This is a genomic window from Sporolactobacillus pectinivorans (assembly GCF_002802965.1).
Lineage (GTDB): Bacteria > Bacillota > Bacilli > Bacillales > Sporolactobacillaceae > Sporolactobacillus > Sporolactobacillus pectinivorans.
In genome coordinates, this window is the sequence record NZ_NXGA01000001.1 from 1,964,436 (window position 1) to 2,195,121 (window position 230,686).

230 protein-coding genes, 1 other RNA gene and 7 pseudogenes (2 of these 238 only partly in view) are annotated in these 230,686 nt (G+C 43.8%); 169 read left to right on the plus strand and 69 right to left on the minus strand.

Translation table 11 applies throughout. The features are described from left to right. The 10 genes from COP04_RS09380 to COP04_RS09425 all read left to right on the plus strand — a co-directional run. Window positions 1-320: the end of a helix-turn-helix domain-containing protein gene (locus COP04_RS09380; RefSeq protein ID WP_100487738.1), read on the plus strand. The gene continues 598 nt to the left of window position 1, outside the view; 320 of the gene's 918 nt are visible here — the last part of the coding sequence; its start codon lies off the left edge, out of view; the stop codon is at window positions 318-320. Window positions 321-453: 133 nt separating this feature from the next. After that, a complete protein-coding gene (pgsA, locus tag COP04_RS09385) occupies window positions 454-1,032 on the plus strand; it encodes a CDP-diacylglycerol--glycerol-3-phosphate 3-phosphatidyltransferase (RefSeq protein WP_100487739.1) in 579 nt (192 codons plus the stop codon). Window positions 1,033-1,119: 87 nt separating this feature from the next. Further along, entirely contained in the window at window positions 1,120-2,367 is a 1,248-nt protein-coding gene (locus COP04_RS09390; protein WP_100487740.1) for a competence/damage-inducible protein A, read from the plus strand. Between the two features lie 106 nt (window positions 2,368-2,473). Beyond that, entirely contained in the window at window positions 2,474-3,544 is a 1,071-nt protein-coding gene (gene recA / locus COP04_RS09395; protein ID WP_100487741.1) for a recombinase RecA, read from the plus strand. 490 nt (window positions 3,545-4,034) lie between these two features. After that, window positions 4,035-5,594: a ribonuclease Y gene (gene rny / locus COP04_RS09400; protein WP_193437408.1), complete on the plus strand. Its 1,560-nt coding sequence runs from the start codon at window positions 4,035-4,037 to the stop codon at window positions 5,592-5,594. Window positions 5,595-5,703: 109 nt separating this feature from the next. Then, window positions 5,704-6,498, plus strand: coding sequence for a TIGR00282 family metallophosphoesterase (locus tag COP04_RS09405; RefSeq protein ID WP_100487743.1), 795 nt, complete (start codon window positions 5,704-5,706; stop codon window positions 6,496-6,498). Between the two features lie 114 nt (window positions 6,499-6,612). Further along, entirely contained in the window at window positions 6,613-6,873 is a 261-nt protein-coding gene (locus COP04_RS09410; protein ID WP_100487744.1) for a stage V sporulation protein S, read from the plus strand. A gap of 176 nt (window positions 6,874-7,049) precedes the next feature. Continuing rightward, window positions 7,050-7,892, plus strand: coding sequence for an SPFH domain-containing protein (locus COP04_RS09415; RefSeq protein WP_100487745.1), 843 nt, complete (start codon window positions 7,050-7,052; stop codon window positions 7,890-7,892). Window positions 7,893-7,908: 16 nt separating this feature from the next. Next, on the plus strand, window positions 7,909-8,085 hold the full coding sequence (locus tag COP04_RS09420; protein WP_100487746.1) for a type II toxin-antitoxin system antitoxin: 177 nt from the start codon (window positions 7,909-7,911) through the stop codon (window positions 8,083-8,085). A gap of 94 nt (window positions 8,086-8,179) precedes the next feature. Next, window positions 8,180-8,647 (plus strand): CBS domain-containing protein, encoded by a 468-nt coding sequence (locus tag COP04_RS09425; RefSeq protein ID WP_100487747.1) that lies wholly within the window; start codon window positions 8,180-8,182, stop codon window positions 8,645-8,647. A gap of 319 nt (window positions 8,648-8,966) precedes the next feature. Here COP04_RS09425 and COP04_RS09430 read toward each other — a convergent pair whose 3' ends face one another. The 4 genes from COP04_RS09430 to COP04_RS09445 form a co-directional block, all read right to left on the minus strand. Then, window positions 8,967-10,250 carry an MFS transporter gene (locus COP04_RS09430; RefSeq protein ID WP_100487748.1) on the minus strand — a complete coding sequence of 428 codons (1,284 nt, stop codon included), beginning with the start codon at window positions 10,248-10,250 and terminating at the stop codon, window positions 8,967-8,969. A gap of 166 nt (window positions 10,251-10,416) precedes the next feature. Further along, window positions 10,417-10,866, minus strand: coding sequence for a DUF2231 domain-containing protein (locus COP04_RS09435; protein ID WP_239984818.1), 450 nt, complete (start codon window positions 10,864-10,866; stop codon window positions 10,417-10,419). 61 nt (window positions 10,867-10,927) lie between these two features. Next, entirely contained in the window at window positions 10,928-12,196 is a 1,269-nt protein-coding gene (locus tag COP04_RS09440) for a sensor histidine kinase (protein WP_100487750.1), read from the minus strand. Then, window positions 12,189-12,869, minus strand: coding sequence for a response regulator transcription factor (locus COP04_RS09445; RefSeq protein WP_100487751.1), 681 nt, complete (start codon window positions 12,867-12,869; stop codon window positions 12,189-12,191). The genes COP04_RS09440 and COP04_RS09445 overlap by 8 nt, the downstream gene beginning before the upstream one ends. Before the next feature lie 263 nt (window positions 12,870-13,132). On the opposite strand from COP04_RS09445, the gene miaB reads away from it, so the two are divergent. From miaB to cotE, 3 genes are all read left to right on the plus strand, one after another. After that, window positions 13,133-14,620, plus strand: a complete 1,488-nt coding sequence (gene miaB / locus COP04_RS09450; protein WP_100487752.1) for a tRNA (N6-isopentenyl adenosine(37)-C2)-methylthiotransferase MiaB — start codon at window positions 13,133-13,135, stop codon at window positions 14,618-14,620. Then, on the plus strand, window positions 14,617-14,997 hold the full coding sequence (locus tag COP04_RS09455; RefSeq protein WP_100487753.1) for a YlbF/YmcA family competence regulator: 381 nt from the start codon (window positions 14,617-14,619) through the stop codon (window positions 14,995-14,997). The genes miaB and COP04_RS09455 overlap by 4 nt, the downstream gene beginning before the upstream one ends. Window positions 14,998-15,319: 322 nt before the next feature. Further along, window positions 15,320-15,877, plus strand: coding sequence for an outer spore coat protein CotE (gene cotE / locus COP04_RS09460; RefSeq protein ID WP_100487754.1), 558 nt, complete (start codon window positions 15,320-15,322; stop codon window positions 15,875-15,877). Window positions 15,878-16,280: 403 nt separating this feature from the next. On the opposite strand, the gene COP04_RS09465 is transcribed toward cotE, so the two are convergent. The 3 genes from COP04_RS09465 to COP04_RS09475 are packed head-to-tail and all read right to left on the minus strand — an operon-like array spanning window position 16,281 to window position 19,607. Continuing rightward, entirely contained in the window at window positions 16,281-17,471 is a 1,191-nt protein-coding gene (locus tag COP04_RS09465) for a DUF4129 domain-containing protein (protein WP_100487755.1), read from the minus strand. Then, window positions 17,464-18,666, minus strand: a complete 1,203-nt coding sequence (locus tag COP04_RS09470) for a DUF58 domain-containing protein (protein ID WP_100487756.1) — start codon at window positions 18,664-18,666, stop codon at window positions 17,464-17,466. The genes COP04_RS09465 and COP04_RS09470 overlap by 8 nt, the downstream gene beginning before the upstream one ends. Beyond that, on the minus strand, window positions 18,663-19,607 hold the full coding sequence (locus tag COP04_RS09475; protein ID WP_100487757.1) for an AAA family ATPase: 945 nt from the start codon (window positions 19,605-19,607) through the stop codon (window positions 18,663-18,665). Before COP04_RS09475 ends, COP04_RS09470 begins: the two co-directional genes overlap by 4 nt. 174 nt (window positions 19,608-19,781) lie before the next feature. On the opposite strand from COP04_RS09475, the gene mutS reads away from it, so the two are divergent. Next, window positions 19,782-22,424: a DNA mismatch repair protein MutS gene (mutS, locus tag COP04_RS09480; protein WP_100487758.1), complete on the plus strand. Its 2,643-nt coding sequence runs from the start codon at window positions 19,782-19,784 to the stop codon at window positions 22,422-22,424. Window positions 22,425-22,460: 36 nt separating this feature from the next. Further along, a complete protein-coding gene (gene mutL, locus COP04_RS09485) occupies window positions 22,461-24,338 on the plus strand; it encodes a DNA mismatch repair endonuclease MutL (RefSeq protein WP_100487759.1) in 1,878 nt (625 codons plus the stop codon). 54 nt (window positions 24,339-24,392) lie between these two features. Here the strand turns inward: mutL and COP04_RS20255 are convergent, their stop codons facing one another. Together COP04_RS20255 and COP04_RS09490 are read right to left on the minus strand one after the other, a co-directional pair. Beyond that, window positions 24,393-24,542 (minus strand): site-specific integrase, encoded by a 150-nt coding sequence (locus COP04_RS20255; RefSeq protein ID WP_239984819.1) that lies wholly within the window; start codon window positions 24,540-24,542, stop codon window positions 24,393-24,395. After that, window positions 24,532-25,059: a tyrosine-type recombinase/integrase gene (locus COP04_RS09490; RefSeq protein ID WP_239984820.1), complete on the minus strand. Its 528-nt coding sequence runs from the start codon at window positions 25,057-25,059 to the stop codon at window positions 24,532-24,534. Before COP04_RS09490 ends, COP04_RS20255 begins: the two co-directional genes overlap by 11 nt. A gap of 306 nt (window positions 25,060-25,365) precedes the next feature. On the opposite strand from COP04_RS09490, the gene COP04_RS09495 reads away from it, so the two are divergent. Continuing rightward, on the plus strand, window positions 25,366-25,692 hold the full coding sequence (locus COP04_RS09495; protein ID WP_100487760.1) for a bacteriocin immunity family protein: 327 nt from the start codon (window positions 25,366-25,368) through the stop codon (window positions 25,690-25,692). 131 nt (window positions 25,693-25,823) lie between these two features. On the opposite strand, the gene COP04_RS09500 is transcribed toward COP04_RS09495, so the two are convergent. Continuing rightward, entirely contained in the window at window positions 25,824-26,279 is a 456-nt protein-coding gene (locus tag COP04_RS09500; protein WP_100487761.1) for a hypothetical protein, read from the minus strand. A gap of 652 nt (window positions 26,280-26,931) precedes the next feature. Between COP04_RS09500 and COP04_RS09505 the strand changes: the two are divergent. The 15 genes and pseudogenes from COP04_RS09505 to COP04_RS09575 all read left to right on the plus strand — a co-directional run. Further along, window positions 26,932-27,515: pseudogene (locus COP04_RS09505) on the plus strand (SPFH domain-containing protein); the annotation flags it as partial. Between the two features lie 13 nt (window positions 27,516-27,528). Then, window positions 27,529-27,681 (plus strand): type II toxin-antitoxin system antitoxin, encoded by a 153-nt coding sequence (locus COP04_RS20060; protein WP_193437409.1) that lies wholly within the window; start codon window positions 27,529-27,531, stop codon window positions 27,679-27,681. Between the two features lie 117 nt (window positions 27,682-27,798). After that, window positions 27,799-28,734, plus strand: coding sequence for an ABC transporter ATP-binding protein (locus COP04_RS09510; protein ID WP_162297087.1), 936 nt, complete (start codon window positions 27,799-27,801; stop codon window positions 28,732-28,734). Continuing rightward, window positions 28,734-30,116, plus strand: a complete 1,383-nt coding sequence (locus COP04_RS09515) for an ABC transporter permease (protein WP_157800242.1) — start codon at window positions 28,734-28,736, stop codon at window positions 30,114-30,116. Before COP04_RS09510 ends, COP04_RS09515 begins: the two co-directional genes overlap by 1 nt. 589 nt (window positions 30,117-30,705) lie before the next feature. Beyond that, on the plus strand, window positions 30,706-32,214 hold the full coding sequence (gene istA, locus COP04_RS09520) for an IS21 family transposase (RefSeq protein WP_100486864.1): 1,509 nt from the start codon (window positions 30,706-30,708) through the stop codon (window positions 32,212-32,214). A gap of 4 nt (window positions 32,215-32,218) precedes the next feature. Further along, window positions 32,219-32,974, plus strand: coding sequence for an IS21-like element helper ATPase IstB (gene istB / locus COP04_RS09525; RefSeq protein WP_100486865.1), 756 nt, complete (start codon window positions 32,219-32,221; stop codon window positions 32,972-32,974). A gap of 303 nt (window positions 32,975-33,277) precedes the next feature. Next, window positions 33,278-34,003 carry an MBL fold metallo-hydrolase gene (locus tag COP04_RS09530; RefSeq protein WP_100487764.1) on the plus strand — a complete coding sequence of 242 codons (726 nt, stop codon included), beginning with the start codon at window positions 33,278-33,280 and terminating at the stop codon, window positions 34,001-34,003. Next, the gene (locus COP04_RS09535; protein ID WP_100487765.1) at window positions 34,000-34,578 is read left to right on the plus strand and encodes a TetR/AcrR family transcriptional regulator; all 579 of its coding nucleotides are present in this window, start codon (window positions 34,000-34,002) and stop codon (window positions 34,576-34,578) included. The genes COP04_RS09530 and COP04_RS09535 overlap by 4 nt, the downstream gene beginning before the upstream one ends. Window positions 34,579-35,067: 489 nt before the next feature. Then, the gene (locus tag COP04_RS09545) at window positions 35,068-35,745 is read left to right on the plus strand and encodes a response regulator transcription factor (RefSeq protein WP_100487767.1); all 678 of its coding nucleotides are present in this window, start codon (window positions 35,068-35,070) and stop codon (window positions 35,743-35,745) included. After that, entirely contained in the window at window positions 35,745-37,064 is a 1,320-nt protein-coding gene (locus tag COP04_RS09550; RefSeq protein WP_100487768.1) for a sensor histidine kinase, read from the plus strand. The genes COP04_RS09545 and COP04_RS09550 overlap by 1 nt, the downstream gene beginning before the upstream one ends. Before the next feature lie 111 nt (window positions 37,065-37,175). Then, window positions 37,176-37,883, plus strand: coding sequence for an ABC transporter ATP-binding protein (locus COP04_RS09555; RefSeq protein WP_100487769.1), 708 nt, complete (start codon window positions 37,176-37,178; stop codon window positions 37,881-37,883). 5 nt (window positions 37,884-37,888) lie between these two features. Beyond that, window positions 37,889-41,149: an FtsX-like permease family protein gene (locus tag COP04_RS09560; protein ID WP_204988035.1), complete on the plus strand. Its 3,261-nt coding sequence runs from the start codon at window positions 37,889-37,891 to the stop codon at window positions 41,147-41,149. 316 nt (window positions 41,150-41,465) lie between these two features. Beyond that, window positions 41,466-41,789, plus strand: a complete 324-nt coding sequence (locus COP04_RS09565) for an ArsR/SmtB family transcription factor (RefSeq protein WP_100487771.1) — start codon at window positions 41,466-41,468, stop codon at window positions 41,787-41,789. 56 nt (window positions 41,790-41,845) lie between these two features. Beyond that, on the plus strand, window positions 41,846-42,058 hold the full coding sequence (locus COP04_RS09570) for a hypothetical protein (RefSeq protein ID WP_100487772.1): 213 nt from the start codon (window positions 41,846-41,848) through the stop codon (window positions 42,056-42,058). A gap of 203 nt (window positions 42,059-42,261) precedes the next feature. Then, on the plus strand, window positions 42,262-42,492 hold the full coding sequence (locus COP04_RS09575; protein ID WP_100487773.1) for a hypothetical protein: 231 nt from the start codon (window positions 42,262-42,264) through the stop codon (window positions 42,490-42,492). 244 nt (window positions 42,493-42,736) lie between these two features. On the opposite strand, the gene COP04_RS09580 is transcribed toward COP04_RS09575, so the two are convergent. Beyond that, window positions 42,737-43,195 carry a DUF3231 family protein gene (locus COP04_RS09580; protein WP_100487774.1) on the minus strand — a complete coding sequence of 153 codons (459 nt, stop codon included), beginning with the start codon at window positions 43,193-43,195 and terminating at the stop codon, window positions 42,737-42,739. A 514-nt stretch (window positions 43,196-43,709) separates the two neighbouring features. Between COP04_RS09580 and COP04_RS09585 the strand changes: the two genes are divergently transcribed. The 7 genes and pseudogenes from COP04_RS09585 (at window position 43,710) to COP04_RS19565 (ending at window position 48,637) form a co-directional block, all read left to right on the plus strand. Continuing rightward, window positions 43,710-44,117, plus strand: coding sequence for a MarR family winged helix-turn-helix transcriptional regulator (locus COP04_RS09585; protein WP_157800243.1), 408 nt, complete (start codon window positions 43,710-43,712; stop codon window positions 44,115-44,117). After that, on the plus strand, window positions 44,118-44,792 hold the full coding sequence (locus tag COP04_RS09590) for a nitroreductase family protein (RefSeq protein WP_420852788.1): 675 nt from the start codon (window positions 44,118-44,120) through the stop codon (window positions 44,790-44,792). It begins immediately after the preceding gene. Window positions 44,793-45,313: 521 nt separating this feature from the next. Then, window positions 45,314-45,640 (plus strand): hypothetical protein, encoded by a 327-nt coding sequence (locus COP04_RS09595; protein ID WP_157800244.1) that lies wholly within the window; start codon window positions 45,314-45,316, stop codon window positions 45,638-45,640. Window positions 45,641-45,712: 72 nt separating this feature from the next. Further along, window positions 45,713-45,925 (plus strand): annotated as a pseudogene (locus tag COP04_RS20755) (hypothetical protein); the annotation flags it as partial. Further along, window positions 45,922-46,215: a LysM peptidoglycan-binding domain-containing protein gene (locus COP04_RS09600; protein ID WP_157800245.1), complete on the plus strand. Its 294-nt coding sequence runs from the start codon at window positions 45,922-45,924 to the stop codon at window positions 46,213-46,215. The pseudogene COP04_RS20755 and the gene COP04_RS09600, both read left to right, overlap by 4 nt. Window positions 46,216-46,743: 528 nt before the next feature. Further along, entirely contained in the window at window positions 46,744-48,138 is a 1,395-nt protein-coding gene (locus tag COP04_RS09605) for a purine-cytosine permease family protein (RefSeq protein WP_239984821.1), read from the plus strand. A gap of 346 nt (window positions 48,139-48,484) precedes the next feature. Further along, window positions 48,485-48,637 carry a hypothetical protein gene (locus tag COP04_RS19565; protein WP_157800246.1) on the plus strand — a complete coding sequence of 51 codons (153 nt, stop codon included), beginning with the start codon at window positions 48,485-48,487 and terminating at the stop codon, window positions 48,635-48,637. A gap of 30 nt (window positions 48,638-48,667) precedes the next feature. On the opposite strand, the gene scfB is transcribed toward COP04_RS19565, so the two are convergent. The 3 genes from scfB to COP04_RS09620 form a co-directional block, all read right to left on the minus strand. Further along, window positions 48,668-50,071: a thioether cross-link-forming SCIFF peptide maturase gene (gene scfB, locus COP04_RS09610; RefSeq protein WP_100487780.1), complete on the minus strand. Its 1,404-nt coding sequence runs from the start codon at window positions 50,069-50,071 to the stop codon at window positions 48,668-48,670. A gap of 76 nt (window positions 50,072-50,147) precedes the next feature. Then, the gene (scfA, locus tag COP04_RS09615; protein ID WP_100487781.1) at window positions 50,148-50,297 is read right to left on the minus strand and encodes a six-cysteine ranthipeptide SCIFF; all 150 of its coding nucleotides are present in this window, start codon (window positions 50,295-50,297) and stop codon (window positions 50,148-50,150) included. A gap of 350 nt (window positions 50,298-50,647) precedes the next feature. Further along, window positions 50,648-51,622, minus strand: coding sequence for an FTR1 family iron permease (locus COP04_RS09620; protein WP_100487782.1), 975 nt, complete (start codon window positions 51,620-51,622; stop codon window positions 50,648-50,650). Between the two features lie 289 nt (window positions 51,623-51,911). Between COP04_RS09620 and COP04_RS09625 the strand changes: the two genes are divergently transcribed. Together COP04_RS09625 and COP04_RS09630 are read left to right on the plus strand one after the other, a co-directional pair. Next, entirely contained in the window at window positions 51,912-52,829 is a 918-nt protein-coding gene (locus COP04_RS09625; protein WP_100487783.1) for a G1 family glutamic endopeptidase, read from the plus strand. Between the two features lie 225 nt (window positions 52,830-53,054). Then, complete coding sequence (locus tag COP04_RS09630) at window positions 53,055-54,029, plus strand: aldo/keto reductase (protein WP_100487784.1); 975 nt, start codon at window positions 53,055-53,057, stop codon at window positions 54,027-54,029. A 70-nt stretch (window positions 54,030-54,099) separates the two neighbouring features. Here the strand turns inward: COP04_RS09630 and COP04_RS09635 are convergent, their stop codons facing one another. After that, the gene (locus tag COP04_RS09635; protein ID WP_100487785.1) at window positions 54,100-55,296 is read right to left on the minus strand and encodes an MFS transporter; all 1,197 of its coding nucleotides are present in this window, start codon (window positions 55,294-55,296) and stop codon (window positions 54,100-54,102) included. Between the two features lie 83 nt (window positions 55,297-55,379). On the opposite strand from COP04_RS09635, the gene COP04_RS09640 reads away from it, so the two are divergent. The 3 genes from COP04_RS09640 (at window position 55,380) to COP04_RS09650 (ending at window position 57,799) form a co-directional block, all read left to right on the plus strand. Beyond that, a complete protein-coding gene (locus tag COP04_RS09640; protein WP_157800247.1) occupies window positions 55,380-55,760 on the plus strand; it encodes a MerR family transcriptional regulator in 381 nt (126 codons plus the stop codon). A gap of 425 nt (window positions 55,761-56,185) precedes the next feature. After that, window positions 56,186-57,370: an alpha/beta hydrolase family protein gene (locus COP04_RS09645; RefSeq protein ID WP_100487787.1), complete on the plus strand. Its 1,185-nt coding sequence runs from the start codon at window positions 56,186-56,188 to the stop codon at window positions 57,368-57,370. Between the two features lie 3 nt (window positions 57,371-57,373). Beyond that, complete coding sequence (locus tag COP04_RS09650) at window positions 57,374-57,799, plus strand: MarR family winged helix-turn-helix transcriptional regulator (protein ID WP_100487788.1); 426 nt, start codon at window positions 57,374-57,376, stop codon at window positions 57,797-57,799. Between the two features lie 249 nt (window positions 57,800-58,048). On the opposite strand, the gene COP04_RS09655 is transcribed toward COP04_RS09650, so the two are convergent. Next, complete coding sequence (locus COP04_RS09655; RefSeq protein WP_100487789.1) at window positions 58,049-58,969, minus strand: DMT family transporter; 921 nt, start codon at window positions 58,967-58,969, stop codon at window positions 58,049-58,051. 149 nt (window positions 58,970-59,118) lie between these two features. Between COP04_RS09655 and COP04_RS09660 the strand changes: the two genes are divergently transcribed. Beyond that, entirely contained in the window at window positions 59,119-60,042 is a 924-nt protein-coding gene (locus COP04_RS09660; RefSeq protein WP_162297088.1) for a LysR family transcriptional regulator, read from the plus strand. 69 nt (window positions 60,043-60,111) lie between these two features. On the opposite strand, the gene COP04_RS09665 is transcribed toward COP04_RS09660, so the two are convergent. From COP04_RS09665 to COP04_RS09670, 3 genes are read right to left on the minus strand one after another with little or no spacing between them, the layout of a single operon-like run. Continuing rightward, a complete protein-coding gene (locus COP04_RS09665) occupies window positions 60,112-60,636 on the minus strand; it encodes a nitroreductase family protein (RefSeq protein WP_204988036.1) in 525 nt (174 codons plus the stop codon). Then, window positions 60,561-60,857, minus strand: coding sequence for a nitroreductase family protein (locus COP04_RS20125; RefSeq protein WP_204988037.1), 297 nt, complete (start codon window positions 60,855-60,857; stop codon window positions 60,561-60,563). Before COP04_RS20125 ends, COP04_RS09665 begins: the two co-directional genes overlap by 76 nt. A 36-nt stretch (window positions 60,858-60,893) precedes the next feature. Then, window positions 60,894-62,153: an MFS transporter gene (locus tag COP04_RS09670; RefSeq protein ID WP_100487791.1), complete on the minus strand. Its 1,260-nt coding sequence runs from the start codon at window positions 62,151-62,153 to the stop codon at window positions 60,894-60,896. A gap of 116 nt (window positions 62,154-62,269) precedes the next feature. Here COP04_RS09670 and COP04_RS09675 point away from each other — a divergent pair, with 116 nt between their 5' ends. Continuing rightward, window positions 62,270-63,088 (plus strand): LysR family transcriptional regulator, encoded by an 819-nt coding sequence (locus COP04_RS09675; RefSeq protein WP_100487792.1) that lies wholly within the window; start codon window positions 62,270-62,272, stop codon window positions 63,086-63,088. A gap of 157 nt (window positions 63,089-63,245) precedes the next feature. Here COP04_RS09675 and COP04_RS09680 read toward each other — a convergent pair whose 3' ends face one another. Further along, window positions 63,246-64,682, minus strand: coding sequence for an MFS transporter (locus tag COP04_RS09680; protein ID WP_100487793.1), 1,437 nt, complete (start codon window positions 64,680-64,682; stop codon window positions 63,246-63,248). A gap of 248 nt (window positions 64,683-64,930) precedes the next feature. Here COP04_RS09680 and COP04_RS09685 point away from each other — a divergent pair, with 248 nt between their 5' ends. From COP04_RS09685 to COP04_RS09715, 7 genes are all read left to right on the plus strand, one after another. After that, window positions 64,931-65,788, plus strand: a complete 858-nt coding sequence (locus COP04_RS09685; protein ID WP_100487794.1) for a LysR family transcriptional regulator — start codon at window positions 64,931-64,933, stop codon at window positions 65,786-65,788. 42 nt (window positions 65,789-65,830) lie between these two features. After that, complete coding sequence (locus COP04_RS09690) at window positions 65,831-66,139, plus strand: MDR/zinc-dependent alcohol dehydrogenase-like family protein (protein WP_100487795.1); 309 nt, start codon at window positions 65,831-65,833, stop codon at window positions 66,137-66,139. A gap of 18 nt (window positions 66,140-66,157) precedes the next feature. Then, window positions 66,158-66,985, plus strand: coding sequence for an SDR family NAD(P)-dependent oxidoreductase (locus COP04_RS09695; RefSeq protein ID WP_100487796.1), 828 nt, complete (start codon window positions 66,158-66,160; stop codon window positions 66,983-66,985). A 307-nt stretch (window positions 66,986-67,292) separates the two neighbouring features. Beyond that, entirely contained in the window at window positions 67,293-68,792 is a 1,500-nt protein-coding gene (pdxR, locus tag COP04_RS09700; protein WP_100487797.1) for a MocR-like pyridoxine biosynthesis transcription factor PdxR, read from the plus strand. Window positions 68,793-68,840: 48 nt separating this feature from the next. Beyond that, window positions 68,841-70,049 carry an aminotransferase-like domain-containing protein gene (locus tag COP04_RS09705; protein ID WP_239984972.1) on the plus strand — a complete coding sequence of 403 codons (1,209 nt, stop codon included), beginning with the start codon at window positions 68,841-68,843 and terminating at the stop codon, window positions 70,047-70,049. Window positions 70,050-70,215: 166 nt separating this feature from the next. Next, entirely contained in the window at window positions 70,216-70,797 is a 582-nt protein-coding gene (locus tag COP04_RS09710; RefSeq protein ID WP_100487799.1) for a LysE family transporter, read from the plus strand. A 153-nt stretch (window positions 70,798-70,950) separates the two neighbouring features. Next, on the plus strand, window positions 70,951-71,865 hold the full coding sequence (locus tag COP04_RS09715; protein ID WP_162297089.1) for a bifunctional helix-turn-helix transcriptional regulator/GNAT family N-acetyltransferase: 915 nt from the start codon (window positions 70,951-70,953) through the stop codon (window positions 71,863-71,865). Window positions 71,866-72,376: 511 nt separating this feature from the next. Here COP04_RS09715 and COP04_RS09720 read toward each other — a convergent pair. Next, window positions 72,377-73,168: an IclR family transcriptional regulator gene (locus COP04_RS09720; protein WP_100487801.1), complete on the minus strand. Its 792-nt coding sequence runs from the start codon at window positions 73,166-73,168 to the stop codon at window positions 72,377-72,379. A gap of 113 nt (window positions 73,169-73,281) precedes the next feature. Between COP04_RS09720 and COP04_RS09725 the strand changes: the two genes are divergently transcribed. Then, window positions 73,282-73,566 (plus strand): YciI family protein, encoded by a 285-nt coding sequence (locus COP04_RS09725; protein ID WP_100487802.1) that lies wholly within the window; start codon window positions 73,282-73,284, stop codon window positions 73,564-73,566. Window positions 73,567-73,975: 409 nt separating this feature from the next. Here COP04_RS09725 and COP04_RS09730 read toward each other — a convergent pair whose 3' ends face one another. Continuing rightward, window positions 73,976-74,953 carry a sugar-binding transcriptional regulator gene (locus tag COP04_RS09730; RefSeq protein ID WP_100487803.1) on the minus strand — a complete coding sequence of 326 codons (978 nt, stop codon included), beginning with the start codon at window positions 74,951-74,953 and terminating at the stop codon, window positions 73,976-73,978. 17 nt (window positions 74,954-74,970) lie between these two features. After that, the gene (gene citG / locus COP04_RS09735) at window positions 74,971-75,834 is read right to left on the minus strand and encodes a triphosphoribosyl-dephospho-CoA synthase CitG (RefSeq protein WP_100487804.1); all 864 of its coding nucleotides are present in this window, start codon (window positions 75,832-75,834) and stop codon (window positions 74,971-74,973) included. Between the two features lie 283 nt (window positions 75,835-76,117). On the opposite strand from citG, the gene citC reads away from it, so the two are divergent. From citC to COP04_RS09775, 8 genes are all read left to right on the plus strand, one after another. After that, entirely contained in the window at window positions 76,118-77,137 is a 1,020-nt protein-coding gene (gene citC / locus COP04_RS09740; RefSeq protein WP_100487805.1) for a [citrate (pro-3S)-lyase] ligase, read from the plus strand. Then, the gene (gene citD / locus COP04_RS09745; protein WP_100487806.1) at window positions 77,137-77,430 is read left to right on the plus strand and encodes a citrate lyase acyl carrier protein; all 294 of its coding nucleotides are present in this window, start codon (window positions 77,137-77,139) and stop codon (window positions 77,428-77,430) included. The genes citC and citD overlap by 1 nt, the downstream gene beginning before the upstream one ends. 1 nt (window position 77,431) lies before the next feature. Further along, window positions 77,432-78,310, plus strand: a complete 879-nt coding sequence (citE, locus tag COP04_RS09750; RefSeq protein ID WP_100487807.1) for a citrate (pro-3S)-lyase subunit beta — start codon at window positions 77,432-77,434, stop codon at window positions 78,308-78,310. 18 nt (window positions 78,311-78,328) lie between these two features. Beyond that, window positions 78,329-79,879, plus strand: coding sequence for a citrate lyase subunit alpha (gene citF / locus COP04_RS09755; protein ID WP_100487808.1), 1,551 nt, complete (start codon window positions 78,329-78,331; stop codon window positions 79,877-79,879). Window positions 79,880-79,884: 5 nt separating this feature from the next. Next, window positions 79,885-80,418, plus strand: a complete 534-nt coding sequence (gene citX / locus COP04_RS09760) for a citrate lyase holo-[acyl-carrier protein] synthase (protein WP_100487809.1) — start codon at window positions 79,885-79,887, stop codon at window positions 80,416-80,418. A 19-nt stretch (window positions 80,419-80,437) separates the two neighbouring features. After that, window positions 80,438-81,610 carry an NAD(P)-dependent malic enzyme gene (locus COP04_RS09765; protein ID WP_100487810.1) on the plus strand — a complete coding sequence of 391 codons (1,173 nt, stop codon included), beginning with the start codon at window positions 80,438-80,440 and terminating at the stop codon, window positions 81,608-81,610. A gap of 277 nt (window positions 81,611-81,887) precedes the next feature. Next, window positions 81,888-82,841 carry an AEC family transporter gene (locus COP04_RS09770; RefSeq protein WP_100487811.1) on the plus strand — a complete coding sequence of 318 codons (954 nt, stop codon included), beginning with the start codon at window positions 81,888-81,890 and terminating at the stop codon, window positions 82,839-82,841. A 534-nt stretch (window positions 82,842-83,375) separates the two neighbouring features. Then, complete coding sequence (locus tag COP04_RS09775) at window positions 83,376-84,008, plus strand: MBL fold metallo-hydrolase (protein ID WP_100487812.1); 633 nt, start codon at window positions 83,376-83,378, stop codon at window positions 84,006-84,008. Between the two features lie 320 nt (window positions 84,009-84,328). Here COP04_RS09775 and fabF read toward each other — a convergent pair whose 3' ends face one another. Beyond that, a complete protein-coding gene (fabF, locus tag COP04_RS09780) occupies window positions 84,329-85,567 on the minus strand; it encodes a beta-ketoacyl-ACP synthase II (RefSeq protein WP_100487813.1) in 1,239 nt (412 codons plus the stop codon). A gap of 131 nt (window positions 85,568-85,698) precedes the next feature. On the opposite strand from fabF, the gene COP04_RS09785 reads away from it, so the two are divergent. The 3 genes from COP04_RS09785 (at window position 85,699) to COP04_RS09795 (ending at window position 87,493) form a co-directional block, all read left to right on the plus strand. Continuing rightward, entirely contained in the window at window positions 85,699-86,532 is an 834-nt protein-coding gene (locus COP04_RS09785; protein ID WP_100487814.1) for a helix-turn-helix transcriptional regulator, read from the plus strand. A 14-nt stretch (window positions 86,533-86,546) separates the two neighbouring features. Further along, the gene (locus tag COP04_RS09790; protein WP_100487815.1) at window positions 86,547-87,044 is read left to right on the plus strand and encodes an SDR family NAD(P)-dependent oxidoreductase; all 498 of its coding nucleotides are present in this window, start codon (window positions 86,547-86,549) and stop codon (window positions 87,042-87,044) included. A gap of 77 nt (window positions 87,045-87,121) precedes the next feature. Continuing rightward, the gene (locus COP04_RS09795) at window positions 87,122-87,493 is read left to right on the plus strand and encodes a MerR family transcriptional regulator (RefSeq protein ID WP_100487816.1); all 372 of its coding nucleotides are present in this window, start codon (window positions 87,122-87,124) and stop codon (window positions 87,491-87,493) included. 53 nt (window positions 87,494-87,546) lie between these two features. Here the strand turns inward: COP04_RS09795 and COP04_RS09800 are convergent, their stop codons facing one another. Then, on the minus strand, window positions 87,547-88,305 hold the full coding sequence (locus COP04_RS09800) for an SDR family oxidoreductase (RefSeq protein ID WP_100487817.1): 759 nt from the start codon (window positions 88,303-88,305) through the stop codon (window positions 87,547-87,549). 372 nt (window positions 88,306-88,677) lie between these two features. Here COP04_RS09800 and COP04_RS20760 point away from each other — a divergent pair, with 372 nt between their 5' ends. Both COP04_RS20760 and COP04_RS09810 read left to right on the plus strand, forming a co-directional pair. Further along, on the plus strand, window positions 88,678-88,980 hold the full coding sequence (locus COP04_RS20760) for a GNAT family N-acetyltransferase (protein ID WP_100487818.1): 303 nt from the start codon (window positions 88,678-88,680) through the stop codon (window positions 88,978-88,980). Between the two features lie 38 nt (window positions 88,981-89,018). Further along, window positions 89,019-89,903 (plus strand): aminoglycoside 6-adenylyltransferase, encoded by an 885-nt coding sequence (locus COP04_RS09810; protein WP_239984822.1) that lies wholly within the window; start codon window positions 89,019-89,021, stop codon window positions 89,901-89,903. A 192-nt stretch (window positions 89,904-90,095) separates the two neighbouring features. Here COP04_RS09810 and COP04_RS09815 read toward each other — a convergent pair whose 3' ends face one another. Then, on the minus strand, window positions 90,096-90,869 hold the full coding sequence (locus tag COP04_RS09815) for a sulfite exporter TauE/SafE family protein (protein WP_100487820.1): 774 nt from the start codon (window positions 90,867-90,869) through the stop codon (window positions 90,096-90,098). Between the two features lie 114 nt (window positions 90,870-90,983). On the opposite strand from COP04_RS09815, the gene COP04_RS09820 reads away from it, so the two are divergent. Next, window positions 90,984-91,556, plus strand: coding sequence for a TetR/AcrR family transcriptional regulator (locus COP04_RS09820; RefSeq protein WP_100487821.1), 573 nt, complete (start codon window positions 90,984-90,986; stop codon window positions 91,554-91,556). A 546-nt stretch (window positions 91,557-92,102) separates the two neighbouring features. Here COP04_RS09820 and COP04_RS09825 read toward each other — a convergent pair. Beyond that, window positions 92,103-92,735: an NADPH-dependent F420 reductase gene (locus COP04_RS09825; RefSeq protein ID WP_100487822.1), complete on the minus strand. Its 633-nt coding sequence runs from the start codon at window positions 92,733-92,735 to the stop codon at window positions 92,103-92,105. 17 nt (window positions 92,736-92,752) lie between these two features. Continuing rightward, complete coding sequence (locus tag COP04_RS09830) at window positions 92,753-93,592, minus strand: aldo/keto reductase (RefSeq protein WP_100487823.1); 840 nt, start codon at window positions 93,590-93,592, stop codon at window positions 92,753-92,755. Window positions 93,593-94,049: 457 nt separating this feature from the next. Between COP04_RS09830 and COP04_RS09835 the strand changes: the two genes are divergently transcribed. The 8 genes from COP04_RS09835 (at window position 94,050) to glnA (ending at window position 101,508) form a co-directional block, all read left to right on the plus strand. Then, the gene (locus COP04_RS09835) at window positions 94,050-94,322 is read left to right on the plus strand and encodes an IDEAL domain-containing protein (RefSeq protein ID WP_100487824.1); all 273 of its coding nucleotides are present in this window, start codon (window positions 94,050-94,052) and stop codon (window positions 94,320-94,322) included. Between the two features lie 187 nt (window positions 94,323-94,509). Next, window positions 94,510-95,451, plus strand: a complete 942-nt coding sequence (miaA, locus tag COP04_RS09840) for a tRNA (adenosine(37)-N6)-dimethylallyltransferase MiaA (protein WP_100487825.1) — start codon at window positions 94,510-94,512, stop codon at window positions 95,449-95,451. Between the two features lie 182 nt (window positions 95,452-95,633). Continuing rightward, window positions 95,634-95,867, plus strand: coding sequence for an RNA chaperone Hfq (hfq, locus tag COP04_RS09845; protein WP_100487826.1), 234 nt, complete (start codon window positions 95,634-95,636; stop codon window positions 95,865-95,867). 238 nt (window positions 95,868-96,105) lie between these two features. Continuing rightward, complete coding sequence (locus COP04_RS09850; protein WP_100489616.1) at window positions 96,106-97,071, plus strand: AAA family ATPase; 966 nt, start codon at window positions 96,106-96,108, stop codon at window positions 97,069-97,071. A 13-nt stretch (window positions 97,072-97,084) separates the two neighbouring features. Then, window positions 97,085-98,344 (plus strand): GTPase HflX, encoded by a 1,260-nt coding sequence (hflX, locus tag COP04_RS09855; RefSeq protein WP_100487827.1) that lies wholly within the window; start codon window positions 97,085-97,087, stop codon window positions 98,342-98,344. Beyond that, complete coding sequence (locus COP04_RS09860; protein WP_100489617.1) at window positions 98,344-99,615, plus strand: methionine gamma-lyase family protein; 1,272 nt, start codon at window positions 98,344-98,346, stop codon at window positions 99,613-99,615. Before hflX ends, COP04_RS09860 begins: the two co-directional genes overlap by 1 nt. Window positions 99,616-99,731: 116 nt before the next feature. Next, on the plus strand, window positions 99,732-100,118 hold the full coding sequence (locus tag COP04_RS09865) for a MerR family transcriptional regulator (RefSeq protein ID WP_100487828.1): 387 nt from the start codon (window positions 99,732-99,734) through the stop codon (window positions 100,116-100,118). A 55-nt stretch (window positions 100,119-100,173) separates the two neighbouring features. Beyond that, window positions 100,174-101,508, plus strand: a complete 1,335-nt coding sequence (gene glnA, locus COP04_RS09870; RefSeq protein ID WP_100487829.1) for a type I glutamate--ammonia ligase — start codon at window positions 100,174-100,176, stop codon at window positions 101,506-101,508. 61 nt (window positions 101,509-101,569) lie between these two features. Here glnA and COP04_RS20260 read toward each other — a convergent pair whose 3' ends face one another. From COP04_RS20260 to COP04_RS09895, 5 genes are all read right to left on the minus strand, one after another. Next, window positions 101,570-101,986 carry a tyrosine-type recombinase/integrase gene (locus tag COP04_RS20260; protein WP_100487830.1) on the minus strand — a complete coding sequence of 139 codons (417 nt, stop codon included), beginning with the start codon at window positions 101,984-101,986 and terminating at the stop codon, window positions 101,570-101,572. After that, on the minus strand, window positions 101,987-102,547 hold the full coding sequence (locus tag COP04_RS09880) for an acetylglutamate kinase (protein WP_239984824.1): 561 nt from the start codon (window positions 102,545-102,547) through the stop codon (window positions 101,987-101,989). A 177-nt stretch (window positions 102,548-102,724) separates the two neighbouring features. Then, window positions 102,725-103,108, minus strand: a complete 384-nt coding sequence (locus tag COP04_RS09885) for a YmaF family protein (protein ID WP_100487831.1) — start codon at window positions 103,106-103,108, stop codon at window positions 102,725-102,727. Between the two features lie 163 nt (window positions 103,109-103,271). Further along, window positions 103,272-103,382: a YjcZ family sporulation protein gene (locus COP04_RS09890; protein ID WP_100487832.1), complete on the minus strand. Its 111-nt coding sequence runs from the start codon at window positions 103,380-103,382 to the stop codon at window positions 103,272-103,274. 269 nt (window positions 103,383-103,651) lie between these two features. Then, window positions 103,652-103,825 (minus strand): YjcZ family sporulation protein, encoded by a 174-nt coding sequence (locus COP04_RS09895; protein WP_239984825.1) that lies wholly within the window; start codon window positions 103,823-103,825, stop codon window positions 103,652-103,654. A gap of 478 nt (window positions 103,826-104,303) precedes the next feature. Here COP04_RS09895 and COP04_RS09900 point away from each other — a divergent pair, with 478 nt between their 5' ends. After that, complete coding sequence (locus tag COP04_RS09900; RefSeq protein ID WP_100487834.1) at window positions 104,304-104,648, plus strand: hypothetical protein; 345 nt, start codon at window positions 104,304-104,306, stop codon at window positions 104,646-104,648. Between the two features lie 8 nt (window positions 104,649-104,656). Here the strand turns inward: COP04_RS09900 and COP04_RS09905 are convergent, their stop codons facing one another. After that, window positions 104,657-105,112: a hypothetical protein gene (locus COP04_RS09905; RefSeq protein WP_100487835.1), complete on the minus strand. Its 456-nt coding sequence runs from the start codon at window positions 105,110-105,112 to the stop codon at window positions 104,657-104,659. A gap of 739 nt (window positions 105,113-105,851) precedes the next feature. After that, entirely contained in the window at window positions 105,852-105,995 is a 144-nt protein-coding gene (locus COP04_RS09910) for a YjcZ family sporulation protein (RefSeq protein ID WP_100487836.1), read from the minus strand. A 740-nt stretch (window positions 105,996-106,735) separates the two neighbouring features. On the opposite strand from COP04_RS09910, the gene COP04_RS09920 reads away from it, so the two are divergent. Both COP04_RS09920 and COP04_RS09925 read left to right on the plus strand, forming a co-directional pair. Further along, the gene (locus tag COP04_RS09920; protein ID WP_100487838.1) at window positions 106,736-107,140 is read left to right on the plus strand and encodes a hypothetical protein; all 405 of its coding nucleotides are present in this window, start codon (window positions 106,736-106,738) and stop codon (window positions 107,138-107,140) included. A gap of 338 nt (window positions 107,141-107,478) precedes the next feature. Then, window positions 107,479-107,985, plus strand: a complete 507-nt coding sequence (locus tag COP04_RS09925; RefSeq protein WP_100487839.1) for a DUF3189 family protein — start codon at window positions 107,479-107,481, stop codon at window positions 107,983-107,985. 317 nt (window positions 107,986-108,302) lie between these two features. Here the strand turns inward: COP04_RS09925 and COP04_RS09930 are convergent, their stop codons facing one another. Then, window positions 108,303-108,410, minus strand: a complete 108-nt coding sequence (locus COP04_RS09930) for a YjcZ family sporulation protein (RefSeq protein WP_100487840.1) — start codon at window positions 108,408-108,410, stop codon at window positions 108,303-108,305. A 296-nt stretch (window positions 108,411-108,706) separates the two neighbouring features. On the opposite strand from COP04_RS09930, the gene COP04_RS09935 reads away from it, so the two are divergent. After that, on the plus strand, window positions 108,707-109,138 hold the full coding sequence (locus COP04_RS09935; RefSeq protein WP_100487841.1) for a hypothetical protein: 432 nt from the start codon (window positions 108,707-108,709) through the stop codon (window positions 109,136-109,138). 300 nt (window positions 109,139-109,438) lie between these two features. Here the strand turns inward: COP04_RS09935 and COP04_RS20265 are convergent. Further along, a pseudogene (locus COP04_RS20265) lies at window positions 109,439-109,627 on the minus strand (hypothetical protein); the annotation flags it as partial. Between the two features lie 461 nt (window positions 109,628-110,088). On the opposite strand from COP04_RS20265, the gene COP04_RS09940 reads away from it, so the two are divergent. The 4 genes from COP04_RS09940 to COP04_RS09955 all read left to right on the plus strand — a co-directional run bounded on the left by COP04_RS09940 (window position 110,089) and on the right by COP04_RS09955 (window position 112,196). Next, window positions 110,089-110,412, plus strand: a complete 324-nt coding sequence (locus COP04_RS09940; RefSeq protein WP_100489619.1) for a YnfA family protein — start codon at window positions 110,089-110,091, stop codon at window positions 110,410-110,412. A gap of 124 nt (window positions 110,413-110,536) precedes the next feature. Further along, window positions 110,537-110,773 (plus strand): hypothetical protein, encoded by a 237-nt coding sequence (locus tag COP04_RS09945; protein ID WP_100487842.1) that lies wholly within the window; start codon window positions 110,537-110,539, stop codon window positions 110,771-110,773. Window positions 110,774-111,075: 302 nt separating this feature from the next. Beyond that, window positions 111,076-111,522, plus strand: coding sequence for a response regulator aspartate phosphatase (locus COP04_RS09950; RefSeq protein ID WP_100487843.1), 447 nt, complete (start codon window positions 111,076-111,078; stop codon window positions 111,520-111,522). Between the two features lie 113 nt (window positions 111,523-111,635). Further along, window positions 111,636-112,196 carry a tetratricopeptide repeat protein gene (locus COP04_RS09955; RefSeq protein WP_157800252.1) on the plus strand — a complete coding sequence of 187 codons (561 nt, stop codon included), beginning with the start codon at window positions 111,636-111,638 and terminating at the stop codon, window positions 112,194-112,196. A 661-nt stretch (window positions 112,197-112,857) separates the two neighbouring features. On the opposite strand, the gene COP04_RS09960 is transcribed toward COP04_RS09955, so the two are convergent. Further along, on the minus strand, window positions 112,858-114,201 hold the full coding sequence (locus COP04_RS09960) for a glycosyltransferase family 2 protein (protein WP_100487845.1): 1,344 nt from the start codon (window positions 114,199-114,201) through the stop codon (window positions 112,858-112,860). A 154-nt stretch (window positions 114,202-114,355) separates the two neighbouring features. Between COP04_RS09960 and COP04_RS09965 the strand changes: the two genes are divergently transcribed. The 3 genes from COP04_RS09965 (at window position 114,356) to COP04_RS09975 (ending at window position 115,888) form a co-directional block, all read left to right on the plus strand. Then, a complete protein-coding gene (locus tag COP04_RS09965; RefSeq protein ID WP_100487846.1) occupies window positions 114,356-115,126 on the plus strand; it encodes a metallophosphoesterase family protein in 771 nt (256 codons plus the stop codon). Between the two features lie 324 nt (window positions 115,127-115,450). Next, window positions 115,451-115,573, plus strand: a complete 123-nt coding sequence (locus COP04_RS20480) for a hypothetical protein (protein WP_275656861.1) — start codon at window positions 115,451-115,453, stop codon at window positions 115,571-115,573. 96 nt (window positions 115,574-115,669) lie between these two features. Beyond that, window positions 115,670-115,888: a hypothetical protein gene (locus tag COP04_RS09975; protein WP_100487848.1), complete on the plus strand. Its 219-nt coding sequence runs from the start codon at window positions 115,670-115,672 to the stop codon at window positions 115,886-115,888. A 104-nt stretch (window positions 115,889-115,992) separates the two neighbouring features. Here COP04_RS09975 and COP04_RS20270 read toward each other — a convergent pair. From COP04_RS20270 to COP04_RS09995, 4 genes and pseudogenes are all read right to left on the minus strand, one after another. Next, a pseudogene (locus COP04_RS20270) lies at window positions 115,993-116,344 on the minus strand (YmaF family protein). Window positions 116,345-116,512: 168 nt separating this feature from the next. After that, window positions 116,513-116,584, minus strand: coding sequence for a YjcZ family sporulation protein (locus tag COP04_RS20765; protein ID WP_420852789.1), 72 nt, complete (start codon window positions 116,582-116,584; stop codon window positions 116,513-116,515). Window positions 116,585-116,867: 283 nt separating this feature from the next. Continuing rightward, the gene (locus tag COP04_RS09990) at window positions 116,868-117,101 is read right to left on the minus strand and encodes a hypothetical protein (RefSeq protein WP_100487850.1); all 234 of its coding nucleotides are present in this window, start codon (window positions 117,099-117,101) and stop codon (window positions 116,868-116,870) included. Window positions 117,102-117,406: 305 nt separating this feature from the next. Then, window positions 117,407-117,523 carry a YjcZ family sporulation protein gene (locus tag COP04_RS09995; RefSeq protein ID WP_100487851.1) on the minus strand — a complete coding sequence of 39 codons (117 nt, stop codon included), beginning with the start codon at window positions 117,521-117,523 and terminating at the stop codon, window positions 117,407-117,409. Between the two features lie 231 nt (window positions 117,524-117,754). Here COP04_RS09995 and COP04_RS20485 point away from each other — a divergent pair, with 231 nt between their 5' ends. Beyond that, window positions 117,755-117,889 (plus strand): hypothetical protein, encoded by a 135-nt coding sequence (locus COP04_RS20485; protein WP_275656862.1) that lies wholly within the window; start codon window positions 117,755-117,757, stop codon window positions 117,887-117,889. 285 nt (window positions 117,890-118,174) lie between these two features. Here COP04_RS20485 and COP04_RS10000 read toward each other — a convergent pair whose 3' ends face one another. Beyond that, window positions 118,175-118,282, minus strand: a complete 108-nt coding sequence (locus tag COP04_RS10000; protein WP_100487852.1) for a YjcZ family sporulation protein — start codon at window positions 118,280-118,282, stop codon at window positions 118,175-118,177. 635 nt (window positions 118,283-118,917) lie between these two features. Here COP04_RS10000 and COP04_RS10005 point away from each other — a divergent pair. From COP04_RS10005 to COP04_RS20770, 4 genes are all read left to right on the plus strand, one after another. Then, the gene (locus tag COP04_RS10005) at window positions 118,918-119,187 is read left to right on the plus strand and encodes a hypothetical protein (RefSeq protein ID WP_100487853.1); all 270 of its coding nucleotides are present in this window, start codon (window positions 118,918-118,920) and stop codon (window positions 119,185-119,187) included. Between the two features lie 111 nt (window positions 119,188-119,298). Beyond that, window positions 119,299-119,484: a hypothetical protein gene (locus COP04_RS10010; RefSeq protein ID WP_100487854.1), complete on the plus strand. Its 186-nt coding sequence runs from the start codon at window positions 119,299-119,301 to the stop codon at window positions 119,482-119,484. A 234-nt stretch (window positions 119,485-119,718) separates the two neighbouring features. Next, window positions 119,719-119,880 carry a hypothetical protein gene (locus COP04_RS19570; protein ID WP_157800253.1) on the plus strand — a complete coding sequence of 54 codons (162 nt, stop codon included), beginning with the start codon at window positions 119,719-119,721 and terminating at the stop codon, window positions 119,878-119,880. A 900-nt stretch (window positions 119,881-120,780) separates the two neighbouring features. Further along, window positions 120,781-120,921 (plus strand): FbpB family small basic protein, encoded by a 141-nt coding sequence (locus COP04_RS20770; protein WP_157800254.1) that lies wholly within the window; start codon window positions 120,781-120,783, stop codon window positions 120,919-120,921. Between the two features lie 89 nt (window positions 120,922-121,010). Here the strand turns inward: COP04_RS20770 and COP04_RS10020 are convergent, their stop codons facing one another. Continuing rightward, the gene (locus tag COP04_RS10020; RefSeq protein WP_239984826.1) at window positions 121,011-121,793 is read right to left on the minus strand and encodes a polysaccharide deacetylase family protein; all 783 of its coding nucleotides are present in this window, start codon (window positions 121,791-121,793) and stop codon (window positions 121,011-121,013) included. 426 nt (window positions 121,794-122,219) lie between these two features. On the opposite strand from COP04_RS10020, the gene COP04_RS10025 reads away from it, so the two are divergent. Further along, on the plus strand, window positions 122,220-122,402 hold the full coding sequence (locus tag COP04_RS10025) for a hypothetical protein (RefSeq protein WP_100487856.1): 183 nt from the start codon (window positions 122,220-122,222) through the stop codon (window positions 122,400-122,402). A gap of 218 nt (window positions 122,403-122,620) precedes the next feature. Here the strand turns inward: COP04_RS10025 and COP04_RS10030 are convergent, their stop codons facing one another. Continuing rightward, window positions 122,621-122,857, minus strand: a complete 237-nt coding sequence (locus tag COP04_RS10030) for a hypothetical protein (protein WP_100487858.1) — start codon at window positions 122,855-122,857, stop codon at window positions 122,621-122,623. A gap of 66 nt (window positions 122,858-122,923) precedes the next feature. Next, window positions 122,924-123,262, minus strand: a complete 339-nt coding sequence (locus tag COP04_RS10035) for a hypothetical protein (RefSeq protein ID WP_100487859.1) — start codon at window positions 123,260-123,262, stop codon at window positions 122,924-122,926. A gap of 653 nt (window positions 123,263-123,915) precedes the next feature. On the opposite strand from COP04_RS10035, the gene COP04_RS10040 reads away from it, so the two are divergent. Continuing rightward, entirely contained in the window at window positions 123,916-124,515 is a 600-nt protein-coding gene (locus COP04_RS10040; protein ID WP_100487861.1) for an ECF transporter S component, read from the plus strand. Window positions 124,516-124,714: 199 nt separating this feature from the next. Here the strand turns inward: COP04_RS10040 and COP04_RS10045 are convergent, their stop codons facing one another. Continuing rightward, window positions 124,715-125,149 carry a DUF4395 domain-containing protein gene (locus tag COP04_RS10045; protein ID WP_100487862.1) on the minus strand — a complete coding sequence of 145 codons (435 nt, stop codon included), beginning with the start codon at window positions 125,147-125,149 and terminating at the stop codon, window positions 124,715-124,717. Window positions 125,150-125,537: 388 nt separating this feature from the next. On the opposite strand from COP04_RS10045, the gene COP04_RS10050 reads away from it, so the two are divergent. From COP04_RS10050 to gnd, 3 genes are all read left to right on the plus strand, one after another. Then, on the plus strand, window positions 125,538-126,323 hold the full coding sequence (locus COP04_RS10050; protein WP_100487863.1) for a DeoR/GlpR family DNA-binding transcription regulator: 786 nt from the start codon (window positions 125,538-125,540) through the stop codon (window positions 126,321-126,323). Window positions 126,324-126,488: 165 nt separating this feature from the next. Next, window positions 126,489-128,387, plus strand: a complete 1,899-nt coding sequence (locus COP04_RS10055) for a PTS fructose transporter subunit IIABC (RefSeq protein ID WP_100487864.1) — start codon at window positions 126,489-126,491, stop codon at window positions 128,385-128,387. Window positions 128,388-128,863: 476 nt separating this feature from the next. Further along, window positions 128,864-129,763 carry a phosphogluconate dehydrogenase (NAD(+)-dependent, decarboxylating) gene (gnd, locus tag COP04_RS10060; RefSeq protein ID WP_100487865.1) on the plus strand — a complete coding sequence of 300 codons (900 nt, stop codon included), beginning with the start codon at window positions 128,864-128,866 and terminating at the stop codon, window positions 129,761-129,763. Between the two features lie 388 nt (window positions 129,764-130,151). On the opposite strand, the gene COP04_RS10065 is transcribed toward gnd, so the two are convergent. Both COP04_RS10065 and COP04_RS10070 read right to left on the minus strand, forming a co-directional pair. Beyond that, window positions 130,152-131,879 (minus strand): pyruvate oxidase, encoded by a 1,728-nt coding sequence (locus COP04_RS10065; RefSeq protein WP_100487867.1) that lies wholly within the window; start codon window positions 131,877-131,879, stop codon window positions 130,152-130,154. A 177-nt stretch (window positions 131,880-132,056) separates the two neighbouring features. Continuing rightward, window positions 132,057-133,784 carry a pyruvate oxidase gene (locus COP04_RS10070; RefSeq protein ID WP_100487868.1) on the minus strand — a complete coding sequence of 576 codons (1,728 nt, stop codon included), beginning with the start codon at window positions 133,782-133,784 and terminating at the stop codon, window positions 132,057-132,059. A 290-nt stretch (window positions 133,785-134,074) separates the two neighbouring features. Here COP04_RS10070 and COP04_RS10075 point away from each other — a divergent pair, with 290 nt between their 5' ends. Continuing rightward, window positions 134,075-134,665, plus strand: a complete 591-nt coding sequence (locus COP04_RS10075; protein WP_100487870.1) for a hypothetical protein — start codon at window positions 134,075-134,077, stop codon at window positions 134,663-134,665. A 126-nt stretch (window positions 134,666-134,791) separates the two neighbouring features. After that, on the plus strand, window positions 134,792-136,069 hold the full coding sequence (locus COP04_RS10080; RefSeq protein ID WP_100487871.1) for an MFS transporter: 1,278 nt from the start codon (window positions 134,792-134,794) through the stop codon (window positions 136,067-136,069). Between the two features lie 17 nt (window positions 136,070-136,086). Here COP04_RS10080 and COP04_RS10085 read toward each other — a convergent pair whose 3' ends face one another. From COP04_RS10085 to lexA, 3 genes are all read right to left on the minus strand, one after another. After that, window positions 136,087-137,766, minus strand: coding sequence for an ABC1 kinase family protein (locus COP04_RS10085; protein WP_239984827.1), 1,680 nt, complete (start codon window positions 137,764-137,766; stop codon window positions 136,087-136,089). 5 nt (window positions 137,767-137,771) lie between these two features. Then, a complete protein-coding gene (locus COP04_RS10090) occupies window positions 137,772-138,125 on the minus strand; it encodes a phasin family protein (RefSeq protein WP_100487873.1) in 354 nt (117 codons plus the stop codon). A gap of 165 nt (window positions 138,126-138,290) precedes the next feature. Next, window positions 138,291-138,902 carry a transcriptional repressor LexA gene (gene lexA, locus COP04_RS10095; protein WP_100487875.1) on the minus strand — a complete coding sequence of 204 codons (612 nt, stop codon included), beginning with the start codon at window positions 138,900-138,902 and terminating at the stop codon, window positions 138,291-138,293. Window positions 138,903-139,072: 170 nt separating this feature from the next. On the opposite strand from lexA, the gene yneA reads away from it, so the two are divergent. The 9 genes from yneA to acnA all read left to right on the plus strand — a co-directional run bounded on the left by yneA (window position 139,073) and on the right by acnA (window position 148,205). Next, window positions 139,073-139,369, plus strand: a complete 297-nt coding sequence (gene yneA / locus COP04_RS10100; RefSeq protein ID WP_100487877.1) for a cell division suppressor protein YneA — start codon at window positions 139,073-139,075, stop codon at window positions 139,367-139,369. 445 nt (window positions 139,370-139,814) lie between these two features. Next, complete coding sequence (locus COP04_RS10105; protein ID WP_100487879.1) at window positions 139,815-140,033, plus strand: YneF family protein; 219 nt, start codon at window positions 139,815-139,817, stop codon at window positions 140,031-140,033. A 193-nt stretch (window positions 140,034-140,226) separates the two neighbouring features. Continuing rightward, on the plus strand, window positions 140,227-141,156 hold the full coding sequence (locus COP04_RS10110) for a Gfo/Idh/MocA family protein (protein WP_338062844.1): 930 nt from the start codon (window positions 140,227-140,229) through the stop codon (window positions 141,154-141,156). A gap of 46 nt (window positions 141,157-141,202) precedes the next feature. Then, window positions 141,203-141,691: a CcdC family protein gene (locus COP04_RS10115; RefSeq protein WP_193437410.1), complete on the plus strand. Its 489-nt coding sequence runs from the start codon at window positions 141,203-141,205 to the stop codon at window positions 141,689-141,691. Window positions 141,692-141,720: 29 nt separating this feature from the next. Continuing rightward, a complete protein-coding gene (locus COP04_RS10120) occupies window positions 141,721-142,572 on the plus strand; it encodes a DUF72 domain-containing protein (RefSeq protein WP_100487881.1) in 852 nt (283 codons plus the stop codon). An 87-nt stretch (window positions 142,573-142,659) separates the two neighbouring features. Further along, window positions 142,660-143,832 carry an N-acetylglucosamine-6-phosphate deacetylase gene (nagA, locus tag COP04_RS10125; RefSeq protein WP_100487883.1) on the plus strand — a complete coding sequence of 391 codons (1,173 nt, stop codon included), beginning with the start codon at window positions 142,660-142,662 and terminating at the stop codon, window positions 143,830-143,832. Continuing rightward, window positions 143,832-144,581, plus strand: coding sequence for a glucosamine-6-phosphate deaminase (gene nagB, locus COP04_RS10130; protein WP_100487884.1), 750 nt, complete (start codon window positions 143,832-143,834; stop codon window positions 144,579-144,581). The genes nagA and nagB overlap by 1 nt, the downstream gene beginning before the upstream one ends. Continuing rightward, the gene (locus COP04_RS10135) at window positions 144,582-145,310 is read left to right on the plus strand and encodes a GntR family transcriptional regulator (RefSeq protein ID WP_100487886.1); all 729 of its coding nucleotides are present in this window, start codon (window positions 144,582-144,584) and stop codon (window positions 145,308-145,310) included. Window positions 145,311-145,463: 153 nt separating this feature from the next. After that, window positions 145,464-148,205 carry an aconitate hydratase AcnA gene (gene acnA / locus COP04_RS10140; RefSeq protein ID WP_100487887.1) on the plus strand — a complete coding sequence of 914 codons (2,742 nt, stop codon included), beginning with the start codon at window positions 145,464-145,466 and terminating at the stop codon, window positions 148,203-148,205. 303 nt (window positions 148,206-148,508) lie between these two features. On the opposite strand, the gene COP04_RS10145 is transcribed toward acnA, so the two are convergent. Further along, window positions 148,509-149,879 carry a dipeptidase gene (locus COP04_RS10145; protein WP_239984828.1) on the minus strand — a complete coding sequence of 457 codons (1,371 nt, stop codon included), beginning with the start codon at window positions 149,877-149,879 and terminating at the stop codon, window positions 148,509-148,511. A gap of 224 nt (window positions 149,880-150,103) precedes the next feature. On the opposite strand from COP04_RS10145, the gene COP04_RS10150 reads away from it, so the two are divergent. From COP04_RS10150 to dat, 4 genes are all read left to right on the plus strand, one after another. Beyond that, a complete protein-coding gene (locus COP04_RS10150) occupies window positions 150,104-150,229 on the plus strand; it encodes an FbpB family small basic protein (RefSeq protein ID WP_100487890.1) in 126 nt (41 codons plus the stop codon). Between the two features lie 208 nt (window positions 150,230-150,437). Then, on the plus strand, window positions 150,438-150,962 hold the full coding sequence (locus tag COP04_RS10155; protein WP_100487891.1) for a GrpB family protein: 525 nt from the start codon (window positions 150,438-150,440) through the stop codon (window positions 150,960-150,962). Between the two features lie 45 nt (window positions 150,963-151,007). Continuing rightward, window positions 151,008-151,745: an SGNH/GDSL hydrolase family protein gene (locus COP04_RS10160; RefSeq protein ID WP_100487893.1), complete on the plus strand. Its 738-nt coding sequence runs from the start codon at window positions 151,008-151,010 to the stop codon at window positions 151,743-151,745. A 114-nt stretch (window positions 151,746-151,859) separates the two neighbouring features. Further along, window positions 151,860-152,714 (plus strand): D-amino-acid transaminase, encoded by an 855-nt coding sequence (gene dat, locus COP04_RS10165; RefSeq protein ID WP_100487894.1) that lies wholly within the window; start codon window positions 151,860-151,862, stop codon window positions 152,712-152,714. A 147-nt stretch (window positions 152,715-152,861) separates the two neighbouring features. On the opposite strand, the gene zwf is transcribed toward dat, so the two are convergent. Next, entirely contained in the window at window positions 152,862-154,328 is a 1,467-nt protein-coding gene (gene zwf, locus COP04_RS10170; protein WP_100489623.1) for a glucose-6-phosphate dehydrogenase, read from the minus strand. Window positions 154,329-154,697: 369 nt separating this feature from the next. Between zwf and cshA the strand changes: the two genes are divergently transcribed. Both cshA and COP04_RS10180 read left to right on the plus strand, forming a co-directional pair. Then, window positions 154,698-156,152, plus strand: coding sequence for a degradosome RNA helicase CshA (gene cshA, locus COP04_RS10175; RefSeq protein WP_100487895.1), 1,455 nt, complete (start codon window positions 154,698-154,700; stop codon window positions 156,150-156,152). 309 nt (window positions 156,153-156,461) lie between these two features. Continuing rightward, window positions 156,462-156,689: an IDEAL domain-containing protein gene (locus COP04_RS10180; protein ID WP_100487896.1), complete on the plus strand. Its 228-nt coding sequence runs from the start codon at window positions 156,462-156,464 to the stop codon at window positions 156,687-156,689. 201 nt (window positions 156,690-156,890) lie between these two features. Here COP04_RS10180 and COP04_RS10185 read toward each other — a convergent pair whose 3' ends face one another. Together COP04_RS10185 and COP04_RS10190 are read right to left on the minus strand one after the other, a co-directional pair. After that, a complete protein-coding gene (locus COP04_RS10185) occupies window positions 156,891-157,814 on the minus strand; it encodes a DMT family transporter (RefSeq protein WP_100487898.1) in 924 nt (307 codons plus the stop codon). After that, complete coding sequence (locus tag COP04_RS10190) at window positions 157,811-158,233, minus strand: reverse transcriptase-like protein (protein WP_100487900.1); 423 nt, start codon at window positions 158,231-158,233, stop codon at window positions 157,811-157,813. Before COP04_RS10190 ends, COP04_RS10185 begins: the two co-directional genes overlap by 4 nt. Before the next feature lie 167 nt (window positions 158,234-158,400). Between COP04_RS10190 and COP04_RS10195 the strand changes: the two genes are divergently transcribed. From COP04_RS10195 to COP04_RS10205, 3 genes are all read left to right on the plus strand, one after another. Next, window positions 158,401-160,092, plus strand: a complete 1,692-nt coding sequence (locus COP04_RS10195) for a formate--tetrahydrofolate ligase (RefSeq protein WP_100487902.1) — start codon at window positions 158,401-158,403, stop codon at window positions 160,090-160,092. 71 nt (window positions 160,093-160,163) lie between these two features. Further along, window positions 160,164-160,394: a DUF2164 domain-containing protein gene (locus COP04_RS10200; RefSeq protein ID WP_100487903.1), complete on the plus strand. Its 231-nt coding sequence runs from the start codon at window positions 160,164-160,166 to the stop codon at window positions 160,392-160,394. Between the two features lie 290 nt (window positions 160,395-160,684). Next, window positions 160,685-161,551 carry a VIT1/CCC1 transporter family protein gene (locus tag COP04_RS10205; protein ID WP_239984829.1) on the plus strand — a complete coding sequence of 289 codons (867 nt, stop codon included), beginning with the start codon at window positions 160,685-160,687 and terminating at the stop codon, window positions 161,549-161,551. A gap of 46 nt (window positions 161,552-161,597) precedes the next feature. Here COP04_RS10205 and COP04_RS10210 read toward each other — a convergent pair whose 3' ends face one another. Next, a complete protein-coding gene (locus COP04_RS10210) occupies window positions 161,598-162,872 on the minus strand; it encodes a BaiN/RdsA family NAD(P)/FAD-dependent oxidoreductase (RefSeq protein WP_100487905.1) in 1,275 nt (424 codons plus the stop codon). A 213-nt stretch (window positions 162,873-163,085) separates the two neighbouring features. On the opposite strand from COP04_RS10210, the gene trhO reads away from it, so the two are divergent. Beyond that, a complete protein-coding gene (trhO, locus tag COP04_RS10215; protein ID WP_100487907.1) occupies window positions 163,086-164,024 on the plus strand; it encodes an oxygen-dependent tRNA uridine(34) hydroxylase TrhO in 939 nt (312 codons plus the stop codon). Between the two features lie 24 nt (window positions 164,025-164,048). On the opposite strand, the gene COP04_RS10220 is transcribed toward trhO, so the two are convergent. Beyond that, the gene (locus COP04_RS10220) at window positions 164,049-164,396 is read right to left on the minus strand and encodes a YhjD family protein (RefSeq protein ID WP_100487909.1); all 348 of its coding nucleotides are present in this window, start codon (window positions 164,394-164,396) and stop codon (window positions 164,049-164,051) included. Between the two features lie 261 nt (window positions 164,397-164,657). Between COP04_RS10220 and COP04_RS10225 the strand changes: the two genes are divergently transcribed. Further along, complete coding sequence (locus tag COP04_RS10225) at window positions 164,658-164,858, plus strand: hypothetical protein (protein WP_100487911.1); 201 nt, start codon at window positions 164,658-164,660, stop codon at window positions 164,856-164,858. 30 nt (window positions 164,859-164,888) lie between these two features. On the opposite strand, the gene COP04_RS10230 is transcribed toward COP04_RS10225, so the two are convergent. Both COP04_RS10230 and COP04_RS10235 read right to left on the minus strand, forming a co-directional pair. Continuing rightward, on the minus strand, window positions 164,889-165,689 hold the full coding sequence (locus tag COP04_RS10230) for a protein-glutamine gamma-glutamyltransferase (protein WP_100487913.1): 801 nt from the start codon (window positions 165,687-165,689) through the stop codon (window positions 164,889-164,891). Further along, the gene (locus tag COP04_RS10235; protein WP_100487914.1) at window positions 165,686-166,669 is read right to left on the minus strand and encodes a hypothetical protein; all 984 of its coding nucleotides are present in this window, start codon (window positions 166,667-166,669) and stop codon (window positions 165,686-165,688) included. The genes COP04_RS10230 and COP04_RS10235 overlap by 4 nt, the downstream gene beginning before the upstream one ends. Before the next feature lie 143 nt (window positions 166,670-166,812). On the opposite strand from COP04_RS10235, the gene COP04_RS10240 reads away from it, so the two are divergent. The 6 genes and pseudogenes from COP04_RS10240 to COP04_RS20775 all read left to right on the plus strand — a co-directional run. Further along, window positions 166,813-167,607: a thymidylate synthase gene (locus tag COP04_RS10240; RefSeq protein ID WP_100487916.1), complete on the plus strand. Its 795-nt coding sequence runs from the start codon at window positions 166,813-166,815 to the stop codon at window positions 167,605-167,607. Next, the gene (locus COP04_RS10245; protein WP_100487917.1) at window positions 167,604-168,089 is read left to right on the plus strand and encodes a dihydrofolate reductase; all 486 of its coding nucleotides are present in this window, start codon (window positions 167,604-167,606) and stop codon (window positions 168,087-168,089) included. The genes COP04_RS10240 and COP04_RS10245 overlap by 4 nt, the downstream gene beginning before the upstream one ends. Window positions 168,090-168,173: 84 nt before the next feature. Then, a complete protein-coding gene (locus COP04_RS10250) occupies window positions 168,174-168,395 on the plus strand; it encodes a hypothetical protein (protein ID WP_100487918.1) in 222 nt (73 codons plus the stop codon). 324 nt (window positions 168,396-168,719) lie between these two features. Further along, window positions 168,720-169,001, plus strand: a complete 282-nt coding sequence (locus COP04_RS10255; protein ID WP_157800256.1) for a helix-turn-helix domain-containing protein — start codon at window positions 168,720-168,722, stop codon at window positions 168,999-169,001. A 628-nt stretch (window positions 169,002-169,629) separates the two neighbouring features. Continuing rightward, window positions 169,630-171,081, plus strand: coding sequence for an NADP-dependent glyceraldehyde-3-phosphate dehydrogenase (locus COP04_RS10265; RefSeq protein ID WP_100487923.1), 1,452 nt, complete (start codon window positions 169,630-169,632; stop codon window positions 171,079-171,081). A gap of 106 nt (window positions 171,082-171,187) precedes the next feature. Beyond that, window positions 171,188-171,340: pseudogene (locus COP04_RS20775) on the plus strand (IS91 family transposase); the annotation flags it as partial. 201 nt (window positions 171,341-171,541) lie between these two features. On the opposite strand, the gene COP04_RS10270 reads toward COP04_RS20775, so the two are convergent. Next, window positions 171,542-171,895, minus strand: a complete 354-nt coding sequence (locus tag COP04_RS10270) for an LSm family protein (RefSeq protein WP_100487924.1) — start codon at window positions 171,893-171,895, stop codon at window positions 171,542-171,544. A gap of 151 nt (window positions 171,896-172,046) precedes the next feature. Between COP04_RS10270 and COP04_RS10275 the strand changes: the two genes are divergently transcribed. The 5 genes from COP04_RS10275 to COP04_RS10295 all read left to right on the plus strand — a co-directional run bounded on the left by COP04_RS10275 (window position 172,047) and on the right by COP04_RS10295 (window position 175,814). Continuing rightward, entirely contained in the window at window positions 172,047-172,541 is a 495-nt protein-coding gene (locus tag COP04_RS10275; protein ID WP_239984830.1) for a GNAT family N-acetyltransferase, read from the plus strand. Window positions 172,542-172,857: 316 nt separating this feature from the next. Further along, the gene (locus tag COP04_RS10280) at window positions 172,858-174,423 is read left to right on the plus strand and encodes an ABC-F family ATP-binding cassette domain-containing protein (RefSeq protein WP_100487926.1); all 1,566 of its coding nucleotides are present in this window, start codon (window positions 172,858-172,860) and stop codon (window positions 174,421-174,423) included. An 84-nt stretch (window positions 174,424-174,507) separates the two neighbouring features. Then, on the plus strand, window positions 174,508-174,837 hold the full coding sequence (locus COP04_RS10285; RefSeq protein ID WP_100487928.1) for an ArsR/SmtB family transcription factor: 330 nt from the start codon (window positions 174,508-174,510) through the stop codon (window positions 174,835-174,837). A 90-nt stretch (window positions 174,838-174,927) separates the two neighbouring features. Next, window positions 174,928-175,176 (plus strand): hypothetical protein, encoded by a 249-nt coding sequence (locus COP04_RS10290; protein ID WP_100487930.1) that lies wholly within the window; start codon window positions 174,928-174,930, stop codon window positions 175,174-175,176. A 176-nt stretch (window positions 175,177-175,352) separates the two neighbouring features. Then, window positions 175,353-175,814 carry a Fur family transcriptional regulator gene (locus tag COP04_RS10295; RefSeq protein ID WP_100487932.1) on the plus strand — a complete coding sequence of 154 codons (462 nt, stop codon included), beginning with the start codon at window positions 175,353-175,355 and terminating at the stop codon, window positions 175,812-175,814. Here COP04_RS10295 and COP04_RS10300 read toward each other — a convergent pair. Next, window positions 175,801-176,250 carry a hypothetical protein gene (locus tag COP04_RS10300; protein ID WP_100487933.1) on the minus strand — a complete coding sequence of 150 codons (450 nt, stop codon included), beginning with the start codon at window positions 176,248-176,250 and terminating at the stop codon, window positions 175,801-175,803. The genes COP04_RS10295 and COP04_RS10300 overlap by 14 nt on opposite strands. Then, a complete protein-coding gene (locus tag COP04_RS10305; protein WP_100487934.1) occupies window positions 176,247-177,020 on the minus strand; it encodes a hypothetical protein in 774 nt (257 codons plus the stop codon). Before COP04_RS10305 ends, COP04_RS10300 begins: the two co-directional genes overlap by 4 nt. A gap of 219 nt (window positions 177,021-177,239) precedes the next feature. Between COP04_RS10305 and COP04_RS10310 the strand changes: the two genes are divergently transcribed. The 17 genes from COP04_RS10310 (at window position 177,240) to COP04_RS10395 (ending at window position 195,773) form a co-directional block, all read left to right on the plus strand. Then, a complete protein-coding gene (locus COP04_RS10310; RefSeq protein ID WP_239984832.1) occupies window positions 177,240-177,929 on the plus strand; it encodes a DUF4004 family protein in 690 nt (229 codons plus the stop codon). Next, window positions 177,922-178,656, plus strand: a complete 735-nt coding sequence (locus tag COP04_RS10315) for a hypothetical protein (RefSeq protein WP_100487936.1) — start codon at window positions 177,922-177,924, stop codon at window positions 178,654-178,656. The genes COP04_RS10310 and COP04_RS10315 overlap by 8 nt, the downstream gene beginning before the upstream one ends. A gap of 10 nt (window positions 178,657-178,666) precedes the next feature. Further along, window positions 178,667-179,392, plus strand: a complete 726-nt coding sequence (locus COP04_RS10320; RefSeq protein ID WP_100487937.1) for a polymer-forming cytoskeletal protein — start codon at window positions 178,667-178,669, stop codon at window positions 179,390-179,392. A gap of 12 nt (window positions 179,393-179,404) precedes the next feature. Next, window positions 179,405-180,934, plus strand: coding sequence for an MDR family MFS transporter (locus tag COP04_RS10325; RefSeq protein WP_100487938.1), 1,530 nt, complete (start codon window positions 179,405-179,407; stop codon window positions 180,932-180,934). A 151-nt stretch (window positions 180,935-181,085) separates the two neighbouring features. Continuing rightward, complete coding sequence (locus COP04_RS10330; protein WP_100487939.1) at window positions 181,086-182,006, plus strand: S66 peptidase family protein; 921 nt, start codon at window positions 181,086-181,088, stop codon at window positions 182,004-182,006. A gap of 227 nt (window positions 182,007-182,233) precedes the next feature. After that, the gene (locus COP04_RS10335) at window positions 182,234-182,560 is read left to right on the plus strand and encodes a DUF3870 domain-containing protein (protein ID WP_100487941.1); all 327 of its coding nucleotides are present in this window, start codon (window positions 182,234-182,236) and stop codon (window positions 182,558-182,560) included. 190 nt (window positions 182,561-182,750) lie between these two features. Next, complete coding sequence (locus COP04_RS10340) at window positions 182,751-183,686, plus strand: ABC transporter permease (RefSeq protein WP_100487942.1); 936 nt, start codon at window positions 182,751-182,753, stop codon at window positions 183,684-183,686. After that, the gene (locus COP04_RS10345; RefSeq protein WP_100487944.1) at window positions 183,686-184,642 is read left to right on the plus strand and encodes an ABC transporter permease; all 957 of its coding nucleotides are present in this window, start codon (window positions 183,686-183,688) and stop codon (window positions 184,640-184,642) included. Before COP04_RS10340 ends, COP04_RS10345 begins: the two co-directional genes overlap by 1 nt. Before the next feature lie 5 nt (window positions 184,643-184,647). Next, window positions 184,648-185,679, plus strand: a complete 1,032-nt coding sequence (locus COP04_RS10350) for an ABC transporter ATP-binding protein (protein WP_338062845.1) — start codon at window positions 184,648-184,650, stop codon at window positions 185,677-185,679. Beyond that, the gene (locus tag COP04_RS10355) at window positions 185,676-187,289 is read left to right on the plus strand and encodes a peptide ABC transporter substrate-binding protein (RefSeq protein WP_239984833.1); all 1,614 of its coding nucleotides are present in this window, start codon (window positions 185,676-185,678) and stop codon (window positions 187,287-187,289) included. The genes COP04_RS10350 and COP04_RS10355 overlap by 4 nt, the downstream gene beginning before the upstream one ends. Window positions 187,290-187,569: 280 nt before the next feature. After that, window positions 187,570-188,655 carry a dipeptide epimerase gene (locus COP04_RS10360; RefSeq protein WP_100487947.1) on the plus strand — a complete coding sequence of 362 codons (1,086 nt, stop codon included), beginning with the start codon at window positions 187,570-187,572 and terminating at the stop codon, window positions 188,653-188,655. A gap of 22 nt (window positions 188,656-188,677) precedes the next feature. Further along, entirely contained in the window at window positions 188,678-189,574 is an 897-nt protein-coding gene (locus tag COP04_RS10365; protein WP_100487949.1) for a C40 family peptidase, read from the plus strand. Window positions 189,575-189,579: 5 nt separating this feature from the next. After that, the gene (locus COP04_RS10370) at window positions 189,580-190,578 is read left to right on the plus strand and encodes an ABC transporter ATP-binding protein (protein WP_100487951.1); all 999 of its coding nucleotides are present in this window, start codon (window positions 189,580-189,582) and stop codon (window positions 190,576-190,578) included. Between the two features lie 11 nt (window positions 190,579-190,589). Further along, window positions 190,590-191,384: a serine hydrolase gene (locus tag COP04_RS10375; protein WP_100487952.1), complete on the plus strand. Its 795-nt coding sequence runs from the start codon at window positions 190,590-190,592 to the stop codon at window positions 191,382-191,384. A 214-nt stretch (window positions 191,385-191,598) separates the two neighbouring features. Then, window positions 191,599-193,521 carry an NAD(+) synthase gene (locus COP04_RS10385; RefSeq protein WP_100487955.1) on the plus strand — a complete coding sequence of 641 codons (1,923 nt, stop codon included), beginning with the start codon at window positions 191,599-191,601 and terminating at the stop codon, window positions 193,519-193,521. A 49-nt stretch (window positions 193,522-193,570) separates the two neighbouring features. Then, entirely contained in the window at window positions 193,571-195,286 is a 1,716-nt protein-coding gene (locus tag COP04_RS10390; protein ID WP_100489627.1) for an ABC transporter ATP-binding protein, read from the plus strand. Between the two features lie 55 nt (window positions 195,287-195,341). Beyond that, a complete protein-coding gene (locus tag COP04_RS10395; protein ID WP_100487957.1) occupies window positions 195,342-195,773 on the plus strand; it encodes a GNAT family N-acetyltransferase in 432 nt (143 codons plus the stop codon). A 220-nt stretch (window positions 195,774-195,993) separates the two neighbouring features. Here COP04_RS10395 and ald read toward each other — a convergent pair whose 3' ends face one another. Then, a complete protein-coding gene (gene ald / locus COP04_RS10400) occupies window positions 195,994-197,133 on the minus strand; it encodes an alanine dehydrogenase (protein ID WP_100487958.1) in 1,140 nt (379 codons plus the stop codon). Between the two features lie 212 nt (window positions 197,134-197,345). On the opposite strand from ald, the gene COP04_RS10405 reads away from it, so the two are divergent. The 4 genes from COP04_RS10405 to COP04_RS10415 all read left to right on the plus strand — a co-directional run bounded on the left by COP04_RS10405 (window position 197,346) and on the right by COP04_RS10415 (window position 202,755). Beyond that, on the plus strand, window positions 197,346-199,001 hold the full coding sequence (locus tag COP04_RS10405; protein ID WP_100487959.1) for a PucR family transcriptional regulator: 1,656 nt from the start codon (window positions 197,346-197,348) through the stop codon (window positions 198,999-199,001). Between the two features lie 194 nt (window positions 199,002-199,195). Next, window positions 199,196-199,810 carry an ABC transporter permease gene (locus tag COP04_RS20595; protein WP_476749553.1) on the plus strand — a complete coding sequence of 205 codons (615 nt, stop codon included), beginning with the start codon at window positions 199,196-199,198 and terminating at the stop codon, window positions 199,808-199,810. Then, complete coding sequence (locus tag COP04_RS20600; RefSeq protein ID WP_338062847.1) at window positions 199,731-200,912, plus strand: ABC transporter ATP-binding protein; 1,182 nt, start codon at window positions 199,731-199,733, stop codon at window positions 200,910-200,912. Before COP04_RS20595 ends, COP04_RS20600 begins: the two co-directional genes overlap by 80 nt. After that, complete coding sequence (locus tag COP04_RS10415) at window positions 200,905-202,755, plus strand: ABC transporter ATP-binding protein (RefSeq protein ID WP_100487960.1); 1,851 nt, start codon at window positions 200,905-200,907, stop codon at window positions 202,753-202,755. The genes COP04_RS20600 and COP04_RS10415 overlap by 8 nt, the downstream gene beginning before the upstream one ends. 19 nt (window positions 202,756-202,774) lie before the next feature. Here COP04_RS10415 and COP04_RS10420 read toward each other — a convergent pair whose 3' ends face one another. After that, window positions 202,775-203,488 (minus strand): DUF421 domain-containing protein, encoded by a 714-nt coding sequence (locus COP04_RS10420; protein WP_100487962.1) that lies wholly within the window; start codon window positions 203,486-203,488, stop codon window positions 202,775-202,777. 220 nt (window positions 203,489-203,708) lie between these two features. Between COP04_RS10420 and tnpA the strand changes: the two are divergent. Beyond that, window positions 203,709-204,140, plus strand: a pseudogene (gene tnpA, locus COP04_RS10425) (IS200/IS605 family transposase). Between the two features lie 120 nt (window positions 204,141-204,260). Here the strand turns inward: tnpA and hpaB are convergent. Further along, window positions 204,261-205,700 (minus strand): 4-hydroxyphenylacetate 3-monooxygenase, oxygenase component, encoded by a 1,440-nt coding sequence (gene hpaB / locus COP04_RS10430; protein WP_100487963.1) that lies wholly within the window; start codon window positions 205,698-205,700, stop codon window positions 204,261-204,263. Window positions 205,701-206,157: 457 nt separating this feature from the next. Between hpaB and COP04_RS10435 the strand changes: the two genes are divergently transcribed. After that, window positions 206,158-208,149, plus strand: a complete 1,992-nt coding sequence (locus COP04_RS10435) for an acyltransferase family protein (protein WP_100487965.1) — start codon at window positions 206,158-206,160, stop codon at window positions 208,147-208,149. 42 nt (window positions 208,150-208,191) lie between these two features. On the opposite strand, the gene COP04_RS10440 is transcribed toward COP04_RS10435, so the two are convergent. Continuing rightward, entirely contained in the window at window positions 208,192-208,872 is a 681-nt protein-coding gene (locus COP04_RS10440) for a DUF1361 domain-containing protein (protein WP_239984834.1), read from the minus strand. A gap of 604 nt (window positions 208,873-209,476) precedes the next feature. Between COP04_RS10440 and COP04_RS10445 the strand changes: the two genes are divergently transcribed. Genes COP04_RS10445 through menC form a run of 4 tightly spaced genes read left to right on the plus strand, consistent with a single transcriptional unit; the run spans window position 209,477 to window position 214,681 of the window. Next, the gene (locus COP04_RS10445) at window positions 209,477-210,892 is read left to right on the plus strand and encodes an isochorismate synthase (protein WP_239984975.1); all 1,416 of its coding nucleotides are present in this window, start codon (window positions 209,477-209,479) and stop codon (window positions 210,890-210,892) included. After that, complete coding sequence (gene menD / locus COP04_RS10450) at window positions 210,879-212,624, plus strand: 2-succinyl-5-enolpyruvyl-6-hydroxy-3-cyclohexene-1-carboxylic-acid synthase (protein WP_100487969.1); 1,746 nt, start codon at window positions 210,879-210,881, stop codon at window positions 212,622-212,624. The genes COP04_RS10445 and menD overlap by 14 nt, the downstream gene beginning before the upstream one ends. After that, complete coding sequence (menH, locus tag COP04_RS10455) at window positions 212,621-213,445, plus strand: 2-succinyl-6-hydroxy-2,4-cyclohexadiene-1-carboxylate synthase (protein ID WP_100487971.1); 825 nt, start codon at window positions 212,621-212,623, stop codon at window positions 213,443-213,445. The genes menD and menH overlap by 4 nt, the downstream gene beginning before the upstream one ends. Before the next feature lie 51 nt (window positions 213,446-213,496). Then, window positions 213,497-214,681 (plus strand): o-succinylbenzoate synthase, encoded by a 1,185-nt coding sequence (gene menC, locus COP04_RS10460; protein WP_338062848.1) that lies wholly within the window; start codon window positions 213,497-213,499, stop codon window positions 214,679-214,681. A gap of 196 nt (window positions 214,682-214,877) precedes the next feature. On the opposite strand, the gene COP04_RS10465 is transcribed toward menC, so the two are convergent. Then, window positions 214,878-215,462, minus strand: a complete 585-nt coding sequence (locus tag COP04_RS10465; protein ID WP_100487972.1) for a nucleotidyltransferase family protein — start codon at window positions 215,460-215,462, stop codon at window positions 214,878-214,880. Window positions 215,463-215,835: 373 nt separating this feature from the next. Between COP04_RS10465 and acsA the strand changes: the two genes are divergently transcribed. From acsA to COP04_RS10485, 4 genes are all read left to right on the plus strand, one after another. Continuing rightward, the gene (acsA, locus tag COP04_RS10470; protein WP_100487973.1) at window positions 215,836-217,557 is read left to right on the plus strand and encodes an acetate--CoA ligase; all 1,722 of its coding nucleotides are present in this window, start codon (window positions 215,836-215,838) and stop codon (window positions 217,555-217,557) included. A gap of 336 nt (window positions 217,558-217,893) precedes the next feature. After that, a complete protein-coding gene (locus COP04_RS20490) occupies window positions 217,894-218,058 on the plus strand; it encodes a DUF255 domain-containing protein (protein ID WP_100487975.1) in 165 nt (54 codons plus the stop codon). Between the two features lie 34 nt (window positions 218,059-218,092). Beyond that, complete coding sequence (locus COP04_RS10480; RefSeq protein ID WP_100487976.1) at window positions 218,093-219,973, plus strand: thioredoxin domain-containing protein; 1,881 nt, start codon at window positions 218,093-218,095, stop codon at window positions 219,971-219,973. Window positions 219,974-220,038: 65 nt separating this feature from the next. Further along, a complete protein-coding gene (locus tag COP04_RS10485) occupies window positions 220,039-220,680 on the plus strand; it encodes an HAD family hydrolase (protein ID WP_100487978.1) in 642 nt (213 codons plus the stop codon). A gap of 41 nt (window positions 220,681-220,721) precedes the next feature. Here COP04_RS10485 and COP04_RS10490 read toward each other — a convergent pair whose 3' ends face one another. Continuing rightward, a complete protein-coding gene (locus COP04_RS10490; RefSeq protein ID WP_239984835.1) occupies window positions 220,722-220,868 on the minus strand; it encodes a hypothetical protein in 147 nt (48 codons plus the stop codon). 89 nt (window positions 220,869-220,957) lie between these two features. Here COP04_RS10490 and COP04_RS10495 point away from each other — a divergent pair. From COP04_RS10495 to parE, 9 genes and pseudogenes are all read left to right on the plus strand, one after another. Next, window positions 220,958-222,299: pseudogene (locus tag COP04_RS10495) on the plus strand (DEAD/DEAH box helicase); the annotation flags it as partial. A 45-nt stretch (window positions 222,300-222,344) separates the two neighbouring features. Next, window positions 222,345-223,394 (plus strand): Zn-binding domain-containing protein, encoded by a 1,050-nt coding sequence (locus COP04_RS20780; RefSeq protein ID WP_476749554.1) that lies wholly within the window; start codon window positions 222,345-222,347, stop codon window positions 223,392-223,394. After that, entirely contained in the window at window positions 223,385-224,665 is a 1,281-nt protein-coding gene (locus COP04_RS10505) for a ribonuclease H-like domain-containing protein (protein WP_100487981.1), read from the plus strand. Before COP04_RS20780 ends, COP04_RS10505 begins: the two co-directional genes overlap by 10 nt. A gap of 210 nt (window positions 224,666-224,875) precedes the next feature. Continuing rightward, complete coding sequence (locus COP04_RS10510; protein WP_239984837.1) at window positions 224,876-225,448, plus strand: SLOG family protein; 573 nt, start codon at window positions 224,876-224,878, stop codon at window positions 225,446-225,448. 67 nt (window positions 225,449-225,515) lie between these two features. Beyond that, window positions 225,516-225,833, plus strand: coding sequence for a cell division regulator GpsB (gene gpsB, locus COP04_RS10515; RefSeq protein WP_100487982.1), 318 nt, complete (start codon window positions 225,516-225,518; stop codon window positions 225,831-225,833). 68 nt (window positions 225,834-225,901) lie between these two features. Beyond that, an RNA gene (gene rnpB / locus COP04_RS10520) (RNase P RNA component class B) lies at window positions 225,902-226,292 on the plus strand. A 228-nt stretch (window positions 226,293-226,520) separates the two neighbouring features. Further along, a complete protein-coding gene (locus tag COP04_RS10525; RefSeq protein ID WP_100487983.1) occupies window positions 226,521-227,675 on the plus strand; it encodes a THUMP domain-containing class I SAM-dependent RNA methyltransferase in 1,155 nt (384 codons plus the stop codon). A gap of 176 nt (window positions 227,676-227,851) precedes the next feature. Beyond that, window positions 227,852-229,363, plus strand: a complete 1,512-nt coding sequence (locus tag COP04_RS10530) for a carboxypeptidase M32 (protein WP_100487984.1) — start codon at window positions 227,852-227,854, stop codon at window positions 229,361-229,363. A 117-nt stretch (window positions 229,364-229,480) separates the two neighbouring features. Next, window positions 229,481-230,686 carry the 5' portion of a DNA topoisomerase IV subunit B gene (gene parE, locus COP04_RS10535; RefSeq protein ID WP_100487985.1) on the plus strand. Its footprint extends 765 nt past the window's final position, so 1,206 of the gene's 1,971 nt are visible here — the first part of the coding sequence; it begins with the start codon at window positions 229,481-229,483; its stop codon lies beyond the right edge, outside the window.

Sequence of the window (230,686 nt, forward strand, 5' to 3'; positions counted from 1 at the left end):
CAATAAAATTGGATAATACTCAGGGGCAGATTTCGACTTATACGTTGACCGGGACGACTAAATTTATGGTAGTTGTTTCTTCTAAGACGGGGCTGCCAGCTTGGTTTATGGCAAAAGATGCAAAGACAAATGTGCAGATTCAGCAGGGGATTGTTTCAAATAGCGGAAAGAAGTCCTTTCAATTTGATGCGTCAAGCGTCCAGTCGCTCTCTCTGAGGTTTGGCAGTGTTCCCAATACTTCTTTAAAGATTAATGGACAGTCATTTAATTTTCCAAATAATGGCACGACGCAAGACATAATCATCAATTTCAGTAAATGATAAACCGTTTATCAGCGGGGCCAGCCAGATATGGCGGCTCCGTTTTTTTAGGCCGATCCTTCCAAATTGTGTATTTTATGTGTCTTGCTTGAAAATAAATGAATGTTTTTCTCATATTGAGGAGGATTCTGACGTGAATATCGCTAATAAGTTAACTGTAACCCGAATAATTATGATCCCCGTATTTTTGATTTTTCTTCTGTCCCCGATGGACTTAGGTGCTTTAAGTTTCGGTCACTTTTTACTTCCGTTTTCCCATTTGCTTGCTGCCCTTGTATTTATTATTGCTTCCATTACGGACTGGCTGGACGGGCAGATCGCCCGAAAACGGCATTTAGTCACTAACTTCGGCAAATTTCTGGATCCGCTTGCCGACAAGCTGCTTGTCATGAGCGCGTTTGTATCTTTTACCGGCATGGGCAGGATGGCTTCCTGGATGGTGATCGTTATCCTCGCACGAGAATTTGCTGTGACCGGTCTCCGTCTTGTGGCAGCGGGGGAGGGGGACGTGATCGCCGCCAGCAAAATTGCAAAATGGAAAACTTTTTCTCAAATGCTTGCCATCATTTTCTTCCTGTTTAATAATATTCCTTTCGGGATCAACGGTTTCCCGTTTGATCAGATCTTGCTTTGGATTGCCGTTATTCTGACGATCCTTTCCGGAGCTGACTATTTTTATAAAAATCGTGACGTTTTGCTCCGCTCAAAGTGATTCATTCTGGTTGCGCTTAGAGTCCGGGTGTTTGATAATAAAATGGATGAATAGCAACAAAGAACAGAAAGATGGGAGTCTGGCATAATGAATGCAGAAATTATTGCGGTCGGATCGGAACTGCTCCTGGGTCAGATCGCTAATACAAATGCCCAGTTCATATCAGAACAGCTTGCGCTGCTTGGAATTGATGTTTATTTTCACACCGTATGCGGTGACAATGAATCCAGGCTTTGCGATTCAATCAAGCAGGCAGAATCACGCGCGGAACTGATCATTTTTACCGGTGGGCTCGGTCCGACAAAAGATGATCTGACCAAAGAAACAGTGGCCAAACTGCTTGGAAGAAAATTGGTAACGAATCAGCAAGCGATGGACAGCTTGCTGGACTATTTCAAGGCAACAGGGCGGGAAATGACGGAAAACAATCTGAAGCAGGCACTGGTCATGGAAGGCAGCCATGTGCTGCCGAACAGACAGGGGATGGCCCCAGGAATGATCGTTGAATCAGGCGGGCATATTTATTTGCTGATGCCGGGTGTTCCTTCAGAAATGAAACCGATGTTTCTAGACTTTGCAAGGGATTATTTTGCCCGTAGCTACTCGCAACACATTCAGTCACGTGTACTTCGTTTTTTTGGTATCGGTGAATCCCAGCTGGAAACGAAAATCATTGATCTGATCGATGCCCAGTCCAATCCGACAATTGCGCCGCTTGCCAAAGAGGGTGAAGTCACCCTCAGACTGACGGCTAAACATACAAGCAAAGATGAGGCAGAAAAAATGCTGGATCGGATTGAGCAGAAGATCGATCAGCGAGTCGGCACCTATCTATACGGCTATAATGAGGAATCACTTCCTGAAGTTGTATTCAGATTTTTAACATCTGAACGGAAAACGATTGCCTTCGCCGAGAGTCTAACGGGTGGAATGGCTTCGGAATGGATGACCGGTTTTCCAGGTGCTTCCTCTGTCCTTAATGGAGGCGTTGTGTGCTACACGAATGCAGTTAAGGAACGCGCACTTCAAATTCCTTCAGAAGTGCTTGACAGTGACGGTGCTGTCAGTGAGCGATGCGCAAAATTGATGGCTTCTTCAGTACGCTTGCTCTGCGGGTCGGATATTGGGATTAGCTTTACAGGTGTTGCAGGGCCGGATAAAAGTGAGGGCAAAGAGGTAGGTACCGTTTATATTGGATTTGCCGACGCGGATGGTTCCAAAAGTTATCTGTATCATTTCAGGGGATCACGGAGGAAAATCAGAATTCAGTCGGTCAAAACCGGCTATGATCTGATTCGAAGATATCTGCGACACTTGCCGGTGGTTGGAAAATAATGCTGGAGCCCTGCCAGATACGAATAAATATTCTGGGGAACAGTTGTGCTTATTTCCGAAAAAAGGTATGATAAATATACGAAGCATGAGGAGATGAACTGGGACGATGGCTGAAAGAAACGAAAGGAAAGCAGCACTTGAGAGTGCTTTGCGCCAGATTGAAAAACAGTTTGGAAAAGGTTCGATTATGAGACTGGGTGAACAACCGGATCAGCGCGTGTCTACTGTATCCAGCGGTTCACTGGCTTTGGATATTGCAATGGGGGTTGGCGGTTATCCCCGCGGCAGAATTATTGAGATTTATGGACCTGAATCTTCAGGTAAAACAACTGTAGCGCTCCACGCGATTGCAGAAGTACAGAAGAACGGAGGACAGGCAGCGTTTATTGATGCGGAACATGCGCTGGATCCTGTTTATGCAGAAAATCTGGGTGTGAACATTGATGAACTGCTTCTTTCACAGCCGGATACCGGCGAACAGGCACTCGAGATCGCTGAAGCGTTAGTCAGAAGCGGTGCTATTGATATCATTGTAATCGACTCGGTCGCCGCATTAGTCCCTAAAGCTGAAATTGAAGGCGAGATGGGCGATGCTCATGTTGGGCTTCAGGCACGGCTGATGTCACAAGCTCTGAGAAAGCTCTCAGGTGCAATCAGTAAGTCAAAAACGACAGCGATATTCATTAATCAGATCCGTGAAAAAGTGGGCGTGATGTTTGGCAATCCTGAAACAACCCCCGGTGGGCGTGCACTGAAATTTTATGCGTCCGTCCGTCTTGAGGTCCGCCGCGCTGAGACTCTGAAGATAGGAAATGATATTGTCGGAAACCGTGCAAGGATTAAAGTAGTAAAAAATAAAGTTGCTCCTCCGTTCAAGCAGGCAGAGGTCGACATTATGTATGGACATGGCATTTCCCAGGAAGGAGAAATACTTGATATCGGATCTGATCTGGATATAGTTGAAAAAAGCGGATCCTGGTATTCATTTAATAAAGAACGTCTCGGTCAGGGACGTGAGAATGCCAAGTTGTTTTTGAAAGAAAATGAACCGATTAAAGAAGCAATCAAGGCTAAGATACGGGATCATTACCATCTCGATGAAGATGATCAGGATGAGCATGCAGATGAATCGTCTCCTGATGAAAATCAGCAGCCTGCAGGGCAAGAACTGGATTGAAAATTACCTTGTAATATTTTATTGACTAGAGGGAAGATTGTGCCTGTCTCAGTTTATGGCGCAGTCTTCTTTTATTTATTTACTATATTTGTATCGGAGGAGGTTCCCACCTCTGAACTATGTACATAAAGAGGTAGATCAATAAACGATGGCTTGTGCACAACAATGACACTAATCTTGCTCGGGCCAGCACAAGGTTGACAACCCAAATACGCAATTATAAAATAAACTTGTAACGATTTGGTTACTGACTTTACGAATATGTAAATATTTTTGCCAGTAAGTGCTTGAAAAGCTGACATAGGGCTTATATTGGAGCTTAACGTCCATTGGAACAAGCGGTTTCCGAACGTTTAGCCAGCGTATGTGGCAATACAGCGCATGGACCTGCTCCGGATATTCTTTATCGATCCTTTATTGAGCGCTATTCAAAAAAGTTAAAGCAATTGGTTTACTTTTTCGCGATACGGAAAAGCAAGGAGGTGAAATGATGAGTATTATTATTATCATCTCCATTGTGCTGATCTCTGTAGTTTGTCTGTTTGTTGGTTATTATTTCCGAAAAAAAATTGCTGAGGCAAAAATTGCTTCCGCTGAGACAGCGGCACATCAGATTGTGGAAGATGCACACCGCGATGCTGAAGCACTGAAGAAAGAATCACTTCTTGAAGCCAAAGAAGAAATTCACACGATCAGGTCTCAGACAGAAAACGAAGCCCGGGAACGTAGAAATGAACTTCAAAGGCAGGAAAACCGCCTGGTTCAGAAAGAGGACCTGCTGGATCGCAAAAGCGAATCTCTTGACAATAAAGAAAGTTCATTGGAAAAAAGGGAGGAAGCACTTAGCAAGAAACATCGACAAATTGAAGAGACGCAAGGCAAAGTGGAGGAAATTCTGCAAAAGCAGCAGGAGGAGCTGGAACGGATTTCTGGTCTGACCAATGAGGAGGCCAAGGAATTGATCCTCAGAGATGTCAGGCGGGAAACAACACGAGAGGCTGCTCAGATTGCAAAGGAAATCGAGACGAGAGCGAAAGAAGATGCTGAAAAGAAAGCTAAAAGCATTCTTTCACTCGCTATTCAAAGATGCGCGGCAGACCATGTTGCGGAAACAACAGTATCAGTTGTCAACCTCCCTAATGATGAGATGAAAGGGCGTATTATCGGTCGCGAGGGGCGTAATATCCGTACACTTGAAACACTGACCGGTATTGACCTGATTATTGACGACACACCCGAAGCAGTCATTCTTTCAGGGTTTGATCCGATACGTCGTGAAGTAGCAAGGATTGCTTTGGAGAAGCTGGTTCAGGATGGTCGCATTCATCCGGCTCGAATCGAAGAAATGGTTGAAAAGGCCCGTCATGAAGTAGACGAAAAGATTCGTGATTATGGGGAACAGACGACTTTTGAAGTTGGAATCCACAGCCTGCATCCGGATTTGATTAAGATTCTCGGCCGATTGCACTTCCGTACGAGTTACGGCCAGAATGTACTGAAACATTCGGTAGAAGTTGCATTTCTGACGGGTATGATGGCAGCCGAGCTGGGTGAGGATGAGATGCTTGCCAGACGCGCCGGCTTGCTTCATGACATCGGGAAAGCCATTGATCACGAAGTTGAGGGCAGCCATGTTGAGATTGGCGTTGAACTTGCGACTAAGTATAAGGAACATCCTGTCGTAGTCAATAGTATCGCTTCGCACCATGGTGATACAGAGGCCACATCGGTAATTTCCGTGCTTGTCGCTGCCGCCGATGCATTGTCTGCGGCACGTCCGGGTGCACGTCGTGAAACCCTGGAAACCTATATTCACCGTCTGGAAAAACTCGAGGAAATTTCAGAGTCATTTGAAGGCGTTGAAAAGTCCTACGCGATACAGGCAGGACGCGAGATTCGTATCATTGTTCAACCGGATATTATTGATGACGCAAAGTCCTTCCAGCTTGCGCATGATATTACCAAGAAGATTGAAGATGAACTGGACTATCCTGGAAATATTAAGGTCACAGTTATTCGCGAAACACGAGCTGTTGAGTATGCAAAGTAAAAGAAAGCGGCGATCAGCCGCTTTCTTTTACTATCTGCCGATGTTTACTGAGACAGGTTTACTGTAGTAAACAAAAGTTGACGTTTTTTTAAGGAAAAGAGAGGTTTATATGAAATTATTATTTGTCGGAGATATATACGGGAGAACAGGGCGGGAGATGCTTGAGGAATATTTGCCCAAAATGAAGAACCGTTATCATCCGAACCTGACGATTGTAAATGCTGAAAATTCAGCCCACGGAAAGGGTATAACGAAGAAAATTTATACTCAATTACTGGAAATGGGAGCAGACATCCTGACAATGGGCAACCATACGTGGGACAATCGTGAAATTTTTGAATTTATCGATGATGCGAAGAAAATTGTTCGACCGGCAAACTTTCCGGAGGGCACACCGGGTACCGGAATGCGCATCATCCAGGTTAATCAGTTGTCAGTTGCTGTTATCAATCTGCAGGGGCGTGTTTTTCTACCCCCAATTGATGATCCGTTTCGCACTGCAGACCGGCTTATTACTGAAGCACGGAAGAAAACGAATTTCATTTTCGTCGATATTCACGCTGAAACAACGAGTGAAAAATTGGCGCTGGGCTGGTATCTCGACGGTAGAGTTTCTGCAGTTATCGGGACGCATACCCATGTCCAGACAGCTGATGAGCGCATATTCCCTCAGGGTACAGCTTTTCTTTCCGATGTTGGCATGACCGGTCCTTACAATGGAATTATTGGTGTTGAAAGAGCAGCGGTAACCAAAAGGTTCCTGACCGCAATGCCGGTACGGTTCGAAAGTGATCAGGGGCCAGGGCAGCTCGGCGCGGTGCTCATATCGATTGATAATCAGTCGGGCCGTGCTGTAAAGATCGAAAGAATATTGATCAACGATGACCATCCCTTTTTTGATTGATGGCCTTCGGACCGAAAGGGCTAGTGAATGGGTGGATAAATGTCAGGCATAGTCATCCTGCTGAGGAATATAGTTTATTATGGGCAATCCTCATAAGGAGATGACAATAGGAAAATGGACGTGTTGAAAGTTTCAGCAAAATCTATACCTAACTCTGTTGCCGGTGCCCTTGCACATGCAATGAGGGAGCAAAAAACGGCAGAAATTCAGGCGATCGGGGCCGGTGCCCTGAATCAGGCGGTCAAAGCGGTGGCGATTGCCAGAGGTTTTGTCGCCCCCAGCGGACTAGATCTGATTTGTATTCCGGCTTTTACTGATATTTTAATTGACGGCGAGGAGCGAACGGCGATCAAATTAATCATTGAACCGCGCTGATTTGCGGAAAACATGTGTAGCCCATTAATCTGGAAATGCGGATGCTCTTATCGTTCAATCGATCAACAAACAAGAAACCGGGCCTTTTCACCCGGTTTCTTTTATTGTAAAAAATTGTATTGTATGATATCATAACAATATAAAATAGAAATCGAAATGATAAGGGGACGAACACGTTGACGGAAAAAAGTGTCTGGAAGATTAACGGATTTATTGGTATGTTGGCTATTTTGCTGCTGGTTGCTCTTGGTGCGGGTGCAGCGGCTTTACAGATTATTTGGGCGGCGCTGGTCTTCTGGTTTTTCGCAATTGTTTTGATTACAGGGCTAACGATCATTCCACCGAACAAAACAAAAGTCGTTACTTTTTTCGGACGTTACAGCGGAAGTGCCCGTGACAATGGAATTTACTTAACGATTCCGCTGACCACGCGAAGAACCGTATCGCTTCGAGTACGTAATTTTAACAGCCAAAAACTGAAAGTCAATGATGTTGAAGGCAATCCTATAGAAATCGCTGCGGTTGTCGTTTTCAAAGTTGTAGATTCCGCTAAAGCTTTATTTGATGTCGATAATTATCGCCAGTTCGTCGAAATTCAGAGCGAGACCGCCGTTCGCCATATCGCGTCCCAATATCCTTACGATAACTTTGAAGAAGAAGGCTTTTCACTCAGAAGCAACGGAGCGGAAATCTCAAAGTTGTTAAAGGAAGAACTGCAGGAAAGACTTGTCCTCGCCGGAGTCGAGGTGATTGAAACCAGACTGACTCATCTGGCTTATTCAACGGAGGTAGCTCAGGCTATGCTGCAACGTCAGCAGGCTTCGGCAATCATTTCCGCCCGCCAAAAAATTGTGGAGGGTGCCGTTGGGATGGCTCAGATGGCGATTCAGCGACTCGAGGATGAACACGTTCTTGAACTCGATGAGGAACGCAAGGTTAATATGGTTAACAATCTGATGGTTGCCATTGTTTCAGACAAAGCAACGCAGCCGGTGATCAATACTGGAAGCCTGTATTAATAAATGGGGCTTTTCGATGGCTAAGAAAAAAAGCTTTTTATTACGAATCGATCCCGAGCTATATGTTACTCTGCAGCAATGGGCGGATGATGAGTTTCGCAGTGTGAATGCCCAAATTGAATTTCTTTTGCGCGGAGCTGTCAGGCGTTCGGGAAGAAAAGCAGACGGAGAAGACAAGGACTCTGACGAATGATTGCAATGATAAAAGCATTGCAATCAATAGATAAAACGTTTCCACTATTATTTAGTGTATACTATTCATGAATTGACAAATAGGGGGGCGGATGATGACACGCGTGGGAGATTTAATGACCAGAGAAGTGATTACGGTTCATAAAAATGATACAATTCAAACACTGATCAAAGTGATGATCAGGAGCAGAATAGGCGGCGTTCCGGTTGTTAATGAGAGAAGTATACTGACAGGATTTATCAGCGATGGGGATATTCTTCGTGCTATTGCTCCAAAACGGCAGAATATTTACGATTTTTACAGCATAATTTCGGCTGTCAGAGTAGAAATTAGGCCTGAATTGTTAAAGGATCTTCTTGAAAAAAATGTGAAAGATCTGATGAAAAAAAAGAATATTCACTCCGTTTATGCGGACAATGAACTAGACGCTGTTCTGCGGGCACTGTCGCATGCGCATATCAAAAAAGTCCCTGTCACAGATGATGAAAAGCATGTTGTCGGTATCATCAGCCGCAGTGATATCATCCGCCATGTCGGTGAACAGGCAGTCAATTATAAATAAATTGCTGGAAGCTTAATAATTATTGCAATCGATACAAAAAGAGCAGAAGGGAAGGACAATTCTCTTCTGCTCTTTTCCTATAGAGAGGAACGTGCCCTACTGATAGGATTCGGCGCAGTATCGGAATGCAGAATACATAGATTGAAATAAGAAATTTCTGTTATGGGCTAAAATGTCCATCAGGCACATATTCCTACCATATGGCATGTGGATCTAATATATTTACAGCAGCATGATCTGCTGCACGAATAATCAGTCAGAGTTCTGAATACAGCATCAACTTAAAAATGATTGAAAGGCTAATATATTGATCACGCATTCAGGTTTCATTAGAAAATGTTTGTTCTGAGATGTTTGTTCTGGCTGAAAATCCGTAGTCTCTTGGTTTTACCTTGCTCGCAGCGGGCATATTGCGGAGCACGGGCGTCAGAGCCACGTAAACTGAGTAGAAGAGAAATCCAAAACTTGAGAAGGTAAATATCGCACTGGGCCCAAACAGAGCGCTGAATGTCCCGCCTGCGAGTGCACCGAGCGGCATCATGCAGGTTGCAATGCTTGCCACGACTGACATAACACGTGCCAGAAGATCTTTAGGTACGAGATTCTGCATCACCGTGGCATTAATTACATTATTACAACCAAGCGGAATCAAGCTTGCAGAAAACAGCAATATTCTCATCAGGCTGTTTGGAGTCAGAGCTGCGCTGATCCATAGGCAAAAACCGATCAGATAGCCGAATGTCAGCATTTTTCCGACAGCGATTTTTTCAAAGAATCCTGCACACAGCGCACCAACGAGGCTGCCGACAGCCATTCCGGCCAGCATCAGTCCATAGATCCATGAACCTCCGAGAAAATTAGCATAGGAGGGAAGCGATGCTGTCAGTGCGCCGAGAGAGAAATTCGTGACTTGTCCGGAGATGATCATTCTTCCGATCACTGAGTGAAAAACAATATGAAATCCCTCTTTGAGATCAGAAAAGTAGATCCGAATCTGCTGATGGACCGAAGTCCTGTGAACAGATTGCGAGGCACTCGGAAGTGAAAGCATTGAAAAAAGAATCACAGCGATAAGAAATGTGATGATATCAGCCGTGTAGATGGAAATCGCCCCAACAAGTGCAACAAGGACGCCGCCAACCGCATTGAAGACGGACTCGGTTCCCTGATAAGCGAGGGCCATAGCCGAATTCGCCCGAACTCTCTGTTCTTTCTTTAGAATATGGGGGATGAGCGCATTCTCTGCGGGGAAGGAAAACTGGCTTAGAAAAGAAACGATGGGCATAACGACGAGGATGAGGGTCACAGAGAGCCTGCCGCTTAAAGAAGCAATAGGAATCAGGGAGAGGATAGCAGCCTGAAGGAACTGAGTGGTGATCAAAAGCTTTTGTATCGAATACCTGTCAAGAATGGGGCCGACGGTAAATTGAAAGGCACGTGGAAAGAGCGTCAGGAAACCGGCAAGACCGGAATAAAAAGCCGATCCCCCCAACCTGTAGACGAGCCACATTGCAGCTACATAGTACATGCTGTCACCGATATTGGCAATCAGCCGCGCAGAGAAAAGCAAACTAAAATTCTTATTGTGCAGTAAGCCGTTCAATTTTCAGGACTTCCTTTTTGTCGATGAGAAAGCTAAAGCTAGAATATGAACCCGCCTTCAATCATCTTCATTTCGGAAAATTATAACACATTTATACAGTAATATGGATAATAGATTCATGAAAATAAATGATTTATCTAAATATTGTCCTGAAAAAATAGAAGCTTTACTCAATCTGTAATGTATTCAATGAATCTGCGTGTTTCTGGACGTAGACCATTTCACCGCCATAGTGCCCGGTCAATGTGAGTGTAACCGAACCGGCCAGACAGAGAATCAAAACTGCGGGGGCAATAACTCTCTTTTTAAAAAGAGAGTTAAAAATTTTGAGTGCAACCGCCGCACCAAATAGCAATAAAGTTATTGTTGCATAGGCCTTATGAATGTGCACGAGTGAGCGGTAGCTGTTGCCCCAGTGTGAATACGCAAATTGTTCGGCGCCGTCACCTGATAAATAGGCAATAATACCTGAAAGGAAACCCAGGGATAATAGCAGCAGGGCTGCTCTGTCAAAAAAGTCCTTCTTCCAGATAGCGATTATTTGGAATGCTGTTCCGACAATTAACAGTGCAATTGGAAAATGGACAAGCAATGGGTGAAGCGGTGTTCCAAACACATGAATCATCTCCTTTTGCTTACTGATTCAGCTTACAAAAGGAAACTGAAAAAGAACTGAATTACTCTGCGCTTGCCAGGACGGGCAAACTTACTGTGAAGGTTGTACCGAGTTCCATAGCACTATCAGTGGTGATCGTCCCTTTGTAGGCACTGACGATCTCACTGGCGATTGACAGGCCCAAACCGCTGCCGCCGCTTTGTCTGGCTCTGCCTTTTTCTACCCGGTAAAACCTTTCAAAAACATGTTCTCGCTCTTCTTTTGCGATACCAATACCGGAGTCTTTTACTGAAAAGTTTAACCGCTTTTTATCGCTATTAATCCATATGCTTAATTCAATCCGATCGTATTTTTTTGTATACTTCAAAGCATTGTCAAGAAAAATAGTGAACAGCTGTTTGATTTCCAACGGATTGGCCAGAAGATAAACTTCTTTCTCGGGAATATTACCGGTAAATACTTTACCCTCGTCAATAGACCTTTGTTTGTAAAAGGTGATCATTGGGCGGATCATGCGAATCAGCGGAAAAGTCTTTTTTTCCGCCGTCAATCCGTGGTTGTCGGCACGGGCTAAAGAGAGCAGCTGGCTGATCAGCTTGTCCATGTCTTTAACTTCCGCTTTCAAGTCAACGAGTGTTTCCTTTGAAGACTCAGATAATCGTCCTTTCTCTTCTGCTTCAAAAAATTCCAGCGATGCTGAGAAGACGCTGAGCGGTGTCCGCATTTCATGGCTGGCATCAGCGACAAATGCGCGCTGCTTCTCAAAATTTCGCTTGACAGGAAGCACAGCTCGTCTGGCAAGGAAATGGGCAATGATCACGGAAAGTGTTGCGGCGCATATACCCATTACAAACAAAATTCTGAACCACCATTCAATCTGCTCATGCGTTTTAATGATTTCTTTGGCGATGACGATATATCCAGTCTGTACTCCCTCATGCATAACAGGTTCAATTGCATAAATAATCAATGTATTATGCCCAGAAGATTCTTTAGTCTGTACGATTCCGGTGTATTCCCTGCTTTTCAGCTTTGAAAGAAGAGTGTTCCTTAAGCTCGTTGGCAGTGATCCTCTGTACACAATATCCTTGCCATCTTCTGAAAGAAATGCGGATAAGTAGAGCGAATGCCTGAAAGGGCCGCCCTCAAGGTGATGTGTATCAGCAAATTCAATGGCCTGATCATGGGCAAGATCGTCAACTTGCCAACTTACAGATTGATAAATCATATTCTTAAAAACAAAAAATAAAATAAAAAAAATTGCTGCAAGGGTCAGAAAAAACCAGAGACTGTAAGTCATTGTCAATTTTCTCTCCAGCTGCTTAAACATTGTCGCCCATCCACATGTAACCGAACCCGCGGATCGTTTTTATATAGCTGTTTCGCTTGGTTTGGCCCAGCTTTTTTCTAAGAAGCTTGACGAAAGCTTCCATCGTATTATAAGTGACTTCGCTTTCTTCTTCCCATACTCTGGAAATAATCTGATCCTTCGAAAGAATTCTCCCGGTGTTTTTGACAAAATAAACAAGCAGCTGAAATTCTCTCGGTGTCAGGATAATTGTCTCACTACCCCGTATGATCGTGTGATTCGCCAAATCAATAGTCAGGTCGTGGGAAGTGATAATATCGTGATCGATCGGGAAAAAGTTTCGCCTTGAAAGAGAGCGGATACGTGCGAAGAGCTCTTCGAAAGCGAACGGCTTGGCCAGGTAGTCGTCAGCACCGGCATCCAGTCCGCTCACCCGGTCTTCCAGCCCGCTTCTTGCTGTCAGCATCAATATGGCGCCGCTGTAACCTTCGCTTCGAAGAGTCCTGCTGACCTGAATGCCGTCGCGTTCAGGCAGCATCCAGTCCAGAACAATCACGTCATAGTCGCCGGTCAGTGCCTGATCGCAGGCACTGATTCCATCTTCAACCCAGTCGGCGGTAAACTGTTCCTTTTTAAGCATTTTGACGATTAATTTTCCTAAACGTTGATCATCTTCCGCAAGCAATATTTTCATGACTTAACCCTCATTTTCAACATCTTTATTCTATTATTATATATAAAGTTCGGGTGGTTAAAAAGGGTATGACTTTTTCTCCATTTTCAGCTGAGTTGAGATCTCTTTCAATAAAAAGGTGAGTTTGCTATAATTTACTGATGATACTAATTTCTAAATAGGTTGTTCGAAAAGCCGTCGAATGATAAACAGCGAATTTTTTTATTAACTCGTTTTTCCTGTGTCGTCTTTTCGTACGGACTTTAATTAAAGGGGGATCTGCTGTGGTTGAGTCAAAGTTCAGCAAAGTGGATTTTTCGAAATACTTTCAACCGCCTTCTCTGAAAGACGCACGGAGACGTCGCAGAGAGCCGGTTCATATTATAAATGATTTCAGTATTCCGGAAGAAATGAAGACCATTGGCAAGGGTAGAAAATACTTGATTGAGACATATGGATGCCAGATGAATGAAGCTGATACCGAGGTGATGGCGGGCATTCTCGAAAAAATGGCTTATCTTGAGACCGAAGATGCCAGCCAGGCTGATGTGATTCTGATCAACACTTGTGCGATCCGTGAAAATGCGGAGAACCGGGTATTCGGACACATTGGGCGTATGAAGCAGCTGAAACTGGAGAAGCCGGGACTGATTATTGGACTGTGCGGCTGTATGGCACAGGAAGAAACCGTCGTCAACAAGGTATTGCAAACGTACCCACAGGTTGATCTGATTTTTGGTACGCATAATATTCACAGATTGCCGCAGCTGCTGCAGGAGGCCTTGTTCAGCAAGGAAATGGTCATTGAGGTCTGGTCCAAGGAAGGTGATGTCGTTGAAAACCTTCCGATCGCAAGGCACGGACACTTTCAGGCGTGGGTCAATATTATGTTCGGCTGCGATAAGTTCTGTACGTACTGCATTGTGCCTTATACCCGTGGCAAAGAACGGAGCCGCCGTCCCGAAGAAATTATCAATGAAGTACGGGATCTGGCGCGGCGCGGATACAAAGAGATTACACTGCTCGGACAGAATGTCAACGCATATGGGAAAGATTTAAAGGATCTCGATCATTATGGTCTTGGCAAGCTGATGGATGAAATCCGGAAAATTGGAATTCCTCGCGTCCGCTTTACAACAAGCCATCCAAAAGATTTCGATGATCATTTGATCGAGGTTCTCGGCAAGGGAGGGAACCTCTGCGAACATATTCATCTGCCTGTCCAGTCTGGAAATTCGGATATTCTGAAGATCATGGGGCGCGGCTATACGCGCGAACGTTATCTGGATCTTTTTCACAAGATCAGAAATGGAGTTCCGAACGCCTCTTTTACAACAGATATTATTGTTGGTTTTCCGAACGAAACGGAAGAACAGTTTGAAGATACCCTGTCTCTTGTAAAGGAGTGCCGCTTCGACGGAGCCTACACTTTTATCTATTCACCGCGTGCGGGAACGCCTGCAGCGCGGATGAAAGACAATGTGCCGATGGATGTCAAAAAGGAACGGTTGCAGCGCCTGAACCGGCTGGTAGACAAGCTGGCCGCTGAAAGTAATGCCCAGTATCAGGATCAGGTTGTGGAAGTACTGGTCGAAGGTGAGAGCCGCAAGAATGCTGACGTGCTCTCAGGACATACCAGAACCAATAAAGTCGTCAATTTTACCGGTCCAAAATCATTGATCGGGCAACTTGTCAATGTGAAAATTACCGACGCAAAGATGTGGTCACTGGACGGGGAATGGCAGAAAGAACCCGAGGTAGCCGGGCGATGAACGATTATTTTTCAAATGAGGAAATTCTGGCAAAAGCGAAAGAAGTTGCCAAACACTTGTCTTCTACGGAACAGGTCAGGTTTTATAAACAAGCCGAGGAAAAAATCAGTGCGAATCAGAAAGTGCAAGCCTTGGTTGATGAAATAAAAAAATATCAGAAAGAGTCTGTCAATCTGCAGCACTTTCAGAAGCATGAAGCATACAGGCAGAATGAGGCAAAGATTGACGAGCTTCAAAAGGAGCTGGACAGCATTCCTGTTGTCATGGAATTTAAACAGTCACAGGGTGAAGTCAATGATTTTCTGCAGCTGATTGTAAACCTTGTTTCCAGCCGCATTACAGATTCGGGGGAAAATAGTTCGGAGAATATAAAATAGTATTTTAACCGGTAATAGCTATGGATGTCTGCAAAGCCCTGATAAAGAAGAAATTGCCCAACCTTTGGGCGCAGACTAACGGATAGTTGTGAGAGCGATAGATGGTTTTCTCGTGCTTAACTTGTCGCAGGCGCATTTCCAAAGATGGTACATGCATGTTCTTAGTTCAGTCCTCTGTCACCTGGTTCCTTATACCGCTTTTTCTAAATTTGCATATGCTTTCTGTATCAAAAACTCCTTGATGTACAGGGAGTTTTTTTTTCACATGTGTCATTCGCCTTGCATAACATGACAATGAAGAAGGCAAAGGAGGTTTGGACTTTTGGCAGATTATAGAGAAATTATCACAAAGGCCATTTGCGGAAAAGGGAAGAAATCCAGCCAGTCCGCGCATACCGTGACTCCGGCGCACAAACCCTCTAACATCCTGGGGTGCTGGGTCATCAATCATAAATATAAAACGGAATATCAGAAGGATGTAGTCATTGTCGAAGGGACTTACGATATCAATACGTGGTATTCCTACAATAACAATACACGGACGGAAGTCGCCTGTGAAACGGTCAGCTATCGTGACAAGGTACAGCTGAGTCTTCGCGACAAAAACCTGATTTCCGATAAAGTGGAATGCACATGCCGGCCGCTGCAGGAACCGAATTGCCTGGAAGCGAAGATATCGTCAAGCGGCAACAGAGTAGTGGCTCACGTTGAACGGGAATTCCTCGTTGAAGTGATTGGTGAAACCAAAGTCAAGGTGCAAGTGGATGACGATGGCTTGGTTGAAGCAACCCTCGATGACGATGATGATGATGATGAACTTGAGAAAGAATTAAGCGGACTGGATTCCGAATTGCTCACAGATGAAGACGAAGATGAATAAGACTGAGAGGGAGAGCTGACTCCCCCTTTTTTGTGCACGATAAGAAAGTGTAAAATTGGAGATATCACAGGATTTACAACTGTGGTATCTCTTTTTAAGATGAGTGTAGAATTTTGAAGAAGTCGACATCCCTGATTTGGCTTATTTTTCCTGCTTGAGGTCATATGGTCATCGCTCAATTGGACAAAATTGGAAATGAAGTTTTTTATTTGTATTTGTTTAAATTCAACTGAATAGGGCCATAAGTTAAGCCAATTTTAAAGGCTCTATCAAATCAATGAAAGTTCAGCCCAAAGTTATGATAAAAAATCATTTGTGACCAACTACATATAAAAACCGGAATTCAAACTTTTTCCACAAAAAAAGAACGGTTTTTTTCGTTCTTTTTCGCTGTGTCAGATGATTATGTCGGGTGGCTGCTGTTCTCGATCGCTTTCCTGAGCCGCGCTACAGAGTCAAAGAACGCTTTTTTTTCGTCCGGAAGCAGATTCTGATGGCCGTATCTGACTTTTTGATAGTTTCGAACAAGATCCTGATCTGGAAGATGATCGAGACGCTGCAGCCACTCCGTCAGTGATTCCGAGAAATGGCGGCCTGACCCAGCTTTTTCTGCAATTTTCTGGAGATAAAAAATCGCTTTTCTGACTGGGTCTCTTGGCGCTAAGAGATGGCCGAAGAACTGCCTCTTTTCTTTCTTTTCCCCAAATGTGTCTGACTGTACAGCCGATGAGACTGACGCATTGATTTTTATGTCCGCAATACGGAGTTTTCTTTTTCGCAGCCACAGGTAGAAAGTGATAACCAGAATTGTGACCAATGCAAGTGCGATCCACAATCCGTAATGATGCTGCGGATAAATAGGGTGACTCGTTCGATTGCTACTTTCCTGGTTGGCGTTCGAATTCTGCAGTGCTTTCATGGGTTTGATGAGCCTATTCGAATTAGCAAAGTGATTCAGGAAAATCCAGCAAGCATTAAAAATGCTATACAATGCGTTTTTTAAAAGAACATTGAATAGTAAATCATAGATCCATATGAATAAAGGTTTAAGCATGGAGACTATCAATGCCAGGACCGCTGCAGCGAAAATAAACATTGCTGTCAGACCAGGCATATATCGGTTTTCACTGCGATTTTCTACGACCAGGAGAACGTTTAAAACAATCAGTTCTGCCAACAAAACCAGAAAAATAAAGTTGCGATGGCCGATTGGGAAAAAAAGATAATAATAGATGGCTGCAGAAGCAGAAATCAGGAAAAGCAACCATAAGTGGGCCGCATCGCGCCTTTCCAGGCCAATAGATGAAAAATATAGAAAGAGAATTGCGATCAGGCAGGATGGCAGAAAAAGGATATGAAAAAACAGAAAAGCGGCTAAACCAATTGCGACCGAAAGTATCAGAATATTTGACAGTGCAGCCTTTTTCCATTTAAAAAGGCTGACCATAAACGTCGATTGAATGACGGCAAGCACTGCGAGCGGTAAAAAGACCGCCCACTTTGCCGGGCTTAAAGGAAACAGTACTAAATAAGAAAATAGCAAGCAAAAACATGAGTATAAAACTAATGGAAGAAACGGTTGCATTTTAGTCAACGGCTGCACCTCCTGTTTCCATGATCGGAATGAATGCAGCTGAATGTTCTGAAAGCATCAGCTGATAGATCGAATGGCCGTCCGTCAGCAGAGAGTGGAGTTGCTCCCGTACAGTACCCGAAGGATCAAGATCAATGATAAAGATCATCCGTGCGCCGGTCAGACGGGTGCGAATAGCCCGTATCACGCGGTCGACCGGCGTTTTTATTTGCCATTTCTGCATGAATGAAAAGAACTCCAATGCTTTTTTCAGTTGACCGACACCCTGATTTTCCTCAAGGACGGTCATTAACGAAGGCCCCATTGGTTTATTGTTGCAATAGATATCATACGGGTAATGGTGTTTGCACGCATATTCCGCCATAAACGCTGCAGCTGAGAGCTGCCTTTCAAAATCCTCCGTTGTCTGAGTCACGTGGTAATTGGGCGTGGACAAAAATAAAAATGTCCAGGACACCTGAGCTACTTTTTCAAACGTCTTTGTTTGAAGTTTTCCAAGCCGGGCACTTGCCTTCCAATGAATGTGCCTGAATGGATCTGAATGTGCATAATCCCGAATCCCGGCGGGCAGTGTGTAGTCTTTAAAAAGTGACTGTGAAGCAGGATCGAACCCAAGATTTGCGGGCACGATCCGGTTCAGGCTGTGAACAGGTTCTGGTTTGGGATAGACAATGATGCGGGTTCTGATCATTTCATTTGGTCTGAGCGTGCACCGGAACACATGAAAGGGATCCTCGCAGACGATCTCCAGTGTGCGGATTCTGGCTATACCGCGCTGAAGCGCGGTTACCGGGCAGCTGACCTCTGCTTTTTGTTTTGCCCGCATGGCTATTGCAAAACGAAACGTATGTATAGGAATCCCGGTGGGTGCTGCGGCCAGGCTTACGTTCTTGTCTGTGGTCAGCTGCCCGCGGGCAGAAATGAATGGGAGGCCCGAAGTATTGACGAATGTCAGGACAAACTGACTGCTTTCGCCAGTGGAAAGATGTAGAGGCGAGCCTGAGTTGTCCAGGTAAAAATGAGCAATAGTATACTTCAAATACTTTTTTGACAAATAAGCGAGACACAATAAAAAAAGGCCTGTAAGGAGAAGAAGCAAAGTATTCATGAAAAATCCAAGTAAGAAGAAGATCAAACCAAGTGAATAGAGGAATGTCTGAATCTGAGTTTTCTGATCTTCGACGGACCAGTTCATGGATGGCGGACACCCGATTCCACAGGAACTTCAATCTGTTCCATCAGCTGATTCATGATTTGCTGTTTTGTCGTATGCAGATCTCCCTCCATCGACAAGACAAGCCGGTGTGACAGGATGACCGGCGCCATCTCTTTTACATCTTCAGGTACAGCGAAATCTCTCCCGCTTAAAAATGCTTTGCCCTGGACGCCGTGCATTAACGCGAGCGTGCCCCGCGGACTGGCGCCGCTGGCGATCCACTCATGATTTCGGGTCGCACGGACGATTTTCAATAAATAGTCTTCGATCTGTCCGTCAATCTGTACATGTTTTACCTTTTCCTGCAAAGACAAGATTGCATCAGGCGTAAAAACGGGCTTAAGACCTTCGAGCGGATCGTTTTCACGGTATAGGTGCATCATTTCTTTTTCTTCATTTAATGAAGGATATCCGGCCGAAATCTGCATGAAAAAGCGGTCCATCTGGGCTTCGGGGAGGGTGAATGTGCCCTGGGATTCAATCGGGTTCTGAGTGGCAACGACCATGAAAGGCGCATGGATAGGCAGCGTCTCGCCCTCAATCGTTACCTGACGCTCTTCCATCACTTCAAGCAGGCTGGATTGGGCACGCGGTGTCGCACGGTTGATTTCATCCGCCAGCAGAATATTTGTCATCACCGGACCCAGTCTTGTCTCAAACTCCTGACTTTTCGGATTAAAATATTGGATGCCTGTGATGTCTGAAGGAAGAATATCAGGCGTGAACTGAATGCGTTTGAAGGTCCCCTTTATTGATTTGGCCAGGGCTTTTGCCAGCATCGTTTTTCCCGTGCCGGGCACATCCTCCATCAACAGATGGCCGCGACAGATCAGCGCAATCATCATATATTCAACAAGCCTGTCCTTCCCGACAAGGACTTGTCGCACATTCTCTTTCAACTGTTCAAGTTCGTTGATCATGTAAACCCGACCTCCTAGCGTTCTTAGTTTCATTTATTATAACATTGAAGTTCTCCTTATGGCCGTATGCCTCTGTAAAAGTCGTTGGTATTGATGCACGGCAAAGTATCCCGCCCGGCCGTACACGTGTGCTATAATAAAATGATGAACACAAGAGGCCGGGGTGGAACACGGATGAGCTATACACCAATGATTCATCAATATTTGGACATTAAAGCGCAGTATCCGGACGCTTTTTTATTTTTTCGTCTGGGTGATTTTTATGAACTTTTTTTTGATGACGCAGTGAAGGCTTCAAAAGAGCTGGAAATCGCACTGACGTCGCGCAATGGGGGCAAGGATGAATACATACCGATGTGCGGTGTGCCCTATCATGCCGTCAAACAATATATCAAAGTCCTGATCGACAAAGGGTACCGGATTGCGATCTGCGAGCAGATGGAAGATCCGAAGCTTGCCAAGGGTATGGTGAAGCGGGAAGTCATCCAGATGATTACGCCGGGCACTATTATGGAAGATGGATCGCTTGAACCGAAAAAGAACAACTATTTGGCAGCGCTCAGCGTATTTGGCGACGGCTCGTTTGGCTATGCAATGAGCGATCTGACAACCGGTGAAACAAAAGTGACGATGATTTCCACCTGGGATGGTGTGGTTGCGGAGCTGGATGCCAATGATGTCCGAGAGATTGTGCTTGATCCTGCCCTTGATCAGGATAAGAGGAAATGGCTGACGGACAGGCTGAATGTGACTCTGTCGGAAGATGCCAACGATGCCGTACCTGAACAGCTGAAAGCTATCGCTTCAGGCATTGATCAGGAAAAATTGCTGCGACCGCTTGGCCGGTTGCTGAACTATCTGGTTACGACGCAGAAACGGTCACTGGATCATCTTCAGCAGGCTGATGTTTATCACATCAATGAATATATGATGATCGACCCACACTCCCGGCGTAATCTTGAATTGACTCAGACGAATCGTGACAAAAAGACATATGGCTCGCTACTGTGGCTGCTTGACGACGTTAAGACGGCAATGGGCGGCAGACGGCTAAAACAATGGATTGAAAAGCCGCTTCTGAGTGAAGAAAAAATCGAGGAACGGCTTGCCGCGGTTACCGCGCTGAAAGCACATATGCTGGAACGCGAGACAGTGCGAGCGTCGCTGAATGAAGTGTACGATCTTGAACGCCTGGTCGGAAGGGTTTCTTTCGGTAACGTGAATCCGCGCGAAGTACTCCAGCTGAAACGGTCACTGGATCAGGTGCCGGCGATCAAAAAAACGCTTGCGGAAATTCCGGATGAGTCGCTGGAAGCGTACGGAAATGAAATGGATCCTTGCGAAGCTGTCCGGTCGCTGATCGGGAGGGCAATTGTTGACGATCCGCCTTTTTCTACGGCAGACGGCGGAATGATCAGGAAAGGATACGATGAGACTCTGGATCGTTACCGCGATGCTTCGAAGAATGGTAAACGCTGGATCGCTGAGCTTGAAGCGAAAGAGCGGCAGGAGACAGGCATTAAATCACTGAAAATCGGTTATAACCGCGTATTTGGCTACTATATTGAAGTTTCCCGTCCCAATCTGAAGCTGCTACCCGAAGGCCGCTATGAACGGAGACAGACCTTATCCAATGCCGAGCGCTTTATTACTCCGGAACTTAAAGAAAAAGAGCGGGTTATTCTGGAGGCAGAAGAAAAGCGGGTCGGTCTTGAATATCAGCTTTTCAGTGATGTGCGTATGAAAATCAAAGAATATGCGGTCGGGCTGCAAAAATTGGCCCGTCTGGTCAGCGGACTCGATGTCCTGCAGAGTTTTGCTTCGGTCAGCGATAAGAACGGTTATATCCGCCCTGACTTTTCAAAAGACCGGATGCTCTCGATAAAAAACAGCCGCCATCCCGTCATTGAACAGGTGATGAAGGACGGGGCATTCGTCTCTAATGATATACATATGGACAAGGCCTGCGATATGCTGCTGATCACCGGACCGAACATGGGCGGAAAAAGCACCTATATGCGCCAGGCTGCGCTAACCGCCATTATGGCTCAGATCGGCTGTTTTGTTCCGGCTGATCTGGCCGTTCTGCCGATCTTTGACCAGATTTTTACCCGGATCGGCGCGGCCGATGACTTAGTCTCCGGGCAGAGTACGTTCATGGTTGAAATGGATGAAGCCAGATATGCCCTGACTCATGCCACACAAAACAGTCTGATTTTGCTTGACGAGATCGGACGCGGGACGTCAACTTATGACGGGATTGCGATTGCCCAGGCGATTGTGGAATACATTCATCAGCATATTTCTGCCAAAACATTTTTCTCGACACACTATCATGAATTGACTTTTTTGGAGGATAAACTACCCAGACTGAAAAATGTTCACGTCGGTGCCATTGAAGAGCATGGCAATGTGGTTTTTCTGCACAAAGTTCTGGACGGCCAGGCTGATAAAAGCTACGGCATCCATGTTGCAAAGCTTGCCGGGCTTCCAGCCGATTTGATCGAACGAGCAGACGAGATTCTGAAGGGACTGGAGAAGGAGAAGGGGACGGGGACGGCTGAACATTCCAGTCAGGCTCCAGCTGTCGTAGAAGAAACTGCTGCAGCTGAAGAATCTTCTAGCGCTGACACCGAGGACGGTGAACCGGAACAGCTTGATCTGTTCGGAAGTCCTGAGACCAGACGCAGTGGCAAAGCGATGAATCGCCGCGAACAGAAAGTCATTCATGAGCTCGGAAAACTGGATCTGATGACGATGACGCCAATGGATGCGATGAACCGGCTGTTTACGCTCCAGAAAGAATTGAAAAAATGAAGTTTTGCCGAGTTGATTTGAAAGAAGGGGTACGAATTGGGTGTAATCCAAAGACTAAGTGAATCACTGGCCAACAAAATCGCAGCTGGAGAAGTGGTCGAACGTCCAGCGTCAGTCGTCAAAGAGCTGGCAGAAAATGCGATTGATGCCGGAGCGACATCAGTCAAAATCGACATCGAAGAAGGCGGCCTGAAAGCGATCAAAGTGACAGATAATGGACGCGGTTTTGCACCTGAGGACTGCCTGATCGCTTTCGAGCGTCATGCGACAAGCAAGATTCATGAGGATTCCGATCTCTTTCATATACACACACTCGGCTTTCGCGGTGAAGCACTGCCAAGCATCGCGGCTGTCTCATACCTGGAACTGAAAACTTCGGACGGCGTGAATTCCGGCACACACCTTGTTCTTCAGGGCGGACATGTTATTCAGTCGGGCCACACGCAGAGCCGGAAGGGAACGGAAATAACCGTTAGCCGTCTTTTCTACAATACGCCGGCAAGGCTGAAATACTTGAAAAGCATTCACACTGAACTTGGAAAAATCACTGATGTGGTTGACCGAATGGCATTATCATACCCGCATGTCCGTTTTATCTTGACGCATGATGACGGTAAAGCTGTTTTCCAGACAAACGGCAGCGGTGAACTGAGCCATGTGCTGGCCTCGATTTACGGTATCCGGACGGCTAAAGCCGCTGTACCGTTTTCCGGTGATTCCATGGACTTTCATATCGAGGGACTGGCTGTGCATCCGCAGATTTCCCGCGCCGGCCGCCAGTACGTCTATATCTTTGTCAATGATCGCTTTATTCGTAACTACCCGATCTTTAACAGTATTTTGGAGGGCTACCATACTTTGCTGATGGTCGGGCGCTATCCGATCTGCGCGATTCATATTAAAATGGATCCTTCGCTGATTGATGTCAACGTTCATCCGGCCAAACTGGAAGCCAGAATCAGCAAAGAAAAAGATCTGTGTGAACTGATCACAAAAACGATCCGTGAAGCTTTTCACCGGCAACGACTGATACCGTCTGTCGACACAAGGGAGCGCCAGCTGCGTCCTCAAAACACCCAGCAAGCGATGGATTTCTCTCCTGACGTCGCCATTGGACCGGATCTTTCTGACGATCATGCTCCTTTCTTCTCATCAGATATGCAATCTATCAGCGGCGAAGAAATTTTTCCTGAACAGGTGCATGAATCCGGAGCAGAAGAATCAGTTGAAAACGAATCTTATCATCAAACTGCGACTACAACTGAAGCGGCTGATCTTAATGGATTTTCAGATGATCACATTCAATCAAACGAAGAACCTGAACCTGCTCGGCGCATGCCGAAACTTTATCCAATCGGACAGATGCACGGCACGTATATTTTCGCCCAAAATGAAGAAGGCCTCTATATCATTGATCAGCACGCCGCCCAGGAACGGATCAATTATGAATATTACCGCGAAAAAGTGGGTGAGAATGCCCGTGAAGTTCAGGAACTGCTTGTCCCGATGACTTTTGAGTTCTCAGATTCAGAATATGAAACCGTGATGGAATATCACGATTATCTGAAAGAGATCGGACTCGATTTCGAACCCTTCGGCGAGCGTTCATTGATCGTCCGTTCACACCCGACCTGGATGCCCAAAGGCCGCGAACCTCAGCTGATTGAGGACACCGTCCAGCAGCTGATTGAAGGCGGAAAAGTCTCAATTAAAAAGCTGCGTGAGGATCTGGCCAAGATGATGTCCTGCAAGCGGGCGATCAAAGCCAATCATTATCTACGTCCGGATGAAATTCAAGCACTGCTTGATTCGCTCAGCAAGGCGAAGGACCCCTTCACTTGCCCGCACGGCAGGCCGGTACTTGTGCACTTTACCCCCTACGAAATGGAAAAGATGTTTAAACGTGTGCAGTAAGGAGGTTCTTGAGAGGGGTATTGTCTATCCGCTCCCATTTTGCCCCCAGAAATATTATTTATCGAGATAAGCCTGAAGATTTGTGACAAGTTCATTCTCCAGATTACGAGTGAAGTGAACATATACATTGACGGTCATTGTAACATCTGAGTGACCTAATCGCGTGCTTACAGACTGAATATCTGCGCCGCTTTCAAGAAGCATAATTGCATGCGTGTGGCGCAGCCCATGAGGTGTGATGTGATGGAGGCTTGTCTTTATCTTTAGCTAGGATTAAATTAATCACCTTGTTGACGCCGTATTCACCCATCTCACGACCGTTTGGAATGATGAGCATATAATCAGAATCAAAGTAGATTTTATGTTTCATGCGCTGCTTTTTTTGCCAAGTCTGATGCGGCTTTAACTGAGCGACGAGTGTGTCATCAACGGCAATTGTGCGGATGCTGGTTGGTGTCTTTGGTGGATGGCGGCCGGTCTTGTCGCGTGACTTCGTGATCTTGATTCGCTTGTGTGCCAGGTCGATATCGTTCCACTTCAGGGCGAGCATCTCGCCTTTCCGCATGCCCGTTCGTAAAAACAGAGAAACCATGATAAATTGTGAAAAGGGGATGTTGCCGCCGCATTCATGAAGATGCTGACTTCTTCTATAGAGACAGCAAAGAGAAAAGTTGCTAAGTACGGTGAAGGAGAATTGTTTTAAAGTGAGAGAATTCTGCACGAATATATCAAGTTAGCTCTTTATGCAGCCTTTTACAATTTGTTTATGGGGAGTATGAAAGATGATTATTAAAGCATCAGTAATGGCTGGGCGCAGATTAAGAGCGGTACCGTTCATGTGTATGTCGGAGCGAAGTTTTTAAAGAAGAAATGACATAATGAAAAAGCCCGGGTCACCGGGTGTACATAATAAGCTATAATGATCCTAAAATATTTATGGAGTAGAGCAAATATGGATAAAACGGATTGAAGTACTTTAATTTTAGTCGGTGGCTATATTGTTCCATAAAAAGAGGGAAGACTTTTTATGTTTAAAAACAAGAAACTGAGTCGGAAAGAGTATGAAGATACAATTCTAGAAAAAGTCTATGATCTTATCCTTGATGAACAAACAAAAGATGATGAACGCGACGAGTTAATTACTTTTAAAAATGATGTTGGAAAAGGCAAAGATTTTGAAAGACAACTAATGAATTTAGCCGAAGGGCTCCGACAAATAGCCGTTAAAGGAATAACAGCTCAAACTAAACTAAGTCCTCGGGTTGGTGAATTTTATATGGAAATTTCAACCACGGGATTGCTTAAAAGAAATCTAGCTAATGGAATTGCTGCAACGGGAATAATTTTTCATTAGAGACAATTTTCTAAGCCGAACAATTTCAATATCTGTGCAAAAGAAGGTAAACTGCTTAACGCGGGCTCCTTTTTCATACATAATAAAAGCCGGTCATTGACCGGTAAATACGCTTACCTTTTATGAAAATCTTATTTGTAAAGACCTTCTTCAATCCTATCATGAACAAAATCATTATTTGGGTCAATTTCAAGGACCTTTTGGGCAATTTTCTTTGCTTCTTCATCGCTTACCATTTCATCAGGCTCATAGTTAAGTCGTAATAAATTGCAAAGAAGCTCTGGATATAGTGGGTCTTTTTCATTACTTAATTCCAACGCTCTCCGTGCATGGTAAAGTTGAACATCTGGTGCTCCATCAAAATTATTTAAGATAAAAGCAAATATGTTATATAACATATTATGCAAAACAGGCGATTCCTTTTCTAGTAAAAGATTGAGAATGACAGTATACCAAATCAAATTATCATTATCGCTGTCGATAAACTCGACGATGTCATCATACAAGTTTGCCGGACTTAAGTTTCTAGCATATGGAATCGCTTTATTAAGCTCGTGATTTTTTAATAACGTGCCTAATTTATTCATTTTCTTTTCACCCACGCATCAGATATTATTGATTTTCCGTCCATATTTCTATAAGTAACTTGTATATATTCATTATGATATTTGTATATCTTTATGAATATCTGATTTTTTCTAGAGCAGTTTTTCCATAAGGTTCTGGCTTCCCTTTCTCAAAAGCCGTCTGCACATATTTTTTAACATGTATTCTCGGTAATCTTTGCCCAAAGATGTTTTGGTTTAGTTATTTTGTTCTGCGTTTTGTGCTAGGCTTGGAGTAAGCCATTATAAAATCTGCCTCTTTCATTTAGAGTTTCGTCGCTCTAATGATAACACCGGATTTTATGATGGTGTTTTATTATCCCAACCTAACTCGCTAATTTGATTTTACAACTGGCCCTATTAATTTTTTTGGCTATCCTTAATAAAAATTATTGAAAAAAAAGTAGAAAATTCATTTACTTTATTTAACAACGGTTGTATGATGATGTAAAAATGATATCACTTTTATATCATGGAGGGATTTTGAAAGAAAAATCCATTTTTAAAATGAATGGTTTTGTAGCACCTTGTCCTTGCGCGTTAATATGCATTATTGGTGGGATTTACTTAGTCATTAATAACCTATCTGTTGGAGGAAAAATAGGCGCGATCGTAGTGATTACTCTTGGCTTAATCATTGCGTGTAATGAATTTTACAAGCGAAAAGTTAAAGGCAAATGATTTAGAAGGAAATCCAATTGAAATTGCTTTAGTGGTGGTTTATAAAGTTAATGATTCAGCTAAAGTATTGTTTGACGTTGAAAACTATGAAAAATTTATTCAAATCCAAAGTGAAACAGGAATTCATCATATTGCGAGTAGATATGCTTATGATTTGTACGAAAATGTTGGCGAAGATACCCTAACTCTAAGACAAAACAGTGATGAAATTGCAGAAGTTCTTGTTAATGATTTACAAAAGAGACTGGATGTTGCCGGTGTCAGTGTGATTGAATCCCGAATTATGCATCTTGCTTATTCTCAATAAATTGCAGCTTCTATGCTTCAAAGACAACAAGCGAATGCCGTTTTATTTGCTCGTAAAGTGATTGTTGACGGAGCAGTGGGCTTGTAAAAGCAGCGATTGAACAGCTTCAAGAACAGGAAATCGTCGAGCTGGATGAAGGAAAAAAGGCACAGATTGTCAATAATCTAATGGTAGCTATTGTTTCGGAGAAGGGAACACAGCCTATTATCAATACTGGGAGTATTTATTAAGGTTGTGATGTAAATGAGTAAACGAAAAGCATTTCCGTTACGGATTGATCCACACCTATACGAAGTCCTAGAAAAATGGTCACAGGACGAACTGCGAAGTGTGAATGCCCAAATAGAGCTAATTTTAAAAGAAGCGGCAAAAAAAGCTGGAAGAATCAAAAAGTAATAATATCATTTGATGGGGTTGAAGCCCTGCTCTCAATCAATAATAAGATTTTACGAAGTAAAGCAGCAAAAAATCTGTGAATCAAGTTTTGTGAAACAAAGCATAGGAGGTAATATGATGCTAAAAATCACAGGGGTATCGAAGCGCTTTGGCGAGAAGGTCGCAGTGGATGCGCTTGATATGACCGTCGCGGGTGGCGAGGTGATGGGGCTCATTGGGCAAAATGGCGCGGGTAAGACCACAACTTTTCGGATGATTCTCAACTTTATCAATGCGGACAGCGGCAGCATCAGCTGGGACGGGGCGCCCATCACGCAGGCGTTTAAGCAGAAAATTGGCTTTCTACCGGAGGAGCGCGGGCTATACCAGAAGATGACGGTCGAGGATCAGATCGTCTATTTCGCGCAGCTGCACGGAATGAAGCGCGCGGACGCTCGGGCGAAACTCAATAACTGGATGACGCGGCTTGAGGTCGTGGGGAAAGCTACGGATAAGGTGCAGGCGCTCTCCAAGGGAAATGCGCAGAAGGTGCAGTTCATCGCGACACTGATTCACGAGCCAGAGTTTTTGATTTTGGATGAGCCTTTTACGGGGCTTGATCCAGTCAATACCGAACTCCTTCGCAATGAAATCAAGCGGATAAAGGAGCAGGGTTCGGTGGTTATCTTCTCCAATCACAATATGAGCGATGTGGAGCTTCTTTCGGACAATCTGACGATGTTGAAAAATGGCAAGACCGTGCTGCAGGGAGGTGTGCAAGCCATTCGCGAGTCCTATGGTCGCACGCGGGTTTATCTGGAATCGGATATTTCCGATGAAGAACTACGCGACTTTGCAGGCGTACAGTCGATCAAAAAACAGGCGGGGGGTCGTGTGGTGAAAGTCGCTGACGAGGCGGTCGGACACGAGATTTTCAAGCGCGTGAGTGCGTCTGGATACGTGCAAGCCTTTATGCAGGCGCCGCCGACATTGGATGAGATTTTCCGGATGAAGGTGGAACACGACCAGAGCGTTCAACCGTCGGGTAACGAGAGCATTGGAGGTGGCAAATGATGAATCAACTCTGGCTTGTAGCCAAAAACGCTTATCTGAAGCGGCTGAAGTCCTTTAGCTTTTGGGCGCTGGTTATTGGACCGCTCCTTGTGCCTATTATCTCCATCGGAATCTCCTATCTGAACGGCAGTCACGCCACTCCGAAGCTCGCTGTGGTGAATGAACCGGCTCTCGTTCAAGCGCTGAAGCAGGAGAAGTCGATTGATGCGACGATTTCTGAGGTGCCGAGCAAATCTGAGGCGCAAAAGCAACTGAATAATCATGATATTGATGCTTTTCTTACCTTTGATAACAGTACGGAGAAGTTTCAACTGACGGCGACTTCAAAGACGGCTGGGAAATTCGATGAACCGAGTGTTCGGACGGCACTGACGCAGCTCTTGATTGTGAAGCGTGCAGCGCAGGTGCATCTGACGAGTGCAGAAGCCACAGCCCTCTTGCAGCCCGCTCAGCTCTCGATGGTCACTCAAAATGCTGGTGGCAAAACGCTTAACACAACACAGATTGGGGCTAATAGCCGCCTTGCGATTTTCACAGTCATTGTCATCTTTATTTTCCTGACTCTCTACACGGGCGTCATTTCGCAGGAAATCGCGAATGAGAAGTCGAATCGCATCATGGAAATACTGCTCGCCGTGACTTCGAGCCGCGTGCAGTATTATGGTAAGACACTTGGCGTGATGCTGCTTGCGCTTACGCATATCGCAATTTACGCGGTCAGTGGAACGGCTCTATACTTTGGTTTTAAAGACAATAGCGTCGTTAAGCAGGTGACCTCGATGGTGGCGGGGCTGAACGTAGGCTTTCTCGTTTATATTGCCTTGATGACCTTTATCGCGGTAGTGGGCTTCCTGCTTCTTGCGTCCATCATTTCCTCCCTCATCAACGACCAGAGTCAAGCTCAGCAAGCCACGCAGCCTGTGGTCTTTTTAAGCGCGATTGGCTATATTGCGAGTTTCGCGCTGACCGCGAATCCGAGCAATGTTGTGTTACAAGTAATATCCTTTATTCCCTTTCTTTCACCGACCATGATGCCGACGCGCTTCGCGAATCAGGCTGTGGGAGCGGGCGGGGCTTGGATAGCGCTTTTGCTGCAGGTCATCGCTGTGGGCTTGGTCGCCTACTTCGGTGAACGCGTTTATTCGCGAAATGTTCTGTCGTATAGCGAAGGCAACCTTATTCGGCAGCTTTTCCGCAATATTCGCGGGGAACGACGCGGTTCAACTGTTATAGCCTCAACGCTCGAGACGAAAAGCGGCGGTCTCAAAGCGAGCAATGGCGGTGGACGCCAGAGCCTCAATAAGCGATTTGGTATACGCAAACGGTTGATAATTGCAGGAATCATCATCGTGGTTTTAATCCGCCTGTTTCTGAAAAAATAGAAAGTAAATAAACACCTTAAAGATTCAAAATACAAAACTTTTGAGTTTTTTTGTGGTATTTGTGGTAAAAGATAGAAATATTTTGTATTTATGCAGGGAATTTTTCAATAATATGTGGTGAAGTTATTGCTACCAGTAATTTTGCGAAATGGAAGACAAAAGAAGAATAAAACATTCCTTATCCTTATAGGTAGCTAAAACATCTTCAACTAACGGAGTGTTTCACTTAAATAACGATCGGGCGCAATTGTTTAGCAATACCATTACCAAATGATCAACATTTTTTATAAAAACGGAACTTAGATCTGCAGTAAAGAATCCATTTTGATCTTTTTTCAAAATGGATTCTTTTGTTATCGTAAAATATTGCTAGATTGCAATAATGATTAGCCACATGGACATCCGGCGAGCTGAGCTGCTTTTTGAACGCCTCAGCAAATGATGCGGGTGTTTTTGATAACTTGGAATTGAGCCATTTATAGGCAAAATGATCGCATAGAAATGAGCCACATGATTTCCAATTTTTAGCCCATCTTTCCTATGATAGAAAAGTAACCAGCAATTCTACATAAGGGAGAGGGAAAAAAGGATGATCGATATGGCTCTCTATGATCGTATCAAAATTATGAAGGAGGTTGAAGGCCTTTCTCAACGTGAGATTGCGAGAAATTTAGGGATTTCAAGAAATACGGTGAGTAAATATCTCAAACAGAAGGAGCCTCCGACCCTTGCGGTTCGGCAACGTTCGTACGGGAAGAAAGAATACTCAGAGGAAACTCAACGCATTCTGCCCGTCATCGATCAGTGGCTCCTTGAGGATCAAAAACACTGGGTCAAACAGAAACATACGGCGGCGAGAGTTTATCAACGATTGGTCGAAGAATACAACTTCAAAGGATCTGCCTCTAACATTCGTAAACTCGTTGCTCGGAGAAGGCAAAAACAGAAGGAGGTGTTCATCCCCCTTGAGTTTCAATTGGGCCTTCAATTCCAGTTCGACTGGGGTGAGGCGGATATCATCCTGAGCGGGCGGACGCAGAGAATCTTTTTGTTTTGTCTCCAGCTCTCATCTAGCCGTTTACGTTTTGTCCGAGCCTATGCCCATCAGAAACAGGAGGCTTTTTTGGATGGCTTTGTACACGCTTTTGAATTTCTGGGAGGTGTGCCGGTCGAAGGCCTCTTGGACAATTTGAAAACAGCCGTAGAGAAAATTCTGGAGGGCCGGCATCGCCTGGAACAGGAAGCGTTTATCGCGCTCCAGGCGCATTACGGATTCAAAGCCACATTCGCCAATCCCCGAAGGGGAAATGAAAAAGGCCGGATTGAAGGAACGGTCGGTTATGTCCGGCGTAACACACTCGTTCCTTTTCCAGACGTACAGTCCCTGGATGAGCTGAATGACTACCTTCTGGAGTGGTGCCAGAAAGAAGCGGAACACGTCCGTGTTCCGCATACCGATGAAACGGTGGCCCAGGTTTGGGCCAGGGAAAAGCTGACGCTCCATCCCCTACCGGAAACACCGTTTGAAGCCTGCCAACTGGTGTCCTGTCAGGTCAATCAGCTCTCCTTAATTCATGTGGAAACGAATCAGTATTCCGTTCCTTGCGTTTATGTGGGACAGGCCGTCTGGGTCAAGAAGTTCGTGGATCATCTGGTCATTGTGGCTCAGAATCAAGTGATCGCGGAGTATCCTCGTTCTTACGAACGAAATCAGCTGTTCACCCGTCTGGATCACTATCTGGAGGCGCTTCTGAAAAAACCGCGTGCCATCCGAGATGCGCTCCCCTTTCAGAGTCCGCAGATCCCTGAAGTTTTCCGGCAATTTCACCGCAAAATGCGTGAGGCTGAAGGCGCAGCTGGAGACCGCAAATTTATTCGACTTCTACTCCTTCACCGGGACTTGGGTATGGCCACATTGACCGAGGCACTGACCGAAGCGGAACGAAGGCAGAACTTCACGTACGAAGCGGTTTATGAAATCATTCAACAGGTGACCGGCAATGTGACTCGCCTGGCTGGCCAAACTTCGGAAGCCCTGCAGGGCTACAAGGTGAAAGTGACCGATATTAGTCAATACCGACAACTGGTAAGGGGGTGAACGAATGACCACGGAACTTTTATTAGATCATCTGACACGTCAGCTTAGAATGCCAACTCTGGCCAAACAGTACCGGTCTCTGGCACGAGAAGCGGAAGAACATAATCTGCGTTACGAGGACTACCTATTGGCCTTGCTTGAAGCTGAAGCTCAGAGCCGGGAAGAGAATCAGCGTCAGAGACGATTGAAACAGGCCCGCTTTCCCGTGCATAAAACGCTGGACACCTATGATTTCAGCCTGATGCCCAGTTTAAACCGAAATCATTTTCTTACTCTGGCGAAAGGTGAGTTCGTTCAAAAGAAAGAGAATGTGATCTTTCTCGGCAACAGCGGTACCGGAAAGACCCATCTGGCGATTGGCCTGGGTATTGAAATGATTCAAAACGGTTTTAAAACCAAATTTATCACGGCGTCTGAATTAGTCGAAGAGCTGCTTACAGCCTATGAGGAGCAGAAATTAAATGCGCTAGAGAAAAAATGGTTGAAGTTGGATGTGGTCATTGTAGATGAACTCGGCTATGTCCCCTTCTCCAAAACCGGGGCTGAGCTTCTGTTCCAATTCTTCTCAAGCCGATACGAGCGGGCCAGTCTGATTCTGACAACCAATCTGGAATTTAATGAATGGACGAGCTTGTTTGGCGATGAAAAGATGACTGCCGCACTCCTTGATCGGGTCACGCATCGCTGTCACATTCATCTGCTTAATGGGGAATCCTACCGATTCAGGCAGAGTATGAAACGGCAAGAAGACAAAGGGTAAGCCTGGAATTAGCGAAGGTTTAAGGGGGCAATGGCCCTCCCCGGGCCATTGCCCCCTTAAACCCATATTATCCCATTAATGGTATTTCAGTTTCATAAAGTGGCTCACTTTTAATGTGATCACTCTGGCTCAATATCATATTGACAAAAACAGCGGGTAATAAAATTGATGATAGCAGTTGGTGTGGCGGCAGGCAGATGCTATCTATAAAAGCATTTAAACCTCCAGGCAAATTAGGTTATTCACAAAACTAATAATATTAGCTATAATACTAATAAAAGTAGTAAAGGGGAGTCACATGCGATGAAAATCACACAAGAAGATTCTGTTTATCAACTCACTTTCTTTCCGGCCCTGTTTCCTGTCAATTGTTATTTAGCGGATGAAGGGACTACTTTAACGTTAATCGATGCCGCCTTGCCGTTCAGCTATAAAGGAATTCTGAAGGCTGTTGAAAAAATCGGCAAACCGATCACACGTATCGTATTGACGCACGCCCACAGTGATCATATCGGTTCTTTGGACAGACTTAAAAAGCTGCTGCCCGATTGCGAAGTGATAATGTCCGCGCGGGATGCGAAACTTTTGAAGGGGGACGCGACATTGGAGGAGGATGAGCCGCAAACACCCGTCAGGGGCGGTGTGCCCAAACCGGGTCAAATTCAGACGACACCCGATACTTTAGTTTCCGAAGGCGATATAATCGGATCTTTTCAGGTGATTGCATCCCCGGGGCATACTCCCGGACACATCGCCCTGTACAATGAAAAAACGAAGGTGCTGATTGCCGGCGACGCTTTCCAGATAAGGGGAGGGGTAGCTGTTTCAGGTGAGGTAAAGCCCTTGTTTCCTTTTCCTGCTTGGGCTACATGGAATAAAGAAGCTGCTATCCAAAGTGCGATTAAGCTCAAAGATTTGTCCCCAAATTTATTATGCGCGGGACATGGGAAGCTATTGAAACATCCTAAAGGAATCATGATACACGCAATTCAACAGGCTAAAAAAGCTTTGAAAGGCAGAACAAAATGAGAGCAAAGGTTACAAGACAAGCGATTCTCCAAGTCAGCGAAAAAATTGTCAATCAAGAAGGATATGAGGCTCTGACCCTGGCAAAAGTTGCAAAAACATTGGAAATTAAGACACCGTCACTGTACAATCATATTTCAAACTTGAATGATTTACGAAAAGAGCTGACCCTTCATGCTCTAAAACAACTTGATCATGAGATCATGACCGCCGCTGTCGGGAAGTCGGGTGAGGAGGCACTGAAAGCAATCGGGTTCGCTTATATTTATTTTATGAAGGATAATCCCGGATTATATGGAGTGGTCTCAAGTGCACCTGACCCACAGGACACGAAAATCGATAGAGTGAGTTCAGATATTATCGCCACTATTTTGCGGGTGTTGGAACCGTATCATCTGAGTGAAGAGAAAGCGATTCATTTCGTCAGAGGATTGCGCGCGCTTTCACATGGATTTAGTACTCTTGAGAGACAGGGAGGGTTCAATATCGACGTCCCTCTCAATGAATCGATTTCCATTGCCTTTGATACCTTTATTAAAGGCATGTTTGCAACATTGCTAGACAGTCAAAAATTATAAGCTACTATGAAATCAGTAATTTGTCGTTCGCTTCAGATATTTCCTGCTGAATCAAGACGAATAAATAGCTGATGTTTGGAGATTGCGTATTCAAGTCCTATTGGATAACCATTCAGCCCACACAGCAAAAGAAACACGCGCCTATTTGGAAATCGTACCGAATCGATTTGTATGCTTTAGATTAAAAAGATCAAGGGAACGGCCAATGCCATCAACAATTAACGAACTTTTGGCTTTGTTAGATCATCATGTTTTGGCTCATGCCCATTTTGAGGGCATACAAATGGGGCATGAATCATCTTGTTCGAATGACGAAACTAATCTGAGAATTATAGGATTAATGGTTGTATGATGGATTAACGCTTCATTCAATGGAACGAGGCTCAAATATTTTCTATTCAGACGTTCAGCCTTTTCTTGGTTTTGAGTTATGATAAAACAAGGTGAGATTATTTAGTCTCTCTGATTCAGATCATTGGAGTGATGAGGTTGCCGAATCGAATAATGATCGCAGATGATGACAGGGAAATTGTCGAGATCATATCTGATGCGTTAATGGACGAAGGGTTTCTCGTTAGCCGTGCTTACAATGGTTCACAGGTTCTCGATCTTATGCAATCTGAAAAGATTGATGCCTTTGTACTCGACATCATGATGCCGGAAATGGACGGATTGGAGACGTTGAACCAAATCAGAAAAAAGACAGACGCTCCTGTGCTCATTCTCAGTGCAAGGAACCGTGATATTGACAAGGTCATAGGTCTACAAATAGGAGCAGATGATTATGTGGCCAAGCCGTTTTCGATGGATGAACTGATTGCCAGAATCAACGCACATTTGAGGCGTGAACGGAAAAGGGAGGAAGCGGACGACTTTTTGCGTCTTGGTCATATTGAGCTTCATAAATTGAAATGGCAAGCTAGCGTGAATGGGGTTCCTACCGATCTTTCTACTAAAGAGTTTCAAATTTTAAGTTACCTGATCGCAAACAAAGACAGGGCACTGACACGTGAACAAATTTATACCGCGGTTTGGAACGATAGCTATGGCGGAGATCTCAATACAGTTACCGTACATATTAAGAATCTTCGCGCTAAGCTGGGCAGTGAAGGCAACCGAATTAAAACGATTTGGGGCATTGGCTATAAGTTGGAGGGTGACGGCTGATGCGTAGATCCATCCGTTTTAAGCTCTCCATGTTTTTTCTTGTCATGTTTCTTCTGTTTGTTGCAACCCTTCTACTTAGCTTTATTATTTTCTTCAGAAATGATTTTCGCTATGATGTGGTAAAAGAAGAGCAATATTATCAAAATATGGTTTCAAAACTTGCTGACAAAGCGTCTGCATCCAAGGATGAGAAAAGCATAGAAACTCTACTTGCACCCTACGCTAATGATAGAATGCAGATCCAGTTGCTCAATAAAGAGGGAAAAGTGCTGTGGTCGTTGGGCCATTCGCCTACAATCATTGATATATCCGCAAAAGATTATATCATTACGGGAGGCGTAGTTCGATATGGCCTGCGGATAAATGGGATGAATTTGACACGCACCGAGGTATTTGAAGAGTACGCCATCAAATACCTATGGATCATCTTGCTTCTCTTTACTTTTCTGTTTTTATTGATCGCCTTTTTTCTTCACCTATCCATTACAAAACCTGTTTTAGCGCTTTACAGACGGATGGAGAACGATCCATTGAAAATGAAAATAAGTACAAAGGACTATCGACGTGATGAAATCGGTGTTTTGGAAAAAAAATTTGATCAAATGATCAATCGATTGCAAACTGTAGACAGGCAGCAGCAGACGATGCTGGCTGCCATTTCGCACGATCTGAAAACACCACTAACTTCGATCATCATTTACACCGAGCGATTGTCCTCTGGAAAAGTTTCAGATCGGAAAAAGCAGCAGCACTATTATGAGGTGATCGGTCGGAAAGCGGACGACATCAAGGATCTGATTGATAAGTTTCAAGATGCTGCCCTGTTCTCTAATTTAGATGTGCGCGCAGATTTTCAGAGCGTTTCTGCCGCAGAATTCTTCCAGTCTGTTTTTGATCCCTATACGGAAGAATGGGACGATGTGGACGCGAAACTCAGATATGAGAGCATAATAGACGGTGCCGCCATGATCCGGATTGACAAGTCATTAATTAGACGGTTAATGGCCAATGTTATCGGAAACGCCGTCAAGTACGGCGCGCAACCTCTCATTGTACATGTTTTCTTAACACAAAGTGATAACTACATAAAAATCAAAATTGAAAACAATGGTATGCAGGTTCCGGATGATAAAATACCGCTTCTTTTTGATCGTTTTTACCGCGCAGAACCATCCCGCTCACGTGAAAAAGGAGGGAGTGGACTCGGCCTTTTTATCTGCAGGGAAATCATTGAAAAGCACAGAGGTTTCATTCGTGCTTACAAGCCTTGGAATAATGATTTTGGTATTGAAATAAAGCTGCCAATCGTAAATTCTTAAAATTTCTTTATTTTTTTCTATTTTTATTTAATTTTTGATTGTTAGGATGGATGACATGGGGTAATCCCTTGGTCACCCATTCTTTATTTTTAAAGAGAGGAGGAAGTAGATATGAGTGAACCCATCATCGAATTTAAAGGAATAACCAAAGAGTACAAAATGGGGGAGGTGGTTGTTAATGCTCTTTCCGGCGTGAATTTCATCGTCAATAAAGGGGAATTCGCTATAGTAGCGGGTCCAAGTGGGGCTGGAAAGAGCACTGTGCTGAATATTCTTGGCGGCATGGATACCCCAACAAAAGGACACTTTACCGTTGACGGCAAGGAGATCAACAACTATTCACGAAAGCAATTGATCACGTACCGTCGCAAACAAATTGGGTTTGTTTTTCAGTTCTATAACTTGATGCAAAACCTGACCGCCCTTGAAAATGTGGAACTGGCTGTTGAAATTTGCGATCACCCCTTTCCGCCTCGTGATGTGCTGATGCAGGTAGGCCTGGAAGAACGAATGAAGAATTTTCCTGCACAGCTTTCCGGAGGTGAGCAGCAGCGTGTAGCTATTGCCCGCGCGCTTGCAAAAAATCCAAAGATCCTGCTTTGTGACGAGCCGACGGGTGCTCTCGATTATAACACGGGGCGTTCCGTATTAAAGCTTTTACAGGATACGTGTCGGAGAACCGACATGACCGTTGTGCTGATCACGCACAATCTGGCGATTGCCCCGATGGGTGACAGACTGATCAAGATCAAAAATGGACGTGTTGAAAACATGGAGATCAATCCTAACCCTGTCAATGTTGAAGAGATTAAGTGGTGAGTGCGATGCAAAAAACACTAATTAAAGAAGTATTTCGTGAAATTAAGGGCTCTTTGAACCGCTTTTTCGCAATCCTCGTGATTGTGACGCTTGGTGTCGCTTTTTATGCCGGATTTAATTCCATCGGTCCGGATTTATCTGCATCCGTTGCCAACTACTTTTCAAAAAGTCGGTTCATGGATCTTCAAATCCTGTCACCTGTTGGCTTTAACCAGGACGATTTAAAAGCGATACGCATGGTGCCCGGCGTCAAGAATGCCCAGCCTGTTTTTATGATGGACGCCATGCAGACGTACGGAAAACAGACCAATGTTGCGCACTTAATCTCCATACCAAACGGTAACGGGTCAAACGAAGCGATTAACTCGCTGACCCTTGTAAAGGGAAGGTTTCCGAATAATTCCCACGAGGTCGTCGTGGATCAGCAAAAAAACGGAAGCAACCCGAAGATCGGCGACCTTGTTACTTTGTTATCCGGTTCGGCGGTGAACATATCAGACAGCTTGCACGACACGAAGCTTAAGGTCGTAGGTACTGTCGATAGCCCAGCCTATTTAACCAGAGACCGGGGAACCAGCACCATCGGGAATGGCAAAGTAAGCGGGTTGGTCTTTATGCCGCAGCAGAACTTCAAGCAATCTGACTACACGGCCATTCTGGTTACCGCAGCGGATACCAACGGTTTGGATGTGTTCAGCGACGCTTATTCCAACAAAGTTTCCGCTGTGAGAGACGACTTAAATCACGTGGCAGATAGCCGGACCAAAACGCGTTATGATGATCTCGTCAGCAAGAACAATAAGCGGATTACTCAGCAGCAGAACGAATATAACGAAAAAAAGAAACAAGCGGATCAATCATTTGCTGATGCACAGCAGAAAATTGACGATTCGCAGAATAAGCTGAAAGCTGCACAGGGTCACTTGAATGCGATGGAAAGTCAAACCAATCAGCAATTTGACGCGGCTCAGGCTAAACTTGACACCGCAGCAAAGCAACTTGCCGACAGCACGGAAGAATATAACCAAAAATCCGCTTCATTTAAACAATCGGCGGCAGCAGCGCAAAATCAGTTTGCCATCGCCGAGAAGCAAATCAATGCTCTTTCGTCAAAAATTTCATCTCTGCAGAATCAGCTTAACGGACTTGAGACCAAGCTTTCTGTAGGTAAGACAAACGGAAGCCTGACACCTGCAGTGATGGAAAGGATAAACGCACAGATTCAACAAATAAAAAGTACACTGGCCACTTTGACACAGCAGCAGGAAACAGCACAGGCCAATCTCACGGCTCAGCAGAAAAAGTTCACGGCCACGCAAACGCAACTGAATTCCAGCAAACAACAGCTTGCCGACGCGACGGCACAGCTGAACGTTCAGAGGGATTCATTTGCTGCCGAACAGAAAAAGACGAAATTGCAGATTACACAAGGTCAGCAAGAGATTAACAGGCAAAAAAGTTTCATTGATCAAGCATATCAGAATCTGAAAAAACAAAAAATGGATACGAACAAAAATCTGAGCAAGGCTGAGCAGCAGATCCATGATGCCAAACAAAAGGTCAGCCAGATTACGAAACCAAGTTGGAAGATAATGAGCCGTGACGACAATACGGGCTATTCGAGTTTCCAAAGCACTGTTGACCGCAGCAATGGCATGTCCAGTATTCTTCCGGTCATCTTCTTTGCCATAGCAGCTCTCGTTTGCCTGACGACGATGACCCGGATGGTACAGGAACAGCGCACGCAGATTGGTACGCTTAAGGCTCTGGGTTACAGTAATGGGGCCATCGCGTTTAAATATCTTTTTTATTCTGCTTCGGCGAGTCTAATTGGAAGTATCATCGGCATGGTTCTTGGGTTTATCTTACTGCCGTCCGTAATATTTAAGGCTTATATGATCTTGTATTCAATGCCAGCCATGAGTGCCGGTTTTTATCCCGGTATCGCCACTACGGCACTGGTGATTTCATTAGCACTGATCACGGCAGCAACGCTGTTTACCTGTATCAGCGAGCTTCGTTCCGTCCCTTCGGCATTGATGCGGCCGGAACCGCCAAAAAGTGGGAAACGGATTCTTCTTGAGCGTATCCATTTTCTGTGGAACCGGCTGAGTTTTAGTAAGAAAGTAACGGCACGCAATCTTTTCCGATACAAAAAGCGTTTCTGGATGACGGTATTAGGCGTCGCCTGTTGCTGCGCGATGCTCGTCACTGGTCTGGGGCTTAAAGATTCTATATCCACGCAAGTTTCTCAAAGAGAATTTGGCGAGATTATGAAATACGGCATGTCCGTTCAACTGAAAAACAATGTGACTGCCAGTCAGACAGACACGATAACGCACCTTCTCAGGAACACGTCCGGGGTATCCTCGTTCATGGAAAACACCAACAAGAATATCACCGTGAAGTCGGGTTCGAAAAACGAACAGGTGAATCTCATGGTTCCGCAGCAGCCCAATCAATTTTCAAACTATTTTAAGCTGCGACAAGCACCTTCGCGCTTTGCAAGTACGGGCTCATCGATTTCCCTGTCAAATGATGGTGTTGTCATTACACAGCAGCTAGCTCAGCTGTTAAACATTAAAACGGGCGATACCCTTGTGATTGAGGATGATGCGACACATAGTCATCATTTTCGTGTTGAGGGTATAGCAGAGAATTATTTGCTGAATTATGTGTTTATGACACCCACTTTATATTCAAAAACATACGGTTCGCAAGTAGCGATCAATCAAATCTTAACGAATTTAGATACGAAGGCCTCCCATAATTCGATATCTTCGTCGTTAACGAAAGCCGATGGTGTCGCCAGCGTGTCTTTTCTGTCTGATAGTGAACAAACTTTTCAGGACACGGTTAAGAGTCTTAACGATGTGGTCTGGGTCATTATTCTGGCAGCCATCCTTCTTGAGTTTGTGGTTCTTTATACGTTGACGACGATCAATATTGGTGAACGTTTCAGGGAAATTGCCACGATTAAAGTTCTGGGATTCTATGACCGAGAAGTTTCGGCATACGTCACCCGTGAAAGCTATCTACTAACATTAATAGGCATCGTGCTCGGACTCATTGGCGGACTATTCTTGCATGCAAAGATTCTTAGCGGTATTGAAGTAGACGGCGTTATGTTTGTCAAGTCGATCCTACCGCAAAGCTTTATTGTCAGTGCCTTGCTTACCTTCATCTTCACTTGGGCTGTCAACCTGATTACAATGGTACCGCTGCGCAAGATTGATATGGTTGAGGCACTAAAAGGCAATGAGTAATACGGAACAATGCTATCAGTCCTGACATTATTGCCGATACGGATTAATTTATTAGAGAGCCAGGAAAAATATTATTCTCCTGGCTTTTTTTCTTATGTGTGCGCCTGAAAAGGGAGATAGTAGGGGAAAACGGGTAAAATGCTACTGAGGACAGCGTAAATGAACTGATCGATCGGACCAATTTATAAAATTGATTGGTAATAAATCTATAAGTATTCCTTTAATTTAAAGTATTTACGACAATAAAATTGTCGATTAACCTGTGAATAATATTATTAGTTGTTACTTTATTTCATGTGTAATAAAATAGTTACATATGAATAACACATTATCTGGCGATGAACTGTTAAATGTTTTGGAAGCATTATCGAATCCTTATCGGCTAAAAATCATTGCGATTCTTTATGGAAAAAAGCAATATGTAAGTCAACTTGCGAGAGAGCTAGGCATTAGCAGACCATTGCTCTATTTGCATTTACGCAAGTTAGAAGGTGTCAAACTTATCCGTGGCCATCATGAAATTTCTTCAGATGGCAAAGCAATGAAGTATTATGAACTCAACTCTTTTAGTATTCCATTGGATGAGCGTTTAATTGCTCAGACGGCAAGCAGTTTGACAATCAAACACAGAAGGGAGTAACGATCAGTTCTTTGCAATGAGCCATCAAAAAGGAAATAGGTGAAGGAGCTGTCAAAATGATGTTTCTATCGTTAATTATTCCTCTTGTTCCTCTTCTGATTTTTATTCTTATGATCGTCTTTGTTATTCGTGCCGTTCATCGAATGGAGCGTCGTGCGGAAGAGCGTCTGAAATTAGATAAAGAAAGCGCAACTTTACAGCACAAACAAATACAAGATATAAATGATCGTTTAACCAATATTGAAAACATGCTTAAAGAGGTGGAGTAACTTTCCGATCAGCATGATATTAAAGTACCCGAGTTGTCTACTGGAAGAAATTCTTTGCTGAGGATGATATAGGGGGACGAAATTCATTAACGAAGACTTTTCGCGGATATTCCTTACAATTCTTAAGAAATTTTCAAAAAAGGCCTACGCCCGGACACTTGCTGAACTCACTATAATAACTACAAAAAGAAAGGGGAGCATCGATGGTTGCCCAAATCGTGCCCATAGTACCGCTTATCGTTGTGATTATTGTTCTACTGTTTGTTGCTCAGCGTGCAAAAACGACGCACTTTGAGTGCCCGGTCTGCGGATGCGCCTTTAAAGTCTCCGTTTCAACATTTATGGTCGCCTTTCACATGCTGGGTAAGCACGATGTTACATGTCCCAACTGCGGATACAGAGGCCTGCTGCCACCTATAAATGATGACGAATAAATATATGGTGCAGCTGTGTCTGGATAAGGTGATTTCTTGACTTTCATCACGACCGTTCCGTCAATTCGGTTCTATGCTGCTCTAAAATTTAATTTCGGCCAGATCAATGGAAAAACGGCTTGCGAGCATATAAAAATGATAAAATAATGTAAGAGATATAAAGTTGTGGGGAGCACAGCACCCGGCGTACTGCCGGGATACATAATAAAAGCCGGCCACTGACCGGCTTTTATTATAGATTAACTCAATTCGGATGATAGGTAGGAGGAAACCTTAACCAACCTCTTTTTTCAGAGAGAATATTGATGGATTGACCAAAAATCATAACATCCGTCATGATTTTAAAAAAGATGATTTGTAAATCTGTGCGAAGACATTGGCTAAGCGCACTTGCATTCAACCCAAAGGCGGTTACCAAATTAATTTGAATCGTGTTGACGATGTCTTTTTCCGTCTGTTTGACCCCATTCGGGACATCATCAACATTTATTGCTGGTTTTTGGACGTAGCCGTCAGACGGAGAAATACTCTCAGCTTTCATAAATTCATCTAATTTTTTCTTGTGAATCAATCCTAATCTTTTGGATTCATTAATTATATTAATGACATCCTTATCTTTTGTAGCGTTCAATGCAATTTCGCAGTAACCAAGAACACCATCAAGTTGTGTTTGATACATCCAACAAGCCATAGCCTCGCCCACATGAATGGTCTTTTCTTATTGTCAGATAAGGATTTTATTGTGTTTATGGCTGATTCGGCAATATTCAAGACATTTGGCATATCATATACCCCTTTTGTGTAAGTGAATACTTTTTATTCTGTCCCATATTAAAAAGCCTACGCTGTGCATAATGTTATCTCCTTTTTTAATCTAATGCTTATAATCATCTCTCCTGTTGAAAAAAATATCTCCATGGAGTAGCGCAGGTGGGGTGGAGGTAGTTACAGTATCCCCTCACTGATTTTTAAATATTCAGTGGCCGACCTCGATGCAACTAATGTGATCTATCATGCGCCAGTGGCAATAAAATATATTGCCGGTTCTGATGGATAACTTTCTGACACTTTTCTTGGAACATAGCTGACAAGGCGCGAGAGGGCTACCAATATAAAGAACAGATTATTGACGGATTTGCTTAGATGAAGTATATTAATTGATACATCAATTAGTTTTGGAGGTGTCTATGTGTCACTATTGTTCGGAGACTGACGAATTGTTCTACCGCCTACATCTTGTCAGTAAAGAAATGAATCAGGCGTTTGAATCGATGGCGCATACTAGCTTGACTAAGCTTGAAATATTATGCAGTATCCATTCGCAGGAAGAAATGGCTCAGCTGGAATTAATCAAACGGTTAAAGCTGGATGCGGCCGCTGTTACCCGTCATCTGAAACATATGGAAGAAGAAGGATCGATTCGTCGAAGGAAAGATGACAAAGACAAGCGATTGATCTGGCTGGCCTTGACAGAAAAGGGAGAGACCGAAAGAGAACGCCTCGTTAAAATAAAGGCGATGCTTCAGAAAAAATTGTTGTCTGATTTTACAAACGAGCAAATCATTTGCGTTTCACAATTTATTGAAAAAGTGTCACAGAATATCAATAGCAGAATAGAGGTTTAAATCATGAAAGCGCAGCAGTCCATCGATTTTTTCTCAGTTCTTAATAACCGCCATTCAGTCAGAGACTATGATCCATCCTATAAAATACCGCACGAAGAAATGCTACAGATGCTTACGGAAGCAACAAGGGCTCCCTCCTCAGTTAATTTGCAGCCTTGGCGCTTTGTTGTGGTCGACGAACACAAAGAACGTTTAAAAGACCTGGTCCGTTTTAATCATTCTCAGTTGCAAACGTCATCTGCAATGATACTGATTTTAGGAGACATGAATCATTTTGATTATGCTGATGAAATATTTACAGCGGCGGTTGAGCAGAATGTAATGCCGCAGGATGTAAAGGATTATTATATGAAATCCCTGCCGGAGACTTTCGCGCAAATGACGAAACAGAAGATCAGAGAAAACACATTAATTGACGGGGGCTTAGTCGCTATGCAGCTGATGTTAGTGGCAAAAGCACATGGTTATGATACAAACCCAATTGGTGGCTTTGAACGAAAAGAAGTACTGCAGACCTTAGGCGTGGATACCGACCGGTACGTTCCGATCATGCTGGTCTCTATAGGAAAAGCTGGAAAGCCGGCGCATGATAGTGTTCGCTTACCAATTGAACGCGTCGTTTCATGGAATAAAGTTGATCAAGTAGTAGGAGAATCTCCTGCAAAAAATGGATAAAGGAAGCATTGGTGGATTTTTCTAGGTTTATTGATTTGCGATGCAAAATCAGTAATAAGAAGATTAGTAAAAGAAAAAAATTATCGTATATGCGACTTATACAGAATAACAAAGCAGAAGTTTTCAAAAAGCAGCGATCAACTGGATGAGATCGACGTGATGATTGATAGAAAGCGTACAGCAGGGGTTAAGAAAAAAATCAAGGAATAAAGTATAAAAGAGTCCGCACATGTGCGGACTCTTTTTTGGGCGCTCCAGCAGGAAATAGAACATTCAAGTGAACAATCCGTCATACAAAAAAAACCCCACGCTGCAGCGCGGGGTTGGAACAGAGGTAATTACATTATGCCTTAATTTCCCTTGAGCTATTCATCAGCAGTATCATGATCCATTTGCTGAAACTTTGCTTTTAAACGGGTCTGCTACCCGTCGCCAATTTATTTTGCTATTCGTAAAGTACAGCAATTGCAAAAAAGGCGCATAAAATGAAGTAAATTCAAATGGTGAAAGGGATGAAAACCATGATTATTGACATTGCAATTTATATAGGACTGGCTATTGGACTAATCTTGGCAGTAACGCTTTTCATTTACGTGTACGCGCGCCTGTCAGCACAACAACGGTCGGACTTTAACTTGCTGGCTGCAAAGGCAATCAGCCTTGTTGAACAGGAATACGGACCGTCAAATGGTGAGGAAAAAATGTCTGCCGCGATTGACCTGCTGGATTCGTGGATTAATAATAAGTTTCACACAAAGTTTACACCGGAACAGCTGAAAGCGGCGCTGCAGTTTGCTTTTGACAATTCTCCTCTGAAGCACCCGATAAAAAGTGCTGATAACAAATGAGTAATAAACTGTTTCTCGACATTTCCAGTTTTCAAGATTATCGGTGGTTGCTGAGTTTGGCAAGCAAAAAAGGACGGCATTTCTGCAGTTACGGTTAAACTGACTGAAGGGGTAACCTATGTCAATCCGATGGCTCGCGCAGTCAATAGCGCTAAGGCGGCAGGTTTGATTGCTCGATCGATTATACTGGCGGATTTACTTTTGTTAAGGCGGCACCCATACCGAAGAAGAAGCCTATGCCCGTCACCGCGAAAATGTCATATTATGTTAAGTCTACATTTTTGAATATACATGACGCCCCCGGTGGAAAAATCATCGTCAGGCTGAACCATAATGACAAGGTGCAGGTTGTCAATGTGGGTACGAACTGGACGATACTGAGCAGTAATAAGCACGCTGTCTACGTGCTGACGAGCACGGTTACGAGGATACCAGCGGCTAGGCCGGAATACATCGTTAAGTTGGGAGGTTCGCTTTGGGCGATTGCTAATAGCCATGGCACAACGATTCAGGCTTTGAAAACCATTAGCCATCTGACTTCAGCACGATTTATCCGAATCAGAAACTCTATTTGAAATCATTCAGGGTCCCTGGGATTGACCGGGGCATACATAAAAACATTCCCACGCCATAGCGCGAGGGTCAATACAATAGAGGTTGATCACAAGCACATTTCTATGCTTATGATCTCCATGTTTTCCATAAAGAAGGGTTGCCCTCTTTAAACTTCGCGATTGTTCGTTTCATTTTCCTGCTCCATGCCTTCCGCTTTTGCTGCTTTATCCGTGACATAAAGTGGGGGCTCAAACTGTAGTAAAGTTTCATTGAATGAATAAAAAGCTTTACGGCTAAAGAGAGTAAGTTTGTTTTATAATCAGGCACGTATAATGTGAACTTATACAGTAGACAAGTTAAACTGAACAAAATAGGGCGCTATTAGTGTCAAATTGTAGTCGAGCTAACGGATATGCCGAACATTTTTTCATAATGCGCAAAAAATGTTCGAAAAAATATTGACGAATGATGTCGATTCTCGTAAAGTTTTTATTGAGCAGTAAGTCAAGTTACATATTTTATCATCATGAGAAAAGGAAGCGATACGCTTGCAGTCTGTTCAAGAAAAATATGGTTCGGAAGCGTTACATGTTGAACCGCACGGCATTGATCCCATTTCACCGAACGAGAGGCACGGCAAACCTCGATCATTGTTCACACTGTGGTTTAGTGCCAATCTGGAGTTTGCTACATTGACTCTTGGATTACTCGCTGTTGGTGTATTTGGACTCAGTTTCTGGCAGGCAACCACTGCCACTGTGATTGGTATTGTGGTCGGAGCGCTGTTGATGGGAGTGCTCTCCACATTCGGTTTTAAGTGGGGCGTGCCGCAGTTGATTCAATCACGTGCTGCATTCGGATTTTTTGGAAATTTTTTCCCCGGCATTTTGAATTTCGTGAGCGGCATCGGCTGGTACACAGTCAATACCGTGCTTGGTGTTTACGCGCTGCAATATCTTCTGCCGATCGGCTTTTTGCCGGATCTGATCATCATGATTGCTCTGCAAGCCATGATCAGCATCTACGGCCACAACCTGATTCATTCGGTTGAAAATTGGTCTGCTGCATTTCTAGCTGTCGTTTTTGTCATTGTCACTATCTACGCATTCCCTCATATCAACTTCAATGTTCCTGAAAATATGAAAACCGTTGGCATCTTTGGCGGAACGTTTGCTTCATTCATTCTATCTGTCGGTGTCGCTCTTTCCTATATGATGGGATGGATGACGTATACCTCGGACTACAGTCGATATCTGCCGGAAAATACATCAAAAGGACGCGCTTTCGGTTACGTCGTACTGGGCAACATCATTCCATGTATCTGGCTGGAATTGCTTGGTATAGGGCTGTCCACTTTCCGCACCACTATTGCAACACCGACTGATTTGATTGCCGGTATACTGCCGAAGCCTATCGCCGTGATTGTTATGCTGGCTATTATTCTCGGTACAATCACCGCGAATGTGCTCAACATCTATTCTGGATCTATGTCCCTGCTCAGCATCGATGTCAAGCCGGTGCGCACCATCGCACCCAAGCGCTGGATTGCCGCTCTCTTGGTAGGTATTCTGGGAGGAATTCTGAGTTACATCGGATTCAAAACCAATTATTATTCCAACTACTCGAATTTTCTGCTCGTTCTCGGCTATTGGATCAGCCCGTTTATCGCTGTCGTATTGTGTGACTATGTCTTCATTCGTCACAGCCGTAGTGATATTTCAATGTTTTACGAAGGCTCGGGCAGGTTCAAAGCTGGATTTTGGGCGTTTCTCATTGGTTTCATAGTATCCATTCCATTTTTCAATCAAACCATGTATGTCGGATTCATTGCGAAAGCACATCCGGCTATTGGCGATTTGTCCTACTACGTAAGCTTTGCCGTTGCATTTGTGCTGTACTTTTTCTTCAACGGAGTGCAGCGGAGCAAGGCAACCAGCGACTGATATATTGGCTGACCGCATAACATTCATCTGACAAGCCCGCAATCCTGTTGTTTGGCACAGCTGCCATCATGATTGCGGGCTTGTTCAAGGCCATTCAGGCAGTGCCGTCTGTCACACTAACCTCATTGCTGTAAAAGAAGAAGGGGACTCACTTATGTGAAGAGCTGTCTTGAGTCAAATTGTACAACGGTTACTAAGACTCCATTGGGCAGTCATGCCAGTCCTTCAAAACTATTTGAAGGACATATTTGAAAGACAAAGTAGTAACGAATGATGGCCTTGATTTGTGTACTTGCTTTCCTGCCCGCTCTTGTGTTTGCATTTCTAATAAGAGAATGATTGAATCTTGTCTGCAATTCGGGGAACGGCAAAAAGACATCCATATCGATCCAAAACTTTTGTGCAAAGCATAGGTGCACTGGATAAAACGCTGATCAGCAGTTTGTTTTCATTCTACATTTTCAAAAAAAGGCTGAGCACCCGTCAGATTCTTGTCTGAAGATGCTCAGTCCTGGTTTTTTTTCTGTATTTATGCTTCTTTATCCACGATTTGTTTTTCTTTTTCCATTTCTCTCATCGATTCAACAACTTTAATCATTATGGCGCATTCAACCCGCTTGCGGAAAATGTCGCAGCTGAATTCGAAATTTCCCCTGAGAGAACCGGTGGCGTGCAGTGAATTGGCGGGACAACCACCGCTGCAATAGAGCTTTGCCCAGCAATTCTGACATTCGGGCTTAGAATAGCAGTTGACTTGTTTAAATTCGTTTTGCAGCTCCGGTTTTGTTATTCCATCCCATATATTTCCCATACTGTAGGCTTCATCCCCGACAAACTGATGACAGGGGAAAAGCTCGCCCCAAGGCGTAACCGCGAGATATTCGGTTCCGGAACCGCAGCCCGATATTCTTTTATGGATGCAAGGGCCTTCCGTCAGGTCAAGCATGTAGTGGTAGAAAATGAAACCATGACCCTCCTCCTCACGTTTGAGCATTTCTTTAGCGAGAATCTCATACTGCCTGTAAATCTCAAGAAGATCCTCCTGCTTCAGTGCGTAAGGTTCTTTTGGATCACAGATTACCGGTTCCATCGAGAGGCGGTCGAATCCAAGGTCAGCCATATGAAAAATGTCATTGGTGAAATCAACATTATTATGGGTGAAAGTTCCACGGACATAATATTCTTTGTCGCCGCGCTTTTTGACGAAATTCTGGAACTTAGGAACAATAAAATCGTAGCTGCCCTTGCCGTTGACTGTCTTACGGAGACGGTCGTGCACTTCTTTACGTCCGTCAAGGCTCAATACGACATTGTGCATTTCTTTGTTTAGAAAATCGATGACATCATCTTTGAGCAGCATGCCGTTAGTCGTGAGCGTGAAGCGAAAAGCCTTGTCATACTCTTTCTCTTTGCTGCGCGCGTACGCAACAAGCTGCTTGACGACCTTCCAGTCCATCAGCGGTTCTCCGCCGAAGAAATCGACATCCAGATTGCGGTGAAAGCCGCAATTTTCAAGCAGAAAGTCGATAGCCCTTTTGCCCACTTCATAGCTCATAATCGCCCGGGCTCCGTGATATTTGCCCTGGCTGGCGAAACAGTATTCACAGGACAGGTTACAGGTGTGGGCGACATTAAGGCAGAGGGCTTTGATGTAAGTCCTGCGTTTTCTCAGATCAAATGAGAGGTCTTTATACGTATCTTCAGTGAAAAGCTGCCCATCCCTCTTCAGTTTATCAACGTCCGTGATGGTTTCGGATATGTCCGCCTCCGAGACATCGGGATACTTCTTCAGCATTCTGGCGACAATCTGTTCTGGAACAGTATCCTCATAAAGGGCAATAATGTCATAGGCAAGATCGTCGACAACATGCACAGCTCCACTGTAAGTGTCGAGTACGATGTTGCATCCATTTAATTTATATTGATGAATCATAACTGACTGTCAGACTCCTTTGTCAAAAAAAATTGCCGCCCATCTGCGAAAGAGTCAGGCGGCACATTCCTGTTTCTTATCTGTTCGCCGGTTCGGCACATTTCTGATTGGCCACGCCGCAAGACGTTTTGCAAGCAGACTGACAGGATGTCTGGCATTCTCCGTGTCCACCATGCTTTGCGGATGCTCTCAGATCCATTGTGTTCAATGATATGATTCTTTTCAAAACGCACAACTCCTTATAAAAACATTTTGTATAAAACAACAAACTCTGCTCCAGTGCTCGTTCATTCACTACCGGATACTTACGAGGGCCATTATACCGAATGGCGCCGAATCTTTCTGTGATATTTGCCATAGAAATAAAGAAACAGGTGAAATTATCCCGGGCTATTGCTATAGATGGTTGCAGATAAAAAATCCAACTTCTTTGTTCCATGACCAGATACTATTGACCGGCAGCCACAACAGAGAGCACGAGCACCAATACAATAAATACAAAAGTTCCCTCAGCTTTGAGAGAGCTTTACTTTCTAATGACCGGAATTTATCTGGAATATATTATATCTTATAATTTCATATTCCACGATTCAACTGTGACTGTTTTCTTGGTTTCCATGAGCGCATATACTGTGCAATGAAATAAGAACCAAGGACGAGCAGCACAGCACCGGTCTGAGCGACGATTCCTTCAATATTCGGGAAAATGGCAAACCAAAGGCCGACCCAGTCTGGTATTGGCACCCCGATGTTTGTTGTTGCAATCCACCCGGCCAACTGCATTTCCTGTACGTTTTCACCGACCATAACAATCAGTACCATGCCAAGCATGATCCCCGTGAGGATGAGCATTTTTTTATAAGGAAGTTTCCGCTGGACAACGAAGGTCAATACCGCAACAATGAGTGTCAGAAAAAGTCCGATCACGGCCCCGATCAGGACAACAAAATTGCCGGCCTGCATTCGGATCGTCTGAAGAAAAAGATCGACTTCAAAACCCTCGCGATAAACGGCTGTAAAACCGAGCAAGGCCAGGCCTGCAAAAGCAGCATTACCTTTATTAGTGTGAGAGAACTGAATCAATTCGTTTTTTTTCTTATTGTGTGCGCCGATCCAGGCGGTCCAGTAAATCTTGTGAAAGAACCAGTTCATGACCAACAGGAGCACGGCGATAGCCAGAAGTCCGGTCGCTGCCTGAATATTAAGTTCTGAGGTAGTGGCTGCGAATAGTGAAATGATTCCGACCACAATAAACCAGGTCACGAGTGTGGCCAGAAAACCCAGGCCTGATCCTGAAGCGATTGGTTTCCAGAAGACTTGTTTTGTCCGCATCAGTCCTGCAGTCAGAGCAGATAGCACAAGTATTGCTTCAAGACCCTCGCGAAAAACAAGAATTCCGGTATTGACAATACCCATTGCCAGGCTCATCCGGTGAACGGTCGGATCGACAGGATTGCCTCCCGAAGTTACAGCCTGCCAGATAAAGACTCCAATAATCAAAAGAGCGGCGATGCTGATGAGCAGTGGTTTCAGATGTATGCGTCCAGCCATTAATGAGCCTCCCAAATTATATAATTAAAAGTAAATGATTATCATTATCAATTATAAATTTTAGCCTCCGTTCACAACTTTGTCAATTTGTCTTTGGGACGATTCTAGCTTTTCCGTATCGGTGGACGGGGTGTGCCTGTGGGTATACCTAATCGTTTAGGAGCAAATAGAATCGACTGCTTTTAACTTTGTGATTTTTTATACATATTTATAAATTTTTATAAGTGACCGTACGATAATAATGTTTGAGAATAGGTACATAAATTAATTAAGAGAGGAGAACATAGTTTTGAAAATAAAATTAATATCTATGATCTCGTTGATATTTGTCGCTGCTTTCACTATTATTCTTCCGACAGATGCCCATTTGGCGCAAGCAAGTCCCGTCTATAATGCCAATGATACCGTACATGCAGGATATGCTCGCAAAAGTTTTCGAGTTCGATATCCAGAATTCAGTGCTTCTCGGATTAATTTGCCCGTGGGCACCGAAGAATCCTCAAATTGGGCCGGTTATGCAGTGACCCGCTCGGATTCACTTAAATATACGAGTGTAGATGGAAGCTGGGTGGTACCCGTAGCATCGGGCAGTTCGTCTTCACTCGGATCACAATGGATCGGCTTGGGTGGTATAAGTTCAGGCGATCTTCTTCAGATGGGAACTATTGAGCAATTTCAGGGAAATCGTGAGGTTGCAACCCTGTTTTGGGAACAGCTCCCTGCTAATGCTCAAGATATTATGACGGTGCCTGTCGGGTCCAGAATTTACGCGAAGATTTATCAGGGGCGTAATAATACTTGGTATTTACAGTTTCAGGTTATTGAACCTAATGGCAAGAAAGCCACAAAAAATATTTCGGTCAATTCGGCCAAACTAAACAGTACCTATGCTCAAGGAATTGGAACGTCAGCAGAGTGGATAAGTGAAGATCCATCGAATGGAAGTGGGAACCTGTATCCATTAGCTAATACGGGTGTTGTTCAGTACGCAAACACAACGGCAAATAATAAAGCAATCAATAGTAAGGGTAACAAAGTAGAACCACTAGCTGTTGTGAATGCACTGAATCGGCTTTTAATCACTCCTTCTTCCTTAAGCTCAAACGGTACAAATTTTTCCACCACAAATATTGGAAATAGATATGTATCATTAAGAGCACATGGTATCCATCATTTCCGTGGAGGTCGTCATAAGATCGGCAGATGATTTAGACAATATTGAAAGTATAAAAGAGTGATGAATGAGACCCTTTGTTTGATAAAGGGTCATTTTTGTTATAAAGGTTATTTAGACATTGGATAATCTAGTTTTTCCAGTGAAAAAAGGAAGGGACTCCTAATCAAATTGATTGACTTAGGGTATGCTCCAGGTTGTAAAGTTATCTTGTAAACCTGAGGGTGCGCTATCAGAATGAAGCGAGGAGGAGTAAGCGTGGAAAAAAGAAAGCTTGGGAAGACGGGATTAAAAGTTTCTGCGTTGGGACTGGGCTGTATGGGAATGTCTGAATTCTATGGAGCGAAAGATGATCAGGAATCGATCCGGACGATTCATCGTGCGCTTGCATTAGGTTTGGATTTTCTGGACACGGCGGACATGTACGGCAATGGTATGAACGAGAAACTGGTTGGGCGGGCAATCAGGGGCTACCGCGATCAAGTCATCCTGGCCACTAAGTTTGGAAACGTCCGGGATGAGACAGGTGCTTTTCTAGGGATCAACGGACGTCCAGAATATGTAAAAAAAGCTTGTGATGCCAGCCTGTTGCGCCTGGGTGTGGACTATATCGACTTGTACTATCAGCATCGTGTGGACACAGATACGCCGATAGAAGAAACAGTGGGTGCCATGTCTGATTTAGTGAAAGCGGGGAAAATCCGTTATATTGGTCTCAGCGAAGCTTCCGCGGCAACGCTTAGAAGGGCGAATAAAGTCCATCCAATTGCGGCCGTGCAAACGGAGTATTCTCTATGGTCCAGGGATGTAGAAGACGAGATTTTACCTGCCTGTCGGGAACTGGGCATCGGGTTCGTTTGCTATAGTCCATTGGGGAGAGGTTTTCTAACCGGACAAATAAAGAAGTTTGATGACCTTGCAGAGGATGACTTCCGGCGCTTTTCACCTCGATTCCAGGGAGAAAATTTTCAAAAGAACTTGCAGCTTGTGGATCGCGCTCAGGAAAAGAACTGCAAAGCTTCGCAACTGGCGTTAGCCTGGCTGCTTGCACAGGGCGAAGATATCGTTCCTATTCCAGGAACCAAAAGAATAACGTATCTGGAAGAAAATCTAGGTGCCCTTGATATCCGGCTAACAGAAGAAGACTTGAAACGAATCAACGAGGTCATGCCGAATGGGGCTGCCTCAGGAGAACGTTATCCTGATGACGGTATGAAAAAAGTCAATTTATGAATTATAATGATGATTCAGTATAAAAAACAACACCTGTCCGTTCACTCTCGAACGGGCGGGTGTTGTTTTATCAAAAAGCATGAAAAGCTCTGATTACTGGTTTATTTTGTTTCATTTTGTTCCATTTTTCCCGTTGCGATGAATAAGGAGCACAAAAAACTAATAAACAGGATACACCCAAGCAAAAGAAAGGGGCCGCAATAAGATCAGTGACGGCAAACATTGGACTCAGCACGATCGGCCCGGCTGTTGCACCAACAAAAAGAATAAAAGTATAGAGTATAATCGCTGAACTAGCCTCTTTTCCTGCGAATCTGCCTATAACAGAGACAACCATTGGCAGCGTCAGGGTGATACCGAAAGCAAAAAGAATGCTGAAAAGAATCAGCAGTATAGATGTATGGACAAAGGCCATCAAAATAATACCGACAGATGAGGATAATAAGCCCAATGACAGTAACTGATTCAATGTCCATTTTTTTGTCCTCGAACTGATGTAAATGGCACAAACGATCCCAATCAGGCCAAAGCTTCTGAAAACAAGCAGAAAATTTCCTGATGTACCGGCGTAATAAGTTCCGACCATCGTATACATGCTGACGAACGCAAAAAGCAAGGTGAACGTGACAACGTAGCACAGCCAAAGTCGATAGTCTCGAACAAGTTGAACAAGGGCATGTGCAAACGAAGCGTTGCTGCTTGTATGCGGTGCAGATGCAGGGATCAGCTTAAGCAAAAAAGGAAAAATAGCTGCGTATATTACCGCCTGTACCGTATAAATGAGAAACCATCCACCAGACTGAAACAATGAGGAAGCAAATAATTGCCCAATGACACTTGCGGCGACAAAACCAGAGGTGACTGCACTATTAGCCAGCGGTATCATTTTTCCGGGAAAATAGCGCAGAATGACCGAAAAAATAATTGGCACGAATGCACTCGAAAAAAGTCCCTGAAAAAAACGCGCAGCCATAATCGCTGGAAAAGTATGCAGGATACCGATAAGAAATGTATCTAGAATGAGTAGGATAAAAGCTGTCAGTAATAGCTTTTTATGATGAATTTTGCTCATCAGCCATCCGAGAATGATAAATCCAATGGCATGGCCTAATGAAAAAATACTGCCAATCGAAACGGATTGAGACTGGCTAACGTGCAGTATCCGCATCAGACTTGAATAGAGGGGGATGTTTTCATAGATACTCATCCCGATACAAATACTGGAAATGAAATAAAAAAGGATCTGCAAACGATAATTTTTATTCATAGATAAGTACCTCCTTGACAATGGATAAAGTATATCGTTTAGAGTATACTCTAACGCAAGAGAAATTATCGGAGGCGATCGATATGGACCGATTTTATTCCATTGATGAGATCAGTGAAAGGACCGGCTTATCGAAATATACATTGCGTTACTATGAGAAGGAAAATCTAATTAAGCGTGTCGCCAGGGATTCGCGGGGATACAGGATATATAGTGAAAAGAATCTGGAATGGATCACTTTTCTGCTGAAGGTTAAGAAAACGGACATGTCAATTGAACACTTGAAGAAATTTGCAGATTTAATGGAAAAGGGTGAATACACTATCCCCCAACGCAAGGTCATGCTGCTCGAACATCGGAAGCATATCTTGCAGGAAGAAAAAGCATTAAACCAGGCACTTGAAGCCATTGACGAAAAGTTAACAAGGTATGACAGAATCATCAGCCATGAACGCGCGCGGTGATTATTGGTGACTATTATTTAAATGGAACATTTTACATTGGCGAAGTCTTTACCAAAACCGAATTTACGAAACAATGCTGAAGTCCGTGTTGCAAACGCCTTAACCTGTCAATTAAATCTTGTTCGGTCATAATCCTGTCTGAGATGATTGAATTAGAGAAATTCTAAACATCTTAGATCCTTGGTATGGTTAGCGGGAAAAATTCGTATGCTTGAATTTAATAAAACGGACATACTGAAACGGGATAGTGTCCTTGTTTAAATGTGGTCTGGAAATTCCGGAATCATTTCGAAAGGATTGTTCTTCTAAGAATGGCTTTGTATTCGCAGTGTTCTGGCAATAATTAATCTATAGCTTGACTTCGGTATATAGCATGCTATATATTAATTACATAGCATGCTATATATTTGAAGGAGGAACGATATATGGGAATTTTTTTTGAAGATCAGGCTTTTGAATTTGAAACAATAAGGACACTGAACTATTACAATTACCAAGGCGCTGAAATTGGAGAAGTACAAACAATTACGAATCAGATTAAAGAAGGAGATTTTACCAGCTGGTATAATGAATGGTATGGAATGGCCGAACGAGTTAATCAATTGGCTGATCAGTCTATGAAAGGACATCATTTTGTAAGTGCAAAAGAAGCTTTTCTTCGAGCAAGCAATTACTTTCGTGCAGCCGAATTCTTTTTGAAAAACAATGAGCCTAAGCGGATAGAATGTTACAAAAAAAGCGTCAAGGCATTTAGAAATGCAATGGTACTCGTCGATGTGAGTTATTCTCAAATCAATATACCATTTAAAGGATATTACTTGAGCAGCTATTTATATATGGTCGATAAAAATGCACCTACTCTGATTTTTATCGGCGGGTATGATTCCACGGTAGAAGAGTTATATTTTGCGGGAGGGGCTGCTGCAATAAAACGCGGTTTCAATGTTTTAATTTTTGATGGACCCGGTCAAGGGGAGACGTTGCGTATTCAAAATGTAGTTGCTCAATATGATTTTGAAAAACCAGTAACTGCTGTTTTAGATTATCTAGACCAACATACAGAAGTCAACACGAATCATTTTATTGCGTTAATGGGTATGAGTTTAGGCGGTTATTATGCAGCGAGAGCAGCAGCATTTGAAAAAAGAATAAATGTATGTATTTTATTTGATGTTTTTACGGATGTATGGGATGCAATAACAGAAAAGAACCCATTTCTTAAAAATATCGATCATATGCAGTCTAACGATATGAAGATTGATTTGAACCGCCTAGATGCAAATGCTTCCTGGCTCATTCAAAATGGTCTGTGGGTATTTGGGTGTAAAAATATTTTTGAGTTACCGGCTGTTGTAAAAAAATATACAGTAAAAAACATTGCTGATCAAATTTCTTGTCCAACATTATTACTGGCAGGCACGCATGACCATTTTGCTTCGATAAGCCAGCTTGATAATCTAAAAGAAAAATTGATATGTCCCTACGATGAATTTGTTTTTGACACTACTTTTGGAGCTCAAGCGCATTGTCAGGAAGGGAATCAGTCTCTTGCCAGCCAAGTCATATTTGATTGGACAGAGGATCAAATTAAGAAATTTAAGGAGCGTTAACGTTTGAATCTTTTCAAAAGCCATGGATTTATGATTAATCGATTAGCTAATACTGGATCAAATCAATTAGAAAATGAATTAATAAAAAAATTTGATGTTACCTTAAGCCAATGGGCAGTCCTTTCGATTGTATGGGAAGAAGAAGGAATTACACTTTCTACCATACAAGAAGTATTACATGTTAAAGTTTCAACTGCATCCGGCGTCATTAAAAGAATGGAAAAACGTGGCTTGATCAAGCGCGTTCAAAATGAAAATGACAAAAGGGAAATTAATTTGTTTTTAACAGAAGAATCTAAAGCGATTGAAAAAGATGTCATCAAGTCGGTGAAAGAATATAACAACCGTTTATTAAAAGATTTTACAAAAGAAGAAAAAGAACAATTTATGCGTTTTCTTCAACGTGGTTTTCATAACATTGCAGAATAATGTGAGTGTTGAGGATACTGGTTAAGTTGGAACATTTTTCCTTGTTTCGATTTGATCCTCTGATTGTGTGGTCGGTGGGCCAAATCGGTTGTCCTGAAAAAATATTAGTCGCTCTTAACAATGTCGCTTAGCACGTAATTTACTAATTGACAGTGAGTAAAGTTAAACAACTTTGCCAGCTAAGCATCTTGTTCATACAGAGGTGATATGCGTGGCTGTTCAACTTATGATCTAAAAAAGCAGAACTGCTCATGGTTTGTTGAGCAGTTCTGCTTTTTTCAAAGATACTTTTCTGTGGAAAATCGGGGTTCCCGAACTTAATGCGATGCCGAAAATAATAATTAAGCCGCCAATTATTTGAGACGGGAGAAGTTTTTCACCCAGTAAGGCGCTGATGATCGCTGTGAAGACACAGATTAGATTCATCGACAGTCCGGCGACTCCGGGACCTAACATTCGCGTGCCCATATTCCACATCACAAAGGATAGAAACGACGGGAAGATACCAATAAAAACTATTCCAATCACTGCCGACAAATTGAGATTTGATGGCTTTATCGGATACAATGGCAGAAACGGAAGCGTCACAATAAACCCTATAAATGAAGTGATGGCGATTAGTGTAATTGGGGGCACGTTTTTTGCCGCCCGTCCGACAATGGAATAGATCGCCCACATAAAAATAACAATCAGCATGAGGGCATCCCCTTTATTGTAATGCGTCTGGAAGACCAGCAGCAGCTGTCCTTTGGTAATGACAAGTAATACACCTGCGAAAGATAGAACTAATCCAATTATTTGTCCGATCTTCATTCGGGCGTGCAGCAATATTGCCGAGAATAAGATAATCAGACCTGGATTAAGGGCGTTGATCAGTGAAGCGTTGAGTGATGTTGTGTATCTTAAAGCCGTATAGGTGATCCAATTGTACAGAACGGTTCCAATAACAGACATAAAAAGAAGGATCAGATAATTTTCTTTAAATAGTTTCCACCATTTTGGATGTTCCAGAAAGTGGGCAAGCGGCCATAAAAAAAGGAAAGCGATCAGCCATCTGGTAAATATCATCCAGACTGTTGGAAAATGCGCGGTAACAAATTTCCCGACAATCATATTACCGGCCCAAAATAAATTACAGAAGAGCAAAAGCAGCCAGGCTTTCATTTTCATTGATTTATCCTCCTTCGATCTTGTGACTTAAGTATAGATAGACTATAATAATAGATCAATACTATTTATTCTATATAAACGATAGATGATAACTATACTGGATTTTTTGGACAGTGATCATGACACGTTTTTTGTTTGGAGGGATTCACTTGGAGATTCGGCATCTTAAATATTTTGTATCGGTTTACCAGACACTTCACTTTTCAAAAGCTGCAGAAAGATTGGGGATCTCACAGCCCACTTTGAGCCAGCAGATTCGGGTTTTAGAGGACGAGATTGGGTCACGTTTGTTCGACCGTGTGGGAAAAAAGATTTACCCGACACAGGCCGGAGAACTTCTTTACCAAACTTCTTCTCGTATTTTCAATGAACTGTCCGGATTTGAATCCAGGCTGAAAAAGCTTCAGGGGAGTTCAGAGGGCACCCTGCGGCTTGGTTTTTCATGCAACGAGTTAATCACGCGTGTTTTGATTCAATACACTCACTTGCACCCGGGCATTGTAATCCAGGCCAATATAAAATCAACGAAAGAGACAATAGAGGACATTGAGGGGAACAGAAAAGAGATCGGTGTTGTCCGTTCTTCATATCATTTACCTGATTTGACCTCCATTCCGCTTTACACCGAACATTTTTCATTGATTGCCACCCAAGACATTTTAAAAGATCTGCAAAAGAAAAGAGTCCTGTCGATTTGTGACCTTGTTAAAATACCTTTAGCATTATATCCGTCAAACTTTCTTGTCCGCGAATTGATTAATGACGAAGCTGCGAAACAAGGTTTTACGATTGAGCCTAAATTTGAATTCTCGACGATGGATTCTTTAATCAAATTCGCTGAAAACGGAGTGGCAGCGACCATCTTGCCTGATCCATTTGTCCGGAAGATAAACAGTGATCGCGTGACGTGCCTTCCATTTGCCACGGAAGAACTTTCCCAATTGGTGCAGATCGTTTATCTGAAAGGGCGGCAATTATCGAAAGCTGCAGAGCTGTTCGTTGATCTTTTGAAGGAGCAATATCGCGCGAAGAAAAACTCAAGGGCGGACAGCAAAATGGTCTTTAATCACTGATTGTCTTTTACTGCCCAAATATAAAAAAGCAGCCCGTCTGAGTGACCGGGTTGCTTTTTGTATAACAAATCAGTACTGAATAAAACCTTGAGATTTAAGAACATCAAGCATGGACATCCTTTTTTCCGGGCACTTGTCCATTGCTTTTGCAATTTGATTGGTAAACGTATCAATCCGGCGATTTTTGTGCCGCAGGTCATAATACTGAGAAACGGTTTGATCATAGTTTTCTAAGTCATGGACCAATCGCTCCGAAGAGTGATATTCATTTTCATGATAAATTTCGTTTTCAGGTAATCGTGGTTTTAATTCTGGCGATTGGTCAGGGTAACCCATCGCTATGCCGACCACCGGAAAAGTGTATTTTGGAAGATGCAATAAGTCAATAACGGCCTGAGCATCATTCAATATACTGCCTAGGTATACGATTCCGATTCCCATACTTTCAGCAGCGATGACGATATTTTGAGCGGATATGAATGCATCACTTAACGATCTTAGAAAATAATCGAACGAGCCTAAAACTTCAGTGGATTTTCCTTTTTCCTGAGCAATTTCTGCGTTCCAATGCAAATCAGCTGTGATGACAAACAACCGGTTTGCTTCAACAATGTAGGTTTGATTACCGATTCTGCTAATGTTTTTTTCTTCATTTCGTCCGTGATATCAATAATGGAGTACTGTTGCAGAAAGCTGTTTGTCGGTGCGTGCTGTGCCGCCTGAATGAACAGATCGATCTTCTCCTGTGCAATGTTTTCATTAGGAAATCCGCGAATACTGCGATGATTAAGTAATAACCGGATAGTTTCATTCATTTTTAAAACCTCGCTTTATTAGAATTTAGGGCATCGTTAATCAAAATGGCGAATCTGAGGAATCAAAAGAACGGCTGCTGTCGAAATAACCAACGTGCCGCTCAGAATCAGCATGGAGACAGTGCCACCAATGGCTTGAGCGATCCAGCCAGTAAGCATGTAACCAACCGGCATGAGTGCAAAGGACCCGATCATATCCAGGCTGGCTACGCGTCCGAATGATTCATTTTTAACCAGTTCCTGAAGACTGATTTCCCAAATCAGTCCAAAAACCATAATGCCGGCACCCTCAATAAGCATGAGCAACATCAGTGCGAATCCATTCGGAATGAGAGCCACCAGGAAAAGAGCACAGCCTCCAAGGCCAATACCCGTATAGGCAATTAGTCCCCGATGCTGCCATCTTTTCCTCATTCCGTAAACAAAAGCAGCGAGTGTACCGCCAATCCCTTCACTGGACATGATCAATCCATAGACATAAATGGGAAAATCAAAATGAAATTTGACAAGCCAGGGAATCAAGATTGCTGTGATTCCGCTTCGGCAAATATTGAGCAGACTCAGATCAAGAATTGTTATCCAAAGCCATGTATGTTTGCTGAGGATGCTTATTCCTGCAAAACATTCACGGATGAAGCTTTCTTTACTGCTGGTGAATGTTTTATGGACCTGTCCTTCTTTGGTCAAAAACAGCAGGCAGATCAATGAAATGACATAGGTTGCTGCATCAACACCGAACCCGATCGGAGCAGAAAATACGGAAACAATGATACCGCCCAGTGCAGGTCCAAGCAGCCGCATCAATTGTACGCTGGCCTGCGATAGTGACGTGGCACCCGTTCGGATGTCGGAAGTAAAAATGGTTGCACGTAAAGCGGCAAATGCAGGATCAAACAATCCGTTCATCAATCCGATCATGGCCGCTATAGCAATCAGCAAGGGAATTGTCAGATACCCCAAGAGACCAAGGATCATTCCCAAACACGTTAAAACCGCTCGAACGATATCTGCTGCGCGCATGAGCCTAACCCGGTTCAGCCGATCAACAATCATACCGGAAAAAGGTAGAATGACAACATTGGGCAGCATATAGCCGGCCATGACAAATCCCATCGACAGCGTTGAATGGCTCAGCGAATACACAATCATAGGGAAAATGATTAAGGTAATCGAACTTCCTAAGGTTGAAAGTGTGTTGCCGATCCAAAGCGCGCGAAACGCTCTGGATTTAACGATCGGCTCAAGAAGATGGGGAAGCTTTTTTTGGGTCATTTTTGATTTTGTGACGATGTTCATGGAAAAACCACCCTTACTTGAATTCGTCTTTAATATACATTGGGCGTTTTTCTTTGTATAATAGTTAAAAATTACATCAGGTATTAATTTTACTAATATCAGTGGGGGCTTTATTAATGGAACTCAGTGATTTACGTATTTTTCAGGCGGTGGCAAGATCCCAGTCTTTCTCCAAAGCGGCAGAAAGCCTGGGCTATGTACAGCCAAATGTCACATTGCGAATAAAAAAGCTGGAGAACGATTTAAATGTTCCCTTATTTCGGAGAACCAATCGCGGTGTAGAAACACTTCCATCAGCTTTGACTTTGCTTACGTACGCGGACAGAATTCTGTCACTGATGGATGAGGCAGAAGAAAAATTAACCTCTCGAGCTTTTCTGTCCGTTGGAGCAACGCCCATTTTATCTGCTCAATTATTTCCAGCATTTATTCAGAAAGTTCATCTCCATTTTCCTCAGGTGAAAGTCGAAGTGAAAACGGATCAAAAAGTACAATTGTATTCGGATCTGAAACATGATCTCATTGACGGTATTTTTGTAAATGAAAAGGCAATCCCAGATGGCTTGACCTCTATATTTTCCTACACTGAAAAACTCTTTTTGGTATCGGCACGAACAGAACCTGACAGTGGAGATGAAAGAATAGCTGTCGTGAATAAGAATCCACAGTGCCCTTATAGAAACATGCTGCTCCATTACTTAGATAACAAAATGGATACTACGGACATCATCGAATATGATACACTGGAACCTATTATCAGAAGTGTCGAGAGTACGAACGCAGTAACTATTTTGCCTCAATCCCTGGTCACATCAAAGATGAGTAAAGCATCCCTACCGAAAGAGATGAATTCAATCCGTATCCATTTTGTTGTCAAACAGGCGAATGTAAAGAAAAAGACAGTGAAAAAGATTATTGAAACGTTAAGTGAATAGTAATCAATAAAGTATGAGGACCAGTACTACAAAAGCAAAAAAACGGTTGCCCATAGTGTTTAACTGGAGGTAACCTCTAATAAAGCAAAATAAAATTCTAACTTTCGCTTTTTACTAACCTGAAGATCCGTTTAATCCTAGACTTGAGACGAGGAGTTTAATGCGGTGATCTTTTTGTTGCATCATTCGCATGTTTACGAGGTTCTCTGAGCAGAATCAGTGTGAGTACGGTGCTAACTGCGACGCATATGAATGATGCAATGAAACATTTAATAAAACCTGTCATGAGGTGCAGGTTCGATCCAAGTAGATTACCAAAAAGAGCTACCCCGATAGCTCCTCCGAGCTGACGACTTGTGTTAAATGAAGCAGATGCTGCGCCTGACAGGTCCTGTGGGAGTGATTCGAGCATACGTGAAGTCATCGTTGGTACCAGCAGCCCTGCACCGAACCCTGCGGGCAGGAGGCTGACAGCGAGCAGCCAAGGTTGTGTAAACGTTACTGTGAAGACAATAGTGAGCAAGCCCACCCCAAAGAAGGCCTGTCCTAAGTAAAGAACGCTCGTTGCACCAAATCGGCGAGCGATGCGCGGTGCGATAAGATTGCCGACGAAAATCAATCCAGTAAAGGGGAGAAAATTCAAACCGGCATGGAGTGACGATTCTCCTTTGACATCTTGAAATAGAAGGCTGAGTGCGAACAGTACCCCATAGAAGGCAAGGTTGAATAAGGCACCGAGTAATGCTGATCCGATAAACTCAGCTCGGGCTGCGAGTCGTGGTGGAATCAGAGGGTAAGCAGTTTTCCGTTCTATAATGATAAAACTGATGACTGAGACCAAGCATATGGCAGCGATTACGAACAAGAGCGGCATGGTCCAGCCGAGATGCTGCCCCTCGATTAAAATGAAAACGATACTTCCGATAACGAGGGTTGCAGTGACCTGTCCGAAAAGATCCAAGTGTACTCCATCACGACGAGACGACGGTTTCGTCAAGGTGGTGAAAGCGACAGCAATCAAACCGACGAGAACGTTAATCCAGAATAACCAGCGCCAGCCAAGACTCGTGACAACGATACCACTGATTATAGGGCCGGCTGCCAGGCCAATACCACCTGCAGCGGACCAGATGGCGATTGCAACGCGACGCAAGTTTATGCCGTCAACGTTCTGAGTCGTCAGTGAGAGAGAACTTGGAAGCAGAAGGGCAGCTCCGGCCCCTTGGATAAGGCGGAACACGTTCAACATTGTGATGTTTTGCGAAACAGCACAGCCAATGGAAGCTATGCTGAAGATGATCATACCAGGAATGAATATGCGCCGGGCACCGTAACTGTCCGACGTAACACCAGCACTTAACATGATTGCAGAGAATGTTAGTGTGTATGCGTCGATGACCCATTCGATGCTGCTGCGATTCGCACCGAATTCGCGAGAAAGAGTAGGAAGAGCAAGATTCATCATCGTGGCATCAAGAAATACAGCAAAAGATGCGATCACTCCTACTGTTAGCGCAGCTATATGGGCACTTCTCATTGAATGCGATGTGGTGTTACTTTCGATTTGTATAGTTGACGATTTTGTAGTTTTCATAAATGAACCTCCGCCTATTAGTCTCTTGCTGAACGAAATCGAACTTTAAGAATTAAGTTCAGCTAAAAGTGTTCTGACCGCTTGAAAAACCTCCTTTGATTTCCTAGTCATGACACCTGCCGGGTTTACTTTCCCTGAAGATAAAATTGTTGCCGCTCAACATAGATTGATTATAATTTAGATAACGTATCATAAATAATGTTTATTTATTGTAGAAGTATCACTTATTTTGATGGGTGGCGTTTTTAGTGGATATTGAGAATATGAAGGCTTTTGTAAAAGTTGCTGAATGTAAAAGCATCTCAGATGCTGCACGCAAACTCCATTATCTTCAGTCCAATTTGTCAGCAAAAGTGAAGAGGGTAGAAACCTATTATAATCAGAAATTATTTATCAGAGAGCCTCGAGGAGTAGAATTAACTGCGAAAGGAGCGGTGCTGTATCAGCAATTTAAAGAGATGATCTTTCTTTGGGAAGAAACTGAAAATAAAATGAAGAGACAGGATGCATCGCTTCGTCTAGGTACGGTTGTATCGATCGGAGTAACACAATTTTCACAGGCACTAGCCCGCCTTAAGTACCGAAATCCCAGTCTGGAGGTTACGATAAAAACGGGATCGGCTGACTCGATTGAAAAACAAATCCTTAATGAGAAGATTGATATTGCCTACTTCATTGGAAAACTGGGCAATTCACATATTCGTTACGAAAAATTAGGGATAGAAGAACTCGTTCTTGTGGGAGATAATATTAGCAATACTACTGATTTTAAAGAGTATTTGAGAAATAAAAATCTGCTTGTACTCACAGACCACTGCCTCTATTCGTCGATTCTGCAAAATATCTTCGCAGACTTGAAAATTGATCACGGCGAAACGATTGAGGTTGGTGATATCGACGCAATTATCCAGTTTGCTTTAATGGGAATGGGAATTTCTTTGATTCCCAAACGATTGGTTATACGTAAAAATATCTCTTCGTTTCTAGAGATTCCTTCATTGAACAAGTTCGTTGATCTTTATTTGATTACACGATCAAATCATGAATTGACGCCGATAGAAAAGCAGTTTATCCAGCTCTCTCAGGAACTTGCATTAATAAGTTGATGAGATCTTCGCAGATTGTCAATAAAATCTTTGAAGATCTCCATGGATCATGCTACTCTGACTGAAGCTGGAATATCGGTCATTCGTCAACGCGGAACGGCTGTTTTTGCCGGAGGAGTCACAACTGATGTGCACCTACCCTATTTGACAATGCTTATAAAGGAACTGAATATTAAGGGATCTTTCATGTATCCTGACTTTGCACCGGCACACATTGTTGAAATGATTCGCTCAGGACTCTTGAACCTGAAAGCACTTCATCCAAAAACATATATACTCGATCAAGTTAATCAAGCGATTGCAGAAGCTCCTCAAAGCAGAGGGCTTGAATATGCCATTTTACAACCATGAAAATTGGAGGACATGCCAATGAGAAATATTGAAGAACAAGTCATTTTTGTTACAGGATCAACAGACGGGATGGGTAAACAGGTTGCTATGGATTTGGCAAGGGCAGGAGCGACTGTACTTCTCCATGGGAGAAACATGGAGAAGGGTCTGACAGTAAAAAAAGAAATTATCGATGCTACCGGAAGTGAAAAAATAAAGCTTTACATCGCCGATTTTTTATCAATCATCGAGGTGGGTCGTCTAGCCGCAGAGATAAAGGCTGACTATTCAAGGCTTGATGTGCTAATTAACAATGCAGGTATTGGATTTGGTGATCTTAACGCTAAAACAAGTGATTTAAGCCGGGACGGTTTTGAACTCCGGTTTGCAGTCAATTATTTAGCACCATTTTTGCTGACTTGCAGACTGCTACCGCTTTTGAGTAAAGAGCCGTCAAGGGTAGTTAATGTTGCTTCTGTCGGACAAAGCCCGATTGATTTATCCAACATCATGCTTGAACGTCATTACTCGCCCACTCGTGCATACACGCAAAGTAAACTGGCACTTGTCGCCTTTACCTTCGAACTGTCGGAGAGGTACGGAACCGCTGAGCGGACGTTTAATTGCCTACATCCCGGAACTTATCTGGATACCAAGATGGTACGTGAGAGCGGGATTGCCCCATTAGGAAGTATTCAGTCAGGTTCCGATGCAATCGAGCATCTCGCCCTTTCGGCGGAATTGAACGGAGTTACTGGGAAGTATTTTGATCAAAAAAGTGAATCACGCGCTGAACGTCAAGCTTATGACAAGGTATTCAGAAAAAAATTGTGGGATTTGAGCGAAAGACTGACTGGAATGAAATAACTCTTTGTATAAGTGACGAGCGCTCTTAATTGATTGAGTGAAAAATTGATAGGTTTGATTAGTAAACCTAAAGAGACGGGCTGTTTGGCTAGATGCCAAACAACTTGTTTCTTTTTGTGTGTTTAATATTGAGGGATGCGAAGAGTGTGACTCTCTCTGAGAAAGTATGTTTCCAGACTAAGATTGCGATCATTTGAAAAATTGGATTCTAAAGGATATATCCAATTGGCTATTTAAAAATAAAAGTGGAGTGCTAGAATGAAAATAACATTTTTGATGGATGGGCAGAGAGCGAAGGAGGAGTGTTATGCGATTAAAAATTAATAAGGAGATTTCCTTACCTGTGTTTCTGCAAATCAAAGACAGCATCAAAGAACAAATTCTTTCGGGAATACTCCCGGCTGGATTTGTTCTACCGCCGGAAAGAAAAATGGCTTCTGAAAATGATGTGAGCCGGACGACGGTGATCAGAGCCTATGATGAATTGAAAGCTTTAGGACTTGTTGCGTCTTACCGTGGAAAAGGGACTGTGGTGACGGATAAAAAAGAACCGTCCCATAGCGAAAACCCAAACGTTTTTCCATTGTCCTGGTACCCACTGTTTGAAAAAAAACTGGGAAATGTTAGTGATACGATCACGGATCTAATGGATGTCGGAAGCAGGCGTGATACGATCTCTTTCGCTGCCGGTGTGGGTGATCCGAGCTTGTATCCGATTCATCAGCTGCAGGCTATTCAAAACGAGGATACTTTCAATAATGATGTGCTTAATCTCAGCGCCGTTGAAGGGTACTACCCGCTTAGAGAAAGTTTGAGCAAATTGATGGAACTACGTGGTGTTTCTACATCCGCAAAAGAAGTAATGGTTCTTTCCGGCTCGATGCAAGGAATTGATTTTGCAGCCCGAACTTTTCTTTCCCCAGGAGATGCGGTCATCGTTGAAGAACCAACCTTCCTGCAGGCGATCCAATGTTTCAGAGCGGCAGGTGCTAGGATTATCGGTATTCCACTTGACCATGGAGGAATCCGTACCGATGTGCTTGAGGCGCAGCTTGGGCGATATAAACCTAAATTTATCTATACGATTCCTACATACCATAACCCTACAGGGATTGTGATGAGTATGGAGCGACGGATGGAATTGCTGCGTATCGCCTATAAATACCAGGTTCCGATTTTGGAAGATGACCCTTATGGCGAAATCAGTTTCGGCCGGCAGAAGCTTCCTCCGTTGAAAACGCTCGATCAATATGGGTATGTGATCTATTTAAGCACGTTTTCTAAAGTGCTTTTCCCGGGAATGCGTGTGGGATGGGTCGTTGCACCGGAACCCGTGAGGAAAAAATTCGTCCTGTTGAAGCAGATTACCGATCTTCATGTGAATACACCAGGACAATTTTTGCTGGATCGGTTTCTTCGGGAAGGACATTATGAACCACATTTGCGACATGAATTAACGACTTATGAAAACAAAAGAAATCTTATGGCCGCGGCTTTGAAACAAGAGGAGGGACTCGTCACTTTCGATAGCCCAGATGGGGGATTTTATCTATGGTGCAGGATTCCGTACAATATCCCGCAAAAACAACTTCTTTCACTATGCGCTTCAAAAGGCGTACTTTACACGCCTGGTAATGTTTTCTATCCGCAGGAGAGTGATGGGGAGCACTTGCTAAGATTGAATTTCACGTATGAATCTCGTGAACGTATTGAAAAGGGAATATCGGTCTTCATGGATGCAGTGAAGAAATTAAGCAGACACAATACAAAAATGAATCCGATTATAGAGTCCAGACCAATTGTTTAAACAAAGACTTTGGTGAAAAGATCATTGAGTGGGAGGAAGATTATTTTGATGGAAAAATTCTCAGAGCGATCAAGACACGTCACATCCTCAGCGACACGTGAAATTATGAAGGTGACCGAAAGGCCTGAAGTGATTTCTTTTGCAGGAGGCCTTCCGGCGCCGGAACTTTTCCCGATTGAAGAGATGAAGGTAGCTTGTGAAGCCGTACTTTCTGAATCTGGAGAACAGGCTTTGCAATACAGCACAACCGAAGGCTATCTGCCTCTTCGCCAGGACATTGTCAGTCGATTAGAGGCGATTGGCATTCATGCAACGACCGATCATATTCTGATGACCACCGGCTCGCAGCAAGGACTGGATTTAACCGGTAAACTGTTTCTTGATAACGAGGATACGGTCATCTGTGAGAGTCCGACCTATCTCGCAGCCATACAGGCATTCAGTGTATACAATCCCAACTTTGTCGAAGTGCCCATGGATGAAGACGGGATGCTCATGGATGAATTGGAACGTGCCCTCCAAGCTTATCCCGATGCAAAATTCATCTACACCATTCCGGATTTCCAAAATCCCACAGGCCGAACACTGAGCTTGAAAAGGCGGAAAAAAATGATTGCGCTTGCGAATCAATTTGATGTCGTTATCGTTGAAGACAATCCCTATGGTGCCGTTCGTTTTGCGGGAGAAGCGCTGCCGCCTGTAAAAAGCCTTGATACGGAGGGCCGTGTAGTCTATATCAGTACATTTTCTAAAATATTTTCGCCGGGTCTGCGCCTGGGCTGGATCTGTGCAGATCAGGTTTTTATTGACAAATACGTTATGTTCAAACAGGCTGCCGACCTGCATACTGACAGTTTTGCCCAAAGAATTACCGCAAAATATATCGAACTCTTTGATCTTGAAGCGCATATTGAAGACATCCGGACGGTTTATCTTTCCCGACGTCAGAAGATGATTGACTGCATTAAATCTTATTTTCCAAAACAAGTTAAACATAGCTCGCCTGAGGGCGGTCTGTTCCTTTGGGTTGAATTGCCCGAATCCGTCGATACACAGGAAATTTTTGAAGAATGTCTGAAACGTCATGTTGCTTTTGTTCCAGGTAATGCCTTCTATCCGGGTCGCGTAAAGAACAACACATTCAGATTAAATTACTCAAACATGCCGGAAGAAAAAATTGTAGAAGGCATGAAACGATTGGGAGCGGTCCTCACAACTGCTGTGAACAGCAGTACCGTGCAATCCTCACGCGAATAAGGCGCGAGTGCCGGCTAAATTGTTAAATTTTATTTCAACAAATAGATTATCAACATACTAACATTGAGCGACAGGACTCTCTAATGTAAATATATAGAATTAATTAAAAAATAATCCATATATGTTGGTTGCTATGCTTGCTGTCTAAGAAATTGGGGTGGATATCGTGAATTACAGTGCTTTTTTAACTTATGTCATTATTCTTACTTTCACACCAGGACCGAATAATTTAATGTCGATGGAGGAGGGGAAGCGCGTAGGTTTTCGAAAGTCGCTTCAATTTGTGTCTGGCATTTTTGTCAGTTTCCTGATGCTGGCTATCGTTACGCTAATATTTACTGACAGTTTGAAGGATTACGTCCCGGCAATTGAGCCTTGGTTCAAAGTATTGGGTTCGGCCTATCTCCTTTATCTGGTATGGAAGATGTTTGGATCGTCAAATGCCATGGATAGAGAAAATGACTTGCATCGAATTGCATTTTTTTCCGGAATGATACTAAATTTCTCTAATATTAAGACCATGCTTTTCTTATTAACAGGCTATTCGTCGTATATTTTAACAGCCTATCAAAGTTTTAACATCGCCATAATGTTTGGTCTGTTGATGTGCATCGTAGGGCTCTGTTCATTGCTGCTTTGGGCTTCATTAGGTTCGCTCTTCAATCGTTTCTTTCATCGCCATGAAAAAGTTGTTAATACAGTGCTTGCCATTTTGCTCGTTTACTCAGCCATTGAGATTTGGCTGTAAATAAATCGGTTAATGATATGCAGCAGGTTCATTAAAACTGGATAATTTGTATTTCTGTTATTATCCATAGCCGTATATTGAAAAGATTTAGCAATTTATTAGTTGACTAAGTCAACTAATAAATCTATAATTTTAAAAAAAGGAGGGGTATTCGTGTCTGATCATTCTACTGTTTTACAAATAAGAGATTTTAATCGTTTTTACACAAAAGTATTAGGATTACTGAACAGCCATATTCTCTTCAGTGACTTTTCGCTGACCGAAGCACGTATCCTGTTAGAGATTAAGACCATTGAAGCATGTACGGCAAAAAAGCTTATTGAAAAACTGGACATTGATCGCGGCTATTTAAGCCGAATCTTAAAAAAGTTTGAGAATGGTAAGCTGATCAAACGCAGTGTAACATCTTCCGATAAGCGAATGAGTGTGATCGCACTCATGGACTTAGGTATTCAGAAACTCCGCGAATTGGAGAGCAAATCTAATTTTCAAATTGAAGAACTGCTGAATACTCTGGACACGGAAAAGAAAGATCAAGTACTGTCTGCAATGGGGACAATTAAAACCCTGCTAGGCAGTCAATCTCATGAGCAGATTCGATCCTTTCAAAAGGAAGATTTGCCATTCATTGTCGATGCACACAGAGACTTATACAATCGGGAATATGGCTATAATAAGAAATTTGTACAGTATGTGGCCGATGCTGTTACTGCATTCTCTGATCATTACGATGCTGATCGGGAAAATATTTGGATTCTTGATGTGAACCATCTTCCAAAAGGTGTGATCGCCATCGTTAAAGAAACAGATACAACGGCTCAACTTCGCTGGTTTCTTTTGGATCAGTCGCTGAGGGGAGGAGGCTTTGGTCATAAGTTACTTGATGAAGCCATACAGTTTTGCTGCAAACATGCGTACAAAAAAGTGGTCCTGTGGACTGTCAGTGATTTAAAGGCCGCACGGCACTTATACAAAAACAAAGGGTTCCGTTTAGTTGAACGACACGAAAATCAGGAATGGACCAATCACGTGATTATAGAAGAGAAATGGGAGCTATTACTGGAATAAAAGTTTTTTGCAATAACTGTGCTACCTCTATTCTAAGATCTTACATATTACTTTTGCATCGATTTGAGAATCAATGGTCCGTTAGCTTTGTAAATCGAAATATTTGAAATCATCCATATTCATCAGTTTTTACCGTTAAGTTATTAATCTGTTTTATACGCCGTTAATGCTTAATCTAGCATTTGACAAGAAAGGACAGACTTTGTCGCAATTTTTATGCATTGTCTTAAGTTAAATAACATTGAATCACGCAGAAAGAAATAGTATCAATCCGTGATAGAAGCTATCACGTAATTGAGTGTGCTATTTACCCATATTACTCAAAAAGGTTTGATGCCACTGAAATTCTTGTAATTCAGCTAAAACTCGTACCAATAACACTGCCATCTATGGCCTTGATTATTATAGATAATAGAAAATCCATTATAAATGTAAAAAGTGCATTTTCAAGTGGACCGAGTTGTAAGGTAGAGCCTTTCAATAATTTTAGTTTCTAGAGGGAGTATCAAGTTCAACCAATAAAGTCAGATATTGCCTCTGTCATCTCGTTTGCATAACTAATCAATTGCTTTTTAACTGTTTTGATCTCAATATCATGTACCATCGCGCTAGGCATAAAGACTCCGAGAGACAGGATAATTTTATGGTTTCGGTCGAAAACGGGACAGGCTAAAGCAGATATTCCATGATTATACTCTCCATCACTTTCTGCAATCCCCTTTTGCCTAATCTGATTCATTTGTTCCTCTAAACGCATCGGGTCCGTCAAAGAGCGCTCGGTGTACTTTTGTAATCCTCCATTTTTCTTTATTTGATCTGTAAGTTGCTGATATTCAGAAGAGTCCAGAAATGCCAGAAAACATTTTCCCAAAGCTCCGGCAGGGATAGGAAACGTTTCTCCTACAGAAACAGTCAGCCGGACTCGGTGCAGCGGTTCATGTTTTGCCAAATACATTAATCGGTCGTGCTGTACTCTTTTCACCAGAACAGCAGTCATTCCTGTATCCTCTGACACCCGGGGCAAATATGAAATTGCTTTTTTAATAGTATGATTGACGTTCCGTGCGCGGCTGCCCAGAGCAATTAAAGAAGCTCCCAGTGAGTAGTGCCTGCTGTCTTCGTCGTAATGAACGTAACCTTTCAAGGCCAACGTCTTTAGAATGCGCATACATGTACTTTTACTGATTGCCAGTCCCTTGGCTACCTCTGTCAGTGTCGTTTCGTTATTTTCTTCGAGTGCAAGCCACTCCAAGATTTCCAGAGAAGCGTGTACCGAGGGTACGAAGTTTTCTTGGTCTTTCATTTGTTTCACCTCATCATCAAGTTCAGTTGACGCTTATTTAAAAAAAGAATATATTTAAACAGTACCATATATAAAACACAATTTCAAATATGAAACTAATGGAGGGCATATTTATGGTTATTGCAACACTTTCTTATATCAAATCTATTGAGGACGTAACACGTGCTTTACCGCAGCACAATGAATATCTGGACAAGTATTACTCAGAAAAGAAATTTATTTTTTCGGGCAGAAAAAATCCGCGTACCGGTGGAGTTATTCTAATGAATACTTCACTGGATGAAGCCAAGACGATTGCTCAGACTGATCCTTTTTATAAACACCAAATTGCTCAATATGAATTCATTGAATTTTTCCCGACGAAAAGTGACACGGGTTTTTCAAGTTTTATAAATTGAGAATTATTGCTGCTGTGCTGAAAATAGTGCATGCGTTTGAGAAGGGTATCGTGCTCTTTTTTGCATAGGAAGTAGGAGAATGATGAGCGTGCCATTGCTGCTATACAAAGCTGATAAATGATGTATTTTAGTTTGCCTTGAAAGGCCAGCTCATTCATTTTATAAAGCGACATTTGTCGCTTCTTTTTGTTGCCGAGAAACAAAAATGTACAGTGAATCCATACGATTGCATGATTTAAAACTGATTACTGATTATTGTGCCCGGAACAGTTTATCTCCAACGGATTTCGTTAAATTTGTATGCGCTTAGATCTTTGCCACCCGTAGTAAAAATTTCCGGCCAGAATAGCGGAGGATCGATCAGAGACGGAAGGACTGAAGAGACTATTTTGTGGAGGGAATAAGGAACTTAATAAGACATGTTATCCAATTGATCAATTAGATTGATGATTTTTACAGCGGTCAATTCATCTGTAATCAGCGTATTGATGAGTCCCCCTCTCAGAGCACCGATAACGGCATGCGCCTTGAATCTGTTTGTGACAACGGCCACTCTGTCTTTAATTTTTTTGATTGCCGACATGCCCACACCAAAAACTTTCTCATTGACATCAGTGGACAGAATGCGCCCGTTTTGATCAAATAAACGACCGTAGAGTGCGCCGACAGCGACGTTACTTAGTGATTCATCCTGCCGCAAGTAGTTTTTCCATAAAAAAGTTGAAAAAATAGAATCAGGTGTTCCGATACCAGTAAGCAGAATATCAATATTTTCCAGAGCGATGATGGTCTCATTGATAACCGGTTCGAGCTTTAAACTTTCCCGAACCTGATTACTCATTATGTATAAAGGTGCATACAGAAAAAGATATTTACTGTCATATTTTTCGGCTAAGCGGCGGATGAGGTCTGGCGTGTCGATGGTAACATCTCTTTTCCCCGCAGTCCCAAGAGGCTGAACAATGGTTATCGGAAGGCGATGCGGAGGATTAATATTTTGAATCGTCTGGTAGAGCGTCGCGCCCCATGTCAGTCCGACGACACTGTCCCGCGTAATTAAAGATTCTATAAAACCAGCCGCAGCCTTGGCAACGATTTGTTCTGTATCAGATGAATTGGTGTGGACGGTTCTAAGTACAATAATCTGTTTCAGATTAAATAATGACTTAATTTTACTTTCGAGAGACGTAATACGCCGTTCAGTACGGTTTATAGAAATTTCCACTATTTTAAGATCAATGGCTTCCTGAAGCATTTTTGAAATTTTGAATCGCGTCGTATTGAATTTTTCAGCAATGTCAGTTTGAGTCAGATTGTCTTTATAATATAAAATAGCAATTTTCGCCAATAGATCTCGATATTCTTCATCCTCATTTATCATGCGCATTGCTCTCCCCTTCTGCATCATCGAGAATCGAACAGTTTTCTTTGAACATCCTCTAAAAAAACAACGACTGAAAGCAGATCGGCGCTGCCTCCGGGACTGATCCCACGAACGCTGTAATCCCGATCCATTGCCTTGATTTTATCCATCCCTGCCCGGGTTTCGACAGCGCCTAGACGTAAAGCTTCTGCTGCATCTTTCTGTACTCTTTTAAGTGTATCGACATCCGCCCGGTGCAGCAGTGTTGAGTCATCACAGTTAGCCATGATACTGAGCAGCGTTCCGACCAGTCTGTCGTTCTTGGACAGATAGTGATGTTCCCTATAATAGGGCAATCCGTAGCGGAAGGCGCTGGGAACCCCTTTCGCCACTTCACCCCGGATACCGGTTATGCCGTATTTTTTATATATTTTTTCACCATAAGTAAGGTTTTTTGTCTTTGAACTGTGCATGAGTTCTTTTTCAATGAGATGAGCGGTCATCGTTTTGATCACGTCTTGCGCAGTATAAAAGTCACTATGTAAAGTATAAGTTTTTGCTACAGCGGATGCAACGATTCCCATTAGAAAGATCATACCCTTGTGGGTATTTACGTTATGAGTTGCTTCAAACATTTCTTTTTCCATTAATATGCCTATCGGCCTGATCTTGTCCAAAAGATCTTCGTCCGCAACGTCTTTTTCCAAACCGATCTGGATCATATTTTCAAAATAGGGATTAATGGACACGGTGCTGTCTATAAAAGTGTAAAAGTCCATATCAGTATGTGCGCCGCTGGAAATAGGTGAGACCAGTCCGGGGGACGGAAAACAGCTTATTTCGTAAAGCATGGCTTTCAATACGGACTGATTAATTATCTGGGCAGCAGTTAGGTTTTCATTCATGAATAAAATCCTCTTTCCTCAGCGTTCAACTCATTTTAGCTAAGCTATTTTTAATAATCAACAAAGGTTAAGACAGTGACATAGAAGAACGCCTTAACAAATGTAAATTATAACAACAAATGTATAAAAAGAAAAAGCAATTTACGGCAAAATCAATGCTTTTTAGACATGAAAATGATGATTTAAACGTTTGCTATTGATTTTTTAATTTTATGAGTCTAACATATGTTTTGTTGAAATAACATTTGTTAAATGTGGCATAAGCCGGGGGAGGTGATTTGATTTGATAACTGCTCATTATTTTGTGCAGACTTTTGATCCTACGGAAAATACGTTAAGAAAACATGAAGTCATTGACTTTTTAAAGCAACAAAACCTGGATTTCGCTTCGGGCATGCATTTTACTGTAGCCATTTATCGGGAAGAAGAATTGATTGCGACTGGGTCACTTGATAGAAATGTTTTAAAGTGTTTTGCAGTATCACCCAAATACAGACATCGTGGACTGACAAACGAGCTTGTGACGATACTGACGAAAGAAGCTGCCCAAACGAACCAGAGCCATTTGTTTATTTATACAAAGCCAAAAAATCGGCACTTGTTTGAAAGCCTCGGTTACCATGCCGTGGAAGAAGCCGATGATGTGATCTTGCTTGAGAATAAAACAAACGGTATCGCTAACTTTGCAAATCAGCTGTCACGAAATTATATATCAGGCAAGTCAATCGCCGGGATGGTGATGAACTGCAATCCATTTACAAAGGGTCATCAATATCTCATTCAGAAAGCTGCAAGTGAAAACGATGTGGTTCACTTATTTATTGTACAAGAGAATCGTTCTCTCTTTCAGACGGAGGAAAGGATCGAGATGGTCAGGCGCGGCATTGCATCTCTGGATAATGTTCATCTCCACTGTTCAGGCGACTATATTATTTCAAATGCGACCTTCCCTTCCTATTTCATTAAGGATAAGGAAACGGTGATTAAAGCGCATGCTCAACTGGATCTGAAGATCTTTGCAAAACAGATTGCTCCGGCCTTGAAAATTACCAAACGTTACGTTGGTGAAGAACCTTTCTCAAGAAAGACAGCCATTTACAATCAATTTATGCATCAGATTCTTCCAGGTTTCGGAATGGAAGTTAAGGAGATTCCGAGAAAAGCAGAAAACGGCACAGCGATATCGGCATCACATGTTCGGGAACTTTTGATGAATAATGAGATGGAAGCTGTCAGATCACTGGTCCCGACAACTACATTTGATTATTTGTGCCAGTGGAAAAAGAACAGGAGGGAACGATGATGAACATTGTGCATTCGGCGGTTGCAGGTTCATTGGAATCAAGCGATGTGATGATATCGATTGAGCCTGCAGTACAGAAGACGGTTAGCATTAATCTAAACAGCAGCGTCAAGAAACAATTTGGTGATCAAATTATGAAGGTGATTAAAAATACCTTGGATCGTCTTGGAGTTAACGGCGCAAGCCTTGAAGTTACAGATAAGGGAGCGCTGGATTGCGTGATTGAAGCGCGTGTAGAAACCGTCGTATACCGCGCAGCCGACAAAAAAAACTTTGACTGGGGGGAATATTGAGATGGAACGTCTTAGACGATCAATGATGTATGTTCCCGGCAGCAAACCTTCAATGATAAAAGACGCCACCATTTATGGGGCAGACTCCATTATGTTTGATTTGGAAGACTCTGTTTCTTTGGCAGAGAAAGACAGCGCCCGGCGTCTGGTGTACCATGCTTTAACGACGATGGATTTCGCACAAACAGAAACGGTTGTCCGTATCAATGCCCTGGATTCTGAATACGGGATGGAAGATCTGCGGGCGATGGTGCGCGCACAACCAGATGTGATCAGGTTGCCCAAAACTGAAACAGCAAAAGACGTCACAGAAGTTGAAGAAGCGATAGCTGCTATTGAAAAGGAAATTGGCCTTGAAGTGGGCACGACGAAAATGATGGCTGCCATCGAATCAGCCTTGGGCGTGCTGAATGCTTATGAAATTGCGACTGCTTCAAAGCGGCTGATGGGAATAGCCATTGGGGCAGAAGACTTTGTGACCGATATGAAGACAACGAGATCCCCGGAAGGCATTGAGCTGTCGACAGCAAGAAGCCTTGTGCTGCTGGCTGCCCGGGCAGCAAAAATCTCTGCTTTTGATACGGTTTATTCAGATGTTAACAATGAAGAGGGATTCAAGCAGGAAGCACGGCTGATCAAACAGCTTGGATTCGACGGGAAATCACTCGTTAATCCACGTCAGATCAATCTGCTGCATGAAATTTATGCACCGACTATTGAAGAAATTAACCACGCAGAGCGTGTGATCGAAGCTGCGGAGAATGCAAAGAGGAAAGGTTCAGGAGTTGTGTCGCTTAATGGAAAAATGGTTGATAAGCCTATTATTGAGCGTGCTCAACGTGTCATGATGCTGGCAAAAGCATCGGGTATCCATGCATAACAGAGGAGGACATGAATCATGGTAATGAATAGAATTGGACGCGACATACCTGAAGATATTCTGGAATCCGGACATACGGTTGCTTTTCAAGGTGCATACAATGTGGAACCGCATGGGCAGATTATATCGAAAAAAATACGAGCAACCTTTCCCGGCGAGAGTAAGAAATTAAAATCAATTCGTGAAGCCATTGTAAAAACAGGGCTGAAAGATGGAATGACTATTTCTTTTCATCACCATTTTCGTGAGGGCGACTACATCATAAAAATGGTCATGGAACAGATTAAAGCGTTGGGCATCAAAGATTTGACGATTTTTTCAAGTTCTTTAACAAATACGCATGCCTTTTTGATTGATTATATCAAAGAAGGTATTGTGACGGGCATTGAAACGAGTGGCATGCGGGGCGATCTTGGCAACGCAATTTCACACGGATTGTTGAAAAAGCCTGTTGTCATTCGTTCACACGGCGGTCGTGCCCGGGCTATCGAGGCTGGCGACAGCAAGATTGATGTCGCTTTTCTCGGCGTTCCTTGTTCAGATGACTATGGTAATGCGAACGGCACTCATGGAAAATCGGCGTGCGGTTCACTGGGATACGGTATTATTGATTCTAAATATGCGGATAAAGTTGTTTTGATTACGGATACACTGGTTCCTTATCCGAATGTTCCTGCCAGCATTTCTCAAGTAGATGTTGACTACGTGGTTGAAGTCGATGCCATCGGAGATCCGAAGGGCATTGTTTCGGGTGCGACCCGCTTCACAAAAGATCCGAAAGAACTGCTGATTGCTAAATACGCAGCTGCTGTCATTGAGGCGTCGGGCTATTTGAAACAGGACTTCTCAATCCAGACGGGCAGTGGCGGTTCAGCTCTTGCTGTAACTCGTTTTTTGGAAAATAAAATGAAGGAAGATAAGATTACAGCCAGCTTTGGTCTTGGGGGCATAACCGGTCAGTTTGTTGATCTCTATGAAAAAGGCCTGGTTAAGAAGTTATTTGACGTTCAGGGATTTGATCTGAAGGCAGTTGAGTCAATAGGTAAAAATGAAGGCCATGTAGAAATTGATGCCTCACTTTATGCTAACCCGCATAATAGCGGCTGTATTGCCAATAAGCTGGATATTGTTATTCTCAGTGCTCTGGAGATCGATAAGGATTTCAATGTTAACGTCATTACAGGATCTGACGGCGTGCTGCGAGGAGCTTCCGGCGGACACTGTGATACCGCGGCTGGAGCGAAGCTCACTATGATTGTTTCACCGCTGGTCAGGGGCCGTATCCCGACAGTTGTTAAACGCGTTAATACAGTCATTACTCCGGGCGAATCAGTTGATGTTCTCGTTACTGAACGCGGTGTAGCAGTAAATCCGGAAAATAAAGAACTGGCTCAGAAATTGAAGGATTTTGGTAACGTTCCCGTTTTCTCGATTGAAGAACTGTATGAAAAGGCTATTTCAATAACCGGCGAACCGGAATCAATTCAATATGATGACCAAGTTGTTGGCGTGGTTGAGTATCGTGATGGATCGATCATCGATGTGATTCGGAAGGTGAAGGAGGACTGATTAACATGGCAGTTAATCAGCGTATCCATGAGATTCTAGACGGCCGGGAGGCTCGTGCGCGGGAAATTGCGCAGCTGAATGAGAGAAACGGTGGAACCGTAATTTCCTTTACGGTTAATTTTCCCGGCCCCGATAAATTAACCCGCCAGGCAGAATTTATTTTTAAAGCTGGCATGCGGGCTATTGAGGAAAAATTAAATGTCCGACTTTGCAAAAAAAATGTGCGGTTTTCCGGGTACGAAGCTTTTTTTGTCACTGCTTTCTCCGCGGTTGATGCGAAAAAAGCACTGGTCGAGCTTGAGGACAGCCACTTGCTTGGCAGGTTATTTGATATTGATGTGTTTGAAAAGGATCTGACGAAGTTAAGCCGGGATGACCTGGCGCTGCCCAAAAGAAAGTGCCTTCTCTGTGACAGGCCCGCTGTTGCCTGCGGACGAAGCCGAAGACACAGCGTGGAAGAGTTAATAGAAGAGATTAATCACAAGGTTGATGTGTTTGAAAAGAGGAAGACCATTGAAGTTTTGAATGACCCAATTTAATAATAAGGGAGGAGTCATCATGACGGTAGGAAAAGAAGAAATATTGGAACTTCATAAAAAGAAGACAGGCCTGTTGAGTATCCATTCTGAGTTCCACATAAAAAATAAAACAGATCTCGGTATGGCGTACACACCTGGCGTGGCTGATGTCTGCAAAGAGATATCCGCGCATGAGGAAGAGGCGGACATCTATACCATGAAAGGTAAGACGCTTGCCGTGATTACCGATGGATCTGCAGTTCTTGGACTGGGAAATATTGGCCCGAAGGCGGGGCTTCCAGTTGTTGAAGGCAAATCGCTCATTTATAAAGAACTGGCTGGAGTTAATGCCATTCCGCTCTGCATTAATCAAGTCGGTGCCGAAAATATTGTCAATTCGATCAAAAATCTGGCTGGCAGTTTCGGGGGTATCCATCTGGAGGATATCAAGGCTCCAGACTGTTTCACCATTGAAGAACAATTAAAAAAAGAATTAAGCATACCCGTTTATCATGATGACCAGCATGGCACCGCAATCGCAGTACTGGCAGCTTTGTATAATGCGGCTAAAGTTGTCAATAAGCCGTTTGAAACATTAAAAGTCGTTATAAATGGTGCAGGTGCCTCTGGTATAGCGACGGCTAAGTTGCTTCAGAAAGCTGGTATTGACCAAATTGTGATGGTCGATGTAAATGGAGCTTTAGTTGCCGGTGATGAAAAGCTGAATTTTGCGCAGCAGGCGATTGCAAAGTCAACGAATCCGGAAGGGAAATCAGGGAAACTTGAAGAAGTCATCGCCGATCAAGATGTTTTTATTGGATTGTCGGTGTCCCATGTTTTGACAAAAGAAATGGTCGAAAAGATGGCTAAAGACGCTATTATTTTTGCTCTGGCTAATCCGCGTCCCGAGATTCTTCCGGAAGATGCTTACGCGGGCGGTGCAAGGATCGTTGCAACGGGTGGTTCGAATTATCCGAACCAGATTAATAATATTCTGGTTTTTCCAGGTTTGTTCAAGGGTCTGCTTGATGCCAAGGCTACCGATCTTACCGATGAACTAAAAATTATAGTTGCACAGCAGATTGCCGAGATGATAAAAGATCCGGTAGAAGAAAAAATAATTCCCGGAATATTTGATGGAGGGGTTGTGGAACTCGTTTCAAAGATTGTTTTTGAATCCCTCAGAAAACAACCAGTACAGAAATTTGATTAACGCTGTTCAAGGATTCGCTTGGCATTTTGCAAGGGCTTGATGGCATTTAGGCAGACAAAGAAAGTAAATGGCTTGTTCAGAAAGAAATTACATTAAAAATTAACTTTTTGAGATCGGGTCGTAAGGATGTAATCCCTACGCCATGCTTTTCTGTTTATTTGAAAATGTGTACAGAAATAGAGACTGGTTAGGGATTAAAGAAGACAAGAATGGAAAAGGTGAACGATATTCAAAACTGATAAATTTGAAATCCAAGTGGGGATCAGGAGGAAATATAATGGCTTTTTGGAATTCCATAGAAAGCGTCGTCACTATTCTCATTATCATGGCATTGGGTTATTTTATATCCGCCAAAGGGATATTTGAAAAGGACTTTGGGAGCAGTATTTCCTGGTTGGTCACGAGAGTGGCACTGCCAGCTTCTGTTTTTATTAATGTCATTAAATTTTTTACAAAACAGAAACTGATCGCTCTATCCGGTGATCTGATCTGGCCGATTATCGCTATCGCTATTACTTACGTGATCGCCTTTTTCTGTTCAAAAATGCTTCGGACGAGGCAAGGGCGAGTCGGCATATTCAGAACTTCTTTTGCCAATGCAAACACGCTTTTTATTGGCTTGCCGATCAATATCGCGCTTTTCGGAATGAAAAGTTTGCCATATCTTCTCGTTTATTATATCGTCAACACTCTTTCTCTCTGGACATTCGGTGCCTATATGATAGCAAGAGACGGTCTGGGAAAGGACATGCATACGCACAAGACATCAGCAAAGACCATCATTTCGAAATTGTTGCCACCTCCTATTCTGGGCTTCATCGTTGCGATTATTTTCATCTTTGTTGGGATACCAGTCCCAAATTTCGCTAATTCGACGTTAAATTATGTGGGAGGCTTGGTTACACCGCTGTCACTAATTTTCATCGGCATCACTTTGTTTAAAGCAGGGTTGAAGAGCATTCACTTTGATAAGGACACAATTGGCGTCATACTCGGACGGTTTGTTATCTCGCCTCTTGTGTTGGCACTTGTCGTTTTACCGGTGCCGATGCCTTCCGTTCTGCGACAGACACTCATTGTTCAGTCTGCTACGCCAACGCCGACAGTCACACCGATTCTTGCAAAAGATGCGACTGCCGATGTTGAGTTTGCAACGAACACGGTCACGACAACTTCGATTCTGTTCATCATTGTTGTTCCAATTATTATGCAACTGATTAATTACATCTAATCAGTAGATGTTTGAAATAATAGGAGTGGAGAACTGAACGGTGACTGGTTTTGGGTGATGAAGTGTTTTAAAACCCGGCGTCAGTTTCTTTAAAGTCTGCCATCTTCAAAAGGGAACATATCGACAATATTATTGATTATTTTATATAGGAAGAACCCCTTGACCCAATTCAGTCGAGGGGTTCTTCTTTTGTTTCCGAACTCCGGCAAGACCCGGTCTTTGGCCAGGAGCTCCATTCTTTTTTTGATTTTTTAACGTGCTGATGAGGTTTGCCAGCGGAAAAATTTCTGGCTTTATTTTTACTTATCGACCAGCTGAATGATAAAATAAATATGTGAAGAAAATGAGTGTCTGCAACGGAATCGAGTTAAAGGTTTCAATCGTAATTACCACTTAGAAAATTATCATTTGCGGGAAAGCTGCCCTTACCGAGGATGCACCATTTGTATTACTGGCCTAAATTTTAAAAACCTTCGCTGTCTTTTTCTGAACGGTCAGTTTCGCAAAGAAATCTGGAAAAAATGGAGTGATTTTATGAAATTGATTACATGTCCGGTGGGCCCGATTCATGCCAACTGTTATATATTAGAAGATGAAAAAACGAACGATGCACTGATCATTGATCCCGGTGATGAATTTGATAAAATCGAGTCGATTATTATTGAAGGGAAGCTTCACCCTTTGGCTGTGTTGCTGACACATGCACATTTTGATCATATTGGTGCTTTGGATGAGGTGCGCGATCAATGGAAAATCCCGGCTTATTTGCATCGAAATGAATCGTACTGGCTGCACGATGCGCAGATGAATGGTTCAGCTTATTTTCAGGTGACGGGGCCCATTCATACTCGTCCGGCGGAAAAACTATTGAAGGGAGAACAGAAAATGACGATTGGTCCTTTTTCGTTTACCGTTCTGGAAACAGCAGGTCATTCTCCGGGTGGCGTTTCTTTCTATTTCGAGGATGACCGGACCGTTTTTTCAGGAGATACGCTTTTTAATGGCAGTATCGGCCGATCCGACGGATTTGGAGCGGACGGTGAGCAGCTACTTCAGAGTATTCGCGACAAACTGCTGACTCTTCCTGAGGATACTCATCTCTGTCCGGGGCACGGCCGGGCGTCAACGATCGGGAATGAGGCGCATACAAATCCTTTTCTGATATAAGCGATCCAGTCTTGTTCACAGTAATTCCAATCTTTCATATCATTCACTATTTTGATGCAGTAACGGTATGACCGTGTATATTTGTTTTTCGACGAGTTCAGCTTTTATTAGAAAATTAAACAGAATAAACCAAGACAAAGTTGCTGAAAACTTCTAAAAAAGGAAAACTGATGAGAAAAGGCCATTCTTTTTTCTCACCAGTTCTTTTTATTGACGCCACTCATTTCTGCGGGGAAAGTCTCATTTCACGACTGAGAGCCAAGATCAAAAATCTGTCAACTAAGACAGAGACTTGGGTCCGGATAAAAATTAGTATTGTATTAGGACAAATATTTTTTCATGACAAGAACAGCATTATGCCCGCCGAACCCGAAAGAGTTGGAGAGTCCAATAGTCAGGTCCTGTTTCCGCGCGACATTTGCAGTGTAATCCAGATCACAGTCAGGATCTGCTTTTTCCTGATTAATAGTCGGAGGGATGATGTCTTCCTGAAGACTTTTAACAAGGGCAATGGCTTCCACGCCGCCCGTTGCCCCGAGCATATGTCCGGTCATCGATTTGTTTGCCGTGACCGGAATGTCATATGCTTTTTTTCCAAACAGATGCTTGATGGCTGAGGTTTCGGAAAAATCACCCGGTTTCGTACTGGTCGCATGCGCACTGATTACGTCGACTGCGTCCGCTGATACTCCGGCATCGTCCAGGGCTTTTTTCATCGCCAGGTACGCGCCTTTTCCTTCGGGGTCAGGGGCAACCATATTATACGCATCTGAGCTGGCACCGTAGCCGATGATCTCGGCATAAATAGATGCCTTTCTGTTCAGAGCATGGGTCAATGACTCCAGAATAAGAATGCCCGCGCCTTCAGCCATGACAAAACCATCTCTTTCTGCGTCAAACGGCCGGCTCGCTTCCTCAGGATGATCGTTTCTTGAGGAGAGCGCAGTCGCATTTTCGAAGCCTGCCAATGAAAGATCTGTGACCGCGGCTTCTGTTCCACCGGCGAACATGACATCCACTTCACCGCCGCGGATCAGCTTAAATGCTTCGCCAATCGACGTATTGCCAATCGCGCAGGCAGTTACGGGTGACATGGAGGGACCCAATGCCTGCCACTTGATACTGATTTCGGCAGCCGCCATATTGGCGATCATCGTTGGCACGAGCATCGGACTGACTCTTCGCGGACCGCGCTCACGTAACTTTTCGGCGTTGTTGAGTAAGGTCTGAATCCCGCCAATTCCCGAACCGACATAAACGCCGAGCCGGTCCTGTTCAACCATGCCAAAGTCAAGCTGAGCGCCATTCCAAGCCTGTGCAGCGGCCGCAAGTGCATAATGACAGAAGGGATCCAGCTTTCTTGCGTCTTTTTTTCCAATCACTTCCGTCGCATTGAAATTCTTCACAAGACCTGCGATTTTCGTTTTATATGAATCCGTATCGAAAGTATCTATTTTTCGAATACCTGATTTTCCGGCAACTAAATGATCCCAGAATGTGTCCACATCGTTTCCAATCGGCGAAACGACACCCATTCCTGTAATGACAACTCTTTCCAACCGTGATTCCCCCTCGTAAAAGAAACTGATGATCTGTTTCTTCCATTCTTGCACTTTTGTCTATCCTATTACAAGTTGCCGTTTATACTGGTATAATAGGTAACAGAGTAACACGTAAGGAGAATGAATGGATGAGTGAGGAAACAAGACACGAAGCACTTTCAAGTTTTTTAAGAAAGAAACGCGCTGTAATTTCACCCCAATCCGCCGGTTTTCCAATCGGAGTCAGGCGCCGGACGCCCGGACTCAGACGGGAAGAAATCGCGCAGTTGGCTGGTGTCAGTACGACCTGGTATACCTGGCTTGAACAGGGCAGGGATATCAAGGTGTCGTCAGCAGTACTGGATAGTATTGCTTCTGCTTTGAGACTGACTGAAGACGAGCGAACATATGTATACAATCTCGCGCTTGATGTGAATGCAAAGCTCGTGCAGAAAAAAACGGTGCTGACGGAGATAAGCCCGTCCGTGAAGACGATATTAAAAGCGCTGAATTACTGCCCGGCTGTCGTAACCGATCGATACTGTCAGATTGTCGGATGGAATCGTGCTGCTGCTTATGTCTTTCTTGATTTCAAGGAGATACCGATGGAACAACGCAATCTGATTCGTCTGCTGTTTACCAGAAAAGAACTAAAGTCCCTTGCCGTGAATTGGGAACACTTTGTCAGAGGATTTCTGGCTATCTTCCGTGTTTATTACGGACGGTACGTCGAGGATGAGTGGTACAAACGGTTTATTGACAACATGAGCATGCTGCATCCAGAATTTCAGTCACTTTGGATGCAGAGCGAAGTCAACACTGCGCCAGATGTACTGATTGAGTTCCGACATTCAAAAGCCGGTAAAATGGAATTTAATCTGACATCCCTTGAGGTACAAGGAGACGCTGACTTGCGTCTCAGTGTTTATACACCGGTGCCTGGAACGACGACAGAGGGAAAACTAAGAGAATTTATGCACTAATCAGATGGTTTTAGTTGATTGCCTATGGAAGAAGAGAAGGTGCCCTTAAGGAGGCAGCATTTAAACTAAGCGGTGATATTCATTGGGCTCGTGCGGATGTCAGTAATCGAATGGATGTTGAGAAAACAGTTCAATCGGTCGTTGAGCATAGTGGAGCTATCGATATTCTTGTCACTAACGCAGGAACAGGGGGGCTTGCTTATGCAGTCTCAAAGTCCGGTCTGCACGGACTTACATTTGCATCGGCACGCGAACCGAGTAAAGACGGCATAACCGTAAACGCTATTGCCCCGGGACTCATTACTGAAACAAATTTTTTTGATGACAAATTAACGGATGAACGCTTAAGCCAAATGGTGGCACAAATACCGGCAGACCGTGCAGGTCAACCCAACGACATTGTCTCAGCGGTTTGGTATTTAGCCTCTCCGGATGCTTCATTTATTAACGGGGAGATTCTGAATGTTAATGGCGATGGTTGTTTGGAAGATAACTACATAACCGGAGCTTGACTAATAATCATGAATCATTCAGTGTTAAATCGAATATAAGAAATTTAGTCAACATGTCAGAAAAGGGGATATGAGCTATGACGATGTCTGTCAAAGAAGTTTCCGATATTTTACGTATGCCAATGTCGACCATTCGCTTTTATGACAAAAAAGGGCTTCTTCCATTTATAGCAAGAGACGAAAATGGCTACAGACGTTTTGAAGAAGAAGACCTCTTTTGGTTGGAACTCGTCAGGTGCATGCGGTCGACCGGAATGTCCATTGATACCCTAAAACATGTAGCGTTGCTGCATATGAAGGGGCCGGAAACAATTGGCGAAAGGGAACAAATTTTTAATCATCAGAAGAAGCGACTCAGAGATGAACAAAAGCGAATAGATGAAGCAATTGCCAAGATTGATAAAAAATTAGATATACTGAAGGAAATGAAAATAGAATTCTCCAAATAAAAAAGAGACTTTAAAAAGCCCTTTTAACAGTGATGATTGAATCCCATCTCTACTTATCTAGTAGTATATCCGCCATTGGCAAAGATGATCTGTCCGTTAATCCACCAGCCATCGAGCGCTAGAAATTTAATTAATGGCGCGATATCCTCAATTTTTGTTAACTGATTGTGTAAAGCCTGCGATTTGTGGAAGGCGATCGTCTCATCCGTTTCCTGCGCATAAAAGAAAGGCGTATCCATTGGCCCCGGAGCAACGGCATTGACCGATATACCTCTTGGCATGAATTCCTTAGATGCAGCACGGGTATATTCCTCGACAGGTGCCTTACTGCCGGCATATGTTGAATAATCTCCGGTGTAGCCGGCTAAGAGTGAGGTTGCTAAGGTAATGATTTTACCATTGTCGTTCATCCGTTTCTCGGCTTCTTTAATAAAGAAATAGGCAACTTTATTATTAATTTTGTCCATCACATCAAAATCATTTTCGGACGTCTCAGCAATCGGCTGACGAAGTACTTTCCCCACGGTGTTGATCGCAACATCAACTTTTCCAAATGTTTTCACCGCAAAGTCGAACAGTTCCGTCACTTTACCCACATGCGTTAAATCCGCTTGAAAAAGAGCACCTTGTCCGCCGTTATCATTCACTGTCCGCAATGTTTCTTCAGCTTCTGTTTTCGTTGAATCGCTGTGGTAATGAATCATCACTTTGGCCCCTTCTTCAGCAAAAGTTTTACTCAGCAGCCCGCCCAGATTTTTAGCCCCTCCGCTAATCACAACTACTTTATCCTTCAGTGAATCAAATTTTGCCATCCATAGGACCCCCTAACATTTTGTACGGATAGTATAAACCTTAAAGTAGACTTTCAAGCAAGGGTAATATTTGCTTTGCAAATGGAGCTAATATCGGGACTGTTTGTGTTATTCGACAGGTCTACTGGAATATTATCTGATCCAGTAACAGCTAATTTTTGGGCCGTGAATCGCCATGATTATATTAAAATAATAGTACGGAAGGCTTATAATAAAAGTGGAAATCACCTGACAACAAAATATTAGGGAGATGACTATGAAAAAATTTCTTGACGAAGTACCCTCGTCAGCAGACTTTTTTGATTTGTATCAATTAACCGGGCCGGGTGGAATGATGATCAAACATATAGTCAGGAACAGCTTCATCATGCAATGAGTAATAGCTGGTACACCCTGAGCGTTTACGATGAGGGCAAACTTATAGGCTTTGGGCACATTATTTCTGATGGCGTGTATCAGTCATTTCTCTCCGATCTGATTGTTGCACCAGAATACAGGCAGGAAGGAATTGGAACCGAAATAGTTCAGAGATTAATCAATCACTGCAGATTAAATGGAGTAAGCTGGATACAATTGTCCTGTGCAAAGGGTAAACAGTCATTTTATGAAAGATTTGGTTTTAAAGCGCGTCCAGTTGATGCCCCAGGGATGCAAATGTTCTTAAACAAGGAATGAAAAATTATTTTCGCCAAATCTATTTTTGAAGGAGCGGCATGATGCGAACTGAAAAAGAAATGTTTGATTTAATAATGGGGGTCGCAAAGAGAGATTCCAGAATTAGAGCTGTTTATATGAACGGTTCCCGGGCAAATCCTAACGTTAAAAAAGATATTTTTCAGGATTATGACATCGTTTATGTGGTGACAGAAACGTCATCCTTTTTGAGCGATGAGCGTTGGATCAGCGGTTTTGGTGAGCCCATCATCATCCAGGAACCCGATAGACTGGATAAACTGCTGGGAAGAATCGTCGATTTTAAAAATAGTTATATGTATCTGATGCAGTTTACGGATGGAAATCGAATCGACTTGCATCTTCAAACGATCGATGCGCTGAAAAAAGAATACGGAACGGATAAATTAACTGTTCCACTGCTTGATAAAGACAACTGTTTGCAGCAGCTTCCTAAGCCATCCGATGAAGAATTTTGGGTAAAAAAACCTACATATGGACAATATATCAGTTGCTGTAACAACTTTTGGTGGGTAGCGCCCTATTGTGCAAAAGGGCTTTGGCGGCAGGAAATTCTTTATATGGTAGACGTCATGAATAGTTATGTGCGGCCGGAATTATTAACCATGCTTTGCTGGTACGCGGGCATTAAAACAGAATTTAAAGTCAGCATGGGCAAAGCAAATAAACTTTTAGTTGACTATCTGGATTCAGATGTATGGACAAGATTGATGAAAACATATAACATGAGCGGCTATGAATTTTCGTGGCATGCGTTATTCATAACCTGTGAACTGTTTGCAGCGTTTGCACCTAAAGTAGGTCATGTATTTGACTATGAATATAGTTCTGATGAAGCTGAGAGAAGTTTTGCTTTTATCAGGCATATTAAGGAATTACCGAAGGATGCGACCGGAATATACTAACAGCCTTATCACTTTTTTATGTTTGCCAAATCGCCTTATGAATACGACGAATCAATACAAAAGTGAAGAAAATCGACGGAACCAGTGTAAGAATCAACATAACTCAAGCAAGAATCGACACAACTAACATAAGAATCAACATGAATCTGGACAGTATCCCTTCCTAAAAGTCGGTCCGTGACGCCAATATCGTCAAAAGATTAGGGTCAGGCCCATGATGAATATAAGCAGGAACATAACAGGCTGTAAAATGCGTTCTAACAACTTTTTATTCATATGTTTCAACAGTATTGGCCCAATTAAAGCGCCTGTTATTGTACCGATGAGCAGTAGTCCAACCAAGACCCAGTCAATATTTCCTAAACCAAGGTGCATCAGAAAACCGACAATTGACAGGCCGGTCAGTACGAATACGGACGTGCCTACACTTTCCATCATGCTGCACCCCATAACAAACAAACCTGCAACAATGGGACCTCCGCCGCTCAACCCGAGCAGTCCGCACATAACGCCGCCTAAAATGCCAAAAGCTACGGCCATTACTATTTTCCAGATAGGGACGGACGCTTGGCGGTCCGCTGACTCTGCACCTTTTTTCCGATTCTTGAAAGAAGAGGCGAGCATCTGGATACTCATAATGACAAAAATAATGCCGGCGATTTTATTGTACCAGAGCGGGGGAATAATATCGGACAGATAGACTCCCAGCAGAACCCCAGCTATTCCCCCCATAATCATATATTTACCTAATTTCAGATTGACGTTTCCTGCTTTCCAGTGACTATAGGCACCTGTTGCTGTGGTAGGGATCATCGTGGCCAGAGAAGTTGACGCGGCAACTTCGGGAGAAACATGGAATAAAGTCATTAGGATGCCTACGTAAATGGCTCCGCCCCCTCCGCCAAGCGATACAATGAATACACCGACGAAAAGGCCTACTAGTGGCAGAGCAATATAATTTAACATTAATCTTCCTCCAAATGTGTATTGATATAAAATACAATGATTAGTATAATACTAATCAAATTAGTTTACAATTTGATTGCTTATTCCTATGATTGACGAAGGAGGCAATTTTGTATGCAAAAAAGAAACTTAACGAAAGACAAAATTATCCAGGAAAGTGCCCAGCTCGCTGAAAAAATAGGGATTGAGAACTTATCATTAAAAAAAGTTGCCGAACATTTGCACATTAGTTCTCCTTCACTCTATAACCATATTAAAGATCTGAACGACTTGAAGATTGGACTATCTCTGCTTCTTATGAAACATTTGGGTGAAAGAATCGGAGCCGCCACGATCGGCCGATCGGCAGGAGAAGCCATCATGGCCATGGCTCAGGCTTATTATTCTTTTGCCAAGGAGAACCCGGAGCTTTATAAAACGATTTTGTGGATGCCCTATCTGAACAAAGAGATTCTTGAAAGGGGCAAACATCTGTCACAAATGGTTAACTTGAACTTTCAGGCCTATGGTCTGAATCACGAGCAGACAACTCATAAAGCACGCGAACTAAGAAGCATGATGCATGGATTTATATCTCTAGAACATGCCGGTTATTTCAAAAACGATGTGGCTGTCAGTGAAAGCTATGAGAGAATGATCAAAGATTTTATTAATCAATTGGGAAAAAGGTCCAAGACTCAGCAATAAACGTTTTCTTTCGTTGGGCGATGCTGGATACGCGGGGAATGACGCTGTCCAGACCAGCTTTGAAAATATGATTCTGGCTTTCGTCCATCAAGGACATGCAAAAAAAGACCTGATAATAATTATTCCAAAGGGATCATGAATATTATTTTAGAGGGACCATCTAAGATGACAAGTATAGGAAGCATGCATCTGAGAGTTCAAATATAAGGGGAAACCTTGTCTCCCATATTCGATACTTCTTGAAGATATTCCGAATGCCACCCGCAGAGCGGTAGGCTTTTAAACGTATTTGAACTAATTTTTTGTGCCCACTTTATTGACAGAAGTCCAAGGCGAACCGAATCGCTGCGTATTCGAACCGAAATCCGGAAAAAAATCGAATCAATCGAATCAAATAAAATTAGTATATCGGCCGATTCGGGGGATTCCCTTAAGCATTCTACGGATCGTTCAACGGACAGTACACAAGTCGATATTTTATAATTTCCCAGAAAACAAAAAAGACACCTCCCAATTGGGTGATGCCTTTCGACTTGATTTTAAGTATCAGCCTTTGGCTTCCTCCAGCAATCTGACCAGTTTTTCACGGTTGCCCTTTGCACAATAGGCGGGTGTTCCATTTTGGAACCGAAAGCCTTCATGAAGTGCTCCGGCGTCATACACGTCAAAGCCAATCGACTGAAGCAAATCCGTGACGGTTTTTTTTGCTGCCGCATCATCTCCGGCAATCGGGAGTGTCCGGCGTTGCGGATCGTTTTCCGGCCGGGCGGTTGTTTCAATTTCTGTTGCAAAAATTGAATTAAATGCTTTAACTACATGGGATTGGGGCAGGTGCTTTGCTGTCAATTCACTGGTCGTTGTCGAACCGTTATCCAGTTCCTTTATGCGGCCGTCCCGCTGTGGATAGTAATTCATTGTATCAATCACCGTTTTTCCGGCCATGGCTTCAACCGGAACTTTCGGAAGAGCAAACAATGGGACAGTGACGACTACAATTTCCCCTTCACGCGCGGCCTGTTCCGCTGTAGCAGCCGTTGCCTGCGGGCCGAGTTCCTGGACTAGATCTGATAAAGTTTCCGGTCCGCGCGAATTTGACATCACGACTGTGTGCCCGGCTTTAATAAAGCATCTTGCTACCGTTTTACCGATATTACCGCTGCCAATAAAACTGATCTTCATTTTGAACGCCTCTTTTTTTAAAATTCCTCATACCTCGAAGGATCTTGATCAAAAGTTCGGCCATCCGGGCGGTTCAGTGCGCCGATCGTCTGTATCTCCGCTTCACTTAACGCAAAATCAAACAGAGACAGATTTTCCAGCTGACGCTTCGGGGAAGAAGATTTCGGTAATGGAAGCGCGCCAAGCTGAAAATGCCAGCGTAAAATAATTTGCGGAATCGATTTGTGATGATTCTCAGCAATTTTCTTGATGCTTTCATCGTGGAGCAGATGATTAGCCCGCCCCAGCGGACTCCACGACTCAGTGATGATTCCATGCTCCTGATCCCATGCCCGCTGTTTCTCTTGTGAAAAATAGGGATGCATCTCCACCTGATTCACGCTCGGCGTTACACCAGTTTCATTGATAATTCGTTCCAGATGCTCTGGCAAGAAATTGCAGACACCGATGGACCGGATCAAGCCCCATTTTTTGGCATCAATAAGTGCCTTCCAAGCTTCAACATAGAGATCTTTGCTTGGATTGGGCCAGTGAATCAGATACAGGTCGTAATAATCAAGACTGGCACGATATAGAGATTCCTGGATCGTCGTCAACGCTTCATCGTAGGAATGATGCCGCCCCGGCAGTTTTGATGTGATGCGAAGCTGTTCGCGCGGTACGGAACTTCTGCGAATAGCCTCACCCAATGCGCCCTCATTCTCATAATTGAATGCAGAGTCAAGCAAACGATACCCGGTATCGATGGCGCTGACGATTGAGTTAACACCCGCTGCTCCGTTCAATTGGTAAGTACCGAAACCTACGGCTGGAAGTGTCAGCCCATCATTTAGTGTAATTTCAGGAATCGAATTCAATCTGATCGCTCTCCTTTTTTATCCACCACAAGTTTAGCATTCCGTACTATTTGTGTCGAAGGAAATAGCTTTAATATGCTCTTTTTTAGTTCTGTATCATATATTAACGCGTTTGCGCGAAGAATTCGAAGCTTCCAAAAGCAGAAAATGGTTAGTAATGTTTGAACTTTAGAACATTCATGGTTTCGCAATTCTGCAGCATTGAAGGTTTGGTTTCTATCGGCTTTCTTCTGATTGATGGTCGACAGCAATCCTATTCTGTAAAAATGTACATAGCTTCTGCATTGAAATATAACCGCACATCATAAATTTGGATAAAATCAGCGGAGCTTCCGGTAAAAACTCATGCGGCTCAATCAGTTTCCCATCAGTTTGCTGATGCATAAAATGATATAAAAACCGAGCGGGATTAAATAAACAAAAAGGGCAAGTAATATTGGATGCGGGGGGATCAACCGTGGAAGTCGGGCAGTGGGTCCATACGAAGTACATGGGGAAACATGATTGCACAGGTTTTGTCACAGCAGTATTTCCTGATTTTAAAAGATGCAAATTGAGAGTTACTACATGCGAAAACTATCCAAAAATGAAGTGGTTGGAAATTGCCTATGAAGATGCCATCACCGATCATTATTTCTACTCAATGGTAGAGATTAAGAGTCTGATCGATTTGGCGTTAGCCACTTACGACAAAGAGTGGTTCCATCAATTAGCCACGTATTTAACATAGCTCTGAGAGTGATGTTCTTATTTTTTTGGACGATCATTCATGAATTGCTACGTTTCTGAATAGCATCAGATCACAAAATCCGACAAAGCTTATTTTTTCCAGCACGGCTGCTGGAACGCTCTGTGCTATACTAAGTATAAATAGTAAGCCGACTGGAAATCATGGATCATGCAGGAGTTATTATTATATGCGAGAAAAGTTAATTGTGCTTGTCGGGCCAACGGCTGTTGGAAAAACGAAACTGAGTATTGAGCTCGCGAAACACCTTAATGGTGAAATTATTAACGGTGATGCGTTTCAGATCTATAGAGGAATGGATATCGGAACGGCAAAAGTTTCTTCCGAAGAAGCCAATGGCGTGCCGCATCATCTGATTGATATCCGTAATCCCGGAGATAACTATTCAGCTGCCGATTATCAGCGCGATGCGCGTCAGACAATCCATGAGATTGCCGGACGCGGGAAACTGCCCATTCTTGTCGGTGGCACCGGATTTTATGTTAAGGCAGCAGTTTATGACTATCATTTTCCTTCCGGAGGATCCAATCCGGCGTATAGGGCTGATTTGGAAGAACTGGCGCAAAGCGAGGGGGCTGAAGCACTCCATACGCGCCTCAGAGCAGTTGATCCAGTCTCTGCCGCCCGAATTCATCCGAATAATCTCGTACGGGTGATCCGGGCTCTAGAGGTTTTCCATGAAACGGGCAGGCGCTTCAGTGAACAAGAGTATGAAAAGAAACTTACTCCGCTCTTTGAGACGGTGTTTATTGGTCTGACAATGAATCGGGATCTTCTCTATCAGAGGATTGACAGCCGAATAGACCAGATGGTGGATCAGGGACTCCTCCAAGAGGTTTGCTCGCTCTATTCTCAGGGACTCAGGGATGCACAGGCGCTTCAGGCAATCGGTTACAAAGAATTTTTCCCCTATTTTGAAAATCAATGTACTCTGGAGCAGGCCGTTGATCAATTAAAGCGGAACTCACGACATTATGCCAAAAGGCAGTTTACCTGGTTCAAAGGGCAGATGAATGTACACTGGTTTGACATGGGCGAGGCGTTAAATCATTTCAGTCAAACAGCCGTAGAAGTCATCCGCTATATTGAAGAGCAATTTAGTTTTTACTGATCATTTTTTTATTTGCCGGGATACTTTGCAAATGATGGAAAATTAAAATATAATCATAATGTGAGATCTTTCTGACTGGACTGAAATTTCCTTCTCAGAAAATAAGATCATTCGCATTTTTTGCAGGAAAGTTTGATCAAAAATCGAAATATCTTTACTAGAGAGAAAAGAGGAGGAATAAAATGAAACAGTCGATTAATATTCAGGATACCTTTCTGAATCAATTGCGTAAGGAAGGAACGTTTGTGACTGTTTTTTTGGTCAGCGGCTTTCAGCTTAAAGGGAAAGTCAAGGGTTTTGATAATTTCACAGTTCTTCTGGACAGTGAAGGCAAACAGCAATTAATTTTTAAACATGCGATTTCAACTTTTACACCATCAAAACCGGTGAATTGGACAAATCAGGACGAAACATAATAGATTTGGGGAGGCAGCGAATCAGCTGCCTTTCTTTATTGATAGGGGTACCTTTCCGGCGTTCGCTCCTTCTGAATGGCTTAAAACAATCATAAAATGATGGAGTTCAGGAAATTACGATTGTCATGGATTCTATTGATCGAATGGTTGTCCCGATGTCTATACATTCGGCGCTTTTAATTAAAGTGCGGGAAGTTTTAAAGGGATGTCAGCCGAAAAAAGTGGGGTGTTCAAAACAATGCGAGAGGCTTTTACGTATACACAGAACAGTCAGATAAATGTGGTATTTAATCAAAAAAAAGAAAAAAGTGCCGCATTGCCTTTTCCAATAGATGAAAAGGTAAGTCATGCTCCGCTTGAAAAAATGGAAAAAGCGCTCAATCGACTTGTGGGCATGAGCGAAGTCAAGAAAATGGTAAAAGAACTTTACGCGTGGCTTTATGTCTACCGGAAACGCGAAGAGGCACAGTTAAAGGTTGGAAAACAGTCTTTTCATATGCTTTTCAAGGGAAACCCGGGGACGGGGAAGACCACCGTGGCCCGTCTGCTAAGCGATTTGTTCCGTGAAATGGAAATATTGCCGAAAGGTCAACTGATCGAAGCTGAACGTGCGGATTTAGTCGGTGAATACATCGGCCAGACTGCACAGAAGACGAGAGATTTAGTTAAAAAAGCTCTGGGTGGTGTTTTGTTTATTGACGAGGCCTATTCGCTGTCCCGCGGGGGAGAGAAAGATTTTGGCAAAGAGGCCGTTGACACGCTTGTCAAACAGATGGAAGATCATAATACAGAATTCATTCTCGTCTTGGCAGGATATTCTGATGAAATGGACGACTTTCTGCAGATGAATCCAGGGCTTCCTTCACGATTTCCGATGATCTTTTCTTTTCCGGATTTTTCCGGGGATGAATTATTGCAAATATCCGGGCAGATGATGGAAGAACGGGAATACCGGATGACGACGGAAGCACGAAAGCGTCTGTCACGTCACCTTCACCAGAAGGTGATTGACCATGATGCCCATTTCAGCAACGGCCGCTATGTGCGCAATTTGATCGAAAAAACAATCCGGCGGCAGGCCGTGCGTCTGGTCAGAGAGGGTGCTTTTGACCGTGATTCGCTGCTGACCATTCGCACGTGCGATCTGGCGCTGGACGATGAACGATTTCCCTTAAATGCAGATGAGGCATTCAGTACGATTTAGAGAGAGGAACATTATGGAGAATGTAATACTTGTCGGTTGTCAGCTGCCCGATCAGACGGATGACCATTTCGAGTCATCGCTTCATGAGCTTGCGGCGTTGACAAAGACAGCCGGAGGACAGGTCGTCAGTGTCCTGACACAGAAAAGGCAGAAATTAGATGCTGCAACATACATTGGAAAAGGAAAACTTCAGGAACTGGAAGCACTGGAAAAGCAGTTGGGTTCCAGCACCGTCATTTTCAACGCTGAGCTCTCACCGGGACAGCAGGGCAGGCTGAACGCCATTCTCGATGCGAAAGTGCTCGATCGGACACAACTCATCCTTGATATTTTTGCCATGCGTGCGCGATCCCGGGAAGGGAAACTTCAGGTCGAGCTGGCGCAGCTTCAATATTTGCTGCCGCGGCTGAGCGGCCTTGGCGATTCACTCTCGCGGCTGGGCGGCGGTATCGGGACGAGAGGGCCAGGTGAAACTAAACTTGAAACGGACCGGCGATATATCCGCAATCGTATGAAAGACATCAGCACCCAACTTGAGAGTGTTGTGAGCCATCGCCAAAGATACCGGGATCGGCGCACGGATCGAAATCAATGCCAGATTGCGCTGGTCGGTTACACTAACGCAGGAAAGTCCACTCTTTTCAATCAGCTGACTTTAGCGCATACATATGAGGAAGATCAACTTTTTGCGACTTTGGACCCGCTGACGCGGAAACTCAGACTCTCTGAAGGCTTTACATGTCTGCTTTCCGATACGGTCGGATTTATACAGGATCTGCCAACACAGCTGGTCGCGGCTTTTCGCTCGACGCTTGAAGAAGCAGCCGGTGCGCGGCTGATTATCCATGTGATTGATGTTTCCGATCCGGACTTGCTCAGTCATGAACAGACCGTGCGCAAGTTGATGGCTGAGCTTGGCGCTGACCAGATCCCCGTGCTAACCCTTTACAATAAAAAAGATTTGTTAAAAACTGCTTTTATTGCACCGAAAGATGCGTTTCTCGTTGCAGCGCGTGACGCTTCTGACCGTGTACACATTTTATCTGCGATCAGAGAAGCTCTGATCCGGCAGATGAAACCATACAGATGTCTGATACCTGCTGCTTCAGGCTCACTATTGAATGATGTCTCTGGGTATTCCATACTCAGGGAGCAAAAATATATTGAAGAGCGACAGGCTTATGAAGTAGCGGGGTTTGTCTATCCGGAAACTCCGCTTGGCTCATGGCTGCTTAAAACCAGTAACACAGAAGATGGGAAGAATCAATCATGATGTTTGATAATTTAAAGTATGGACAAATGCTGAAAAAATTAGCTGACTCTGCGGACCGGCTTACAGAGAAGAGAATGAAAGCAATAGATGAGACTGCACTGGAGAACCAGTATCGCGTTCTGTCGAGTTTCAGAAAAAACAAAATCAGTGATGCGCATTTCAGCGGCACGACGGGATATGGCTACGATGATTTCGGGAGAGAAGGAATTGAGGCCGTCTATGCAGACTGTTTCGGTGCCGAATCAGGGCTTGTCCGTGCTCAAATGATTTCTGGCACCCACGCGATTACAACCGCACTTTTTGGTGTGTTAAGGCCTGGTGATGAGCTCATGTATATTACTGGAAAACCATATGACACACTGGAAGGGGTTATCGGCCTCACGCCATCGGGACAAGGTTCGCTCAGAGAATTCGGCATCGGATTTAGCATGGTTCCCCTGAGAGAGGGAAAAATTGATACGGAAGCCGTGAATCATGCGATTTCACCGCGCACAAAAATGCTTGGCATTCAGCGTTCCCGCGGTTACGGAGACCGTCCATCCCTCACCGTTCATCAGATTGGTGAAACCATTGCCGCCATCAAAAAAGAACATCCGGACATTATTATATTCGTGGACAACTGTTATGGAGAATTTACTGAAACGAAAGAACCATGCCATGTCGGAGCCGACCTAATGGCTGGCTCATTGATTAAGAACCCCGGAGGCGGATTGGCAAAATCCGGGGGTTATATTGTCGGGAGGACGGATCTGGTGTCCAAATGTGCTGAACGGTTGACTGTTCCCGGCCAAGGTAAAGAAGTTGGCCCGACACTTGGAGAGCTTAAAGATCAATATCAGGGATTTTTCCTCGCCCCACATGTTGTCGCACAGGCTCTGAAGGGAGCCGTTTACACAGCTGCACTGATGGAAAACTTGGGGATGGAGACATCGCCATCCTGGAAAACTTCTAGAACGGACCTCATTCAGACCGTTACATTTCATGATCCGGATCAAATGACTGCATTTTGCCAGGCCGTTCAAATGGCCTCGCCGATTAATTCAAATGTGAAACCTTACCCTAGCCCGATGCCAGGCTATAAAGATAAAGTCATCATGGCTGCAGGTACATTTGTTCAAGGTGCCAGCCTTGAACTCACTGCAGATGGACCACTTCGTCCCCCTTATACACTCTACTTTCAGGGAGGATTGACTTTTGAACATGTAAAATCTGCGCTAATGATTGCAGTCAATCATCTGGCTGAAACAGAACTGATTCAGTTCGAGCAGTAAAAATTGTGACAATTATGTCAACTCTTACTGTCATTAGCTGTAAGATTACTTAACATCGTTTGACAACATTATTCTCCAAAGCTATAATGTGTTTGTGAAGGGGGGCTTGGGGCGATATGGATGACAGTGTACGTCGTTCAATGCCATTGTTTTCAATGGGTATTGTCCAGAAACTGACCGGACTTTCAGCGAGACAGATCCGTTATTATGAAGAAAATAAATTGATATTTCCTGAGCGGACTGAAGGCAACCGTCGGGTTTTTTCTTTTAATGATGTTGATCGTTTGCTGGATATCAAGTCACTTCTTGATGAAGGGGTTAACTTGGCCGGCATCAGGCGTGTGCTGAGTGAGAAGCCAGTTGCCGCTAACCGCCCAGCTGCGGAGAAGAAAACGTTGTCCGATACAGAGCTCATGAAATTCCTTAAAACCGAACTGGTCAGTGCCGGCAAGTTTGGAAAAGCTTCGTTGATACAAGGGGAGCTTTCACGTTTTTTCAAGTGAGGATTCTCTGTATATAAATTTGTTACAAAGAAACCTATTTTGGGGAGGATCACGAATGGCAAAGTTTACGAAGGAAGACATTATTTCTAAGGTAAATGAAGCAAACGTAAAGTTCATCCGTTTGCAGTTTACTGACCTGCTCGGGATCATTAAAAACGTTGAGATTCCGGTCAGTCAGCTGGAAAAGGCACTGGATAACAAAATTATGTTTGATGGTTCTTCAATCGAAGGATTTGTAAGAATTGAAGAGTCGGACATGCTTCTGTATCCGGACTATGACAGTTTTGTCGTATTCCCCTGGACGGCAGAAAAAGGCAAAGTTGCCCGCATGATCTGTGATATTCATAAACCGGATGGCACGCCATTCCCAGGGGATCCTCGTAACGTACTTAAGGCTGAACTTGAAGAAATGAAAAAGCTTGGTTTTACGGCATTCAACATCGGACCGGAACCTGAATTTTTCCTGTTCAAGATGGATGATGAGGGAAAACCAACGTTGGAACTGAATGACAAAGGCGGCTATTTCGATCTGGCACCTACGGATCTTGGTGAAAATTGCCGTCGCGATATTGTACTTGAACTTGAAGATATGGGCTTTGAAATTGAAGCTTCTCACCATGAAGTTGCACCGGGTCAGCACGAAATTGATTTTAAATATGCTGATGCCGTTAAGACCTGCGATAACATCCAAACATTCAAACTGGTTGTTAAAACGATCGCCCGTCAGCACAATCTGCATGCAACGTTCATGCCGAAGCCGCTGTACGGTGTCAATGGTTCAGGCATGCACTCCAACATGTCTCTGTTCAAAGGCAAAGAAAATGCATTTTATGATGAGTCTTCGAAGGATGGGCTTAGTGAAACAGCCAAGGCATTTATCGCTGGTGTTCTGAAACACGCCCGCGCTTTCACAGCGATTACGAACCCGACCGTTAACTCGTTCAAACGTCTGGTTCCCGGCTATGAAGCGCCAAGCTATGTAGCATGGTCTCTGAGCAACCGCAGCGCGCTGATCCGTATCCCGGCTTCCCGCGGGCTGAGCACACGTATTGAAGTCAGAAGCGTTGACCCGGTAACCAATCCTTATCTCGGCATGGCTGCAATGCTGGCTGCCGGTCTTGACGGTGTCAAGGAGAAATTGACTCCTCCGGATCCGGTAGATCGCAGCATCTATGTTATGGACGATGAAGAACGCGAAAAACTCGGCATTCATGATCTTCCGGCTGATCTGAAAGAAGCTTTGGCTGTCTTTAATGCTGATCCGGTCATCACCGCCGCGCTTGGCGAACATACTGTTTCACGCTTCAACGATGCAAAGGAAATTGAATGGGATATGTTCCGCACGCAAGTATCTTCTTGGGAACGCGATCAGTATCTCGAAACTTATTAATCTGATAAAACTTCTGAAACCTCTCGGCACATCTGATGCCGAGGGGTTTTTGTTTTGACCGCTAAAAAGTATAGATCAGTGGTATCGGCAACTCCTTACGATCTTGGCCGCTTTTTGACAGCCGATTTAAAATCTTATTGGTATGTTTTTCGACTTGGCAATTTGAATCATTTTGAATAATCTCACCGGTGTGAGAATATATATCTTCTGTGAGTTGCATTAAGCTATGACCGAGCCGCATCTGCATGTCTTTCATCAATGCTCCGGATTCAAGCATCAGCACCGTATGGGTGTGCCGGAGAGAGTGGATGGGGGGTTCAGGCAGATCGGCTTTTTTTTCGATGGATAAGCGCAGTGCCCTGAAGTATTTGACGGACGAGTGTGGATAGCTGAAACAGGAACGTGTTGCACAACTGGAAGAATATTTGAACGGGCTATGAGTTGAAAAGTAGTGAAAATATTGGGGGTATATACGGATTCACATTGGAAATTGGCTAGGAAACTGTCTTGCAATGCCGTATGCCATGATGTCTGCCATTGTTAAAGCTTGTTGTTCAATTCGATCAAAAGTTGAGACGCTCTCTGTATACTTCTTTGTCAATAATTCAACAGCTTCAGTTTTAGTCAAAGCCAGATGCTCGTGCATCATTGATTGCCAGTCTTTAGCCGACCAATAAGGATTGATATGACCAAGAAATGCAGCAATCTCATCCGCGTTAGTATACCATCTTTTTTCAGCATCGGTAGCAGCTGTACTATTACCGGCCTTCGCCGCTCGAACAAGCTGAGCGGCTATAACAAGATGTTCGGTGAATAATTTTTCAAACTGAGAGGCAACCGCGGAACCGTAGAGAGGAGCTAAGGCTAGTTCGAAATCTTTCGGGTTGCGGAGCAGCCGATTTGTTGTGAGTTCAGCATCAGGGAGGCTAAACACGATTCCAACGATTGTTAACCGAGTCCAATAAACGTGCTGTTCCCAAAGCAAACGTAGGTGATTTCTCAATTCAGTTTCTGCCATGCTGATATGCTGAGGAGACATTAGAATCAAGACCTCTCGAGAGTTTGCATTTAATTTATGAACTGAGTTTACGAAAAAGAATAAAAACATTGGGAAATGGCGAGAGGTGAAGGATAAGAAATTGACACCCGTTGCAAGGTGTCCTTAATGGAGGTGATACATGTATGGGGCGGGATTCGGCTTAATGTAAGTAATTTTTTATTGAACCTCTGGACTTGTTTTGCCTGAATATTTATGAGCATGAGGGGTAGCACCGTTTACAGAAGTTGTACCTCTAAACTCATGATAATGGCCTCCGTCTGGAAGCGGAATGGCTGGACCTGTTACGCCTCTTATTTCATGACGGTGACCATCGTCGACAGAAGTAAAAGTAAAGTATCTGTGCGTATGCGGAACCCCACTTGGAGCGGGTTCGGTGGTTCCGGCATATTTGTGGGCATGCCCTACTTCAAAAGAGGTAACTCCGCGAAACTCGTGAACATGAACTGGCCTCCCGTCCCAACTCGTTATAAAAAGCTGATGGGAATGAAATGGGTTTGAATCATCAGAATGGTACATGAAACCAGAAACAGGGATTTCCATTTATTGAGCTCCTTTTTAAAACAAGAATTTTGAAACAGTAATTCATATTCAAAAGAGCTTTGTATAGAACAAAATTATTTGACCATTAATAATCAAAAGGACACCCGGCGTAGGGTGCCTTCTAAACGTGGAGATGTTGTATGAGGCGGCTTGCTGCATTTTATTAGTAAACGAAAGCTGTACCAACAATGATCAACAAAATGAACAGTACAACGATCAGAGCGAAGCTGCTGCCGTGGCTGTAACCGCCACTGTATCCACCATCAGAACACATAATTGAACACCTCCTCACCACGGGATAATACATTTTATGAATTGGAATATACGTACGAAAGGGACAAAAGAGGGAATGAAAGAGCCTGTTTAATGAGGAAAAGTTGATTCCCATCAAAGATAAGAAATGTGATAGACAACGAAGAGAGGATGCTATCAGAAATCGTTATTTTGGGGTAGGTCAAAAGAGCACCCGGTGCAAGGTGCTCTCGATAAAGGAGTGATCGAAAAATGAGATATCGGCGGATTAACCTCGGGATACAGAAAGCATTAATAAATGAAAGTCGCTCCAATGATAATGAGCAAGATGAACAGGACGATGATTAAAGCAAATCCGCGACCAGCTCCAAATCCGCCGTAACCACCATAACCGCCATATCCATAGCCGCCATACCCGCCCTGGCATCCACAAGATCCATCGTAAAAAGGTTGGTTATTAAACAAGGGTAACACCTCCTTTGTATTTAGAATCATTTAGGAGAAAGATAAACTGTGAGAAAGTGAATAAGATCATTTATTTTTTAGGGATACCCAGGTCCAAACGGAAGTAATCTTTCATCTCATCTTGGATGACTCTTCACCTCACAATGATCATTAATGATTGGACGTTTTATTCATATGCTAGTCGGACCAGTGAAGAGCTTGTCCTCGAAACAAATGGGCGAATAACTAATTAAAAAAAGGATCGGATCCAACTGAGCGATATCGATACACTATTTTTATCACAGGAGGTAATTATCGGGACAAAAATACTGAAATATTAACCTTCTTGTCGTACGAATTGTCACTATAAGTGAAGGACATTTTATGAGCGCTTAACCGGCACTCTACTTTTAAACTCTGAATATGATTTTTAAAATCATTCGTTCATGCAGGAATATTCATCTCCCTGAAGAAATAAAATAAGGGAGAGGTGTTGTGAATGTTGGACATGATTGATATTCCAAGATTTAATTTTATTGAGCCCAGTCATGAAAAAGGTTCTAAGAATGCTGAACACACTTATTTTGTCACTACGGATGTCAATGAGGCGGTTGAGCATTATCTCCAAAGGATCAGAGAAAATAAATTTATTTATATGACCATTAGCACAATAGGCGGAAATGTCTGTGTGGCTAAATCTCTTGGACTGAACAGTAATAAAACCGAAGCTAAAATCATTAGAGTGGATCAAAGTATAAATCGAGAAGGCCGACAGTTTAAAACTTATACGGAAGAATTTATAAAAATAGTTGAGAAACGAATAGAAGCGCAAAAGGCGGGTTAATAAATGAATCATATAAAGTTTCCATTTTTCATTTCATCATTTACAAATTCATTATCAGGATCAAGATCTAATATCTTTTTTGCAAGCATTTTACCTTCTTCTCTGGATACTAACTCATCAGGTTCAATACTTAAGTGCAGGAGATCAGCCAGATAATCAACATATTCTGGATCTTTTTCATCACTTAATTCAACCGCTTTCCTAGCGTGATATAGGGCTAAATTAGGCGCACCATCAAAATCATTTAAGTCGAATGAAAAAATACAATGAAGTATATGATGCAACGACGCGGTTTCACCATTTGCAAATAATTGCGTCATCAAAGACACCCATGCCAAATTTTTTTTATCGGCATAGATAAATTCGACTAGGTCATTATATAAGTTTGATGCACGTAAATTTTTTGCATATTGTAAAGCTTTACTTAATTCGTGGCTTTTTAGTAATGTTCCTAACTTATTCATTTTTGAATCCATCCATTAGAAATGTAAATTCAAGACATTAAATTAAAAAATATTATTCATTTGGATTTGTTATTTCGCTTAATAAATTTCAGTATACTTCATTTGTATTTTTGTTAGCAATCAAGATACACACTGTTGCAATGATTGCCGATTTATAAAATTCAATACAAACGTTCGTTCTTGATTTCCCTGCCCCGTACGCAAGTATCTTCTTGGGAATGCGATCAGTATCTCGAAACTTATTAATCTGATTGAAACTCTGAAACTTCTTGGCACACATAGCGCTGAGGAGTTTTTGTTTTGCCCGTTTTCAGTGGCCAAAATAAATCACATACCGAATGTTCATTATTTTGCCGGTTTTTTGCCAGACATTTAAGACTTTATCGGTGTACTTTTCGACTTGACTTATCTCAAAGGTATGGGCTTAAATATTATCGGTAATCTCCATAGAACTATGACCGGATTGCATTTCCCCTTTTCTTTTATGGATGGAAGCAACATGTCTTGACGAAGAGGGGTTCTACTTTTCGGGATAGAAGATCAGTACAAAGTTCACCTGTATGAGCTTCTCGGAAAGCATGATTTAAAAGCCAAGCCGCATGATAGATGACAGGAGGGAGAAGAGATTTAATTGAATGCTCAAAAGAGCACCCGGTGCATGGTGCCCTCTCTAAAGGAGTGATCTAAAGGATTGGGCATCGTTGGGTATCGGTGGATTAACCTTAGGATGCGATAAACATTAATAAACGAAAGTTGCGCCAATAATAATGAGCAAGATGAAGAGAACGATGATTAATGCAAATCCGTTACCAAATCCAAAACCGCCGTATCCACCGTATCCACCATATCCGCCTCCGTACGCAGCATTAACAGGATACCCCATGAACAACACCCCCCCTTTCATGTGATAGTGCATTATATGAGCGGATAGACGGATGCGGAATGATTAAAATGCCTATTTGAGAAGATACGAAGGCAGAGGTCGGTGTAAAGAGGACAGAATTCTTGTGATAAATCCGGTGGTATCGCAGGTGGGATACCATTTGCTTTGATTTTAATAGGCACGGTAATACCGCGGTTTAGGAATATTTGAAAAAGAGTGATTTGTAAGTACGACCATAAAGCGGAAAATTAGAACCATCCAAGATTGATACTGATAATTTCAGACAGTAATCCCAGAAGAATTAAGCAGCCAATGATTATCATAAGAGTTCCAATTACTCGTTTTCTTTTGATTATAACAATGGTTCCACTTAGCAAAAACGCAACACCGGGTGCAATGATTGAGAACAAAATTGCATAACCAATGATTTGCATGGTTGAATCTCCTTTGCATAAAAAAAGCTCGGATCCCTCCGAGCGCTCTCGATAAGAATATTTTACCATACAGGGGGATTCCGGTGCACATTGAAAAAAACGATCCCGGTTAATCCTCAAAATATGAAAGCAGAGATAGATGCTATGGAAAATACAATTTTTATTTTATTAATGGACAAACCTTGAAGTATCCAATGCAAGAATGTGGGACAATAGAGTTATCATTTCAGAAATATAAACTAGGACGTTCAACTTATAAAATTATAGCGGATCAACAATCGCTTAATTGGGTGAGGGGATAAAACAATGAACATGATTGATCCAATATCTCTGAAATTGTCAAATTATTTGATTAACAAAAGAAAGAGATTAATAGCTAATCGTAAGTATGCTGAAGGCTCCGAAAAACATTCAGATGGATATTATCTTGTTTCGATCAACGACTTAAAAAAAATATTACCTCATCACTCAGTAAGTAGTGTTATTTCAGATATAAAATTTCTGTTAAAAGATGGATATATTGAGCAGAATTATGGGGAGTTAAATGATTTTACGGTATTGTTGACCAATCCTGATAAAAAAGTATTTGAGATTTCAAGCAAGGGGTGGTCATCTATACGTATTTTCTATTTTCATTTAATCAGTTTGATTGCACTGTCTATGATTCCGATTTGTTTGATTGTTCTACTCGTAATGCTGTATTTTAAGTGATTGAAAATAAAATTCCCATGAAACTTAATTGAATATCAATAGGGTTGCCTTGCAAAAGGAAGAAAAAAGTCTTCCCGCATGACCCGTTGATGTTCCTGATCGCTGTACAATTGAACGCCCCATGGCCAAGAATTTTGGCGGGAATTGCCCGGAACTCCTGAAGACCGCTTCGACAAAAACGCTCAGAAATCCTGTCTAATCAACCATTTTATATGTTCAGCAAGCCCTATACCTATATAGGGCTTGCTGAATCCATTTTAGTATTTAAACACTTGGATAATTACATTATTGAATGGGAATAACAATATAAGTAAATCAAAACGAAAAAGGATGATACTGTGATTTACATATATAATGATTTTGGCGGGACGCATACTACAGCATTAGCTGCAGCTTATCATCTAAAAAAGATATCTACAGATCATAAGTTAACTAGAGAAGAAATTTTATCTGTTCCTTACTTTAATCAGTTAAATAGTTCTGATATGGGTAAAATTGTTTTTCATGGAGTGGATGATGATGGAAATTCAGTTTATACGGTTGGACGTGGTGCCTCTAAACACATGCTTCCGGCTTTAAAAAATTTAAGTTTATTGTTACAAGAGAAATATGAAGGCCATCAAAAAATTATTTATTCCAACACATCACCAACTGTTCCAGTTGCTATGACGATAGGCGGATTATTTTCCAGATGGCTAAAAATCGATTTTATTGGAGTACCGCTGTTAGTATTTGGAGCGAAACAATGTTATCAGGATATCATTCGACTTGTAGAGCACACTAAAGATACAGGAAAAATTACTAAGGAAAAAGTAACAGTATTAAAAAATAAATCATTTAAGTAATTGTAATCACTTTCAGTTGGTGCTTTTTCTTTTGCTTCAAAACGAACAATCTGCCAGTAGGAGGTGAGGTATCATGAGTAGATGACAACAAGGATAAAAAGGCTGCCAGGATTATCAAAATGGCATGAAGTACAAGGATATTGCCGATAAATAGATTTTGTTTCTAGTCATGTAGACTAGTTACTGGCTTCCTTTTTCTTTTTAGTGCAGTAAAATGAATTGCTGAAGATATTTCTTGAAAATTAAAAGAAGGGCACCGAGGCAAGGTACCCTCTGAAAGAGGAAGTTTGATGAGCATCGATGGGTGCGGCATTTTTTTAATAAACGACAGTAGTTCCAACAATAATTAGCAGAATGAACAGCACAACGATTAAGACAAAGGTACTGCCGCCACTGTATCCACCATCATATCCCAAGAGAAGCACCTCCTTGTCATGTGATACTGCATTTTATGATTTGACAAGTAAGCGTGAAAGGGACAAATAAAGGAATGAAAATGACTGTTTCGGAAGAAAAACTAAGCTGTTTGGAAAGTGCGTAAATACGGTGTCTCTTTTTTGAGGATGTTGGTTTGGACGAACATGCCTCATAGCAACAGGGCTTTTGATATCCTTTTATTTGATAAAAGGATGCGTGACGTGAACTGATGGCGAGTTTGACCAAGCGCTCTAGTACTAGATTCTGAATGAAACGATTCAGCCTACTGCAAGGCGATAATAATATGGCCGGATCATTGACGGAAAAGAACCCAAGTGAAACAATATATGGCACATTTCGATACATATTAATCGAAAAGGCCTGCTCTATAAAGCCTAAATTGTCTTTTCTTTGCGAAGAAGGGTATAAAATTAATGCTTTGGAATCATTAATTCATTCTAAAAATTGGCGATACACATATGAGGAGATGATTGATTTGTCAATAGACAATTCTAATAATGGGTTGAAAGAAATCGTTTCTCTATTGAATACTGAAAATAAACCGCTACAATCAGACGAGATCGCTCATAAGCTGAATAAGGATACCAAACAGGTATTAAGAATACTGTGGAATCGAACCTGCCAAGGGGTAGTCAAAATAGTCGTCACGAAGAATAAAAATAATTATATTTGTCGGCCCAGCTATGAACTTGAAAAAAGAGTTAGCCAGCAGTAAAAAATTTTTAACTGAACAAGAGAAGAGCACAGAGCATCCGAGCGGGTGCTCTTTATCTTACTGATTATCTTGACGAGACGATGAGGCAGCTTAAAGCCCCTTAGCAATAAATATTGACTACACGATAAAAGCAACAACAATAATTACAACAAGAAACATGCATCCGGGTTTTCCGATAAAGGTACGATCAAATAAGTCAGTCTGTTCATTTTTATTATTGCTGTTATGGTTTTCTGTGCTCATCTAATCACAATTCATTGTATAATGAGAATTAATCATCTAACATCTAGCAATTAACCTTTATTGTATTGAATGAATCGCTTGGTTGTCTAGCTGTTGAGCTAAGTGTTTAGCATTTTTCTTGATCAGTGACGCTATTAAGATGGTCATACGGTCATACGCTAGTGGAGAAGTATTGTAAATTAATGTTACAAGATCAAAATGAGTTTTCGCTCGGGTTTCAGTCCGGAAAGGAGTATTGTTCAGCTTCATTCCGCTCTATTTTTTTTATTGTTGTGATTGTATAGGGCATCCATTATAAAAATAAGGATTAGGAGCGGAACAGCTATAAAATGGTATTTATAAGGGGTGAAGAACAAAATTAATCCTGCAACAATACAAAATAACAAAAGCATCAAAAAATGTTTTTGTTTTCTGCTAATCAATGTGATCACTCCTCCTTTTTAAAGGGTTCGGATTTTCCAAGCCATAACGATAGGTTAATTTTACCACATTTGAATCCAATGCGATTTAGAGAAGTGAAGATAGGTAGATCCGTACTCAATGTCATTAAAAGGATAAAGAAAAGCAGGAAGAGAAGTTACTCACAGAATGTATATTGGAAATCGGAAGGGCATTGAATTCTTCCTCACGGATCTAACGAGTAAAAATTATAAATGTGAAGGCCTTAAATGCCATCTTGATTTAGAAGGAAGTTATGAATTTTGACAATGATAAAAGCGTGTTTCATTTTTTTCTTATCAGGGTGTGCTGAAATCGGTGGTGGATATCTTATTTGGCAATGGCTGCGTGAAGGACGTTCCGGGTGGTTTGGCCTGATAGGAGGTTTCGTACTATTTGTATATGGCATTATTGCAACATGGCAAGTATTTCCAAATTTTGGAAAAGTATATGCCGCATATGGCGGAGTATTTATTGTCATGAGCATTCTTTGGGGCTGGTTTATCGACAAAAAGGCTCCGGATATAAATGAACTTGTAGGTGGGTTAATTTGCCTTGTAGGCGTCAGTATTATTGTGTCGTCAAGAGGTTAATGAATGAAGCATACAATTTAATTACATTTTGGGCACCCGTAAGGTGGTTTTATTTTTGAATCATGCAGGAAAATGTCTCTATTTGGAGAATGGTAAGGTAATCTGAGGATGGGGATGTTGACTTATGGATGAAAAGAGCGTTGAGCTTTTAAAGGAAATAATAAATAAGGCAATGGGTGGCCTTCCGGTACATGATATAAACGGATCTAAAAACTTCGATAAAATGGTGTTACTAAACAAAGCAGGTTTCAAATATAATTACAAGGAAAAGACTTTCCAACGGGGAGACATCATCTTAACATTGACAGAAATAGGACTTTCGATATTTCCTAAAATTGTTGATATAGCACTGGATAAATAAATTTGAGTTACTGGCACCCTTTGGGGCGCTTTTATTTTTCCTAAATGGAGGTTGGGTGAAATGTAAAGCCACGGTCAAGAGATCCAAAACGTTATGAAACAAACAGTGTTTTGCCGAAAAGTAAAGATAAATTAAAATTAATCGACCTCGCAAAATAAATGACTGTCACATCCAGCATCATTCGGCAAGATAAATGGGATCACAGACTAAAAGAAAGCAGTCCTATTCATTTGTATTGTAAAAAAAAGTAAGCTCACGACAGTGTTCGACAAAGATTTCAAAATATTAGTTGTATTATAGAGATGGGAAGAAAGGAGGAAGTTAATACGAAAATTTCGTCGATTCAGGTTGCAGATAAAATGAATGAATGGTATAGGGCCATTCAAAACTATGAGGTAGAAAAATCTCATCAACTACAAAGGGAGATTAAACAACTTCTCAACCATATGGAAGAAGATCAAACGGTGCTATTGTATTATTCTTTACTTGATTTTCGCATGCGACTGAACGATGAGAATCCGGAACAAAAAGAAAAAGCGACGAAAACCTTGAAATCTATCGATAATAATGAAGAACAGTTAACTGGAATTTTGAACTACTATTATTGGTTTTTTAAAGGTATGTATGAGTTTAAAGGACATAATTACTCTGCCGCTATTTCAAGCTATAAAGTTGCGGAAAAAAGAGTGGAAGAACTGAACGATGATATTGAAAAGGCAGAATACTATCACATCTATATTATGAATTAAAATATACCAGCCTGTCAATCAACTTTGCTGAGTCTGCAATTGCGATATACCAGTGCCATCCTGAATATTTACTAAATCGTTTTTTTTGCAAAAATATTATAGCTCTTAATTTATTGGATAATTACGAATTTGATAAGGCAATGAATGCCTTTTTGGAAGCAAGTGATCTAGCAAAAAGCTCCAATGATCAAAGGCTTAAAGCCATTGTTAATATTAATATCGGTATTGGGTATATGAAACAGGAACTTTTTGACCGAGCAGAACTTTATTTCCAAAAATCATTAGCATTATTTTTACAGTTAAATGACCACTATACGCCGAAGGCATTTTTCAATCTCTTCGAGTCGTATGTCAAACTTGGAAAAGAGAAGTTGGCAGAATCAATCTATAAAAAAGGAATAGAAAATGCTATGTTTTGGGGTGACAATGAGTTCATAGCAAAGATTAATCTTGTGCGAGAACTTATGCCTGATCGGGGACATAAGGAGAATATTGATAGGGCGTTTTTCAATTTACAGCGTTTGAATTTGTATCCTGATATTGAATCTTATTCAATTGATTTTGCCCGCTATTTTACGCGGAAAGGAAATTTGAAAATAGCTAACCACTATTATGAATTAAATATATTGGCAAATTTCTTACTCTTTTATCGTCAACAAACCCAATTAAATTAGCAGACAGAGGAATCGGAGGAAACAGTGTTCCTGCCACTCTAAATGTTTAAGTACTGATTGAAGTGAATTAACTCATTAAATCATGCTTGTGCGGACGCTGGAATTTGACCGAGTTGGAGTAATTAGGAAAGCAAGACTGATTAACTGAGCACCCGATTAGTGCTCTATTTTTTATTCAGCAATTCATAAGGTCAATTAAATCCAAAGATGGCGCGTTCGTTGAGAGGGCAAATAGATTGCATCATGTGACTTGACTGATCCCCGATACTTAACATGTTGCAATTTAGTCACACATTGAAACGTAATCCGCTATAGTAAAAATTTTCTACATGTGTATGATTAATCCCAGGGGGGAATTCATACGAAAGCCAAATTGATTACCAGAACGAGTGCTACTGAATTTGAGAAGGATATGAATTTTTTGTTGGGAAAAATTGGCGGAGATCTGGTGGATATTGAATTTAATGCAGCTGATAATAAGACGAATGAGCGATATTCAGCACTAATCGTATATAAAGAAAAGAAAATTAAGAGTACGTGATCGGTGCTCTGTTTTTAAATCCGCCAGTATGTTTTTTAAGAGAAAGGGATAAAACACTGGAACATAGTTCCCTTTGAGCATCTGAACTACATGATCAACTCCTCTCTAACGTTTCTTGTCTTACCATACACGCTTTAATTTAAAGAATTCCTGTAGGTAACCCCAAACAGAAACAGGTGACATAACGAGTTGGTAAAAAAGAATAAACAAAATAAATCCCAATTTATTTTTTCTAATACGAAGATTTAATTTTTTAAAAACGAAATATTTTTGATAAAAATAGAGCAAGCCATAGCTAATGAATGTTAATGGCAAAACCAATATTGTCGTCAAGCCGACAATCCAGTAAATACCAAAGAAAGCTAAAATTAATCCGGGTATCCAGCAAAGAGTGTACACAACATCGAGATAAGGCATCATCAGATTAATTCCAGTGAGATACTTGGTAAACAATTGCGGTTGGCGCCATGGCTTAACTTCGGTCAGCCCCTCAATCATCCCTCTTGCCCATCTGGATCGTTGTTTGGCAAAATGTTTTAATGTAGTTGGCGCATCTGTAAAAGCGATGGCAAGTGGTTCAAAATATACTTTCCAATTTCGGTGTAGAAGCCTCCAAGTTAATACGATATCCTCACCTATGGCATCCGGCCATCCTTGAACTTCTCGTACACATTCTGTCTTATATAAACTGAAGGCGCCTTGTGCAACGAGTGTTCCTTGATAAAGCCCTTGTAATCTTTTAATAGATGCTATGCCTAAGAAATAATCCCATTCTTGTATTCTTGTCCAAATAGAAGCACGGCTATTACGGACCAGCATAGATCCAGCAACGGCACATACATTATCAGGACTATTTATTATTCTAGATACCAAGAAACGAACGGCAGAAGGATGAAGTAATGTATCTGCGTCTAAGGTAATGACATATGGGGTTTTGACAAATTGCAATCCTTTGTTCAAAGCATGAAATTTACCGGGTTTTTGCTCGTGCAGAATTTCAACGTTTAAATCAAATGCTTTTGAGGCTCTATTAACTTCTCTGTCTGTATGATCAGAAGAATTATTGTTTATTACAACAACGCGTATCTTCTCTTTGTAATCCTGATCGGCAACATATTTCAAAGTGTTAAATATAGATTCTTCTTCGTTATAAGCGGCAATAAGCAGCGTCACTTGCTCATTAGGGAACCTGTTATTAATAATAGGCTGTTGGTCAAGTAATAAGCTGATCACAAGAAAAGCATTCATGTAGCCGGGAATGTAAGCAATACCGCCGACGATCATCACAGCTATAGGAAATGTAACAACTGAAGAAAAGTCTCTAATCCAAGGCAGCGAAAGATAAACTGAAAAGAAAAGCCAGCTCAATGAAACAAAGTGACTGATCCAAAACTTAAGGTTTACGCTGATATAAAACTTCCTAGGCTTGTATTCTGGCTCAATAGGAGTTAGGTTGGGTTGCATTTCACTCTCCAAAGTAATATCGTTTTAAATTATTTCAATATTAACCTAGTACATTATACCCATTTTTCAGCCTATGATCAATCGCTTGAATAACGTAACAATTCAAAAGAAATATTCGTTTAATAGCGTGAACGCACACGGGGGGTACATAAAAATGAAAATTGCTGCACTCTATGATATTCACGGTAACTTTCCAGCGCTGAAAGCAGTTCTTAATGAACTCAAAACAATACAGCCGGATTTGATTATCGTTGGAGGTGACATAGTCTCAGGACCGATGCCTGTTCAAGCACTGGACTGCCTATTGCGTTTACGCAAAAGGACAAACGTTAATTTTATTAGAGGAAATGGAGACAGAGAGGTTGTCGAAGCGTCAAGAGGATTAAAGCTGCCCCAATTATCAGACCAAGGTCGTCAAAATCAACAATGGGTCGCTAATACATTAACTGCAAGGCGTCTTGAATTTCTCTCAGACTTGCAAAGTACAACGGAGATTCATACTAAAAATCTTGGTGATCTCTTATTTTGCCATGCAGCACCAGAAAGTGATGCAGACATTTTTACTCCAATGTCACCAAAAAAATGGCTCAAAACACTCTTTGCTCATGTTAATCAGCCAATAGTTGTGTGCGGGCATACTCATATGCAATTCAAGATAGAACTTGGGAAAACGTGTATTATGAACGCGGGAAGCGTTGGGATGCCCTTTGCGAAACGACCAGATGCATACTGGCTGCTTATTAATTCATCAGATGGTATTAAATTTAAACAAACGCAATATGATTTTGGAAGAGCAGCGAAAGACATCGGAAAGAGCAACTATCCAGCTGCTGACGATTTTGTAAAAAATAATTTGCTTCACATCCCAAATGAGGAAGAATCAATGGCATTACTTGAAAAAATATCAAAAAATAGATTGAAATAAGAAAAACTTCTAGCGAAAAAAATTCAGATAGATTAAAAAACTAAAAGATTGTTGCTGTGTATACAGATTTAGCGGCAGTGTCATTGAACTTAGTTTGATCAAGCTGCCTCCCATCCCGGGATCGGCCAGCCTGAAAATGCTCAGGGAGGCATTAAACAGGTTCCGGGCTTTGATAATCCCCGTTCGTGCAGCATTGGAATTGTTGATCGCTGGCGTGTTTCTCCTGCCAAGCAATGAATATTTATCCTGTGGTGGGGAAAGTGCTTGATTGAAACTGAATGCAAGGTATACATAGACACACAGGAATAACAGGGAGTTTCCCGCGTGAAATACCACATGGCACCCAAGATCATCAGTCTGATGGATCGTGCGTTTTCTGAAGCGAAAACGACAAAGTTCCTGAACGAGGCAATTTGTCTATGCATACTGTATGGATATCCTATTTAAAAAGTAGCGATGCAGAATCAAAGCAGGAATGAACAGTTTCTATATTGAATTCCAACCGGAAATGAATACAGTACTTTGACAAAGTTTTAAAAATTTATGAAACGGTATCTGGGAGTGGTAAACATCAAAGGATTTATTGAATTTCACACCGGAAACGACTCTTATCGGATATTGCTCAAGATCGACGATATCAATATGATTTTTGAAACAGAAGATGCAAGGGCGAGAATCTATCTCGAGAATGGTGAAGATTACTATACTTATGAATCTTATGACGAAATTAGGAGTGCCATCCAGGAGGCATGGGATGATTGACTGGCATTGACTTCACCATCACAAATACGGTGTGCCATTCTCTCTATGATTGTTGTACGCCGGAGATTAAATTTGGATTAAAAAAATGCCGCTTTTTCATGAGTTTACGAACCTGTGTTTCCGGTGTACTGATGTGAATGAGGACTAGCACCATTTACAGTGGTCGTGCCTCTAAATTCGTGATAATGCCTCCATCCGGAGGGCCCGTTACGACTGATATCTCATGCCGGTGTCCATCGTCATAAGAGGTAAAAGAAAAATACCGGTGTATGTAAGGTACCCCATTCGGAGCAGTAGTTCTGCATATTGATACCTCCTCATGTCAAAAGAAGTCTCCCTATTAAATTGATGGACATGAACGGGTCTACCGTCCCAACTTGTTATAAAAAGTTGATGAGAAGGAAACGGGTCTGAATCGTTGGAATGAAACATGAAATCAGTAACAGGAATTCCCATTTGTACGCTCCTTTTATTACATGAGCGCTCAGGACGGGAATTCATATTCATAATTATTCGGTCTAGAACAGTGGAAGAAATTTATTAGATATCAAAAGGACACCCGGCCAAGGTGTCCGATACACGGCAAGATAAAGGATACTGACAAGAATGGGAAGCGCGAAGAAATTAGTAAAAAAGGGTGGCACCAACAATGATCAAAAGAATGAACAATACAACGATTAGAGCAAAACTGTTGATACGGGAATATCCTCCAACTGGATAAGTTTGATATCCGCCGCAGCCGCATGAATAGCCCATAAAGGCACCTCCTCATCAAGTGATAGTGCATTATATGAGTGGAGGTTTATGTGCGGAAGGGACAGATTAAGGGGGAAAACAGCCTGTTTAAAGAGGAAAATTTGACTTAGGAATAGCGGAATTTTCCACAATACCGGTAATAAGGGGGCATGGCTAGACTGAATATCAGCTACAGACCGGGGCATAGCAGAGGTGTTGTGTATTAGTTCAGTGACCGCGGATACTAGATACTTTCAGATGAATTTGTTTTGGATTTTTCCTTTTGTTCTTTGGATTTTGTCGTTTTATTTTTTAAGGCATAAAGTGCCATAAAGATTAGAAGCAGCGCAATGCGCAAAAACGAAAATTTAAAGGGAATGACCAGTAGGATTACCAGAATTGAAGCAATATAAAGCAGAGATAAAAACAAAGGAGAGTGTTTATATTTATATAGCATTAAACTCATGATTTTTTTCATTGAAAATCATCTCTTTAGATCAGTCATTTTCTCATAAATCAATTATAACTAATATGTATTGTAAACGCTATAAATTTATGGATTATTTAATAATTATTGTTCATCTAGCACACAGAATATTATCAGAAACCACTGCTTATGGAGAAAAATTATTGCTTAACTGCTCAGAGAAGGCATCGAACTGTGGATGGAAAGACTTAAGGTGAGAAAAATTTCATGAATGATTAAAGGACAAGGACACCTAGTTGCAAGGTGTCCCTATGTGGAGATGCATGGGTTTGGAGTCAGGGGTAGATCAGTAGTAATTAGTAGCAGAAAGTGGCGCCAATAATAATCAACAAGATAAACAGGACGATGAGCAACGCAAAGCCATTACCATAACCATATCCGCCTCTGCATCCGTCGACAACAGGAGCTCCCATAAGCGATCCCCCTTTTTTAAGTGATAATGCATTATATGAGCGGATAGACAGATGCGGAATAGTTGATAAACCCAATTGTGGGTGAATATATTTTACAAAATAAAAATTAAAGGAAAATGATTGTTATGATCATGAATAGAAATAGGAATAAATACCCGAAATGTGATAAGGGCGAAGAAACCCGTCGTTGCGACTATAATCAATAGCACACTTTAAGGGAGCGATGAAATTATGAGTACGGAGTATCGGTCCTTTATTGAATTATTTTGGGAAGTTAACAAGCGTTTGGACAGCGTTGAGAGAAGCTTATCACTGTTAAATGAATTGTGCGATCGGATCGAGGAACATCAATCGATGGATGGATAACAAAAAACCGGAACCTCCAGCTGTTTATTAAATTCGGAGTATATCTTTATTGGACATTTTGATCGTTCTTGTACCAGGATCGTTCACATTCGTTTCTCCTCATCAAAATATTCGAATTCGACTCTCGGTGTGATGAGATGGAGTTTATCTCGAATAACCGATACAGAAATACGGCATCTAGTTACACGACGGACGGAGAAGAGAATGATTAAAGGACACCCGGGTGCAAGGTGTCCTTTATGTGGAGGTGCATGGATTGGAACCAGGGAGGCGGATCGGAAGCGGTTAGTAGCAGAAAGTGGCGCCAATAATAATCAACAAGATAAATAGGACGATGAGCAAAGCAAATCCGTTGCCATAACCATATCCGGGGCCTGCAACAGGAGCTCCCATAAGCGACACCTCCTCGACACGTGATAATGTATTATATGAGCGGATAGACGGATGCGGAATGATTAAAAAGCCCATTTGAGTAAACAGTCCAGCCACAATAGAAGATGCAGGCAAGATTTTATTTAAACCCTAAACATCGAGTGTAAATTAATTTGAGAAGATGATGTGTGAAGGATATCGAATTATCAGATCTTTGAACATAAGTAAACAAGAATATTCTTCAATCAATCCATAAGGTCGGAATTTTAATGACAAAATGGTTGAATGTGGTTTCGAGGGTCAATCTCAGGCGTTTGACGGCAGCTTAAGTGTTCTTGGAAGAGATCAAATCTCAGGGCTGGTCATTCATAAATGGCAGTCAGGTTTTAAAGAACGATTCAACAGCGTTATAAGGGCTTCTGTGGATAAAAAAGTAACCTGTTTGGCAATGTGCTGATTGATTTCATTGAAACTAAAGAGATCCAACTTTTTGACTTATAACTAAATAGTTATCTAAGCGAAGAACACAAGGTACTGATTGAGACCGAATCAGTGCCTCTTTTATTCTAAAAAAATTCAATGCGATGTTCTAAAACTGGCACTCCGTGCATAGTATTATAAATACTATTATAAAAGCGAATGTGAGGCTAGGTTAAATGAACAAAGAAAACAAAAAGATTCACTACTTATCTGAACATGGTTGGAGTCCTAAGCAATATATAAACAATAATACAACAACGGTCATCTGGAGACTTCAAATAAGCGACGGAGCTCATCGGGAACAGTCCGAGTTGAGCTTGCTGGAGATAAAAATGCTGACCTATAAAGGATTAACCAGGCACTGCGAATATATTGAAAATCGCTTGAGGAGAAGTTTGGAAAGAGCAAGAAAAAACGGCCCATTTACGAGTAAAATATATGGATAAAAGTGGCCGACATGAAGGAAATAACTTTCATGCATAAAAATGCATCCAATTGACAAACGATAAAGTATTCCGGAAAACGAACCGAATCAGGATAAGTTGGAGATGATAAGATTGAAAATCAAAGTTTTTTCAGATTTCCAATCCAGCAAATTGGAGAACGTGGTGAATGAATTTTTAAAGAATCATGGGAAGATTGAAAAAATTGAATTCAGTACATCTCAAAAAGACAACGATGATATGGTCTACGGAGACAGAGAAAAGATGTTTTATTCAGTCATGATCGCGTATGATGGGTAATTAAATTATTGGCGAAAGCATCCTTTGGGGTGCTTTTTTGTTGCCTGTTAAATGATCAGTAATAATTTTTCTGATATTAACTGCCCTATATATTGGGATATATTTAACGGGTGTTGGAACGAATGAGAATTGATAAGCCAAGGCAAAAAAAGATGCCATTAGGTAAGAACCCAATAATAAATGGTTGAATACATATAAAGTCATAAGGGATGAAAAACAAAAGGGGTGACTAGAATGAATCAAACCAAAGCAGCTGTGGTTTTGAATGAGAAGAATAAAGTCGTTGCGGCTGCGCTTTATCTTGGTGGAGTTCTGTTCTTCTTAATCGGCTCAATCATTGCGTTCAATGCGGCTTATCGCTCATACGTCTTTGCTGCAGAAAATATCCCCGTATAATTTTTTCAGGCTTCATATATTGGCGAGTTGTTTGACCGTAAAAATGGAGTTTACAGATGAAGAAACGGTCAGAATAATCAAACGGGCAAATGGATTTATTAAATATTTTTTTAAAGGCGCACGAGAAAGGTGCCCTTTAAAGGAGTGATCAAACGGATTGGATCATCGACGGTTAATCTTGAGTAGTGGTGAATATCAATGATAATGAACAAAATGATGATTAGCACAAATCCGTTGCCAAATCCAAAACCACTAAATCCACATCTGCCGTACTCATACCCGCATGCGCCACACTGACAGGAAAGCCCATAAAGTATCCCACATATCAGGTGATGATGCATTATATGACGGTTAAACAGATGGGGAATGATTAAAAAGACTATTTGCCAACTAGGCATACAATGTGAAAACAAAGAGGCAAATTATTTATTTGGTGAACCTGGTAGTTCTGTAGTCTGGTCATCAATTGAATGTGCCTAGCAGGATCTCTTCGGAGGTCCTCTTGTTTTTGCGCAAAAATACTGATTTACCCGTCTTTTCGGGCAGATTGGGGCAAACATAAACTGTAAAAAAATGAATCCCAGAGGTAATGACATTGAACAAATATGACTTGATTTACGGGAGATTGCCACAGTTTTGGGGGCGGTGACAGGATATCTGTACGGCAACTGGTATCCGCTAATGGGGGCCTTAATCGCTTTTATTGTCCTTGATTATATTTTATAAATCTGTCGTCAAGGTGGCACACGGAAGGACAGCAGCACTAACTTAACGATTGACGCATAATATTGTTTCCTGTAAAGTGGAGCGGGCCTTCACAAAAATTACAATAATTTAATTTTTGATTAATACGAACAATTTATAATAGAACATGTAAAAAAATATGCGAGGATGAGTGATATGAAAAGAAAATTGTCATATTTGCAACTTTTAAGAACAAATAAATCAAAGATTTTAGCAGACAGCGACGAGCTGGACAGGATAGACACTATAATTGATCAGAGACGTACAAATGGAAATCAGAAAACAATAAAAAAATGAAGGTAAGAGGGAGGCTGCAAAGTGTGCGGGTTCCTTTTTCGTATACAAAAAAACCGGTCACATTGACCGGCGAAACAGAGAACCCGGTTTTATTTGTTTAAAATCTGATCCAAACCGAAATTATAGAGATCATCATATTTCTTATCGTTTTTTAATAAATCATAAAGTGTAACAAATTTGTATCCACGGCTTTGCAGGGTGGGAATGATGATTTTAAGGGCAGCTACAGTCTGTTTCCGGTTTCCTCCCGAATCGTGCAGCAGAATAATATCACCGCTCTTTATATTTGTCAGGACGTGACGGACAATCCGTGAAACCCCTGGTTTGGACCAATCTTTGGGATCTTGATTCCAAGACCACAGAATGATTTCGAAATGATTTTTTTCAGATATAAGGACCGTTTGTGCATTAATATCTCCTCCTGGCGGACGAAGAAGCCTGATTCTTGGCGGCCCTTGATACTGGTTAATCAGATCATCGGTTTTAGAAACCTCATTCAAAAAGAATGCGTTGGATTTTCCGTGGAGTGAAACATGAGAAAAGGTGTGGTTTCCCAGTTCATGACCTTCCGCGACCTCGCGTTTAACCAGATCCGGATAAGCCTGCATGCGTTTGCCGATCAGAAAAAAAGTGGCTTTAGCATGATATTTCTTAAGTACATCCAGTACTTGGGGTGTATAGACCGGATGAGGACCATCATCAAAAGTTAAGGCAACGGACTTTTGATGATTCCGTACATCCCAGACGACGCTTCCTCTGGGTTCATAATCAAAGCGGTCAATCATGGCGATTGCCGCTTTGCCAAAGATACATTGGAACAGCACAATGGTCAGGGCTAAAAAAATGGGCGCAGCGCGTCTAAACCGGCACATCAAGAGTCGTCTCCTGTTAGATCAATATGTGCTTTAGTATCTGCAAATAGGGTTTCATCATACAGAAAATAAGAAGACCGTTGAGGTAGCAGAATTTTTTATCACGGAACACGAAGGGATTTGATAAGGGAACATGGAATACTCTGTATCAAAGTGCAGAGTAACAGCAAAAAGGGATGGTAAAACTAGAAAAAAATACTATTGCTGAGAAGGTCAGCATTCAGATCGTTGATGCAAATGTTCTAAATGCCTGCAAATTACAATTTGTGGCTAGAAAATATTCTGAAATTTTAGATTGCTTTTCAAACTGACCAGGCTTCCTCTGTTTAGCAATTCCCTAACATATAGGACGAACGTATGTTTTACTTTCTGGCATACATCGAACGTATTTTCGTGTATACTAATGAAAAAAGGGGGATGAACAGCATGCATCAGGGCGATATAGTTGAAATTATCTATCAGGACAGCAACGGGAAATTTAGTCAGCGATATATCCGTATTATTTCTGCTTCCGGAACGTATGTAAAAGCTTATTGCTTTACACGTCATAAAATTCGCACGTTCTTAAAGGCGCGTATCTTTTCCGTGAAGCAAGTAAAAAGCGCCTGAATTGCGGATACAGTAAGCCACATGTGTGAAAAATATCGTTGGGAGAGTCGGAGCAGGTGAAAGAATTTTATTAAGCTCAAATCAAGAAACCGGCACAAAGAATCAAAACTAATGTTGCATATACCGTAATATTTTTGGACTCTGGTTTTTTATAAATGTCAAAGTCAGTTGACTTTGTCACATAATTGCGAAAGGACGAGTTCCGAGAGAAGATCAAATCAGCGTAATTTCTGCGGATTGTCTTCAAGCGTTGAAATCTGTTCTATGATTTTACCGGCTGCAGCCAGTTCGTCAATGACAAGATAAGTACTGATTGCCGTTTCGTTGATCAATATATATTTTGTTGCCAGAAAATCTGATGCTGCATTGTCAAGACCTGACTTTCTAAACCTTTTTGCTGCTTCAATGCGTACTTCGTTCAGTTTTTGATACGTCTGTTCTTTCTCGTGTTTCACTTCAGTCACTTCTTTCAGTTTGAATCATACATATTTATACGATCATAATATTCACTGGAACACTCCTCAGCAGAAAATCAGAGATTGGCTCTTTCGCGCCGCAAGCTCCATTCCTTCAGCAAGGGACAGCGCTTCCTGCAAATAATCTTCCTCATTCCACGAAGCAATAATCTCTCTTAATCGTGGAGCGACATGCCGGCACTCTTCGGCGGATAATTCACCTTCACAGTCGGAATGATTGAGCAGAGGAAGAATATCATCATTGAAATCGCTGAAAGACATATTGCCACCGAATCCCTCCATCTTATTTAGATCCATTCCGATTTCTCGGGCTAATTTAACTCTAAATTCGTGAAAAAGTCCATAGCACCAGTGTGCATCGCAATGACTGAAATTAATTCCCATTTCCATCCGCCCTTTTTAAATTGATTGATGTCGCGCCAGCATCTCAACCAACGCCTTGTTCCTTTATATAAAATAATTGGGCGATGAGCAAATGAACAAATGGTGGATTTTTAGTTCATTGAGGCACCGGATGATTCAAAATGATAGGAAATGGTGGAACCATCCGGATATTTTTCAAAATGTACGATTATTTTTTGGGGGATTATTTTTTGTCCGCATTCTTTGGTGATCTGATGTTTCACTGGGATAAACATGTATCATCTGTGCTGCTCCAGCAGTGTAATTTATCGTTTCATAGAAATGTTCGAATGCACGGAAATTGTCTTCAATACTGAGATGTCTCTCCATAAAGCAACGGTTAATTCTTTCGCGATATCGCCGAAAATCACCTGGCTTTTATTGCCTTCGCTCATAGGATCCTCACTTCGAAAGGTCATTGCTTAAAACTGACCAACTTCTAAACATTATCCATGTTTATATCGTACAATTCAGCTGCTTTATTAAGCATCATTTATTTTAATGAAGTAGGTTAGAATGCCAAATATACCTAAAAAAGTTTGTTCCAGAGTAAGTCCGAATATTAATAAAGGGCTGTTTGTGATATCATGAGACAGTAAAAAAGCTCAGTTTCTTGGAACAAGAAAGGACGGACTATGGGAACTCATAATGGACAAAGCCGTACATTCAGGCTTGTACTGATCAGCATATTTTCAGCAATTATTATTCTGCAGAACTTTATCCCGTTCTTAGGCTACATCTATGTGGGCGCTTTTAGCCTGACTTTGATTCATATCACCGTGATTATCATTGCTATTGCGCTTGGACCTTTAGATGGTGCAGTGATCGGGGGCATCTGGGGCCTGATCACGTTCATCAGGGCTTTTACCTTTCCCAGCAGCCCGGTTGCGCCACTCATTTTTACTAATCCGCTGATTTCTGTCCTGCCCAGGATACTTATTGGCGTGGTGGCGGGTTATACTTACCTGGCTTTAAGAAAAATGAAGCTGTTCGATGTTGGTTCTATGACCCTTGCTGCGTTATTCGGATCACTGACAAACACAGTACTTGTGCTCGGCCTGACGTATATTTTTTACCGTGTGCCCTATGCAAATATCTATCATATGGATGTAACACGGGTTTTGCCCTTCCTTCTGGGTATTGTTTTCACAAACGGAATTTTTGAAGCGGCAGCGGCATGCGTGGTTTCCCCTGCAGTGGCCAAAGTACTGATGCAAATCAGGCAGAGGCGTTAGTAAACTTGTTGCACGAATAAGATTTGAATAAAAGACTCAATAAAAAAACGGCCCCTGTCATTTGGGGTGCCGTTTCTTTTTGTTGATCCAAGTATTTTAGGTCACGTGAATCCGTAGATAAACCTGCGTAGTGCTTTTTATAGGAGAGACTTTGCTCGGTTTTCTTTTTAATTAATTATGCTACAGATACATCACTTTTTCAGACTTGGGTTCTGGCCTTTCTGCGCTGGCGGTACTGCGACCATTGGAAGTGGATAAAGCAGCCAATGCAGAAGCCTAAAATGGCCACGAAGGCAGCTAAACCTACGATTGCTGTGAAAATATAGGCCACAATATGCCAATGGAGAAGATAGCTGAAAAATCCAATAGTCAGGCAGGATACAGCGATAGTCTGGTTAAATTTTTGTTGATCAACGTCTTCGGGAATATATGAGGATACAGGCTTTTTCAAAAAGTGTTTTGCCAATTGCATCACAGGGTTGTAATGGAACAGGAGGCCAGAAGCTCCGGAGAGCAGCGGTAAAAGAAGAATCCAGTAAACTCCGGTTATCCATGTGGCAGCTACGCTGACAACAATGATCCATTGATTAGTACGGACAAGCGGGCGCGGAATAGATGGATGGCGCTGGGACAATTAAATCACACCTTTCGTATATGAATATATTTATATTACGCTTTTCCGTGCGGCTTTTGAACTCTTTCGCACCCCGCGTCATGTAAAAAGTCTATTTTACGGTGACCCGGATAAAGGCACATATTCTAATGCAGCTATTATTGAAAATTTTAGGCGGCATTTTGATGCTTATCAGGAGATGGCCCTGCTCGCGGCAAGTGAAAAGAAACGCCGGCAATAGATCGATACCGGATTGTCAGAAATTACAGTTGGTCTTGAAATGATTGTCGGCAGGAAAAGGATATTGTTCATTGATCATCCCTGATTTTGTAAGCACTGAATGTTTGTGAAGCAAAACGATTGATTTTGAATGAAAGCGTGTTAAAATAATGACGTGGAGGAAATGAATATGCTAGCTGAAGAACGACAGCAGATTATTTTGCGGAGACTTGCAGAAGTCCATGTTCTAAAATTGCAGGATCTGGTGAAAGATCTGAATGCATCAGAATCAACAGTCCGCCGTGATCTGAAAGAACTTGAAGCCTGCCATCTGCTTCGCCGGGTGCACGGTGGGGCGTCGCTCCTGCAGCCAAGAAGTGAAGAACTGGATATGGAAACGAAAACATCCAAAAACGTTCAGCAAAAGAAAGCGATTGCTCGGATGGCTGCTGATCAGATCAGAGACAATGAATGCATTTATCTTGATGCAGGGACAACGACTTTGGAAATGATTCCATATATTAGGGCTGCAAATGTAACCGTTGTCACCAATGGGCCTGCCCATGGCGAAGAACTGGCCAGAAAAAATGTGCTGTGCTATTTAATTGGCGGAATGATGAAACGGGCGACAAAAGCAGTGATTGGGAGCATGGCCGCCAACAATCTGAATCTTTTTCGATTTGATAAAGCATTCATTGGAGCGAACGGGATTGACGTTGCTATGGGTTTCACAACACCGGATCCCGAGGAAGCGGCTCTGAAAAGACAGGCGCAATTACTTTCCGCTCAGACTTTCGTAATTGCGGATAGCAGCAAGTTTTCTGAAGTGTCTTTCTGCAAAATGTTTAATGTGGATCAGGCAGTCATTATTACTGATATGTTGCCGGATGCGGGTGGTTCAGAGTTAGTGGGCAGAACCAAAATCTACTGTGCTGATTCGAAATCAGTCCTTGAATCAGAATCTGCAAAGTTTTAAATGCAATCTGAGAAAGTTTTCAGCATTCCTGATCCGGTGGAAGGGTTCTTTTCCGAAGGATAGGAGAAGATGAGGAGTATAGCGTAATCTTTTTCCAGACGAATTTCAACGTGATATAGAACTATTGTTCTGTGTGTGACGTAAAAAACAGGGAGTGAAGTAGAGTTGAAAATAACGGATCTGATGATTGAACGCGCCATGGTCATGGACATGAAGGCGACGACTAAAGAGGAAGCCATTGACGAGCTCATAGCCAGTCTGGATAAAAACAGACGGATTAATGATCCGAAGCTATTCAAGGAAATGATTCTCAAGCGTGAAGCAGAATCAAGCACGGGCATTGGCGAAGGAATTGCCATGCCGCATGCCAAGACCAAAGCAGTAAACGAAGCAACGGTTGTATTTGGACACAGCAAAAATGGTGTGGATTATCAGGCGCTTGATGGACAGCCATCTTATCTTTTCTTTATGATTGCCGCACCTGAAGGCGCAGCAAATGTTCATTTGCAGACACTTGCAGCGCTCTCACGTCTTCTTATCGATCAGGAGTTTGTTGATCAGGTTAAGAAAGCGGAAACACCGGCCGAGGTTGCAAAACTGTTTGATGAGAAACAGGCGGAGAAGGAAGAGAAAGAAAAAGCTGAAGAGAAAAAGACTGAACAGAGCAAACCGGACAACGGCAAGTTTGTTGTTGCCGTAACAGCTTGTCCGACCGGAATCGCTCATACTTATATGGCTGAAGATGCGCTGAAGAAAAAGGCTGAAGAAATGGGTGTCTCCATTCGTGTCGAAACCAATGGTTCGGAAGGCGCGAAAAATGTTTTGACAACGGATGAAATTTCCCGTGCGGCCGGAGTCATCGTTGCAGCGGACAAAAAAGTTGAAATGGCGCGATTCGATGGCAAAAAAGTTTTGCAGACGCCAGTCAGTGATGGCATCCGCAAACCGGAAGAACTCATTAATAAAGCTTTAAACGGACAAGCCCCGGTTTATCATGCTGAAGGAGGGGCCGCTGAAGCAGAAACATCCGGTGGTGGCGGTTCAGTTTGGAGCAAAATTTATAAAGATCTGATGAATGGTATTTCTCACATGTTGCCATTTGTTGTCGGCGGTGGTATTCTGCTGGCTATTTCATTCATGTTTGAAAGACTGGGCAAAGACAACACTATTTTTCAGATGCTAAGTACAATAGCTGGTGGAAATACTGGTGCATTTCATTTTCTAATTGCGATCCTTGCAGGTTATATTGCTGTAAGTATTGGTGATCGTCCGGCTTTGATGCCTGGTGTTGTTGGCGGATTCATGGCTTATTCATCAAACGCCGGATTCCTTGGCGGTCTTGCTGCCGGTTTTCTTGCCGGCTGGCTGATTATTTTGCTTAAGAAGATTTTCGCCGGGCTTCCGAAAACATTGGATGGTTTGAAACCTATCTTACTCTATCCTGTATTTGGTCTATTGCTCACAGGAGGTTTAATGTACTATATTTTTGATCCAATCTTCAAGTGGATCAACACGGGCTTAGTAGACGCTCTTGGTCACCTCGGTACGGGAAATGCTGTTCTTCTTGGTGTTGTTCTCGGCGGAATGATGGCTGTCGACATGGGTGGCCCTGTGAACAAAGCGGCATACACCTTTGCCATTGGCGTTTTCACAAGCGGAGCAGCGAATGGTGGTTTGATGATGGCTGCTGTCATGGCTGGTGGCATGGTGCCTCCGTTGGCGATTGCTCTGGCATCGACTCTCTTTAAGAATAAATTTACAGAAGATGAACGGAAAGCAGGAATTACCAACTACGTTCTGGGACTTTCTTTCATTACCGAAGGTGCGATCCCGTTTGCCGCATCTGATCCATTACGTGTCATTGGATCCAGTATTGTAGGGGCTGCGGTTGCCGGCGGTCTGACCCAGTTATGGAGAGCTAATATTCCTGCGCCGCATGGTGGTATATTTGTTGTCCTGCTGAGCAATCATCCGTTCCTGTTCATTCTTGCAATTCTGATCGGAGCAGTGATTTCTGGACTGATTCTTGGGCTTTGGAAAAAGGATCTTACCGTGAAAAAATGATCACTTTTTGAGTTCGTCGGTTTTGAAAAGTTGAAATTAAAAAATGAGAATGAGGTCGATCTTTCGGGATTCGGCCTCATTTTTTTAGATTCGTTCGAGTAGCACTGTGGTGATTTTATGGACATGCAAGTTCATTTTGCTGTCGCATAGCAAAGCAAGTCTGTTTGTTCAAGACCTAATTCATAAAAAAAGTTGGGTTGATATCTTTTGCAACTCAGTTGATAAATTTTTAAGATCCGCTGATAAATTTCGAATGGCGCTGATAAAACCTTAAACCTGACTCGGCTGGTAACCTCTCGGATCCTGTCGATAAAAATGTCGAACCTAGACTGCAGCTTGTGACGATTCAATTATCAGATAAATAATTGAAGAAACAATAGGGTGGGAAAAAATGATTTGGACGTTTATAAGGAAAATGAGTTAAACTGATTAATGGATGCAACGCAATGGATAACTATTGAAATCAGGTGAATGGAATGCAGATAGGATTAGTAGGTTTAGGGAAAATGGGGTTTAATCTTGCCCTGAATATGGCGGATCATGGTTTTCAGGTCCATGCCTTTGACCTTTCGGCAGAAGCTGTTCAAAAAGCCGCAGACAAGGAGGGAATTGAGGGCTTTTCTTCTCTCAAAGATCTGGTTGGCAGTCTGACGAAACCCCGAGTATTCTGGATGATGGTACCGGCAGGCGCGCCTACGGAACAAACATTGTTTTCTTTGATTGATCTCCTTGATAAAGATGATATGATATTGGACGGCGGCAACTCGAAATATACAGATTCGCTTCGCCGCTATCAGCTTTGTCAGACGAAGAATATTTCGTTTATGGATGTAGGAACCTCCGGTGGGATGAGCGGAGCCAGAAACGGTGCCTGTGTGATGGTGGGAGGTGACAGGAAGACATTTGACTATCTTGAGCCTCTGTTTCGGGCGATTGCTGTGGAAGATGGATACCTGTACACTGGTAAAGCGGGTAGCGGACATTTTCTGAAGATGGTGCACAATGGCGTGGAGTATGGCATGATGCAGTCGATTGCTGAAGGCTTTGAGGTATTGCAGAAGAGCGAGTTTGACTATGACAATGAAGCGGTAGCCAAGGTGTGGAATCACGGCTCGGTGATCCGAAGCTGGTTGATTGAATTGCTGGAGGATGCATTTTCAAAGGATGAAAATCTGGAACAGCTGAGTGGAATCATGGCTTCCTCCGGAGAAGGTAAATGGACGCTGGAGACAGCTTTGGATATGCAGGTCCCTACACCCGTCATCGCCCTGTCCCTGCTGATGCGTTATCGGTCACTCGAGAGTGACACCTTTTCGGGGAAAATTGTCGCTGCGCTGCGCAATGAATTTGGCGGCCACGCTGTTGTAAAAAAATAACTTTAAAGCGGATGTACAGATGAACACTAATCATAACAAATTCTCATCATGAATTTTACCTCCGCTTAATAATCAATTGGTATGATAATCACGAGAACGAGGCAAGATCTCCCTGTTTCTCACGTCATACTCCATTTTCTAAGGGCCTGTCGGGGGCCTTTTTTTTCTAATAAAAAAATATAAAATTTTAGCAGATTATAGTATAAGCGACCGAACATAAAACGCCATGTCCTTTGGCATGTTCGGAATTAGGACATTCATGGCCATCACAACTAAGGTTCAGCCTGCGCCAGAGGCTTGGCTTTGTCAAGTTTTCTTTATGTGAAAAAAGTTTGGATCAAGTACTTATCAATCCAAACTGGGCTGTTTTTTTCGACATCATTCGACATCAGAAGAAGCGCCTGATAATTTCTTTGGCAGAAGGTGTTTTTTCAAGTTTTTGATTCTCAATCAGGGATTTTGCATAAAATTTGGCATAGCCTGCAGCTTCAGCCATCGTAATTTTACCCGGTACCGGAACGTCGCTATTGTCAATCACAATGTCCAGAATGACCGGAACCTTTGTCGATCGAACCTCATTAAATGCAGGGCGTAAATCTTCATATTTTTCGATACGTATGCCCCGTCCTCCACAGGCTTCAGCAAATTTACCGTAATTAATATCCTCAAGATCGATACCGTAATTCAGTTCTCCTGCGGACTGCTGTTCAAACTTGATAAATCCAAATTCCTTATTGTTCAGAATCACGACAATAATCGGCCAGTTGTACTTGACTGCAGTCGAAAAATCCTGCATAACCATTGAAAAACCTCCATCACCGCATATGGCGATCGCCTGGCGGTCGGGAAATGCCTGCTTTGCCGCCATCGCTCCGGGAAGTCCGCAACCCATCGTACCCAGCCAGGCGGAAATGATAAAATCCTGCTGAGTGAGCTTCAAGTACCGTGTTGACCATATCGTGGCGTTGCCAACATCAATTGAAAAAATAGCATTGTCATCCGCAATGGATTGAACCGCTGACATTATTGCTTCCGGAGCAAGAGGAGTCTGTGTCTTGCGCATATCCTCAGAGAGCCAATGTTCCCATTGAGACATGCTTTCCCTGCAATACTCGAGAAAAGGTCGCTGAGAGACCGGCGTCGTATGCTCGTTCAGATAGGCAAGTGCCTCTGCCGAGTCTCCAAGAATGCCCACAGTCACTGCATATCTTTTACCGATCCGTACAGGATCAATTTCAATCTGAATGCATTTGGCATGATCAGGAAGATATTCTGTATACGGATAATTCGTTCCGACCATAATCAGCAAATCACAGGCTTTCATTGCGTCGTATGCAGGACGTGTGCCGAGGTGGCCGATATTTCCCAAAAAATTCGAATGGCTGTCAGGTATCACACCTTTTCCGCGTAACGTAATAACGACAGGTGCGGCAATGCGTTCTATGAAGCACTTCAATTCTTTTTTGGCTTTTCGCGAACCCGCCCCTGCCAGAATTACCGGATTTTTCGCTGAATTGATCAAGGCTACAGCGTCGCTTAAATCGTCGATATCCAGTCCCGGTATTTTCTTTTCAAACAATGTGTTTAATTGCAAGTCATCATCCGGAATTTCGCCCAATGTCAAATCGTCCGGAATCATGAGGACGGAAACACCATTTTCCTGATAGGCAGTGCGAATGGCCTGATTCACAACCGCCGGGAAGGTTTCGGCGCTGGCAACGACTTGCTGATAGACTGCCACGTCCCTAAACAGTTCCGGCATGTTTATTTCCTGAAAAAAGTCGGTACCCGTCAGTGTTGTTGGTGTATGGCCGACGAGGACAAGCATCGGAACGTGATCCATTTTGGCATCATAGAGGCCGCTTAATAAGTGAATTGCTCCGGGACCGTTGACAGCCAGACAAACCCCTATTTTTCCGGTCAACTTTGCATATGAAGATGCGGCGAGTGCGGCAACTTCTTCATGACGGACTAAATAAAACTTGATTTTGTCTTCTTGTTTTCGGATTGCCTCGACCATTCTGTCAATCGAGCCTCCGGGCACTCCGTAAATATGGTCAATACCCCAGTTTTCTAACAGCTGTACAACTGCATCGCCTGCTTTTATTTTTCCCATATTAAGTCTCCCTTCGTAGGTGCAGCTCAGCATCTATATTGTGTTACATCCCAATTTCCTGTATATTATGCCGCCGAACTGAAATAATATGAGAAGCAGATGAAAGATCAGGAAAATAAAAAAAGCATTCAGCTAAACAAAGCGTAGCTGAATGCTCATGCAGGTTTTGAATATGAATCAGATAAAATGGCGCATGATGTCTTTCATCGGCGGCATTTTTTCCAGTTTATGATTTTCAACAACTGATTTTGTTGCAAATTTAGTATAACCTTTGGCTTCATCCATTACAATTTTTCCTGGAAGCGGGGCGGCATCTTTGTCTACTGCAATGTCGAGGATAACTGGAACATCCGATGCTTTCGCTGCTTCAAATGCGCCTTGCAGTTCTTCATGTTTCTCGACGTGAAAACCTTTGCCTCCGCAGGCTTCAGCAAACTTTGCATAATCAATATCCTGCAAATCAATGCCATAATTGAGTTGGCCTGCAGACTGCTGTTCATATTTTATAAATGATAGCTGTTTGTTGTTCAATACAACAACGATGATCGGCCAATTGTACTTAACTGCGGTTACGAAATCCTGCATGACCATCGAGAATGCGCCATCGCCGCAAATTGCGATCGCCTGGCGATCAGGAAATGCCTGTTTGGCAGCAAGTGCTCCCGGAAGGCCGCAACCCATTGTCCCGAGCCATGCCGAAACGAGAAAGTCCTGATTGGTTACATGGAGGTAACGAGTAGACCATACGGTTGCCGTGCCGACGTCCACCGAGAAAATCGCGTTATCTTCCGCAATGGACTGAATCGCCGACATAACTGCCTGGGGAGCAATCGGCGTTTTCTTGTTATCTTTGTCCTCATCCATCCAGCTCTGCCATTTAGCCATTCTGTCCTGACAGATTTTCAGAAATGGCCGGTCGGTGACAGGGGTGATATGGTCTGTCAGGTAAGCAAGAGCATCAGCTGCGTCGCCGACAATACCAACTGTTACAGAATATCTTTTGCCAATGCGAACCGGATCGATATCAATCTGGACACATTTTGCTCCTTCTGGCAGATAGGCGGCATACGGATAGTCCGTGCCAACCATGATCAGCAAATCAGCACTTTTCATGGCTTCGTAAGCAGGTTTAGTGCCTATTTTTCCAATGTTTCCCAGAAAATTAGGATGTTCATCAGGCAGCGCGCCCTTTCCCGGCAGCGTAACAGCGACGGGTGCAGAAATGCGTTCGGAAAATGCCATCAATTCTTTTTTTGCGCCTTTTGAGCCGACACCCGCAAGGATAACCGGATTTTTTGCCGCATTAATCAATGCAACTGCATCACTGAGATCGTTTTCAACCAGGCCAGGTACTTTTTTCTCAAATACAGTGGAAAGCTGAGCCGCATGATCCGAAATTTCTCCGACAGGGATATCATCGGGTATCGAGAGGACGGCAACACCGCGTTCCTGATAGGCTGTACGGATGGCCTGATTGACAACGGTCGGGAAACTCTCCGCACTGGTAAGCTCCTTATTATATACGGCCACATCTTTGAACAGATCCACAGTATTAACTTCCTGAAAGTAATCCGTTCCGGTCAATCTGGAAGGAATATGACCGACAAGCACGAGCATTGGAACATGATCCATTTTTGCGTCATACATGCCATTTAACAAGTGGATGGCGCCCGGACCGCCAATAGCGAGACAAACACCGATCTTGCCGGTTAATTTGGCGTAGGCTGCAGCTGCCAGCGACGCAACTTCTTCATGACGGACCTGATAGAACTTAATTTTACTTTCTTTTTTTCTCAGTGCTTCAACCATTGTATCGATGGAATCGCCCGGGATGCCGTAAATATGATCGATACCCCAGTTTTCAAACAACTTGATTACTGCTTCACTTGCCTTGATCTTTCCCATAGAGAAAGTCCTCCTTCAAGTTTAATAGCTTGCTTGAAACATGACAGGATCTGTGCCTCAAGCTTTTATCTTTTTATTTGACAAATTTGTGAACCTTATGAGTCTATTTTATGACTTTTTTAAAAAAATGCAAATGCTTATGCTTTCAAAGTTATAAAAAACCATGATTTCATGATTTGTTGTTCTTCGATGCCTTAATTTTCTTAAATCTTGTTGTTAACTAGATTTTTTCTCGGAGATCTGTTAAATCTTTATTTAGAATAAAAAAGTATGAAGGAGGAGTTGACAGCATGAGTTTCGTCTCAATTATCGCGTCACCTGAAAGAGTCTCAGTCGTCAGTGATTGTCATCTGACTGATTTGGATAAAAACGGGGATCGGATTGTGTTACCCGGAACAAAACCGAGTATGGTAAAAGTATCGGAAAATCAATTAGTGGTTTGCACGGGAAGCGCATCGGCACTCAAAAAAATTAAGAAAATGTATCCTTTTCAAAAGGAAAATCATGTTTTTAATGAAACTGCGCTTGAGGCAATAGAGGAGACGATACGGCATGTGCCTTTTGAAAAACAGGATGTCCTGTTTGCTCTGGTCGATTGTTCGGGACCGGTCTCTTGCATGATTGTTTCAAATAAACCTGGTGATAGACGGCAGACGCTGGTTCCTGACCATCGCAGACTTGCCGTCTTATTCCTTGCCGGTCGGGAAATTAGTGAAGAGAATGCTAAAAGGATATCGGATGAATTTAATCGGCTCGTTCAGAGTACCGGAAAAGAAAGAACTAATCAGATCTTTGAAGCACAGAAAAAGCTCAACCAGTACGTTGCGGGACTGGATCATACAGTAAGTCAGCGCATCTATCACCTTTTGCTTGAAAAATGAAGACCATATAAAATCAGTCCCGGGTCGGAGATTAAACCGATCAGAAGGTTGTTTTTTCAATCGACGCATCTGTTTAAGATGGATCTGTAAGGTTGAAAACTATGAAGAAACGGGACGTGAAATGGTATGGCCAGGACATTTAGCATTTTTAAAAATAAGCATTACACGCTGTTGTTTTCAGCATCAGTCACCTCTCAGCTCGGCAGTGTGATCGGGATGACGGCGCTGGTTTTTTATCTTTTGGATCGTTTCAGCAATCAACCCTATCTCGCCACATTTAACGAACTGATGTCTACACTGCCTTCACTGCTTATTTTCTGGCTGGTGGGTGTGGCAGCCGATCGTATGGACCGCCAGAAAATTGCGGCTAATTGCGACCTGATCAGCGCAGGATTGTCATTAGGTTTGCTTGTTTCACTGCTTACTCATCTGCTTTGGCTCATTTTTGCCATGATATTTCTCAGGGCTGCAGTGTCCAAATTCTTTGCGCCAGCAGAACAGGCCATCATACAGGGCGTTTTAAAAAAAGAAGATTATCCCGTCGCTGCGGGATTAAATCAGATGATCAGCAGTCTGTTCATGATTTTCGGCAATGGACTTGGAGCAGTTGTGTATTGGCGGGCCGGCGCACCGGGAGCCATTTTGATTGACACCCTTTCGTTTATCGTCTCAGCAATACTGATTCGTTCGCTGAAAATTAGCAGCGAAGTACGGCTTCCTAATGGTAGTCATATTTGGCGTTCAATTAATCTGGAAATGATAAAAAATGATTTCAGCCAGGGATTTCATTATATTGCCCATAGCCGGTTGTTGATTTCACTGATCGCCAGCTTTGCCATTTTCGGTATTATCAACGGCGGTTGCAGTGTCATGCTGATTTTTATTTTAAAATATAAGCTGGCGCCGGATGCTTATCAGTATATTTCCGTCTGGGGAGGGGTGGTCTCCGGCATTGGTATATTAGCCGGAAGTCTGCTGGCCTCGCTATTTTCAGGAAAGTGGTCCTATAAAACAATGATTGTTTCTGGTTTGACTGCCAGCGGCTCATTCATTATTGCAGCGGGTTATGCACCGAATGTAGTGGTTTTCTTGGTGCTGATGTTTTTCTCCACATTGTTTATTCCATTTGTAAATGTTGCGATAGGCGGATGGATGCCCTGTGTTGTTGATCCGAAAATGATGGGGAGGGTGGAGAGCTGGAGTACGCCGATTATGATGCTTTTTCAGTCATTGACGCTTGGTTTGATTATGGCTGCCTTTCCGGCCTGGATTTCTATAGAGTCAATTTTCCTTATTGTGGGCAGCCTGACTTTCCTTTCAGCTATTTATTATACCTTTTTCGTGCGGGAGAGCTTAGACCGAATCGCCGCTGTCCCAACTGTGCGGCCTGGTTCTGAAGCGTAGAAAGCAACCGAAAAGTGTTAGAACCGCCCGGACCGGAAGATAGCGAGCATCACCAGCAAAAACATGAACAGAACGATGGTTACTGCAATATCGAGGATCGGAATCCCGTTGAAAACAGGGTGGCTTCCGAAAGTTTCACCCAGTATTATTCCGGCCAGAATAATACTGAAAGCTAGCAGAATGATGCTGAACGATATCCTGTTGGCGGCCCGATCAAGCTTGGTGAGCAGCATTTCCAGCTGAGGAAGTTCCATTTCGACATGCGTTTTTCCCTTATAAAGATGCATCAGCGTTTTCCGTAATAGTGAAGGAATTTTGATGCTGTTTTCTGCAGCATCGAATAAACTATTATAAAATTTTTTTGAAAGGTGTTCAGGATTCAGACGGTGCAACATCAATTTTCTGCCGTAAGGTTCAGCAATTTCCAGAATGCTGATTTGATCGTCAAGCGCAGTGATCAGTCCTTCGAGCGTGATCAGGGCCTTTCCAAGAAGCGTGTAATCTTTCGGAATGGAAATGCGGTACTTTTTAGTTATTTCAAATATATCCCGGACAACCAGACCAATGTGAATATTCTTAAAGGGGAGGTCATAATATTTGTCACGCAATAGTTCAAGATCGGTTCTGAACAATCTTTCATCCATACCATCAGGCATCGATGCCATGAGAAAAATAGTTCGGAAAAGAAGATCAATATCTCCTTTCATCAGGCCGATAATCAGGTTTGCAAAGTTGTGCTTCATTTCTTCATTTAAAGTGCCGACCTGACCAAAGTCGATGTAGGCGACTTTATTTCCCGGAAAGAAAAATAAGTTACCTGGATGAGGATCGCCATGAAAAATACCAGCGATTAATGCCTGATCAAGAAAAGAACGGACCAGGCGTTCAGCGATGATCCTATGATTGAATCTTTGCGATGAATCATTGACCACATCGCTATATTTGGAACCATGAATGTATTCCAGTGTCAGAACCTGTTGAGTGGAATATCGCCAATATACTTTTGGAATAATGATTTCTTCATCATCAGCAAAGTAGTGGCAGATTTTTTCAGTATTTCTGCCTTCCCTGAAGTAGTCCAGTTCAAGCCGGATTGCCTGGGAAAATTCTTCGACCAAATCGCAGATCTGAAAGCTTTTTGCCCAGGCATAGCGTTTTTCTATCAATGTCGCTAATTCCCTGAGAATTTCAATGTCATTGCTGATCACGGTCTCGATGTCCGGTCTTCTGACTTTGACAACTACACTTTCTCCGGTGACTAATTCTGCCCGGTGAACTTGCGCGATTGAAGCGGCTGCGAGACAGTCTTCCTCAAATTTGGAAAAGGCATTTTCTGTCGAGGCGCCGAGTTCCTCGCCAACGACGGCTTTAATGATTTTGGGGTCGAGAGGAGTGACATGATCCTGCAGTTTTCTCAATTCTGCAGCGATCTGTTCCGGTATGAGGTCGGTCCTGAGACTGAGCAGCTGGCCGAGTTTAATAAAGGTAGGACCGAGTTCTTCACACATAAGCCTGATTCTTCTGCCAAGAGGTTTTGCATCACTGTTCTTGCCCGAAAAATCAGAAGCAAGCTGTTTAGGGAACGAAAGCAGGTGGGACAGTCCGACATCTTTGACGATGTAACCAAATCCATATTTGACGAGCACGGTAAGAATTTCACGATAGCGCTGAATATGCCGAATGTGCTTACCAATCATTGGACTCACCTGTCTGTAGTATCATTTTCTAGACCATTACTCTCCGAAGGATGGATGGAGCAATCTTTTGAGCCTTGTTTCTCAAGATTCTCCAATCTTTCTTTCAATTTGTTATATTCCTCTATAGTAACAAATCCCAAATCTGCGATCGCTCCTTTTGTCTCTTCCCTGAAATCGTTCTTCCATTCGTTTTTTTTTAATTTTCCTTTATCATTTAATTTTGACAAATAGGATTTTGCTTCGTTTGCGGCGGTATTTCCTTCAGTTGTTAACTCATGGATGAATTTTTCCGCCTTGTCCTTGCTGATCACGGTTAAACCAAGACCGATGAGAAAAAATCTTTTCAACTGATCATTCATAGATCTCACTCCAGTCATCTTTTCTATATTTTAACCAACTTTACAGCCAAAGTATATGAATGCGAATACAGAAAAACGTGTTATTACTGAAAAACAAAAAAGCCGGGAAGAAGTTTTACCCATTCCTTCCCGACCTTATACTGTAACGGTGATCAAAACCGCTGATTAGCTTATGGTTCTGAAAACCCCGATAACCTTTCCAAGAATCGTGCAATTATCCAAAAGAATCGGATCCATGGACGGATTCTCCGGCTGCAGCCGGAAATGGTCCTCTTCCTTGAAAAAGCGTTTGACTGTTGCTTCATCCTCCTCAGTCATTGCGACGACAATTTCCCCATTTTCAGCAGTGTTCTGCTGACGGACGATAACTTTGTCGCCATCAAGTATTCCGGCATTAATCATGCTTTCTCCTGAGACATTGAGAATGAAGGCTTCGTCTTCTTCAACCATTGAAAGCGGAACGGGGAAATACTCTTCAATGTTTTCCACGGCGCTGATGGGCATTCCCGCGGTTACTTTGCCAATGACCGGAACAGGAACTGATTTTTCACTAAAAACATTACTATCGTGATCCAGCACTTCAATCGCACGCGGCTTGGTCGGATCACGCCGGATCAAGCCTTTTTTTTCCAGCCTTTCAAGATGGCCATGCACTGTGGAGCTTGAAGCGAGGCCAACGGCATTGCATATTTCACGCACCGAAGGAGGGTAACCTTTGGTTGCAACTTCATGTTTGATAAAATCCAGTATCGATTGCTGGCGATTAGAGATTCTCATTGCCCTGCTCCTTTTCATATTCTTTTGCTTATTATATCATTTGCTATCTTTCGATGCAAACATTCGTTCGAACTATTGACGCGAACTAATGTTCTTCATATAATATGATTATCGAACAAACATTCTCAAGAACATATATTCTTTAATAATGAATTATCGGAGGGATACTGATGAATGCATTTTTTCAACGTCATCAATTAAAGGGAATTTCATATGTTGCAATACTTTTGTTCATGACTGTTGTTCTTTTTTTGACACTGACAAGCCATGTGACTGCCGACAGCAACGGCTTCAGAACGATTACTGTTGAAAAGGGGGACTCACTGTGGTCCATTGCGCAGGAATATCAGCATCAGAATCCGCGACTTTCGAAGGAATCATTTATTGAGCTGGTCGAAAACGAAAACGGGCTTGTTCGCAATCATATTGAACTTGGCCAAAAATTAATCATTCCTATAAATGAATAAATTCAATCGGCTTATCTTACTTACTGGCACAAGAAAAATCTAGGAAATTATTAAATGAGACATGGCTGCCTTTTCATTTGCAAGGCAACTTTTTTATGGTATACTGTTATATAACAAAAGGTTAATTAATATGTTTGTAATGAAACAGCAAATTTTAATTGTTTAATCGCGTGTATTTCATTTTGTGAAATACCGATTAAAATATGTTAAATTCCTCTCGGTGATCTGACCTTGCCTTTCACCGACAGGTTATTTTTCATCCTCCTTCAGATGAACGCCTTACATCTTTTATATGTATAGCGTTCTTCCTTTTTTTGTGGATCCTTAATGTTTTCGATTTTCTGACAAACAATAATCAGGATTTCCAATCAAAGTATGGTTGACCTGATTTCATGGGATAGTGTAAACTGAGAAATGGAAAATTGACACAAGGAGGAACAGGCACATGCTGTGGCTATACATATTAGTGGGCATTGTCAGTCTGGCTGTTGGATTAATCCTTGGCTTCCTGATTGCCCGTAGATATATGATGAACTATCTGAAGAAGAATCCGCCGATTAATGAACAGATGCTCCGTGTGATGATGACTCAAATGGGCCAGCACCCGTCACAAAAAAAGCTCAATCAAATGATGAAAGCGATCAATAATCAGACGAAGGATTGACCCATTGGCCCAACCGGATACAGTAATCCGACTGGGCCTTTGTTATACTTGGGCATGTTTTTAGCTTAAATGGCTAGTCGTTCTTCAGAAAGAATTTAGTTCGATTTAAAATGACTTGCGTGGGGCGCTTCCGCAGATGAAAATCATGATAAAATAGAAAGCAATGGTCGTACATTTCAATGAGGCAGGGATGATGAGTATGAAAATCGGGGTCGTTGGCATTGGTTCAATTGCAGAGAAAGCCTATTTGCCAGTTTATGCTGGTTTGAAAGATGTTGAATTTCATTTTTGTACGCGCAATGCGCAGACGCTTGAAAAAATCAGTGCGATGTACCGATGGAAATATCTTTATCAATCTATCGATCAACTAATTGAAAGCGGTATCGAAGCCGCTTTCGTTCATGCTGCAACTTCAGCCCATCCGGCAATCATTTCTAAACTATTAAACGAAGGAATTTCTGTCTATGTAGACAAACCGATTGCTGACCATTATGAAACGGCGAGGGAACTTACAGAACTTGCTGAAAAACAAAAGGTATTGTTGATGACCGGATTCAATCGGCGTTTCGCACCACTTAACAACGAAGCTTTTGCAGTTCCTGGCAAATCGATGATTGTTTACCAGAAAAATCGTGTCAATGATCCCAAGAACATTCGAACCTTTGTATATGATGATTTTATCCATGTTGTGGATACAGTCCGTTATTTGCTTAATCAGCCTGTCGATAGGATTGACGTGGCTGCAAAGAAAAACGAAGCTAATCTTTACACAAATCTCAGCGTCAATTTGCATGCAGGCAACCGGATGGTCGTTACAGTGATGAGCAGGATGAGCGGGGCTAATCAGGAACGGCTTCAGATTATGTCGCCGGCCGGTGAATATATCGTGCATAATCTGACTGAACTTGAACAAATAAATGGCACGGGCAGGTTTCGGAAACAATTTAGCGACTGGACCGCGACTCTATATAAGAGAGGTTTTGTGCAGATTATTACGGCTTTTCTTGATGCTGTAAAAGCGCACAAAAGTGAGCCGATCTCGAAGGCGGATGCATTGGAAACGCATTTGATTTGTGAGAGAATAGTTCAGAAGGCAGAGAGGAAAGATGAGCCGATGAACTGAAACGAATTAATAGGTTTTAACAACACATGTTTGTGCTAGCTGGGGGATGAATAAGATAGCCGCAGAAATAATTGGATTATTGATTGGTGTGCTGTTCGCCTGCATGGTGATTTTTATCCGACTGAAGGCATCTAAGAAACCGACGAATGCAAAGAAGTTATTGCTTCCACCGCTATTCATGGCGACTGGATTTATAATGTTTATTGAGCCGAAAACATGGCTCCCTTATTGGGAAGCAGGATCGGCTTTTCTGGTGGGGATGGCCTTTTCCATATTTCTAATTAAAACGTCAAAATTTGAACGTGTTGACGATGCCGTTTATTTAAAACGATCCAAGGCATTCGTATTTATTCTCATCGGGCTGCTCGTTGTGCGCACTGTAATGAAGATTGCATTGGAACAGACCGTCAGCGTGCCGCAGACCGCTTCCTTTTTTTTCATCCTGGCATTCGGCATGATCCTGCCGTGGCGCCTTTCTATGTATCTGATGTATCGAAAATTGCTTAGAGACGGACTGACTGATTTAGACCGATAAATATTTACTGAGAAGATAGGTGGGAGCATTTGATCTGGATCGGACTGACAGGATGGGGAGACCATCCTAGTTTATATGAGTCTGACACAAAAGCTTCGAAACTGGAGCGCTATTGCAGCCATTTTCCGATTGTTGAGTGTGACAGCTCGTTTTACGCCATGCAGCCGGAAAAGAATTATGTAAACTGGGCGAATGAAACACCGGATGGATTCCGTTTTATCGTCAAAGCCTATCAAGGTATGACTGGACATCTGAGAGGGAAAACAAGTTTCAAAACCATTGGAGAAATGTTTGATATGTTTCGCATGTCCATTGAGCCGCTGCTTCAGTCAGGAAAATGCCCGATGATCCTTTTTCAGTATCCACCCTGGTTTGACTGCTCTACTGAGAATATTGAAAAGCTTCGTTATACAAAAGAAAGAATGGGAAAGGTACCCGTTGCTATTGAGTTCCGAAATCCAACCTGGTATCTGCCGAGAATAAAAACGAAAACGCTGTCATTCCTTCAAAAAGAAGGATGGATTCACACCATTTGCGATGAACCTCAAACCGAAACCGGGTCCGTTCCAATGGTGCTTTCCGGTTGGGGTGACACAGTTCTGGTCCGCCTTCACGGACGCAATCTGGCAGGCTGGCTGGATCACGGACCAAACTGGAGAAAAGTGCGCTGTCTGTACCGATACAATGGCAAAGAATTGGACGAATGGAAACGGCACCTAATGACCCTTAATCAGAAAGTCAAAAATGTGTACGTTTTGTTTAATAATAATTCGGGTGGGGATGCTGCAGGAAACGCAAAACAATTGATCAGTCTGTTAGGACTCCACTATCCCGGACTTGCACCGAAGCAACTCGGATTTTTCGATAATAACTCATTATGAAAATGAATATTTTTATTTTTTCTATCTAGATGTCTAGACATAATGACAATTCAAATGATAAAATAAGGGCAAAAGGAGCGAATAATCATGTTGAAAAGAATAATCGGCTGTACTATTTATTCGGATCATGACTGGATTGGCAACGGGAGTCTGGCATTTAATCAGGGAAAAATCGTGTCGGTTGGACACTCACTGGATCAAGGCTCAGATGAAGTTTTTCATTTTCCTTCAGAGTATAAATGTATACCGGGAATGATCGATATGCATATTCATGGGGCTAATGGCGCTGATACGATGGACGCGACACCGGAAGCGCTGGGCACGATTGCTTCAACCCTCCCCAAGGAAGCAACGACTTCATTTCTCGCTACGACAATTACGCAGTCTGAAGAGGCTATTGAATCTGCACTGGTTAATGCTGCCCAAGTAATCGGGCGACAGAAACCTGGCGAAGCAGAGATTCTGGGCGTTCATCTGGAAGGCCCGTTTATCAGCAAAGACAAGTGCGGAGCACAGCCGCAGGAATATATCTCAGATGCCGATATTGAACGCTTTGATAAATGGCAGAAACTGAGCGGTGGTCACATAAAAGAAGTGACGCTTGCCCCTGAAATAAAAGACGGACTGTCCCTTATCCGCCATCTTGCCGATCAGCATGTTGTCGCGTCAATCGGCCACAGCAATGGTGTTGATGAGGATGTCATCCGGGCTATCGCTGCAGGCGCTACCCAAGTGACGCATGTCTATAATGGCATGAGGGGCATGCATCATCGTGAACCCGGCATTCTGGGTGGGGCGCTGCTGCATCATGAATTGTATACTGAACTGATCTGCGACGGCAAGCATGTATGCCAGGGAATGGTCAACCTTGCTTATAAACTGAAAGGCAGCGATCGAATGATTCTGATTACAGATGCCATGCGTGCCAAGTGCCTGAAAAACGGCGTTTATGATCTTGGCGGTCAGGAAGTCCATGTAAAGGACGGATTGGCTGTCCTTTCATCGGGGACGATTGCCGGCAGCGTGCTGAAAATGGATCAGGCGTTAAGAAATATGCTTACATTTACGGATGCGACACTTGAAGATATTGTCCAGATGGGTGCTATCAATCCTGCACTTCAATGTGGCGTATTTGACCGAAAAGGGTCACTCGAAGTGGGCAAGGATGCTGATTTCATCATTCTTGACGGGCAAAACCAACTGGTTATGACCGTGTGCAGAGGAACTATCGCTTATCAAAGAGAAGGGGCTCTTCAGTAATGAAAATCATATCCGTTGCAGATAAAAATGAAATGAGCGGACGTGCGGCTTCAATCATTAGCCAACTTGTCCGCAGGAAAAACGATGCAGTCATTGGGCTTGCAACAGGCGGGACTCCCGAAGGAACTTACAGCAAGCTTGTGGAAGACCGTCAAAAAAATCACACCAGTTACAGTAAAATCCGCACTGTAAATCTGGACGAATATGTTGGTATTCCTAGGGATGATCCGAACAGCTACCACACATATATGGAAAATCATCTTTTTAAGTTCGTCGATCTTCCGGCAGGGCAGCATTTTCTTCCGGATGGCAATGCATTATCTCTCAGTGAGGAATGTCGGGGCTATGATCAAATGATTGAAGAACTGGGCGGCGTCGATCTTCAGCTTCTTGGAATCGGACGCAACGGGCATATCGGATTTAATGAACCGGGCACACCGTTCGATATTGGGACGCATACCGTTGAGCTGACAGATTCAACCCGCAGGGCCAATGCAAGATTTTTTGGATCGATTGATGCCGTTCCTTCGCAGGCCATAACAATGGGGATTTGCACAATCATGAAAAGCAGGTCCATTTTGTTGATTGTCTCCGGGGAAAATAAGGCGGAGGCGATGAGCAGGCTGTTGAATACTGAAAAAACTGATACCGACTTTCCTGCTTCTGTCCTGATCAGCCATCCGGATGTCACGGTTATTGCAGATGCAGAAGCGCTTGCCCGGACTAAAAAGAAAGCGGGGAAATTTTGAATGATTGATCGGCAATCACCGATTCCAGTGTACTTTCAGATTGAGCAGTACATTGAAAATCTGATTGAAACGGAAGACCTTAAAGTGGGGGACAGAATTCCGTCTGAAAAGGAGTTTACCGAGCAATTCCATGTATCAAGGATGACAGTCAGGCAGGCAGTGATGGATCTTGTCGTTCAAGGGATACTTGTCCGCCTTAAGGGGAAGGGGACTTTTGTATCAGGACAGAAAAAAATTGAGAAGCCGCTGACCGGCCTGACCGGATTTACTCAGGAAATGGTCAGCCGTGGGTTGAAGCCAGACAGTAGGTTGCTTGGCTTTAATCGGCTGCATCCCTCAGAAAAGATTGCAGCGAAGCTTAAGCTTGCCGAAGGGCAGGAAATTTTTGAAGTGAAGAGAACCCGTATAGCTGATGGGTATCCAATGGCCATTGAAACCACCTTTATACCATCCGTCCTTGTTCCTGAACTCACTGCAGAAAAGGCAAACCAGTCTCTTTATGATTATATCGAAAAAGTAGGCGGCTTTGCGATTGACCATGCGGAACAGACGCTTGAGGCCTCAATTGTTACGATAGAAGAAGCAAAATTTTTAGAGGTACCTAAGGGCTCACCTGTGCTGCTTATTGAACGGTTGTCTTTTCTGAAAGGCGGCATACCTTTTGAGTTTACAAAGTCCCTTTATCGCGCAGACCGATATAAGTTTATTGTTCGCCTTCCAAACGCTTAAAACTCATGATTTAATAACGAACAGATCCATGCAATCAGTGCTGTATGTTATTGATCACAGGTTCTCTATTGTATAATTTTACTTATTTACTTTTATCATTTAAGATAAAGTTAAAGTTGTGAGTAAATTGTAAATTATAGAGAGGGTGATGGTATGGCAACGGCTGCAGAAAGCAACACATCCAAACGGAAGGATTTTTTTCATGCGCGTAATCATTTTACCAGCAACGGGAAAACCTACTGTTTTTACGATCTTAGGGTCCTAAAGAAATTCGGCGATATTGAACGCCTTCCATATTCGATAAAAGTATTGCTGGAAGCTGTTTTACGTCAATGTGACGGCAAGGTCGTTAAGCAGGAGCATGTCGAAAACCTGGCAAAATGGGGAACAGAAGAGTTGAACAAAACAATTGACGTTCCGTTCAACCCCTCACGGATCATTTTGCAGGATTTTACCGGTGTTCCAGCTGTCGTTGATCTTGCCTCTCTCAGAAAAGCGATGGCAGATGCCGGCGGTGATCCGAAAAAAATCAATCCTGAAAAACCTGTTGATCTAGTTGTCGACCACTCCGTTCAAGTTGACCGGTTCGGAACGGATGATGCCCTGAAGTTTAATATGGTCCGGGAATTTGAGCGCAACGGTGAGCGTTACAAGTTTCTGAAATGGGCACAGAAGTCGTTTGAAAACTTCCGCGCTGTTCCCCCTGCTACCGGGATTGTTCACCAAGTGAATCTCGAATATCTGGCTTCCGTTGTTCACGCAATTACTGAGGATGACGGCAGCCTGACAGCTTATCCGGATACACTGGTCGGAACCGATTCACATACGACAATGATTAACGGACTGGGTGTTCTCGGCTGGGGTGTCGGCGGTATCGAAGCCGAAGCGGGTATGCTGGGTCAGCCTTCTTATTTTCCAGTACCTGAAGTGATTGGTATCCGGATCACCGGCAACCTCCCTGATGGGACAACAGCAACTGATCTCGCATTGAAAGTGACACAAATTCTGCGTGAAGAAAGTGTCGTTGGCAAATTTGTCGAATTCTTCGGGCCGAGCTTATCCCATATGTCTCTTGCCGACCGGGCAACGGTTTCGAATATGTCACCGGAAAATGGTGCTACGGCAACATTTTTCCCCGTCGATCAAGTGACACTGGACTATCTGTCTCTGACGGGACGTTCGCATGAATCCATTCGACTTGTTGAAGATTACTGCAGAGCGAACGGACTGTTTTATACACCGGATTCTAGGGATCCGCGTTTCACTAAAGTAATTGAGCTGAATCTTTCTGATGTTCAGCCATCGCTAGCCGGACCAAAACGCCCTCAGGATCGCATCGCACTGGCAAAAATCAAAGATGAATTTGCGGCGTCGCTCACGAGTCCGGCCGGAAATCATGGTTTTGGCTTTAAGTCTGATGAAATAGGGAAAAACGCATTTATTGAACATTCAGATGGAAGTAAAACGGAATTGAAAACCGGTGCGGTGGTGATTGCAGCGATTACGAGCTGCACGAATACAAGCAATCCAAGTGTGATGATTGGTGCTGGTCTGCTGGCTAAGAAAGCAGTCGAAAAGGGCCTGACGGTTCCGGATTATGTGAAAACCAGTCTGGCACCGGGATCAAAAGTGGTTACGGACTATTTGGAAAATGCCGGTTTGATGCCTTACCTTGAAAAACTCGGGTTTAATCTTGTTGGTTATGGCTGTACGACTTGTATCGGCAATTCGGGACCTCTCCCGGAAGAGGTTGAAAAGGCGATTACAGACAGCGATCTGACTGTTTCTGCGGTCCTCTCCGGAAATCGAAATTTTGAGGGGCGGATTCATCCTCTGATTCGGGCAAACTATCTGGCCTCGCCACCGCTTGTCGTTGCTTTTGCATTGGCTGGCACGGTTCATTTTGATGTGAAGCACGATTCTTTTGGTAAAGATAAAAATGGCCGGGATGTGTATTTCAAAGATATCTGGCCATCCCGTGATGAAATTGCCGAGGCAGTAAGCCAATCTGTCAATCCGGAAATGTTTAAAAAAGAGTATTCTCGTGTTTTCACTGAAAATCAGCGTTGGAACTCGATTCAGACGAGTGAAGGCGAGCTGTACGACTGGGATCCGGATTCAACTTACATCCAGAACCCACCGTTTTTTGAACAGCTTTCAGCTGGTCTGAAGGAAATCAAGCCGATTGAAAATCTCCGGGTCATCGGAAAGTTTGGCGATTCTGTCACAACGGATCACATTTCTCCGGCGGGTGCCATTTCTCAAAAGAGCCCGGCTGGACAATACCTGCTTGGTAAAGGTGTCAAGCGCTTTGATTTTAATTCATACGGATCCCGGCGGGGAAATCACGAGGTCATGATGCGCGGTACTTTTGCAAATGTCCGCATCCGCAACAAAATTGCTCCGGGAACTGAAGGTGGCTATACGACGTACTGGCCGTCCGGAGAGGTTATGCCGATTTATGAAGCAGCCATGAAGTATAAAAAAGACGGAACGGGTCTGATTGTTCTGGCCGGCTGGGATTACGGTATGGGCAGCTCAAGAGACTGGGCCGCGAAGGGTACCAATTTACTTGGAATAAAAGCGGTCATCGCTCAAAGCTTTGAACGGATACACCGCAGCAATCTAGTGATGATGGGTGTCCTTCCGCTTCAGTTCATGGAGGGCCAAAGTGCAGGCAAACTAGGCCTGTCCGGCGAGGAACAAATCAGCATTGATATCAACGAAAAAGTCGTTCCCGGACAGATCCTTCAAGCCAAGGCCGTTTCTGAAAACGGATCAGTCATTCCATTCGAGGTCATTGTCCGCTTTGACAGTGAAGTTGAAATTGATTATTACCGCAATGGAGGAATTCTTCAGACAATTTTGCGCCGGAAACTTAATGAGAAGGCGTGATAAATTTTTTTGCTGTCGATGAATATTTAAAGAAGTCATGGGCATGATAAATAGCGAAGAAGATCAGAAAATGTTTTGATCTTTTCGGTTATTATCGGAGGAGAGGATTCCATTGGAAAGTCCAACTTGCCCAATGCATCTCAAATGGCTTTTTAGCCGCTCTGAAAGATAACAATTCGTAAAATCTGATTCAATTTCATCTTCTTCATCTGGGGGACTGTCCTTTTAGGACGGTCCCTTTATAAATAAAAAACCGGGGTGGACGATGAAAGTCCCCCCGGTTTAGTGTGTACGAATTCTGACTCACATCTGCTCAGGCAAAAAGGTGAGAAAATCAATTAAGGCTTTAAGGCCGCGGTCAAAGTTGACAAGATGAAAATGTTCATTTGGTGCGTGAAAGTTTTCTGTGGCTAGTCCGAAACCCATAAGCACTGGTGCCAGCCCCAATTTATCATGGAATGTATTTACAATCGGGACCGACCCGCCTTGTCTTGAAAAGACAGGGTTAACATGAAATGCTTCCTTAAGCGCTGCTCCTGCGGCCTTTAATGCAGGATGATCCAGCGGCATGACAAATGGTTCTGCATGATCCATCAGCCGAATATCCATTTTCACGCCTGCCGGGAGATGTGCGTTCAAGTGTTTTTTCAAAAGTGCAGCGATCATGGCAGGGTCCTGATTCGGGACGAGACGGCAGGTGATTTTTGCCGTTGCCTTGGAAGGAATAACTGTTTTGAGACCCTCACCTTGAAATCCGCCGAAGACTCCGTTTAGCTCCACTGTTGGACGCGCCCAAATTCTGGCTATGGTAGAATAACCCGGTTCTCCCCAAAGCGTGTCGACATCTAATTCCTTCTTTAATGCATCATCATCAGAAATTTTCTCACAGGTTGTTTTTTCTTCTGCGGTCAGTTCTTCGACGTCATCATAAAAGCCTTCAACTGCAATTTTTCCGCTGTGGTCGTGAAGAGAAGCAAGCAGCTCAACCATGGCGTGGAGTGTATTCTGTACTGCGCCGCCGTACACGCCTGAATGAAGATCACCCTTCGGACCGCGCAGATGAACCTCAAGTCCGCAAAGACCGCGCAAACCGTAGCTGACAGCCGGCTGGTCAATTCCGATCATTGTTGTGTCCGATACGAGCAGCACATCGGCTTTCAGTAATTCCAGATGGTCATCGATGAAATCGTCCAGATGGGCGCTGCCGATTTCTTCTTCGCCCTCAAAGCAGAATTTAATATTAACCGGAAGTTCTCCTTTAACTGCAAGTATTGATTCAGCTGCTTTTGCCAGCATTAAGACCTGGCCTTTATCATCGCTGCAGCCGCGTGCATAAATGATATTGTCGATGATTTCCGGTTTAAAGGGGTCGGTTTTCCACTGATCAACTGGATCGACAGGCTGCACATCGTAGTGCCCGTAACAGAGGACCGTTGGTTTTCCTTCAGCTTTTAGATAATCGGCATAGACGACCGGATGTCCTGCAGTCTCCAATATTTGAACATTTTCCAACCTGCCCTCCCTAAGATCCCCGGCAAGCCATTCGGCCGCTTTTCTGACGTCCGCTTTGTGCAAGGAATCTGAGCTAACGCTGGGAATTGAGAGAAAGTCGGACATTTGTTTCAGATGAAGCGCCCGATTATTTTCAAGAAAAGCATTGATTTGTTGATCCACTAAAAAAGACCTCCCAAATGGTATTCTGACTTTTCTATTGTAGCAGATAGTCATATTTTTTATAAATAAGATATCAAACTATAACGATCAGGTTTAAGCGACAAAATAAGGGGAAAGATAAGAATGTAATGAAATATTCACACAATATTAGAAAACGTTTTCTTACCCTTTATAATAAGAGAGATAGGACAAGCGGATAAAATATAAAGAAAGGAGGCGGGCATATGAGGAAAAAACACGCCTTTAAAGAGCTCGTTCTAAAAAACAAGTCTGAAATTTTGAGTAACGAAAAGACTTTGGAAAAGATTGAACAGAAAATTGATCAGAAACATGTACAAGCAGTTAAATAAATCGAATAAAAAAACAGCGGACTGTCCGCTGTTTTTTTATTCGGCGGACCGGCACAATTTGGCCTCTGTCAACAGCTGAAAGCTTGCCGATCACCAGGCTTTTTTATATTTCTGACGGGTGCCGGGATGAAGGCCTTATGATAAAATAGTATCTGTCCGAATAATTATCGGACAGTATTTTATCTGCTGACGGGAGTTGACCGATTCGATGCAGAGACACATCATTTTGGTGCCTTACAAAGAAGAATGGGCGCAGGAATACAAAAAAGAAGCGGGGAGGATTTCTCATGTTCTTCATCCGGTTCTGAGCGCTATTCATCATATTGGCAGCACGGCGATACCTGGAATACTCGCCAAACCGACGATTGATATTTTAGCTGAAGTTACGGATCTTGAGCAGGTGGATTCTCTGGCTTCCGGGATTGAAAGGCTGGGTTACCAGTCATATGGCGAATATGGAATATCCGGACGCCGCTATTTCTGCAAAACAGATGCAATGGGAAATCATCTTGTTCACCTTCATGTTTTCAGAGAAGAAACAGAGAATGTGATCCGTCATCTGGCATTTCGGGATTATCTGAAAGTTCACGATGATGATGCTGACTTTTACAGTCGTTTAAAAGAAGAATTAGCTGTTGCCTTTCCCTATGACGGAGAAAGTTATTCCAAGGGAAAAGATGCTGCTGTTCATAAGATTGAAGAACGGGCACTGCAGTGGTGGTACGGGGAATGAATCAACATTTTGGAGAGGTGCAGGAACATTAAAAAGTTTGTCATAATGATTATTGGAGTTTTAGCCATATTGCTGGTAGGAAGTTTAGCAATCTACCATTACTGGCCTGCTGAACCAAAGCAAAAGCATCATCCAATCGTTACATATTCTTACAGGATTGTCGCGCTTGGAGATTCGTTAACACAAGGGGTAGGAGATGAGAAAAACCATGGTTATGTCGGGATGACATCAGCCGCCCTTCAGAGGCAGAAAAGTGTGAAGAAGGTTTCAGTCGATGATCTTGGACATCTCGGGGATACTTCCACCGATTTGCTGAATGTGTTGAAAAGGCCACAGGCCAGGCAATCAGTTAGGCAGGCTAATACAATTTTTTTGACGATTGGTGGAAATGACCTTGTGCGTGTTCTAAGAAATCATTTTATGGATTTAAGTACAAGCGATTTCGCGGCCCAGCAGAAAATTTTTTCTGCCCATCTGGAGCAGGTTTTTTCTGAACTCAGAAAACTCAATCCCAATGCGCCTATCTATTATTTCGGACTATATAACCCATTCGAAGATTATCTAGGGAAAGCGAACAGAGACTTTGTTCCAATTCTGAACCGATGGAATGCCAACAGTAAAAAAATAACCGGACAATATAAAAAAATTATTTTCATCCCGACGGCTGACATTTTTAAAGGTACAGGAAGCACTTTACTTTATGAGGATCATTTCCATCCGAATGAGAAGGGGTATCAAAAGCTTTCTGCCCGACTTCTGACGGCAATCAATCGTCATCCGTGATCGACAGCTTTTCTAGTGATCATCTGATAAAAAAACATTGTTTGATCAAACAATGTAGAATATACTGAATAAAAAGGCTACTGCCTGAGATGCTGTTTGAAAGAGGGGATAGTTTTGTCTTTTATTTTGTTCCAGGATCAGATTGTGCCGCGTGAACAGGGGAAAGTGGATATGGAAGACCGGGGCTATCAATTTGGTGACGGTATCTATGAAGCGATTCCCGTGTACGGGGGACAGATGTTTCTGCTTGATCCACACTTGAAACGACTAAAGAGAAGCGCAAATGAATTGCGGCTTTCGCTGCCGTTCGGTTTCGAGGAATTAACTGAAAATCTGAACAAATTGATCCAGATGAACGAAATCAATGATGGAATAGTTTATTTTCAGGTCACGCGCGGTACCGCGCCGCGGAAGCATTTTTTTCCTGAGCATACTGAATCTGTTCTGACGGGATCGGTAGTCGGCCATACATGGGGAAGCAATCAGGAAGCAGGAATCCAAACAAGTCTTGCCGAGGATATCCGCTGGCTTCGTTGTGACATCAAAACACTGAATCTGCTCGGCAATGTGCTGGCCAAACAGCATGCACATGAACAAGGTTCGGACGAGGCAATCCTGCATCGCGGAGATATTGTGACGGAAGGTTCCTCAAGCAATGTGTTTATCGTCCAAGACGGACGACTGATCACACATCCGGCTGATCATTTTATTCTGAATGGAATTACCCGGCATTTTGTTATTGAACTAGCCGAAAGAATGGCCATCACTGTCGATGAAAGACCGTTCACGCTGGAAGAGCTGCTCGCGGCCGATGAAATATTTATTACCAGCACCGGCAATGAAGTTATGCCTGTCGCTCAAATTGACGGCCGTCCTGCAGCCGGCGGACAGCCGGGTCCTGTCACCAAAAAGTTAATGGTTGCGTTTGCCGATGAAGTGACACGCTTCAAAGCAGTTCAGCCGTCCTAATCGGCTGATGGAATACCCGGCATTCCCAAACAACTAAAAAATGATGCATAGAAAAAAGGCTTAACAGATCCAGCAGCTTCTGAAGAATGGCACACGGATCGGTTAAGCCTTTATTTATTTTATGGTTCCATGAGTTCTAAATTAATTTTATTCCATTTTTGTCAACGGCCACCATCGAAATCCGTCAATGGCCAGAAGCCTGTCGGATGAAGCGGGACCCATTGTGCCGGCTTCATAATAGTCAAGCGGTATATCTTTCCATGCCGCGACAATGGAATCTGTGAGCGACCACGAAAAAGCAACCTCATCCCAGCGGGTGAAATTTGTGGAATCTCCTCTCAGACAGTCGGACAGCAGGCGCTCATATGCATCATGCGTGTCTTCATGATGTTTGCCGTTGTTGCTGAAATTCATTGAGATAGGCACGGTGTCGCCTTCCACGCCGAATTCCTTAACGTTCAGCTTGAGCGACAGACCTTCGTCCGGCTGAATATGAATGACGAGCAGATTAGGACCGATGTGATTAAATTCAAACAAATAAGGGTTATTAGGAATGTCTTTAAATTGAATAACAACTTCAGTTGATTTTGCTGCCAGTCGCTTTCCGGTGCGGATATAGAACGGTACACCGGTCCAGCGGTAATTATCGATAAAAAGTCTTGCTGCCACAAAGGTTTCTGTGTCTGAACTCATATCTATGTTATTTTCATCATGATAGCCGTCAGTTCGTGTTCCATCCGGCATGACACCGGCCGTATATTGTGCACGCACGATCTGATTCGTGATCGCGTCCGAGGACATCGGCCGGATAGACTTCAGTACTTTAACCTTCTCCTGACGGATGTCTTCCGGTTCAAAACGGCTCGGCGGTTCCATGGCTGTCAGCGTCAGCAACTGCATTATGTGGTTCTGTACCATGTCGAGCAAGGCGCCGGTCTGGTCGTAATAACTTGCCCGGTCACCTACTCCGAGCGTTTCGCTTAATGTAATTTGGACATTGGCAATACTGCGATGGTTCCAGACGGACTCAAAAATCGGATTGGCAAAACGGAGCGCTTCAATATTTTGCACCATTTCCTTACCGAGGTAATGGTCAATCCGATAAATTTCGGCTTCGTCAAAAACTTGCAGAAGATCATGGTTAAGTTTCTCGGCTGATTTCAGATCATGCCCAAATGGTTTTTCGATGATCAGACGTTTCCAGCCCGCCGAATCAGTCAGACCTGCCCCCTTCAGATTTTTGGCAGCAAGGCCGAAAAATTGAGGAGCGAGTGAAAGATAAAACATCCTGTTTCCGTGAAGATGAAACTGAGTATCAATCTGGTCACTGATGTTCTTCAAAAGTGCAAAATGATCTGGCTGTTCTATGTCCAGAGGCTGATAAAAAAAACGATCCAGAAATTTTTTCCGCTGATCAGCATCCGGGGACAGTACGCGGTCCACCATGCTGCGATAGGACTCATGCGTATGCTGCCGTCTGGCAAGACCGATTACAGCAAATTCATGGCCTTTTTTGTATAATTCGTAAAGAGCCGGGTAAAGTTTTCTTCGGGCAAGATCTCCGGTAGCCCCGAACATGAAAATCAGCGTAGGCTCCCTCGTTGTTTCAACCATCATCAGTGTACCTCGTTCCTCTTTCTGTATAATTAAATGTTATCACACTTAATGACCAATGTGTTACACTTAAATCTTTCATGTATGAATGGATTGTGAAATCCTGCATTCTGATGCAGAAAAGTGCTGAAAAAAACAGAAGCCGCCGCTCGTCAAACGTCTCATTGTTATAAATCGTTGCATTTAATTTCTGTACATGTTATTGTGAAATTATGCGCTTAGGCAATAATAGGGATGGAAGAGGCTTGCTTGTTGAAAACAAAGATGAAATTTGCTCAATGTTTGGTAGGCATTTTCCGTCCGTCGCGGGGAATGCCTAAACATTTGATGAATAAAAACTGAACAGAAAAAAGGAGACATTACGACTTAATGAAATTTTCAGAACTAGACGTAAGCGAAGAAATACTGAAAGCGACCGAAAGGATGGGGTTCAAGGAAATGACCCCCATTCAGGAACAAGCAATACCTGTTGCGGCAACAGGTGTTGATCTGATTGGCCAGGCTCAGACAGGGACAGGGAAGACAACGGCGTTTGGGATTCCGATGATTGAGTCGGCCGATCCGGCTGATCCCGATATTCAAGGAGTGGTAATTACTCCGACACGTGAGCTTGCCATCCAGAATGCTCAGGAACTGAACGCACTGGGTTATTTTAAAAAGGTAAGAACGGTTGCTGTTTATGGCGGCCAGGACATCCAGAAACAGATCCGTGACTTGAAAAGGCGTCCCAGCATTATCTCCGCAACGCCAGGAAGGTTATTAGATCATATCAAAAGACATACAATCCGCCTCAGTCAGATCAAAGTAATTGTTCTCGACGAAGCGGATGAGATGCTGAATATGGGATTTATTGACGATATCCATGAAATTTTGGAAAGCACCCCGCAAGAACGTCAGACACTTCTCTTTTCGGCTACCATGCCGGGACCGATTCAACATCTCGCGGAAAAATTCATGAAGGATCCTAAGAAAGTACAGATTAAAGCAAAGACTCTGACTGTTTCTCTGATCGAACAGAATTATGTCAAGGTCAGGGAACCGGAAAAATTTGATGCACTGACACGCTTTCTTGATATTCAGATGCCGGAACGTGCGATTGTTTTTGGAAGGACGAAGCGCCGTGTTGATGAATTGATGCGTGCACTTCAAAAACGCGGCTATGAAGCGGAAGGGATCCATGGAGATCTGACACAGTCAAAACGTGATCTGGTTCTCCGAAGATTCAAGCAAAATGAAGTCAAGCTATTGATTGCTACAGATGTCGCTGCCCGTGGACTGGATATCAGTAACGTCACTCATGTGTACAATTTTGATCTGCCTCAGGATCCGGAAAGTTATGTACACCGCATTGGACGTACCGGGCGCGCCGGAAAGACAGGGTTGGCGCTGACATTCATCACTCCTGGTGAATTCCCGCATTTGAGAGCGATCGAACGTCTGACCAAACAGCCTATGAAGCAGGTCAACGCTCCAAGCTATGAGCAGGCGCTTGCCGGTCAGCAAAAAGTAGCTGTCGATACACTGAAAGAATCACTTGAAAATGATAACTATCATGATTATGAAACGAGAGCTGAAGAACTGCTTTCAGATAATGACCCGGCAGATATTGTTGCGGCAGCCCTTAAGGTTTTAACCAAAGAACCGGATACTACGCCGGTTCGTCTTACCCGCGAGGCGCCGCTGATGGTTAAGAGAAACAATCACCATCAACAATACAACAAAGACGGAAGGGGAAGAAATTACTATTCCCATGACCGCGACCGTGACCGGAGGCAACACAGCAGCTTCAGAGGAAGAAGCAGGCAGAAGTCGCAGCATTTTTAATGCACCGATCGATTGTTAATCGAATAAATAGTGTAAAAAGGGGAAGTCTATGGCTTCTTCTTTTTTTGTTCTGTTAGAAGGCATACAAATTAAGAGAAAATGTCGGACCATTCACGGCCGTCGCTACCCGCGCCTGAAAGCTTGCCAATCGGCAAGCTTTTTCTTATCCGGAGAAGAACTAAAAAACATATTTTTTCAAAATTTTACTAATCGAAATAGTTGGAAAAGTTAAAAGAAAATAAACAAAAATGGTTGTAACTTTCAGAAAAGTATTGTAGAATAGTGAAAAGTGCAAAGGGGGCAATAAAGATGAACAATGATCACTCTTTCCAGCAAAATACGAAGGCGCTTGTTCTCTACAAAGAACAGCAGGCGAAGGTCTCGGTTGTCGAAATGTATGCCCAAATGATCCTTGATGAGATGGAATTTAAGCAGAAAGTAAAGCAATTGCGATCTGAAATTGACGCAAGTCTGGATTCCGGGGATAAAGCACTGTTTATGAAATTGACTGATGAATACAAGCAATTGCTTCGTTAACCGGAACAATTAATTTTGAGGGAATAGATGTGAATTTAAATGAGCTCCCTAGCGTTTATGAATTATGAACCGCTCGGTGCAGAGGAGATCTTTAAAACTGGTTTCGAAATTTGATAACAATGATAAAAAGGATCCGATTTCGGATTCTTTTTTTGCTTCATGTAGCATTTCAGTGCCAATGAAGCACTATTCTGCCGGATATCATTTTGAGGTCGTTCGCTCAATTACGAGATTTTTTCCAGTGGGCCATTCGGCAAGCAGCATACCAATCAGAATAAATCCACAGCCTGTCAGTTCTGCTGCACCGAGAGTCACATGTTGAAAGAGCACGGAGGTCCAGGCAGCGAATACCGGTTCCATTATGTAGATGATCCCGACATGTGTTGCCGGTGTTTTTTTCTGAAGGAATGTTTGGAGAAGAAAAGCGAAAGCAGTGGCAAACAGAGCCATAAATAGAATGACTGTCAGAATGTCCGGCTCAAGGAGTGTCTGTAAACGGATAATACGCACTCCATCTGCCGAGAAACCAAAGATAAAGCTGAATAAGGCAACAACGGTCAACTGTACAATGGTGAGAGACAGGCTGCTGAATTGTTCAGTGACTTTGGCAGTAAAAACGATGTGCATGGCAAAGGCGACAGCACAGATCAGCACGATCAGATCACCGCGATTCAGTGTGAACCGTCCGTGCGTTGTCAAAAAGAAGAGCCCGACAACGGCAAAGAGTATTCCTGCCGCTGCGGTCGCCGGCGGCAATTTTCTGAGCAGCAGGGCTGACAGAATAGGGACGAGCACGATGCTCAGCCCGGTAATAAAGGCAGCATTTGACGCCGATGTGTAAAGAAGCCCGATGGTTTGGCAGCCATACCCGATGAAAAGAAAAATTCCAAGCAGTGACCCCGCACCAATCAGACGGATTAAATGTGAGCGGTCTATTGTTTTATTTTTTCCGAATGCCAGTTTCCAGGCAGCCAGAAACAAAGCTGCAATCAGAAAACGCCAGGCATTGAAAGTCATCGGGGTCAGTTTGCCCAAGACATCCTGGACAATAATAAATGTCGTTCCCCAGACAAATGTAATGCCTAGCAATATTGCATCTGCAGTAAGCGCACGTCTGAACGTCACAGTGGACCACACTCACTTTTATCGGCATTTTGCTGCTTCCGGATGGCAAAACGGGCCAAAGCATCCGCGTTCCGGTTCTTTTCATCCGGTATCCACTTGCAGAAAAAGAGATCAAACCGGTCAATCAGAGTGAGTGCCCGCTCCAGATAATGCGCATATTCAGCCTTTTTTACATATCTCTTTTCAAGTGCCTGATTGACCAGTTGTGAGTCTGTCCTGAAAGATACACTCCGGTAGCCTTTTTCCAGGCAATACTGAAGTGCCTGTACAAGCGCGGCAAATTCAGCTTCATGGTTGCTTGACAATACACCAAGAGGAATGGATTCCCGGATTTCACTGCCTCCTGAATTTATGTACACTCCTCCGCCGGCAAGCCCCGGATTGCCGACCGAAGCCCCGTCAAATGAAACTTCAATCAAAAGTTTCCATCCCTTCCCCATAAGTAGTGAATACAAATATTAGCATACAACAAAATTTAATCGAAGAAAAACGGTAATTTTTCCGGCAGCTTATTATTGCAAAGTAGCTATTATGTTATTATAAGAAATGAAACGGATAACTAATGTGATTGGGTGATCAGCTAAAAATGACAGATAAATCAAAAACAGTAAAGTCCGATATTGAAATTGCTCAGGAAGCCAAGTTAGCTCCGATCAGTAACATTGCTTCCGGCCTTGGGCTTGAAGATGAAGACTGGGAGCCGTATGGACGCTATAAGGCAAAAGTGTCAGTGAAAGCGCTTAAAAAGCTGCAAGAGCGGGCTGATGGTAAAGTTATTCTTGTCACTTCGATCAATCCAACGCCGGCTGGCGAAGGAAAATCAACGGTTACTGTCGGACTGGGGCAGGCGCTGAACAGGATTGGCAAAAAGGCGGTCATTGCGCTCCGTGAACCGTCACTTGGTCCGACCATGGGACTTAAGGGGGGCGCTGCGGGAGGAGGCTATTCTCAGGTTGTGCCTATGGAGGACATTAATCTGCATTTTACAGGTGATTTTCATGCGATTACCGCAGCCCACAACGCTTTAGCGGCTCTGCTGGACAATCATATTCAGCAGGGAAATGAGCTGAATATTGATCCAAGGCGGATTGTCTGGAAACGTGTCGTTGATCTGAATGATCGCGCACTTCGCCACGTCATTATCGGTCTTGGCGGTAAGGCGAACGGTATTCCGCGTGAGGATGGATTTGATATCACCGTTGCGTCAGAAATAATGGCTATTCTCTGTCTTTCGGAAGATCTTATGGATTTGAAGGAACGGCTCAGTCGAATGCTTATTGCTTATACATACGACGGAAAACCGGTATTTGTCAAAGACCTGAAAGTTGAGGGTGCCTTGACGTTGCTGCTGAAAGAGGCCATCCATCCAAACCTGGTACAGACTTTGGAAAATACACCGGCGTTTGTGCATGGCGGCCCGTTTGCCAACATTGCTCATGGGTGTAACAGCGTTCTTGCGACAAAAATGGGTGCGAAACTTGGCGATTACGTCGTCACGGAAGCCGGTTTCGGGGCCGACCTTGGCGCAGAAAAATTTCTTGATATTACAACGCGTGCAGGACATATTAACCCAGCTGCAGTGGTCATTGTCGCGACGATACGTGCACTTAAAATGCACGGTGGTATGAAAAAAGAAGAACTCAAAACTGAGAATCTGGAAGCGCTGGCGCAGGGAATGGAAAACCTCGCCTGTCATATTGAAACCATTAAAACATTTGGTCTGCCTTACGTCATTGCGATCAATCATTTCATCTTTGATACAGACCGTGAAGTCGAATATGTCAAAGAATGGTGCGCTAAAAACAGTCATCCGGTTGCTTTGGCAAAGGTCTGGGAAGATGGGGGAAAGGGCGGAGAAGAGCTGGCACACCTGGTTGTTGATACAGTAGAATCCACCGGAAATCAGTTTAAACCGCTTTATAGTCTGGAAGACTCGATTGAAGACAAACTTTCCGCTGTGGTTACAAAAGTATACGGCGGGAAAGGTGTGGAATTTTCATCGAAAGCAAGCAAACAGCTAGTTCGAATAAAGAAAAATGGCTGGGATAAATTTCCCGTGTGTGTTGCTAAAACACAATATTCACTCTCAGATGATCCAAAACTGATCGGCCGTCCGGAGAATTTTATCATTCACGTCCGTGAACTGAAAGTCTCAGTCGGTGCCGGTTTCATTGTTGCTATGACCGGCAGCGTCCTGACGATGCCCGGATTGCCGAAAAATCCTGCAGCATTGAATATGGATGTCGATTCGGATGGAAAAGTTGCCGGCTTGTTTTGAAGAAAAAATGAAAGGGCGTTTCGTGCCGGATCAGCCGGACGAAACGTTTTTTTTATAAAGGAGTTTCAAAATTGAAAATTTCAAAGGCGCAGAAAGATGGAATCATTGAAAAACTTCAGTCCTATTATTTTGATACTTATCATGAAGAACTTGGCCTGATTGGTGCCGAAAATATGTATTCCTTTTTTATGAAAGAGTGTGCTCCTGTTATTTATAATACCGCACTTAAAGATGCTAAGTATGTGGTTGAACAGCAGATGGCTTCATTGACTGAAGAGCTGGATGTTCTAGAGAAGCGATAGGGAAGTGGTTCAGGCTATTTCTAGAACGACATTTATTAAATGATAAATTGTTTGTTCAAATGAAAATGATAATTAAAATCAATTGTAATAAACCTGCTGGATGTCAGGAACAACGGACATTTTGATCATTTTTTATTTTATTATAAAAAGATAATCATTATAGTTGAATCACTGACGCTGTGGTGATAAGATAAACCTGTCTCGAAGGGCAATGTATGACAAGCAACATTGCAGAGACATGAATCAAGATCGCACGGATGGTGCGACCAAAAAAGACAGGTGTAGTCAAGGTGACAGAGGAGAAAAGAAGCTTTCTTAAGATACAAAGGCGTCTGCTTTTGCATCTCTCGCTTTTCAGATATTGGAAATCGAATTTACTGATTGAGCATAATCGGCAGACTTACGCAAAGATTTCCGATACTGAGGAGCACCTAATTTCTACCGTTTTACCAGGTGAGCATGGGGCTGATGCCGGAAAGTTATTTCGTTTTTATGTTTTCCTGAGCAAAATACTGGGTTTTACTTTTGTTACTCAGCTGATGATGGACGTAAAAGAACGCAGTGTACGCCACTATGTGAAGCTGTCGGAAGGGTTTCCTGCCGAAAAGGTACAGAAAATCGACGCTTTGATTCAGCAGGAAAGGGATTTAATCGCACAGTTAAAAGAGCGCCGTCTTGATTTTGTCGGTGCCATCATCCTCGGCATGAATGATGCGCTTGTTGAAATTACCGGCAGTGTCGCCGGATTCACTCTTTCCATGTCCAATACAAAAATGATTGCCGTTGCAGGTCTTATTGCCGGCATTGCCGCTTCACTTTCAATGGCTGCGAGCGAATTTATGGCTGAACGGTCAGAGGGTAATATAAAAAAAGCAGCCACGGCAGCGATCTATACCGGATTTTCTTATTTGCTGACGGTTGTGTTACTGGTTCTTCCGTTTTTTGCACTTCCGGCGCATGACTATATGCTTGCGCTTTTGTTTACGGTCATCATAGCTGTTATTATCATCTTTGTGTTCAGTTTTTACATGGCTGTTGCGAAAGAACTTAGCTTTAAACAACGTTTTTTGGAAATGGTTTTTGTCAGTGTCGGTGTAGCGGCATTAACTTTCTTTATCGGATTTATTGTCAAAAACTACATTGGCATTTCGGCATAAAAAAGTTACAGCTGTAAGGCTGAGAAAACAAATCAATGCTGTCCCATCATTCAACGGAATGGGACAGCTTTTTTGCTGCAGCGGTTCCCGCCGCATGACCGGTGACAAAGGCAGAGGTGATGTTGTATCCACCGGTATAACCGTGAATATCCATAATTTCTCCGCAAAAATATAATCCCGGCATGATTTTGGATTCCATTGTTTTCGGATTGATTTCCTTTAATGAAATACCACCACCCGTAATAAATGCTTTTTCAATCGGCAGTGTGCCGTTGACTTGGACTGGAAATGCTTTGAGCAGTCCAGCCGTTTTTCTGATGCTCTCTTTTGACAGCTGACTGAAATTTATTCCCGGCGACACCCCGGCCTGATCTAGTAAGAATAACAGATATCTTTCCGGCACGATGCCCTTCCAAACGTTTCTAATTTCTTTTTTAGGTGACAATTGTGCAAGATGAAGAAGATGCCTGTTTATTTCATCCAAACTGCAATCTGGAAACGTATCAATCCGAATTTCAACGGCAGACACTTTATATTTTTTGAGGGCTTTAACGACGAACTGGCTGAGCCGCAGTATGGCAGGTCCGGATAGGCCGAAGTGAGTGAAAAGCAGATCCCATCGGTGCGTCTGTATTACTTTTCCCTTGGGGTTGACCAAAGTGACTGCAGCATCGCGCAAGGAAAGTCCCTGAAGTGCTTTCGCTTGAATAAACGGCTCTTCAGATGTCAGCGGCACTTCTGTCGGATAGAGTTCAGTGATCGTGTGGCCGGCCGATTTTGCCCACGAATATCCGTCACCTGTTGAACCGGTCTGCGGCACGGACTTTCCACCGACTGCGACAACGACGCAAGGGGCCTCTATTTTTTCTCCCAATTTTGTTTTCACACCCTTTGCACATTCCCCAAAAAGCACCGCTTCGACAGGCTGATTGACTTTGACTGTTACATTCAGTTCGTTAATCTTTTGCAATAGGGCGCGGACGACGGATTGCGCATTGTTTGAGACAGGGAATACCCGGCCATGATCCTCCTCCTTCAGCTGGATGCCCATCCCTTCGAAAAAATGAATAATATCCTGATTGTTAAATTCTGATAATGCGCTGTATAAAAAATGTCCGTTTCCTGGAATGTGCCGGATCAGTTCATCGATCGGCATGGCATTGGTGACATTGCAGCGACCGCCGCCCGAAATAGCGAGCTTTCTGCCCAGTTTGTCCCCTTTGTCTAACAGGCAGACTTTTGCACCGCGTTCAGCGGCGGCAATGGATGCCATTAACCCGGCAGGCCCACCGCCGATAACAATAACGTCATAGTTCTTCATTTCTTAGCCCCACAATCTTTGCCAAATAAGTCACAATCGGCCTGCATTTCATCTGGTCTCATAAGCTTATATGAAATGGGAACAAAAGTGAAGAGCACTCAATAAAATTGATATAGTGTGACATTTGTCACACAAACATTTTTTTGATAGGATAATGAAAGAGCAAACCGGTAGCAACAATTGCCGGCAATTATGTTGATTGAGGTGGACAACATGGACGATGAAAAGTCATATCGCGTTTTACTCTTTTATAAATACGTAACTATTGATAATCCGCAAGATTTTGCCCAAGAGCATCTGACCTTTTGCAAAAGTCTGGCGCTGAAGGGACGTATTTTGGTCGCAAAGGAGGGCCTGAATGGTACCTTGTCGGGGACGCAAGAACAGACTCAGATCTACATGGATACGCTCCATCGCGATCCACGGTTCAGCGGCATGGTTTTTAAAACAGATTCGGCAGACGGGCACGCTTTTACAAAAATGAATGTCCGAGCGCGCAAGGAAATCGTGGCGTTTAAGCTGAAAAATGATATCGATCCACATCAGATGACAGGGAAACATTTGAAACCGAAAGCATTTCATGATGCGATGCAGGAGGAGAACGCAATCCTGATTGACGCACGGAATAATTATGAAACACAGATCGGCCATTTCAGGCATGCCATTCTCCCGGATGTTAAGACGTTCCGCGACCTGCCTGACTGGATTGAAAAAAATCTGGCTGACTGCAAAGACAAGAAAGTGCTGACTTACTGTACGGGCGGCATTCGTTGTGAAAAATTTAGTGGCTATCTTCTGAAAGCCGGATTCAAAGATGTCAGTCAACTGGACGGCGGCATTGTTGAGTATGGCAAAGATCCTGAAGTAAAGGGAGAATTGTATGACGGGAAATGCTATGTTTTTGACAAACGCATTTCTGTTCCCGTTAACCGCACAGACGAAGACGTTATTGTCGGACACTGCCACCGTTGCGGCAAGCCGTGCGATCGAATTGTCAATTGTGCGAACCCGGAATGCAATAAGCAGTATATATGCTGCGAGAACTGTGAAAAGAAATACCATCGTTCCTGTAGTGCTACCTGCCGCAGCCATCCGCGCAACCGCTATAACCTGCAGCTGGCACGGCGTGGGCGAGAAACCGCGAAAGTGTAATGGTGCGCAGAGGAGACAAGTCAATTATTCCGTAGTGAGATATTGTCTGACCCGTTCGTAAATCCAGTCTCCGGCCACGCTTTTCTGATAACTGATCTTGAAAACATGGCCTCTCGTATAAACTTCGTAATCCAGCCATGTTCTTCGCGTCATATGGATATGATGGTCAAAAAGATCGTCTTTATTTTTTCTCATGTCTTCAGTAACTCGCAAAACGGCCAGATTGAGCGCCTCCAGATACTGAGCTTTGAATTTCGTATTGGTCAGTGCGATGATTTTTTTGTCCTGTTCTAAAGCGATGCGGATCATCGGCAGAAAGATGCATCGCTGGATAATATGTTTTTCCAGTATTGTAAGTTCATTGTTATCCATTTTTATCACCTGAAGTTATTATATACGAATACACGTTCCTATATCAAGCCTTCGGGTTAATTTAATATCAGTACTCTGGCTGTCACCTTTTGGATGGCGTCACTCAAATCCCGGCAGTAGCCGGCCGCTCCTCTATCCGATGACAGCCATTCTCTGCTTAGATTTCCGAATCGCACTGACGCTGACAGTAATCTGTGTCCAGTTCACTGCAAAACTCCGGTTGCGGGAAGCAGTAACCGCATCCAACCAATTTCCAGGAGTATGGAACAAACAGTTGATGCCGCGGTTTATTTCAATGCGCGGGCAGCTGAAAAGCTGGCTGAGTATAAAAATGAGCGGGGTCTGTCGGTCAGCCGGATGGCAGCACGCAATTGTAGGGGGGAATCACCAGGATCCTGTGGCAGGAACTGGTTTATGGGATCCACCATGTCTTGGCGCTGTTCATGGTCTCTGCTGCTCTAACCGTTTGAACACCTCGGATCTCTTGAACGATCAGAAGGTATAAAATGAGGTGCCGGCAGCAATCCTGATTCCTTCCATCTGCGATCCGTCCGCGAGAGCCGATAGCGACAGATAATCCGGACGGGTTGCACTGTTCATCAAAAAAGCGGAAATTTCCGCGCCTCTCCGGCGATATTTGTTCAGTTCGTTAATAATCTGGTCAGCGGAAAGGGTACCGATACCGTGGCCATAATAGAGATGATTCGACAAATCGACCGCGTTCTCACCCTGCCATTGCGGTGTCTGTGGGTTGACCTCGGGATTTTTAAAGTAGCGGACATCCCCGGGTATTCCTTGACCGACATGATGGGCATTCTTCAATGGGAGAAAAGGGTGATTTTGCCAGTCCCACAGGTAAAGGTGCTGGAAAACCTCGTTGAACCTTTCTTGAGAAATTGTTTTGATCAGCGCTTTGTAAAAAACAATCATCATGGCTGTTGCGCATTCGAAGGCATAAGCTTCGCCATTCTGAAAAATATCATCTATTGCTGCCGATGGCTGAATTCCCGTCCTGAGTTCAAAACCACCGTCCCCTGTCAGGTTCCAGAACGTTTCATTGCAAGCTGAATAGTAAAACGTAGCAAATGCTACGCCGCTTGAAAAAAGGGCGCGGGCGGCCTCGATTGTTTCATTACGCATTTTGATTTCGAAAGTCAGTTCGTGCCGCGACGGATAGGCAAACAGTTCGGATGATTCGGCCATCATGCGGATGATGACCGGCGCATAGCGGCCGGATTCTGCGAAACTACCATACATATCCGCTGTAAAAGTCTGACCGGATGTAATGATCATCTTCTTTCGCCTCCGCCTGATGAAATATTGAGTGACGCAAGCTGCTGAGGGATGGGCTGATTAATCCAGGCCCGCCAGCTTTTCGGCTGTTGTTTTCTCAAGCGCGCGGAACCGGTCGACAGACTCATCTGAACTTTGCCGGGCAATTTGAGAAAATCAGTATAGTTTCGTTTTTCACCTGGGAGCATTTCCTGAATGGGTTCACCGCTTTTGGCATCGACTGCTTTTCCCAAATATTTTGCACTGTAATGAATTCGGTAGGGGTGCCCTCCCGGCACCGCATCGTTGGTTTCACCTGTGTAAACCAGGTAATGCTCGTTTTCTTCATACCATGTCTCAAAAGACAGAAAAGCGGTTTTGTTATCCGGAGTGTGGCGGACTTCAGGGATAAAGCTAAGCATCCGCCGGGCATAATCACTTTCCACATTCTGATCGGACAGAAGAAAATTTGCCTGATAAACAAGCGAAACGGGATTTGCTATTTCAAGAAGTGCGCTGATCAGGTAGTGGCGCTGACTTTTATTTTTATAGCGATAGAAGATCAGGTTGGTCATCCCTTTGATCCAGTCCTGATGGTAGGTATGCAGAATCTGGATGGCTGTTTGGTCAATGACCTGGGTATAGTCCGTTGAAATAATATTGTTCCATCCGCTCTGGAGGATCCAGAGCATAGAAACGACAACAAGATCATGCTGGTCGGAAAATGGGAACCCTTCATTGATTCCGAGATCTGCACCGTGCAGCACATTTTGGATCTGAGAGAGCGCAATCCTCGGACGCAGTTCCAGATCTGTATCCCGTTCCTCCAACTGATCTTTCAGCATGAAAAGAACCGGAAATTCCAGCTGCGGATCATTGATCAGAGTGAAAGCGTGCTGGCGATCTGTCCGGCACCATTCTGACCATGTATCTCCAAGTCGGTCCGGTTGGCTGCGCCGCAGCTGATTCAATGGATTTTTCTGTGTATCCTCGGCTTCCATCATGATTCCTCCTGTTCACAGAGCCTTGTAATATCCTTATTCGTTCCGGAGTACGAATATGAACGACGCGGCAACTGAGCGTTTCCGGCAGGGAAAAGTTATGATACACTAGATCGCAGAGAGAAAAGAAGGGTGGACTGGCTATGAAGCAGTATTTGGATCTTTGCCGCAAGGTACTTGAAGAAGGTCACCAAAAATCCGATCGTACGGGAACGGGAACCATCAGCCTTTTCGGCTATCAGATGCGTTTTAACCTTCAGGATGGTTTTCCTCTGATGACGACGAAAAAACTGCACTACAAATCAATTATTTATGAATTGCTCTGGTTTCTGAAGGGTGATACCAATGTAAAATATTTGCAAGACCACGGCGTGCGGATCTGGAATGAATGGGCGGATGAGAATGGCGATCTGGGCCCAGTGTATGGCAGCCAGTGGCGCTCCTGGCCGGGGAAAAATGGGAAAACTATTGATCAGATTGCTCAATTGATGGATCAGATCAAAAACAATCCGGATTCACGCCGGCTGATTGTTACTGCCTGGAACCCGGCCGAAATTTCCGCCATGGCGCTGCCGCCATGTCACTGCCTGTTTCAGTTTTACGTGAATGACGGCAAACTAAGCTGTCAGCTTTACCAGCGTAGCGCTGATATTTTTCTTGGCGTTCCGTTTAATATCGCTTCCTATGCGCTCCTGACCTGCATGGTCGCGCATGTGACCGGGCTTGAGCCCGGCGAGTTCATACATACGCTTGGTGATGCGCACATCTATCTGAACCATACTGAGCAGGTGAAAGAACAGCTTACGCGGGCACCACGTCAACTTCCCAAGCTGAAATTTATGCGCGACGTGAAATCTGTTTTTGATTTTGATTATGGCGATTTCAGTATTGAGGATTATCATCCTTATCCCCATATTAAGGGCGAGGTGTCCGTATGATTTCATTTTTGCTCGCAATGGACCGGAACGCACTGATCGGCCGCGATAACAGCCTCCCTTGGCATCTGCCTGACGATCTCCGCTATTTTAAGATTCTGACCACCGGCCACCCGGTAATAATGGGAAGAAAAACCTTTGAGTCAGTGGGTAAACCACTTCCGGGCAGGCAAAATATTGTCCTGACCCGGAATGCTGATTTTTCTCCTGCCGGAGTCGATGTCTACCATTCCGTCGAGGAACTGCTCGGCAGCGGTATAACCTTTGGAAAAGAATGTTTTGTGATCGGTGGCGCACATATTTTTAATACCTTTATTGCGTATGCTGACCGGCTGTATCTCACAAAGATTGATGCCGAATTTGAGGGAGACACCTATTTTACAGTGTTAGAAAATTGCCAATGGCGCCTTGTTTCCAATACGCCGGGCACTTTGGACAGAAAAAACATTTTTCCGCATTCGTTTCTTGTTTACGAGCGTGCCTGAGCGTCGTTCGGTCATGATTTTCTCCGCCTCACTTTTATTGCTGCACTGCATATGCTGTTAAAAAGAGTGACGGAGCTGATAAAAATGATCGCCTACTATCTGCAGTTGCTGGTATGCTATGGTGCGGTGGGACTGCTCATGGGATCGATGCTGGGTCTTTTACCCTTTTGGTGTTTATGGGAAAGAAAACATGTCGTGGCATTTGTGTTTTTACTGGTTGCTTGGCTTCCGGTTGCCTTGCTCACTATTTTTGCGGCACCGCTTGTCAGCCATTACCAAATGCAGGAGAAATCAGAGCTGAAGTAAGCGGTTCCGGATGTCCGGAGCCGCTTTGTCTCACATTATAAATACAGCGGGACGGCATCATTGGGCTAAGAAAGTGATGCTGGTACAGATTGCCTGATGGGACAAGGTGTCTGGCGGGAGAAAACACGATACGTATTTCCGGAACTTTAATGAAGGATTTATACAAGTTGCTAACTGAGAAACCTCGGCAATTTATTGCCGAGGTTTCTCAACGTTTCGGGCGACCGTTCTTTTACCCTTTGGTTCGTTCATCGGTTAACTAGTTCGTCACCGAACACACATGCTATACTACGTTCTAATGAGACAGTGAAAAGAGGTGAGATCGTGCCCTTAAAAGGGCTCAAAGTAAGGATTTATCCCAACAAAGTGCAAAGGTTAAAAGTGAAGCTCAATTTTGTTTACAACCGCTTTATTTGGAACCAGATACTTAACCTGTTGATGGAACGGTACAAAAACAACCCCAAAATTCCCTTTTTAAATGCTCATGCGTTAAACAATCTTTTGCCTGCACTGAAAAAAGAATTCACTTGGCTAAAGAATGCAGAAAGCACCAGTCTTCAGGCGACGAACCATGACTCGGTGGAAGTCTACAAAAAAGTTCTTTAAAGAGCGCAAAGGTTTTCCCAAGTATAAGTCAAAGAAGTTTTTAAAACAGCCTTACCCATCAAAATATGTGAATGGAAATATTATTAAGCCTGTTGCCACACATATCAAGCTACCCAAACTGGGACTCATGAAATGTAAAACCGGGCAAGAAATACCCAATAAAATAAGATCCGTAACGATCAAACGATTAGCCCCAGGAAAATACTGTGTGTCATCACAGTCTGGACAAAACCGTTACAAAATAAAGGAATTGCAACTTGTATCTGGGGCAAATTTTTATCAATAGGTGAAAGAGATGATGTATTCGTTTAAAAGGAAAGGGGAGGATACTTTAAGGCGAAAGATCACTATTCGTGTGATACAAATCATGGCGGAATTATATTTCTTGACAAAACTGTGATTTTCCTTTAAAAAATATAATTAAACAGCTAGAATAATTTAGGTTGAAATCTTTTTTAAAGCTTGAATGTTGTTTGATGCGTGAGCAGAATACTGGAAAAAAGTCACTATTCGTGTGATGATTCATATGTGGATCCAGAAAAAACATTTTGCTCAGCAGGTTTGTATGAACGAAAATAATTGTCAACTGGCAAGGCTGAGTTGACAAATAAAGGAGAAATGAATAGGTATGGCTTCTAATGTTTCAGAATTGACTACCTACAAGGCGTATTTGGCCGGTGAATGGAAAAAGAGTTCATCCGGCGAGACGATTGCCATTAAATCCCCTTATCTTCGGGAAACGATCGGTTATGTACAGGCCGTGACTCAGGACGAAGTGGATCAGGCAATTCAGGCTGCCCATGAGGCACAAAAAAGCTGGGCTCTGCTGTCCCTCAGTGAACGCGGCGCTTATCTTGAAAAATGGGCAGACGAGTTGGAAAAAAATGATGAAGAAATCGCTACGGCAATTATGCAGGAAGTTGGCAAGGGCTTTAAGGATGCCAGAAAAGAAGTTGTCCGTACTGCGGATCTGATTCGCTACACGGTTCAGGAAGCTTTACATCTGCATGGCGAGAGTCTGAGGGGTGACGGCTTCCCGGGCGGATCACAGAAGAAGTTGGGCATTGTTGAACGTGTGCCGCTGGGTGTTGTTCTGGCCATTGCACCGTTTAACTATCCGGTAAATCTTTCTGCTTCCAAAATTGCTCCGGCGCTGATGGCGGGGAACGGTGTCATCTTCAAGCCGGCTACTCAGGGGTCAATCAGCGGTGTTAAAATGATTGAAGCGTTGAGCAGAACCGGTCTCCCCAAGGGCATTCTCAGCCTGACCACTGGACGCGGATCGGTGATTGGCGATTATCTCGTTGAGCATAAGGGCATTAACATGATCAGCTTCACCGGCGGCTCAAACACCGGACGTCGTTTGTCTCAGCAGTCGGCCATGATTCCGCTTGTACTTGAACTGGGCGGTAAGGATCCTGCGATTGTGTGCGAGGATGCCGATCTTGATGTTGCGGTCAAGAGCATCATGAACGGTGCCTTTTCCTATTCAGGCCAGCGCTGCACAGCGATTAAACGTGTTCTGGTCAATGAGAAGGTCGCAGATGAACTGGTTTCAAGATTAAAGGATGAAGTTGAAAAGCTGACGGTTGGCTCTCCAGAAGTCGACAGCACCATTGTTCCGCTGATCGATGATAAAGCGGCAGATTTTGTTCAGGGTCTGATTGATGATGCGTTGGACAAAAATGCGACACTTGTTACAGGCAATAAGCGTGAGGATAACTTGCTTTATCCGACGCTGCTCGACAACGTGACGGAAGACATGAAAGTAGCATGGATTGAACCATTTGGACCGGTACTGCCCGTGATTCGTGTTCAGTCGGATGATGAAGCGATCGCGCTTGCCAATAAGTCGGAATTCGGCCTTCAAGCCAGCGTCTTCACTCAGGATATTGACCGGGCTCTGGCTGTCGCAAGACAGGTTGAAGCCGGAACTGTTCAGATTAATGGACGTACGGAGCGCGGGCCGGATCATTTCCCATTCCTGGGTGTCAAGGCATCTGGCATGGGCGTACAGGGCATTCACAACAGTCTGATTTCAATGTCCCGCCAGAAAGTAACGGTCATGAATTTAAAATAAAGGTTAAAAAGGAGGATCACTGATCCTTCTTTTGTTAAAAGATGAGAAAGCATACAAAAGGTATCACAGGAGTCGAAACTGTGATACCTTTTCTTATGGTAAAAACATTTTAAGACGTATCTTTTTCGACTATCACCAACATTGGGAGCATTTTAAATCTAAACATAGAACTAGACCTTGCCTAATTGTCTTTAAAGAAGTTGAGAAATTCAGAAACTGCGGTAACCTTAATATGGGGTTCAAGCCTCGGCTTTGTGAATCGGGAAAACATCAAATAACTAAATTTTCAAAGTAGATGAGCGTGCACAGCACTGTAATGAGAAAATGAATTTAGAAAAAAAGGCAGAACTGGAAAGTAAATATTTTGAGCTGCTGAAGCAAAAAGAAATCGAATAGACGGATCCTGAATGCTGTCCGGCAATAAAAAAAGAGGGGAGAATGGACTCCCTCTGTGCCATAATTAATAAAACTGTCCCGGACCGTAATAAGGACCGTATGGCGGAAAAGGACCGTACGGACCGGGTCCATATGGCCCGTATGGACCATAAGGTGAAAAAGGTCTGACACCAATGATCGAACCTAGGCCGACACCGAGCAGGCCTCCGGCGAAGCCTCCAAAAAATGCAGGCAGTCCGATTCCGGGAAAAAATCTGCTGTCTTCCTGGTCTCTCTGCGTTTCGTTAGATTTAAGCGGCTGAATGTATACATTATCCTGATCGACAGATTCAATAATGCCGATCAGAATTGATCCGTCGTTGCATTCAATTTCGACCGGATGATGGATTAACGATTGATAATAATTTATGTTCACCATTTAGGCAGCTCCTCCTCAATAAAATCCTCAGATGCCTATGGTTAATGTATGCATGGGGCAAAAAAGGGGGCGGGCGTCTGCCTATTTAGCTGCATTTTCATTTCCGGGTTTACAACGGAAGGCCAGATGCTATGTCAGGAGATGATAAACTGTGAGCTTTTTCATCCATTTAATTGAGGATGACGATAAAGACAGGGTAAGTGAACTCATGAGGAAAAGATGGGGAGACCAGATCATGGTCGTTCATGATGAAAAGTTTGATTTGACAGAGATGCCGGGTTTTGTGGCTCTGGAAAAGAAAAAAATAGTGGGCCTTCTGACTTACAATCAGAACGGATCGTCTATGGAGATTTTGTCGCTGGACAGTTTTAAAGAGAATCAGGGAATCGGTTCGGCTCTCCTTTCTGCGGCGATCCGTCTGGCAGAAGAAAAGAACGTGGCGCGTCTGCATCTGACAACGACAAATGACAATCTCGGCGCGCTGGGCTTTTATCAGAAAAGAGGATTCACCCTGACGGCTCTGCGTTTAGAAGTGGTGAACCGGGCAAGAAAAGAAAAGCCATCCATTCCGCTGAAAAGCAGCAATGGGATTGCTATTGAGCATGAGATTGAACTGGGTTACCTTTTCCATGATTGTAACGTTTGATATAAGGGCCGGAATAGCGTACAATAAAAGTAAATTTTGAAGGGAAGTGGAAGGATCCATGTTTTTATCCGTTGTTCTTGCACTCTGATTGGCCTGAGACAGGTAAAGTCTGTCTACTTTTGATCAAACAATTGATCGGCCGATCGGGTACGGTGGTAACGGATAAGGATGTCTTCTGCTTGAATCGTGGCATGTTGTACGAATCAGACAAGGGATGGAGCATCTTGACTCTGTCCCTTTTTATTATGGATGGATTCGGATACAGTCCTTTCTGAATTTACCGGAGCGGTGGCCGGCATGAAAGGGGAAATTCATTATGTTATTGATTGAAGCCAAAAATCTGTCATTTTCATATGGCGACAAACTGATTTATAAAGAAATGAATTTTCGCCTGATGGAAGGCGAACACATTGCACTTGTTGGGAAAAATGGCGCAGGTAAATCGACATTTCTGAATCTGATCACCGGTCAGCTTCTTCCAGATGGCGGGTCGATTGAGAAAAAACGGGATCTGCACGTCGGTGTGATTGAACAGCATTTGCATTTTGGAAAAGAGCATACGATTTATACGTTTATGAAAAGTGCTTTTCAGCCTCTTCTGGATGCGGAAAAAAGAATGAATGAACTGACTGAAAAGATGCTGGATCCGTCGGTTGATGAAGCGTGTATCGAAGCGTACGGCCAGTTGCAGGATTTTTTGATGACGCATGATTTTTACACGATTGACGCCCGGATTAGCGAAATGGCCGATGGGCTCGGTTTGTCAGCGATTGGCATGGAGACAACGGTTGACCGGATGAGCGGCGGACAGCTGACTAAACTGTGCCTGGCAAAGCTGCTGCTTCAGGCACCTGAGATGCTTCTTCTGGATGAACCGACCAACTATCTGGATGTGGCACATATTGACTGGCTGACGGATTACCTGAAAGGCTACCGGCATGCGTTTATCGTTGTTTCTCATGACACGGCATTCCTGGACCGAATTTCAGAATTTGTCTATCATCTTGAAAATCATGAGCTGATCCGCTATGTAGGCAATTATCAGTCATTTCTCAAACAGCATGAAGCCCGGGCTGAACAGCAGGAAATCGCCTTTCGCCAGCAGCAGAGGGAAATCAAAAAGCTTGAAACATACATTCAGAAAAATAAAGTGCGGACAGCCACGGCGAGACAGGCAAAGAGCCGCGAGAAAACGTTAAGTAAGATTGAGCGGATTGATCCGCCGGCATCGGTACAGAAACCAAAGTTTCATTTTAAAGTTGATCGGGAACCGGTACGGATTATTTTCTCCGCAGAGCAAGTAAGGGTTGGCTATGACCGGCCGCTGCTTCCGCCGATTGATCTGAAGATTATGCGCGGCGACAAGGTGGCGCTTGTTGGACACAACGGTATTGGGAAAACGACTCTGTTAAAGACGTTGCTGGGGCTGATTCCGACACTTTCAGGCAAAGTGATGACCGGTGACCGTGTAGAGCCGGGCTACTTTGCCCAACTGTCCGCACCGCCCACGCAGACTCCGCTTGAATGGATGAAGGATCAGTTTCCGCAGCTTGAGGAGAAAGTACTCCGCCAGCATCTGGCGCAGTGCGGTGTCTTCGCCGAGCATATGCGTCAGCCGATGAGCACGCTCAGTGGCGGTGAAGAAACAAAAGTGCGCATCGGGCGGCTGATGCTACAGAAAAGTAATATACTGATCTTTGACGAACCGACGAACCATCTTGATGTCGAGGCGAAAGAGGTACTGAGCGAGGCGCTGGAAAGGTACGATGGGACCGTTCTGGTCGTCAGTCACGAGCGCAGTTTTTATGAACGCTGGGTGTCGAAAATCTGGGATATCGAGGACTGGTCTGAGAAGAAAAAGGTTTCAGGTGCTCAGAAATAATTCTACGGTTTCGATTGGCTGACAGTTTACCAAGGATTCTGCCAGGGTAATCGGAGATGCCAGGAATGAAGGATGGCGTATCAGATGACAGAAAAACGAACGACGAATCTGGATCCAGACATACTTTCGGCCGTTTCACAGATATTTAAGGCTGTTTCGGATCCCACACGAATCCGGATCCTTTACCTGCTGTCGCAGCAAGAATGTTCCGTTACGGAGATGGCCAACTATCTGAATCTGCAGCAGTCGGCCGTTTCACATCAGTTAAGCTTTCTCAAAAACCTGCATCTTGTCAAATCACGCCGCAGTGGCAAAACGGTTTATTATTCTGAAGAGGACGAACATGTCATGAATCTTCTTGCACAGACGATTGTCCATGCTAGTCATGGACTTGCGGACGAAACACTCCGGTAGTTTTGTGCTCATGCGGACAGGTGCCGCCTCACGGATTGAGTGTTTCGCATAAATTATTGAGGAACATGATCAGTGAGGAGGATGTTAACATTGGCGTATGATGGGATACATGAACGATGCAGGAATCTGGTCAATCAGTCCGTTGAGATCCGGTGCCATGATGGCTCGGTGCATCGCGGTGTGCTGACCCGCGTAGATGATCGCTATGCCTATCTGCAGGTGCCAGGGGATCCCCCCGGGCTGGACAGTCCCGGACTTTTTGTTTGGGGCTGGGGCTGGGGCGCTCCAATAGCTCTTGCTTCGATCGCGGCGATTCTGGCAATCGGCTTTTTCTGGTAAAGGCATTTTTTTGCCCACAGTATCTACTTTTTCGCAATAAAAGGGGTTTCTCGTGAAGAGAAGCCCCTTTTTAAACAAAGAAGCGTGTTTTTCTGTTTTTTCCGTGTAAAAGTTGTTATGCTGTTAATAAGAATCGGATAATTATTTGAATGTTCGACTTGAAAGAGGTGTATTTGATGAATAAGACCGAGGCACTGATAATGCTGAAAACCAAGGGTTTTAAACATACAGACAAAAGAGAAGATATATTGGAATTGTTTGAAGATAAGGATGGGTATTTGTCAGCGAAAGAAATTCAGACGGCTCTGAAGGATGCTTATCCCGGCTTAAGCTTCGATACTATTTACCGGAATCTTTCTCTATTTAAGGAACTCATGATTCTTGAAGAAACCGAACTTGACGGGGAAAAAGTCTTTCAGTTTCATTGCACGGAGCATCACCATCATCACTTAATCTGTCTCCGCTGCGGGAAAACAAAGACGATTGAAGTCTGCCCGATGCAGGACCTTTCACGTCTTGATCCTGAATTCAAAGTTACCGGTCACAAATTCGAAGTGTATGGATACTGCAAGAAGTGCCAAAAAGAAATGGAAAAAACGGATAAATTAGCGGAATCTGATCTTGTCAACTCTCGATGATTGTGAGTCCCAGAGCCTGATTTTCCCATAGAATCTGCTCAATCTGCTGTTGCTGGTCGCGTCTGCATCTGATGATCATGATTACTTTCGGGGCTAATGACCGTTGTTTTTTGTGCCTCAGGACAAAATATTCAATGAGAAAGCCGATCAAAAATCCGGAAAGACTGGATGCAATTCCCCAGATGATCGGTCCCCAATAGAGGCGGAAGCCAGCGCTTGCACCGACGACACCGAAAGCAGTCGCAAAAATAAATCCCAGATCGGTCCGGCTGTATCCATCATAGCTGATCGGTGTTGAAGTGTGTCTTTTACTCCTTGGCGGCAGATTCAACGATAAGGCCATCAGACTTTTCTGATCCATACCGATGCTTTTTAGAGATGCCAGTGCCATTTCGACAAATAAGGAATGTTCAAAAATGCTCAGTATTTCAATCAATGCAATTCTCCATTCTCATTCAGAAATGATCGCTTAAAATCATCCGATTGCCACTCTTCGTGAAGGAACTCTTTCTGTTCGCTGTTGAATAGCTTGTTGTACTCCATTGTTGTTACGTAAGCGTCAAATGCAGCCCCAAAGCTCAACGAAGGTATAAAAAGCAGCCACTCCATATTGACGGTTCCCGTCGAGTGAATAAAATCCCCCCCAAAAAGCAGCTGAAGGCTTTCCAGATCGCGAGAGTAAAATGTGATCACCAGTGTCCAGACTAGGAATGCAAAAGCTGTCAGTGTTCGCCGGTTGTACAGTTGGCCCAGTCCAGGCAGAAAGAGTGACCAGATCGACGCTACAAAAGGAATACGCTTGTCCAGATAACAAAGCTCAAAGTTTTTCATAATAAAAACAGGCATGTGGACGGGCTGATGCTCAGTGAGGCTGTACAGTTTGTTTATATCCATTGCCGACCGGTAGCTGTCCCAGATACAGAAGATGTAAAAGGGTATATAAATCATAATCCATCGGGTATTGAGAATACTTTTGGCCATTTCAAATTGTCCGGAAAAAGTATAGACCATTGAAAGATTGAGATTGGCGTTCACATTAATAATAACCTCAAACAGGAATAGAATATTTCCTTTGAGATGCATATTCAGAAGCATATGCCCGAATCCTGGAAAAGCCGCAGACCACCAGGCAACGGTTGAAGGCCGTCGATAGGTGATCTGCGAAGTGCCAAGAGAGCTCAATACGGCCTGATAACGTCGCTCCATGTTGCAGCGCCTCCTAATTTTGAACCAGTCGATGTGCCTTTTGAAGTATAGAACCTGTTTGAAAAGGCCTTTCGAACATCCTCCATAAGCAGTCTTTCTTAGTCTGCCAGTACCAGACTATTTCATGCATCATGACTCGGACCGGGGTAGAAATAGATCAGCGTTTACATCGTAACAGTGTTATGTTATATTGAAAGAGCGAAAAGAATATGATCAAAAATGGAGGTGTTTAAAATAGAGAATGAATTGATAACGAAAAAGGATTTGCTCGAGAAAACAGGCATCTCATATGGTCAGCTCTACAGGTGGAAGCGTAAAAAACTAATTCCTGAATCCTGGTTTATCAGAAAGGCCACATATACGGGTCAGGAGACTTTTTTTCCAAAAGAGAAAATCATGAATCGTATTGTTCAGATCACTGAACTCAAAGATACGCTGTCCCTCGATGAGTTGGCCAATCGGTTTTCACCACTAACAATGAAAAATATTACGCTGCCGACTGACGAAGTTCTTAAACATCACTTTGTTTCGAAAGCGTCGCTCAATTTTTATCTGAAACAGGGATATGAAGGCAAGACACTTCATTTTTCGCAGCTGCTCTCCTTGTTTTTGCTGGATCAGCTGCTTAAAACAGGAAAAATGAATGTCAACGAAGGAACAGACTTGCTTCAAGTATTGAACGAGCACGGATTGAAAAGCTTCGATAAAAACAGTTGCCTTTTTTTTATTCGAAAAATGGGTGTGCCTGCTTTTTTCATTGTACTGGAAGACACGGATGTCTATTTTGATAAGGAGACTCATGTTGTTGCTCGTTTACAGCTGCAGCCTTGTGCCGAAAAATTGATCGCACTAGTGAACAGTCGGGGATCACTGGAAGCGGAAAACAGGGAGGACAAATTGAATGGCTGAGGAAAAAACCAAAAATCTAACAATTATGGGGGAAAGTTCCACAAGAGGTGGCAAGTTTGATAAAGTGCGCGTGATGGGGGAATGCGAAGTCCATGGCAATCTGGAGACTGAATCATGCAAAGTAATGGGCGAATGCGCCGTTGACGGCAACATGAGCTGTGGCTATTTCCGTAATATGGGTGAAGTGACCGTATCCGGACAGCTGGCAGCGGATGAGATGCGTCTGCTCGGACAAACAACAGTAAAAGAACAGTGTTCTGTTCGCAAATCTGGCATTTTCGGTGAATTGATCTGTGAAAAATCAATGTCTGGCGAAGAAGCTCACGTGCACGGTATGCTTCATGTTAGGGGCAACGTATCTCTTGAAAGACTGGATATGAAGGGCGGTATTTTTGTCGACGGACTTTTGAACTGCGGGACAATTGAAATTTTGATGAAGTTTGATGCGGATAATTATGTGCATGAAATCGGAACCGAAAGCATTAGTGTCAAAAAAAAGCACTCTATTTTCAACCACGGATCATTAATCAATTTTCAGGTTGATACGATTGAGGGTGATGATATTGACCTGGAATATACGACTGCGCGAGTTGTCAGGGGAGCGCGGGTTTCGATCGGCACCGGTTGCAAAATCGATCGGGTAGAATATTCGGAGCAATATACTTTGCAAAAACATGCCGAAGTCGGACGGGCAGTTAAAGTTTTGGCTGTAAAAAAGGAAAAGTGAGGGAATCGCAATGGATGAACCAATCAGAGATCTGTCAATATCCGGCTCTGGGACTGCTCCCGGCGGAGACTATCATGATGTGAAAATTAATGGCAGTGGAAAGGTTCAGGGTAATATCCAATGCCAACGGCTTGAAATCAACGGTTCCGGGAAAGTGGTGGGCAATTCTCAAATGGCTGAGCTGATTGTCAAAGGATCAGGGGTAATCATGGGAAATGTGAAGGCACGGACATTCACCATCAATGGGAGTTCGACTATTGAACACGATGTGACATTAGAGGACCTTCAGGTGAATGGAACGGTCCGAATCAAAGGCAATATTCATGGAGAAAGTATTAAATCTTATGGCATTTTGGACGTTGGTGGTGAAATTGAGAGCGAAGAACTGATTGCCGAGGGGCGGGTTTCTGTAGACGGTCTTTGCAGTGCCGATCGGATTGAATTGGAGGTCAACCACAGCTTTTCCAAAATTCGGGAAATTGGTTGCAGTACGCTTGAAGTACGCCGTAGGCCCTTCACGGGTTTTCTCAGCTTTCTGTTCAATGGGATCAGGAAGACGGGACTGACTGTTGACAGTATCGAAGGAGATGAGATTTATCTCGAGGATACCATCGCACGGATTGTTAAAGGAAATCGAGTAGTGATCGGTGACGGATGTGTTATAGAAAAGGTATTTTATAAAAAAGACTACAAGCAGGCTGAAAACGCTAAAGTAAAATCAGCGGTCAAGGAATGAGGGGGGCGTAAAATGGAACAAGCAAAGAGTATTGAACAGAAAAAAGCCAGCACGTGGGTGATGGCTGCGCTGATGCTCGGTATTTTTATTTCATCAATGGACCAAACAATTGTCTCGACAGCGATGGGTACCATTGTCTCAGATCTGGGAGGACTTAATCAATTTGTCTGGGTGACTTCCGCTTATCTCGTTGCCGAAATGGCCGGAATGCCTATTTTCGGAAAACTATCCGATATGTATGGACGAAAACGTTTTTTTATTTTTGGACTCAGTATGTTCCTGCTTGGATCTATTTTGTGCGGGACTGCTGACTCCATGGTGCAGCTGAGTATTTACCGCGCGCTGCAGGGCATTGGCGGTGGCTCTCTGATGCCGATCGCTTTTGCAATCATTTTTGATATTGTTCCGATGAATCAGCGTGGAAAAATGAGCGGTCTGTTTGGTGCAGTATTTGGTTTATCCAGTGTGCTTGGTCCATTGCTCGGTGCGTTCATTACGGATCATCTAAACTGGCACTGGGTGTTTTATATTAACGTGCCGCTTGGTTTGATCGCAGTTGTATTGATTACCGTCTGCTATAAGGAGTCTAAAACGCATGCAAGGGAAGCGATAGACTGGGCAGGCGCTGGTACGCTTGTTGCGGCAACAGTCAGTCTGATGTTTGCCGTTGAGCTTGGGGGAAATACGTACGGATGGACTTCACCGGTGATTATCGGGCTGTTCTCTGCCTTTGCCGTATTTTTCATCCTTTTTCTGTTCGCGGAAAAAAGAGCCGCCGAACCAATTATTTCTTTCAAAATGTTTCATAATCGTCTGTTTGCATCGAGCAATCTGGTCGGCGTTGTTTTCGGGGTGCCGTTTATGGTGGCGATTGTTATGCTCCCTATCTATATTCAGGGTGTTTTCGGAGGAACCGCGACAAATGCCGGTTTGGTGTTGCTGCCCATGATGGTCGGAGTGACGGCGGCCAGCGTTGTTGGGGGTATTATGGCTCAATCGGTCAGTTATCGAAGCATCATGCTGTTGCATGGTCTGATTCTCCTGGTCGGCCTGATATTGGCGGGGACCATGGCTGGTAATACGTCTTTCTGGGTTGTGTTGGTTTACATGGTAATTATCGGTTACGGTGTTGGTGCATCTTTTGCAGTACTTGGAATGGCCGCAATCCATGGTTTTAAACCCTCGGAATTTGGAGCCGCCAACGCGACGCTGGCGTTTGTCCGGGAATTCGGGATGACAGTCGGGATCACAATATTCGGTACAATCCAAAGTCATATCCTCGCTTCCAAGCTAAAAGATGCATTTGCGGGAAAAGGACAAAATGAATTTTTGAGTCATCTGAGCAATCCGCGGGCGCTTCTGTCTCCGGAAGCAAGGACGCACATTCCAGAGAGCATTCTGACTCAGTTGAAAGACCTGCTTGCTTCATCAATCACGCAAACCTTTCTGTGGGCGCTGATTCCTGCGGGTCTTGCTATCCTGCTTATATTGTTAATGCCGGGGGACAGGCTTGCTAATAAAAAAATTAAAATGGAGAATTAACATCCGTCACCTAGGTGCGAGTATTTCTGATATAATTCAATATAAGGTGTTTTATAGCAGTTGATCTCATTAATAATGACAATCCAGAGCCGTTTTCCTATTTTGGAAAACGGCTTTGACAGATCTTGGAGCAAAAAAGGGGGCGGCTTTTATGATTTTTCCTGAACGTCTTCGTGAAGGCGATAAAATAGGTGTGATCAGTCCCGCCGGACCACCTGATCCCGTGAACCTGAAGCGGGCCGTTGACTGGCTTTCCAGTCTTGGTTTTATCGTTGTTTTCGGCAAATATATTGATCAGGTTAACGGATATCTTGCCGGGACGGATGAACAGAGACTGAAAGACTTGCATTATATGTTCGCTGATGATTCGGTGCGGGCCGTTATATGCGCACGCGGAGGCTATGGGACCGCACGTATCGCAGATGGTCTTGATTATGGGCTAATCAGGGATCATCCGAAAATATTCTGGGGCTACAGTGACATTACGTATCTTCACACTGCAATCCGTCAGCTTTCAGGGCTTGTTACTTTTCATGGCCCGATGCTTGCTTCAGATTTCGGGATTGACAACGTCCCTATATTGTCCAGACAGCTGTTCTCACAATTATTTCAGCCAACATTACTGAGATATGACGAGCATATATCTTCGCTGCATGTGATGCAGAGCGGATCTGCGGAAGGGATGCTGGTCGGCGGCAATCTGTCGTTGCTTGTCAGTTCGCTGGGCACACCTTTCGAGATTGACACGAGAAATAAACTGCTTCTGATCGAAGACATCGGTGAGGCGCCATACCGGGTGGACCGTATGCTCAATCAGCTTCGCCTGTCGGGTAAACTTGATCAGGCGTCGGGATTCGTAGTCGGCGATTTCACGGCAGAAGATTCTGCAGACAAAGCTACGGCGTCATTGCTGGAAAAAGTTTTTGCAACTTACTTTTCTTCGTTAGGCAAACCTGCCATGAGCGGATTCCTTATTGGCCATTGCCAGCCGAATTTTTCCGTTCCTCTTGGAGCAGAAGCGCTGCTGGATGCCGACAAGAAACAGCTGTGGATTCAGGCCGGCGTTATGTGATCAAAAGAATTAAAACGGTAGAACATTTTTTTCGCCAATAATTTTTACCGCTTGTTTCTCATGGAGTTATAAGTAAAAAAACAATTTTTTAAATATTGACATAGATTAATTTCGACTATATACTTACGTTATTCCTTAAAGATGTTTTCACGATTCAAGTTTCTGCAATGACCCATTGCCAGCCCCTTGAATCATCTGATATATGCATTGGAAAGGGATCAAGTAAGATGTGCTATAACAATGATACGATTTTCATTATTGGGGATTCAAAGTCTTCGCAGAAGAATCCAATCACGATCAAGTTCCATCAGTTTTTTCTTGGACTTGTGGTTGATCGGACAAACGGAAGAATTATCGATGTGGAATGCTCGGCAACCATTCAGCTGACTGTTCGTTTTGTCCGCTCTTTGTTCATTGGGCGGTTTATGGACGATCCTTCCATTATTGATGAGATCCGCCTGCGTTATTTCGGTTCCTCACAAAGAGCGCTTATTGTTGCTTTTAATGACGCTTTAAAGAAATATAATCAGGTCGTAGCCGCTTTGTCTACATAAACCTAGACAAAATCCAGCCCCATTATTTTAAGGGCTGGATTTTGTCGTTCAATAAAGAAAAACATGAAGCCTGATTCCTGCATAGTCATGCAGGAATCAGGGGATAAAAATTTTGAATATTTTGTTATTTCAAAGACATCTGAAGTAGAAGGGGATTATCCATTTTTGTTAAGAGAGGAGGGTATTTTTCTTGACTAAATTTATTATTAAGAGATTTATAGCGATGATTTTAACGCTCTGGGTCATCACGACACTGACTTTTGTTCTGATGCATGCGATTCCCGGCTCACCATTCAATAATAACAGCGGGAAAACAATCAGCGGGGCTGCTCTTAGTAACATGGAGGCGCATTATCACATGAATCAACCCCTTTCCATTCAGTATTTGATCTATCTGAAGTCGGTTGCGACCTTTAATTTTGGCCCGTCGATCAAGCAGCCTGCCGAGACTGTCAATGATCTATTGGGCCGCGGTTTTCCAGTTTCGTTCGAGCTGGGCTTGTGGACGCTGATCGTTGCGATCATTTCAGGAGTGCTGCTCGGTACCCTCGCGGCGCTGAAACATAACGGGATCATTGATTATGTCGCGATGACCCTCGCTGTTTTCGGAATTTCGATTCCGGATTTTGTACTTGCTACCTTACTGATACAGGAATTCGCAGTCAATCTTCAATGGTTTCCGGCTGGAACTTGGCAGGGCGTGAATTATATGGTTCTGCCGATTATCGCGCTGGCGACAGGTCCGATGGCGATTATTGCCCGTCTGATTCGTTCAAGTATGCTGGAAGTCCTGACTCAAGATTATATAAGAACAGCGCGAGCAAAAGGGCTGTCACCCGTCCTGATTGTCTTCAAACATGCATTGAAAAATGCTCTGCTTCCGGTCGTTACTGTTCTCGGTACACTGGCAGCAGCCATTCTGACGGGGACATTTGTCATTGAAAAGATTTTTGCCATCCCTGGCATGGGGAAGTATTTCGTCGATAGCATCAATTCGCGCGATTATCCAGTCATCATGGGGACAACCGTTTTTTACAGTGCCATTCTGATTGTGATGCTCTTTCTCGTGGATATTGTCTATGGATGGCTTGATCCGAGAATAAAGATGGATAGGGAGGCGAGATGATGGCAGCCACGAAAGAAAAGATGTCCCCGGTGACACCGGAAAAAGTGCCCGATATGTGGTTTCGGCCGTTGAATAGAAATCAAGAGAAGTGTCAGGAGATTATGCGTCCGAGTATTTCTTATTGGCAGGATGCCTTGATTCAGCTAAGGAAAAACAAGCTTGCGATTGGAGGAGTGACTTTTCTTATTTTGCTCAGTCTAATGGCTATCTTTGGTCCGATTTTCTCTTCTCATTCTGTAACTGCTCAGAACTTGGTCATGCAGAACCTCGCCCCTTCATCCAGCCACTGGTTTGGTACGGATAACCTTGGACGGGACGTCTATACAAGAACGTGGTACGGTGCGCGGATTTCTTTGTTTGTCGGTCTTGTTGCGGCACTGGTTGACTTGCTGATCGGGGTTGCTTATGGAGGCATTTCCGGTTACATAGGCGGCAGAACGGATCTTGTCATGATGCGGATCATTGAAATTTTATATGGCTTGCCCTATCTTTTGGTCGTCATTCTCCTGATGGTCGTAATGGGGCCAAGCCTCCTCACGATAATCGTCGCCCTCACGGTTACAGGATGGACCGGAATGGCGAGAATTGTTCGCGGTCAGGTTCTTCAGCTGAAAAACTATGAGTTTGTTACGGCTTCACAATCGTTCGGAAGTAAAATGTGGCGGATTGTTCGTAGAGATCTGATCCCGAACACAATGGGTCCGATCATAGTCCAGATGACTCTGACCGTGCCGTCAGCTATTTTTTCGGAAGCCTTCCTTAGCTTTCTCGGGCTGGGCGTTCAGGCGCCCTATGCCAGTTGGGGTGTTATGGCTAGCGACGGGCTGACTCCATTCCTTGAAGGACTCTGGTGGCAATTGTTCTTCCCAGCACTGTTTATCTCGCTGACGATGTTTGCGTTCAACATCCTTGGTGATGGACTTCAGGATGCGCTGGATCCGAAATTAAGGAGATGAGGGCTGTGGAGGAGGAAGTGTTGCTTGAAGTCAAGGATCTTCACGTTTCTTATAAAACGCACGGCGGTGAAGTCAAGGCGGTTCGCGGGGTCAGTTTCTTACTGAAAAAAGGAGAGACACTGGCAATTGTCGGTGAGTCTGGCTGTGGCAAAAGTGCGACATCACTTGCTGTCATGGGACTCATCCCGCAACCGGCCGGCAGGATTACGGGAGGCACCGTATCGTTTAAGGGCCAGGATACGGTCAAAATGAGTCCAAAGCAAAAACGCAAAAATCAGGGCGTGGATATGTCCATGATTTTTCAGGATCCGATGACCGCTTTGAATCCGACGCTAACCATTGGGTCGCAGCTCACGGAAGGCATCGTGCATCAGAAAAGAGCTACGAAAGCGCAGGCAAGAAAAAAAGCCTTGGAGATGCTTGCACTCGTCGGGATTTCCAATCCGGAAGAACGGATGAAGCAGTATCCGCATCAGTTCAGTGGAGGGATGAGGCAGAGAATCGTGATCGCAATGGCATTAATCTGCGAGCCTGATCTAATCATCGCTGACGAGCCGACTACGGCGCTTGACGTAACGATTCAGGCACAGATTCTTGAATTGTTTAATAAAATCCAGAAAGAAACTAACGTAGCAATCATCATGATTACACATGATCTAGGCGTTGTGGCAAAAGTTGCCGACCGGATTGCCGTGATGTACGCGGGCAAAATGGTCGAGACTGGTGATAAACGGGCTATTTTTTACCGGTCCGGACACCCTTATACTCAAGCTTTACTGCACTCTGTGGTCCGTCTTGATCTCCCCTCAAACACGCTTAAGCCGATTGAGGGCGCGCCCCCGGATCTTTTTTCACCGCCCGCAGGCTGCGCCTTCAGCGAACGCTGCCCATTTGCAATGGAAGTGTGTGAGCATGTTCAACCGCCAACAACAACGCTCGATTCGCACCACACTGTTGATTGCTGGCTTTTAGATAAAAGAGCAGTTGAAAATCGGCAAAAGGTTGAAAATTTACTAAATCAGGGGGAATCATCTTGAAAAAATGGCTGAGTAAGGCACTCCTGCTTGGAATTGCAGCAATCCTGGTTCTTGCATTTACCGGTTGCACGGCAAAACCGGATGCATCAAGTACCGGCGGAAAAGAAGTACTGAAACTGAACGACGGCGCGGAACCAACATCTTTGGATCCGCCGATGGGTTACGATGAAGTCTCATGGGATCCTCTTAACAACCTGATGGAGGGACTGACTCGTCTTGGAAAAGATAACCAGCCACAGCCGGCAATCGCGCAAAAATGGGATGTTTCTCCGGATGGCAGGACGTATACTTTTCATATTCGTAAAAATGCGAAATGGGACAATGGAGATGACCTGACGGCGGGCGATTTCGTCTATGCATGGAAACAAATGCTCGATCCGAAACAGGCCGCCCCCGCTGCATTTCTTGCTTATCTGATCGCGGGCGGAGAAGCCTACAACACGGGAAAGGGGTCGGCTAATAATGTACAAGTTAAAGCAATCGGCTCAAAAACACTTCAAGTGACTCTGACATCCCCTCAATCCTACTTTATCAGCATGGTTTCCAATCCGGCTTTTTTCCCGATTGATCAGAAGGTTGCTGAAAAAAATCCGAAATGGTACGCCAATGCCAGCACATTTGTCGGAGACGGGCCATTCAAACTGGCTTCTTGGAAGCATGATTCCAACATGGTGTTCAGAAAGAGCAGCACTTACTGGGATAAAAATACCGTAAAGCTAGATGAAGTTGATTGGGCGATGGTCAGTGATCCAAACACAGAATATCAGATGTACAAAACAGGTCAGCTCGATATGGCCAGCGTTCCTGTAGATCTTTCCAACCAGCTGTTCAAACAAGGAAAAGTCCACGTTGCTCCGCAAGCGGGGACCTATTTCTTCAGCATGAATGTCAATATGAAGCCTTTTAATAATATTAATATCCGGCGTGCTTTTGCGATGGCTGTCGATAATAGTCAGATCACTAACTATATTGTCAAGCAGAAAAACGTTCCCGCCTACGGCTTTGTTTCTCCGGGATTTAAAGATCCGAGCGGGCAGGACTTCCGTACGCACAACGGCAGCCTTTATAGCTACGATCCCTCACAGGCAAAAAAATTTCTTGCCCAGGGTCTTAAGGAAGAAGGGTGGAAAACACTTCCGCCAGTCACTTTGACTTATAACACGAGTGATAATAATAAATCGATTGCAGAAGCGATTCAGGCTATGTATCAGAAGAATTTGGGGATCAATATTAAGCTGGCCAATATGGAGTGGAACGCCTATCAGTCTCAGCAGAAAGCAGGAAAATTCCAGTTTTCACGTGGCTCATTTATTGCCGATTATGGCGATCCGATCAACTTTCTTGAAAATTTCCAGACTGGTATGCCGATCAACAGCATGAAGTGGAGTAACAAGGAATATGATAGTCTGATCACCCAGGCAAAGAATGAAAAAGATGACACGAAACGCTATGCGCTGATGTATCAGGCTGAAAAATTGCTGTTCCAGCAAATGCCGCTCTTTACAACGTATTTCTATAATCAGACCTTCCTGCAGAACAGCAAGGTTCATGGACTTGTCTTTCATCCAGCTGCATACATCGATCTGAAATGGGCGACAAAATCCAATTAACTCAAAGGTGCATCAGACATCACTTGCCGACAATCAAAAGCCGTTTTCCTGATATCGGGAAACGGCTTTTGAATGGACTATATAATGAAACAATCAGTGAAAGGGAATCTTGTGCTATTTCTGGAATGATTGCGAGAGGGGGGATACACTCGAAGTAATCAGCCCAGCAGGTGAAAAATGGCGAATATGCTTCCGGGCCTGAAAGTGATTGCGGCCGGTGCTACAGAGCAGTTATTGGTCCAGCTGGGTGTTTTAGAGAGATGGGAGAGGAACAAAGCTTATGAAAATTGTTGATGTTAAAACGAAGAGACTGTCAATTCCATTAAAAAAGCCTTTCAAAACGTCACTTCGGACAGTTAGTAAAGCAGAGAGTATTGTCGTCTACTTATTTTGCGATGACGGAACGGTTGGTATTGGTGCAGCGCCACCGACTCATATTATAACGGGTGACAGCCTTGAGAGTATTAACTACGCAGTCATTCAAGTTATTCGCCCGTTGATAATCGGCCAGAAAATTGAGCAAAAAGAGCAAATCGACACGATGATCAGACAGGCGATCGTTCATAATTCCAGTGCGAAAGCAGCCGTGGACATTGCCGTTTATGACTGCCTAGGAAAAAAAACAAATCTTCCGCTTTATCAACTGCTTGGAGGCTATAAATCGTGCTTAGAGACGGATTATACAGTAAGCGTGAACGCTGCGGAAGAAATGGCTGAGGATGCGCGTAAGCTGGTGGGTGAAGGATTTGACACTCTAAAAGTTAAAGTGGGTAATTCAACTGTCGATGAGGATATTGAACGTGTCTCCGAAATTCGCCGTGCAGTGGGCGGCCAGATAAAACTGCGATTGGATGTCAATCAGGGATGGGGTGTCAAAGAGGCCATTTCCGCCATTCATCGGCTGGAAGATATGGGCATTGGTATTGAACTTGTTGAACAACCGATTCCTGCATGGAATGTTGAAGGAATGAAGACGGTAACTGAAAGTGTAGATACCCCAATCATGGCCGATGAGAGTGTTTTTGATTCGCTTGATGCAGCTCGTCTTCTGGCCATTCACGGCTGTGATTTAATTAACATCAAACTGATGAAGGCAGGCGGAATTTCCGGTGCGGAAAAAATAAACGCCTTGGCCGAAGTGTACGGTGTGGAATGTATGGTTGGCTGCATGATTGAGTCGAAAATTTCCGTGACCGCAGCCTGTCACTTTGCGGCAGGTAAAAAGAATGTCACCCGCTGCGATTTTGATGCACCGCTCATGCTTGCCTCCGAACCGGTCATCGGCGGCGTTCATTTTGAGGGTAATCGGATTTTTCTGCCGGCGGATCCCGGTCTTGGGATAAAGAATGTGTTGATCAACCAGTGACAGGGGAAAGGGGAAATTTAGTATGGATCGGAAAAGAGCAGCTGTCCCTGTGGCAACCATCTGGACCAGTCCGGAGTCGGTCCGCCCGATCGATGCCCTGGCAGTGTCCGAAATGCCTGATATTCCAGGCTGGTTGGCTGCAATGACTAGGGAAGAAAACATTGCCTTGTGTGACGAAAAAAGGCTGCAGACCCAGGTTTTATTCGGGGACGAGGTTATTGTTGACGATGTAAAAGCAGGATGGGCAAAAGTTGTTGTTCCATCCCAGGCGTCTGCCAAAGATGTGCGCGGTTATCCAGGCTGGATGCCGATCACACATCTTGCGGATGGCCGATCTGACAAAGATTGTGAAAAGGTTATGGTACAAAGTAAGAAAACCGGATTTTTTCGGCCCAATCAGGAACCTGTATTTGATTTGAGTTTTGCTACATTTCTACCGCTTCTCGATGAAGATGAAACGAAGGTCAAGGTAGACAGCCCCATTGGTGAAGGTTTTCTTCGCAGAGAAACGGTCATCTTTCCTGCACGGCAGCCGCTTGCATCCGGCGAAAAAATTGTGAAAAACGCGCGGCGTTTTCTCGAACTTCCCTATCTTTGGTCAGGCATGAGCGCCTATGGTTATGATTGTTCAGGTTTCAGTTTTTCAATGCTGAAGGCAGGGGGTTACCTGATTCCGCGCGATGCGGATGATCAGTCGGCCGGCGGCAAAAAGGTCAATCCGCAATCCATGGAGCCTGGGGATTTGCTTTATTTCGCCTATGATGAAGGGAAAGGCTATGTCCACCATGTCGGGATCTGCGCAGGCGACGGGCAGATGATCCACTCACCGACACCGGGCAAAAAAGTCAGTCTTACCGCACTCGCCGGAACTATTTTTGAACGAGAGCTCTGCGCGGTCAGACGCTACTGGAAGGAGTGACGAACATGGCAGAAAATCCGCTTCTTGAAATCAGGCAGATCAAAAAGTATTTTGAAGTCGACCGTCATCGCTTGCTGAAAGCGGTCGATAATGTCAGCTTTTCGATCCGGCCCGGAGAGACATTGGGTATTGTCGGTGAATCAGGTTGTGGGAAATCAACACTCGGGCGAACAATCATGGGCCTTTACGAAAAAACAGAGGGTGAGATTGTTTTTGACGGGGAAAATGTGGATCAGATGGACCGTAATCAGCGTTTTCGGCTTCACCGCAGGATGCAGATGATTTTTCAGGATCCTTATGCATCGTTGAATCCCCGTTCTACCGTTCTTGATCTGATCGCTGAACCGATGGATATTCATCGGACGTATAAAAATCATCAGCAGCGCAGGGAAAGAGTAGAGGCACTTCTGAAGGAGGTCGGTCTGAGTCGGACCCATCTGAACCGCTATCCCCACGAGTTCAGCGGCGGACAGCGCCAGCGTATCGGTATTGCGAGAGCGCTCGCGCTTGAACCGGATTTTATTATTGCTGATGAACCGATTTCCGCGCTTGACGTTTCCGTTCAGGCACAGGTGGTGTTTCTGCTAAAAAAGCTTCAGGAAGAAAAAGGTCTGACCCTGATGTTTATCGCACACGACCTGTCGATGGTAAAATACATCAGCAACCGGGTTGGTGTGATGTATCTGGGACATCTTGTCGAACTTGCCCCAAGCGACGTACTTTATGAACATCCGCTTCATCCTTACACCGAGGCGCTGCTTTCAGCGATTCCGATCCCTGACCCTGATGTGGAAGAAAATCGTGAGCGGATTTTGTTAAAAGGGGATATTCCCAGCCCGATCAGCCCTCCGAGCGGCTGTGTGTTCCGAACGCGTTGCCCCTTTGCGATGGAGATTTGCGCAAAAGAAAGACCGGTATTTCAGGAAGTGGAAAGAGGCCATTTTGCCGCGTGTCATCTCCATCAGCGGAAAACAGAAGATACTGAGATACATATCGGAAAGTGAGGTGAGTGAGCATGCCGGAATTAAATGACAAACTCTCAGAGGAGATGGATACCCTCTCTGCACCGTTCAGCAGTCATATTGCGATTAAAGCCGAGGGATCGGACGGTTTTCATTTTGCTCTTCATGAATCTGTTCCAATGCTTTCGGCGAGTTTGATCAAACTGCCCATCCTGCTTTATGCTTGCGATCAGGCTGTGGCGAAACCTGAGCTATTCGCACAGAAAATCGAATTGAGAGAGGGTAAAATTGTCGGTGGATCAGGTGTTCTGCAAATATTGAGCAGACGCGAATGGTCGGTACGCGACTTGCTTGCACTTATGATTAATGTTTCAGACAATACGGCAACCAATCTTCTGATTGAATCTTTCGGTACGGACGCTATTCAGAATTGGATTCAAAAACAAGGTTATCTAGGAACAACGCTAGGGCGAAAATTAATGGACGAGACTGCAGAAGCAGCGGGGCGGCATAACCTGATCAGTGCGGGTGACGCCTGCCGGATGATCCAAAAAGTCTTCAAGATGGATCAATCTTTTTCTAGTGATATAAAATCCTGGTTCCTGCATCAGCAGTTTCGCGGAAAATTACCGGCTTTGTTTGATGAACTGCCCCATTCTGTCACCGTGTACAATAAGACCGGCGAAATGGAAAAAGTCGATCATGACACCGCTTATTTTTCCTGTCGTTCGCACAATTTTTCAATTGCCGTGCTGACCAATGGAATCGAGGATAGGCAGGCAGCACTTTCTGTTATTCAAAATATTGGAAAGAAAATTTTCGATTACTTGACTGAATGGGAGAGCTAGTGGACCCCCTCGCCGAGGGGATCGGTTCCGCCGGATTGACAAACTTTTTTGCCCGTTTTAAAATAAACGTAAAAATCTGGATGATTTTTTTCAACAGCGTAAGTTCTCAAATGAATAAAACAAGCCTCTCTGGAACTAGGGAGGCCTTTTTTATGAAAGATACATGGATCGCTGATTAGGGATATTGAGCTTGATCCACACGGAGGCTTTTATTATGACGGATTTGAATTTTATTAGAGTTGCTTCAGCCTGCCCGGTTACCCGGGTGGCTGATGTCGATTTTAATATCGGAAATATCAAAGCATGTATCAGCACGGCAGCCAATGAGCAGGCAAAATTGATTGTATTTCCGGAACTATGCGTCACTTCTTATACTTGCGGCGATCTGTTCCTTCAGAAGCGTCTTCTTGATGCGGCTGAAAAAGCTGTGGAAGAGCTGTGCATGTATTCGAAGGATAAAGACGTACTGATTGCGGTTGGCGCACCGCTCAACCTTCAGACGGCAGTCTATAATTGCGCGTTCATTATTTTCGATGGGCGGATTCTCGGTATTGTTCCCAAGAGTTTTATACCGAACTATGAAGAGTTCTATGAACAGCGCTGGTTCACATCCGGGAAAACCATTACGGACCGTTCGGTTGATCTCCGGTTTCAGAAAGACATTCCGTTTGGTGTCGACCTGCTTTTCAAAAGCGGGCCGTATCAGTTTGGCTTTGAAATTTGTGAAGATCTCTGGAGTGTGATCCCGCCGAGCAGCAATATTGCGCTGTCAGGAGCGAATATAATCGGCAATCTATCTGCCTCCAATGAAATAGTCAGCAAATCCGATTACCGGAAGCAGCTTGTTACAGCGCAGAGTGCAAGATGCATGGCCGCTTATCTCTATGCAGGAACGGGTGTCGGAGAATCGTCAACGGATGTCGTTTTCGGCGGCGAGCTCCTGATCGCTGAAAATGGACAGATGATGGCAGCCAACGAGCGCTTTCAGCGTGAAAATCAGGTGATTACCTCAATCATCGATGCTGACCGTCTGGATCTGCAAAGAATAAAAAATATCAGTTTCCGTGAGGCGACTTCTATTGTGCCCTGGCAGATCAGAAAAATCGGCTTCGATTTTAAAAGCAATCTGTTCGGCCTCTTTGACAGAAAAATAGACAGGCATCCCTTTGTGCCGGCGGAAGAAAAACAGCGTGAACAGCGCTGCAGGGAAATTTTCAGTATCCAGACGGCGGCTCTTGCGAAGCGGCTGGAACATACCGGAATGAAGCGAGTAATTATCGGTATTTCTGGCGGGTTAGACTCTACACTTGCTTTGCTTGTTATCGTCAAAACTTTTGATCTGCTCGGGTTGCCAAGGAAAAACATCATGACTGTGACACTTCCAGGTTTTGGGACGACAGACAGGACTTACAACAATGCTGTTGAACTATGTCAAAATCTGAAAACTGATTTTTATGAAGTCAATATTGTCGCGGCATGTCTGCAGCACTTCAAAGATATCGGACATGATCCGGAAGTTCATGATGTGACCTATGAAAATGTTCAGGCACGCGAAAGGACACAAATTTTGATGGATCTGGCCAATAAGAACGGCGGTCTCGTAATCGGTACAGGGGATCTGTCGGAACTTGCGTTGGGCTGGAGCACTTACAATGGAGATCATATGTCGATGTATGCGGTCAATTGTTCCGTTCCGAAAACATTGGTCCGCTATCTGGTCAGATATGTCGCCGAAAAGCAGTCTGAACGGAAAACAGGCGATATTCTTCTGGATATTCTTGATACGCCGGTTACCCCGGAGCTTCTTCCAAAAAGCAGTGAAGGAAAGATTACGCAAAAAACCGAGGATATCGTCGGTCCGTATGAGTTGCACGATTTCTTTCTCTATTATTTTGTCAGAAGTGAATTTACACCAGATCGAATCATGTTTCTGGCAAAGTCCGCTTTTTCCGGCATTTATGAGGAAGAAACGATCCGCAAGTGGCTGAAAGTTTTCATCCGCCGCTTCTTCACTCAGCAATTCAAGCGTTCAGCGATTCCTGACGGTCCGAAAGTCGGCACGGTCAGCCTTTCGCCGCGCGGAGACTGGCGGATGCCTTCCGACGCAAGTTTCAGTGTTTGGCTGAAACAGCTCTAGTTATTAGAAAGGAAATGCACACAGATTTTGCCCGAGAGGAATGGATGAATTGATCCGAAGTTTTTTTTCATACTACCGGCCTTACAAAAAACTTTTTATGCTGGATTTCTCATGCGCTGTGATCGCGGCACTGCTTGAACTTGCATTCCCGGTCGCGGTGGATCAGGTGATTGACAAGCTGATGCCGGGGAGGGACTGGTCACTGATCGTTCTGGCTTCAGCAGGACTTTTGTTTTTTTACCTGTTCAACACATGTCTGCAATATATTGTCACTTACTGGGGCCATAAGCTTGGCATCAGCATAGAAACCGATATGCGTCAGGAATTATTTGAACACATTCAAAATCAGTCCTTTCATTTTTTTGATAATCATAAAACAGGACACTTGATGTCTCGTCTGACGACCGATCTTTTTAATATAGGAGAAACGGCGCATCACGGACCTGAAGGAGTGTTTATTGCGCTGATGTCGCTCGTCGGCTCATTTTTGCTGATGCTGTCCATTAATTGGCAGCTCGCCTGTATCACTTTTGCGCTTGTCCCGGTGCTGACCATTTTTCTCGTTGTCTATAACCTGAAAATGACACATGCTACGGATAAAATCTATCAGGATATTGCTGTATTTAACGCCAATGTGGAAAATGCTGTCGGCGGTGTCCGCGTGGTGCAAGCTTTTTCAAATGAAGCTCATGAAAATAAACAGTTCAGAGAAAATAATAAAAAGTATCGCTTCGCAAAACTGGCTTCATACAAAATTCTCGGCGCGGATGACTCTGTCAATTACTTCATGGTCCGGCTGATTACCCTGTTTACTCTAATCAGCGGAGCATGGTTTGTGATTCACGGAAGCCTGACAGATGGACAGTTTGTTGCTTTTCTGCTGATCGCAAATATATTTGTCCGGCCGATTGAGAATATTAATATGATTATCGAAATTTATCCTCAGGGCATGGCCGGGTTCAAGCGGTTTAAAAAAATGATGAGCATGAAGCCGGAGATTGTCGATGCCGTGAACGCGCAGGACGTCCCGCATGTAAGGGGCGACATTGCCTATCATGATGTCAGTTTCGGGTATGAAGGGAAACGTCTCGTTCTCAGCCATATCAACCTGCAGATTCACGTCGGAGAAACGGTTGCTTTTGTCGGGCCCACCGGAGCCGGCAAGACGACGCTTTGCAGCCTGTTGCCACGATTTTATGATGTAAAAGGTGGGTCGGTAACCATTGACGGTTTGGATATCCGTCAGATGAAGCTCTCTTCTCTGCGCCGCCATATTGGTCTCGTACAGCAGGATGTTTTCCTTTTCTCAGGGACGCTGAGAGAAAATCTGGCCTACGGTAAGCTGAATGCTACGGAAGAAGAAATCTGGCGAGTCGTTCGTTTTGCACGGTTGGAAGAAATGATCCGTGAGATGCCTGACGGGCTGGATACAGTGATCGGCGAACGCGGAGTCAAACTTTCAGGCGGACAAAAACAGCGGTTATCCATCGCCCGCATGTTCTTGAAAGATCCTTCGATTCTGATCCTCGATGAAGCGACTTCGGCACTGGACACCGCGACGGAAGCGGCGATTCAGCAATCGCTTGAAGAATTATCCGCTGGGCGAACAACGCTGATTATTGCCCATCGGCTGGCAACGATCAAGAACGCTGACAGAATTATTGTGGTTACCGAAAATGGAATCAGCGAGCAAGGGACCCATGAGGAATTATTGAGAAAAGGAGGAGTCTACAGCAAGCTTTATGAATCCCAGTTTGCTATGTGAAGATAAATGATAAGAACAAAGAATAACCGAAAAAAAAACATAAGGGGTCAATGTTGTGGGTGAAATCAGAGAATTAGCCAACAGATCCGATTGGCTGAACGCTTATCCCGTGATTCATCAGCTGCGGACAGGTCTGGATGAAGAAACTTATCTGGAATTGGTTGAACAGGCAAACCGTAATGAAGGCTATCATTTGTTCGCTTTTTTTGAGGGCGATGTCATTGTTTCTGCTGTCGGATTTATGCCGATGACAACACTTTACAACGGTCCTTCCGTTTGGGTTTGTGATTTAGTGACCGATGAAAATCAGCGCTCCAAAGGTTATGGCGGACAATTGCTGACATTCGTTCATACTTGGGCCGAGGCAAACGGTTATTCTGTTGTTTCGCTGTCCAGCGATCTGCAGCGGAAGGATGCACACCGCTTCTACCAAGAGAAAATGGGTTATGACCGCGTCAGCTCTGTTTTTAAGAAGACAGTTGGCTGATAAAGAATGTGGCCTACAAGTCTCACATAAGTTTAATTATGTAAACTAAAAATTATTACAGCAAAAAAATGTTCGTTTGGGCTATCGCTTTTGCAAAGGTTTTCCCTGAAGTTTTTCTGTGGAAAACGAATTATTTAAAATAATAAAGCTCTCTTGCCATCCATCCGGCAAGAGAGTTAAAGAGTTGCAAGAATAACATTTTACTCGATGAGAGCGGGAATCATACGTTGCTTGCGGCAGCAAGCAGTTCGTGTGCGTTTTTGTATTCCAGATTGTGCGCTTCTGCTACAGCTTTGAATGTCACATAGCCGTCTAGCGTATTCAAACCTTTCAGCAGGGCCTCGTCTTCAAGGCATGCTTTTACGAAACCTTTTCCTGCAATTTTTGCGGCATATGGTATGGTAACATTGGTCAGTGCCAATGTCGACGTTCTCGGAACCGCGCCCGGCATATTGGCAACCGCGTAATGAACAACGCCGTGCTTGATGTATGTTGGATCATCGTGGGTTGTGCTATGGTCAGATGTCTCAACGATACCGCCCTGGTCAATTGCAACATCGACAATGACTGAATTTGCCGCCATGGAAGCGACCATGTCTTCCGTAACCAGTTTTGGTGCTTTTGCACCAGGAATTAGCACGCAGCCGACAACGAGATCCGCATCTTTTACGGCTTCGGCGATATTATATGGATTGGACATCATTGTATTGAGTGATGTACCAAAAATATCATCAAGATCACGGAGCCGGTCGGCACTGATGTCAAGAATAGTTACATCGGCGCCTAAACCAACGGCTATTTTTGCGGCGTTTGTTCCAACGATACCGCCGCCGACAACGGTAACTTTACCGCGTGAGACACCGGGTACCCCGCCAAGCAGGATACCTTTTCCAGCGCCATCGCTGAATTTTTCCAGATACTGCGCTCCGATTTGGACTGCCATTCTACCGGCTACTTCGCTCATTGGCTGAAGCAGAGGGAGGACATGGTCTGCGCGCTGAACCGTTTCATAAGCAATGGAGACTACTTTACTGGAAACAAGTGCTTTAGTCAGTTCGGCACCGGCTGCAGGTGCAAGGTGAAGATAAGTAAAAAGAATTAATCCTTCATGGAAAAAATGATATTCTTCAGGTTCAGGTTCCTTGACTTTAATGACCATTTCCGCGGACCATGCTTTTTCAGCCGAAGTGATGAACGCGCCTGCATTCTCGTATTCCTGATCTGAAAAACCGGCCCCAGCTCCCGCATTAGTTTCTACATATACGCTGTGGCCTTCATGAACAAGATGGAATGTGCCTGCCGGTGTAATCGCCACCCGGCGTTCGTTGTTTTTCAATTCCTTAGGTATTCCGATGATCATTTCTATTCCTCCCTTTTTTACTGCTTCATCCAACAGGCGTTAACAGATTGAAAACCCGTGGATATCGTCTTTATTTAGAATAGTACAAATAAAGCGAATCAATTTCATCATACATTTTGTCAATTAAAATCACATAACTGTTTGACATTTTAAACGCATGGCACTTAACATAACATATGATGAAAGAAATAGTAACGAGAGGTCTGATCCGAATGGTTGAGGAAATGTCATTTTGTGTCAGGGATGTCATGCAGCGGCCGCTCTTTCAGCGGGCAAGGCTGATTGCCGGCAAAAACGGCGGGTATAGAGAAGTGCGCTGGGTTCATATTCTCGAAATTACTCATGCGGCGCCGTACGTCAGCAAAAATGATCTGATCCTGACCACGGGTTTATGGCTGAAGCGATCTGTTCAGTCCGGGCTTGATTATATGCGCCAGATTATCGACCACGAAACTGCCGGATTATGCATCGAATTTGGGACAACTGTTGATGAAATTCCGGAAGAGATTATCACACTTTGCGATAATCATGATTTCCCACTGATTCTTTTCAGACAGCCGGTCCGCTTTGAAGAGATCACGCAGGATATCCATTCATACCTGATTAACCGCCATTTCGGGCTCATGAAGAAATTGGAGGAGTTTTCACAGAAACAGCAGCAGCTCATATTGCAAAGCACAGACATCCCTGCAATTTTGAGGCTGCTGCAAAAGTATGCAGAAGGTCAGATTATCTATCTATCTTCGATTAAATCAAATAAATTCTACCCGGCCGTTGAGAGGGAAACTGCGGAAGCCATTAACAGTTTCTGCAATAATAAACTGAAAAATTTTGACCAGATAAATGAAATGGAGATATGGGAAATTGATGAAACCCATTATATTCTCATTCAGCCGGTGATCTGTTTCGGTCAGGTTTTTTCTTATATTGGCCTGATGATTCATCTGCCTCTTCCCACAGAGTATACGAGATTGCTGCTGGACTATGCCTCAAAAGCAGTTGCAACAGTTTTACTGCGGACACAGTTTCTTGAGGAAAAAATATTAAGAAACCAGAATGAATTGATTCAGGATATCCTCAGTCAGCAGATTGATAGTGAGGAGCAGGCGCAGATGCGCATGGGGCTTCCATCTCCGGATGAAAATCGTTATCTGTTTATCGGCGGGATCATTGAATTTGAACATAATGTGCTTGAAGCTGGGCCGGAAAGAATGGAAACGATGAATCAGGATCTGTCTGTACTGATTCGCTCACTGCTCAACCGTTTTCAGATGCACCATTTGATGATGATGAAAAATAATCAGATCTATCTGTTGTGTGCGAAAGAAAAATTAAATGGTCAATCAGCTGAATCTTTGAAACGCAGCATTTTAAGACTGATCTCCGGCCTGAAAAGATTCGTCGAAGAAGCGCTTGGAGGATTAAACTTTCATGCCGGATTCGGCAAGACAAGAAACCAATTAGTTGAGACGTGGAAAAGCTTTAAAGAAGCTTATCAGGTCATTGAAGTTTCTCAGGCAGTGCCCGCTATGAAGCATTGCTGCTTTTACGATAAAATAGGCATCTATCAGTTGCTTAAGGCAGTACCACAGCCGTTTATACATGTCTTTGTCAGCGATCAGCTTAGCTCTTTGATTGCGTATGACAGGCTCCATCACTTAGATCTCGTTCAGACGCTTGGCGTTTATTTCAAATTTATGGGTTCAAAGGGCGAGACGGCAAAGGCATTGTTTATCCATCGGCAGACTTTATACAACCGACTTGAAAAAATCAGTGATATACTGGGGGAGGATTTCTTTGAGCCCCAGAAGCGATATTGTCTTGAAATGGCTTTGCTCGGATATGAGCTGCTTGGGGACAATAGATAACTGGCGACGTCAATCTGTTTTTTATGATTCTTAAATCGATGTAAAAGTGTCCGCATCGCCACCTTTTACTTAAATGAATGGAGGTGCTGCACATGGGCTATCTGAAGCCCTATTGGAAAAATTATCGACCCCGATTTATTCTCGCAATCCTTTTTCTCTCTCTAGAAGCATTGGCTGATCTAATGCAGCCAGCCATGATGTCCCGGATTGTTGATCAGGGTGTCGCACGATCAAATACGCCCCTCATTGAAAAATACGGTTTGCTGATGCTCTTGATTACTCTGGCCGGGGCCTTTGGCGCCTGCATGCGCAATGTGCTTTCTGTCAATGTTTCACAGAATTTCGCACGGGATCTGAGACAGGACCTGTACGTAAAAATCCAGCGCTTTTCATTGAAAAATATAGACCGTTTCGGCAATGCGACACTGATTACACGGCTGACTAACGATGTCACTCGCGTACAGACTTTTGCCAACGGACTGATGCGGATGATGTTGAAGGCACCGCTTGTCGGCATCGGCAGCCTTTTTATGGCGGTCAATCTGAATCCGAAACTTTCATTGATCCTGCTTGGTGTTACCCCTGTCATTGCTTTTTTAATTTATTTGAATATGAAGATCAGCTATCCGTATTTCAGAAAGGTTCAGGGTGCACTGGACCGTGTGAACAGATCCGTTCAGGAGTACCTTTCCGGCGTTCGGGTTGTCAAGGTCTTCAATCGATTTTCCTATGAAGAGGAGAGGNAGATCCGTTCAGGAGTACCTTTCCGGCGTTCGGGTTGTCAAGGTCTTCAATCGATTTTCCTATGAAGAGGAACGCTTTCAGCAAAATAACCAGAATCTCGGCAGCTTGTCAGCGACGGCTGCAAAAGTGGGGAGCGTATTTAGCCCGCTTGTTAATCTGGCTGTCAATGCGGGAATCGTTGCTATTATTTGGTTTGGCGGACTGGGGGTCGAGCACGGCTCAATGCAGGTTGGGTCGATTATTGCTTTTACCAATTACATGATGCAGATTCTTTTCGCAATCATGATGGTCAATAATGCATTCAATATGTTTGTCCGCGCAAAAGCTTCAGCTGAGCGAATCGGAGAAATCATGAACACGGAAGAAGATATGGTTTTTCCAGAACCTGAAACTGAACCGGTTCCTGGAAAAGGTGCACTGGTCTTTCAGCATGTTTGTTTTTCACATGATCAATTTTCCAATCATCAGGACCCTTTTCTGAAGGATATTGATTTTTCCGTGCTTCCTGGAGAGATGGTTGGCATTACTGGTCCGATTGCATCAGGTAAGACCACGCTTGTCAATCTGATCCTGCGGTTTTACGATCCCGATCATGGTCGTTTGATGCTGGACGGTACCGATGTCCGGTCGTTCAGTGAAGAGGAACTCAGGGGGAAAATAGCACTTGTACCGCAGCGGCCGCTTCTATTTTCAGGCACCGTAAGAGAAAATATCCGTTGGGGAAATGAGCAGGCGAGTGATGAGGAAATCTATGAGGCCGCAAGAGCTGCCGAGGCAGATGAGTTTATCCGCCGGACCCCGGATGGCTATGATTCAATAATTGGTCAGGGCGGTGTAAATTTCTCGGGAGGGCAGAAACAGCGTATTTCGATTGCCAGAGCCTTGATCCGCAAGCCTGAAATTTTGATTCTTGACGACGCGACCAGTGCGGTTGATGCGCGGACCGACAAACTGATCAGAAAAAATATATCGATTGCTGCCCGCCATCTCACGTGCATTGTTATCTCTCAGAGAATCACTTCAATTATGGACGCTGACAAAATCATCGTCATGAATGGCGGAAAAATTGATGCGATGGGCACACATCGTGAACTCATCCGTAAATCGAACTATTATCGGGAGATTCTTCAATCGCAGCTTGGGAAAGAGGTGGAAAGCAATGGCTGACAGAAAAAGTACTGAGCCGGCTTTCCAACGCCCCACGCTTGGGCGAAGAGGGGGAAGAAGGCGCGGTGCCGCGCGTTTCGCTCCCGTTGAGAAGCCGAGAAATATGAAAAAAACACTGTTCAGACTCTGGAATTTCTTCGCACAAGAGAAGAAAGCACTGATGACGGTTTCCGCTTTCGTACTCGCCGATGCTTTGGTATCACTTCTGATTCCTTATTTTATTGGACTGGCAGTGAATCAGATTGGCATGCGGCCGGGTGCTGTCAATTTTCCGATTCTGTTTAAAATTCTTCTTGTTCTCGGCTTGTTTTACATGATGGACGGTCTGCTCACTCTGCTTCAGGGCTGGATTATGGCTTCTTCCGGACAGAAAATTGTCATGAGTCTGCGGAAGAGCATGTTTGAAAAATTGCAGAAATTGCCAATCGCTTTTTTTGATCAGAATCATCACGGTGATATCATGAGCCGGCTGACAAATGATATTGAAAATATTGATGTGACCATTTCCCAGTCTACGGTGGAGCTGATGAACGATATTATTATGATTGTCGGGTCTCTTGCACTGATGATCTGGATCAGTCCGCTTTTAACCTTGGCCAGTCTGATCATGGTGCCGCTTGTTTTCATTCTGACAAAAACGATCGCCTCAAGGACGACAAAATTATTTGTCGACCAGCAAAGGGAATTGGGGACGCTCAACGGCCAGATTGAAGAATCCATTTCAGGACTAAGCGTGATTAAAGCTTTCAGCCACGAGAATGAGGAAATCCGTGATTTCAATTCAATAAACAAACGTTTGACAGATGTCGGCATGAAAGCACAGGTCTGGTCGGGCTACATGATGCCTCTGATGAATGTGATCAATAATCTCGGCTTTACAGCTGTTGCATCGGTTGGTGGTTTTCTTGCAGTCAAGGGACTGATTACGGTCGGCATGATTGCCAGTTTTCTTACCTATTCAAGACAATTTTCGAGACCGCTTAATGATGTGGCCAGCATATTTAATACTTTGCAGTCGGCGGTAGCAGGTGCTGAACGTGTTTTTGAAATTCTGGATGAAAAAGAAGAACCCGAAGATCACGCAAATGCCCGCAATATAGAGGCTTACAAAGGTGAAATTATTTTTAACGATGTTTCTTTCGGGTATGAGCCCGGCCATCCGATTTTGAAACATATCAGTTTTCAGGTGGGTAGCGGGGATTCAGTTGCACTTGTCGGACCGACGGGTGCCGGGAAAACGACAATTATTAATTTGCTCACGCGATTTTATGATGCGGGCAGTGGCGCTATAGAATTGGATGGTATCGATATTCGCGATTACAAAAGATCGGACTATCGCAGATTGTTCGGCATTGTGCTCCAGGATACCTATTTGTTTCATGGCAGCTTTATTGAAAACCTGCGCTATGGAAGGCTCGACGCAACCGATGAAGAAGTTATGAAGGCTGCGGAAGCCGCAAATGCAGACAGTTTTATACGGGAAACGTCTGAAGGTTATCAGACTGTGCTCCAAGGAAATGGAGACAATTTAAGCGAAGGGCAGAAACAGTTGCTGACAATCGCCAGGGCATTTCTTTCCGATCCGGACATCCTTGTTCTGGACGAAGCGACGAGCCATGTCGACACGCAGACGGAGCAAAAGATACAAGAGGGAATGTCGTATTTGATGAAGGGGCGGACCAGCTTTATCATTGCCCATCGTCTGTCGACAATTAGAAATGCCGATAAGATCCTGGTGGTGGAAAATGGAGAGATTGCTGAGCAGGGTACCCATAAACAACTGATCGAAAAGCGCGGCATTTATTATGAGATGTACAGAGATCAGTTCTCCGGACAGGACTGACCTCTGTCACTGGTTTTCATTATGATTCAGCATCGACAGGAGAATGGATTTTGTCATTAAATAAATCAAAATACAATTGTCTGTTTGTGCCACGGACACAATAGGAAACGTTGGATGGAGACAATCCGCGCTGCTTAATTTCCTGAAGCAGCCAGCTTTTCGTCAGATGGTTTTGTTCCAGATTTTTATTAATCATCTGTCCATCCATGATCAGTTCAACAGGAAATGAAGAAAGACCTGACGAGAAAATGTCCAGGTCTTTTTTTGTGACCGTCTGATAAGGCTGTTTCTTTAAAATCGAAAGCTCTCCATCGGCTTCAATGACCGCAAAATCCACTTCGTCAATATCGAATGCATTTTTTTCTCTGAGCGCCTGATTGAAAGAATCCATCGTCAGTTTCAATTTACCCATGTTTTTCTCAAGAATTTTCCCGTTCTCAATGACAACAGTTGGTTCTCCGTTTAATATGGCCCGCGCTTTTCTGCTTTTCAATGAAAAAATAGTCGTCAGAAAGATAATGCCGCTGAACAGTAAGGCTGCGATCAGGAAGTGGCTAAACTGGATCGTCGTGTTAAAGGTCAGATTTCCGGCAATTGACCCTAACGTTATCGATGCAATAAAGTCGTGGTAAGTCATTTGCGAGATGGCCTGTTTGCCAATAATATGCGCAATAAACATAAATAAAACAAAAGTAACAACCGTTCGAATAATAACGTCCAGAATCCCTGCCATTGAAAGCACGCCCATTCTATATTGATGTATGCTACCTTTTTATCCATCTTTGGCGGGGTATATACATCTTTGCTGAAGTGTAAAACGGCTGTATGGCTTCAACACGTACGGGCTCATTTATTTAGCTTACAAAAGCGGGGTCTAAACCCACCGTCTTTAGACGGTATCCGCTTTTAGCCTTATCTTTTCGTGTCCATACTTTTCAAAAGAGGTGAAAAGTATGGACGGTTATCAGAAAAGTGGTCATGCAGTCTACGATATCAAGTATCATGTGATCTGGGTGACCAAATACCGATATCAGGTGCTGCGAGGTCCAATCGCTGTTCGATTGCGTGAGTTGATCCGGCAGGGATGTGAGGCCAGGGGAGTCACAATCCTGCAGGGGAGCGTAGGCAAGGAACATGTCCATTTGCTGATTTCTTGTCCACCCAGCCTAGCGCCGAGTAAAATCATGGAGTATCTGAAAGGACGCTAATCCAGATTGCTTCAGGATGAGTTTTCAGAACTAAAAAAACGGTATTAGGGCCAGCACCTATGGTCCAGAGGTTATTTCTGTGCGACGGTCGGCAACGTGACGGAAGAAATCATCCGAAAGTACATTGCGAATCAGTCAAATAAAGTCAAGGACGACATTTTCAAGATTGACGACTGAGTTCAGTCAGAATTCCGTGTGCTATGAGCACAAGGTCTTTCAGAAGACTTCAGTCTTTAAGTGGCGACTTTAAGTCGCAGACATTTATGTCTGAACCCACCTGCTTTAGCAGGTGGTCGTTTAGTCTTTTCTGTTCAGGAATTCCTCAACCTGTTTGACAAATTTTGAACGATCATAATCCCGATAGAGTCCGGATGCAAGACGAACAGGATCTCCAAAAAAGAAGCGTTCATACAGTTCCTGGCGACCGGCAAAACCGCTCAACGACAAATCCCAGGCGAGCCGGAACAGTTTTACTTTGTCATATCCGTCACGGTCGGATGACTGAAGGTACTTCCTGAGATCCGTTCCGTTCTCAGAGAAAAAGTCTTTTTCATTGGGAATTGAGACCAGCCCGCTTGCACCGATTAACTGAATGATCTCAATAAAACGCGGATAGATGCCCGGAAAGACGTTCATGGCCGCCATCAGTGGTTTCCGGTCAGGGGTCATCGTTCCCCATTGATCCATGGATGCATGAACCTCGGAAGCTGTGAGTAATGCCTTAAGCGTTTCAAGGCCAATAATCACCTCTGCAATCTTGCTCCGAATATGCTGATATTCACTGATATTGATTGCATCGACCAAGGACTGCAGAACGCCGAGAATAAATTCCGTTTTTACAACATTTCTCGAAGTTACTTGGTGAATCTGCTGAGGCAGGAAACCGCTGTCTGTGTAAAGCTTGCTCGCGATCTCTGTATTTCCATTCAGAAATACTCGTTCCCATGGAACGGTGACATGATCAAACACAACGATTGAATCAACCTCTTCGAAACGCGAACTAAGCGGATGATCAAACGGGCTGCTGTCGTCTGCGAACGACTCGCGGCATAGAAACTTTAAACCCGGGGTATTGGAGGGTATAGAAAAGGCATAAGCGTATGTTTCGTCAAAATGAAAAGCACCGGTTGGAAAGACGAGGATCTCATCGGTCATACCGCCCTGTGTCGCCAGCAGGCGTGCCCCATGAATGATGATTCCTTCGTCGTTTCTGCCAATCACCCGGGCCGCAATCGTTTCCTTGGCGTTCTCAAAATATAGAGAAGAGCGGTTCACCTGGGGCTGGATGAACGTGTGTGTCAGAGAGATATCATTTTTTTTGCAGTAATCGTAAAATCGCCGCATGTTTTCACTGTGCTTTGCATCACCGAAAAGATCTGCGCAGGCTGCAAAGGTCATGACAACCGTATTCATATAGTCGGGCGAGCGGCCCATCATGCCGGCGTTCTGGCGTGCCCATATCTGAAAGCACCTTCTCCGTTTCGCAAGATCTTTCTTCGTTTTTGGTTCAAGATAGGATGTTCCGATTCTTTCGTCGCTGTCAGGCAATCTGCAAGTCAGGATGTCCCGATAAGCTTTCTCGTGCTGCATATCATATAATCTTGCCTGACTTTTCAATGCACCCGCAAAAGCAGGGTGATCCGAAATATTGCCTGAAATCTCTGAACCATCGATCCAGACATGGTTATGAAGACTGTTGATTCGGTTGATATAAGTCTTGCCATCGATACAAGGCATCTTGTTCGTGCCCCCATCCGGATAAATAAGCTTTTTTAAAAAATATGAACAAATACCAAATTTATTCGGTTACTGCTAAAATGTTGTGGGAAAACTTTAACTAAAAATTCATCGGGATCAGGTCGCATATTTAACAGATCATGACATTTACTTTTCTTTTTTGGAACATTTTATGTTTAAGCGTGTTTTGGAAGATCGTGACATTGACTGAAACGCCGGCAGTGTTTATTTTTAATTTATGGGCAGGTAACTCAAAATAATCGGTTCCAGAAAATTGGTGATCGTTGGCTGTTCCAGGAAACAAGGGACGGCCAATCGCCTTTTAATGGAGATGATTGATAACATCTCTTTGCGATCGCTAGCTGATAACTGATGACAGTTAAATCCGACAATCCATTAAAATGTGTGCTGGACAGATTCAAAGAAGATATTTTTTAAGAAGGGATTCAATTTTCAGATGAAGCGCACAAATGATTATTTGAACGATAAACATAAAATCCAAGAAATAGAGGATCCGTCACTAACCATACATAACAGTAGAACATCCCGCTGGCTGCGGGAAAAACATCGCAGATACATCCCTAGCCTTGATGGATTGAGAGCCATCGCTGTTTTTGCGGTTATTTTCTATCACCTCGGTTTTCCGTGGGCAAGCGGGGGATTGCTCGGTGTCAGCGTCTTTTTCGTCCTGTCCGGTTATTTGATTACTGACATTCTACTCGCCGAATGGGGAGAACGGGGGTCTATCAGCCTTAAAACTTTCTGGATGAGACGGGCGAGGCGTCTGCTTCCGGCGCTTTTTTTTACTTTAGCGGCTTTGTTTATCTGGCTTCTTTTCTTCAGACCTTCTATGCTGTCTTCTTTCAGGGATGATGCGCTGGCCGCAATTTTTTATGTCAGCAACTGGTGGTACATTTTTCATCATCTTTCTTATTTTCAAAGCTATGAAAATCCTTCGCTGCTGACTCATTTCTGGTCGCTTGGTGTTGAAGAACAGTTCTATTGGATTTGGCCTGTTTTTATCCTGTTTGCTTTCCGTCATCCGAAAATTCGTCGCTATTTATTTGTGATTACTTTGGTGGGAGCTGTTCTTTCGGCAGCACTGATGGCTGTTTTGTACCAGCCGGGAGCTGATCCGAGCAGAATTTACTACGGTACAGACACGCGTGCATTTTCAATTTTAATTGGCGCTGCGCTTGCTATGATTTTACCAAGCAGGAAATTTACCAACCCTTTATCGGCCGGATCACGGATTTTACTTGAAGCGGCCGGGACTCTGGGATTCATTGTGATTCTTGCTATGATCGCTTTTTCAAATGAATATGACGGGTTTATTTATCGGGGGGGCATGTTTGGCATGTCCGTTGCGGCTGCTGCTGTCATAGCAGCCGCTGTGCATCCATCAACGTGGTTCGGGAAAGTTCTCGGCATACTGCCGCTTCGGTGGATTGGCGTTCGCTCTTACAGCATGTATTTATGGCAGTATCCGATCATTATCCTGTCGCTCAATAATTTTGATGCGGGTGTCCCGCGCTTTGCACGTTTTTTTGTAGAAATTGTATTGATCATTGTCATTTCCACTCTTTCTCTGGAACTGATTGAAAATCCCTTCCGCTCCGGAGCAGTCGGCCGTTTTTTTAAGAACTATGTTTTCAATAAACCGGCTTCTGTCAAGTGGCGGATTCTAAGCGTCTTGGCGGCATCATTGGTTATTGTTTTCGCCTGTGCGGGCGTCTTTGCACAGAGCCGAAACTCCGCAGCCGTAAAGAAAAGCAATGCGGGTGAGTCCATTCAGGCTGTTCAGCAGAAAGACGCAACGAATACACAGGTGAAGAGCGATACTGCGGCTAAAACCAGGCAAAAGAGAAATACCGAGGCAAAAACTCAGCCGGTTTCAAAAACGGCGGCAGTTACAAATAATACTGCTACGGTTACGAAAAAATCAGGAAACCTAAATCAGGTACAGGCTCTGCAGCAGGATCACGTCACGGTTATCGGCGATTCAATCATGGAGGATATCAAACCTTATCTCGGTCCGTCATTCAGCCACATCACGATTAATGCGAGAGTAGGCAGACAGTTTGACGAAGCTTTCGGCATAGTCAGCCAGATGAAAAGTGCCGGAACCCTGGGCAATATTGTCATCGTGGAATTGGGAACGAACGGGCCGGTGACGATGAGTCAGATGTCTTTATTAATTCAGCAAATTGGTTCAAAAACTCATATTATTGTCACTACCACTCGTGTTCCGAGGCCCTGGCAGGATCTAGTCAATCAGACCATGCGGCAGGCTGCGGCTGAGTACCCGAACATCAGCCTTGTCGATTGGTATGCTGCAAGCAGCGGCCATCCTGATTATTTTGCACCCGACACCGTTCATCTAAATCCTATCGGTTCAAAAATATACGCAGGCCTTCTTTTCAATGCTGTGGCCTCATTGACGAAATAGCGTGTTCACCACTGGATGCTCTATTTTTTCGGAATAACGAAATTATCTCCGTGAAGTGAAAAAGATTTCAAACAACCAGAAGATGAGAAGAATATAGAGAGAAAAGAGCAAAGAGACGCTGACTGAGAACAAGTTTACATGACTGAAAAGCTGCGAGAAAAATGCGGCAGGCCTGATTATATCCCAGGAATTGAATCTCAGGAATCTGCCGACATAAATAGCGTAGCCGCTGATCAGGCTGATGAGGATGACAGCAATGTTTGCGGTCTCTTTCCCCATGCTTTGGACCATTGCCTGATATACGAAATAAAAAGAGAGCATTCCGGCACATGTCCCCAGAAAAACACCAATACCGATATGAACTAGACTTATCCAGACAGTTATATCCGTGGAATAAACAGTCGGAGAGTGAGCATTAGAGGCGTAAAATGTAATGCCCTGAATATGAATGAAATCTGTGATCATATAAGGAGCATTAGGAAAGAAGAGCAGCCAGAGCAGGCCACGCCACCAGACGTGCTTTCCGTCAGGATTCATCATGCCGGACCGGAACTGCAGGGAAAATAGAAGTGGTAGCAGGGCCAGAAACACATTCCAGACCATCATGATATGAATCAGCCTTCTTGTAATAATAATCACAGGTATGCTTATTAAGATGTAAAGGGCAAAAAAAAGAACTAAGGACTGTTCCAATGAACCGCTATGGTTTTTCAGTCTCAGCAAGCTGTTTTCCCTCCCAATAGGCAGATGCCCTATGAGAACACGTGATATTTTACTTCCAATACATCAATGCTGTAATGATACAGCCAAGCATTGCGGATGTGGAAACGATTTGAATCCAGAAACGGGTAACGGACGAGATCCCATATATATCATACGAGCAAAAGGCAGAAATAGAGCAATAAGTGTATCAAGGCGTGCCCGATCGATTATTTTGGCTTTTTTGCAGCCATCTGTCTGCCTTCAGGTAGAAATCTCCAATTAAATAAAACCGTCATTTCATTTTCTTTTCTAAGGTTGTATTATTCTCAGATCCGGATAGAAGCATCCGAAATGATCATTCATGAATCTGCTGATCGAGCATCTTACACTGCTTAAAACCGGAAAAATTTTTATTTCCCGAATCAGTTATTCCCGGTAAAATGAAAGAAAAGAAATCGGGAGGTAGCCATGAAACGCAAAATTGCCAGCATGTGAGGGCTTGATGAGATTCCTATGAAAACTGGGCAAGAGAACGTTTAATTGACAATAACCGGATGGAAGCATTATCTTAAAAAGACATGAATTGTTCATAATTAACACAGATTTAGGGTGATTTGCTTTGGTGATGGACGGGATTGTTAATGGGTACAGTGATCCTTTTGTTTCGATACGGGGAGAAGGAACGACGAGCCGAAAGACACTGGTCAGTCTGACGAAGAAAATACGGCGAATGGATCCAGTGATCTTTTATCAGTCTGGAAATGAATATTTTGCCGGCAGGCGTTTTTACTGGCAGAGCCAATCAGGCAATTTTTTGATGGCCGGGCTGGGAATTACAGAAAAGATCAAGGTAGATGGGGAATCTGCCCGTATGCAGCAAGTCAGGGACAGATGGTCGGAGCTCACGAAAACAGCTGTCAGAACCGGTGTTATCGATCAGGAAGGAACAGGTCCCGCGTTGTTCGGGGGTTTTTCGTTTGATCCAGAAAAAGAATCCGATGATCTTTGGCAAAACTTTGGCAGTGGCGTGTTCTATCTGCCCGCTTTTTTGCTGACGGTTTCCGGAGGACAGACTTATCTGACCATCAATCAGTATGCCCTTCCCGGAGAGAGTTTAGAGACAACTGTCAATCAGATGGAAGAACAGGCAGATGAAATTTTGAGCGGATACCGTCCGGATGAACATACATCTTCCGAAGCGGAGTGGCTGGAGCTGGAGAAACAGGATCCGAAAAAATGGATAAAATTAGTTAATCTAACCGTAGAAAAATTAAATGCCGGCAAACTGGATAAAGCCGTTTTATCAAGGACATTAAAACTCATTTCAGATCGCCATACGGAGATTGGGGCGGTCTTGCGCAGGCTTCAAAAGCAACAAGAAGGGAATTTTATTTTTAGCCTGGAAGCGGGAAATGACTGCTTTATCGGTGCCAGTCCGGAACTTTTGGCTAGGAAAGAGAACAAAAAACTTTTTTCTTCGTGTCTTGCGGGCTCAATCGAACGTGGCAGGGACTGGGAAGAGGATGAAAAGCTGGGCAATGAGTTGCTACGTGACCGGAAAAACCTGCTAGAGCATCGCTATGTCGTCTCAACCGTGAAAAGCGCACTGCAAGTGATCTGCGAAAATCTAAATATACCTGACCAACCGGTTTTGATGAAAAACAAGCATATCCAGCATTTGTATACGCCTGTTGAAGGAACCTGCGCAGATGGAATCACGCTCTTTGATATTGTGGCCAGGCTTCACCCGACACCTGCTCTTGGCGGCTTTCCAAGAGATGAAGCTATAAAATGGATTCGGGAAAATGAATGCTTTAATCGCGGCTTATATGCTTCGCCGATTGGCTGGGTTGATTCGGACGGAAATGGCGAATTTGCCGTAGGGATCCGTTCCGCTCTCGTCTCCGACCAAGAAGCCACACTTTTTGCCGGATGCGGAATTGTTAAAGATTCTGTTGCTGAGAAAGAATACGAAGAAACAGCGATCAAATTTCGACCGATGCTGGATGGACTGGGGGGTTCAGGTCATGGATCACGGTGAAGTGCTTTCAGCTTATTTATCAGCCTTTATCGATGAACTGGTGAAAAATGGGGTCACGGATGTTGTTCTGAGTCCCGGATCACGATCCACGCCGCTTGCTTTGCTCCTTGCTGATAGGCCGGAGATAAAAATTTTTCTGGATATCGATGAACGTTCGGCCGGATTTATGGCGCTAGGCATCGCAAAAGCGAAAAAAAATCCGGTCGCTCTGCTATGCACTTCGGGGACGGCTGCTGCCAACTACTTTCCCGCAGTCGTCGAAGCGTTTTATAGCAGGGTTCCGCTCATCGTACTGACTGCCGACCGGCCTTATGAATTGCAGGATGTCGGTGCTCCGCAAACGATTAATCAAGCAGAAATGTATGGCAGTCATGTGAAAAGGTTTGCCGAAATCGAAATTCCGGAACATGATTTTGGCCTGATCGACCATATTCGGATGATTTGCACGCGGTTCATTGCAGCTGCGACCTGCTCTCCGTGCGGGCCTGTACACCTCAATTTCCCGCTTCGTGAGCCGCTGGTACCGGACATGGAATTCCTTTCGCGCGGCAGTCGTGGGGAGCAGAGATCCGTATCAATCAGATCCGGACGAGTTACTTTGGCAGAATCAGAAATCGATCAAATTGCAGAAACGATTCAACGCAAACGAAAAGGTGTGATCATTTGCGGTGCGGTCGATTCAGAAGGATTTGAGGAGCAGGTCATTGTCCTAGCCGACAAGCTTGGTTTTCCGATCCTTGCTGATCCTTTGTCACAATTGCGCCGCGGATCTCATCCGTCTCGCAGTATCATAGAGAGCTATGATGCTTTTTTGCGTGATGGACAAGCCGCTGCTTTTTTAAAAGCTGATCTTGTGATCCGATTCGGCGCAATACCCGTGTCAAAAGCGCTGAAAGTATGGATTGAAAAACAGGAAGCCGTGCAGCTTGTCGTTGACGGCGGCTGCGGGTGGCGAGATCCTGCAGGAGTAGCAACAGGAATGGTTTATTGTGATGAAACATGGTTTTGCAAAATGATTGTCTCTAGTCTGCCGAAGCCACCCGATCAGAACTGGATCACTCTGTGGTATCGTGTGAATCAGGAGGTAAAAGATATTTTGTCAGGTATATACGATGAGAAAGCTCTGAGTGAGGAAAAGTTATTCGCCAAGCTGAACCAATTGCTTCCGGATCAATGCAGTTTGTTTGTCGGCAACAGTATGCCTGTCAGAGAGCTTGACACATTTCTATTCACGGACAAACCTGATGTTGCGATTTTTGCCAATCGTGGAGCAAGCGGGATCGACGGCATTGTATCAACGGCTGTCGGCGTCAGCCTTGTCAGAGAAAATACAGTACTGGTCATAGGTGACCTGAGTTTTTTTCATGATATGAATGGGCTGCTGGCTGCAAAACAGCACCATGCGAACCTGACAATTATATTGATTAATAATGATGGTGGCGGTATTTTTTCTTTTCTGCCCCAGGCTTCAGAGAAGAGATATTTTGAAGCACTGTTTGGCACACCCCATGGACTGGATTTTTCCAACACCGCGCATTTATACGATGCGGACTACTCAAAAGTAGGTAATTGGAACGAGTTTGATCATGCTTTGCTCGGTTCTTTTCAAAAAAAAGGTTTGAAGATCATCGAGGTTCCGACAGACCGTGATGAAAATGTTCACATCCGAAAACGGTTGTTTCATCAAATCAGCAAGAAAATATCGGCGATCGCTGATGGTCAAAGTTCATGAATCTAATGATCCGCGGCGTTTCTTATCATATTGAAATGAAAGGCCAGGGCCAGCCGCTGCTGCTGCTTCACGGCTTTACCGGCAGCCTGAACACATGGCAGTTTTTCGAATCAACATGCTCTGATCACTTTAAATTAGTCATGATTGATATAATTGGCCATGGCGAGACAGATTGTCCAGCAGATCCGCAAAGGTATACGATGAGTGAAGTGGGAAAGGATATTGCCGTACTGCTGGATCAATTTCATTTGGATCGGGTACATGTACTGGGCTATTCGATGGGTGGCAGACTAGCACTCAGCTTCGCCTCACTTTTTCCGGAACGGGTGCGGAGCTTGATTCTAGAAAGTGTTTCTCCCGGTCTGCGGACAGCAGCGGAAAGAAAAGCTCGCAGAATCCACGACCAAGATCTGGCGGAGTCTATAATGAAAGACGGCGTCTTATCATTTGTGGATTCGTGGGAGAATATTCCACTGTTTGACACTCAAAAAGGATTGCCACAATCCATACAAGATAACGTCAGGAAAGAACGTCTTTCTAACAGAAAAGAAGGTCTGTCTTGCAGCCTTCTGGGTATGGGAACCGGATCGCAGCCGCCGTTGTGGGGCCGTCTTCATGAGTTGTCTTTTCCCGTTTTACTAATTACGGGACAGATGGACCCAAAATTCTCAAGTATTGCCTCCGAGATGAAGCAACTGCTGAGAAACGCGGAATTTAAGAGTGTTCCCGAAGCCGGTCATAATGTTCATTTGGAAAAAGCGAGTATATTTTCAGACATTGTTGGAAGATTTTTGTTTGAAAAAGCTAAACGGCATGACTGAAACTGGCAAGCGGGGAGCACCCAAGAAAAAGTGGCTGGAAAAGGGTCAAAGTTGGCTGGAGAAAGTTCTGAACGCCTGGAAACCTTGCAAAGCCGCTGGAAAGAATTTTATGGACTTATAGGGAATGATAGCATGGACATCCGTTCGATAACACTTCGGTTAATTGAATCACCGTTAAAGATACCCTTTACAACACATCTTGAAACGGTCACCAAGCGTCAGGCAATTATTATCGAAGCCAAGGACAGCAGTGGGGGGATCGGTTTTGGTGAAGCCGATCCTTTTTCCAGTCCTTGGTATTCAGCGGAAACAATCACGACCTGCTGGCATGCGCTTTGCGGGTTTTTGGTGCCATTGACTTTACGGAAGGAAATTTCTGATCCATCTGCACTTGATCAAATATGGTCGGGCATCCGGGGAAACAATATGGCAAAATCAGGCCTAAGCCAGGCAATCTGGGATCTGTACGCCAGGCAAAAGAAAGTTTATATTGGCAGCCTTTTTGGTGCAGAGAGGAAGGCAGTCGCTGCAGGCGCTGTTATTGCGGCAAACGATCCGAAAAATGCCATCGATCAGATTGAAAAATATTCGGAGGCGGGGTATCTTAGATACAAAATTAAAATATCCCGTCGGAATGATCTTAAGATTCTCTCCGCAATCCGGCAGCATTTTCCTGAAGTTGCACTTATGGCGGATGCCAATTCCGCATACTCAATCCAGGATGCCAAACATCTTGAAAAGCTGGACGAGTTTGGTCTTCAAATGATTGAGCAGCCTCTAGCTTATAATGATCTGGTGGATCATGCTCTTTTGCAAAGTAAAATAAAAACCCCCGTTTGTCTTGATGAAAGCATTGGTTCATTTCAGGATGCAAGAGCTGCATTGGCGCTTGGCAGCTGCAAAATAATCAACATAAAGATGGCGCGGGTCGGCGGATGGTCCGAAGCGGTCCGGATTCACGATTTGTGCTTCCGGCAGGATGTGCCGGTCTGGTGCGGCGGTATGATTGAATTCGGAGTAGCAAAAGCACACAATATTGCATTGGCAGCATTGAGAGGATTTATTCTGCCCGGTGATTTGTTTGCTGCTTCACGTTACTGGGAGGAAGACATTGTCGAACCGGAAATTACAGTAAACAAGGGGTGGATCCGGGTTCCTGAAAAAGCAGGAATAGGATTTGACATCAATGAAGAAGTCCTGGAAAGACTGACAGTGAAGAAAAATAATATCGAATGACATTTGTGAATTGTCCGGGACGTTGCTACATTCTTGATACGCACGGCGCAGCTCACATCGAAATGTGAATCGTATTAAAGATATTTGCCCTTCTTAGGCGCAATTTTACCAGTGTTAGGATTAACTTCAGCACAGTTAGGCGCAATCTTCACCCGGTTGGGAGTAGCTCGCTGTTCGCTCAATGCGCATTCCCTAATCAAATACAGGTTTTGATGCCTTTTATTTGGAGCGATGGCCATTTCTTCTGCCAGTTCTTGTCCTTTATCCTTTTTCTGTAGACCGTGAGCCTGTCTTCTGATTTTGCAAAAAATGGCGTCGGTCTGACGATCATATGGATCAGATCTGAAATGCCTTGCGGTACCATTAGAATGACCTTATCGCTGGAATTCAATCGCGCACCTATAGCAGTCGCCGTCTCTGGAAATTTAGAAATGGCATCTGTAGTTGATGTGTAGGGCTCTGCAAGCGGAGTATGGACATGCATCCGTGCCTCATTTTTCACTTCCCAGTTTACCCCAGGCACCCTTTTGAGCAAATCCTGTTGCAGTTTCTGTTCAAAATCATAATCAATATGTTGCGGGTCAAAGTAAATGACATCTGCATCATGAACCGGGGTTCTATTGCGAAACCCAGATTGGCAGTCCCAAATTCTGGCGCGCAAAATACCTGCACATATCCAGGAATCAGGGAGGTCGAGTCTTCTGACCTGAGACAACATGAACATCAGTTGTTTATCATTTTCAATGAATGCCTTAATGTCTTCTGCGGTTTTTAAAAACAATCCTGTTCGGCTTCTTTCAATTCGGAGTATGATAAACGTATTGTAGCAGAAATCGAATCAAACGGATCGTATCACAAAAAATCAAAAAATTTCAGAGGGCTGTGTGGATTGAATAAACACGATGTTAACATGCTGACCTCAAAAAAACAGACCCATACTTTTAATAAGCGTCGGTTACAGCGTTTGCCAATGGTGCCACGTTGCTATACTAATATTTGTTGCTGTTTATCTGTCATTTAATCTGCATCCTTGCTGAAAAAAATTATACTTTACCAAGGCATAACTTTTGATTAAATAATGTTTTCATCATATAATAATGAAAGCGCTTAATGTGTCAATTTCGTGACAAATTATTCGACTGGAGGTATTTTTTATGCTGGAACGTTTGCTCTTACCGGCCGAACACGGAACACATGACCTTGCCAATTTAGAGGATGTGAGAAAATCATTTCAGTGGAAACAGGCTGAAAAGTATTTCAGCTGGCATGAAACAGGAAAAATGAACGCTGCTTATGAGGCGATAGACCGGCATGCGGAAAATGGCAAAGGAGATCAGAAGGCGCTGTATTATTCAGATCAGACGAGAGATGAAACGTATACTTTTTCTGAGCTGAAGCGTTTGACCAATCAGGCGGCTAATGTTCTTAGACAAGATGCGGATGTCGGCAAAGGGGACCGGGTTTTTATCTTTATGCCACGCTCTCCTGAACTCTACATTCTGTTTCTTGGCGTCATAAAAGCAGGCGCGATTGTGGGACCTCTTTTTGAAGCGTTTATGGAGGGGGCTGTCAGAGACCGTCTCGAAGATAGCGAAGCGAGCGTGCTCTGCACAACGCCGGAGCTGTTAAGCCGTGTGCCTTATAAAGAACTGCCCAGTCTGAAACATATTATTCTTGTTGGCGACAAAGCACGGAATGACGGTTATTTTATTGACTATCAGAAGGCGATGGATCGCGCGGATACCCAGTTTCCAATCGCATGGATGGATAAAGAGGATGGATTGATTCTGCATTATACTTCGGGATCTACAGGGAAACCTAAAGGGGTGCTGTACGTTCACTATGCGATGGTTCAGCACGCACAGACAGGACGATGGGTCCTTGATCTGAAAAAAGATGACATCTATTGGTGTACCGCTGATCCCGGGTGGGTGACAGGTACGTCCTATGGAATTTTCGCACCATGGCTAAACGGGGCTGCCAATGTCGTTCGTGGAGGACGCTTCAGCCCGCAGGACTGGTATGAAACTATTGAAAAATATCAGATAACCGTCTGGTACAGTGCGCCGACGGCCTTCCGGATGCTGATGGGTGCAGGAGATGCTTTGGCAGCCAAACATGACCTGTCCAGCCTGAGGCATGTGTTAAGTGTCGGAGAGCCGCTGAATCCGGAGGTCGTGAAGTGGGGGTGGGAAGTCTACCATAAAAGGATTCATGACACGTGGTGGATGACGGAAACAGGTGCACACATGATCTGCAATGTGCCGTCAATGACGATTAAGGCCGGTTCCATGGGAAAGCCGATTCCCGGCATCATGGCGGCGATTGTCGATGATTCCGGCAATGAGGTTCCGCCTAATACGATGGGAAACTTGGCGATCAAAAAGGGTTGGCCCTCAATGATGCGCGCAATCTGGAATAATCCGGAAAAATATGATTCTTATTTTACTTCGAACGGCTGGTATGTATCCGGAGATTCCGCTTATATGGATGAGGATGGCTATTTCTGGTTCCAGGGCCGGGTGGATGATGTGATCATGACTAGCGGTGAGCGGATCGGACCTTTTGAAGTCGAAAGTAAACTGGTGGAGCATCCCGCAGTATCGGAAGCCGGCGTGATCGGCATACCCGACCCCATTCGCGGAGAGATTATCAAAGCTTTTATCTCATTAAGAGAAGGATTTGAAGCAACGGAGAAACTGAAAACTGAAATCTATCATTTTGTGAAAAACGGCCTCGCCGCGCATGCGGCTCCAAGACAGATTGATTTTCTCGATAAACTTCCGAAAACGCGCAGCGGCAAGATCATGCGCCGTGTACTGAAGGCATGGGAACTGAATCTTCCAACGGGGGATCTGTCAACAATGGAAGACTGATCGACAATACAGGGCGCACGGGCTTTGATAGCCTCTGCGTCTTTTTGGTGCAGCCGTCCGTTAAAAGCCTGCTTATTGTTCTATGAAGAAGATGTGCTTTGGGAAGAGAATTCAGTTATTTCGATGCAGCAGGCGTATAAGCCCTGAAGATCTCTCCGGAGGAGACAGAAAATAGAAAGTTATTATCACTTGAAGTATTTTTGAGTTAAATTAAAAACAATGAATGATCCTACACCGAACAGAACAAACTCAATCATAGTATAATTAAATCGCTAATCCAGAGAGAACAGAAAACGAATTTACGATCAAAAATTAATTTGTGAGGGAGATTGACATATGGCTAAAAAATATAACTATACAAATGAACTGATTCATTCGAAATCCCCATACCTCCTGCAGCACGCCCATAACCCTGTAAATTGGATGGAGTGGAGTCATAAAGCATTTAGGAGGGCGCAGGAGGAAGGAAAACCGGTACTCGTCAGCATCGGTTATTCGTAGAGTGTGACTGTCGAGCTGCCATTGGTGTCACGTCATGGCTCATGAATCATTCGAAGATGAGGAAACGGCTGAAATTCTGAACAGCAATTATGTCTCGATCAAAGTTGACCGTGAAGAACGTCCGGATATTGACGCGGTTTACATGAAGGTCTGTCAGGCACTGACGGGACAGGGCGGCTGGCCGCTCAACGTTTTTCTCACTCCGGATCAGAAGCCTTTTTATGCGGGTACCTATTTTCCAAAAGACAGCGTCTATGGCCGTCCGGCATTCAAGGATGTGCTTCTGGAACTGAAGAGCAGGTATGATCAGACTCCGGATAAAATCGCCAAAATTGGTACCCAAATTGTACAGGCTTTGTCAGAGCAAACAAAAAGCCGCAGTAAACTGACAGAAAAGGTGCTTGATCAAGCGTTCAATGCTTTTTCAGAAAGTCTTGATCCGGAGTTTGGCGGATTCGGCCAAGCGCCAAAGTTTCCCGCACCGCATCAGTTGATGTTTTTACTGCGCTATGCCCGCTGGAACAAAAATGATCAGGCGTTGGACATGGTGAAGAAGACTTTGGACGGCTTGGCTGCGGGCGGTATCCATGATCAGATCGGCGGTGGTTTCGCCCGTTATTCGACCGATGAGAAATGGCTGATTCCGCATTTTGAAAAAATGCTCTATGATCAGGCGATGCTGGCAATCATCTATACAGAAGCCGGTCAAGTTACTGGTGATTCCGCTTATGAAGAAGTGGTGGAAGATATTTTTTCCTACTGTGAACGAGAGCTACTTAGCTCGAATGGCGGTTTCTATTGTTCTCAGGATGCCGACTCGGAAGGCGTAGAAGGCAAATGTTATACTTGGCGGCCGGAAGAGATTTTATCGGTTCTGGGTGAGGATGAAGGCAGACTCTTTTGCATGGCTTACCATATTACTTCTGAAGGCAATTTTGAAGGTAAAAATGTTCCAAATTTGATTGGAACCAATCTGGAGAAACTTGCAGAGAAATGGCGTGTCTCCACTCAGGGGATCCTCGAAAGATTAAAGAGGTCCCGGGAAAAATTGCTTATAGTCCGAAATAGACGAATCCAGCCGGCGAAAGACGACAAAATCCTGACTTCCTGGAATGCGTTGATCATTATCGCGCTTGCCAAGGCGGGAAAATCATTACATAAAGAAAATTATGTTAACTTATCGATGGCTGCATTTCACTTTATAAAAGAATATCTGACTCAAAATGGAAAATTAATGGCACGTTTCCGTGATGATGAAACGCGTTATCAAGGCTATCTGGATGATTATGCATTTTTAATGCTGGCCTGTGAAGCCTTGTATGAAGCGACTCTTGATATTCAGTATTTGACGGAAATGAGAGGTTTGGGGGATGAGATGGTCCGGCAATTCTGGGATCCGGAAAATGGCGGATTCTTCCTTCAAAATAATGAGACGGCCAGGCTAATCTTCCCAACTAAGGAAGCGTACGACAGTGCGATTCCTTCCGGCAATAGTGCTGCTGCTTATGCCATGCTGCGGCTTTCCGAATGGACGGGTGAAAACCAATATGCGGCCTATGCTGACAGAATTTTTTCGGCTTTTTCCGATGAAGTTTTGTCTTATCCGAGTGGCTACACATTCATGCTGTCCGCTTTCCACTATCAAATTTCCGGTCCGCGGGAACTGATCGCACTCCAGGGAGAGAAAGGGGAAAAAGTCGAGAAAAGCATCCGGGAGCTGAACTGCCTCTTTCTGCCTGAGTTTACTGTATTTGCGGGGGATCGAACCGCTCTTGCAAACATCAATAAAAATGTAGGTATCTATTCACCAATCGGCGGCAGGAGTACATATTTCTTATGTGAACAATTTGTCTGCCATCTGCCGGTGACGGAGATCAAAAAATTGAAGAAGCAGCTGTTCAATATGGAATCTTAAACCTAATTTAACAAAGTTGTGTTACTATTAGAGCATTGAGAAAATCCATGACCGGGGGAGAAATAATGGAATTCAAAACAGTGCTTTTTGATTTTGACGGGACAGTGGCTAATACATTGCCTCTGTGCATACATGGCTTTCAGGCTGTTTTCAAGAAGTATGATGATCGTTCGATTGACCCTGAAGGAGTTGTGGCCATGTTCGGCCCGTCGGATGACGGTATGATTATTAAAAATTTTCACCACAAAGAGAATATCGCAAAAGCAATTGAGCTTTATTATCAAATCTATGAAAATGAGCATCAGGATTTTGTAGCGCGTAATTCCGATATACTCAATCTCTTGAATGAATTGAGAAACCGGGAAATAAATGTCGGCGTCATCACGGGCAAGAGCCGTCGGGCTTATCAGATATCTGAAAAAGCGCTGGGTTTCAAGGGCTTATTCGAGAGTGTGGTCACAGGAGATGATGTCGCGATTCCGAAACCGGATCCGAGCGGTATACTCCAGACCTTAAGCAAATTTGATGCTTCAAAGGAAACTTCCATTTATATTGGGGACAGCAATTCGGACATTCTTGCCGGCAAGGCCGCTGGAATTCATACTGCAGCGGTTCAGTGGCTGCCTGTGACTCAATCCAGTTCTTATCCGTCAAATCCTGATTTTTACTGGACTAAAGTAGACGATTTCATGCGGCTGTTGGACTAAAAAATGATTGCCTGCAACACATCAGTTAACACGGGAAATCTTTATTCCGGAATCTCGTCCGGATCAAAGTGATTAAAATCCACATGAATGAATTGATCAATACAATTTATCTGCAGAGCATGCCGGCCATTGACGAGCAATGTCGGAACGCCCTGCGTTTTTGCGTACAATTTTATTATAGCGAACATTCATTCGATATGCTATAATTGTCGCAAGAGAAAAAGACAGTGTCACTGTCTTTACGGTAGACGAAAATTAAAGGAGCTGGAAGGTCCATATGAAAGTACGGCAGTCCATGGATGACCTCCTGAATGAGCTGAAAAAAGATCCGAACATTGTTAACTGGCACACTGTTGCCGAAAAGGAAGCGGTCACCGCCCCCTTTCCGAAGCAACTGGATGAGCGAATTCGCAAAGCTTTGATCAGCCGGGGCATAGATTCGTTGTATGCCCATCAGGCGGACGCCTTTGATGCGGCTATGGCAGGCAAAGATATTGTACTCGTGACGCCGACTGCTTCCGGAAAGACGCTTTGCTATAATCTCCCCGTTCTGCAGACTATTCTTGCTGATCCGGCGTCCCGCGCGCTTTACTTTTTTCCGACTAAGGCGCTGGCACAGGATCAGAAGAATGAGATGGAGGAACTGATTGACGAAATCGGCGCTCCGCTTAAAAGTTATACGTATGATGGTGATACGTCGGGAACGATCAGGCAAACGATACGCCGTGCCGGGCAGATTGTCATGACCAACCCGGACATGCTCCATTCATCGATCCTGCCTCACCATACAAAATGGGTGTCTCTCTTTGAAAATCTTAAATTTATTGTGATCGATGAACTTCATGTCTATCGCGGCGTTTTCGGGAGCCATGTGGGCAATGTTATCCGCCGCCTAGAGCGGATTTGCAGCTATTACGGCAGCCATCCGCAGTTTATCTGCACATCGGCAACAATCAGCAATCCGCGGGAGCATGCTGAAGCGCTTACTGGACGTGTAATGACACTGATTGACCGTAATGGAGCACCAAGCGTACGCAAGCATTTCCTGTTTTACAATCCGCCCGTCGTCAATAAACAGCTTAATGTGCGCGAGGATGAAATGCTTGCGGTTAAAAATATTGCTGCCCGTTTTCTTAAAAGTGGCATCCAGACCATTGTTTTCGCCCGGAGTAAATTGAAGGTGGAACTGCTTGTCAGCCATCTTCAGGAAATTAACAGCGGGCGTGAAGAGCGGGCGAAAATTTGTGCCTATCGCGGCGGCTATCTTCCCATTGAAAGAAGAAGGATTGAGCGGGGACTGAGGAACGGCGAAATCATGGGTGTTGTCAGCACGAACGCGCTTGAACTGGGTGTTGACATCGGCCAGCTGCGCGTCTGTATTATGACCGGCTATCCCGGCAACATGGCCAGCGTCTGGCAGCAGGCGGGGCGTGCAGGCAGACGCACGGGTGACGCGATTATTATCATGGTTGCCTCTTCCAATCCGCTTGACCAGTATATGGCCGGGCACCCGGACTACTTTTTCTCACGAAAACCTGAAGAAGTCCGTGTTAATCCGGATAATCTGATGATATTAATGGACCACATCAAGTGTTCAGCTTATGAATTACCCTTTCCGAAGGGCGAAATATTTGGCGGGCAGCNCTCTTCCGCTTGACCAGTATATGGCCGGGCACCCGGACTACTTTTTCTCACGAAAACCTGAAGAAGTCCGTGTTAATCCGGATAATCTGATGATATTAATGGACCACATCAAGTGTTCAGCTTATGAATTACCCTTTCCGAAGGGCGAAATATTTGGCGGGCAGCCGGTGGATGATTTGTGTGAATTTCTGGCGGATGAAGATGTGTTGCATCGTCAGGCCGGAAAATGGTACTGGATGAATGATGCATTTCCTGCAAATGAGATCAGCCTGCGCTCAGCTGTCCAGGATTCTTTTGCTATTGTGGACATTTCGGATAGAGGACATGCGAAAGTAATTGGCGAGATGGATCGTTTTGGTGCGATGACGATGCTGTATGAAGACGCGATTTATATTCATCAGGGCATTCAATATCATGTCGATCAGTTGGACCTTGAACAGCGGAAAGCTTATATCAGGCGTGTCAATGTGAATTATTATACCGACTCGGATCTGGCTGTACAGATGGATGTCCTTGAGACGGACGGACAGGTACCGCTGGCCGGTTTGAATGCGGACAAGTGTTATGGAGATGTCTCTGTCCGGGCACTTCCGACCGTATTCAAGAAAATCAGGTTTGAAACCTTTGAAAACATCGGGTGGGGGCATATTCATCTTCCGGAAATGGAATTGCAAACGAATGCGGCCTGGATCAGTTTTTCAGAGGAATGGATGGATCGGTTCGGAAAGGACGTGTTCCAGGGTGCATTGGTCGGTCTGAGTCATGTGCTGCGTCACGCCGCATCCCTTTTTGTGATGTGTGATCAGTCGGATTTGTCAGTTGTCGCAAAAATCAAGGCACCTCATAATGAGAAACCAACAGTTTTTATTTACGACAAATATCCGGGTGGCATCGGCCTGAGCAAAAAACTATATGAAGCCATGCCTGCACTTCTTGAAAAAGCAAGAGAAATGGCCGTGTCCTGCGGCTGTGAATCAGGCTGTCCTTCATGCATCGGATTTGTCAATGAAGGCAGGGCGGCAAAGCAGGCATTGCTTCATATTCTGGGAGAAAAAACATCGTGTCATTAAAACAGAAACTTCAGCTGTATAAGAAACAGCTGCATCAGGCGCAGCAAATCGAACGCGGGAATAAAAGTGAAGAAAGGGCGATACACGCAGCTGATGATGAACGGGAGATCAGGCGGGCGGCGAAAGATTTGGATGCTGAAATCTGCCGTTTTGAGGGTCAGTATGTCCTCGTCCATACCGAACAACTTAATGCAACAACATGCGTTGGTCCTTATACGGTCAAAGAACTGTTTCCGGTTGTTGCGGATTGGCAAAAAAAAGTTTCACGCCTGCATCCCCTCTCCGCGTATGGGCTTGAAGCTGAAGACCTGCTTTTCTTTGACACAGAGACGACAGGCCTTTCCGCCGGTGCAGGTGAGATGATTTTTCTGATCGGGCTTGCGCGCGTGACAAGGAGCGGAGTCGAACTGAAACAGTACTTTCTTCCGGGTCCGGGCCATGAAGCAGCATTCTATAATGCCTTTCTGAGCGACAGCCGTTCTCTTAAAAATCTCGTGACTTTTAATGGAAAGGCATTTGACTGGCCAAGAGTGAAGACAAGGTATCAGTTTGTGCGTGACCAGGTCCCCCGTCTGCCGGCTTTCGGGCATTTTGACCTGCTTCATGCTTCACGGCGGTTATGGAAGGAAAGGCTGGACTCAGTCAGGCTTCAGACCGTTGAAAAAGAAATATTGTCCATGGGGAGGACTGACGACATACCCGGGAAAATGGCGCCGTTTCTCTATTTTCAGTTTTTGAAGCATCCTCAGGCAAGCCAGGTCGCCGGAATTATCGAACATAATCGTGAGGATGTCCTGTCACTCATTGCACTTTATATTCATCTTTCAAATAAAGTGCTTGGAAATATTGATTGCGATCCAGCTGAACGTTATGAGATTGCACGCTGGCATCAGCAGATAGGTGATAAAAGGCGCGCAGTCTCGCTTTTTCGGACGGTGGCGGATCAGAACGGTTATTATGGAAATCTTTCAAAGATCCATCTGGCACAGCTCTACAAGAGGGAGGGGCATTACACCCATGCGTTAACATTGATGCAGTCGGCGATCTCCAGTGAAACTGAGCCGGATGACAGCTTGTACATTGAAGCCGCAAAGATTATGGAACATCAATTTAAAGATTATAGAGAAGCAATTCAGTATACCCAGTATGCAATTGATTGTCTGAAAGATAGACGGGACATTACTGAAAGCAGGAGCAGTGAAAAAATAAGGGCGTATCTTAAGCGGTTAAATCGACTGGATCAGAAATTACTTAAAGGAATGGATCCATAATAGTCTGTTTAAACATACTCCTAAAGTGAAATATTTTATGAAAACTCCATTTATTGCCCGGGTAAGCGCATAAATAGTCAAGAGTCGGCAATTATCGCTTTTTTATATAAAATTTGAAAGCGAATTCGACAAAATTTTCACTAAAAATGCTTATCAAAAGAACTTGTTGATTTCCCCTTAGTGGTGGGGAGAAACAGGAGTGGTGTGCAGGTGGCAGATCAGGAAGTTATGCTTGTCACGGGTTACAAACCCAATGAACTGGGTATCTTCTCAGCGGACCATCCGGGAATTCGGGTAATCCGTTATTGTCTGAAAACGCAGATCAAAGATCTTGCAGGCTCCGGAACAAAATGGATTGTAATCAGCGGGCAGCCCGGTGTCGAACTCTGGGCCGGGGAAACCTGCTTGGAGCTGAAAACAGATTTCCCGGATCTGAAGTTGGCCGTTCTTGTTCCGTTCATCGGGCAGGAGGAGCGTTTCAGGGACTGGGTGAAAACACAGTACAATCACGTGCTTGAAGCTGCAGATTTTACCGGAGCGATCAGTAACCGGCCCTATGAAAGTCCCGGGCAGCTCCGACAGAAAAATGAATTTTTGGTGTCAAAAACTGACGGTATGGTCATCTTATATGATGAAGAGACACCAGGATCCCCTCAGTACTATTTGTCTGCAGCTCGAAAAAGGGCCCGGCATGAGCTCTATCCAATTACGGCTATCGATCGTTATGATATTGATTTTGCGTCGGAAGAATTAAAACAGCAAAATCCCGAATACTGGATGTAGAAGTAATTGACAAGATAAGCTAAATTTGAAAAAATAAAAAAAGATATTATCCGGGGTGATGATGGACATGGCGGAACAGAAAACAGTCAGATTGACAAAGAATGATATTCTCCATAAAGAATTTAAAACTTCATTTCACGGCTATCAGCCTGAAGAGGTTGACCAGTTCCTTGATATTGTGATCAGTGATTATGATGTATTTTATGCGGAAATACTACGGCTCCGCGAGGAAAATAAACGTCTGAAAAGTGAACAGCAGGCGGCCGGAAGCGAGGAACCAAAACGTCAGGACTACGCCGACAATCTGGGGCAGACAAATTACGATATTCTCAAACGTCTTTCCAACTTGGAAAAACACGTTTTTGGCAGTCGTCTGGGTGAATGAATTTTTTTGCCCGGCAGGGTTGATTCTTTTAAAAAAATGGATTATAATCTGTATCTGTGACATTGTTCGTGTTCGGGTGATCGCTGTATTCCTTTGAGAATATAGAGGAAAGTCCATGCTCGCACGGTCTGTGATGACCGTAGTGTTCGTGCCTGGCCAAGTCATAAGCCAGGGTAGTCCGGAGTGATCTGGGTTAACGGCAGAAGAACGGCCTGTGTCCCTTGTGGGATATGGCTCAGTATTCTTGAAAGTGCCATAGTGACGATGTCTTTCGGAAACGAAAGAAGTGGAACGCGGTAAACCCCTCGAGCGGGAAACTCAAACTTGGTAGAGGAACCCTTTGGAAGGAATCAAACGGAAAAAGGGACAGAATTTTATCTGTAGATAGATGATTGCCGCTTTTGTACGAGGAGCTTTTGCTCTGTTTGAGTACGAAAGTACAGAACATGGCTTACAGAACATGAATGATGCATTTTTCAGAAGAAAAGCCCTTTTGTTAGGGCTTTTTTTTATTAATTTGAACCGATAATGTTGAATAACGGGAAACTGTTCAAATCGGCCGACGTCTCCGCTTGGGTTTATGCTTTGCACGATCGGAAATTCCGATTGAGAAACAAGGCCGGAGGTTAAAAAGACACTCTGATCGGCCGATTACATAGCGAGAGAATCGCTCAGGAGGGAAAGGGTATGGCAAATCAGCTGGATCTGATCGTCACAACAGCTATGGGGCTTGAAAGTGTTGCTGCAGAAGAGTTAAAAAAGCTCGGATATGACCGCCTGACTGTGGAAAACGGAAAAATAACTTTTTCAGCGCAACCCGTTGATATATGCCGGACGAATCTATGGATGCGGACTGCTGACCGGATACGGTTAAAAGTCGGGGAATTCAAAGCATTAACTTTTGACAGCCTGTTTGAACAGACAAAAGCGTTGCCTTGGGCAGATTTTTTACCGGAGAATGCCAACTTTCCGGTGACCGGGAAATCGCATAAATCCGTTCTCCATAGTGTCCCGGACTGTCAGGCTATTGTCAAAAAAGCAATTGTCGAGAGCATGAAAAAGCATTATCACAAAGAATGGTTCACGGAAGACGGACCGCAATATAAAATCCAGATTGCTTTAAACAAGGATATCGCAGCGCTCTCGATTGATACAAGCGGTGATGGCCTGCATAAGCGCGGATACCGGCAACTGCACAATATCGCTCCCTTGAAAGAGACGTTGGCGAGTGCCATGATTCTCTTAAGCAGATGGACACCTGATCGCCCATTTGTGGATCCCTTCTGCGGATCGGGAACGCTTCCCATTGAAGCGGCCATGATCGGCCAGAATATTGCGCCTGGTTTTAATCGCTCCTTTGTCTCCGAAAATTGGCCGCTTTTTCAGGACGGTGAATGGAACAGGGCGCGTGAAGAGGCGGATAATCTGGCCAACTATGATCAGCAGTTGAATATTATGGGAAGTGATATTGACCATAAAATGATTGAGCTTTCGGAGCATAACGCACTTGAAGCGGGATTCAGCGGCCTGATCACTTTCAAACAGATGCAGGTTGCGGATTTTACATCAAAACAGGAGTCGGGATGCATGATCGGCAATCCTCCTTACGGTGAGAGAATGGGGGATTTGAAACAGATTGAAGGTATCAGCCGGGATCTGGGACAGCTCTTCAAAAAATATGAAACCTGGTCCTTTTATTTCATCTCTTCTTTTGAAGACTTTGAATCCTTTTTCGGAAGAAAAGCGACAAAAAAAAGGAAATTGTATAATGGTCGTATCCGGACCGATTATTATCAATATTTTGGCCGGAAATACCCAATAAGACAGGAAACTGAATCCTGATTCTGTTTTGTTTCTCCAAACCGGCTGTTTCTTTGACTGCGGCGGGGAATCTAATCAAAATTATTTTTGACTTTTCAATGCAGGAAATCTTCGCCATGAAATTGAAAATAGACAAAGCAGTGATTTTACGCTAAATTTAATAATCAATGATTCTTTATTTGAAAAGAGTGATATCTATGTCAATTGATGAAACAGTAAGATCTTATGAGCAATATGTGAAGAAGATTATGGATTTCAACGAGGCCATTACTTTGGCTGAATGGGATATGAGAACCGGGGCGCCGAAAAAGGGTATCTCACAGCGGTCTGAGGTGGTTGGTACGCTGTCGGACGAAGTGTTCAGGCGATCTGTATCTGATGAGATGAAGGGCTATCTCGACGCCTTAACAGAGCCTTCAGTTCAGAAATCTCTTAGTCTGGTCACAAAACGAATGATTGAAAAATCGAAAAAGACATATGATCATTATGTCAATATTCCGGCGGAAGAAAATAAAGCCTACGTCATTCTCCAGTCTGAAGCGCAGAGCGTCTGGGAAGAGGCAAAGGCCAAAAGCGATTTTTCTCTTCTTGAACCTTATCTGGAAAAAATGGTAGCATTTAAGCGTAAATTTATCAGCTACTGGGGCGTGCATGCGAATAAGTATGATGCGCTGCTTGATTTATATGAACCGGGTCTGACTGTTGAAACGATTGATCGCGTATTCGATAAATTGCGTCAGGGAATTATTCCGCTGGTCGATGCAGTCTCCGCTTCAAAAGATCAGCCTGAGAGTGATTTTCTGCACGTGCACTTTCCGGTCGATAAGCAGAAGGCTTTCTGCCTGCACCTTCTGCGCGAAAATGGATATGATTTTGAGGCGGGGCGTCTTGATGAGACGGAGCATCCGTTTGAAATTACACTGAATCCGGGCGACGTCCGGGTGACAACAAATTTTCAGGAAAATGATTTTATGTCGACAGTGCTCGGAACGATTCATGAGGGCGGACACGCGCTCTATGAGCAGCACATATCCCGCGATCTGGTCGGGACCCCGCTTTGTGAGGGAACTTCGATGGGTATTCATGAATCGCAGTCTTTATTCTTTGAGAACTTTATCGGGCGCAGCAAAGCGTATTGGGGCCTGCATTATGACGAATTGAAACGCTATGCCAGCGGACAGTTTGACGATGTGACACTTGAAGACTTTTATCGGGCCATCAATGTCTCGCGTCCCTCACTGATCCGGACACTTGCAGATGAATTGACTTATCCGCTACATATCATGGTTCGTTATGATATTGAAAAAGGGCTTTTTGATGGGGATCTGGAAGTGAAGGATCTTCCGGGCGTCTGGAATGAAAAAATGAAACAATACCTCGGTATTGTTCCTGAAACAGACCGCGAAGGTGTTTTACAGGATATTCACTGGCCGGGCGGTGATTTCGGGTACTTCCCTTCATACGCACTTGGTTATGTTTATGCGGCACAGTTTAAGCATGCGATGCTGCACGACCTTCCTGACTTTGATGCCCGCGTGCGCGGGGGCAGCCTTTCGGCAATCACAGGCTGGCTGAGCGAGCACATTCACAAGTTTGGCAGCCTGAAAAAGCCGCTTGAAATACTGAATGATGCAACCGGAGAAGGACCTAATCCGGAGTATCTGATCCATTATCTGACTGAAAAATACAGTGATATTTATCGTCTTTAATCAGAATCCACGTCACTTAGAAATTAATGACGTGGCTCAGACTGTTTCGGAAGAGACAAAAGATAATGTACCGATCACCGCAGACCCTGGCGACAGGTGTTGAAAGGGGTTTTTTATTTGGCGAAAGAAGTAACGGCTTATAATGATGATACAATTCAAATACTGGAAGGGCTGGAAGCTGTAAGGAAAAGACCGGGCATGTACATCGGCTCAACCGATGCAAGGGGGCTTCATCATCTGGTTTATGAAATTGTTGACAACGGGATCGACGAGGCTCTGGCCGGTTATGGCAACAAAATCCTTGTGACCATCCACAAAGATGGGAGTGTCAGCGTGCGCGATTTTGGTCGCGGTATGCCGACCGGAATTCATCGGACAGGAAAACCGACTGTTGAAGTGATTTTCACGGTATTGCATGCAGGTGGCAAATTCGGCCAGACCGGCGGGTATAAGACGAGCGGCGGACTTCACGGTGTTGGTTCATCGGTAGTTAACGCATTATCTGAGTGGCTGGAAGTGACGATCTGGCGTGACGGCTCAATTTTCAGGCAGCGGTTCGAGCATGGGGGCCATCCCGTGACAACGCTGGAGAAAATAGGCACGTCTAAAGAAACAGGGTCCTTGATTCACTTTAAACCGGACGCTTCGATTTTCAGCACAACTTCCTTTCAATTTGATGTCCTCAGTGAGCGTCTGCGTGAATCTGCTTTCCTGCAAAAAGGGATGAAAATTGTCCTGACGGATGAACGTTCCGATAAAAAGGAAGTTTATCAGTATGATGAAGGCATTAAAGCATTTGTTGCCTATCTGAATGAGGACAAAGATGTGCTGCACCCGGTCGTTGCTTTCGAAGGCAAAGCCAACGAAATGGAAGTTGACGTGGCTTTTCAGTATAATGACGGCTATTCGGAAAGCTTGATCTCATTTGTTAATAATGTCCGCACAAAAGACGGCGGAACACATGAATCCGGTTTTCGAACTGCACTGACACGTGTTTTCAATGATTATGCGAGAAAATCCGGTTTGCTGAAGGAGAAAGAAAAAAATCTGGAAGGCAGCGACATCCGTGAGGGATTTATGGGTATCGTGTCGGTGCGCATTCCTGAGCACTTGCTTCAATTCGAAGGCCAAACCAAGGAAAAGCTGGGCACGAGTGAGGCACGCTCCGCCGTTGACACTGTTGTCTCAGAACAGCTTTCCTATTTTCTGGAGGAAAATCCGCAAACCAGCGAAATGCTGATCAGAAAATCCATAAAGGCGCGTCAAGCACGGCTTGCCGCACGCAAAGCGCGTGAAGATGCCCGAAACGGAAAGAAAACCCGA

Bases quoted from the DNA above. Each gene is read 5' to 3' on its own strand.
- COP04_RS09680 (WP_100487793.1), bottom strand. From the start codon at position 64,682: ATGAAAACTACAAAATCGTCAACTATACAAATCGAAAGTAACACCACA.
- gnd (WP_100487865.1), top strand. From the start codon at position 128,864: ATGCAGATAGGATTAGTAGGTTTAGGGAAAATGGGGTTTAATCTTGCC.
- COP04_RS10265 (WP_100487923.1), top strand. From the start codon at position 169,630: ATGGCTTCTAATGTTTCAGAATTGACTACCTACAAGGCGTATTTGGCC.
- COP04_RS09455 (WP_100487753.1), top strand. From the start codon at position 14,617: ATGAACGATTATTTTTCAAATGAGGAAATTCTGGCAAAAGCGAAAGAA.
- COP04_RS10085 (WP_239984827.1), bottom strand. From the start codon at position 137,766: ATGATTGGTAAGCACATTCGGCATATTCAGCGCTATCGTGAAATTCTT.
- menD (WP_100487969.1), top strand. From the start codon at position 210,879: ATGGATCACGGTGAAGTGCTTTCAGCTTATTTATCAGCCTTTATCGAT.
- COP04_RS10150 (WP_100487890.1), top strand. From the start codon at position 150,104: ATGAGGAAAAAACACGCCTTTAAAGAGCTCGTTCTAAAAAACAAGTCT.
- COP04_RS09940 (WP_100489619.1), top strand. From the start codon at position 110,089: ATGATAAAAGCGTGTTTCATTTTTTTCTTATCAGGGTGTGCTGAAATC.
- COP04_RS10335 (WP_100487941.1), top strand. From the start codon at position 182,234: ATGTGCTATAACAATGATACGATTTTCATTATTGGGGATTCAAAGTCT.
- COP04_RS10360 (WP_100487947.1), top strand. From the start codon at position 187,570: ATGAAAATTGTTGATGTTAAAACGAAGAGACTGTCAATTCCATTAAAA.
- COP04_RS10040 (WP_100487861.1), top strand. From the start codon at position 123,916: ATGGGAACTCATAATGGACAAAGCCGTACATTCAGGCTTGTACTGATC.
- COP04_RS09785 (WP_100487814.1), top strand. From the start codon at position 85,699: ATGAGTGAGGAAACAAGACACGAAGCACTTTCAAGTTTTTTAAGAAAG.
- citD (WP_100487806.1), top strand. From the start codon at position 77,137: ATGAACATTGTGCATTCGGCGGTTGCAGGTTCATTGGAATCAAGCGAT.
- COP04_RS10305 (WP_100487934.1), bottom strand. From the start codon at position 177,020: ATGGAGCGACGTTATCAGGCCGTATTGAGCTCTCTTGGCACTTCGCAG.
- COP04_RS10375 (WP_100487952.1), top strand. From the start codon at position 190,590: ATGCCGGAATTAAATGACAAACTCTCAGAGGAGATGGATACCCTCTCT.
- COP04_RS09945 (WP_100487842.1), top strand. From the start codon at position 110,537: ATGGATGAAAAGAGCGTTGAGCTTTTAAAGGAAATAATAAATAAGGCA.
- lexA (WP_100487875.1), bottom strand. From the start codon at position 138,902: ATGAGAATCTCTAATCGCCAGCAATCGATACTGGATTTTATCAAACAT.
- rny (WP_193437408.1), top strand. From the start codon at position 4,035: ATGAGTATTATTATTATCATCTCCATTGTGCTGATCTCTGTAGTTTGT.
- COP04_RS09440 (WP_100487750.1), bottom strand. From the start codon at position 12,196: ATGTTTAAGCAGCTGGAGAGAAAATTGACAATGACTTACAGTCTCTGG.
- COP04_RS09475 (WP_100487757.1), bottom strand. From the start codon at position 19,607: ATGATCAACGAACTTGAACAGTTGAAAGAGAATGTGCGACAAGTCCTT.
- COP04_RS09670 (WP_100487791.1), bottom strand. From the start codon at position 62,153: ATGAACATCGTCACAAAATCAAAAATGACCCAAAAAAAGCTTCCCCAT.
- COP04_RS20125 (WP_204988037.1), bottom strand. From the start codon at position 60,857: ATGAATGAAACTATCCGGTTATTACTTAATCATCGCAGTATTCGCGGA.
- COP04_RS10315 (WP_100487936.1), top strand. From the start codon at position 177,922: ATGGCTGAGGAAAAAACCAAAAATCTAACAATTATGGGGGAAAGTTCC.
- COP04_RS10090 (WP_100487873.1), bottom strand. From the start codon at position 138,125: ATGAATGATCAGTTGAAAAGATTTTTTCTCATCGGTCTTGGTTTAACC.
- COP04_RS09725 (WP_100487802.1), top strand. From the start codon at position 73,282: ATGGTTATTGCAACACTTTCTTATATCAAATCTATTGAGGACGTAACA.
- COP04_RS09995 (WP_100487851.1), bottom strand. From the start codon at position 117,523: ATGGGAGCTCCTGTTGTCGACGGATGCAGAGGCGGATATGGTTATGGT.
- COP04_RS10065 (WP_100487867.1), bottom strand. From the start codon at position 131,879: ATGGGAAAAATAAAAGCAGGCGATGCAGTTGTACAGCTGTTAGAAAAC.
- gpsB (WP_100487982.1), top strand. From the start codon at position 225,516: ATGGCGGAACAGAAAACAGTCAGATTGACAAAGAATGATATTCTCCAT.
- yneA (WP_100487877.1), top strand. From the start codon at position 139,073: ATGAATGCATTTTTTCAACGTCATCAATTAAAGGGAATTTCATATGTT.
- COP04_RS09890 (WP_100487832.1), bottom strand. From the start codon at position 103,382: ATGTGTTCTGATGGTGGATACAGTGGCGGTTACAGCCACGGCAGCAGC.
- COP04_RS09975 (WP_100487848.1), top strand. From the start codon at position 115,670: ATGAAACGGTATCTGGGAGTGGTAAACATCAAAGGATTTATTGAATTT.
- COP04_RS10050 (WP_100487863.1), top strand. From the start codon at position 125,538: ATGCTAGCTGAAGAACGACAGCAGATTATTTTGCGGAGACTTGCAGAA.
- COP04_RS09410 (WP_100487744.1), top strand. From the start codon at position 6,613: ATGGACGTGTTGAAAGTTTCAGCAAAATCTATACCTAACTCTGTTGCC.
- citG (WP_100487804.1), bottom strand. From the start codon at position 75,834: ATGAATGAAAACCTAACTGCTGCCCAGATAATTAATCAGTCCGTATTG.
- COP04_RS09555 (WP_100487769.1), top strand. From the start codon at position 37,176: ATGAGTGAACCCATCATCGAATTTAAAGGAATAACCAAAGAGTACAAA.
- COP04_RS09530 (WP_100487764.1), top strand. From the start codon at position 33,278: ATGAAAATCACACAAGAAGATTCTGTTTATCAACTCACTTTCTTTCCG.
- acsA (WP_100487973.1), top strand. From the start codon at position 215,836: ATGCTGGAACGTTTGCTCTTACCGGCCGAACACGGAACACATGACCTT.
- COP04_RS10135 (WP_100487886.1), top strand. From the start codon at position 144,582: ATGATTGATCGGCAATCACCGATTCCAGTGTACTTTCAGATTGAGCAG.
- COP04_RS09675 (WP_100487792.1), top strand. From the start codon at position 62,270: ATGGAACTCAGTGATTTACGTATTTTTCAGGCGGTGGCAAGATCCCAG.
- COP04_RS20485 (WP_275656862.1), top strand. From the start codon at position 117,755: ATGAGTACGGAGTATCGGTCCTTTATTGAATTATTTTGGGAAGTTAAC.
- COP04_RS09820 (WP_100487821.1), top strand. From the start codon at position 90,984: ATGCAAAAAAGAAACTTAACGAAAGACAAAATTATCCAGGAAAGTGCC.
- COP04_RS10295 (WP_100487932.1), top strand. From the start codon at position 175,353: ATGAATAAGACCGAGGCACTGATAATGCTGAAAACCAAGGGTTTTAAA.
- COP04_RS10240 (WP_100487916.1), top strand. From the start codon at position 166,813: ATGAAGCAGTATTTGGATCTTTGCCGCAAGGTACTTGAAGAAGGTCAC.
- COP04_RS09935 (WP_100487841.1), top strand. From the start codon at position 108,707: ATGGCCGGATCATTGACGGAAAAGAACCCAAGTGAAACAATATATGGC.
- COP04_RS10230 (WP_100487913.1), bottom strand. From the start codon at position 165,689: ATGATCATTACATCCGGTCAGACTTTTACAGCGGATATGTATGGTAGT.
- miaA (WP_100487825.1), top strand. From the start codon at position 94,510: ATGCGAGAAAAGTTAATTGTGCTTGTCGGGCCAACGGCTGTTGGAAAA.
- COP04_RS10225 (WP_100487911.1), top strand. From the start codon at position 164,658: ATGGAACAAACAGTTGATGCCGCGGTTTATTTCAATGCGCGGGCAGCT.
- COP04_RS20770 (WP_157800254.1), top strand. From the start codon at position 120,781: ATGAAAAGAAAATTGTCATATTTGCAACTTTTAAGAACAAATAAATCA.
- COP04_RS10020 (WP_239984826.1), bottom strand. From the start codon at position 121,793: ATGTGCCGGTTTAGACGCGCTGCGCCCATTTTTTTAGCCCTGACCATT.
- hfq (WP_100487826.1), top strand. From the start codon at position 95,634: ATGAAACAGTCGATTAATATTCAGGATACCTTTCTGAATCAATTGCGT.
- COP04_RS10115 (WP_193437410.1), top strand. From the start codon at position 141,203: ATGAATAAGATAGCCGCAGAAATAATTGGATTATTGATTGGTGTGCTG.
- COP04_RS09565 (WP_100487771.1), top strand. From the start codon at position 41,466: ATGAATAACACATTATCTGGCGATGAACTGTTAAATGTTTTGGAAGCA.
- citF (WP_100487808.1), top strand. From the start codon at position 78,329: ATGGTAATGAATAGAATTGGACGCGACATACCTGAAGATATTCTGGAA.
- COP04_RS09595 (WP_157800244.1), top strand. From the start codon at position 45,314: ATGATTATTGACATTGCAATTTATATAGGACTGGCTATTGGACTAATC.
- cshA (WP_100487895.1), top strand. From the start codon at position 154,698: ATGAAATTTTCAGAACTAGACGTAAGCGAAGAAATACTGAAAGCGACC.
- COP04_RS09535 (WP_100487765.1), top strand. From the start codon at position 34,000: ATGAGAGCAAAGGTTACAAGACAAGCGATTCTCCAAGTCAGCGAAAAA.
- COP04_RS09470 (WP_100487756.1), bottom strand. From the start codon at position 18,666: ATGAACTGGTCCGTCGAAGATCAGAAAACTCAGATTCAGACATTCCTC.
- COP04_RS09425 (WP_100487747.1), top strand. From the start codon at position 8,180: ATGACACGCGTGGGAGATTTAATGACCAGAGAAGTGATTACGGTTCAT.
- citE (WP_100487807.1), top strand. From the start codon at position 77,432: ATGGAACGTCTTAGACGATCAATGATGTATGTTCCCGGCAGCAAACCT.
- COP04_RS09500 (WP_100487761.1), bottom strand. From the start codon at position 26,279: ATGAATAAATTAGGCACGTTATTAAAAAATCACGAGCTTAATAAAGCG.
- COP04_RS20255 (WP_239984819.1), bottom strand. From the start codon at position 24,542: ATGCTTCTTGAAAGCGGCGCAGATATTCAGTCTGTAAGCACGCGATTA.
- COP04_RS10330 (WP_100487939.1), top strand. From the start codon at position 181,086: ATGATTTTTCCTGAACGTCTTCGTGAAGGCGATAAAATAGGTGTGATC.
- istA (WP_100486864.1), top strand. From the start codon at position 30,706: ATGATCGATATGGCTCTCTATGATCGTATCAAAATTATGAAGGAGGTT.
- COP04_RS10155 (WP_100487891.1), top strand. From the start codon at position 150,438: ATGCAGAGACACATCATTTTGGTGCCTTACAAAGAAGAATGGGCGCAG.
- COP04_RS10280 (WP_100487926.1), top strand. From the start codon at position 172,858: ATGTTATTGATTGAAGCCAAAAATCTGTCATTTTCATATGGCGACAAA.
- COP04_RS10025 (WP_100487856.1), top strand. From the start codon at position 122,220: ATGCATCAGGGCGATATAGTTGAAATTATCTATCAGGACAGCAACGGG.
- COP04_RS20780 (WP_476749554.1), top strand. From the start codon at position 222,345: ATGGCCGGGCACCCGGACTACTTTTTCTCACGAAAACCTGAAGAAGTC.
- hflX (WP_100487827.1), top strand. From the start codon at position 97,085: ATGGAGAATGTAATACTTGTCGGTTGTCAGCTGCCCGATCAGACGGAT.
- COP04_RS10320 (WP_100487937.1), top strand. From the start codon at position 178,667: ATGGATGAACCAATCAGAGATCTGTCAATATCCGGCTCTGGGACTGCT.
- COP04_RS09825 (WP_100487822.1), bottom strand. From the start codon at position 92,735: ATGAAGATCAGTTTTATTGGCAGCGGTAATATCGGTAAAACGGTAGCA.
- COP04_RS10490 (WP_239984835.1), bottom strand. From the start codon at position 220,868: ATGTTCGCTATAATAAAATTGTACGCAAAAACGCAGGGCGTTCCGACA.
- COP04_RS09800 (WP_100487817.1), bottom strand. From the start codon at position 88,305: ATGGCAAAATTTGATTCACTGAAGGATAAAGTAGTTGTGATTAGCGGA.
- COP04_RS09515 (WP_157800242.1), top strand. From the start codon at position 28,734: ATGAATCAACTCTGGCTTGTAGCCAAAAACGCTTATCTGAAGCGGCTG.
- mutS (WP_100487758.1), top strand. From the start codon at position 19,782: ATGAGCTATACACCAATGATTCATCAATATTTGGACATTAAAGCGCAG.
- COP04_RS10525 (WP_100487983.1), top strand. From the start codon at position 226,521: ATGGCAAATCAGCTGGATCTGATCGTCACAACAGCTATGGGGCTTGAA.
- COP04_RS09570 (WP_100487772.1), top strand. From the start codon at position 41,846: ATGATGTTTCTATCGTTAATTATTCCTCTTGTTCCTCTTCTGATTTTT.
- glnA (WP_100487829.1), top strand. From the start codon at position 100,174: ATGGCAAAGTTTACGAAGGAAGACATTATTTCTAAGGTAAATGAAGCA.
- COP04_RS09775 (WP_100487812.1), top strand. From the start codon at position 83,376: ATGAAATTGATTACATGTCCGGTGGGCCCGATTCATGCCAACTGTTAT.
- COP04_RS09720 (WP_100487801.1), bottom strand. From the start codon at position 73,168: ATGAAAGACCAAGAAAACTTCGTACCCTCGGTACACGCTTCTCTGGAA.
- COP04_RS09690 (WP_100487795.1), top strand. From the start codon at position 65,831: ATGGATCATGCTACTCTGACTGAAGCTGGAATATCGGTCATTCGTCAA.
- COP04_RS09965 (WP_100487846.1), top strand. From the start codon at position 114,356: ATGAAAATTGCTGCACTCTATGATATTCACGGTAACTTTCCAGCGCTG.
- COP04_RS10005 (WP_100487853.1), top strand. From the start codon at position 118,918: ATGAACAAAGAAAACAAAAAGATTCACTACTTATCTGAACATGGTTGG.
- COP04_RS10210 (WP_100487905.1), bottom strand. From the start codon at position 162,872: ATGAAGAACTATGACGTTATTGTTATCGGCGGTGGGCCTGCCGGGTTA.
- COP04_RS10485 (WP_100487978.1), top strand. From the start codon at position 220,039: ATGGAATTCAAAACAGTGCTTTTTGATTTTGACGGGACAGTGGCTAAT.
- COP04_RS10080 (WP_100487871.1), top strand. From the start codon at position 134,792: ATGGCCAGGACATTTAGCATTTTTAAAAATAAGCATTACACGCTGTTG.
- COP04_RS09880 (WP_239984824.1), bottom strand. From the start codon at position 102,547: ATGTCTCCTCAGCATATCAGCATGGCAGAAACTGAATTGAGAAATCAC.
- COP04_RS09575 (WP_100487773.1), top strand. From the start codon at position 42,262: ATGGTTGCCCAAATCGTGCCCATAGTACCGCTTATCGTTGTGATTATT.
- COP04_RS09510 (WP_162297087.1), top strand. From the start codon at position 27,799: ATGCTAAAAATCACAGGGGTATCGAAGCGCTTTGGCGAGAAGGTCGCA.
- COP04_RS20760 (WP_100487818.1), top strand. From the start codon at position 88,678: ATGAGTAATAGCTGGTACACCCTGAGCGTTTACGATGAGGGCAAACTT.
- COP04_RS10160 (WP_100487893.1), top strand. From the start codon at position 151,008: ATGATTATTGGAGTTTTAGCCATATTGCTGGTAGGAAGTTTAGCAATC.
- COP04_RS09810 (WP_239984822.1), top strand. From the start codon at position 89,019: ATGATGCGAACTGAAAAAGAAATGTTTGATTTAATAATGGGGGTCGCA.
- COP04_RS10245 (WP_100487917.1), top strand. From the start codon at position 167,604: ATGATTTCATTTTTGCTCGCAATGGACCGGAACGCACTGATCGGCCGC.
- COP04_RS10250 (WP_100487918.1), top strand. From the start codon at position 168,174: ATGATCGCCTACTATCTGCAGTTGCTGGTATGCTATGGTGCGGTGGGA.
- COP04_RS09765 (WP_100487810.1), top strand. From the start codon at position 80,438: ATGACGGTAGGAAAAGAAGAAATATTGGAACTTCATAAAAAGAAGACA.
- COP04_RS10180 (WP_100487896.1), top strand. From the start codon at position 156,462: ATGAACAATGATCACTCTTTCCAGCAAAATACGAAGGCGCTTGTTCTC.
- COP04_RS09905 (WP_100487835.1), bottom strand. From the start codon at position 105,112: ATGAATAAGTTAGGAACATTACTAAAAAGCCACGAATTAAGTAAAGCT.
- COP04_RS10035 (WP_100487859.1), bottom strand. From the start codon at position 123,262: ATGGGAATTAATTTCAGTCATTGCGATGCACACTGGTGCTATGGACTT.
- COP04_RS10235 (WP_100487914.1), bottom strand. From the start codon at position 166,669: ATGGAAGCCGAGGATACACAGAAAAATCCATTGAATCAGCTGCGGCGC.
- COP04_RS10385 (WP_100487955.1), top strand. From the start codon at position 191,599: ATGACGGATTTGAATTTTATTAGAGTTGCTTCAGCCTGCCCGGTTACC.
- COP04_RS10480 (WP_100487976.1), top strand. From the start codon at position 218,093: ATGGCTCATGAATCATTCGAAGATGAGGAAACGGCTGAAATTCTGAAC.
- COP04_RS09645 (WP_100487787.1), top strand. From the start codon at position 56,186: ATGGGAATTTTTTTTGAAGATCAGGCTTTTGAATTTGAAACAATAAGG.
- COP04_RS09850 (WP_100489616.1), top strand. From the start codon at position 96,106: ATGCGAGAGGCTTTTACGTATACACAGAACAGTCAGATAAATGTGGTA.
- COP04_RS09865 (WP_100487828.1), top strand. From the start codon at position 99,732: ATGGATGACAGTGTACGTCGTTCAATGCCATTGTTTTCAATGGGTATT.
- ald (WP_100487958.1), bottom strand. From the start codon at position 197,133: ATGATCATCGGAATACCTAAGGAATTGAAAAACAACGAACGCCGGGTG.
- COP04_RS09910 (WP_100487836.1), bottom strand. From the start codon at position 105,995: ATGGGGTATCCTGTTAATGCTGCGTACGGAGGCGGATATGGTGGATAC.
- COP04_RS09640 (WP_157800247.1), top strand. From the start codon at position 55,380: ATGGACCGATTTTATTCCATTGATGAGATCAGTGAAAGGACCGGCTTA.
- COP04_RS10270 (WP_100487924.1), bottom strand. From the start codon at position 171,895: ATGGTGAACATAAATTATTATCAATCGTTAATCCATCATCCGGTCGAA.
- trhO (WP_100487907.1), top strand. From the start codon at position 163,086: ATGGACGATGAAAAGTCATATCGCGTTTTACTCTTTTATAAATACGTA.
- COP04_RS09560 (WP_204988035.1), top strand. From the start codon at position 37,889: ATGCAAAAAACACTAATTAAAGAAGTATTTCGTGAAATTAAGGGCTCT.
- COP04_RS09390 (WP_100487740.1), top strand. From the start codon at position 1,120: ATGAATGCAGAAATTATTGCGGTCGGATCGGAACTGCTCCTGGGTCAG.
- COP04_RS10365 (WP_100487949.1), top strand. From the start codon at position 188,678: ATGGATCGGAAAAGAGCAGCTGTCCCTGTGGCAACCATCTGGACCAGT.
- COP04_RS09770 (WP_100487811.1), top strand. From the start codon at position 81,888: ATGGCTTTTTGGAATTCCATAGAAAGCGTCGTCACTATTCTCATTATC.
- COP04_RS10105 (WP_100487879.1), top strand. From the start codon at position 139,815: ATGCTGTGGCTATACATATTAGTGGGCATTGTCAGTCTGGCTGTTGGA.
- COP04_RS19570 (WP_157800253.1), top strand. From the start codon at position 119,719: ATGAATCAAACCAAAGCAGCTGTGGTTTTGAATGAGAAGAATAAAGTC.
- zwf (WP_100489623.1), bottom strand. From the start codon at position 154,328: ATGGTTGAAACAACGAGGGAGCCTACGCTGATTTTCATGTTCGGGGCT.
- COP04_RS10435 (WP_100487965.1), top strand. From the start codon at position 206,158: ATGAAGCGCACAAATGATTATTTGAACGATAAACATAAAATCCAAGAA.
- COP04_RS10195 (WP_100487902.1), top strand. From the start codon at position 158,401: ATGACAGATAAATCAAAAACAGTAAAGTCCGATATTGAAATTGCTCAG.
- COP04_RS09420 (WP_100487746.1), top strand. From the start codon at position 7,909: ATGGCTAAGAAAAAAAGCTTTTTATTACGAATCGATCCCGAGCTATAT.
- COP04_RS09900 (WP_100487834.1), top strand. From the start codon at position 104,304: ATGTTGGACATGATTGATATTCCAAGATTTAATTTTATTGAGCCCAGT.
- pdxR (WP_100487797.1), top strand. From the start codon at position 67,293: ATGCGATTAAAAATTAATAAGGAGATTTCCTTACCTGTGTTTCTGCAA.
- COP04_RS10325 (WP_100487938.1), top strand. From the start codon at position 179,405: ATGGAACAAGCAAAGAGTATTGAACAGAAAAAAGCCAGCACGTGGGTG.
- recA (WP_100487741.1), top strand. From the start codon at position 2,474: ATGGCTGAAAGAAACGAAAGGAAAGCAGCACTTGAGAGTGCTTTGCGC.
- COP04_RS09960 (WP_100487845.1), bottom strand. From the start codon at position 114,201: ATGCAACCCAACCTAACTCCTATTGAGCCAGAATACAAGCCTAGGAAG.
- COP04_RS10370 (WP_100487951.1), top strand. From the start codon at position 189,580: ATGGCAGAAAATCCGCTTCTTGAAATCAGGCAGATCAAAAAGTATTTT.
- COP04_RS09655 (WP_100487789.1), bottom strand. From the start codon at position 58,969: ATGAAAATGAAAGCCTGGCTGCTTTTGCTCTTCTGTAATTTATTTTGG.
- COP04_RS09635 (WP_100487785.1), bottom strand. From the start codon at position 55,296: ATGAATAAAAATTATCGTTTGCAGATCCTTTTTTATTTCATTTCCAGT.
- citX (WP_100487809.1), top strand. From the start codon at position 79,885: ATGGCAGTTAATCAGCGTATCCATGAGATTCTAGACGGCCGGGAGGCT.
- COP04_RS09795 (WP_100487816.1), top strand. From the start codon at position 87,122: ATGACGATGTCTGTCAAAGAAGTTTCCGATATTTTACGTATGCCAATG.
- COP04_RS09620 (WP_100487782.1), bottom strand. From the start codon at position 51,622: ATGGCTGGACGCATACATCTGAAACCACTGCTCATCAGCATCGCCGCT.
- COP04_RS10415 (WP_100487960.1), top strand. From the start codon at position 200,905: ATGGCTGACAGAAAAAGTACTGAGCCGGCTTTCCAACGCCCCACGCTT.
- COP04_RS10000 (WP_100487852.1), bottom strand. From the start codon at position 118,282: ATGGGAGCTCCTGTTGCAGGCCCCGGATATGGTTATGGCAACGGATTT.
- COP04_RS09885 (WP_100487831.1), bottom strand. From the start codon at position 103,108: ATGGAAATCCCTGTTTCTGGTTTCATGTACCATTCTGATGATTCAAAC.
- COP04_RS09550 (WP_100487768.1), top strand. From the start codon at position 35,745: ATGCGTAGATCCATCCGTTTTAAGCTCTCCATGTTTTTTCTTGTCATG.
- COP04_RS09860 (WP_100489617.1), top strand. From the start codon at position 98,344: ATGTTTGATAATTTAAAGTATGGACAAATGCTGAAAAAATTAGCTGAC.
- COP04_RS09495 (WP_100487760.1), top strand. From the start codon at position 25,366: ATGTTTAAAAACAAGAAACTGAGTCGGAAAGAGTATGAAGATACAATT.
- scfB (WP_100487780.1), bottom strand. From the start codon at position 50,071: ATGATTCATCAATATAAATTAAATGGATGCAACATCGTACTCGACACT.
- COP04_RS10070 (WP_100487868.1), bottom strand. From the start codon at position 133,784: ATGGGAAAGATCAAGGCAAGTGAAGCAGTAATCAAGTTGTTTGAAAAC.
- COP04_RS09405 (WP_100487743.1), top strand. From the start codon at position 5,704: ATGAAATTATTATTTGTCGGAGATATATACGGGAGAACAGGGCGGGAG.
- menH (WP_100487971.1), top strand. From the start codon at position 212,621: ATGAATCTAATGATCCGCGGCGTTTCTTATCATATTGAAATGAAAGGC.
- COP04_RS10405 (WP_100487959.1), top strand. From the start codon at position 197,346: ATGGTTGAGGAAATGTCATTTTGTGTCAGGGATGTCATGCAGCGGCCG.
- COP04_RS09695 (WP_100487796.1), top strand. From the start codon at position 66,158: ATGAGAAATATTGAAGAACAAGTCATTTTTGTTACAGGATCAACAGAC.
- COP04_RS09730 (WP_100487803.1), bottom strand. From the start codon at position 74,953: ATGCGCATGATAAATGAGGATGAAGAATATCGAGATCTATTGGCGAAA.
- COP04_RS20490 (WP_100487975.1), top strand. From the start codon at position 217,894: ATGGCTAAAAAATATAACTATACAAATGAACTGATTCATTCGAAATCC.
- COP04_RS09445 (WP_100487751.1), bottom strand. From the start codon at position 12,869: ATGAAAATATTGCTTGCGGAAGATGATCAACGTTTAGGAAAATTAATC.
- COP04_RS09920 (WP_100487838.1), top strand. From the start codon at position 106,736: ATGAACATGATTGATCCAATATCTCTGAAATTGTCAAATTATTTGATT.
- COP04_RS10310 (WP_239984832.1), top strand. From the start codon at position 177,240: ATGGAGGTGTTTAAAATAGAGAATGAATTGATAACGAAAAAGGATTTG.
- COP04_RS09705 (WP_239984972.1), top strand. From the start codon at position 68,841: ATGGAAAAATTCTCAGAGCGATCAAGACACGTCACATCCTCAGCGACA.
- hpaB (WP_100487963.1), bottom strand. From the start codon at position 205,700: ATGCCTTGTATCGATGGCAAGACTTATATCAACCGAATCAACAGTCTT.
- COP04_RS10075 (WP_100487870.1), top strand. From the start codon at position 134,075: ATGAGTTTCGTCTCAATTATCGCGTCACCTGAAAGAGTCTCAGTCGTC.
- COP04_RS09950 (WP_100487843.1), top strand. From the start codon at position 111,076: ATGGGAAGAAAGGAGGAAGTTAATACGAAAATTTCGTCGATTCAGGTT.
- COP04_RS10445 (WP_239984975.1), top strand. From the start codon at position 209,477: ATGGACGGGATTGTTAATGGGTACAGTGATCCTTTTGTTTCGATACGG.
- COP04_RS10285 (WP_100487928.1), top strand. From the start codon at position 174,508: ATGACAGAAAAACGAACGACGAATCTGGATCCAGACATACTTTCGGCC.
- COP04_RS20060 (WP_193437409.1), top strand. From the start codon at position 27,529: ATGAGTAAACGAAAAGCATTTCCGTTACGGATTGATCCACACCTATAC.
- COP04_RS10420 (WP_100487962.1), bottom strand. From the start codon at position 203,488: ATGGCAGGGATTCTGGACGTTATTATTCGAACGGTTGTTACTTTTGTT.
- acnA (WP_100487887.1), top strand. From the start codon at position 145,464: ATGGCAACGGCTGCAGAAAGCAACACATCCAAACGGAAGGATTTTTTT.
- COP04_RS10345 (WP_100487944.1), top strand. From the start codon at position 183,686: ATGGCAGCCACGAAAGAAAAGATGTCCCCGGTGACACCGGAAAAAGTG.
- COP04_RS09990 (WP_100487850.1), bottom strand. From the start codon at position 117,101: ATGAAAAAAATCATGAGTTTAATGCTATATAAATATAAACACTCTCCT.
- COP04_RS10110 (WP_338062844.1), top strand. From the start codon at position 140,227: ATGAGTATGAAAATCGGGGTCGTTGGCATTGGTTCAATTGCAGAGAAA.
- COP04_RS09815 (WP_100487820.1), bottom strand. From the start codon at position 90,869: ATGTTAAATTATATTGCTCTGCCACTAGTAGGCCTTTTCGTCGGTGTA.
- COP04_RS10220 (WP_100487909.1), bottom strand. From the start codon at position 164,396: ATGGATAACAATGAACTTACAATACTGGAAAAACATATTATCCAGCGA.
- istB (WP_100486865.1), top strand. From the start codon at position 32,219: ATGACCACGGAACTTTTATTAGATCATCTGACACGTCAGCTTAGAATG.
- nagB (WP_100487884.1), top strand. From the start codon at position 143,832: ATGAAAATCATATCCGTTGCAGATAAAAATGAAATGAGCGGACGTGCG.
- COP04_RS10530 (WP_100487984.1), top strand. From the start codon at position 227,852: ATGTCAATTGATGAAACAGTAAGATCTTATGAGCAATATGTGAAGAAG.
- nagA (WP_100487883.1), top strand. From the start codon at position 142,660: ATGTTGAAAAGAATAATCGGCTGTACTATTTATTCGGATCATGACTGG.